Origin of the sequence: Micromonospora sp. NPDC000316 (assembly GCF_042898885.1) — a bacterium.
In the GTDB taxonomy this organism is placed as follows: domain Bacteria; phylum Actinomycetota; class Actinomycetes; order Mycobacteriales; family Micromonosporaceae; genus Micromonospora.
Genome location: NZ_JBIAZG010000005.1, coordinates 1 through 228975, shown reverse-complemented (window position 1 = coordinate 228975; position 228975 = coordinate 1). Strand labels below are relative to the sequence as shown.

General features: G+C 71.7%; 203 protein-coding genes, 3 tRNA genes and 1 pseudogene (1 of these 207 only partly in view). 75 read left to right on the top strand and 132 right to left on the bottom strand.

Translation table 11 applies throughout. From position 1 onward, the window contains the following. The 11 genes from ACFY2Q_RS13935 to pcaF form a co-directional block, all read right to left on the bottom strand. Positions 1-1384: the 5' portion of a SpoIIE family protein phosphatase gene (locus tag ACFY2Q_RS13935; protein WP_387130083.1), read on the bottom strand. The gene continues 2261 nt to the left of window position 1, outside the view; only the first 1384 of its 3645 coding nucleotides appear in the window; its start codon is at positions 1382-1384; the stop codon falls past the left edge of the window. A gap of 191 nt (positions 1385-1575) precedes the next feature. Continuing rightward, the gene (locus tag ACFY2Q_RS13930) at positions 1576-2127 is read right to left on the bottom strand and encodes a pyridoxamine 5'-phosphate oxidase family protein (protein ID WP_387130082.1); all 552 of its coding nucleotides are present in this window, start codon (positions 2125-2127) and stop codon (positions 1576-1578) included. Positions 2128-2174: 47 nt separating this feature from the next. Then, on the bottom strand, positions 2175-2945 hold the full coding sequence (locus tag ACFY2Q_RS13925; RefSeq protein ID WP_387130080.1) for a gamma-glutamyl-gamma-aminobutyrate hydrolase family protein: 771 nt from the start codon (positions 2943-2945) through the stop codon (positions 2175-2177). Between the two features lie 2 nt (positions 2946-2947). Further along, on the bottom strand, positions 2948-3715 hold the full coding sequence (locus ACFY2Q_RS13920; RefSeq protein ID WP_387130078.1) for a 3-oxoacyl-ACP reductase: 768 nt from the start codon (positions 3713-3715) through the stop codon (positions 2948-2950). A 5-nt stretch (positions 3716-3720) separates the two neighbouring features. Beyond that, the gene (locus ACFY2Q_RS13915; RefSeq protein ID WP_387130076.1) at positions 3721-5076 is read right to left on the bottom strand and encodes an aldehyde dehydrogenase family protein; all 1356 of its coding nucleotides are present in this window, start codon (positions 5074-5076) and stop codon (positions 3721-3723) included. A 116-nt stretch (positions 5077-5192) separates the two neighbouring features. Further along, on the bottom strand, positions 5193-6557 hold the full coding sequence (locus tag ACFY2Q_RS13910; RefSeq protein ID WP_387130074.1) for a glutamine synthetase family protein: 1365 nt from the start codon (positions 6555-6557) through the stop codon (positions 5193-5195). 144 nt (positions 6558-6701) lie between these two features. Further along, on the bottom strand, positions 6702-8288 hold the full coding sequence (locus ACFY2Q_RS13905) for an amino acid permease (RefSeq protein WP_387130072.1): 1587 nt from the start codon (positions 8286-8288) through the stop codon (positions 6702-6704). A gap of 338 nt (positions 8289-8626) precedes the next feature. Next, entirely contained in the window at positions 8627-9127 is a 501-nt protein-coding gene (locus tag ACFY2Q_RS13900) for a DUF456 domain-containing protein (protein ID WP_387130070.1), read from the bottom strand. After that, positions 9124-11289 (bottom strand): putative bifunctional diguanylate cyclase/phosphodiesterase, encoded by a 2166-nt coding sequence (locus ACFY2Q_RS13895; protein ID WP_387130068.1) that lies wholly within the window; start codon positions 11287-11289, stop codon positions 9124-9126. Before ACFY2Q_RS13895 ends, ACFY2Q_RS13900 begins: the two co-directional genes overlap by 4 nt. A 4-nt stretch (positions 11290-11293) precedes the next feature. Then, complete coding sequence (locus tag ACFY2Q_RS13890; RefSeq protein WP_387130066.1) at positions 11294-12106, bottom strand: SAM-dependent methyltransferase; 813 nt, start codon at positions 12104-12106, stop codon at positions 11294-11296. A gap of 154 nt (positions 12107-12260) precedes the next feature. Next, positions 12261-13466: a 3-oxoadipyl-CoA thiolase gene (gene pcaF, locus ACFY2Q_RS13885; RefSeq protein ID WP_387130065.1), complete on the bottom strand. Its 1206-nt coding sequence runs from the start codon at positions 13464-13466 to the stop codon at positions 12261-12263. Between the two features lie 107 nt (positions 13467-13573). Here pcaF and ACFY2Q_RS13880 point away from each other — a divergent pair, with 107 nt between their 5' ends. The 4 genes from ACFY2Q_RS13880 (at position 13574) to ACFY2Q_RS13865 (ending at position 17853) form a co-directional block, all read left to right on the top strand. Next, on the top strand, positions 13574-14539 hold the full coding sequence (locus tag ACFY2Q_RS13880; protein WP_387130064.1) for a glutathione S-transferase family protein: 966 nt from the start codon (positions 13574-13576) through the stop codon (positions 14537-14539). Next, complete coding sequence (locus ACFY2Q_RS13875) at positions 14532-15215, top strand: DUF998 domain-containing protein (RefSeq protein WP_387130063.1); 684 nt, start codon at positions 14532-14534, stop codon at positions 15213-15215. The genes ACFY2Q_RS13880 and ACFY2Q_RS13875 overlap by 8 nt, the downstream gene beginning before the upstream one ends. A gap of 200 nt (positions 15216-15415) precedes the next feature. Further along, positions 15416-16720 (top strand): dicarboxylate/amino acid:cation symporter, encoded by a 1305-nt coding sequence (locus tag ACFY2Q_RS13870; protein ID WP_387130358.1) that lies wholly within the window; start codon positions 15416-15418, stop codon positions 16718-16720. 68 nt (positions 16721-16788) lie between these two features. Beyond that, positions 16789-17853, top strand: a complete 1065-nt coding sequence (locus tag ACFY2Q_RS13865) for an NADH:flavin oxidoreductase/NADH oxidase (RefSeq protein ID WP_387130061.1) — start codon at positions 16789-16791, stop codon at positions 17851-17853. 83 nt (positions 17854-17936) lie between these two features. Here the strand turns inward: ACFY2Q_RS13865 and ACFY2Q_RS13860 are convergent, their stop codons facing one another. After that, positions 17937-21518 (bottom strand): ATP-binding cassette domain-containing protein, encoded by a 3582-nt coding sequence (locus tag ACFY2Q_RS13860; protein ID WP_387130060.1) that lies wholly within the window; start codon positions 21516-21518, stop codon positions 17937-17939. A gap of 621 nt (positions 21519-22139) precedes the next feature. Between ACFY2Q_RS13860 and ACFY2Q_RS13855 the strand changes: the two genes are divergently transcribed. After that, positions 22140-22691 (top strand): hypothetical protein, encoded by a 552-nt coding sequence (locus ACFY2Q_RS13855; RefSeq protein ID WP_387130057.1) that lies wholly within the window; start codon positions 22140-22142, stop codon positions 22689-22691. Between the two features lie 75 nt (positions 22692-22766). Here the strand turns inward: ACFY2Q_RS13855 and ACFY2Q_RS13850 are convergent, their stop codons facing one another. Continuing rightward, on the bottom strand, positions 22767-23606 hold the full coding sequence (locus tag ACFY2Q_RS13850) for a GNAT family N-acetyltransferase (RefSeq protein WP_387130056.1): 840 nt from the start codon (positions 23604-23606) through the stop codon (positions 22767-22769). Positions 23607-23748: 142 nt separating this feature from the next. On the opposite strand from ACFY2Q_RS13850, the gene ACFY2Q_RS13845 reads away from it, so the two are divergent. Further along, the gene (locus ACFY2Q_RS13845) at positions 23749-24336 is read left to right on the top strand and encodes a PadR family transcriptional regulator (protein WP_387130054.1); all 588 of its coding nucleotides are present in this window, start codon (positions 23749-23751) and stop codon (positions 24334-24336) included. Positions 24337-24442: 106 nt separating this feature from the next. On the opposite strand, the gene ispG is transcribed toward ACFY2Q_RS13845, so the two are convergent. Genes ispG through dxr form a run of 3 tightly spaced genes read right to left on the bottom strand, consistent with a single transcriptional unit; the run spans position 24443 to position 28086 of the window. Then, entirely contained in the window at positions 24443-25615 is a 1173-nt protein-coding gene (ispG, locus tag ACFY2Q_RS13840) for a flavodoxin-dependent (E)-4-hydroxy-3-methylbut-2-enyl-diphosphate synthase (RefSeq protein WP_387130053.1), read from the bottom strand. A gap of 9 nt (positions 25616-25624) precedes the next feature. Continuing rightward, a complete protein-coding gene (locus ACFY2Q_RS13835) occupies positions 25625-26875 on the bottom strand; it encodes a M50 family metallopeptidase (RefSeq protein WP_387130051.1) in 1251 nt (416 codons plus the stop codon). Then, positions 26875-28086, bottom strand: coding sequence for a 1-deoxy-D-xylulose-5-phosphate reductoisomerase (gene dxr, locus ACFY2Q_RS13830; protein WP_387130049.1), 1212 nt, complete (start codon positions 28084-28086; stop codon positions 26875-26877). Before dxr ends, ACFY2Q_RS13835 begins: the two co-directional genes overlap by 1 nt. A gap of 251 nt (positions 28087-28337) precedes the next feature. Between dxr and ACFY2Q_RS13825 the strand changes: the two genes are divergently transcribed. Continuing rightward, a complete protein-coding gene (locus tag ACFY2Q_RS13825; RefSeq protein ID WP_387130047.1) occupies positions 28338-29732 on the top strand; it encodes an FAD-binding oxidoreductase in 1395 nt (464 codons plus the stop codon). A gap of 152 nt (positions 29733-29884) precedes the next feature. Here the strand turns inward: ACFY2Q_RS13825 and ACFY2Q_RS13820 are convergent, their stop codons facing one another. Continuing rightward, a complete protein-coding gene (locus ACFY2Q_RS13820) occupies positions 29885-33571 on the bottom strand; it encodes a CARDB domain-containing protein (protein ID WP_387130046.1) in 3687 nt (1228 codons plus the stop codon). 285 nt (positions 33572-33856) lie between these two features. Continuing rightward, positions 33857-34408 (bottom strand): GNAT family N-acetyltransferase, encoded by a 552-nt coding sequence (locus tag ACFY2Q_RS13815; protein WP_387130045.1) that lies wholly within the window; start codon positions 34406-34408, stop codon positions 33857-33859. 51 nt (positions 34409-34459) lie between these two features. Here ACFY2Q_RS13815 and ACFY2Q_RS13810 point away from each other — a divergent pair, with 51 nt between their 5' ends. Together ACFY2Q_RS13810 and ACFY2Q_RS13805 are read left to right on the top strand one after the other, a co-directional pair. Then, the gene (locus tag ACFY2Q_RS13810) at positions 34460-35299 is read left to right on the top strand and encodes a YhjD/YihY/BrkB family envelope integrity protein (protein WP_387130043.1); all 840 of its coding nucleotides are present in this window, start codon (positions 34460-34462) and stop codon (positions 35297-35299) included. 94 nt (positions 35300-35393) lie between these two features. Next, positions 35394-36989, top strand: coding sequence for a phytoene desaturase family protein (locus tag ACFY2Q_RS13805; RefSeq protein ID WP_387130041.1), 1596 nt, complete (start codon positions 35394-35396; stop codon positions 36987-36989). Positions 36990-37117: 128 nt separating this feature from the next. On the opposite strand, the gene ACFY2Q_RS13800 is transcribed toward ACFY2Q_RS13805, so the two are convergent. Further along, a complete protein-coding gene (locus ACFY2Q_RS13800) occupies positions 37118-38698 on the bottom strand; it encodes a Rieske 2Fe-2S domain-containing protein (RefSeq protein WP_387130039.1) in 1581 nt (526 codons plus the stop codon). Between the two features lie 198 nt (positions 38699-38896). Between ACFY2Q_RS13800 and ACFY2Q_RS13795 the strand changes: the two genes are divergently transcribed. Continuing rightward, complete coding sequence (locus tag ACFY2Q_RS13795) at positions 38897-39118, top strand: DUF2631 domain-containing protein (RefSeq protein WP_082377176.1); 222 nt, start codon at positions 38897-38899, stop codon at positions 39116-39118. An 88-nt stretch (positions 39119-39206) separates the two neighbouring features. Here the strand turns inward: ACFY2Q_RS13795 and ACFY2Q_RS13790 are convergent, their stop codons facing one another. The 8 genes from ACFY2Q_RS13790 to ACFY2Q_RS13755 form a co-directional block, all read right to left on the bottom strand. Further along, positions 39207-40382: a DivIVA domain-containing protein gene (locus tag ACFY2Q_RS13790; RefSeq protein WP_387130036.1), complete on the bottom strand. Its 1176-nt coding sequence runs from the start codon at positions 40380-40382 to the stop codon at positions 39207-39209. A 31-nt stretch (positions 40383-40413) separates the two neighbouring features. Further along, on the bottom strand, positions 40414-41571 hold the full coding sequence (gene rlmN / locus ACFY2Q_RS13785; protein ID WP_387130034.1) for a 23S rRNA (adenine(2503)-C(2))-methyltransferase RlmN: 1158 nt from the start codon (positions 41569-41571) through the stop codon (positions 40414-40416). A gap of 104 nt (positions 41572-41675) precedes the next feature. Next, on the bottom strand, positions 41676-42995 hold the full coding sequence (locus ACFY2Q_RS13780) for a phosphatidate cytidylyltransferase (RefSeq protein WP_387130032.1): 1320 nt from the start codon (positions 42993-42995) through the stop codon (positions 41676-41678). A 401-nt stretch (positions 42996-43396) separates the two neighbouring features. Continuing rightward, positions 43397-43954, bottom strand: coding sequence for a ribosome recycling factor (gene frr / locus ACFY2Q_RS13775; protein ID WP_387130030.1), 558 nt, complete (start codon positions 43952-43954; stop codon positions 43397-43399). 85 nt (positions 43955-44039) lie between these two features. After that, on the bottom strand, positions 44040-44807 hold the full coding sequence (gene pyrH / locus ACFY2Q_RS13770) for a UMP kinase (protein WP_387130028.1): 768 nt from the start codon (positions 44805-44807) through the stop codon (positions 44040-44042). Between the two features lie 159 nt (positions 44808-44966). Beyond that, positions 44967-45794, bottom strand: a complete 828-nt coding sequence (gene tsf / locus ACFY2Q_RS13765; RefSeq protein ID WP_387130026.1) for a translation elongation factor Ts — start codon at positions 45792-45794, stop codon at positions 44967-44969. Between the two features lie 135 nt (positions 45795-45929). Continuing rightward, on the bottom strand, positions 45930-46859 hold the full coding sequence (gene rpsB, locus ACFY2Q_RS13760; protein WP_387130024.1) for a 30S ribosomal protein S2: 930 nt from the start codon (positions 46857-46859) through the stop codon (positions 45930-45932). Between the two features lie 356 nt (positions 46860-47215). Then, the gene (locus tag ACFY2Q_RS13755; protein WP_387130023.1) at positions 47216-48421 is read right to left on the bottom strand and encodes a hypothetical protein; all 1206 of its coding nucleotides are present in this window, start codon (positions 48419-48421) and stop codon (positions 47216-47218) included. 209 nt (positions 48422-48630) lie between these two features. Between ACFY2Q_RS13755 and ACFY2Q_RS13750 the strand changes: the two genes are divergently transcribed. The 5 genes from ACFY2Q_RS13750 (at position 48631) to ACFY2Q_RS13730 (ending at position 54335) form a co-directional block, all read left to right on the top strand. Beyond that, the gene (locus ACFY2Q_RS13750) at positions 48631-48990 is read left to right on the top strand and encodes a YraN family protein (RefSeq protein ID WP_387130021.1); all 360 of its coding nucleotides are present in this window, start codon (positions 48631-48633) and stop codon (positions 48988-48990) included. Between the two features lie 39 nt (positions 48991-49029). Beyond that, a complete protein-coding gene (locus ACFY2Q_RS13745; protein WP_387130019.1) occupies positions 49030-50550 on the top strand; it encodes a YifB family Mg chelatase-like AAA ATPase in 1521 nt (506 codons plus the stop codon). Further along, positions 50547-51752 (top strand): DNA-processing protein DprA, encoded by a 1206-nt coding sequence (gene dprA, locus ACFY2Q_RS13740; RefSeq protein ID WP_387130018.1) that lies wholly within the window; start codon positions 50547-50549, stop codon positions 51750-51752. The genes ACFY2Q_RS13745 and dprA overlap by 4 nt, the downstream gene beginning before the upstream one ends. Before the next feature lie 289 nt (positions 51753-52041). Next, entirely contained in the window at positions 52042-53109 is a 1068-nt protein-coding gene (locus ACFY2Q_RS13735; protein ID WP_387130015.1) for a tyrosine recombinase XerC, read from the top strand. A 44-nt stretch (positions 53110-53153) separates the two neighbouring features. Beyond that, entirely contained in the window at positions 53154-54335 is a 1182-nt protein-coding gene (locus tag ACFY2Q_RS13730) for an aminotransferase class V-fold PLP-dependent enzyme (RefSeq protein ID WP_387130013.1), read from the top strand. Here ACFY2Q_RS13730 and ACFY2Q_RS13725 read toward each other — a convergent pair. Continuing rightward, positions 54318-55019 (bottom strand): murein hydrolase activator EnvC family protein, encoded by a 702-nt coding sequence (locus ACFY2Q_RS13725; protein ID WP_387130011.1) that lies wholly within the window; start codon positions 55017-55019, stop codon positions 54318-54320. The two genes, ACFY2Q_RS13730 and ACFY2Q_RS13725, sit on opposite strands and share 18 nt — an antisense overlap. Before the next feature lie 144 nt (positions 55020-55163). Here ACFY2Q_RS13725 and ACFY2Q_RS13720 point away from each other — a divergent pair, with 144 nt between their 5' ends. Further along, entirely contained in the window at positions 55164-55796 is a 633-nt protein-coding gene (locus tag ACFY2Q_RS13720) for a class I SAM-dependent methyltransferase family protein (protein ID WP_387130009.1), read from the top strand. A gap of 99 nt (positions 55797-55895) precedes the next feature. Then, the gene (locus tag ACFY2Q_RS13715; RefSeq protein ID WP_387130007.1) at positions 55896-57023 is read left to right on the top strand and encodes a sulfite oxidase; all 1128 of its coding nucleotides are present in this window, start codon (positions 55896-55898) and stop codon (positions 57021-57023) included. 45 nt (positions 57024-57068) lie between these two features. Here the strand turns inward: ACFY2Q_RS13715 and ACFY2Q_RS13710 are convergent, their stop codons facing one another. The 12 genes from ACFY2Q_RS13710 to proS form a co-directional block, all read right to left on the bottom strand. After that, positions 57069-57392, bottom strand: coding sequence for a DUF2469 domain-containing protein (locus ACFY2Q_RS13710; RefSeq protein WP_007075222.1), 324 nt, complete (start codon positions 57390-57392; stop codon positions 57069-57071). Further along, on the bottom strand, positions 57389-58201 hold the full coding sequence (locus tag ACFY2Q_RS13705; RefSeq protein WP_387130005.1) for a ribonuclease HII: 813 nt from the start codon (positions 58199-58201) through the stop codon (positions 57389-57391). The genes ACFY2Q_RS13710 and ACFY2Q_RS13705 overlap by 4 nt, the downstream gene beginning before the upstream one ends. Beyond that, positions 58195-58674, bottom strand: a complete 480-nt coding sequence (locus ACFY2Q_RS13700; protein WP_387130003.1) for an NUDIX hydrolase — start codon at positions 58672-58674, stop codon at positions 58195-58197. Before ACFY2Q_RS13700 ends, ACFY2Q_RS13705 begins: the two co-directional genes overlap by 7 nt. A gap of 46 nt (positions 58675-58720) precedes the next feature. Next, positions 58721-59356: a signal peptidase I gene (gene lepB / locus ACFY2Q_RS13695; RefSeq protein ID WP_387130001.1), complete on the bottom strand. Its 636-nt coding sequence runs from the start codon at positions 59354-59356 to the stop codon at positions 58721-58723. A 10-nt stretch (positions 59357-59366) separates the two neighbouring features. Next, a complete protein-coding gene (gene lepB, locus ACFY2Q_RS13690; protein ID WP_387130000.1) occupies positions 59367-60236 on the bottom strand; it encodes a signal peptidase I in 870 nt (289 codons plus the stop codon). A 181-nt stretch (positions 60237-60417) separates the two neighbouring features. Further along, a complete protein-coding gene (rplS, locus tag ACFY2Q_RS13685) occupies positions 60418-60774 on the bottom strand; it encodes a 50S ribosomal protein L19 (RefSeq protein ID WP_053652452.1) in 357 nt (118 codons plus the stop codon). Between the two features lie 143 nt (positions 60775-60917). After that, the gene (gene trmD / locus ACFY2Q_RS13680) at positions 60918-61691 is read right to left on the bottom strand and encodes a tRNA (guanosine(37)-N1)-methyltransferase TrmD (RefSeq protein WP_387129999.1); all 774 of its coding nucleotides are present in this window, start codon (positions 61689-61691) and stop codon (positions 60918-60920) included. Between the two features lie 13 nt (positions 61692-61704). Further along, a complete protein-coding gene (gene rimM, locus ACFY2Q_RS13675; protein WP_387129997.1) occupies positions 61705-62355 on the bottom strand; it encodes a ribosome maturation factor RimM in 651 nt (216 codons plus the stop codon). Beyond that, positions 62355-62615 carry an RNA-binding protein gene (locus tag ACFY2Q_RS13670; RefSeq protein ID WP_200212006.1) on the bottom strand — a complete coding sequence of 87 codons (261 nt, stop codon included), beginning with the start codon at positions 62613-62615 and terminating at the stop codon, positions 62355-62357. The genes rimM and ACFY2Q_RS13670 overlap by 1 nt, the downstream gene beginning before the upstream one ends. Continuing rightward, positions 62590-63069: a 30S ribosomal protein S16 gene (gene rpsP, locus ACFY2Q_RS13665; RefSeq protein ID WP_387129996.1), complete on the bottom strand. Its 480-nt coding sequence runs from the start codon at positions 63067-63069 to the stop codon at positions 62590-62592. The genes ACFY2Q_RS13670 and rpsP overlap by 26 nt, the downstream gene beginning before the upstream one ends. A gap of 231 nt (positions 63070-63300) precedes the next feature. Continuing rightward, on the bottom strand, positions 63301-63948 hold the full coding sequence (locus tag ACFY2Q_RS13660) for a DUF402 domain-containing protein (protein ID WP_387129994.1): 648 nt from the start codon (positions 63946-63948) through the stop codon (positions 63301-63303). A gap of 74 nt (positions 63949-64022) precedes the next feature. Then, the gene (proS, locus tag ACFY2Q_RS13655; protein ID WP_387129992.1) at positions 64023-65429 is read right to left on the bottom strand and encodes a proline--tRNA ligase; all 1407 of its coding nucleotides are present in this window, start codon (positions 65427-65429) and stop codon (positions 64023-64025) included. A gap of 121 nt (positions 65430-65550) precedes the next feature. Between proS and ACFY2Q_RS13650 the strand changes: the two genes are divergently transcribed. Next, positions 65551-66153 (top strand): TetR family transcriptional regulator, encoded by a 603-nt coding sequence (locus tag ACFY2Q_RS13650; RefSeq protein WP_387129991.1) that lies wholly within the window; start codon positions 65551-65553, stop codon positions 66151-66153. A 153-nt stretch (positions 66154-66306) separates the two neighbouring features. Here the strand turns inward: ACFY2Q_RS13650 and ACFY2Q_RS13645 are convergent, their stop codons facing one another. The 8 genes from ACFY2Q_RS13645 to ftsY all read right to left on the bottom strand — a co-directional run bounded on the left by ACFY2Q_RS13645 (position 66307) and on the right by ftsY (position 76454). Beyond that, positions 66307-67386 (bottom strand): amidohydrolase family protein, encoded by a 1080-nt coding sequence (locus ACFY2Q_RS13645; protein WP_387129989.1) that lies wholly within the window; start codon positions 67384-67386, stop codon positions 66307-66309. Between the two features lie 18 nt (positions 67387-67404). Next, on the bottom strand, positions 67405-67983 hold the full coding sequence (locus tag ACFY2Q_RS13640) for a Uma2 family endonuclease (RefSeq protein WP_387129987.1): 579 nt from the start codon (positions 67981-67983) through the stop codon (positions 67405-67407). Positions 67984-68049: 66 nt separating this feature from the next. Next, positions 68050-69603: a signal recognition particle protein gene (gene ffh, locus ACFY2Q_RS13635; RefSeq protein ID WP_387129986.1), complete on the bottom strand. Its 1554-nt coding sequence runs from the start codon at positions 69601-69603 to the stop codon at positions 68050-68052. A 436-nt stretch (positions 69604-70039) separates the two neighbouring features. Then, positions 70040-72310, bottom strand: a complete 2271-nt coding sequence (locus ACFY2Q_RS13630; RefSeq protein WP_387129984.1) for a [protein-PII] uridylyltransferase — start codon at positions 72308-72310, stop codon at positions 70040-70042. Positions 72311-72326: 16 nt separating this feature from the next. Continuing rightward, entirely contained in the window at positions 72327-72665 is a 339-nt protein-coding gene (locus tag ACFY2Q_RS13625) for a P-II family nitrogen regulator (protein WP_007456507.1), read from the bottom strand. Positions 72666-72690: 25 nt separating this feature from the next. Further along, positions 72691-74103, bottom strand: a complete 1413-nt coding sequence (locus tag ACFY2Q_RS13620) for an ammonium transporter (protein ID WP_387129982.1) — start codon at positions 74101-74103, stop codon at positions 72691-72693. A gap of 290 nt (positions 74104-74393) precedes the next feature. Beyond that, entirely contained in the window at positions 74394-75257 is an 864-nt protein-coding gene (locus ACFY2Q_RS13615; RefSeq protein ID WP_387129981.1) for an aminoglycoside phosphotransferase family protein, read from the bottom strand. A gap of 6 nt (positions 75258-75263) precedes the next feature. Next, positions 75264-76454 carry a signal recognition particle-docking protein FtsY gene (ftsY, locus tag ACFY2Q_RS13610; protein ID WP_387129980.1) on the bottom strand — a complete coding sequence of 397 codons (1191 nt, stop codon included), beginning with the start codon at positions 76452-76454 and terminating at the stop codon, positions 75264-75266. Positions 76455-76537: 83 nt separating this feature from the next. On the opposite strand from ftsY, the gene ACFY2Q_RS13605 reads away from it, so the two are divergent. The 5 genes from ACFY2Q_RS13605 to ACFY2Q_RS13585 all read left to right on the top strand — a co-directional run bounded on the left by ACFY2Q_RS13605 (position 76538) and on the right by ACFY2Q_RS13585 (position 81520). Further along, entirely contained in the window at positions 76538-78250 is a 1713-nt protein-coding gene (locus ACFY2Q_RS13605) for an alkaline phosphatase D family protein (protein ID WP_387129978.1), read from the top strand. Between the two features lie 26 nt (positions 78251-78276). Next, a complete protein-coding gene (locus ACFY2Q_RS13600; RefSeq protein WP_387129976.1) occupies positions 78277-78717 on the top strand; it encodes a MarR family winged helix-turn-helix transcriptional regulator in 441 nt (146 codons plus the stop codon). A 135-nt stretch (positions 78718-78852) separates the two neighbouring features. Beyond that, a complete protein-coding gene (locus ACFY2Q_RS13595; protein WP_387129975.1) occupies positions 78853-80448 on the top strand; it encodes an MDR family MFS transporter in 1596 nt (531 codons plus the stop codon). A gap of 4 nt (positions 80449-80452) precedes the next feature. Beyond that, positions 80453-80947 (top strand): universal stress protein, encoded by a 495-nt coding sequence (locus ACFY2Q_RS13590; RefSeq protein ID WP_387129973.1) that lies wholly within the window; start codon positions 80453-80455, stop codon positions 80945-80947. Positions 80948-80989: 42 nt separating this feature from the next. Further along, positions 80990-81520, top strand: a complete 531-nt coding sequence (locus ACFY2Q_RS13585; protein WP_387129972.1) for a DinB family protein — start codon at positions 80990-80992, stop codon at positions 81518-81520. A 7-nt stretch (positions 81521-81527) separates the two neighbouring features. On the opposite strand, the gene ACFY2Q_RS13580 is transcribed toward ACFY2Q_RS13585, so the two are convergent. From ACFY2Q_RS13580 to ACFY2Q_RS13570, 3 genes are all read right to left on the bottom strand, one after another. Then, entirely contained in the window at positions 81528-82148 is a 621-nt protein-coding gene (locus ACFY2Q_RS13580) for an HAD family hydrolase (protein ID WP_387129971.1), read from the bottom strand. Further along, positions 82148-85762, bottom strand: a complete 3615-nt coding sequence (gene smc / locus ACFY2Q_RS13575) for a chromosome segregation protein SMC (RefSeq protein ID WP_387129969.1) — start codon at positions 85760-85762, stop codon at positions 82148-82150. The genes ACFY2Q_RS13580 and smc overlap by 1 nt, the downstream gene beginning before the upstream one ends. A gap of 358 nt (positions 85763-86120) precedes the next feature. Further along, the gene (locus tag ACFY2Q_RS13570; RefSeq protein ID WP_007456482.1) at positions 86121-86315 is read right to left on the bottom strand and encodes a hypothetical protein; all 195 of its coding nucleotides are present in this window, start codon (positions 86313-86315) and stop codon (positions 86121-86123) included. 370 nt (positions 86316-86685) lie between these two features. Between ACFY2Q_RS13570 and ACFY2Q_RS13565 the strand changes: the two genes are divergently transcribed. Together ACFY2Q_RS13565 and ACFY2Q_RS13560 are read left to right on the top strand one after the other, a co-directional pair. Then, complete coding sequence (locus ACFY2Q_RS13565) at positions 86686-87855, top strand: CAP domain-containing protein (RefSeq protein ID WP_387129967.1); 1170 nt, start codon at positions 86686-86688, stop codon at positions 87853-87855. 118 nt (positions 87856-87973) lie between these two features. Next, on the top strand, positions 87974-88816 hold the full coding sequence (locus ACFY2Q_RS13560; protein WP_387129966.1) for an endo alpha-1,4 polygalactosaminidase: 843 nt from the start codon (positions 87974-87976) through the stop codon (positions 88814-88816). Positions 88817-88875: 59 nt separating this feature from the next. On the opposite strand, the gene ACFY2Q_RS13555 is transcribed toward ACFY2Q_RS13560, so the two are convergent. From ACFY2Q_RS13555 to rsmD, 9 genes and pseudogenes are all read right to left on the bottom strand, one after another. Continuing rightward, positions 88876-91095 carry an MMPL family transporter gene (locus ACFY2Q_RS13555; protein WP_387129964.1) on the bottom strand — a complete coding sequence of 740 codons (2220 nt, stop codon included), beginning with the start codon at positions 91093-91095 and terminating at the stop codon, positions 88876-88878. Between the two features lie 221 nt (positions 91096-91316). Beyond that, on the bottom strand, positions 91317-92174 hold the full coding sequence (gene mutM / locus ACFY2Q_RS13550; protein WP_387129962.1) for a bifunctional DNA-formamidopyrimidine glycosylase/DNA-(apurinic or apyrimidinic site) lyase: 858 nt from the start codon (positions 92172-92174) through the stop codon (positions 91317-91319). A gap of 196 nt (positions 92175-92370) precedes the next feature. Continuing rightward, positions 92371-93117: pseudogene (gene rnc, locus ACFY2Q_RS13545) on the bottom strand (ribonuclease III); the annotation flags it as partial. Next, complete coding sequence (locus ACFY2Q_RS13540; protein ID WP_387130356.1) at positions 93114-94079, bottom strand: phosphate acyltransferase PlsX; 966 nt, start codon at positions 94077-94079, stop codon at positions 93114-93116. The gene ACFY2Q_RS13540 and the pseudogene rnc, both read right to left, overlap by 4 nt. Before the next feature lie 135 nt (positions 94080-94214). Then, the gene (rpmF, locus tag ACFY2Q_RS13535) at positions 94215-94388 is read right to left on the bottom strand and encodes a 50S ribosomal protein L32 (RefSeq protein WP_030335284.1); all 174 of its coding nucleotides are present in this window, start codon (positions 94386-94388) and stop codon (positions 94215-94217) included. 5 nt (positions 94389-94393) lie between these two features. Beyond that, on the bottom strand, positions 94394-94957 hold the full coding sequence (locus tag ACFY2Q_RS13530; RefSeq protein ID WP_387129960.1) for a YceD family protein: 564 nt from the start codon (positions 94955-94957) through the stop codon (positions 94394-94396). 110 nt (positions 94958-95067) lie between these two features. After that, the gene (locus tag ACFY2Q_RS13525; RefSeq protein ID WP_089017300.1) at positions 95068-95565 is read right to left on the bottom strand and encodes a hypothetical protein; all 498 of its coding nucleotides are present in this window, start codon (positions 95563-95565) and stop codon (positions 95068-95070) included. A gap of 280 nt (positions 95566-95845) precedes the next feature. Further along, positions 95846-96328, bottom strand: coding sequence for a pantetheine-phosphate adenylyltransferase (gene coaD / locus ACFY2Q_RS13520; protein ID WP_387129959.1), 483 nt, complete (start codon positions 96326-96328; stop codon positions 95846-95848). Next, positions 96325-96888 (bottom strand): 16S rRNA (guanine(966)-N(2))-methyltransferase RsmD, encoded by a 564-nt coding sequence (rsmD, locus tag ACFY2Q_RS13515; RefSeq protein WP_387129957.1) that lies wholly within the window; start codon positions 96886-96888, stop codon positions 96325-96327. Before rsmD ends, coaD begins: the two co-directional genes overlap by 4 nt. Positions 96889-97195: 307 nt before the next feature. On the opposite strand from rsmD, the gene ACFY2Q_RS13510 reads away from it, so the two are divergent. After that, the gene (locus ACFY2Q_RS13510) at positions 97196-98707 is read left to right on the top strand and encodes a cell wall anchor protein (RefSeq protein WP_387129955.1); all 1512 of its coding nucleotides are present in this window, start codon (positions 97196-97198) and stop codon (positions 98705-98707) included. A 321-nt stretch (positions 98708-99028) separates the two neighbouring features. Continuing rightward, a complete protein-coding gene (locus ACFY2Q_RS13505; RefSeq protein ID WP_387129954.1) occupies positions 99029-100042 on the top strand; it encodes an LPXTG cell wall anchor domain-containing protein in 1014 nt (337 codons plus the stop codon). Positions 100043-100179: 137 nt separating this feature from the next. On the opposite strand, the gene recG is transcribed toward ACFY2Q_RS13505, so the two are convergent. Together recG and ACFY2Q_RS13495 are read right to left on the bottom strand one after the other, a co-directional pair. Next, the gene (gene recG, locus ACFY2Q_RS13500) at positions 100180-102378 is read right to left on the bottom strand and encodes an ATP-dependent DNA helicase RecG (protein WP_387129952.1); all 2199 of its coding nucleotides are present in this window, start codon (positions 102376-102378) and stop codon (positions 100180-100182) included. Further along, complete coding sequence (locus ACFY2Q_RS13495) at positions 102375-103988, bottom strand: DAK2 domain-containing protein (RefSeq protein WP_387129951.1); 1614 nt, start codon at positions 103986-103988, stop codon at positions 102375-102377. Before ACFY2Q_RS13495 ends, recG begins: the two co-directional genes overlap by 4 nt. A gap of 296 nt (positions 103989-104284) precedes the next feature. Between ACFY2Q_RS13495 and rpmB the strand changes: the two genes are divergently transcribed. Further along, positions 104285-104476 carry a 50S ribosomal protein L28 gene (rpmB, locus tag ACFY2Q_RS13490; RefSeq protein ID WP_007456456.1) on the top strand — a complete coding sequence of 64 codons (192 nt, stop codon included), beginning with the start codon at positions 104285-104287 and terminating at the stop codon, positions 104474-104476. 121 nt (positions 104477-104597) lie between these two features. Here the strand turns inward: rpmB and ACFY2Q_RS13485 are convergent, their stop codons facing one another. Next, a complete protein-coding gene (locus tag ACFY2Q_RS13485) occupies positions 104598-105059 on the bottom strand; it encodes a GNAT family N-acetyltransferase (protein ID WP_387129949.1) in 462 nt (153 codons plus the stop codon). Positions 105060-105089: 30 nt separating this feature from the next. Further along, positions 105090-106022, bottom strand: coding sequence for a thiamine-phosphate kinase (locus tag ACFY2Q_RS13480; RefSeq protein ID WP_387130354.1), 933 nt, complete (start codon positions 106020-106022; stop codon positions 105090-105092). 153 nt (positions 106023-106175) lie between these two features. On the opposite strand from ACFY2Q_RS13480, the gene ACFY2Q_RS13475 reads away from it, so the two are divergent. After that, positions 106176-106409, top strand: a complete 234-nt coding sequence (locus ACFY2Q_RS13475; protein WP_007456453.1) for an Lrp/AsnC ligand binding domain-containing protein — start codon at positions 106176-106178, stop codon at positions 106407-106409. Next, on the top strand, positions 106410-107102 hold the full coding sequence (locus tag ACFY2Q_RS13470; protein WP_387129947.1) for a DUF3515 family protein: 693 nt from the start codon (positions 106410-106412) through the stop codon (positions 107100-107102). A gap of 60 nt (positions 107103-107162) precedes the next feature. Here the strand turns inward: ACFY2Q_RS13470 and ACFY2Q_RS13465 are convergent, their stop codons facing one another. Both ACFY2Q_RS13465 and ACFY2Q_RS13460 read right to left on the bottom strand, forming a co-directional pair. Continuing rightward, positions 107163-108263 carry a D-alanine--D-alanine ligase family protein gene (locus ACFY2Q_RS13465; RefSeq protein ID WP_387129946.1) on the bottom strand — a complete coding sequence of 367 codons (1101 nt, stop codon included), beginning with the start codon at positions 108261-108263 and terminating at the stop codon, positions 107163-107165. A gap of 162 nt (positions 108264-108425) precedes the next feature. After that, positions 108426-108644: a hypothetical protein gene (locus ACFY2Q_RS13460; RefSeq protein WP_328424461.1), complete on the bottom strand. Its 219-nt coding sequence runs from the start codon at positions 108642-108644 to the stop codon at positions 108426-108428. A gap of 278 nt (positions 108645-108922) precedes the next feature. On the opposite strand from ACFY2Q_RS13460, the gene ACFY2Q_RS13455 reads away from it, so the two are divergent. Next, a complete protein-coding gene (locus tag ACFY2Q_RS13455; RefSeq protein ID WP_387129944.1) occupies positions 108923-109768 on the top strand; it encodes a helix-turn-helix domain-containing protein in 846 nt (281 codons plus the stop codon). Between the two features lie 5 nt (positions 109769-109773). Continuing rightward, on the top strand, positions 109774-109974 hold the full coding sequence (locus ACFY2Q_RS13450) for a DUF397 domain-containing protein (protein ID WP_387129943.1): 201 nt from the start codon (positions 109774-109776) through the stop codon (positions 109972-109974). A 141-nt stretch (positions 109975-110115) separates the two neighbouring features. Here the strand turns inward: ACFY2Q_RS13450 and ACFY2Q_RS13445 are convergent, their stop codons facing one another. The 5 genes from ACFY2Q_RS13445 to ACFY2Q_RS13425 all read right to left on the bottom strand — a co-directional run bounded on the left by ACFY2Q_RS13445 (position 110116) and on the right by ACFY2Q_RS13425 (position 115199). Next, entirely contained in the window at positions 110116-111165 is a 1050-nt protein-coding gene (locus ACFY2Q_RS13445) for an ROK family protein (RefSeq protein ID WP_387129941.1), read from the bottom strand. 378 nt (positions 111166-111543) lie between these two features. Beyond that, positions 111544-112332, bottom strand: a complete 789-nt coding sequence (locus ACFY2Q_RS13440) for a putative protein N(5)-glutamine methyltransferase (protein ID WP_387129939.1) — start codon at positions 112330-112332, stop codon at positions 111544-111546. Positions 112333-112340: 8 nt separating this feature from the next. Continuing rightward, positions 112341-113447, bottom strand: coding sequence for a cystathionine gamma-lyase (locus tag ACFY2Q_RS13435; RefSeq protein WP_387129937.1), 1107 nt, complete (start codon positions 113445-113447; stop codon positions 112341-112343). Positions 113448-113454: 7 nt separating this feature from the next. Next, on the bottom strand, positions 113455-114462 hold the full coding sequence (locus ACFY2Q_RS13430; protein ID WP_387129936.1) for an NAD(P)H-dependent glycerol-3-phosphate dehydrogenase: 1008 nt from the start codon (positions 114460-114462) through the stop codon (positions 113455-113457). After that, positions 114459-115199, bottom strand: a complete 741-nt coding sequence (locus ACFY2Q_RS13425) for a lysophospholipid acyltransferase family protein (protein WP_387129934.1) — start codon at positions 115197-115199, stop codon at positions 114459-114461. Before ACFY2Q_RS13425 ends, ACFY2Q_RS13430 begins: the two co-directional genes overlap by 4 nt. A 125-nt stretch (positions 115200-115324) precedes the next feature. Here ACFY2Q_RS13425 and cofC point away from each other — a divergent pair, with 125 nt between their 5' ends. From cofC to ACFY2Q_RS13400, 5 genes are read left to right on the top strand one after another with little or no spacing between them, the layout of a single operon-like run. Next, entirely contained in the window at positions 115325-115969 is a 645-nt protein-coding gene (cofC, locus tag ACFY2Q_RS13420; RefSeq protein WP_387129933.1) for a 2-phospho-L-lactate guanylyltransferase, read from the top strand. Positions 115970-116022: 53 nt separating this feature from the next. Next, positions 116023-116220 carry a cold-shock protein gene (locus ACFY2Q_RS13415; protein ID WP_139585579.1) on the top strand — a complete coding sequence of 66 codons (198 nt, stop codon included), beginning with the start codon at positions 116023-116025 and terminating at the stop codon, positions 116218-116220. Positions 116221-116274: 54 nt separating this feature from the next. Beyond that, complete coding sequence (locus tag ACFY2Q_RS13410) at positions 116275-118623, top strand: RNA degradosome polyphosphate kinase (protein ID WP_387129932.1); 2349 nt, start codon at positions 116275-116277, stop codon at positions 118621-118623. A gap of 24 nt (positions 118624-118647) precedes the next feature. Then, a complete protein-coding gene (locus tag ACFY2Q_RS13405; protein ID WP_387129931.1) occupies positions 118648-120168 on the top strand; it encodes a CHAD domain-containing protein in 1521 nt (506 codons plus the stop codon). Beyond that, positions 120156-121034 carry an NUDIX domain-containing protein gene (locus ACFY2Q_RS13400; RefSeq protein WP_387129930.1) on the top strand — a complete coding sequence of 293 codons (879 nt, stop codon included), beginning with the start codon at positions 120156-120158 and terminating at the stop codon, positions 121032-121034. Before ACFY2Q_RS13405 ends, ACFY2Q_RS13400 begins: the two co-directional genes overlap by 13 nt. A 76-nt stretch (positions 121035-121110) precedes the next feature. On the opposite strand, the gene ACFY2Q_RS13395 is transcribed toward ACFY2Q_RS13400, so the two are convergent. The 4 genes from ACFY2Q_RS13395 to leuC form a co-directional block, all read right to left on the bottom strand. After that, a complete protein-coding gene (locus ACFY2Q_RS13395) occupies positions 121111-123075 on the bottom strand; it encodes an endonuclease/exonuclease/phosphatase family protein (protein ID WP_387129928.1) in 1965 nt (654 codons plus the stop codon). Between the two features lie 142 nt (positions 123076-123217). Further along, positions 123218-123907 (bottom strand): HU family DNA-binding protein, encoded by a 690-nt coding sequence (locus ACFY2Q_RS13390; RefSeq protein WP_387129926.1) that lies wholly within the window; start codon positions 123905-123907, stop codon positions 123218-123220. Positions 123908-124079: 172 nt separating this feature from the next. Continuing rightward, positions 124080-124667 (bottom strand): 3-isopropylmalate dehydratase small subunit, encoded by a 588-nt coding sequence (gene leuD, locus ACFY2Q_RS13385; RefSeq protein WP_357011437.1) that lies wholly within the window; start codon positions 124665-124667, stop codon positions 124080-124082. 14 nt (positions 124668-124681) lie between these two features. Further along, positions 124682-126127 carry a 3-isopropylmalate dehydratase large subunit gene (gene leuC, locus ACFY2Q_RS13380; protein ID WP_387129925.1) on the bottom strand — a complete coding sequence of 482 codons (1446 nt, stop codon included), beginning with the start codon at positions 126125-126127 and terminating at the stop codon, positions 124682-124684. A gap of 49 nt (positions 126128-126176) precedes the next feature. Here leuC and ACFY2Q_RS13375 point away from each other — a divergent pair, with 49 nt between their 5' ends. After that, the gene (locus ACFY2Q_RS13375) at positions 126177-126863 is read left to right on the top strand and encodes an IclR family transcriptional regulator (protein WP_091393133.1); all 687 of its coding nucleotides are present in this window, start codon (positions 126177-126179) and stop codon (positions 126861-126863) included. 177 nt (positions 126864-127040) lie between these two features. On the opposite strand, the gene ACFY2Q_RS13370 is transcribed toward ACFY2Q_RS13375, so the two are convergent. From ACFY2Q_RS13370 to ACFY2Q_RS13355, 4 genes are all read right to left on the bottom strand, one after another. Continuing rightward, a tRNA-Glu gene (locus ACFY2Q_RS13370) sits at positions 127041-127113 on the bottom strand. A 209-nt stretch (positions 127114-127322) separates the two neighbouring features. After that, positions 127323-127395 (bottom strand) — tRNA-Glu (locus ACFY2Q_RS13365). A 136-nt stretch (positions 127396-127531) separates the two neighbouring features. Beyond that, positions 127532-127603, bottom strand: a tRNA-Gln gene (locus ACFY2Q_RS13360). Between the two features lie 108 nt (positions 127604-127711). Next, complete coding sequence (locus ACFY2Q_RS13355) at positions 127712-128515, bottom strand: fumarylacetoacetate hydrolase family protein (RefSeq protein ID WP_387129924.1); 804 nt, start codon at positions 128513-128515, stop codon at positions 127712-127714. Between the two features lie 175 nt (positions 128516-128690). Between ACFY2Q_RS13355 and ACFY2Q_RS13350 the strand changes: the two genes are divergently transcribed. After that, positions 128691-130136 (top strand): hypothetical protein, encoded by a 1446-nt coding sequence (locus ACFY2Q_RS13350; RefSeq protein WP_387129922.1) that lies wholly within the window; start codon positions 128691-128693, stop codon positions 130134-130136. 34 nt (positions 130137-130170) lie between these two features. Continuing rightward, the gene (locus ACFY2Q_RS13345; protein ID WP_387129920.1) at positions 130171-131037 is read left to right on the top strand and encodes a 3-methyladenine DNA glycosylase; all 867 of its coding nucleotides are present in this window, start codon (positions 130171-130173) and stop codon (positions 131035-131037) included. Between the two features lie 37 nt (positions 131038-131074). On the opposite strand, the gene ACFY2Q_RS13340 is transcribed toward ACFY2Q_RS13345, so the two are convergent. From ACFY2Q_RS13340 to ACFY2Q_RS13300, 9 genes are all read right to left on the bottom strand, one after another. Continuing rightward, positions 131075-131671 (bottom strand): TetR family transcriptional regulator, encoded by a 597-nt coding sequence (locus ACFY2Q_RS13340; RefSeq protein WP_387129918.1) that lies wholly within the window; start codon positions 131669-131671, stop codon positions 131075-131077. A gap of 73 nt (positions 131672-131744) precedes the next feature. Then, positions 131745-132743 (bottom strand): aldo/keto reductase, encoded by a 999-nt coding sequence (locus ACFY2Q_RS13335; protein ID WP_387129916.1) that lies wholly within the window; start codon positions 132741-132743, stop codon positions 131745-131747. Between the two features lie 116 nt (positions 132744-132859). Then, the gene (gene arfB, locus ACFY2Q_RS13330) at positions 132860-133285 is read right to left on the bottom strand and encodes an alternative ribosome rescue aminoacyl-tRNA hydrolase ArfB (protein WP_387129914.1); all 426 of its coding nucleotides are present in this window, start codon (positions 133283-133285) and stop codon (positions 132860-132862) included. 34 nt (positions 133286-133319) lie between these two features. Continuing rightward, positions 133320-133616 carry a hypothetical protein gene (locus tag ACFY2Q_RS13325; protein ID WP_387129911.1) on the bottom strand — a complete coding sequence of 99 codons (297 nt, stop codon included), beginning with the start codon at positions 133614-133616 and terminating at the stop codon, positions 133320-133322. Between the two features lie 109 nt (positions 133617-133725). Then, entirely contained in the window at positions 133726-134586 is an 861-nt protein-coding gene (locus ACFY2Q_RS13320; protein ID WP_387129910.1) for a S1C family serine protease, read from the bottom strand. 34 nt (positions 134587-134620) lie between these two features. Further along, a complete protein-coding gene (locus ACFY2Q_RS13315) occupies positions 134621-135580 on the bottom strand; it encodes a VWA domain-containing protein (RefSeq protein WP_387129908.1) in 960 nt (319 codons plus the stop codon). After that, positions 135577-136590: a DUF58 domain-containing protein gene (locus ACFY2Q_RS13310; RefSeq protein WP_387129906.1), complete on the bottom strand. Its 1014-nt coding sequence runs from the start codon at positions 136588-136590 to the stop codon at positions 135577-135579. The genes ACFY2Q_RS13315 and ACFY2Q_RS13310 overlap by 4 nt, the downstream gene beginning before the upstream one ends. Continuing rightward, on the bottom strand, positions 136587-137636 hold the full coding sequence (locus tag ACFY2Q_RS13305; RefSeq protein ID WP_387129905.1) for an AAA family ATPase: 1050 nt from the start codon (positions 137634-137636) through the stop codon (positions 136587-136589). Before ACFY2Q_RS13305 ends, ACFY2Q_RS13310 begins: the two co-directional genes overlap by 4 nt. Before the next feature lie 230 nt (positions 137637-137866). After that, positions 137867-138373 (bottom strand): hypothetical protein, encoded by a 507-nt coding sequence (locus tag ACFY2Q_RS13300; RefSeq protein ID WP_387129903.1) that lies wholly within the window; start codon positions 138371-138373, stop codon positions 137867-137869. Between the two features lie 305 nt (positions 138374-138678). On the opposite strand from ACFY2Q_RS13300, the gene ACFY2Q_RS13295 reads away from it, so the two are divergent. Further along, positions 138679-139674, top strand: a complete 996-nt coding sequence (locus ACFY2Q_RS13295) for an endonuclease/exonuclease/phosphatase family protein (protein ID WP_387129901.1) — start codon at positions 138679-138681, stop codon at positions 139672-139674. Between the two features lie 268 nt (positions 139675-139942). Here the strand turns inward: ACFY2Q_RS13295 and cimA are convergent, their stop codons facing one another. Then, positions 139943-141526, bottom strand: a complete 1584-nt coding sequence (gene cimA / locus ACFY2Q_RS13290; protein ID WP_387129899.1) for a citramalate synthase — start codon at positions 141524-141526, stop codon at positions 139943-139945. Positions 141527-141814: 288 nt separating this feature from the next. Here cimA and ACFY2Q_RS13285 point away from each other — a divergent pair, with 288 nt between their 5' ends. Together ACFY2Q_RS13285 and ACFY2Q_RS13280 are read left to right on the top strand one after the other, a co-directional pair. Then, on the top strand, positions 141815-142273 hold the full coding sequence (locus ACFY2Q_RS13285; RefSeq protein ID WP_387129897.1) for a PRC-barrel domain containing protein: 459 nt from the start codon (positions 141815-141817) through the stop codon (positions 142271-142273). A gap of 20 nt (positions 142274-142293) precedes the next feature. Continuing rightward, positions 142294-143073 carry a tyrosine-protein phosphatase gene (locus ACFY2Q_RS13280; RefSeq protein ID WP_387129895.1) on the top strand — a complete coding sequence of 260 codons (780 nt, stop codon included), beginning with the start codon at positions 142294-142296 and terminating at the stop codon, positions 143071-143073. Between the two features lie 69 nt (positions 143074-143142). Here ACFY2Q_RS13280 and ACFY2Q_RS13275 read toward each other — a convergent pair whose 3' ends face one another. After that, the gene (locus ACFY2Q_RS13275) at positions 143143-144240 is read right to left on the bottom strand and encodes a branched-chain amino acid aminotransferase (RefSeq protein WP_387129894.1); all 1098 of its coding nucleotides are present in this window, start codon (positions 144238-144240) and stop codon (positions 143143-143145) included. Positions 144241-144402: 162 nt separating this feature from the next. Next, positions 144403-145437, bottom strand: a complete 1035-nt coding sequence (locus ACFY2Q_RS13270) for a 3-isopropylmalate dehydrogenase (protein ID WP_387129893.1) — start codon at positions 145435-145437, stop codon at positions 144403-144405. A gap of 212 nt (positions 145438-145649) precedes the next feature. On the opposite strand from ACFY2Q_RS13270, the gene ACFY2Q_RS13265 reads away from it, so the two are divergent. Then, positions 145650-146492: an FAD:protein FMN transferase gene (locus ACFY2Q_RS13265; RefSeq protein ID WP_387129891.1), complete on the top strand. Its 843-nt coding sequence runs from the start codon at positions 145650-145652 to the stop codon at positions 146490-146492. A 375-nt stretch (positions 146493-146867) separates the two neighbouring features. Further along, positions 146868-147224 (top strand): hypothetical protein, encoded by a 357-nt coding sequence (locus ACFY2Q_RS13260; protein WP_387129890.1) that lies wholly within the window; start codon positions 146868-146870, stop codon positions 147222-147224. An 88-nt stretch (positions 147225-147312) separates the two neighbouring features. On the opposite strand, the gene serA is transcribed toward ACFY2Q_RS13260, so the two are convergent. The 5 genes from serA to ACFY2Q_RS13235 form a co-directional block, all read right to left on the bottom strand. Then, a complete protein-coding gene (gene serA / locus ACFY2Q_RS13255; protein ID WP_387129888.1) occupies positions 147313-148911 on the bottom strand; it encodes a phosphoglycerate dehydrogenase in 1599 nt (532 codons plus the stop codon). A gap of 465 nt (positions 148912-149376) precedes the next feature. After that, positions 149377-150390, bottom strand: coding sequence for a ketol-acid reductoisomerase (gene ilvC, locus ACFY2Q_RS13250; RefSeq protein ID WP_387129887.1), 1014 nt, complete (start codon positions 150388-150390; stop codon positions 149377-149379). Positions 150391-150482: 92 nt separating this feature from the next. Then, positions 150483-150998 (bottom strand): acetolactate synthase small subunit, encoded by a 516-nt coding sequence (ilvN, locus tag ACFY2Q_RS13245; RefSeq protein ID WP_387129885.1) that lies wholly within the window; start codon positions 150996-150998, stop codon positions 150483-150485. 1 nt (position 150999) lies between these two features. After that, positions 151000-152883, bottom strand: coding sequence for an acetolactate synthase large subunit (locus tag ACFY2Q_RS13240; protein WP_387129883.1), 1884 nt, complete (start codon positions 152881-152883; stop codon positions 151000-151002). A 184-nt stretch (positions 152884-153067) separates the two neighbouring features. After that, complete coding sequence (locus ACFY2Q_RS13235) at positions 153068-155422, bottom strand: putative bifunctional diguanylate cyclase/phosphodiesterase (RefSeq protein ID WP_387130352.1); 2355 nt, start codon at positions 155420-155422, stop codon at positions 153068-153070. A gap of 127 nt (positions 155423-155549) precedes the next feature. Here ACFY2Q_RS13235 and ilvD point away from each other — a divergent pair, with 127 nt between their 5' ends. Next, the gene (gene ilvD / locus ACFY2Q_RS13230) at positions 155550-157397 is read left to right on the top strand and encodes a dihydroxy-acid dehydratase (RefSeq protein WP_387129881.1); all 1848 of its coding nucleotides are present in this window, start codon (positions 155550-155552) and stop codon (positions 157395-157397) included. 103 nt (positions 157398-157500) lie between these two features. On the opposite strand, the gene ACFY2Q_RS13225 is transcribed toward ilvD, so the two are convergent. Then, positions 157501-158682, bottom strand: coding sequence for an ROK family transcriptional regulator (locus ACFY2Q_RS13225; RefSeq protein WP_387129879.1), 1182 nt, complete (start codon positions 158680-158682; stop codon positions 157501-157503). Positions 158683-158845: 163 nt separating this feature from the next. Between ACFY2Q_RS13225 and ACFY2Q_RS13220 the strand changes: the two genes are divergently transcribed. The 6 genes from ACFY2Q_RS13220 to ACFY2Q_RS13195 are packed head-to-tail and all read left to right on the top strand — an operon-like array spanning position 158846 to position 163854. After that, positions 158846-159574, top strand: coding sequence for an amino acid ABC transporter ATP-binding protein (locus ACFY2Q_RS13220; RefSeq protein WP_387130350.1), 729 nt, complete (start codon positions 158846-158848; stop codon positions 159572-159574). Positions 159575-159593: 19 nt separating this feature from the next. Further along, positions 159594-160562 (top strand): glutamate ABC transporter substrate-binding protein, encoded by a 969-nt coding sequence (locus ACFY2Q_RS13215; RefSeq protein WP_387129878.1) that lies wholly within the window; start codon positions 159594-159596, stop codon positions 160560-160562. Positions 160563-160578: 16 nt separating this feature from the next. Further along, positions 160579-161223 carry an amino acid ABC transporter permease gene (locus tag ACFY2Q_RS13210; protein WP_387129876.1) on the top strand — a complete coding sequence of 215 codons (645 nt, stop codon included), beginning with the start codon at positions 160579-160581 and terminating at the stop codon, positions 161221-161223. Continuing rightward, a complete protein-coding gene (locus tag ACFY2Q_RS13205; protein WP_387129875.1) occupies positions 161220-162089 on the top strand; it encodes an amino acid ABC transporter permease in 870 nt (289 codons plus the stop codon). Before ACFY2Q_RS13210 ends, ACFY2Q_RS13205 begins: the two co-directional genes overlap by 4 nt. After that, positions 162086-163114 carry an asparaginase gene (locus ACFY2Q_RS13200; protein ID WP_387129873.1) on the top strand — a complete coding sequence of 343 codons (1029 nt, stop codon included), beginning with the start codon at positions 162086-162088 and terminating at the stop codon, positions 163112-163114. The genes ACFY2Q_RS13205 and ACFY2Q_RS13200 overlap by 4 nt, the downstream gene beginning before the upstream one ends. Next, a complete protein-coding gene (locus ACFY2Q_RS13195; protein ID WP_387129872.1) occupies positions 163111-163854 on the top strand; it encodes a copper homeostasis protein CutC in 744 nt (247 codons plus the stop codon). Before ACFY2Q_RS13200 ends, ACFY2Q_RS13195 begins: the two co-directional genes overlap by 4 nt. A 37-nt stretch (positions 163855-163891) precedes the next feature. Here the strand turns inward: ACFY2Q_RS13195 and ACFY2Q_RS13190 are convergent, their stop codons facing one another. From ACFY2Q_RS13190 to ACFY2Q_RS13180, 3 genes are all read right to left on the bottom strand, one after another. Then, positions 163892-165577, bottom strand: a complete 1686-nt coding sequence (locus ACFY2Q_RS13190; RefSeq protein ID WP_387129870.1) for a SulP family inorganic anion transporter — start codon at positions 165575-165577, stop codon at positions 163892-163894. Further along, positions 165574-165912, bottom strand: a complete 339-nt coding sequence (locus tag ACFY2Q_RS13185) for an ArsR/SmtB family transcription factor (protein WP_387129867.1) — start codon at positions 165910-165912, stop codon at positions 165574-165576. Before ACFY2Q_RS13185 ends, ACFY2Q_RS13190 begins: the two co-directional genes overlap by 4 nt. A gap of 108 nt (positions 165913-166020) precedes the next feature. Continuing rightward, positions 166021-168462, bottom strand: coding sequence for a glycoside hydrolase family 2 protein (locus tag ACFY2Q_RS13180; protein WP_387129865.1), 2442 nt, complete (start codon positions 168460-168462; stop codon positions 166021-166023). 161 nt (positions 168463-168623) lie between these two features. Between ACFY2Q_RS13180 and ACFY2Q_RS13175 the strand changes: the two genes are divergently transcribed. Further along, positions 168624-169697, top strand: a complete 1074-nt coding sequence (locus tag ACFY2Q_RS13175) for a LacI family DNA-binding transcriptional regulator (RefSeq protein ID WP_387129864.1) — start codon at positions 168624-168626, stop codon at positions 169695-169697. 19 nt (positions 169698-169716) lie between these two features. Here ACFY2Q_RS13175 and ACFY2Q_RS13170 read toward each other — a convergent pair whose 3' ends face one another. Beyond that, positions 169717-172161, bottom strand: coding sequence for an EAL domain-containing protein (locus tag ACFY2Q_RS13170; RefSeq protein ID WP_387129862.1), 2445 nt, complete (start codon positions 172159-172161; stop codon positions 169717-169719). 233 nt (positions 172162-172394) lie between these two features. Between ACFY2Q_RS13170 and ACFY2Q_RS13165 the strand changes: the two genes are divergently transcribed. After that, complete coding sequence (locus tag ACFY2Q_RS13165; RefSeq protein ID WP_387129861.1) at positions 172395-172805, top strand: PH domain-containing protein; 411 nt, start codon at positions 172395-172397, stop codon at positions 172803-172805. On the opposite strand, the gene ACFY2Q_RS13160 is transcribed toward ACFY2Q_RS13165, so the two are convergent. Beyond that, the gene (locus ACFY2Q_RS13160) at positions 172799-173725 is read right to left on the bottom strand and encodes a 2-hydroxyacid dehydrogenase (protein WP_387129859.1); all 927 of its coding nucleotides are present in this window, start codon (positions 173723-173725) and stop codon (positions 172799-172801) included. The genes ACFY2Q_RS13165 and ACFY2Q_RS13160 overlap by 7 nt on opposite strands. Positions 173726-173910: 185 nt before the next feature. On the opposite strand from ACFY2Q_RS13160, the gene ACFY2Q_RS13155 reads away from it, so the two are divergent. The 3 genes from ACFY2Q_RS13155 to ACFY2Q_RS13145 all read left to right on the top strand — a co-directional run bounded on the left by ACFY2Q_RS13155 (position 173911) and on the right by ACFY2Q_RS13145 (position 178614). After that, on the top strand, positions 173911-175728 hold the full coding sequence (locus ACFY2Q_RS13155) for a SpoIIE family protein phosphatase (protein WP_387129858.1): 1818 nt from the start codon (positions 173911-173913) through the stop codon (positions 175726-175728). A gap of 80 nt (positions 175729-175808) precedes the next feature. After that, positions 175809-176981, top strand: a complete 1173-nt coding sequence (locus ACFY2Q_RS13150; RefSeq protein WP_387129856.1) for a PQQ-dependent sugar dehydrogenase — start codon at positions 175809-175811, stop codon at positions 176979-176981. Between the two features lie 61 nt (positions 176982-177042). Continuing rightward, positions 177043-178614 (top strand): metallophosphoesterase, encoded by a 1572-nt coding sequence (locus ACFY2Q_RS13145; RefSeq protein WP_387129855.1) that lies wholly within the window; start codon positions 177043-177045, stop codon positions 178612-178614. Positions 178615-178922: 308 nt separating this feature from the next. On the opposite strand, the gene ACFY2Q_RS13140 is transcribed toward ACFY2Q_RS13145, so the two are convergent. The 6 genes from ACFY2Q_RS13140 to ligA form a co-directional block, all read right to left on the bottom strand. Next, positions 178923-181280: a pyruvate dehydrogenase gene (locus ACFY2Q_RS13140; protein ID WP_387129854.1), complete on the bottom strand. Its 2358-nt coding sequence runs from the start codon at positions 181278-181280 to the stop codon at positions 178923-178925. A 123-nt stretch (positions 181281-181403) separates the two neighbouring features. Beyond that, the gene (gene gatB / locus ACFY2Q_RS13135) at positions 181404-182903 is read right to left on the bottom strand and encodes an Asp-tRNA(Asn)/Glu-tRNA(Gln) amidotransferase subunit GatB (RefSeq protein ID WP_387129853.1); all 1500 of its coding nucleotides are present in this window, start codon (positions 182901-182903) and stop codon (positions 181404-181406) included. A 13-nt stretch (positions 182904-182916) separates the two neighbouring features. Further along, positions 182917-184392 (bottom strand): Asp-tRNA(Asn)/Glu-tRNA(Gln) amidotransferase subunit GatA, encoded by a 1476-nt coding sequence (gene gatA / locus ACFY2Q_RS13130; RefSeq protein WP_387129851.1) that lies wholly within the window; start codon positions 184390-184392, stop codon positions 182917-182919. A 67-nt stretch (positions 184393-184459) separates the two neighbouring features. Continuing rightward, positions 184460-184765, bottom strand: coding sequence for an Asp-tRNA(Asn)/Glu-tRNA(Gln) amidotransferase subunit GatC (gene gatC, locus ACFY2Q_RS13125; RefSeq protein WP_007456314.1), 306 nt, complete (start codon positions 184763-184765; stop codon positions 184460-184462). Positions 184766-184922: 157 nt separating this feature from the next. Next, on the bottom strand, positions 184923-187703 hold the full coding sequence (locus tag ACFY2Q_RS13120) for an EAL domain-containing protein (protein WP_387129850.1): 2781 nt from the start codon (positions 187701-187703) through the stop codon (positions 184923-184925). Positions 187704-187859: 156 nt separating this feature from the next. Beyond that, entirely contained in the window at positions 187860-189995 is a 2136-nt protein-coding gene (ligA, locus tag ACFY2Q_RS13115; protein ID WP_387129849.1) for an NAD-dependent DNA ligase LigA, read from the bottom strand. 193 nt (positions 189996-190188) lie between these two features. Between ligA and ACFY2Q_RS13110 the strand changes: the two genes are divergently transcribed. Next, positions 190189-190731 carry a type II toxin-antitoxin system PemK/MazF family toxin gene (locus ACFY2Q_RS13110; RefSeq protein ID WP_387129848.1) on the top strand — a complete coding sequence of 181 codons (543 nt, stop codon included), beginning with the start codon at positions 190189-190191 and terminating at the stop codon, positions 190729-190731. Positions 190732-190887: 156 nt separating this feature from the next. On the opposite strand, the gene ACFY2Q_RS13105 is transcribed toward ACFY2Q_RS13110, so the two are convergent. The 7 genes from ACFY2Q_RS13105 to ACFY2Q_RS13075 all read right to left on the bottom strand — a co-directional run bounded on the left by ACFY2Q_RS13105 (position 190888) and on the right by ACFY2Q_RS13075 (position 197977). Further along, positions 190888-191898: an ADP-ribosylglycohydrolase family protein gene (locus ACFY2Q_RS13105; RefSeq protein ID WP_387129847.1), complete on the bottom strand. Its 1011-nt coding sequence runs from the start codon at positions 191896-191898 to the stop codon at positions 190888-190890. A 29-nt stretch (positions 191899-191927) separates the two neighbouring features. Then, a complete protein-coding gene (locus ACFY2Q_RS13100; RefSeq protein ID WP_387129846.1) occupies positions 191928-192296 on the bottom strand; it encodes a VOC family protein in 369 nt (122 codons plus the stop codon). A gap of 36 nt (positions 192297-192332) precedes the next feature. Further along, a complete protein-coding gene (locus ACFY2Q_RS13095; RefSeq protein ID WP_387129845.1) occupies positions 192333-193337 on the bottom strand; it encodes a methionine synthase in 1005 nt (334 codons plus the stop codon). Between the two features lie 53 nt (positions 193338-193390). Further along, positions 193391-194464 carry a tRNA 2-thiouridine(34) synthase MnmA gene (gene mnmA / locus ACFY2Q_RS13090; protein ID WP_387129844.1) on the bottom strand — a complete coding sequence of 358 codons (1074 nt, stop codon included), beginning with the start codon at positions 194462-194464 and terminating at the stop codon, positions 193391-193393. 725 nt (positions 194465-195189) lie between these two features. After that, positions 195190-196365: a cysteine desulfurase family protein gene (locus ACFY2Q_RS13085; protein ID WP_387129842.1), complete on the bottom strand. Its 1176-nt coding sequence runs from the start codon at positions 196363-196365 to the stop codon at positions 195190-195192. A 113-nt stretch (positions 196366-196478) separates the two neighbouring features. Continuing rightward, positions 196479-197150 carry a class F sortase gene (locus ACFY2Q_RS13080; RefSeq protein WP_387129840.1) on the bottom strand — a complete coding sequence of 224 codons (672 nt, stop codon included), beginning with the start codon at positions 197148-197150 and terminating at the stop codon, positions 196479-196481. Continuing rightward, positions 197147-197977 carry a DUF4397 domain-containing protein gene (locus ACFY2Q_RS13075; protein WP_387129839.1) on the bottom strand — a complete coding sequence of 277 codons (831 nt, stop codon included), beginning with the start codon at positions 197975-197977 and terminating at the stop codon, positions 197147-197149. The genes ACFY2Q_RS13080 and ACFY2Q_RS13075 overlap by 4 nt, the downstream gene beginning before the upstream one ends. A gap of 232 nt (positions 197978-198209) precedes the next feature. Here ACFY2Q_RS13075 and ACFY2Q_RS13070 point away from each other — a divergent pair, with 232 nt between their 5' ends. Then, positions 198210-198812, top strand: coding sequence for an RNA polymerase sigma factor (locus ACFY2Q_RS13070; protein WP_387129838.1), 603 nt, complete (start codon positions 198210-198212; stop codon positions 198810-198812). Beyond that, positions 198766-199542 (top strand): anti-sigma factor, encoded by a 777-nt coding sequence (locus ACFY2Q_RS13065; protein ID WP_387129836.1) that lies wholly within the window; start codon positions 198766-198768, stop codon positions 199540-199542. The genes ACFY2Q_RS13070 and ACFY2Q_RS13065 overlap by 47 nt, the downstream gene beginning before the upstream one ends. A gap of 100 nt (positions 199543-199642) precedes the next feature. Here the strand turns inward: ACFY2Q_RS13065 and ACFY2Q_RS13060 are convergent, their stop codons facing one another. The 4 genes from ACFY2Q_RS13060 to ACFY2Q_RS13045 all read right to left on the bottom strand — a co-directional run bounded on the left by ACFY2Q_RS13060 (position 199643) and on the right by ACFY2Q_RS13045 (position 202790). Beyond that, positions 199643-200602, bottom strand: coding sequence for an electron transfer flavoprotein subunit alpha/FixB family protein (locus ACFY2Q_RS13060; RefSeq protein ID WP_355630226.1), 960 nt, complete (start codon positions 200600-200602; stop codon positions 199643-199645). 14 nt (positions 200603-200616) lie between these two features. Continuing rightward, on the bottom strand, positions 200617-201396 hold the full coding sequence (locus tag ACFY2Q_RS13055) for an electron transfer flavoprotein subunit beta/FixA family protein (protein WP_387129834.1): 780 nt from the start codon (positions 201394-201396) through the stop codon (positions 200617-200619). A gap of 192 nt (positions 201397-201588) precedes the next feature. Next, complete coding sequence (locus ACFY2Q_RS13050; RefSeq protein ID WP_387129833.1) at positions 201589-201990, bottom strand: hypothetical protein; 402 nt, start codon at positions 201988-201990, stop codon at positions 201589-201591. A gap of 2 nt (positions 201991-201992) precedes the next feature. Continuing rightward, entirely contained in the window at positions 201993-202790 is a 798-nt protein-coding gene (locus ACFY2Q_RS13045) for a GNAT family N-acetyltransferase (protein ID WP_387129830.1), read from the bottom strand. A 41-nt stretch (positions 202791-202831) separates the two neighbouring features. Here ACFY2Q_RS13045 and ACFY2Q_RS13040 point away from each other — a divergent pair, with 41 nt between their 5' ends. From ACFY2Q_RS13040 to ACFY2Q_RS13030, 3 genes are read left to right on the top strand one after another with little or no spacing between them, the layout of a single operon-like run. Next, positions 202832-203224 (top strand): YidH family protein, encoded by a 393-nt coding sequence (locus tag ACFY2Q_RS13040; protein ID WP_387129828.1) that lies wholly within the window; start codon positions 202832-202834, stop codon positions 203222-203224. Continuing rightward, positions 203221-203526 carry a DUF202 domain-containing protein gene (locus ACFY2Q_RS13035; protein ID WP_387129826.1) on the top strand — a complete coding sequence of 102 codons (306 nt, stop codon included), beginning with the start codon at positions 203221-203223 and terminating at the stop codon, positions 203524-203526. Before ACFY2Q_RS13040 ends, ACFY2Q_RS13035 begins: the two co-directional genes overlap by 4 nt. A gap of 27 nt (positions 203527-203553) precedes the next feature. Continuing rightward, positions 203554-203973 carry a PLD nuclease N-terminal domain-containing protein gene (locus ACFY2Q_RS13030; protein ID WP_387129825.1) on the top strand — a complete coding sequence of 140 codons (420 nt, stop codon included), beginning with the start codon at positions 203554-203556 and terminating at the stop codon, positions 203971-203973. A 48-nt stretch (positions 203974-204021) separates the two neighbouring features. Here the strand turns inward: ACFY2Q_RS13030 and ACFY2Q_RS13025 are convergent, their stop codons facing one another. Both ACFY2Q_RS13025 and ACFY2Q_RS13020 read right to left on the bottom strand, forming a co-directional pair. Continuing rightward, complete coding sequence (locus ACFY2Q_RS13025; RefSeq protein WP_387129823.1) at positions 204022-205644, bottom strand: acetolactate synthase; 1623 nt, start codon at positions 205642-205644, stop codon at positions 204022-204024. A gap of 89 nt (positions 205645-205733) precedes the next feature. Beyond that, positions 205734-206507: an enoyl-CoA hydratase/isomerase family protein gene (locus ACFY2Q_RS13020; protein ID WP_387129822.1), complete on the bottom strand. Its 774-nt coding sequence runs from the start codon at positions 206505-206507 to the stop codon at positions 205734-205736. 97 nt (positions 206508-206604) lie between these two features. On the opposite strand from ACFY2Q_RS13020, the gene ACFY2Q_RS13015 reads away from it, so the two are divergent. Continuing rightward, positions 206605-207084, top strand: coding sequence for a DUF6232 family protein (locus ACFY2Q_RS13015; protein ID WP_387129821.1), 480 nt, complete (start codon positions 206605-206607; stop codon positions 207082-207084). A 4-nt stretch (positions 207085-207088) separates the two neighbouring features. On the opposite strand, the gene ACFY2Q_RS13010 is transcribed toward ACFY2Q_RS13015, so the two are convergent. Further along, positions 207089-207490 (bottom strand): nuclear transport factor 2 family protein, encoded by a 402-nt coding sequence (locus ACFY2Q_RS13010; protein ID WP_387129820.1) that lies wholly within the window; start codon positions 207488-207490, stop codon positions 207089-207091. Positions 207491-207843: 353 nt separating this feature from the next. Between ACFY2Q_RS13010 and ACFY2Q_RS13005 the strand changes: the two genes are divergently transcribed. Further along, entirely contained in the window at positions 207844-208326 is a 483-nt protein-coding gene (locus ACFY2Q_RS13005; protein WP_387129819.1) for a DUF6232 family protein, read from the top strand. Between the two features lie 16 nt (positions 208327-208342). Here ACFY2Q_RS13005 and ACFY2Q_RS13000 read toward each other — a convergent pair whose 3' ends face one another. Then, positions 208343-209626 (bottom strand): alpha/beta hydrolase, encoded by a 1284-nt coding sequence (locus ACFY2Q_RS13000; RefSeq protein ID WP_387129818.1) that lies wholly within the window; start codon positions 209624-209626, stop codon positions 208343-208345. A gap of 81 nt (positions 209627-209707) precedes the next feature. On the opposite strand from ACFY2Q_RS13000, the gene ACFY2Q_RS12995 reads away from it, so the two are divergent. Further along, positions 209708-210478 (top strand): hypothetical protein, encoded by a 771-nt coding sequence (locus ACFY2Q_RS12995; protein ID WP_387129817.1) that lies wholly within the window; start codon positions 209708-209710, stop codon positions 210476-210478. Positions 210479-210486: 8 nt separating this feature from the next. On the opposite strand, the gene ACFY2Q_RS12990 is transcribed toward ACFY2Q_RS12995, so the two are convergent. Then, a complete protein-coding gene (locus tag ACFY2Q_RS12990; protein WP_387129816.1) occupies positions 210487-211383 on the bottom strand; it encodes a ribokinase in 897 nt (298 codons plus the stop codon). Positions 211384-211405: 22 nt separating this feature from the next. Next, positions 211406-212260 (bottom strand): ABC transporter ATP-binding protein, encoded by an 855-nt coding sequence (locus ACFY2Q_RS12985; protein WP_387129814.1) that lies wholly within the window; start codon positions 212258-212260, stop codon positions 211406-211408. 118 nt (positions 212261-212378) lie between these two features. Here ACFY2Q_RS12985 and ACFY2Q_RS12980 point away from each other — a divergent pair, with 118 nt between their 5' ends. Further along, entirely contained in the window at positions 212379-213386 is a 1008-nt protein-coding gene (locus tag ACFY2Q_RS12980; RefSeq protein WP_387129813.1) for an ABC transporter ATP-binding protein, read from the top strand. After that, complete coding sequence (locus ACFY2Q_RS12975; protein ID WP_387129811.1) at positions 213383-214393, top strand: ABC transporter permease subunit; 1011 nt, start codon at positions 213383-213385, stop codon at positions 214391-214393. Before ACFY2Q_RS12980 ends, ACFY2Q_RS12975 begins: the two co-directional genes overlap by 4 nt. A gap of 112 nt (positions 214394-214505) precedes the next feature. Here the strand turns inward: ACFY2Q_RS12975 and ACFY2Q_RS12970 are convergent, their stop codons facing one another. Next, positions 214506-215681, bottom strand: a complete 1176-nt coding sequence (locus ACFY2Q_RS12970; protein WP_387129810.1) for an ROK family protein — start codon at positions 215679-215681, stop codon at positions 214506-214508. Positions 215682-215849: 168 nt separating this feature from the next. On the opposite strand from ACFY2Q_RS12970, the gene ACFY2Q_RS12965 reads away from it, so the two are divergent. The 4 genes from ACFY2Q_RS12965 (at position 215850) to ACFY2Q_RS12950 (ending at position 219109) form a co-directional block, all read left to right on the top strand. Further along, positions 215850-217304: a glycoside hydrolase family 3 N-terminal domain-containing protein gene (locus tag ACFY2Q_RS12965; RefSeq protein WP_387129809.1), complete on the top strand. Its 1455-nt coding sequence runs from the start codon at positions 215850-215852 to the stop codon at positions 217302-217304. A 110-nt stretch (positions 217305-217414) separates the two neighbouring features. Continuing rightward, complete coding sequence (locus tag ACFY2Q_RS12960) at positions 217415-217957, top strand: hypothetical protein (RefSeq protein ID WP_387129807.1); 543 nt, start codon at positions 217415-217417, stop codon at positions 217955-217957. After that, positions 217954-218448 (top strand): thiol-disulfide oxidoreductase DCC family protein, encoded by a 495-nt coding sequence (locus ACFY2Q_RS12955; protein ID WP_387129805.1) that lies wholly within the window; start codon positions 217954-217956, stop codon positions 218446-218448. Before ACFY2Q_RS12960 ends, ACFY2Q_RS12955 begins: the two co-directional genes overlap by 4 nt. Next, on the top strand, positions 218411-219109 hold the full coding sequence (locus tag ACFY2Q_RS12950; protein ID WP_387129804.1) for a TetR family transcriptional regulator: 699 nt from the start codon (positions 218411-218413) through the stop codon (positions 219107-219109). Before ACFY2Q_RS12955 ends, ACFY2Q_RS12950 begins: the two co-directional genes overlap by 38 nt. 236 nt (positions 219110-219345) lie before the next feature. On the opposite strand, the gene ACFY2Q_RS12945 is transcribed toward ACFY2Q_RS12950, so the two are convergent. Then, the gene (locus tag ACFY2Q_RS12945) at positions 219346-220008 is read right to left on the bottom strand and encodes a GNAT family N-acetyltransferase (protein ID WP_387129802.1); all 663 of its coding nucleotides are present in this window, start codon (positions 220006-220008) and stop codon (positions 219346-219348) included. Between the two features lie 173 nt (positions 220009-220181). Between ACFY2Q_RS12945 and ACFY2Q_RS12940 the strand changes: the two genes are divergently transcribed. Together ACFY2Q_RS12940 and ACFY2Q_RS12935 are read left to right on the top strand one after the other, a co-directional pair. Then, entirely contained in the window at positions 220182-220370 is a 189-nt protein-coding gene (locus tag ACFY2Q_RS12940) for a DNA repair protein (protein WP_387129801.1), read from the top strand. 117 nt (positions 220371-220487) lie between these two features. Continuing rightward, on the top strand, positions 220488-221006 hold the full coding sequence (locus ACFY2Q_RS12935; RefSeq protein ID WP_053657601.1) for a hypothetical protein: 519 nt from the start codon (positions 220488-220490) through the stop codon (positions 221004-221006). A gap of 9 nt (positions 221007-221015) precedes the next feature. Here ACFY2Q_RS12935 and ACFY2Q_RS12930 read toward each other — a convergent pair whose 3' ends face one another. Both ACFY2Q_RS12930 and ACFY2Q_RS12925 read right to left on the bottom strand, forming a co-directional pair. Then, the gene (locus ACFY2Q_RS12930; RefSeq protein ID WP_387129800.1) at positions 221016-221756 is read right to left on the bottom strand and encodes a Clp protease N-terminal domain-containing protein; all 741 of its coding nucleotides are present in this window, start codon (positions 221754-221756) and stop codon (positions 221016-221018) included. Between the two features lie 60 nt (positions 221757-221816). Continuing rightward, positions 221817-221981 (bottom strand): hypothetical protein, encoded by a 165-nt coding sequence (locus ACFY2Q_RS12925; protein WP_387129799.1) that lies wholly within the window; start codon positions 221979-221981, stop codon positions 221817-221819. 234 nt (positions 221982-222215) lie between these two features. Here ACFY2Q_RS12925 and ACFY2Q_RS12920 point away from each other — a divergent pair, with 234 nt between their 5' ends. Then, on the top strand, positions 222216-223031 hold the full coding sequence (locus tag ACFY2Q_RS12920) for a DUF72 domain-containing protein (RefSeq protein WP_387130348.1): 816 nt from the start codon (positions 222216-222218) through the stop codon (positions 223029-223031). A gap of 10 nt (positions 223032-223041) precedes the next feature. On the opposite strand, the gene ACFY2Q_RS12915 is transcribed toward ACFY2Q_RS12920, so the two are convergent. The 3 genes from ACFY2Q_RS12915 to ACFY2Q_RS12905 form a co-directional block, all read right to left on the bottom strand. Further along, complete coding sequence (locus tag ACFY2Q_RS12915; RefSeq protein ID WP_387129797.1) at positions 223042-224874, bottom strand: glycoside hydrolase family 15 protein; 1833 nt, start codon at positions 224872-224874, stop codon at positions 223042-223044. A 165-nt stretch (positions 224875-225039) separates the two neighbouring features. Beyond that, on the bottom strand, positions 225040-226254 hold the full coding sequence (locus tag ACFY2Q_RS12910; RefSeq protein WP_387129796.1) for an aromatic acid exporter family protein: 1215 nt from the start codon (positions 226252-226254) through the stop codon (positions 225040-225042). Positions 226255-226372: 118 nt separating this feature from the next. Continuing rightward, complete coding sequence (locus tag ACFY2Q_RS12905; protein ID WP_387129793.1) at positions 226373-228595, bottom strand: peptidase M6 immune inhibitor A; 2223 nt, start codon at positions 228593-228595, stop codon at positions 226373-226375. Positions 228596-228975: the final 380 nt, after the last annotated feature.

Here is a 228975-nt window from a genome sequence, read left to right as displayed (position 1 = left end):
CGATCTTCTCCCACATGTCCCGGTCGACGAAGATCGGCGTCGGCAGCGGTGGGCAGTCCACCACCAGGCGCAACCCGCCACGGTCGGTGGCCGAGCGGAACGTGCTGGCGAGCCGGGCGGTGTAGCCGGCGAGGTCGGTGGGCTGGTAGCGGGCGGCGAGCCGACCGGATTCCAGCCGGGAGAAGTCCAGCACTGTGTTTACCAGCTTGAGCAGACGCAGCGCGTTGCGGTGCATCATGGTGAGCCGGTCGATGTAGGGGGCGGGCAGCGCCGGGTCGGCCAGCATGTCCTCCATCGGGCCGAGCACAAGGGTCAGCGGGGTGCGGAACTCGTGGCTGATGTTCGCGAAGAAGTTGGTCTTCGCCCGGTCCAGCGCGGCCAGCTCGGCGGCACGGGCCCGTTCCTGCCGGTAGGCCCGCTGGGTGCCCACGGCCCGGGAGATCTGCGCGGCCACCAGGTCGAGGAAGCCGCGGTACTCGTCGCCGAGCGGCAGCCGACGGTCCACGCCGACGACAAGCGCGCCCACCGTCTCGTTTGTCGCCATGAGCGGGAGTACGCGGGCGACGTCGGCCAGGTCGGCCGGCGGCTGGTCGAACAGGTCGGCGACCTCGACGGTGGCGGGTCCCTCGGCGACCAACTGGGCTAACGCGTCCGCGGTCATGCCGACCGCGGATGGATCGACGCCTGTCGCGCCGGTCAGGACGAACCGGCCGGCGGAATCGGCCTGGTAGATCATCGCGAACGGCACGTCGGCCCGGTGTCGACCGAGCACGCTTGCTGCGGTTGGGCCCAGCTCGGCCGCGCTGACCACGTCGGCCAACTCCGCGAGCGCCCGCAGTCGACGCTCGCCGAGCACCCGCCCGGTGGTCTCGTTGACGATGCAGTAGACGCCGCTGACCGCGCCGTCGGCACCCCGGATCGGGTCGTACGCGACGTCGAAGTAGGTCTGCTCGACGAAGCCGTGCCGGTCCAGTAGGAACGGGTGGTCCTCGGCCCGGAAGGAGCGCCCGGTGCGGCGTACTCCGTCCAGCAGCGGCCCGAGCACGTCCCAGGTCTCCACCCAGTGCTGCCGGGCCGGCTGCCCGAGCACGTGCGGGTGCTTGCCGCCGATCGTCGGCCGGTAGGCGTCGTTGTAGAAAGCAAGCTGGTCGTCACCCCAGAACATGACGATCTGCGCGCTGGAGGCGAGCATCATGCCTATCGCACTGGAGAGGGCCACCGGCCAGCGGGACGGCGCGCCCAGCGGCGCCGTCGACCAGTCGAAGGCACGCAGCCGCTCGCCCAGCTCACCGCCGTTCGCGAACGCGGCGACCAGCAGCGGGGGGAGCTCATCGCCGTCCGTGACGGAGTGCCCCGCGTCCGCGCCCCCCTGCGCCGAGCTCATGCAGCCTCCCGCTCCGGCCGTGCCCCCAGCCGTTGATCTTCCGCACCGTGCTTCGACTTGTACCCAGGCGGATCAGCAACGTAACGCACGGCGGACCGTAGACGCTGGTTACGTACGCCGCACCCGTCGGACACCCGACAGCGCAGGGCGGACGCGGGGCCTCACCGGCGGCGCGGAAGCGGCCCGACGGCTCAGAAAACGGGCAACCCGTCGATGCTCGCGGCGTTCTTGGTGGCCCGGTAGGTCACCAGGTCGTCGGCCGTACGCCGGGAGTGTGAGGTGAGCAACAGGTCGCGTTCGGCGCGGAAGTCCATAAGCGGCACGGCATAGCCGCAGGAGTCGCTGACCCGCTCCACCTCGACATCGATCACGGCCCGCACGGCGTGCACGTCCGGCGGCGCGGGGAACTCGGCGAGCCGGTCGGCGAAGGTGGCCTCGGTGACCGCGACGCTGCTGCCCCGGCCGTGCAGTCGGACGATCTTCGGCGGCCCCTCGAAGGCGCAGAACATCAGCGTGATGCGCCCGTTGTCCCGCAGGTGGGCGATGGTCTCCGCACCGCTGCCGTGGTAATCCAGGTAGGCCACCCGGTGCGGACCGAGGATCACGAAGGTGCCCGTCATGCCCTTCGGCGACACGTTGACGTGCCCCTCGGACCCGGACGGCGCGGTGGCCACGAAGAAGACCCGCTGGGCCGCGATGAAGTCACGCAGGCGACCGTCGATCTCCGGATACACCTTCCCCATCCGCTGATCCTCGCACCGGCCACGCCATCGGGCGGGGGCGACGTACGTCACACCGCCGTCGACCCGGCGGCATCCACGCCCACCTCCCGGGCGGCGACCGGAGAGCCCTCGGCCGCTCGGACCAGCGCGGTGACCGGGCGAGGGTCCGCCTCGTTCTCCGGATGCCACTGCACGCCGAGCACGAACGGCAGAGTCGGATCTTCGACCGCCTCGATCACGCCGTCGTCGGCCCAACCGGTCACCACGAGCCGGCCCGGGTCCGCGACCGCCTGATGGTGATACGAGTTCACCTGGTCCACCCCGGCCAACACCGTGGCGGCCAGGCTCCCCGGCGCGAACCGCACCGGATGCGCACCGTAGACCCCCGGCGCCGGCCGATGCGCCTCGTGACCCACCACGTCGGGCAGGTGCTGGTGCAGAGTGCCGCCGTAGGCCACGGCGAGCAACTGCATCCCCCGGCAGACGCCCAGCACCGGCAGCCCGGCGTCGAGCGCGGCGGCCAGCAGTGTCAACTCCCCGGCGTCCCGGTCCGGCCGATCCTCGGTACGCGGGTCGGGCGACTGGCCGTACCGCCCCGGGCCCACGTCCGCACCGCCGGCCAGCAGCAGCCCGTCGAGGATGGCCAGCACGTCACCGTCCTCGTCGTCAGGCGGCAGCACCACCGCCCGACCACCCGCGGCGGTCACCGCCCGCACGTACGCCTCGGGCACCAGCACCGCCCGCACGCCGCGCCAGACCGCCCAGTCCGCGGGCTCGACGTACGCGCTGATCCCGATCAGTGGCCGCCGCACCGTTCGCGGGCCCGGCTCACCCCGCACGCTCACAGCGGAGTGACGTACGCGCCGGTGATGCCCCCGTCCACCACGAACTGCGCGGCGGTCATGAACGAGGCGTCGTCGCTGGCCAGGAACGCCACTGCGGCGGCGATCTCCTCCGGCTGCCCGAACCGGCCCATCGGCACGTGCACCAGTCGGCGCGCGGCCCGCTCCGGGTCGGCGGCGAACAACTCCAGCAGCAGCGGGGTCGCCACCGGGCCGGGGCAGAGGGCGTTGACCCGGATGCCCTCCCTGGCGAACTGGACACCCAACTCCCGAGTCATCGCCAGCACGCCCCCCTTGCTCGCGGTGTACGCGATCTGCGACGTCGCCGCACCCATCAGCGCCACGAACGAGGCAGTGTTGATGATCGAGCCCTTGCCCTGACGACGCATGTGCGGGATCGCGTACTTGCAGCACAGGTAGACGCTCGTGGTGTTGACCCGCAGCACCCGCTCCCACGCCTCCAGCCCGGTGTCCAGGATGGAGTCGTCGTCCGGTGGGGAGATGCCTGCGTTGTTGAACGCGACGTCGACCCGCCCGTGCCGCTCGGCGACCCCGTCGAAGAGATCGCGTACCGCCGCCTCGTCGGCGACGTCGGCGGCCACGAACTCGCCGCCGCACTCCCGCGCGGCCCGCTCGCCGGCCGCCTCGTCGATGTCCACGCAGACCACCCGGGCACCCTCGGCGGCGAACCGCCGGACGGTTGCCAACCCGATCCCGCTACCCGCTCCGGTGACCACTGCCACCCGGTCCTGCAACCGACCCTGCACTGGCGTCACTCCTCTGTCGCGATGAACACGTTCTTGACGTCGGTGAAGGAGTGCAGCGCGTCCGGGCCCAACTCACGGCCGAGCCCGGAGCGCTTCATCCCGCCGAACGGGGTCCAGTAGCGCACCGAGGAGTGCGAGTTGACGCTGAGGTTGCCCGCGTCGACGGCGCGGGCCATGCGCAGCGCCCGACCGACGTCCCGGGTCCAGATCGAGCCGGAGAGGCCGTACTCGGTGTCGTTGGCGAGCCGGATCGCGTCTGCCTCGTCGTCGAACGGCAGCACCGACACCACCGGGCCGAATATCTCCTCCCGCCAGTGCCTGTCGGCTGGCGAGTCGGCGAGCAGCACTGTCGGCGCGTGCCAGAACCCCGGGCCGTCGGGGCAGGACCCGGTGAACGCGACGGTCGCGCCGGTCAGGTAGCCGGCCACCCGGTCCCGTTGGGCGGCGGAGATCAGCGGACCCATCTCGGCGGTCTCCCGAGCGGGATCCTCGACGCGTACCGCCCGTACCGCCGGTTCGAGCAGTTCCAGGAAGCGGTCGTACACCTGGCGTTGGACCAGGATTCGCGACCTGGCGCAGCAGTCCTGGCCGGCGTTGTCGAAGACCGCTCCCGGCGCGGTCGCGGCGGCGCGTTCCAGGTCGGCGTCGGCGAAGACGATGTTGGCGCTCTTGCCGCCCAACTCCAGGGTGAGTCGCTTCACCTGCGCGGCGCAGCCGGCCATGATCCGGGTGCCGACCTCGGTGGAGCCGGTGAAGCAGATCTTGCGGACGGCCGGGTGGCTGACGAACCGCTCCCCCACCACCGCTCCCTCGCCGGGGATGACTGTGAACACGTCCTCGGGGAGGCCGGCCTCCCTGGCCAACTCGGCCAGGCGCAGCGCGGTGAGCGGGGTCAACTCGGCGGGCTTGAGCACGACTGTGTTGCCGGCGGCGAGGGCCGGAACGAAGCCCCAGGCGGCGATCGGCATCGGGAAGTTCCACGGCACGATCACGCCGACCACACCGAGCGGCTCGTGGAAGGTGACGTCCAGCCCGCCGGGCACCGGGATCTGCCGCCCGGTCAGCCGCTCGGGTGCACCGGCGTAGTAGTCGAGCACATCCCGAACGTTGCCAGCCTCCCAGCGGGCGTTGCCGATCGTGTGCCCAGAGTTGCGGACCTCCAGGGCGGCCAACTCGTCGAGGTGCGCGTCGACAACAGCGGCGAACCGCCGCAGCAACCGCCCCCGATCCCCCGCCCCGAGCAAACGCCACGACTCAAAGGCAACAGCAGCCCGCGAAATAGCCGAGTCCACAACCTCGAGCGAAGCCCCAGGAACCTCCCGAAACCCCACCCCAGAACTCGGATCAACAACCCTAGTCACGCCCTAACCCCCCAACCCCTCCGCGCGATCTTGCACTTTCTGCCCCGACAAAAGCCACGACTCACCACAGACCGACGACACAAAGTGCAAGATCGCGGGGGAAAGGGGCGGGGGCCTTAGAGGCGTTCGAAGCCACGGGTTAGCTCCCAGTCTGTTACCGCTGCGTCGTACGCCGCGATCTCTACTTTTGCCTGGTTGGCGTAGTGGGCTACCACCTCGGTGCCGAACGCCTCCTGGGCCACCTCGGAGTTTTCCCAGAGGGTCAGGGCTTCGCGGAGGGTGCCGGGGACGCGCTCGGCCTCCGGGTCGTCGTAGGCGTTGCCTGTGCACTCGTCGCCCAACTCCAACTCCTGCTCGATGCCGTGCAGCGCGCCGGCGACCAGGCCGGCGATCGCCAGGTACGGGTTGACGTCGGCGCCGGGCACTCGGTTTTCCACACGCATGCCCTGCCCGTGCCCCACCACCCGCAGCGCGCAGGTGCGGTTGTCCACTCCCCAGCGCAGCGCGGTCGGGGCGAACGACCCCGGCTGGTACCGCTTGTAGGAGTTGATGTTCGGGGCGAAGAGCAGGCTGAACTCCCGCATGGTGGCGAGCAGCCCGGCGAGCACCCGCTGACCGGTCTGCGACAGGTGCGCCGGCCCGTCGCCGAGCATCGCCGACGAGCCGGACGAGTCCCGCAGGGAGAAGTGGATGTGGCAGGAGTTGCCCTCCCGCTCGTTCGGCTTGGCCATGAAGGTGATCGACATGCCCTCCTGGGCGGCGATCTCCTTGGCCCCGTTCTTGTAGATCACATGGTGGTCGGCGCACGCCACGGCTTCGTCGTAGCGGAAGGCGATCTCGTGCTGCCCGAGGTTGCACTCGCCCTTGGCGCTCTCCGGGGTGAGCCCGGCGCCTGCCATCTCGGTGCGGATGCGGCGCAGCAACGGCTCCACCCGGGCCGTGCCGAGCAGCGAGTAGTCCACGTTGTATTGGTTCGCCGGGGTGAGGTCGCGGTAGCCGCGCCGCCACGCGTCCTCGTACGAGTCGCGGAACAGCACGAACTCCAACTCGGTGCCGGCGTACGCGGTCAGCCCGTGCTCGGCCAGCCGGGCCAGTTGCCGGCGCAGGATCTGCCGGGGCGAGGCGATGACGTCACCGGAGCCGTCCAGCCAGGCCAGGTCGGCGATCAGCAGAGCGGACCCGGGCTGCCAGGGCGTCCGGCGCAGGGTGTCGAAGTCGGGAACCATCGCGAAGTCGCCGTAGCCGCGTTCCCAGCTCGACATCGCGTACCCGTCGACGGTGTTCATGTCGACGTCCACGGCGAGCAGGTAGTTGCAGCCCTCGCTGCCGCCCGTCACCACCTGGTCGAGGAAGAACGGCGCGTGGAACCGTTTGCCCTGCAACCGGCCCTGCATGTCGACGAGGGCCAGCACCACGGTGTCGATCTCGCCCTCGGCGACGGCGACCCGCAGTTGTTCCAGCGTGAGCGGAGCTTTCCTCATTCGCGGGCCTCCATCACCAAGGTCTACTGGCAAACCGGATCACCGTCAATGCCCGCTGTGGGCACCCCGGCAAACGGGCCGGGGTGCGCGGGCTGTGGCCGTACCGCGTCCCGGTCCGCCGGACGACGGACCGGGACGAACGGGTCAGCCCGGCCCGTCGACAGGCGCCGGGTCGGGCGACCGCGCGGGGTCCTCGACGGTACGCACGGGGCCGGTGAACCACTTGCGGGCCGAGGCGTACCACCAGACGGCGACCACGAGCAGCACCCCGCCCACGGCCAACGGCGCGTAGTTGACAGCCGACCAGGTGAACCCGTCGTTGCCGGGCACCCCGGCGGGCACGATCGGCAGCACGAAGTAGACGGCGATGACCGCGATCTCGATCACAGCGATCCAGCCGAGCACCTTGTATTTGCGCCCCAGCGTCCACGGCCCGGGGGCGAACCTGTCGCCCATCCGCAGCCGCAGCGCGATCGGGATGAGGAAGGACAGGTAGAGCCCGAGGACCGCGACGGAGACCACCGCGTAGAAGGCGATCGGGATGCCTGCCGAGCTCTCGTAGAGCGCCGGCAGGGTCAGCACCAGGCCGGCCAGTGTGGCGCCGATGATCGCGTTGACCGGGGTGCCGTTGCGGTCGACAGTGGACCACAGCCGCCATCCGGGTACGGCCCGGTCGCGGCTGAACGCGTACGTCATGCGGCTCATCGAGGTCACGCAGCTCATGCCGCAGAAGAACTGCCCGATCGTGGAGATGATGATGACGACCTTGAAGAAGACCGGGGTGAGCGCCGACTCGAAGATGGCGCCGGAGAAGCCGCCGGCGGCGTTCACCGCCTCGACGTCGGTGGCCGCGAAGAGGAACGCCAGCAGCAGGATCCAGCCACCGATCGCCGAATAGAAGATCGACTGCCAGAGCCCTCGCGCGGCGGCCTGCGAGGCGCCCCGGGTCTCCTCCGAGACGTGCGCGCAGGCGTCGAAGCCGGTGATCGTGTACTGGGTGAGCAGGAAACCCAGCGGCAGCACGTAGAACCAGAAGGTCAACCCGCCGATGTCGCCGTCACCGAAGCCTGAGTTGTTGAACCGCTCGGTGAACACGAACTGGAAGCTCTGGTGGTTGTCCGGGACGAAGACCAGGATGGCCACCACGGCTGCCGCGCCGGCCACGTGCCACCAGACCGAGACATTCTGGAGTACGTCGATGATCCGGTGCCCGAAGACGTTTATCAGCCCGTGCAGCGCCAGGATGATCACGAAGAGGATGAACGCCTGGCGCAGCGTGCCGGCCCAGCCGTCGAAGAGGGCCGACAGGGTGAGGTTGAGGAACGTCGCGCAGCCGTAGTCGACCGACGCGGTGACCGCGACCAGCCCGATCAGGTTCAGCCAGCCGGTGAACCAGCCGTGCACCGGACGACCCATCGTGGCCGCCCACCAGTAGATCCCACCGGCCGTCGGGTACGCCGACACCAACTCGGCCATGCAGAACCCGATGATCAGGATGAACAGCGAGATCAGCGGCCAGCCCCAGGAGATGGCGACCGGCCCGCCGTTGTTCCACGCCTGGCCGAACGTGGTGAAGCAGCCGGCCAGGATCGAGATGATGGAGAACGAGATGGCGAAGTTGGAGAAGCCACTCCACTTGCGGCGCAACTCCTGTTTGTAGCCGAGTTCGGCGAGCCGTCGGGCGTCCTCGTCCATCGGTTGCTCGGCGGTCGGCACGGGGGTCGTGGCCACTGCACACCTCCCTGAGGTGGTTCCACGTGCGAGTGGGCAAAGTGTGATCCTGGCCGCTCAAGGCGGTCAATACGTCGGCCGGTGGGAATCGCGCCGTCGCGGTAATTGTGTTGCCACTGCGGCCACCTCGGCCGCACTCTTGACCTCGTGACCAGGCCCGTTAGCGACGGGCCGACCCCCGGGCGCTCGGACCGCCCGGACCGCGGCGGCGCGGGGCACAACCTCTCTCTCACGTACGGCACCGCCGTACCCAAAAAGTGCCCCGCGCCCCCTTCTCCCTTGGGTGATCAAGAGGTTTTGATGAATTTCTTGATCACCCATGCACAAATGGAGAGGGCTCAGGTGAGGATCAGGCCGGCTGCCCAGAGGACTGCGATGGTCAGGCCGGCCAGGAACTCCACGAGCATCGACAGGCCGGCCGCCTTGAGCGCCTGCACCGTGGACGGCCAGGCGAGCTGGTGGCTGCCCAGCCGCAGCCGCTCCGCCGCCCACACCCCGCCGACGAAACCGATCACCAGCCCCACGATCGGCACCACGAAGAACCCGACGATGCCGAGCACCCCGCCGGCGAGCAGCGTGGACACCGGCACGCCTGTGCGTTTCAGGTTCCGCCCGGGCCACGCGTACTTGATCACGGCACCGGACACGGCTACCAACGTGGCGGCGGCGAACACCGCCCAGCCACCCATGCCGGCGCCGCCGAAGATCGCCCAGACCAGCACGCCGCCCCAGCACAGCGGCAGCGCCGGCAGACCGGGCACCACCACGCCTGCCAACCCGGCCAGGATGGCAAGCGCGGCCACCACGGTCACCAGCGTCTGTGAGTCCGTCAGGCTCACCCCGTCACCCCGCCGCGTAGTCGGGCCGTGATCACATCGGCCGGGGCCGGTGCACCGAAGTACCGCCCCTGACCGGTGTCGCAGCGCAGCGCCCGCAGCCGCTCCGCCTGCACAGCGGTCTCCACCGCCTCGGCGGTGACCCACAACTCCAGGGCGTGCGCGAGCCGGACCAACGCGTCCACGATCCGCTCGTCCCGGTGGTCGGCCACGACGTCCGTCCCGTCGGCGCGGATGCCCTCGACGAACGGGCCGGCCAGTTTCAGACAGTGGATCGGCAGCCGGCGCAGGTACGCCAGGTTGGAGTAGCCGGTGCCGAAGTCGTCAACGGCCAGCCGGACACCAAGCGCCGCGAGCCGGTGCAGGCTGCGCAGCGGCTCCCCGGCGCTGCCCATCACTGCGCTCTCGGTCAGCTCAAGCTGGAGAAGCTCCGCCGGCAGCCCGCTTGTGGCCAGCGCGTCCGCCACTGTCGCAACGATCGCCGGGTCGTCGGCCTGCCGGGCGGCCAGGTTCACGCTGACCACCAGCCGCGCCTCGGGGAACTCCCGCCACCACCGTTCGGCGTCCTGGCAGGCCTGCCGCAGCACCCACTCGCCGAGCCCGACGATGAGGCCGGTCTCCTCGGCCAGGCCGATGAACCGGTCCGGGCCGATGAGGCCCAGCTCCGGGTGCTCCCAGCGGACCAGCGCCTCCACCGCGAGCATGGTGCCCTCCAGCAGCGACACGATCGGCTGGTAGTGCACCACGAACTCGCCCCGGTCGAGTGCGGCGGGCAGCCCTGCGACAAGCGCCGACCGGGCGATGTCGCGGGCGCTGCGCTCGGGGTCGTACACCGCCCACCGGCCCCGGCCGGCGGCCTTGGCCCAGTAGAGCGTCGTGTCGGCGGCCTTCATCAGCTCCGAGGCGGTGGTCTCCGCGGCCGGGCAGTCCACGATGCCCACGCTTGCGGACACCGCCAACTGCTGGTCACCGACGTGCACAGGGGCGGCGACGGCGGCCAGCGCCGCCTCCGCCACGGCCACCGCGTCGGCGGTGCCGTCCCCGCCGTCGACAAGGATCACGAACTCGTCGCCGCCCATTCGGGCGACCAGGTGGCCGTGGTCGGCCACGCAATCGGCCAGCCGCCGGCCGATCACCACGAGCAGCCGGTCACCGAGGTCGTGGCCGAGGCTGTCGTTTATCGCCTTGAACCCGTCCAGGTCGAGGAAGCACACACCGACCCGCTGCCCGGCGCCGGCGGTGTCGAGAACCCGGCCCAGCGTCTCGAAGAACAACGTCCGGTTGGGCAGCCCGGTCAGCGGGTCGTGTGACGCCTGGAAGCGCAGCCGCTGCTGAAGTTCGTACCGCTCGGTGATGTCCTCGATCATGGCGACGGTGAAGCGGGGTCGGCCGTCGTCGTAGCGGATCAACGAGACGGCCAGGTCCGTCCAGACGACGCTGCCGTCCTTGCGGTAGTAGCGCTTCTCGACCCGCGCCGAGTCGCGCTTGCCCTCGATCAGCTCCTGGTAGATCTCCCACATGCCGGCAGCGTCGTCGGCGTAGGCCAGCGATGCCACGTTGGCCTGGCACAACTCCTCGATGGAGTAGCCGAGCATGTCGGCGAACGCCTGGTTGACGTCGAGGATCTGACCGTCGACCCCGGCGATGCCGATCCCGATGACCGCGCCGGTGAAGACCGCCCGGAACCGCGCCTCGCTGTCGCGCAACGCCTGCTCGACCTCGTCGCGTGCCTGCCACGCCGACCGGGCGATCCGCTCCTGCTGGGTGAACGTACGGTCGCGCAACGCGCGGGCGAACCCGGCGGCCAGACCGCCCTGCACCGCGGCGATCCGCCGGGTCAGGTCGGCCGGCCGGTCGTCGGCTGCCAATACCCGACGGGGAAAGTCGTCACCGAGTGCGGTGAGCGACCACTCCAGCGCCCGGGGCTCGGTCAGGTGCGCCTCCACCAACGCCCGCCCGACCTCCTCGGCGGGACGGACCGAGAACGGCTCGGCCCGCAGAGCCTGTGCCAGCCGGACAGTGTGTGCCAGCAGCAGCCGCTCGGTCTCGGCCGCGCTGAGCGGCACGAAACCGAGGCGGCGTACCGCGCGGGCCCAGTCGGCGGCGTAGCCCCGGGCGTCGGCACGGCCGACGTCGACTCCGGTGGGATCCGGGACGGCGGCCACGGGATCAGCCGACGGGCTGGTCGTACCGAGCGACCGCCCCGAAGGCGCCGAACCTCTCGGGGTGCTCGTCCACATCCGACGGGGAGTCGGGACGCCAGAGCGGCATGTGCACCACGCCCGGTTCGAGGACTGTCCAGTCGCCGAAGAACCCGGTGACCTGCGCGCGGGAGCGCAGGGTGATCTCGGTGTCGGTGCGGGAGGAGAGTCGCTGGGCGTCGAGCATCTCCTGCGGCTGGTCCTCGAATGTGGAGTGCGAGATGACCAGGAAGCTGCCAGGCGCGGCGGCGGCCCGCAGGGTGGCCAGGATGTCGTCGGGCCGGTCGCTGTCCGGGATGAAGTGCACCACCCCGGCCAGCAGGATGCCCATCGGCCGGCTGAAGTCGATGAGCCCGAGCCGCCGGGTCTCGTCGAGGATGAGCTCCGGCTCACGCAGGTCGGCGTGGATCACCCCGGTGAGGTCGTTGCCGGCGAGCAGTTCCCGGCTGTGCGCGACGGCCACCGGGTCGATGTCGACGTAGACCACCCGGGCCTTCGGGTTCGCCCCCTGAGCCACCTCGTGCACGTTGCCCACGGTGGGAATTCCAGAGCCGATGTCGAGGAACTGGTCGATGCCTGCGTCGAGCAGCACGCGTACGGCCCGGCGCAGGAACTCCCGGCCGGAGCGCATGGTGGCGGCGAGGTTCGGGGTCATGCTGGCGATCTGCTCGGCCAACTGCCTGTCGATCTCGAAGTTGTGTGCCCCACCCAGGAAATAGTCGTACACCCGGGCCGCGCTCGGCCTGGTCAGATCAATCTCGGTCGGCAGTCCGTCCGGCATCAGCGTGCTCCCCAGTTCATCGCCGCGGCGCGGGGCGGCTCCGGCAGTCGGCGGCCCCCCGGCGACCACCGGCCGACCCCGCGGATCGTGTGGTGTGGACCACTCTAGGCCGCCGACTCCCGCGTTCGGGAGGTCTCTTCACGCTCTTCCGCGGTTAGGCCGCCGATTCCAACAACAGCGATATACCTTGACCGACGCCAATGCACATGGTGGCCAGCGCTCGGCGGCCGCCGCGACGGCGCAACTCCAGAGCGGCGGTCAACGCCAGCCGGGCACCGCTGGCGCCCAGCGGGTGGCCGAGCGCGATGGCGCCGCCGTTCGGGTTGACGTGCTCGGCGTCCACGGGCAGGCCCAACTCCCGCAGCACCGCCACCGACTGCGCGGCGAACGCCTCGTTCAGCTCGATCACATCCACCGCGCCCACCTCAACGCCGACCCGGTCGAGCAGCTTGCGGGTGGCCGGAACCGGGCCGATCCCCATGATGCGCGGCGGCACGCCGGCCGCCGCCGCGCCGCCGATGCGGGCCAGCGGTGTCAGGCCGTACCGGGCGACCGCCGCCTCGCTGGCCACCAGCAGCGCTACCGCGCCGTCGTTGACGCCCGAGGAGTTGCCGGCGGTCACCGTGCCGCCGTCGCGGAACGGGGTGGGCAGCGCGGCGAGCTTCTCCAGCGTGGTCTCCCGGGGGTGCTCGTCGACCTCGACAAGGCGGGTTTCCCGGCGGCCGGCCGGCACGGAGACCGGCACGATCTCCTCGGCGAACCGGCCGTCGGCCTGCGCCCTGGCCGCGCGCTGCTGTGAGCGGTACGCGAAGGCGTCCTGCTCGGCCCGACTCACGCCGAACTCGGCGGCCACGTTCTCCGCCGTCTCCGGCATCGAGTCGACCCCCCAGCCGTCGCGCATCAGCGGGTTGACCAGCCGCCAGCCCAGGGTGGTGTCGTGCACCTCGGCCGAGCGGGAGTACGCCGACGTGGCCTTCGGCATGACGAACGGCGCGCGGCTCATGCTCTCCACCCCACCCGCGACCACCAGGTCCGCCTCGCCGGCCACGATGGACCGGGCGGCGGTGGCGAGGGCGTCCAGCCCGGAGCCGCAGAGCCTGTTGATCGTGCTGCCCGGCACCTCCTCGGGCAGGCCGGCAAGCAGCGCCGCCATCCGGGCCACGTTGCGGTTGTCCTCGCCGGCCTGGTTGGCGCAGCCCAGCACGACGTCGTCGACGCGCGCCCAGTCCACCGACGGGTGGCGGGCCACCAGCTCACGGATCACGTGCGCGGCCAGGTCGTCGGGGCGGACGCCGGCCAGCGCGCCGGCGTAACGACCGATCGGGGTACGGACACCGGCCACCAGGTATGCCACGGTCATCGCGAGTCCTTCAGGGGGTGCAGACGGCGGGGGTGGGGGCACGCCCATCGGGTCGCGAGGGCTGCCGGCGCCAGGATATCCGCGTTCGCAGCGGATAGGTTGACGGCATGGCCCCGGCCCAGTTCAGCGCAGAGACCAGCGGCGACGGCGCGTTCGTCCGCCAGCCCAACCGGTTCACCGGTCGGGTCACCCCGGACTCGACAGCCCCGCCCGGCGGCGGCCCCGACGAGCAGGACCGCTGGCCTCTGGAGGCCGGTCGTTACCGGCTGATCTGGTGCCGCGCGTGCCCGTGGGCGCACCGGGCGAAGATCGTGCGCGGCCTGCTCGGCCTGGACGACGCGATCTCGCTGGGCACCGTCGACCCGATCCGGGACGAGCGCGGTTGGGCGTTCGCCCTCGACCCGGACGGCTTCGACCCGGTCCTCGGCGTCGGGTTCCTCTCCGAGGCGTACCTGGCCACCGACCTGGACTACACCGGCCGGGTGACAGTCCCGGCGCTCGTCGACACGCTCACCGGCCGGGTGGTGACAAACGACTACCCGCAACTCACCCTCGACTTCTCCACGCAGTGGCGGCGGCTGCACGCCCCCGACGCACCGGATCTGTACCCGGTCGAGTTGCGCCCCGAGATGGACGCGCTGATGGCCGAGATCCACGCCGACGTCAACAACGGCGTCTACCGGTGCGGGTTCGCCACCTCGCAGACGGCCTACGACGAGGCGTTCCGTGCGCTGTTCGCCAGGCTGGACGTGCTCTCCGCACGGCTGGCCGGGCAGCGCTACCTGATGGGCGACGCGATCACCGAGGCCGACGTGCGGCTGTTCACCACGCTCGTCCGCTTCGACGCCGCGTATCACGGGCACTTCAAGTGCAACCGCGACAAGCTGACCGAGATGCCGGTGCTGTGGGCGTACGCCCGGGACCTGTTCCAGACCCCGGGCTTCGGCGAGACGGTGGACTTCGACCACATCAAGCGGCACTACTACGGCACCCATCGGGAGATCAACCCGACAGGCATCGTGCCGCTCGGGCCTGACGAGGCCGGCTGGACCACGCCGCACGGGCGTGGCTGAGCGGCGCCGGGCCGGCACCGGGTCCACAGCCGTCGCCCGCCGGGACATCGCCCGCCGGGCCGCCGCGTCGGCCGCTGCCGGGGGCGCGTTGGCCGGCGCGGTAGCGGTGACGGTCGCGGTGGTCTTCGGTCCGGGTCCGGGCCTCACCGGGTACGTGAGCGAGGCGGGCATTCCCGGCAGCGCGTACGCCTCGACGTACCGGCTCGGGGTCCTGGCGTTGGCCGGCGCGTTGCTGCTGCTCGCCGTGGCGCTGCCTCCGGTGATGCGTATCGCGCCGGCGCTGCTCGCCACAAGCGCCGTGTTCACCGCCGTGTCCGGGGCGGTGACCTGCTCGGCCGGCTGCCCGCTGCCGCCGTTCGAGCGGGCGACGGTGGCCGACCTGGTGCATGGCGGCGCGAGCATCGTGGCGACCGCGGCCGTGGTCCTCGCCATGGCCGTGCTTGCCGGGTCCGAGGAGTCGGGTCCGGCGGTGCGCCGGTTGGCCGTTCGCGCGGTGACGCTTGTCTTCCCGCTGTGCGCGGCGGTCGGGCTGGCCATGCTCATCGTCGGCCGGGGAGCCCTTGTGGGCGTGTTGGAACGGCTGGTCCTCGGGCTCGCGGTGCTGTGGGCGGTGGCCACCGCCACCACGCTGGCCCTGAGCAGGTTTATTCCGCATCCCGGCGCGGCGCGGCAGTAAGGAGCGTCACGGCCAGCGCTCCTTGCGGTGGCTCGTCATCGGCGTAGCCTCGCTCAACGATGACCAATGTCTGGGGCCTCACCGTTCGCCTGTACGTCGATCTTCGACTGCAGGCCAGCGGCATCTGTCCGGCGTAGCCGCCCTCCCCGCGCCTATCCCGACCAGCCCTGACAATTGGATACGTTCTCATGTCTTTCGGCCTGCGCAAGATCCCCTTCTCCGTGCAGATACTCCTCGGCCTCGTGCTCGGCGTCGTACTCGGTTTTGTTGCCCGCAGCAATGACCTGAGTTGGCTGACCACCACCCTGCACACAGTCGGCAGCCTCTTCATCCAGCTCCTCAAGCTGGCCGTGCCGCCGCTGGTTTTCACCGCCATCGTCGTCAGCGTGGTCAGCCTGCGCGGCGTGGCGAACGCCGCCCGGCTCGCGCTCAAGACCCTTATGTGGTTCGGCATCACCGCGCTGATCGCGGTGAGCATCGGCATCGGTCTCGGCCTGCTCACCAACCCGGGCAAGGGCGTGACCCTCGACCTGGGCGGCGCGGCACCGCCGAAGAACACCGGCTCGTGGACCGACTTCCTCACCGGCATCGTCCCCACCAACCCGGTCGGGGCGTTCGTCGAGGGCAACGTCCTCCAGATCGTCTTCCTCGCCATCGTCGTCGGTGCCGCGGCCCTGCTGGTCGGCGACGCCGCCGAGCCGTTCGTGGCGCTGAACCGCTCCCTGCTGGAGATCGTGCAGAAGGCGCTCTGGTGGGTGATCCGGCTCGCCCCGATCGGCACCATCGGCCTGCTCGGCAACGCCGTCGCCTCGTACGGCTGGGACCTGCTGGCACCCCTCGCGAAGTTCGCCACCTCCGTCTACGTCGGCTGCGCCCTCGTGCTGTTCGTGGTCTACCCGCTGGTGCTGATCCTCGCCGGCCGCCTCAACCCGCTGCGCTTCTTCGCCGGCGCCTGGCCGGCTATCCAGTTGGCGTTCGTGTCCCGCTCCTCGGTGGGCACCATGCCGGTGACCCAGCGCTCCGTCGAGCGGCTCGGCGTCCCCCGCGAGTACGCCTCGTTCGCCGTGCCGTTCGGTGCCACCACGAAGATGGACGGCTGCGCCGCCATCTACCCGGCGCTCGCCGCGATCTTCGTGGCCCAGGTGTTCGGCGTGCACCTCGGCGTCACCGACTACCTGCTCATCGCCTTCGTCTCGGTCGTCGGCTCGGCGGCCACCGCCGGCCTCACCGGTGCGATCGTGATGCTCACCCTCACCCTGAGCACGCTCGGTCTGCCGCTGGCCGGCGCCGGCCTGCTGCTGGCCATCGACCCCATCCTGGACATGATCCGGACCGCCACCAACGTGGCCGGGCAGGCACTCGTGCCGACAGTCGTCGCCGCCCGCGAGGGCACCCTCGACCGGACAGCGTACGACGCCGCCGGTCGGCGGGACCTGACCGACCCGGAGCCGGTCGCGTTGGCGCGCCCCGACCGGCGGGACGAACTGAGCCCCGTCCCCGCCTGACCTCGGTAGACCGACGTCGACGGACCCCTCCACGCGGGGTCCGTCGACGTCCCCGAAAGGATGACGAGATGAGTTCCCTGTTCACACCGCTGGCCCTGCGCGCGGTCACCCTGCCCAACCGGATCGCGCTGGCGCCGATGTGCCAATACTCCGCCGGCCCGGACGGCCTGCCCACCGACTGGCACCTCGTCCATCTCGGCAGCCGCGCGGTCGGTGGCGCCGGGCTGGTGCTGAGCGAGGCGACGGCAGTGCTGCCCGAGGGTCGGATCAGCCCGCAGGACACCGGGCTGTGGTCCGACGCGCACGTCGACGCGTGGCGCCCGGTGACCGCGTTCGTGTCCGCCCACGGTGCCGTGCCGGCCGTCCAGCTCGCGCACGCCGGGTTCAAGGCCTCCACGTACCGGCCGTGGGCACCCGAGCGCGGCGGCGTCCCGGACGCCGAGGGCGGCTGGACGCCTGTCGGCCCCGGGTCGGAGCCGTTCGCCGCCGACTACCGGACGCCGACAGCCCTCGACGCGGCAGGCATCACCGGGGTCGTCGAGGCGTTCGCCACCGCCGCCGAGCGAGCCCTCGCCGCCGGCTTCGCCGCCGTGGAGATCCACGCCGCGCACGGCTACCTGCTGCACGAGTTCCTGTCGCCGCTGAGCAACCACCGCACCGACGCCTACGGCGGTGACCGGGCCGCCCGGATGCGGCTCACCCTGGAGGTGGCCCGCGCGGTACGCGCCGCGGTCGGCGAGAGCGTGCCGGTGCTCACCCGGATCTCCGGCACCGACTGGGTCGAGGGCGGCTGGACGATCGAGGACAGCGTGGTGCTCGCCGGCGAACTGGCCGGTGCCGGCGTCGACCTCGTCGACACGTCCTCCGCCGGCGTGAGCGTGCACCAGCGCATCCCGCTCGGCCCCGGCTACCAGGTTCCGCTGGCCGCACAGATCCGCCGCGAGGCAGGCGTACCGACCGGCGCGGTCGGCCTCATCGTCGAGCCGGAGCACGCCGAGCAGATCATCGCCAGCGGCGAGGCCGATCTGGTGCTGCTCGGCCGGGAACTGCTGCGTGACCCGTACTGGCCCCGCCGGGCCGCCGCGAAGCTCGGCGTCGCGTACAACGGGCCGGCGCAGTACGCCCGCGCCTGAACCCTGCCGGCTCCTGAACCCTGCCGGCTCCTGAACCCTGCCGGGGGGGGGGGGGGCGCGGGCCCCCCCCCCCCCCCCGACCGTCAGCCGGCCAGGTGCGACCAGTCACCCTCCAGGTCCCGCCAGGTGCCCTGGGCCGCCACCGTGCCGCCAAGCAGCACCACCACGTGATCGGCGCGGACGAGCGCGGCCCGCTTCGCTGTCGACCCGACAACTGTCACCCCATGTGCACGCAACGCCTGCCACAGCGCCAGCTCGGTGGTGACGTCGAGCGCCGACGACACGTCGTCGGCCACCAGCAGTTCGGTACGCGGTGCCAGCGCCCGCGCCAACGCCAACCGCTGCAACTGCCCGCCGGAGAGCCGGGTGCCCTTGTGCCCGATGAGCAGCCCCAACCCGCCGCCGGCGGCAGCCAGGTCGTGGTCGAGCTGGGCGGTGGTGACCGCCCCTGCCGCGTCCACCTGGTGCCCGAGCGCGATGTTGTCGGCCACCGTGCCGGACAGCACCCGGGGCAACTGCGCGACGTAGCCGACCTGGTTGGGGCGCAGGAACAGCTCCGGCTCGGTGACCAGGTCGCCGTTCCAGGTCAGCTCACCTGTGTGGTGCACGATCCCGGCCAGCGCCCGCAGCAGCGACGACTTGCCCGAGCCGACCGGCCCGACGATCAGCACCAACTGACCGCGGCGCACCGTCAGGTCCACGTTGCGGACGGCGACCGTACCGTCGGAGTGCACCACACCGAAGTCGCGCAGCTCCAGGTGGCGCAGCGGATGCCGGGGCGGCATGCTCGGCGCGGGCGCCGTCCCGGCGGCCAGGTCGACCGCCGGCACCCCCGCTGAATACACGTTCGCCCCTGTCATCGCCACCGTGCGTCGGGTCCAGACCCGCGCCGACGGCAGCTGGGAGATCAACGACGCTGTCGTCCAGGCGAACCAGCGGGCCGCGCCCAGGGTGGAGACGGCCACAAGCACCGCCCCGGCGGAGAGCCCGCCGTTCAGATAGAGCGCCCACGCGCCGATCGGCAACAACCCACTGGCCACCGACGGCGTGGAGCGCGACCACACCTGCACCGAGATCTCCCGCCGCTGCCTGTCGCTGCGCAGCACGTCCAGGGCCGCCAGGTGGTGCAGCACCGCAGCGGTCGCACCGGCGAGCTTCACCGTCCGCGCCGCCGACAGCGCCGAGACCAGCGCGGTGGCGAAGGAGGCCCGCGCCGCCACCGTCGCCCGTGCCGCCCGCTCAAGCGTCGGCCCGAACAGCGTCGCGGCAAGCCCGGAGACCACCATCGTCCCGACGAAGAACAGCGCGGGTACGACGCTGCCGGTGACCGCGGTCATGGTGACCACAAGGACCACCGCGACGGACTGGTCCAGCACGTTGTCGGCAAGCTGGACCACCCGCTCGGTGTCGCCACCCTGCGCCACCACCTCGGCCGGGGTGTGCGAGCTGACCCGGCGCGGCCCGGTCTGGCCGTGCACCAGGCGCAGGCCGATCCGCAGCATCTGCCGCACCCACCAGCTGGGGAACCAGACGTGTGTGTAGAACGGCACCGGCAGGGTCACCAGCAGCCCCGCCGTGATCCCCAACGCCGGCAGGTACGGGCTGCCCGTCCCATCGACCACGTCGGCCCACAGCCAGGGCAGCACCGGGCCATCCAGCCCCAGCAGGGTGACCACGAGGAACAGTCCGACCGCGGCCAGCCCGTACCGGGGGTCGTTCGTGCAGAGCCGGGCGATCTCCCGCAGCGTCCGGGCTGGCGGCACGGGCGGCAGTGGCGGCGGATCGGCACGGACCGGCCCGTCCTGCGTTACCCGCGCGGTCGTCGGCTCGGTCGGCCAGACGTCGGCCAGGTCGGGACCGACCAACAGGTCGGCGCCGGCGCGGCCGGCGGGCAGGTCGGCGCCGCCGCGGCCGGCGGGCAGGTCGGTGCCGGCGCGGCCGGCGGGCAGGTCGGCGCCGCCGCGCCCGGCCGGTGCCACCGCCGCGTACGCGGCGGCATGACTGGTCGCCAGCAGTTCGGCGAAGCGCGTCGACGTCTCCAGCGGGCCGGCCTCGACCACGGCACCGTCGGCCAGCACCACCACCTCGTCGCAGCGGCGCACGGACGAGAGGCGGTGGGCGATGACGATCCCGATCCGGTCCCGCAGCAGTCGTTCGGTGGCCCGCTGCACCCGCGCCTCGGTGACCGGATCCAGCCGCGCGGTGGCCTCGTCGAGGATCACCACGTGCGGCTCCCGGACCAGGATCCGGGCGAAGGCCACCAGTTGCTCCTGACCGGCGGAGAGCACGTGCCCACCCTCCCCCAGCCGGGTCGCCAGCCCGTCCGGCAGCTCGGCGATCCAGCCGGCCAGGCCCAGCTCGTCAAGCGCCCGGGCGGCGGCTTCGAGCAGCTCCGGGTCGAAGAGCGCGACGTTCTCAGCGAGCGTGCCGGCCAGGATCTCGGTGCGCTGCGGCACGAGTGCCACCCAACGGCGCAACTGCTCGACGTCGAGGTCGCACAGGTCGGTGCCGCCGAGGAATACCGTTCCCGGCGGCACGTCGACGGCCCTGGTGAGCACCTTCGCAAGGGTCGACTTGCCCGAGCCGGTGCGCCCGATCAGCGCGTACGAACGGCCTCGCGCAAAGGTGAGGCTGAGCCCGCGCAGCGCAGCCCCCCGGCCGTTCCCCTCGCCGCTCACCTGGTATCCGAACGTCAGATCACGGATGCGCAGATCACCCTCGGTCGGGCTGGCTCCGCCGACGGGCTCCTGCCGGGCCTTCTGCAACAACTGCACCCGGGCCCACGCGCCGAGCGCCTCCTGGATCTCCGGCACCATCCTGCTGACGTGCTCCGCGGTGGCCCCGAAGGCCAGAGCGAGCAGCCAGATGGCGGTGAGGCGGGCGGCGTCGACCCGGCCGGTGGCCAGCGCCCACGCCCCGCCGAGCACCACCACGCCGATCCCAGCCCGGATCGTCGCGGTGGCGGCCGTGGCGACCCGCGCGGACAACACCCAGACCACGCGGCCCCGGGACAGCACGGCGGCCGCCCGCTGGGCGTAGAGCCGGAGCACGTACGGCCGGGCCAGACTGGTGCGTACGTCATCCTGGCCGTGCACCGCCTCCTCCATCACGGCGGCAAGGTCCGACCAGGCCTCCTCCTCGGCCATCCGGGCGGGGCCGATCCGCGCCGTGGGCCGGCGCAGCCCGACCGCGAGCACCACCGTGAGCAGCAGCATCGCGATCCCGGCTGGCCACCACACGGCAAGCGCGACGACCATCGACAGCAGACCGACGCAGAGGCCCTGCGCGAGCCGGGTGCCCTGGTTACGCACCGCCGACGCCACCTGGTAGACGTCCCCGTCGATGCGGTCGAGCATCTCGCCGACCGGGGTGGTCTCCAGGGTGGGCAGGTCCTGTCCGAGGGCGATCCGGCAGAGCCGGCGGCGCACGTCGGCGGACCAGTCGGCGGTCAGGCCGGCCATCAGCAGGCTCACCGCGAGGTCGCTGAGCACCACGGCGACGAGCGCCGCAGCTAGCACGGTGAAGAAGCCGGCCGAGCGATGCACAAGCACCGCACCCGCGAGCGCCGACGCACCGGCCTGCCCGGCCGCGCCGAGCACGATCAGGACCGCCACCACCGTCATACGGCGTGCAGAGGTGCCCCACAGATCACGGAGCAGACGCATCGGAGTTCCTCCGGCTGTGGGTGGCTGAGCACCCAGCCTGCCGGTCGCAACATCGTCGAATCAACCGATTTACCCACCTTGAGCACGGCGGCGGACCCCGCACAGCCTCGCCGGGATGATCGACTCGGGATCCTTGTAACCGGGGTGTCCCAATGCGCTGGATGCCCCGGTTTCAAGGAAGCCGAGTGGGTCACGCCCTGGACGGCCGATTGGCCTAGAGCCAGCGCAGCGTATGGGCGAAATATCCGGGCCTGGGAACTTTTTGGTGTGACCGGCGGCACTCACAGACCGGAATCGTGGCTGCCCCGGACGGGTTACATATCCCTGACGACCGCAGCGCCACCGGCCACTGGCCCGCCCCGCACGGGGCGCGGAATGACAGGTCCGGCGAGGTCGTTGCACCGTCTCGACCGACCGCACCAGCTCGACGTGCCAGCGGACGGGCCACCCCCGGAATGACCCCGGCCCCCCGGTCGTTACACATGGACCCGGCCGCCGGAGGCCCCGCGCCCCGCCGCCGTGAAGACTTTCCCAGTTGTTTTGTGCAGCGCCGGACGAGGTGCTCACACCCGTCACCGTCCCCCCGGTGGTGGGTGTCCTACCCCCGAAGGAGCTACCCCCATGAACACGATCATCCGTAAGAGCATGCTGTCTGTTGCTGGTCTCGCGTTCGCCGGTGGCGTCTTCGCCGGCCCGATCGCCGCCCACGCCGCCACCCCGGCGGCCGAGGCGAAGCCGGCCGCGGTTGCGGTGAAGCCGCAGGGCGCGCAGTCGCACATCGATCTCAACGATGAGCAGACCGCGAACGTGAAGGCGATCATCGCGGCGACGAAGAAGGCTGGCCTGCCCGAGCGCGCGGCGGTCATCTCCATCGCCACCAGCCTGCAGGAGTCGAAGTTGGAGAACCTGGGCCACCTGGGTGACCGCAACGACCATGACTCGCTGGGTCTGTTCCAGCAGCGCCCGTCCAGTGGTTGGGGTACGCCGGAGCAGATCACCGACCCCGCCTACTCGACCACCGCGTTCCTGAAGGGTTTGAAGCAGGTTGACGGTTGGCAGGACATGCCGCTGACCGACGCCGCGCAGACCGTGCAGGTCTCGGCGTACCCGGACGCCTACGCCCAGTGGGAGCAGCAGGCCGCCGACCTGGTCGGCCAGTACTGGAACAGCTGACCCACCGAACGCTCGACCGCTGGCCGGCACCCGAAACCCGGGGTGCCGGCCAGCGGCATGTCCAGGCGAGGGGGGTCAGAAGAGGACCGTCGCGAGGGTGCCGATCGGCTGGAAACCGCAGCGCTCGTAGACCCGGCGGGCCGGCAGGTTGAAGTCGTTGACGTACAGGCTGACGGTCGGGGCGACCCGCAGTAGCGCGTCGCGGACGACGGCGGCTATGGCGGCGGCGGCGATGCCGCGGCCCCGCCACTCCGGTGCCACCCAGACGCCCTGGACCTGGGCGGTCCGTTTGGTGACGACTGCCAGTTCGGCCTTGAACACGACAGTGCCGTCGACGAAGCGGGCGTACGCGCGGCCGGAGCGGACCAGGTCGTTGACCCTGCGGCGGTAGCTGCGCCCGCCGTCCTCGGCCAGCGGGGAGACGCCGACCTCCTCGGTGTACATGGCCACGGCCGCTGGGAATAGTTTGTCGACCTCGCCGGCGCGGACCTGGCGTACCTCCGGGTCGGCGGGGATGGCCGGCAGGGTCTCGGTGGCCAGCAGCGGCTGGTTGGGACGGACGTCTCGCGCTGGCCCCCACGTGCCGGATAGGCGGTCCCAGAGACCGAGGACGGCGTCAGCCCGGCCGACGATCGAGGAGCAGAGTCGGTCCTCCCCCGCGAGCAGGTCGGCGAAGGCCGCCACGGCGGCGTCGTTGGCGAGCACCGGGGTCAGGTTGCCGCCGAGCCAGCAGAGGGATTCGAGGTTGCGTCGCGCGCCGTACCCCAGGATTCTGCCCTCAGCCCGCCACCAGGCCAGCCCGCGCGCGGCGATCCGCTCCGCGACCTGCGCGCTCGCGAACGGGTCGCGGTCGAGCAGTCGTTCGACCGCGCGGCGTTCCGATTCTCCCAGTTGCCGTACCGGCACCGTCAGCACGACTACCAGCCTGCCAGATCGACCCCCCGCCTCGCCGGCCGAGTGGCGAGCCTGGCGTCTGCCCGTCACCGGAACTTGTCGGCGATGCATTGCCGATATATCGTTGATGCATCAGCGACAGTACGAGGACAGGGAGAACCCGATGAGGTTCCATCGAGACCACCACCCGATGCACGAGTCCCGGATGCGAGGCTTCGGCTTCCCACCGGTCCCGCCCGGCCCGCACGGGCACGGCCACGAGCACGGCGGCCCCTGGGGCGGACGCGGTCGCGGGCGAGGCAGGGGCCGACGCCCCAACGTCCGGGGCGCGGTGCTGGCACTGCTCACCGAGCGGCCGATGCACGGCTACGAGATGATCCAGGAGATCGACTCCCGCACCGGCGGTGCGTGGCGGCCGAGCCCCGGCTCGATCTACCCGACTCTCCAGCTCCTGGAGGACGAGGGTGTGATCGTCGCCAGCACCGAGGAGTCCGGCGGCGGACGGAAGCGGTTCACGGTCACCGAGGCCGGGCAGGCCGAGGCCACGACGGCCGCGCAGACCCCGCCGTGGGCGGACGTCGCCCAGGGCACGGTGAGCAGCTGGCACGACATCCGCGACTCGGGCGCGCAGGCGATGAACGCGCTGCGTCAGGTGATGATGAACGGCACCGACGACCAGCGTGAGCGGGCCGCCCAGGTGCTCGACGAGACGCGGCGCAAGCTGTACGCCATCCTCGCCGAATCCGAGTGACGCGCGAGCGCACCACGGCGCACCAACCGGCCCGCAGCGACTGGGCCGGAATGCGGAAAGAGCGGCCGCTCCCGTGGGGGAACGGCCGCTCTTTCCGAATGGAAAGTCAGTGCACGGTGACTGTCGGGCCGGTGACCAGCCCGCGCAGCTCCTCGGGAAGCTCGGCGCCCATCTCGTCGGCGATGCGCAGCGCCTCCTCGATAAGCGTCTCCACGATCTGCGCCTCGGGCACCGTCTTGACGACCTTGCCCTTGACGAAGATCTGGCCCTTGCCGTTGCCGGAGGCGACGCCGAGGTCGGCCTCGCGGGCCTCGCCGGGACCGTTGACGACGCAGCCCATGACGGCGACCCGCAGCGGCACCGGCAGCCCTTCCAGGCCTGCGGTGACCTCCTCGGCGAGCTTGTAGACGTCCACCTGGGCCCGCCCGCAGGACGGGCAGGAGACGATCTCCAGGCCGCGCTCGCGCAGACCCAGCGACTCAAGGATCTGGTTGCCGACCTTGATCTCCTCCACCGGCGGGGCGGAGAGCGAGACCCGGATGGTGTCGCCGATGCCCTCGGCCAACAGGGCGCCGAAGGCGACAGCCGACTTGATGGTGCCCTGGAACGCCGGGCCGGCCTCGGTGACACCCAGGTGCAGCGGGTAGTCGCACTGCTCGGCCAACTGCCGGTACGCGCGGATCATGACGACCGGGTCGTTGTGCTTGACCGAGATCTTGATGTCGCGGAAGCCGTGCTCCTCGAACAGCGAGCACTCCCACAGCGCCGACTCGACGAGCGCCTCGGCGGTGGCCTTGCCGTACTTGGTCAGCAGTCGCTTGTCGAGCGAGCCCGCGTTGACGCCGATGCGGATCGGCACCCCCGCCTCCCCGGCGGCACGAGCGATCTCCTTGACCTTGTCGTCGAACTGGCGGATGTTGCCCGGGTTGACCCGGACGGCCGCGCAGCCGGCGTCGATGGCCGCGAAGACGTACTTGGGCTGGAAGTGGATGTCGGCGATCACCGGGATCTGCGACTTCTTGGCGATCGCGGGCAGGGCCTCGACGTCGTCCTGGGACGGCACGGCCACCCGGACGATCTGGCAGCCGGACGCGGTCAGCTCGGCGATCTGCTGGAGGGTGGCGTTGACGTCGGAGGTGAGCGTGGTGGTCATCGACTGCACGGACACCGGCGCGCCGCCGCCTACGGGGACCGAACCGACCATGATCTGGCGGCTGGCCCGGCGGGGAGCGAGCGGCGGGGGTGGCGCGGCGGGCATACCGAGACTGATTGCGGTCACTTCAGGCACTCACCTTGAGAAGAGCGTGATGGGGTTGACGACGTCCGCGGCGATGGTCAGCAGCGTGAACGCGCCGCCGATCAGGATCACCGCGTACGTGAAGGGCATCAGTTTGAGGTAGTCGACCCGGCCCGGGTCGGCCCGGCCGATCCGAGCGTAGACCCAGGAGCGGGCCCGTTCGAACCAGGCGACGGCGATGTGGCCGCCGTCGACCGGAAGCAGCGGCAGCAGGTTGAACACGCCGATGAAGAAGTTCAGCGACACGAAGAGCATGAAGAAGACAAGCCAGGCGTTGTTCTCCACAGCCTCGCCGCCGAGCCGGCTGGCGCCGACCACGCTGATCGGGGTGTCGATGTCCCGCTCACCGCCGGTGAGGGCGGTCCACAGGGCGGGGACCTTCTGCGGGAGGCGTTGCAGTGCCTGGGCGGTGCCGACGGCCAACTGGCCGGTGAAGTCGGCGGTGGCTCCGAAGGCGCCGACCGGCCCGTACGTCACTCGGGTGGGGGTGCTGGGGACGAGGCCGACGCCGAGCGCGGCCACCGGCGCGGCGGCGCCGTCCGGGTTGTCCAGCGGCGGGCGCTGGGTCTGCGCGAGGACCGTGCTCGTGTTGCCCGGCTGCCCGTCGCGGACGTACTGGATCTGCGCGGTCTCCCCCGGCTTGAGGCTGCGCAGGGTGGTGAGCAGGTCGCCGTAGTTGTTGATCGGCGTGCCGTTGATCGAGGTGATCCGGTCGCCGTCGCGCAGTTGCGCCTGGGCTGCCGGGCTGGCCGCGTCGGCGGGGGTGCACGCCCGGACCGTGTTCTCCGGCACCACGCAGTCGCTGAGCTGGATGACCGCGGGCTCCTGGCGGGCCTGCGCGTCGGTGGTGGGGAAATCCGGGTTGGGCAGGCCTGCGGAGACGGCCAGGATCCAGATGGTGATCAGGGCGAGCGCGAAGTGCGTGATCGACCCGGCGGCCATGACGATCGTCCGCTTCCAGACCGGGTAGCGCCACATCACCCGCGACTCGTCGCCCGGCTCGACGTCGTCGTCCTGCGGGGTCATCCCGACGATCTTGCAGAAGCCGCCGAGTGGGATGCCCTTGAGGCCGTACTCGGTCTCACCTCGCTTGAACGACCAGATGGTGGGGCCGAAGCCGACGAAGTACTTGGTGACCTTCATCCCGAATGCCTTGGCGGTGAGCAGGTGCCCCGCCTCGTGCAGACTCACCGAGATGAGGATGGCCAGGGCGAAGAGAACCACCCCGAGCAGGTACGACATCAAGCTCCTTCCACCGAACCCGCGATGATCTCCTGCGCGTGCGCGCGTGCCCACGACTCGGCGGCGAGCACGTCCTCGACGGTACCTGGTTCGGCGAAGTCCGGAGCGTCCTCCAACACGCGGTCGAGGGTGTCGACGATGCCGAGGAACGGCAGCCGTCCTGCCACGAACGCCGCCACGCACTCCTCGTTCGCCGCGTTGTAGATCGCCGGCCGGCAGTGCCCGGCCTCCCCGGCGGCCTTCGCGAGGGCGACGGCCGGGAACGCCTCGTCGTCGAGCGGCGCGAACTCCCAGGTGTGCGCCTTCGTCCAGTCGACGGCGGAGGCTGCGTCGGGCACGCGGTCCGGCCAGCCGATGCCCAGCGCGATGGGCAGCCGCATGTCCGGTGGGCTGGCCTGGGCGATCGTCGACCCGTCAACGAACTCGACCATCGAGTGGATCACCGACTGCGGGTGCACCATCACTGCGATGTCGGCGTAGGCCACGTCGAACAGCTCGTGCGCCTCGATCACCTCAAGTGCCTTGTTGACCATGGTCGCCGAGTTGATCGTGACGACCGGACCCATGTTCCAGGTCGGGTGCGCGAGGGCCTGCTCCGGTGTGACCTGCGTCAACTCGTCGCGGCCCCGGCCCCGGAACGGGCCGCCGCTTGCCGTGACGATCAACCGGCGCACCTCACCGCGCGACCCGGACCGCAGGCACTGGGCCAGCGCCGAATGCTCCGAGTCGACAGGCACGATCTGCCCCGGCCGCGTCACCGCGGCCTTGACAAGCGGGCCGCCGGCCACAAGCGACTCCTTGTTTGCCAACGCGAGAGTACGGCCACAGTGCAGCGCGGCGAGCGTAGGAGCGAGGCCCAGCGAGCCGACCACACCGTTGAGCACGACGTCGCACGGCCACTGGGCCAACTCGGTCATCGCGTCCGGGCCGGCCACGATCTTGGGAAGCTTGAAGTCGCCGGTGGCCCAGCCGCGCCGACTCGCCTCGGCGTAGAACGCGAGCTGAAGGTCCTGCGCGGCGGACGCCTTCGCGACACCGACCGCCTCGACACCCAACTCCAGGGCCTGGGCGGCGAGCAGTTCGACGTTGCCGCCGCCCGCACCCACCGCCACCACCCGGAACCGGTCCGGGTTGCGCCGAACGATGTCGATGGCCTGCGTACCTATCGAACCTGTTGACCCGAGCAGGACGAGGTCGCGGGGGGAAGTCACGAGGCCATTCTTCCCCACCCCCGCTGCACACCCGCTGAGAGCCTCAACCCCTCCCCACCGCTTCATGATCGATGCCGCGGTCGCACCCGTTCCGCACGGACCCGCATTGGCACAAACCCCAGCTCAGCCCGGCGACCACCGCCAGTGTGAAGCACGACACGAGTGAGCCTGCAGGTCGAACTAACGCACATACGGTGACGTCTGCTCAGGCGTCTACTCATCCCGATTGCACGGAAGGCAAGGCTTCTTTGATGAACACCAGCCAGGATGCGACGGTCGCGACGGAAGCGGCAGCACGGCTCGCGGCCCAGACGGTCGGGCCGGTGCTGCTCCCCGGCGACGACGGGTACGACGCCGAGTGCGCGTCGTACAACCTCGCCGTCCCTCAGCGGCCGGCGCTCGTGGTGGGCGCCGCCGGCGTCGCCGACGTCCAGGCCGCCGTCCGGTTCGCGGCCGAGCAGGGCTTGCCGGTCGCGATGCTGGCGACCGGGCACTCAGCGCTCTCCTCGGCCGGCGCGCTCATGATCAACACCCGGCGGATGAACACGGTCACGATCAACCCCGAGGCCCTTACCGCTCGGGTCGATGCCGGCGTCAGCTGGCAGCAGGTCGTCGAGGCCGCGGGCAAGTACGGGCTGGCGCCGCTGAGCGGTGCGGCGCCCACCGTCGGGGTCGTCGGTTACACACTCGGCGGAGGGTTGGGCCCGATCGGCCGGACCTTCGGCTTCGCCGCCGACCACGTACGCCGGATCGAGCTGGTGACCGCGGACGGTCAACTGCGGGTGGCGACCGCCGCTGACGAGCCGGATCTGTTCTGGGCCGTGCGGGGCGGCAAGGGCAACTTCGGTGTGGTGACCGCCCTGGAGTTCAACCTCTTCCCGGTCAGCCACATCTACGGCGGCGGCCTCTTCTTCGCTGGCGACCGGGCGGCCGAGGTGCTCAACGCGTGGGGCCGGTGGACCGCCGGTGTGCCGGACGAGCTGACCTCGTCGATCGCGTTGCTGCAACTGCCGCCCGTTCCCGAGGTGCCGGAGCCGCTGCGCGGCCGGATGGTGGTCCACGTGCGGATCGCCTACGTCGGACCTGCCGAGGAGGGGGAGCGGCTGACCGCGCCGCTGCGGGCCATCGCCCCGGCCCTGATCGACTCGGTCACCGAGATGCCGTACACGGCGGTCGGCTCCATCCACGCCGACCCGCCGACCCCGATCCCGATCGTGGACGGTTCGGCGCTGCTGCGGGAGTTCACGCCGGAACTGGTCGACGCCATCGTCGCGCAGGCCGGACCCGAGGCGGGCAGCCCGCTTGCCATCTTCGAGCTCCGGCACCTCGGTGGAGCATTTGACCGCCGCCCTGAGCCCGGCAACGCCGTCGACCTGCAGGGCGCCGCCTTCACCTGCTACGCCGTCGGGATCGGCGGCCCCGACGAGGCCCCGGCGATCCAGGCCCACCTGACCCGCGTGTTCCAGGCAATCCGGCCGTGGAGCACGGGCCGCCGGTTCGTGAACTTCCTGACCGCCACCGACACCACCCCGGAAGCGGTCGCCGAGGCCTATCTGCCGGAGACGTACCGGCGGCTCACGGCGATCAAGGGCAGCTACGACCCGACGAACATGTTCCGGGCCACCCCCGCCATCCCGCCTGCCTGACCAGGCCGGCAACCAGGCCGTGGCCACCCGGCGAAACCGTGCGGCCGGCGGCGAGCAATGCCCACCGCCGGCCACGGATCGGCGCCGATCCTGACGCCGCGCCACCATGATCGGCGGCGATCGGGGGGCGCCGGAGCGGCCCCCGATCACGACTAGCCGCCGTTGATGACGAACTGCGAGCCCGGCTGGACGACGATGTTGCCGTCGGCCGAGTTGGTGATTGTCACGTTTGTGAGATTGGCGTTGCCACGCGCGCCGCTCATCGCGAGGATGCCGGCACCGTTGTTCGACTTGTCGATCCGCACGTTGGTGATGGCGACGTTCGCCATGTTGCCGCCGCCGTTCTTGAACTGGATGCCGTCGTAGGTCGAGTCGATGATGTCGGTGTCTCGGATCGTGACGCCGACGATGTCCCTGGTGGAGGGGAAGAGGGTGATGGCCCCGAACTCCTGGTCCTCGTTCCAGAAGGCGCCGCCGGTGCGGTAGAGCCCGTTGTTGGCGATCAACGTCGTGCCAGAGAACGGCAGCGGGTCGTGGTCGGTCGCCAGCATGATGCCCGGATAGTTGGCGGTGTCGTAGATCAGGTTGTTCTCGATCGAGTTGTCGTAGCCGCCGTAGATGGCGATGCCGTTGGCCCGCCAGGGCAACTGGACGGTGTTGTTGACGAAGTGGTTGTCGTGGGCGATGTCGACGCTGCGGTCCTTGACATACGGGTTGGCCCAGACGGCGAGGGCGTCGTCGCCGGTGGTGCGGAAGGACGAGTTGAACACCCGGGAGTTGCGGGTGCCGTTGCTGAAGTTGATGCCGTCGGCGTAGGTGTTGCGGATCCGCATGCCGCTGAACTGCAACCCGTCGGCCGGGCCCCACAGGTCGGGGATGTTGTCGTAGTCGCGGCCCACCCAGACGCCCACGTTGGCGTGCTCGATCCAGACGTTGCTGATCCGGGTGCCGGTGCCGAAGCGACCGTTGAGGCCGACGCCACCCTCGGCGTTGCCGTCACCGCCACGGATCCGGCCCGAGCCAAAGATGGCGATGTCGGAGATCTGGGTGTTCTTGTCGATGTCGAAGCCGAAGTTGCCCTCGTGCGGGTGGTTGATACCGCCCGCGTTCTGCGGCTCGGTGAGCGTGTAGAGCTGCGAGTGCCACATGCCGGCGCCCCGGATGGTGACGTTGCTGATGCCTACCTGGTTGTGCGTACCCCGGTTCAGCGGGTCGTCGGTGAGGATCTTCTGCTCCTGCCGCCACTGCCCGGCCGGGATCCAGACGCAGTTGATGACGCCGTTCTGGTCGTCGGTCACCGCCCGCTGGATGGCCGCGGTGTCGTCGAGCCCATCGTTGGGTACGGCGCCGTACGCGGTGATCGACGTGCACTCGGCCGGCTGGCTCGCCGCCGGTGCCACCTGCTCCAGGTCGATCATGTCGATGACGTAGAACGAGGCGGTGTCACCCGAGTCGCGCTGCAACTTGAACCGGGTGCCGGCCGGGTACGACTGCGCCAGCAGCGCGTTCGACTCGTCGAACAGCCGCCGGGCGTCGGCCTGCGGCGTGTTGGTAAGCGCCTCCGGCCCGTCGGTGTTGCCGTAGAGCCAACTGTGCCGCGACGACAGGGTCAGCTTGCGGGAGAAGACGTCGTTGACATAGAGGCTGATGGTCGCCTCGATGCCGCCGCCACCCGGCGCGTCCGGGATGGAGTTGCGCACCACTATGGAGTTGGCCTGGTTGGTGGACGTGAACTCGACAAACTGGCCGGTGCTGTTGAGGCGTACCGACTTGCGACCCGAGGACTCGGTGGCGAAGTTGGTGTGCCCGAAGGTGCGCAGCGGGTCGGTCTCCAACAGCGTGCCCTGGTAGCGGGCGGCCTCCGCCTCGTAGGAGACGTACGGGACGGCGGCCCCGCGCCCGACAACTATCGACTGGCTGAGGGCGTTGTTTGCCTCGTTGGTCTCGGTTACCACGTTCGTGGCGTCGGCGGTGGCGGTGATGGTGGCGCCGCCGCTTGTGGCGGTCCAGCTGCCGGTGACGGCCACGGTCACCGTCGCGCCGGCAGCGATCGAGGCGGTGGTGGTGTTGAGTGTGGTGCCGCCCACGACCAGCCGGGTGACAGTTGTCGCGCCGGTCGCTGTGGTGCCCCGGTTGCGGACCGACACGGTGAAGGTGACGGACGCCCCGACGGCCGGGTTCGGCGGGTTGGAGGCGATGCTCAGCACCTGTAGGTCCGGGCCGGGTGCCTGCGCGACCACAAGCGGCGACGGTGCCGTGAGGCTGTTGTTGCCGTTGTTCTGCTCGACGATCGTGTTCGCCGGGTCGACCACCGCCGCGACGGCGTAGCTGCCCATCGGCCGCGTACCGGCGTTCAACGACACGGTGGTCGAGGCGCCCGCGCCGAGCGCGCCGACGGTGGCGCTGCCAACGACCGTGCCGGCTAGGCTGAAGTTCACGGTGGTCGCTCCGGCAGCGGCGGAGCCGATGTTCTGCACGACTGCCGAGAGCGTGACCGGGCTGGCCTCGCTTGGTGACGTCGGTGACCAGGTCACCGAGCTGACGACCAGGTCCGGGTTGGGTGCCGGCGTGCCACACACCTCAAGCTCGGCCACCTGGCCGGACGGGGCGCCGGTGTTGCCGGTGAACCGCAACTGCACGTCCGCCGTGGTCGCGGTGACCGGGATGCTCACGCTGTTGGTTCCCTGGACGAACTGGTACGTCGCGGCCGACACCAGGCTGGTGTACGTGGACGACGCCTGGTCGCGGCCGAGGACCTGGATGGTCTGGGTGCGAGTGCCCCACGCCGGGTCCGGGTTGAGCTTGACGGTGACGCCGGAGATGGCGTGGTTGGCGCCAAGCGCCACAGTCAGGTTCTGCGGGTAGCTGGCCGCGCCCTCCCAGTACGTCCCGAGCTGCCCGTCGTTGGCCTTCTCGGGGGTGAAGGTGAATGTGGAGCCGCTGGCCGTCATGCTCTTGCCCTGCGCCACGTTTGTGCAGGCGGGCGGGTTGCTGCCGGTCCGGGTCACCGTGTTGCTGTTGCCGGACAGGTTGCCGGCGCCGTCGCGGGCGCGGACGTAGTACGACACGGTCGCGGTGGCCGGCTGGGTGTCCTGGTAGGTGAGGACGGTGCCGAGCGTCGCGATCAGGTTGCCGTTGCGGTAGACGTTGTAGCCGGCAAGCCCGCTGCCACCGGAGTCGGTCGAGGCGCCCCAGTTGAGGGTGATCGTGCTGCCCGACGTGCTCTGCGACAGCGTCCCCGGGACACTCGGCGCGGTGGTGTCCCCGCTGGTGCCGCTGCCGTACACCTCCAGCTCGGAGAGTTGCCCGGCCGGCCAGCCGCTGTTGGCGGTGACGGTGATCCGCACGAAGCGGGCAGCGGCCGGGCTGACGTTGATCGTGACCGTGCTGCCGGTGGCCGGGTTGAAGGTGTAGGTCTGCGACGCCACCAGGTCGGTGAACGACGACCCGTTGGCGCTGCCCCGCACGCTCAGGGTCTGCGTCCGGGTCGCCCAACCGGAGGTTGGCAGCTTCAGCACGACCTGGTTGACGGTCTGCGACGAGCCGAGATCGACCTGCACCCACTGGGGGAAGGAGTTGTTGACGCTCTCCCAGTAACTGCCCGCGTTGCCGTCGACGACCCTCGACGAGTCGTAGACGTCCGCGTGGCCGCTCTCCTGGGTGGGACGACCCAGGGCGAGGTTTGTGGCTGCCGGGGCGAAGCCTGTGCTCGAGGCCGCCGACACGTCGGCGGGGCGGGCGGCACTCGCGGGGTTCGCAAGGGCGGTGACCCCTGCGGTGGCGATCAGCGTGGCCGCGGCTGTCGCCGCCACCATCCGGAACAGATGCGTTCGTCTCATCACTGTCCTGTCGTTGGGGGGACGGTGGTGGTGGCCGGCAGGAGAGAGAAGAAACCCAGCAAAAGGACCGACCCGCCGGAACTTGCGACCCGATGCAAGAAATCAAACACGCCTTTGTCGAGATTTTGCATAAGGTTGAGCAGATGTTACTGACGTGCTACGGGAGCGTCAATGCTTCGACCGTCGTGACTATTGACAGCCGCCCATCGGTCGGTGGTCGGACGACAAGAAGGGCCCCCTGTCGACAGGCGTCGACAGGGGGCCCTTCGCCCAGCGGGTGGCTGATCAGCCGGTCGGGGCGCCCAGCTCGAACGTCTCCAACTCCTCGCCGCCGTACCAGTCGGTGCGCCGGCCCACGTGCGTCATGCCGAGTCGTCGGCACACCGCCATCGACGGCTCATTGCCCGGCGACACGACCGCGTAGACCCGCCTCGTGCCGGTGGCGAACTCCCGTGCCACGACCGCGCGTGCCGCCTCGGTGGCGTACCCGTGGCCCCACGAATCCGGGTGCAGGTGCCAGCCCACCTCGATGTCGTCGGTGCGCACCGCCTCGTCCCGCCCCGGCAGCGGCTTGAGCAGTATCGTGCCCACCACCAGGCCGGTGTCGCGCGCCTCGATCGCCCAGGTGCCGTACCGGCCGTGGTCGGCGGCGTGCCGGTCCTGCCAGATCTTCAGCCGGTCGGCGGCCTGCGCCGGGTCGGTCAGCGGCAGCCCGGGTACCGCGCCCATCCAGCGGGTGATCTCGGGACGGGAGTAGATGTCGTAGATGCGGGCCAGGTCGGCCGGGTCGGCGGTCCAGTCGCGCAGGATCAGGCGTTCGGTGGTGACAACGGTCATGGCGGGCGATCTTAATGAGTGACGTACGCCCCGGCAGGGAAAGAGATCGCGATGGGTAGCGGATGGCAGCGGGCGAAGCGGATCACCAGCGCCGCGTTCCGTCCCCTGCGCGGACGGGACCTGTCGCTGCACGCCGCCGCGATCACCTTCTACGGTGCGATCGCCGTGGTGCCCGTGGCGTTGCTCGCCATCTGGCTCACCTCGCTGATCGCCGGGGCCGACCGGGTACGCCGGCTCACCTCGTACGCCGTGGAGGCCCTGCCCACCGCGATCGGCGCGCCCCGGGCGGTGGAGGCGCTCGTCAACGCCGGGGTGGAATTGACCCCGCTGCTGGCGCTGGCCTCACTGCTGCCCGCATCGCTCTACGGCGAAGGGCTCCGCCGGGCGTTCGTCTCGGTGGCAGCGCCCCGCACCGACGAGAACCTCGTCGGCTGGCGGGGCCGGTTGCTGTTGCTGCCGCTGCTCGCGCCGGCCCCGGCGCTGCTGCTGTCGATCCTGCTGGCGCTGCCGCTCACCACACGCCTCGTCCAACAGGGCGGCTGGGCCGGCGCGCTGGGTGTGGTGCTGTCGTTCCTGGCGGTCTGGCTGGTGCTCACGCCGGTCGTGGTGTGGGTGTTCCGGGTGGTCGGGCCGGCCTCGCCGGACTGGCTCTCGACCCTCGGGGTCGGCTCGTTCACGGCGGCCAACCTCTCGGGCTTCATGCACGGCTTCGTCCTCTTCGCCTCACTCCCGCTGGACCTGGGCGTGCCGTTCGGCGGCTTCGACGAGATCGGCGCCGGCGTCGCCGTACTCCTCTGGCTCTACCTGTTCCACGTGATCGTCCTGGCCGGCTACTCCGCGACCCTTGCCCTCTCACACTGGCGCACCACCCCCAAGCCCCGTCGATCATGAAGTTATTGCCACCCGCCGCGGCGCGTCGGGGCAATAACGTCATGATCGCCGGAGTTGTCGCGGAACCCGGGGGCGCCGACTAGGCTGCCGCGGCATGAGCAGCGAACTTCCCGCACGCGCCGACGTCGTGATCGTCGGCGCCGGGCACAACGGCCTGGTCTCCGCCATCCTGTTGGCCCGCGCCGGGCTGGACGTGCTGGTGCTGGAGGCGTCCGACGTGATCGGCGGTGCGGCACGCACCGAGAACCCGTTCCCGAAGGTGCCGGGGCTGCGCCACTCCACCGGGTCGTACCTGCTGGGGCTGATGCCACCGGAGCTGCTCGCCACGCTCGACGTGCGGATCCCCGTGCTGCGCCGCGACCCGCACTACTTCCTGCCCACCCCGGGCGGCCTCGGCTCGCCGTACCTGCTGATCGGCAGTGACACCGCCGCCACCCGGGGGCAGCTCGCCGAGTTCTTCTCCCCCGCCGACGTGGCCGCCGACGACGCCATGCAGGCCGAGTTGGCCGCGCTGCGCGACGATCTCGCCCCGGCGTGGCTCGCCGAGCCGCTCACCGCCGAGGAGACTGCCGAGCGGCACATCCGCCCGGCGCTGCGGCAGGTCTTCGTCGACCTGGTCCGGGGCTCGGTCGCGGACTACCTGGCCCGGTTCGAGTTCCGCTCCGAACTGCTTGTCAGCATGTACGCCGTCACCGACGGGCTCTCCGGCCTCAACGCCGGCCCGGACGACCCCGGCACGGGCCACAACTTCCTCGCGCACAACATGTGCAGACTCCCCGGCTCCGGCGGCACCTGGATGATCGCCGAAGGTGGCATGGGCACCGTCTCCGCGACGTTCGCCGGGGCCGCACGCGCCGCCGGAGCGACAATCCTGACGGGTACGCCGGTGAGCGCCGTGACCCTGGACGGCGGTGCGGTGAGCGGTGTCGTGCTGGCCGACGGTCGGGAGGTGGCGGCCTCCGTGGTGCTCGGCGCGTGTGACCCGTACCGGCTGATGGACCTGGTGCCCGACGGCGCGCTGCCGGCGGCGCTCGGCGAACGGATGGCGGCGGTCCGCCGCCCCGGCACCACGTTGAAGGTCAACCTCGCGCTGACCGGGCTGCCCCGGTTCTCCTGCCTGCCGCCCGACGCGCCGAGCCCGTTCGGCTCGACAATCCACCTGCTGCCCGGCTCCGCGTCGCTCGTCGGCGGGGAGGCCGCCTCACCGATGACCGCGCTGCGGGCCATGTGGGCGGACGTGCAGGCCGGGCGGCTGCCGGCGGAGCCCACGATCGAGTGGTACCTGCACACCACAGTCGACCCGTCGCTCTCCGACGCCGCCGGGCACCACTCGTCGGCGCTCTTCGTGCAGTCGGTCCCCTACGAACTGGCCGGCACCACCTGGGACGCGGAACTGCCCGGTTACGTGGACCGGCTCATCGAGATCGTCGAGCGGTACGCCCCCGGCACCGGCGACCTGATCGCCGACGTGGTGCCACTGACCCCGCCCGGCATCGAGGCGCACTTCGGCATCACCGGCGGACACATCCACCACGTCGACAACACCGTCTCGTTCACCGACCGGATGCCCTACGCCACAGGCATCGACGGCCTGTACGCCGGCAGCGCCGGCTGCCACCCGGCGGGCAGCGTGATCGGAGCAGCAGGCCACAACGCAGCCCACCGAATCCTGACCGACCTCCCCCACTAGCCCGCACGCCCTCGTCACCCCCCTCACCCTCTCCCACCCCCGCGATCTTGCAGTTTCGGTCGCTGTTTTGGGGCATATGTTCTTTTCGCCCCGGCAGAAAGTGCAAGATCGCGGGGGTGGGAGAAGGGTTAGCTCAGTGCTTTGCCTGCGGGGGCTGGGGTTTCGTCGTCTACGCGGTGGGCGCGGACCTTGTGGCCGACACTTGTCAGGCAGCGGCCGGAGGACAGGTCGAAGCGCCAGCCGTGCAACTGGCAGGTGAGCTGGTCACCCTCGACGATGCCGAACCGGGTCAGGTCGGCCTTCAGGTGCGGGCAGCGGCGCTGCACCACCCAGTCGCCAAGCGTGATGTCCTCGGCGTCGGTGCTGCGCTCGTGCTCGTCGTACCAGCCCTCCGCGTACTGGAGCCGCTCCTCGGACAGGCACTTGAAGAACGCGTAGACGAACTCGTTGTACTGGCCGATCCGGGCCGCCGAGAACCGGCAGGACAGGAAGAGCGAGTTGACCCAGTCCACCTCGTCGATGAAGAGCAGGTGCTCGATAAGCGACCGTTCGGTGCGGAATCGGTAGCGGACCTTCTCGTCCGCGTACGGCCGGACCTCCTTGCCCGGGAAGTCCACCACGATCGACTCGACGCTCTCGCCGTCGTAGCCGACCAGGTCGAAGCGCACCGGGCCGCCGACCCCCTTGGCCAGGTAGATCGACTCGTCGAGCAGCGGCTCGATGCGGCTCTTCATCTGGCCGAGCACATCCACCTCGGGGTGCCGCCACGACGCCTTCTCCGCCTCGATGATCGGCCGCTTACGCTCCCGCATCTCCTCCAGGTGGGCGACCTTGTTCGCGAAGAACTCGTCGACCGGCACAGGGTGGGTCGTGGTCGCGCCGTCGGTGGTGACCTCGGCGACGCTGCCCGGCAGCAGCACGATCCCGTTGGTGCCGCCGACCTTCGCGTACTCGCTCAGGAAGACCGACTGGTCGGGGAAGATGTTGCCCTCGTCGCCGTGGATGTCGTTGAACTGCCACAGCGCGTCGTCGAGGAAGCACGGCGGGCCGGCGATCGGGAAGACGTGGTCGGCCTTCAGGTCGTCGATGTAGCGCCAGGTCCTGTCGAACTGCCTGTCGCGCTTCTGCTTGCCGAACGCGGTCTTCGCCGCCTGCGGCAGTTCGTAGACCATGGGATACCAGATCGCACCGGAGAACTGGAGCATGTGCGCGTGCACGTGACCCAGCTCGGCGAACACGCTCAGGTCGGTGGGGCGGGCGTCGTTCTGGTTGAGCAGCCGCACCCCGTCGTACTCGACCCAGAGCGACGAGTCGCCGATCGGGCCGTCGGTCGGGCTCGTCAACGCCTGAATCATGATCTTCAGGCCACCGTCCAGCTCGACGACCTGCTCGTTGGGCGCCTTCAGGAACTTGGTGAAGCCCAGCGCCCGGAACTCGTCCTCCATCTCGGAGGTGGGGAACTCCGGGAGCAGGACCGTGGCGTCCTTGGAGATGAAGTCCCGCAGGTGCTTCGCGTCGAAGTGGTCCCGGTGCAGGTGGGAGACGTAGAGGTAGTCGACCTGCCCCAGGGTCTCCCAGTCGAGCAGCGAATTGTCCGGGAAGGGAAACCAGGAGGCGAAGTACGCCGGGTTGACCCACGGGTCGCACAGGATGCTGCCCGCAGCCGTGTCGATCCGCATGCTGGCGTGCCCAGTTCCGGTCACTCGCACCGCACAGTCCCCCTCAAACAGACAATCAGGTGTACGCCAAACGCTACCGGAGCAAGCCTGACGCCCGCCCCGCGACGCCCGTAGTGCCATCGGGCCCTGATCGACCGGGCCGGGCGACCAGGAAACACCCACCGCGTCGTGCCGGGCAGGAGGCGTGCCAGACTAACCAAAGATCCGATCGCGAGGGAAGGACCGACAGTGGCAGGAAGCGAGCCGGTAACGTCGCCAGACCAGCACAAGCCCGGGCACCGGAAGTCCGGACGAATCGGCGCGGTGGTTACCGCGCTGGCGCTGCTGGCGATGATCTGCGGCAACCACGAGGGCAGGGTCGAGGACATCTGGCTGGTCGGCCTGGCCGCGCTGCTGCTGATCATCGTGATCGGCGACGCCGTTCTGCGGCGCAACGGCCTGCGCTCCTGACCCGAACGGCCGCCGGACGACCGGCTGACGACGCCGAGGGCCCGCCCCCACCCGGGGGACGGGCCCTCGTCCGTACGCGTCGTCGGCGTCAGCGCCCGAAGAGGATGTCCTGGACGTCCTTGAGCGCGGCGTCGACCTCGGCCTCGAAGTAGCCGCCGGGCACCAGGCCGAACCGGAGCGTGTCCAGGTCCTTCGGGTTGACGGGCATCGGGTTGCGGCCCTGCATCCCACCGAGCAGGGTCTCGAAGAACCGGTCCACCTGATCGGGGTCGTAGCCGCTGCCGAACCGGCGCACCTGGAAGCTGCGGCGGATCTGGTCGACCCGGTAGAGCTCGCTGCCGGGCGGACCGGCCATCGGCGGGCCACCCATCGGCGGGCCGGCCACAGCGGGCGGACCAGCCATCGGTGGGCCACCCATGCCCTGCTGCGGCATCGGGGGCGGGCCGGCCGGGCCTCGACGCATGTCGCGCAGGTCCCGCTCGGGCATCCGGATCTCGGCGGTCATGTCGGCGCGACCGTGCCGACCGGCCTCGAAGCCGTCGAAGCGCGGCTCCTCCGGAGGGTAGCCGCCGGGCGTGCGCTTGTCGTCCGGCGGGCCGTAGCCACCAGGCATCCGCTGCTCATCGGGGGGGCCGTAGCCACCGGGCATCCGCTGGTCGTCCGGCGGGCCGTAGCCACCAGGCATCCGCTGGTCATCGGGCGGGCCGTAGCCACCGGGGCCGGCGGGCAGGCCACGCGGCGGGACACCATGCCCACCCATCGGGCCAGGACCCATCTGGCCGGGGCCACCCGGGCCGCGCGGCGCGTCGTACCCGCCGCGGGGGTTGTCGTACCCGCCGGCGAAAGCACCTGTCGGCTCGTCGTAGCGGCCGTAGCGATCGGCGGGCGGCCCGGCCTGCGCCGGCATCGGCCGGGGAGGCAGCGGCTGCATGCCGCGGTCGTCGCGCATCGGCGGACCCATCCGGTCCGGCGGGCCCAACCGGTCAGCCATCCGGGGGTCGCCACCGCGCCCGGCGCTGGTGCGCTCCTCCAACTCGGCCAACTGCCGCTCGACCCGGTCCAGGTGCAGGTCGACCTGCCACTCGTCGTAGCCGTTGAACCGGACCCGGAAGACGACGTCGTGGACCTCCTGGGAGGCCACCGGCGCACCGACCTGACGGCCGTCGAGCGTCGCCTCGACCCGGTCGAGGAAGGCATCCACCTCGTCGACCTTGTATCCCCGGCGGAGCGCCTTGCGCCGGAAACGCTGACCCTGACTCGCCACTATGTCTCCTGGTCTCGTTCGCCACGCCCGGTCACGCCGGTGCCTCTCCGGCGCGGTCGATGAAGGTGTCGGTGTCCTCGGCGGCGGCGAGCTGGCCACACGCGCCGTCGATCTCACGACCTCGGGTGTCCCGCACGGTGGTGGACACCCCGGCGTCGCGCAACCGCCGGACGAACTCCCGCTCGACCGGCTTCGAGCTCGCGTCCCAGCGGCTGCCCGGCGTCGGATTGAGCGGAATGAGGTTCACGTGCGCCAACTTGCCGGCCAACAGCCGCCCGAGCAGGTCGGCTCGCCACGGCTGGTCGTTCACGTCCTTGATCATTGCGTACTCGATCGACACGCGGCGGCCCGTCCGGGCGGCGTAGTCCCACGCTGCGTCCAGCACCTCGGCTACCTTCCAGCGCTGGTTTACCGGCACGAGTTCGTCGCGCAGATCATCATCGGGCGCGTGCAACGACAACGCAAGGGTCACAGAGAGGTCTTCGCTGGCCAGTCGGCGGATGGCCGGCACCAGGCCGACGGTGGAAACGGTGATGTGCCGCTGGGACAGGCCCAGACCCTCCGGAGCGGGACTGACCAGCCGGCGGATCGCCGCGATCACCCGGTTGTAGTTGGCCAGTGGCTCGCCCATGCCCATGAAGACGACGTGCGAGAGCCGCGGCGGTGAGCCGGCGACCACGCCGGAGGCCGCCACGCCGGCCAGGTAGACCGCCTGGTCGACGATCTCAGCCGTGGACAGGTTGCGGGTGAGCCCCGCCTGGCCGGTGGCGCAGAACGGGCAGGCCATGCCGCAACCCGCCTGACTGGAGATACAGACCGTGACCCGGTCCGGGTAGCCCATCAGCACGCTCTCCACGAGCGCGCCGTCGTGCAGTCGCCAGAGCGCCTTGCGGGTCGCGCCGTCGTCACAGGCCAGCTCGCGCACCGGGTTGAGCAGCCTGGGGAGCAACTGACCGGCCAGCCGTTCACGGCTCGCCGCCGGCAGGTCGGTCATCTCCTGCGGGTCGCGGACCAGCCGCCCGAAGTAGTGGTTGGAGAGCTGCCGGGCGCGGAACGCGGGCTCACCCAGCTCGGTGACCAGCGCCTGGCGGCCGGCCAGGTCCAGGTCGGCGAGGTGCTGGGGCGGCATGGAGGCTCGGCGTGCGGCGGAGGCGTCCGAGAGGGCGGGGATCAACGGCAGGCTCGTCATGGCTGGTCCAGTGTGTCACGCCATCGGCCGCAGGCACCCGTCCGGAGGGCCCGAACCCGACCCGGCCGACGGATCGGGAAGGTCGGACCGCCGTGATCCATGCCTCACCCCACCACCGGCACGAAGATCACCAGCAGGAGGTACGCGGTGGGCAGCGCGAACAGGATCGAGTCCAGTCGGTCCATCAGGCCACCGTGCCCGGGCAGCAGGTTGCTCATGTCCTTGACGCCGAGGTCCCGCTTGATCATCGACTCGGCGAGGTCGCCGAGGACCGCCGCGACGGAGACGGCCACCCCGAACAGGGCACCCCACCAGGGCGCCACGTCGAGCAGCAGCCACAGCAGCAGGGCGCTGCCCAGCGCCGCCGCAGTCACCGAGCCGGCGAACCCCTCCCAGGACTTCTTCGGGCTGATCGACGGGGCCATCGGGTGGCGGCCGAAGGAGACGCCCGCCGCGTACCCACCGGTGTCGGACAGGACCACAGCGACCAACGTGACCAGGATGCGCACCGGCCCGTCGTCGGGGGCCGCCGCCAACAGCGCCGCGAAACCACCGAGGAACGGCACGTAGACCGCGATCAGGGTCGCCGCGGTCAGGTCCCGTTGGAAGCCGGCCGGGCCGTCACCCAACCGCCAGATCATCGTGCCCAACACGGTCACCAGCAGACCCAGGCTGAGCGCGTCCGGGCCGGCGAACCACGCCAGGCCGATGGTCAGCACGCCGCCGGCGACCAACGGCACCAGCGGCGGGTGCGCGCCACTGCGCCGGACCGCCCGGGTCATCTCCCAGATGCCGACGCCGACTGCGGCGGCGACCACCACGAGGAACGCCAGGGGGTAGAAGACAAGCGGCACCACGATCAGCGCGCCGAGGCTGAGCCCGACACCGATTGCCGCCGGCAGGTTCCGGCCGGCACGCCCGGTGCCCACCTGCTGGGTGGCCGGTCGGTCGGCGCTGGCCCGCCGTCGGCCCTTCGGCCGTCGACCGGCCGACGGCTCCGGATCGGTCACCGGGTCCAGGTCCAGGTCCGGCCCGAGTTCGGCCCCGATCGGCGCGAGCTGGGCGGTCGGATAGTCGGCGTCATCGTCGTAGCGCACGGGACCGTCGCGGTCGTCATAGCGGACCGGGTCGTCGGGGTCGTCGTAGCGAGCCGGACCGTCGGAGTCGTCGTAGCGCACCGGACCGTCGGCCGTTGGTGGGCGGTCGTCGTAGCTGCCGGAGGGGCTCCGGTCGTCGAACCGGTCGGCCTGGTGCGGCTCGACGTCTGGGCGGGTGCGTGGCTCGGCGTACAGCTCGGGGCCGGCGGCCGGACGGCGGCTCCACTGGCCCGCCTCAAGCTCGTGCTCGGGCCAGGGCAGGGAAACCCGGCGCTCCGGTCGGTCCCAGCCGCGGGGCTCGCCCGTGTAGGGGTCGGGGTGGGACATCACGCACCGCGACGCGGCACGAGAACCACCACATGACGCAAGACCACAAGCATCCCCTACAAGCGCGATGTTCCTCCGATTGACCGCCCCGACGGTCGGTCGATCCCCGGTGTTCACCGCCCGGTGGCCGGGAATCCTGACGAGCCTACTGCACACGCCGCCGGGGCGAGGCGGACGAGGGCCTCGGCTCGTTCCACAGCAGTCGCCGAGCGGTGCGACACCAGCCCCGGCACGGCTGCCCGGCCATCGGCGGTCGATCCACACCGGCCCGTCGATCCACCGGCGCCGGTCACACCGGGCGGTCGGGGCCAGGGCCTCTCCCCCGCGGGTCGTGGGACGGCACGAGGCCCGGCCCCGGATCGGGGTCGGGCCTCGCGTCGACTGTGCGGCGGTGGTGGTCCTCAGACCTCCAGCAGTTCGGTCTCCTTGTGCTTGACCAGATCGTCGATGCTGGCGACGTAGCGCTGGGTCAGGTCGTCGAGTTCCTTCTCGGCGCGGCGACCGTCGTCCTCGCCGGCCTCGCCGTCCTTGACGATGCGGTCCAGCTCTTCCTTGCCACGGCGGCGGACGTTACGGATCGCCACCTTGGCTTCCTCGCCCTTGTGCCGGGCCACCTTGATCATGTCGCGGCGGCGCTCCTCGGTCATCTGCGGGAGCAGGATGCGCAGTTGGGTGCCCTCGTTGTTCGGGTTGACCCCGAGGTCCGAGTCCCGGATCGCCTTCTCCATCGCGTGGATCTGCGAGTTGTCGTACGGCTTGATGATGGCCATCCGCGGCTCGGGGATCGCGATGGACGCCATCTGGGTCAGCGGCGTGGGCGTGCCGTAGTAGTCGATGATGACCTTGGAAAACATGGCGGGGTTGGCGCGGCCGGTACGGATGGCGCCGAACTCCTCCTTGGCGTGCTCGACCGCACGCTCCATCTTCTCCTCGGCCTCGAGGAGGGTGTCGTCGATCACCGGTCTCCTCGCCTCCTTCTGTGCTCGTCGTGGGCTGCTGAAAGTCGTCAGACCGCCGTTGCCGGCGCCCCGGGTGGGGCGAGGATCAGGCGGTGATCAGGGTGCCGATCTTGTCGCCACCCACCGCGCGGATGATGGTGTCGTCACCCTGCGCACCGAAGACCAGCATCGGCAGGCCGTTCTCCATGCAGAGGCTGAACGCCGCCGCGTCGGCCACCCGCAGGTTGCGTTGCAGCACCTCGGAGAAGGTGATCGAGTCGAGCTTGCTGGCGGTGGGGTCGATCCGCGGGTCGGCGGTGTAGACGCCGTCCACGCCGTTCTTGCTCATCAGCACCACGTCGGCCCGGATCTCCAGAGCCCGCTGGGCGGCCACGGTGTCGGTGGAGAAGTACGGCATGCCGGCGCCGGCGCCGAAGATGACCACACGGCCCTTCTCCAGGTGCCGGATCGCCCGCAGCGGGATGTACGGCTCGGCGACCTGGGCCATCGTGATGGCGCTCTGCACCCGGGTCTCGATGCCCTCCTTCTCCAGGAAGTCCTGGAGGGCCAGGCAGTTCATCACGGTGCCGAGCATGCCCATGTAGTCGGCGCGGGCCCGGTCCATCCCACGCTTCTGCAACTCCGCGCCGCGGAAGAAGTTGCCGCCACCGACCACCACGGAGACCTGCACACCACGGCGGACCACAGTGGCGATCTGCCGGGCGATCGCCTGGACGACGTCCGGGTCGACGCCGATCGCGCCGCCGCCGAACACCTCACCGGAGAGCTTCAGCACCACCCGGCGGGCACGACCGGGCGGCGGCGCCGTCGGATCGTCCACCGCCAGCGTCCGGTCACTCACAACCTGCGTCATCCGCCCCGCCTTCCCCACCGCACGCCCCGTGCGTGCGTTACCGCGAACCTGCCGCTGACGACCCTATGTGACGAGGAGGCCGCGGTGCCTGTCACGTACACCGGCGGCCTCCTCGTCGACGTCTCCTGCCCACGGGCGCCCACGGCGCCCGGTGGCGGCTCAGGCCTGGCCGACCTCGAACCGCACGAAGCGGGTGATCTCGATGCCGGCATCGGCCAGCAACTGCTTCACGGACTTCTTGTTGTCGGCCACCGACGCCTGCTCGACGAGGACGTAGTCCTTGAAGAAGGAGTTCACCCGGCCCTCGATGATCTTCGGCATGGCCGCCTCGGGCTTGTTCTCCTCGCGGGCGGTCTGCTCGGCGATGCGCCGCTCGGACTCGACGACCTCGGCCGGAACCTCGTCCCGGGTGAGGTACTTCGGCCGCATCGCGGCGATCTGCATGGCCACGCCACGGGCGTCAGCGTCGCCCGCCTCGTCGCTCTTGCCGGTGTACGACACCAGCACACCAACGGCCGGCGGCAGGTCCTGGGCCTTGCGGTGCAGGTAGACGGCGACGGTGCCCTCGACCCGGGCGAACCGGTTGAGCACCAGCTTCTCGCCGATCTTGGCGGACTGCTCCTGGATCAGGTCCGCGACGACCTTGCCGTCGAGCTCGGTGGCGAGCAGTTCCTCGACGGTGTTCACGCCGGCGCGCTCGCCGTGCTCGACCAGCTGCTGGGCCAGCGCGATGAACGACTCGGTCTTGGCGACGAAGTCGGTCTCGCAGTTGAGCTCGAGCAGCGCCTTGCCGGAGTGGGCGACCAGGCCGTTGGCGGCCGTACGGCCGGCCCGCTTGCCGACGTCCTTGGCGCCCTTGACGCGCAGGATCTCGATGGCCTTGTCGAAGTCGCCCTCGGCCTCGGTCAGCGCCTTCTTGCTGTCCATCATGCCGGCGCCGGTGAGGTCGCGGAGCTTCTTGACGTCCGCGGCGGTGATTTGGGACATGGCTCTCTCTTCGATATTGAGGCGGCGTGTGGATGGTCAGAGGTGCCGGTTACCCGGATCCGGACGGTTCGTGCCCGGCGTACCGTCGCTGCCCCGCCGTTTGGGAAAACGGACAGCGGGGCAGCGACGGCGCGGTCACTCCGCGGTCGCGGCCGCCGGCTGCTCGGTGGCGGCCTGCGCCGGCTGCTCGGCCGGGGCGGCGGGCTGCTCGGCGGCGGCAGCGGCGGGCTGCTCGGCGGCGGCAGCGGCGGGCTGCTCGGCCGGGGCGGCCGACTCGTCGGCCTTCTTCGGCTCGAGAAGCTCGCGCTCCCACTCGGTCAGCGGCTCGTCGCTCGCGACGCCCTCGGGCTTCTCGTCGGTGCCCCGGCGGCGGCCGGAACGCGCGATCAGACCGTCCGCGACGGCGGCGGCGACGACCTTGGTCAGCAGCTCGGCCGAGCGGATCGCGTCGTCGTTGCCCGGGATCGGGAAGTCGACCTCGTCCGGGTCACAGTTGGTGTCCAGCACCGCGATCACCGGGATGCCCAGCTTGCGGGCCTCGTCGACGGCGATGTGCTCCTTCTTGGTGTCGACGATCCAGACCGCGGCGGGCAGCTTCTGCATGTCGCGCAGACCACCGAGGGTGCGGGTCAGCTTGATCTTCTCGCGGGAGAGCTGCAGGGTCTCCTTCTTGGTGTAACCGGCGGCGGTGCCGCTGAGGTCACCCAGAGCCTCCAGCTCCTTCATCCGCTGGAGCCGCTTGTAGACCGTCTGGAAGTTGGTGAGCATGCCACCGAGCCAGCGGTGGTTGACGTACGGCTGACCGACCCGCGTCGCCTGCTCGGCGATGGCCTCCTGGGCCTGCTTCTTGGTGCCGACGAAGAGGATGCTGCCACCCTCGGCGACGGTCCCACGCACGAACTCGTACGCCTTCTCGATGTACTCGAGGGTCTGGCGCAGGTCGATGATGTAGATGCCGTTGCGCTCGGTCATGATGAAGCGCTTCATCTTCGGGTTCCAGCGCCGGGTCTGGTGCCCGAAGTGGACACCGCTCTCCAGCAGTTGGCGCATGGTCACGACGGCCATGGTTGGGGTACTCCTCAATGTCCCTGGTTGTCACGCCCGGCCGGTGGCCGGGCGTCCTGGTGCCTGGTCGCCGGCCCATGGTGGACCCGATCAAGATCGGGACCAGGGAGGCCGTCGCTCCACGACGATTCGTGGAGAGGGCACGCGAGGTCGACCGCCGAGGCGGTCGCCAGTTGGCCAGTGTACGCCCCTCACCCGCTCTGCGGCCCTCGGGTGCGGCACCGCCACTCCCCGCCCGATCACGCCCGGCACGGGAAGATCGGGCCCGTTCATGGAAATAGTGGCCTCCGGGTCGCCGGAGGCCACTATTTCCTGATTGCCGCGTGTGTCATCCGCCGCGACGGGAGCGCTCCGGGTCAGCCGGCGGCGAGCGCCGCGGCGAGGAAGAGCCCCAGGCCGACAGTCAGGTAGGCCGTCGGTGGGCGCAGCCAGCCCCGACCGCCGTCGGAAAGCGCCAACCCTCCGGTACGCAGCCCGTACAGCCCGGTCGCGAAGATCGGCAGCCCGGCGACAAGGGCGATGCCCACCACCACGTTCCCGGAGTCCACCGGATCACCTGTCACGCCCGCCAGCAGCACCCGCAGCGCGGGGATCTCGAAGATCAAGACCAGCAGGGCGAAGAGTACGGCCAACACCGGGCGGCGGGTCCGATAGACGCCGTCGGCCGCCGGCGGATACACCGACGGCTCACCCGCCGGCAGCCCACCACGAGGGCTGATCGGGGTCATCGGGCCGGTCGGCATGTCCAGCGGGTGCGGCGAGTTGCCGCCCCGGGTCGGCTCGACGATCGGGTACCCGCCCAGTGGGGCCGGACGAGCCTGGTCGGCGAGCACACCCACCGCCGGGTCACCCGCGGGCGTCACCTCGCGTGCGACCTCGTCGCGACCGCCGGACAGCGGCGAACCCGTCCCGGTCGACTCCCGGGCTGCCCGGCGTCCGGGCAACTCGCCGGAGACCTCCGAGGGGTCCCGGTCCGCCCGCCGCGATCGGGTGGCCCGGTAACCGTCCGCGTCCGGCAGGGCGTCGGCGAGCGGGTCGACCGCTGCGAAGCGCCCGGAATCACCCTCGGGCGTACCGAACCGGCCGGCCTGCGCCTCGACGGCCCCGAAACGTCCGGAGTCGGCCTCGGGCGTACCGAACCGCGCGGCCTGCGCGTCGAGAGTCCCGAAGCGACCCGAGTCAGCCTCCGCCGAGGCGAACCGAGTGGCATCCACCGCACCGAAGCGACCGGAGTCAGCCTCGGGCGTACCGAACCGCGCGGCCTGCGCATCCACAGCCCCGAAGCGACCGGAGTCGGCCTCCGCAGTGCCGAATCGGGTGCCGTCCACCGCGCCGAGGCGCCCGGAGTTCGGCTCGCCGAGCCGGTCGGGCACCGCCGCGAACCGGCCGGGCTCGCTCTCGCCGGAGCGATCCGTCTCGGCGCCCCGCTGCTCGGGAACCTCGTTGTCCCGGTATCGCGGTTCGCCCGCGCCACGCCACTCCGACTCGCCGTAGCCGCGCCCCCGCTCGTCGGAATACCAGCGCGACTCCTGGTCTTCGGGAAAACTCCGTCGTCCGTCCACGTCCGGCACCGTATGCGACCGCCTGCGCCGACGCCATCTCAGGCCCGCCCGCTGAGTGGTCGCCCACCAGCCCGGACACCTCCCCGACACCGAAGCTCCCGTAGCACGGGGTGGACATGATCGTCCGGTTGTCCACAGGACACCAGTTGTCCACAGGCGACGGCCATCGGGGTCGCGGCGTCCGTGTCTCGGCGGGCACCGTGCCGGCCATGACGAAGCGGAACCAGGCGGTCGGCGCGTACGGCGAGCGTTGCGCCGCGCGGCACCTGACCGAGACGGGGTTACGCCCCATCGTCCGGAACTGGCGTTGCCCCGAAGGGGAGATCGACATCATCGCCTGGGACGGGCCGGTGCTCGCCTTCTGCGAGGTGAAGACCCGCCGGGGCGACGCCTTCGGCACCCCGGCGGAGGCGGTCGTGCCGACCAAGGCCCGCAGGCTACGCGTGCTCGCCGCGCGGTGGCTGGCCGAGACCGGGACGACCGCCGACGAGGTGCGGTTCGACGTGCTCTCGGTGCGGCTGCCCGACGCCGGCCCGGCCCGGGTCGACCACCTCAAGGGTGCGTTCTGAGATGCGCGCCGCGTGGGGCCGGGCCGGCGGTGACATGTCGTGAGCTACGCGAAGGTGCTCTGCGTGGGGCTGGTCGGCGTCACCGGCCACCTCGTCGAGGTCGAGGCGGACCTGGCCGCCGGCCTGCCGGCGGTGGTGATCTCCGGACTGCCGGACACCGCCCTGCACGAAGCCCGGGACCGGGTCCGCGCCGCCGTGGTCAACTCCGGCCAGCGCTGGCCCAACCGGCGGATCACGCTGAACCTGCTGCCGGCCACGCTGCCGAAATTCGGCTCGGCGTTCGACCTGGCTATCGCCGCAGCGCTGCTGGGCGGTTCCGGCGAGCTGCCGCTGCTGCCCCTAGAGGGGGTGGTGGTCCTCGGGGAGTTGGGGCTGGACGGAACGGTCCGGCCGGTACGCGGGGTCCTGCCGATGGTCGCCGCCGCAGCCCAGGCCGGCATCGGGCGGGTGATCGTCCCGGCCGGCAACGCCGCCGAGGCCGCGGTCATCCCCGGAGTACGCGTGCGGGCCGTGGACACCCTGCACCGGCTGGTCGCCTTCGTTCGCGACGGCAGCCCGCTTATCGAACCACCGGCGGCCACCCCGGCACCTGTCACCGGCGGCCCGGATCTCGCCGACGTCGCCGGCCAGCAGATGGGCCGGCGGGCGCTCGAGGTCGCCGCCGCAGGTGGGCACCACGTGGCGCTGCTCGGCCCTCCCGGCGCCGGCAAGACGATGCTCGCCGAGCGGCTGCCGTCGATCCTGCCCGAGTTGGACGACGACGCGGCGCTGGAGGTGACGGCGCTGCACTCGGTCGCCGGGCTGCTGCCGCCGGGTGGCCGGCTGCTGCGCCGCCCACCGTTCCAGGCCCCGCACCACACCGCCACGGTCCCGTCGCTGGTCGGTGGCGGTTCGGGGTTGGCCCGCCCAGGGGCGGTGTCGCTCGCCCACCGAGGGGTGCTATTTCTGGACGAAGCTCCCGAATTTAGCAAGGGTGCCCTGGAAGCGCTGCGCCAGCCGTTGGAGAACGGCCACGTGCAGTTGATCCGCAGCGGAGGCGGCACCGTCTATCCGGCGCGGACCCAACTGGTGCTGGCCGCCAATCCGTGCCCGTGTGCGAAGCCGGCCGGCGACGCGTACTGCGAGTGCTCGCCGCTTGCCCGCCGCCGCTACCTGGGGCGGCTGTCCGGGCCACTGCTGGACCGCATCGACGTCCAGGTGCGGCTCATGCCGCTGCGGGCTGCGGAGTTGATGGCGTCCGAGGGCGACGCCGAATCCTCGGCCACGGTCGCCGCCCGGGTGGCGGCGGCCCGGCAGGCGGCGGCCAAACGCTGGGCTGGCCTCGGGTGGCGGCTCAACGCCGACGTCGACGGCCCGCACCTACGCCGGCCCCCGTGGCGACTACCGGCGCAGACCACCGCCGAGTTGCGCGGGCGGCTCGACTCCGGCTCGTTGTCGGCACGCGGCTTCGACCGGGTGATCCGCATGGCCTGGACCATCGCGGATCTGGACGGCAGGGACCGACCGGACCGCGATGACGTGCGGGAGGCCATCCAACTACGAACGGGGGAGGAAGCATGAGCGGCGCCGACGACGAGCGCAGGCTGGCCCGGGTCGCACTTACCTGGCTGGCCGAACCGGGCACCCGGGCTGTGTACCAGTTGGTCGAACGGCTCGGCCCGGTCGCGACCCTGGACCTGCTGCTCGACGGTGGCAGCCCGGACGGCTGGCTGCACAGCACGGTGGCGGCCCGGTCGGCGGCCGGCGACGCGCGGGCGGTGGCGGCCGAGGCACTGGAGCGGGCGAACCGGCTCGGCGCCCGGCTGGTCACGCCCGACGACGAGGAGTGGCCGGCCCAGGTGGCCGGCCTGGCCAAACTGCGCCTGCCGGACGCCAGCCGCCGGGTGGACGCCGAGACCGCCCCACCGCTCTGTTTCTGGGTACGCGGGAGCTGGCCGCTGGGCGAGGCCCTGGACCGTTCGGTGGCCGTGGTCGGAGCGCGGGCCGCCACCGGCTACGGCCAGCACGTCGCCACCGAGCTGGGGTACGGGCTGGCCGAGCGGGACTGGACTGTCGTCTCCGGCGGCGCGTTCGGCATCGACGCGGCCGCACACCGGGGTGCTCTCAACGCCGGCGGGCTGACCGTCGCGGTGCTGGCCTGCGGATTGGATCGGCCGTACCCGGTCGGCAACACCGCGCTCTTCGACCGGATCGCCGACACCGGGCTGCTGGTCAGTGAGTGGCCGCCCGGCGCCGAGCCGCTGCGGCCCCGGTTCCTGATCCGCAACCGGGTCATCGCCGGGGGCACCGTCGGCACAGTGGTGGTGGAGGCGTCGGCACGCAGCGGCGCGACACAGACCGCCCGGCGGGCCCTATACACCGGCCGGATCGCGATGGTGGTGCCCGGGCCGGTGACCTCGGCGATGTCCGTCGGCGCGCACGAGCTGCTCCGCGAGCAGCCGAAGGCACGACTGGTCACCGGTGTGGCACACGTGCTTGAGGAAGTGGGCCGGATCGGCGCGGACCTCGCCCCGCTGGCGCGTGGCCCGCAGCGACCCGCCGACACCCTCGACGACGACGCCCGAGCATTGGTGGAGGCGCTGCCCCGCCGCGGCGTGATGGGCGTGGACCGGCTCTCCGCCCGCGCCGGCGTCGACGTACGGACCGCGCTGCGCAAGCTGTCGCTGCTGGAGGAGCTGTCCATTGTGGTTCGCCGAGAGGGCGGCTACGCCCTCGCCCCACCCGTCAAGCCCGAGGCGGCGGGGACATCCGGGCCGCACTGAAGGCGCGTCCGCTCGGGGCAGCGGGCTGCCGCACCTACCGGTACGGTGCGTGGCCATGGGTGCGATCAAGCCGTGGCACATCGCCACGCTGTGCTGTCTCGTCACGTCCGCCGCGCTCATCGCCGGCCTGGTCGTCCTTCTGATGAAGAGGAACAACCGCCGCTAGCCGGCGGACACCGCGACCGTCGTGTCCGGTGGCGTACGCGGCCCGGCCGTAGGCTGGTGCCGTGCCAGCTGTCAGCGAGGGTGCCGGGGTCGCCGAACCGATAAGCACGTCGGCGCGGCCCCGATGAGTGGGCCCGACCGGGGCACCCGGGCCCTGCACCAGGCACTGCCGCCAGCACTGCGCGACGCGGTCGACGACTTCGCCGAGCACCTGTCCCGGGTACGTAATCGGTCGGCGCACACCGTCCGCGCGTACGTCACCGATCTGGTCTCGCTGCTCGACCACGCCGTCCGGATGGGCTGCGTCGACCTCGCCGAGCTGGACCTATCGGTGCTGCGCAGTTGGCTGGCGCGGCAGCGCACCACAGGTGCGGCCCGCACGTCGTTGGCCCGGCGGGCCGCGTCGGCGCGAGCGTTCAGCGCCTGGGCGCACCGGGCCGGGCTGCTCCCCTCCGACGTGGGCGCCGCACTGGCAAGTCCCCGCGCGCACCGGGAACTGCCAAGCGTGCTGCGCGCCGACCAGGCCGCCGCCCTGGTCGAGGCACCGTCCCGACAGTCGCCACCCACGAACCCAGCGCACGCCGACCCTGCGCACACCGGCCCAACACGCGCGGACGGGACCCGCACGGGCCCAGCCTCCACCGCCCCGGCGGCCGGGCCGACCTCGGGGGCGACGACAGAGAGCGAGGCGGTGTCGCTGCGTGACCGGGTGCTGCTGGAGCTGCTCTACGCCACAGGCGTGCGGATCAGCGAGGCCTGCGGCCTGGATGTCGCTGACGTCGACCACGAACGGCGGGTGATCCGGGTGTTGGGCAAGGGTGGGCGGGAGCGCTCGGTGCCGTACGGGGTGCCCGCGCAGCGAGCCCTGGACGACTGGTTGCGCCGGGGTCGCCCGGAGCTGGTCGGCGACCACTCGGGGAACGCGCTGCTGCTGGGTGCCCGGGGCGGGCGGCTCAACCCGACGACCGCGCGTCAGGTCGTCGGCGCGTACGCCGAGGCCGTCGGCCTTCCCCGGACCAGCCCGCACGGCCTGCGCCATTCCGCCGCCACCCACCTGCTGGAGGGCGGGGCTGACCTCCGCGCCGTGCAGGAGTTGCTCGGCCACTCGTCGCTGGCCAGCACCCAGATCTACACGCACGTCTCGGTGGAGCGGCTGCGGGCCGCGTACCGGCAGGCACACCCCCGCGCCTGATCAAGTGCCGGGAGCGGCACGAGCGCGCCGGTTACGATCATTGGGTGAGCGTCCCGCAGCCCCCCGAGCCGATCCCGGGCGCCCGCCTGCTGTTCTCCCTCGACCCGGCGGTCAGTCATCTCAACCACGGCTCGTTCGGCGCGGTGCCGATTGGCGTACAACGGGTCCAGCAGCGGCTGCGCGACGAGATGGAAGCCAACCCGCTGCGCTTCTTCACCCAGGGGCTGGTCGACCGGATCGCGCACACCCGCCGTCACCTCGCCGGGTTCCTCGGCGCCGACCCGGACGGCAGCGCCCTGGTCGGCAACACCACGACCGCCGTCGCCGTGGTGCTCCAGTCACTCGGCCTGCGCGCCGGCGACGAGGTGCTGAGCACCGATCATGGGTACGGCGCGGTGAGCCTGGCCATCCAGCGGGAGTGCCGCCGGACCGGAGCGGTCAGTCGGGTCCTGCCGATCCCGCTGGCCGCCACCGACGAGCAGATCGTGCAGACCATCCGCGCCGGTCTGCGGCCGGGGCGGACCCGTCTGCTCGTCGTCGACCAACTCACCTCGGCCACCGCCCGGCTCTTTCCGGCCGCTGCCATTGTCGGGGTGGCCCACGAACACGGCGTGCCGGTCCTGGTGGACGCCGCGCACGCGCCGGGCATGCTGTCGACCACTGTGGCGAGCGTCGGCGCCGACTTCTGGGCGGGCAACCTGCACAAGTGGGGGTACGCCCCGAGGGGTACCGCGGTGCTGACGGTGGCACCGCAGTGGCGGGACCGGATCGAGCCGCTTGTGGTCTCCTGGGAGCAGGAGGCAGGCTTCCCGGCGCGTGTGGAGTGGCAGGCCACCCTCGACTACACGGCCTGGCTGGCCGCCCCGGCGGGGTTGTTCACCCTGCGCAGCCTCGGCGTCGACCGGGTCCGTGCGCACAATGCCGCGCTCGCCGCGTACGGGCAGCGGGTGGTGGGGGACGCGCTCGGGGTGCCTCCCGCCCAACTGCCCGACCCGGGCGGGCCGGAGGTGGCCCTGCGCCTCATTCCTCTGCCGGCCGGCACGGCCACAGGCATCGACGCTGCGCGGGCGCTACAGACGCGGATCGGCGAGCGGCTCGCCACCGAGGTGGCGGTGATGAGCTGGAACGGCAGGGGTTGGCTGCGGCTCACCGGCCAGGTCTACAACAACGCCGACGAGTACGAGCGGCTGGCCGTGCGGCTGCCGGCCCTACTCGCCCAACGCTGACCCCGCCGACGCCGAACCCGTCGACGCCAGATCCGCCGGCACCGAACTGCCGGCACCGGATCCGCCGACGCCAGATCCGCCGGCACCGAACCCGTCGACCGGGAGCAGGCGCACCGGGCCCAGGCCGAGCAGTGCCAGGGGGTCGAGGTACTCCTCGCCGCGCCGCAGCCCCCAGTGCAGGCAGGCATCGGCCGGGCAGCCCGGGTGGCCGGGCAGCAACTCGCCAAGCGGCGTGCCGGCGGCGACCTGCTGGCCGGGGCGTACCGCCGGTTGGACCGGCTCGTGGGTGGTCCGCAACCCGCCGGCGTGGCCCACGGTGACCACCGGTCGGCCGGCCACCACGCCGGCGAAGAGCACGGTGCCCGGCCCGGCGCTGCGGACCACCGCGCCGGGCGGGGCCGCGAGGTCGACGCCCCGGTGCCCGGCCAGCCACGGCCGGGGTGGCGGGTCGAAGAGGCGGACCGGGCGGGGCGAACCGTCGACCGGCCACCGGAACCGCCCCGACCCGGGGTCGGCGGACGCCACCACCGCGACCGGGACTGTCGGTGTCGGCGGACTGCCGGGCACCGTCGCGAGGAGCAGCACCAGGCCGCCGATCTGCACGGCGAGTGCGAGCGGAAGCGCGGCGCAGAGCAGCACGGTGCGGCGGATCGAGCCGAGGCGCGCGGCGGATGGCTGTCGCATGACGGCAGCCTGCGGGCGGGGTCGTGTCGTCCGCCACCCCGCGAGACGAAGCTGTGGACAACCGGCCGCGCTGTGGACGACCACCCGAAACAACAGATGATCTGCTATGCCCCGGGGCGGACGGACCCTGCCTATGCTGGCCCGATGACTCGGGACTGGCTCTCCTGGCACGAGGACTACGACCAGCCGGGGTCGTCGTTGGCCGCCCGACTGGTCGAGGTGCAGGGGCAGGTCCGGGCGGCCCTGGATCGGGCACCGGCCGGGGCGGTGCGGGTGGTCAGCGCCTGCGCCGGCCAGGGTCGGGACCTGATCCCGGTGCTCGCCTCGCACCCCCGCCGGGCCGACGTGACCGCCCGACTTGTCGAGTTGGACCCGCGCAACGCCGCGATAGCCGAGGACACCGCACGGGCGGCCGGCCTGACCGGCGTTCAGGTAGTGGTGGGCGACGCGGCATCGACCGACGCCTACGCCGGCATGGTCCCGGCTGAGCTGGTGCTGCTCTGCGGGGTGTTCGGCAATGTGTCGGACGCCGACGTGAGGGCCACCGTCGGGCACTGCGCCGCACTCTGCGCGAGCGGTGGCACGGTGATCTGGACCCGGCACCGGCGCGAGCCTGATCTGGTGCCGGCCATCTGCGACTGGTTCGCAGCGGAGGGTTTCGCGCCGGTCGCGGTCAGCACGCCGGCCGAGAAGGTGGGTGTCGTCGTACACCGGCACGTCGGGCGTCCCCGACCACTGCCTCCCGGGGCCGTCATGTTCGAGTTCCTCCCCCGCTGACCCCGCTCGGCCGCGCTGCCCGGCCATGTTCGGGGCGTCGAGGAGGCCTAGGCTGGCCGGGTACGGCGGGGCGCCGTCGTCTGGAACGGGGAGGCACGCATGACCACTGTCGATGACCGGACGCCGGCGGTAGCCGACGTGAGCGGCCCCTCCCGGCTGGCCGAGCCGGGCGAGGCGATCAGCGCCGAGGAGTTGCAGCTCGCCGCCCGCAACCACGGCATCCCGCTGGAGGCGCTGCGCTACGACGTCACTCCGGCCGGCCTGCACTACCTGTTGATCCACTACGACATCCCCGACGTGGACCCGGTCGGTCACACGTTTACTGTCGGCGGCGCGGTGGAGCGACCGCTTACCGTCACCCTGGCGGAGTTGCGCGAGCGGCCCCGGGTCACGCACCAGGTCACCCTTGAGTGCGCCGGAAACGGTCGGGCGCTGCTGCATCCCCGGCCGGTGAGCCAGCCCTGGCTGGTCGAGGCGGTCGGCAACGCCGAGTGGACGGGGACTCCGCTGGCGCCGCTGCTGCGCGAGGCGGGCCTCGACCCGGACGCTGTCGACGTGGTCTTCACAGGCGCCGATCACGGGGTGGAACGCGGGGTGGAGCAGGACTTCCAGCGGGCGCTGCCGGTCGCCGACGCGCTGCGCGAGGAGGTGCTGCTGGCGTACGAGATGAACGGCTCTCCCCTGCTGCCGCAGCACGGCGCGCCGCTACGGCTCATCGTGCCGGGCTGGTACGGCATGGCCCACGTGAAGTGGCTCCGCTCGATCGAGGTCCGGACCGAGCCGTTCGAGGGCTACCAGAACGCGGTGGCCTACCGGGTGCGCCGCGACGCCGACGACCCGGGTGTGCCGGTCACCCGGATCGAGCCCCGCGCGCTCGTGCGTCCGCCCGGTTTCCCCGACTTCATGTCGCGGCGCCGGGTGGTGCGGCCGGGGCCGTGCACTCTGGACGGTCGGGCCTGGTCGGGGCACGCGCCTGTGGTGTCGGTGGAGGTGACAGTCGACGGCGGGGCGAGCTGGGTGCCGGCCGACCTGGACCCGGTAGCGGGCGGGGACTTCGCCTGGCGGCGGTGGCGGCACGAGTGGACGGCGACGCCCGGCCGGTATGTGCTCAGCGCGCGGGCGACCGACGCGTCGGGGCGTACCCAACCGGTGGAGCAGCCGTGGAACCGTGGCGGTTTCGCCAACAACGTGGTGCAGCGCGTCGAAGTCGTGGTGCCTGCCGAGTGACCGGCTGCGCTGCGGGTGGGGGCCCGTGGCGTGGCCGGGCGGGGGTCAGCCCCCGAAGCCGGAGTCGGCCGGCAGGGAGATGTCGGGCTTCTCCAGCTCTTCGACGTTGACGTCCTTGAAGGTCATCACTCGGACATTCTTCACGAAGCGGGCAGGACGGTACATGTCCCACACCCAGGCGTCGTGCATCTCGACCTCGAAGTAGACCTCGCCGTCGGAGTTGCGCACGTGCAGATCGACCTGGTTGGCCAGGTAGAACCGGCGCTCCGTCTCCACCACGTACGAGAATTGGCGGACAATGTCGCGGTACTCCCGGTAGAGCTGCAGCTCCATCTCGGTCTCGTACTTTTCGAGATCTTCCGCGCTCATCGCACTCCGCCTTCCATGGCCACATCTTCCCCCACCGGCGCGGGAGGCCGAAGCTGCTCGCCCAACGCCACGCCGACGGTACCCCCTGACGCCCGGGAGCGCCCCATCGGCTCGTCCGAGGCCGGGCCGACGGGCCGACGGGCGCGCGGCGGCCGGCCCTCACGGCCGGAGACGGTGGCGACATTGACGTACGAGAACCGGTGCTCACGGCATGGTCCGTGCTCCCGCAGCGCCGCGCTGTGCTCCGGGGTGATGTAGCCCTTGTGCTCGGCGAAGCCATACGCCGGGAACACCTCGTCCATCTCCACCATGATCCGGTCCCGGGTGACCTTGGCGAGCACGCTTGCCGCCGCCACACATGCCGCCACCCGGTCGCCCTTCCACACCGCAAGCCCCGGCACGCCCAGGCCGTCCACGCCGAAGCCGTCGGTAAGCACGTACTCGGGGCGGGTGGTGAGCGAGGCCAGCGCCCGGCGCATCGCCGCCAGGTTGCACACGTGCAGCCCTCGGGCGTCGACCTCCTCGGCGGGGATGATCACCACGGCGTACGCCAGCGCGCGGTCCACGACCTCGGCGTACACCCGCTCCCGGCTGGCCGGGGTGAGCAGCTTGGAATCGGCAAGCCCGTCGATCTCACCGCGTCGCCCCTCCGGCAGCACTGCCGCGGCGGCCACAAGTGGGCCGGCGCAGGCCCCCCGCCCGGCCTCGTCGGCGCCGGCCACCTGCCGGAAGCCGCGCCGTTGCAGCGCCCGTTCCAGGGCGTAGAGGCCTGCCTCGCGGCGCACGACGGTACGCGGCGGGGTCAGCACGGCGTCTCCACCTCGGGGGCCGGGGGCAGGACTCGGGTCAGCAACGCGGGCAGCTCGGAGGGGTAGAAGCGCTCGCCGCTGGCCGCCAGCTCAGCCGGCAGCCACCAGCGGTGACCGGTGATGCTGCGCTGCTCGATGTCGTCGAAGCCTGCGGTGTTCACCTGCCACGACGGCACACGGTGCAGGAAGAAGTCCTGCTGTTGGCGATACCAGGTGCCGTCGAACGGGAACTCGATCGTGTCGGACCAGACCGGCTCACCCAGGTCTGCCGGGGCGAGCCGCAACCCGGTCTCCTCGGCCAACTCCCGGGCCGCGCCGGCCGACGGGGACTCCTGCGGGGCCAACCCGCCGCCCGGGGTGAACCAGTAGCGGTGCCCGGGGCGGGCCGGGTCGAGGCCGTGGAAGAGCAGCACCCGGCCGGCCGCGTCGACGAGCAGCACGCGGGCCGCACGTCGAGGGGTGTAGGCGGTCACCGCCCCAGCCTGCCAGACGGGCGGCCGATCGCCCACGCCGGTGCGTCTACGGCTTGGGGATGCCGTCGTACTGGTCCGGCACCGTCAGCCAGGTGGCCCTGTTGACCGGCCAGAACACGGTGAACGCCCGCCCGACCACGTCGTCCTCGGGGATGGTGGCCTCGGTGATGTCCTGCCCGGACTGCTGCCAGTGCTCCAGCGAGTCGCCAGAGGCCGAGCGGTGGTCGCCCATCACCCACAGCCGCCCCTCCGGCACGGTGATGTCGAACTCCTGGTCGGCCGGCTTGTCGCGGACCCCGTCGATCGAGAAAATGTACGGCTCGTCGAGCGCCTTGCCGTTGATGATCAGCCGTTCCTGCGGGTCGCAGCAGACCACGTGGTCGCCGCCGACGCCGATCACCCGCTTGATGAAGTCCTCACCGTCGGGGTTGCCGCTCCACGAGGTGGGGGCCTTGAACACGACGACCTCGCCGCGGTGCGGTGACCGGAAGTCGTAGACCAACTTGTTGACCAACACCCGGTCGTCGATCTTGAGAGTGTTCTCCATGGACGGGGAGGGGATGAAGAAGGTCTGCAGCACGAAGGCGCGGACCAGCACCGCGACCAGGATCGCCACACCCAGCAGGATCGGCAGCTCCTTCCAGAAGGAGCTGCGGGGCTTGTCGGTCTGCTCGTCAATCACGCCAGGAAGCCTACGTTGCCCGACCGGACGTCACCGTCCGGAACGCGCGGGATCGCCCCAGCGCGGCCGCAAGCGGGAGAATCAGCAGCACACCACCCTGCGGCGTGGGCCGAACCGGGGGCGCCCCGGTGGACGCGGCGGAGGAATCCGACACGTCGTCGAACGTCGACGGCACCGACAGCGCACTCCACCGCGACGACGGCCAGACCACCATGAAGGCACGGCCGACGACGTTGTCGATCGGCACCGGGCCCTGGCAACGCGCGTCCTGCGAGACCAGCCGGTGGTCACCCATCACGAAGATCTGGCCGGGTGGCACGACAACCTCGTCGAAGCGCCGCGAGCGGCACTCCCCCGGGTTGGGCGGCAGATCCAGTGGGGAGTCCCGCAGCACGTACGGCTCGTTCAGCGGGATGCCGTTGACGGTGACCCGACCCTGGCTGTCGCAGCACTTGACCCGGTCGCCGGGCAGGCCGATGACGCGCTTGATGAAGTCCTTCTCGCCGGGGCGGCTCACCCCGACCAGATCGCCGACGGTCCGGCTGACCCTTCCGACGAAGCCCGGCGCCGGCTGCTCGTCGACCTGCGGCGCCCAGCGGTCGGTGCCCCGGAAGACGACCACCTCGCCGCGCACCGGGTCACGCGTGTCGTAGACGACCTTGTTGACAAGCACCCGGTCGCCGATCAGGAGGGTGTCCTCCATCGAGCCGGACGGGATGAAGAACGCCTGGAGCAGGAAGGTGCGGATCAGCACCGCGAGGCAGAACGCGACGACCAGCAGCAGCGGAAGCTCCTGCCAGAGGGGCATCTGGCGGCGGCTGCGGCGGGCCCGTCGGCGCCACGGATCGACGGCGCCGTCCTCGTCAAGCGTCTGCACCACGCCACTCCCCGGTCCGCAGAAACACAACCGCCCGGGAGCCTCGTCGAGGCTCCACGGGCGGTTGTGGACGTCTGCCCGCCACGTGGGCGGGGCCGCCGCCTGACTGCGCCCGTACGACCAGGGTAGTGCGGTCCGGTCGGTACGGCATACGCGCAGTTCAGGCGGCGTGGCGAGCGGGAAGTCAGCTGGGCTGCTTCTCGCGCTTCTCCTTGATCTTGGCCTTCTTGCCGCGCAGCTCGCGCAGGTAGTAGAGCTTGGCGCGACGCACGGCACCGCGGGTCACGACCTCGATCCGGTCGATGCCCGGGCCGTTGATCGGGTAGGTCCGCTCAACGCCGACACCAAAGCTGATCTTGCGGACCGAGAAGGTCTCGCGCAGACCGTCACCCTGGCGGCGGATCACGACGCCCTGGAAGATCTGGACACGGGACCGGTTGCCCTCGACGACGCGGGCGTGCACCTTGACGGTGTCACCGGCCCGGAAGTCGGGAAGGTCGGTCCGCTTCGACTGGGCGTCAAGGGCGTCCAGGATGTTCATCGCTGCGTCCTCGTAAGGCTCACGGCGCACCGTCACTCGGTGCGCGGATGGGTGATTCTGATCCTCGGGTGGTGGTCGGCGGACCGACCCCGGTCGGGGACCCTCGTATCCGTCTGCGGGCGCGGACGGATACGGCAACCTCCCTACTTTGCCACATCCCCTGGCGGCAGATGAAATCCGGCCTGCTCCAGGGCCGCGATGTCCCGTTTGTCGAGCCGGTCGGCGGGCAGAGCGGCGAGCAGGTCCGGGCGCCGGGCGGCGGTCCGCAGCAGACCCTCCTCGCGCCGCCATCGCGCGATCTTGCCGTGGTCACCGGAGCGGAGCACCTCGGGCACGTCGTGCCCCCGCCAGCTCGGTGGCTTGGTGTAGATCGGCGCCTCCAGCAGCCCGTGGGCGTGCGACTCCTCGTCCAACGAGCCGGCGTTGCCCAGCACCCCGGGCAGAAGCCGGGTGACCGCCTCCACCATCACCAGGACCGCGACCTCGCCACCGAAGAGCACGTAGTCGCCGAGCGAGACCTCGGTGACAGGCATCCGGGTCGCGGCGTGCGCCAACACCCGCTGGTCGATCCCCTCGTACCGGCCGCAGGCGAAGAGCAGGTGCGACTCGGCGGCCAGCTCGTACGCCATGGCCTGGGTGAACGGGACACCGGCCGGCGACGGCACCAGCAGCCGGGGCGGCGGGGCCTCGGCCGGCGCGAGGGCGTCCAGCGCCGCACCCCACGGCTCGGGACGCATCACCATTCCCGGCCCGCCGCCGTAGGGGGTGTCGTCCACCGTGCGGTGCACGTCGTGCGTCCAGGTCCGCAGGTCGTGCACGGCAAGCTGGAGTACGCCGTTGGCGCGGGCCCGCCCGATCAGGGACAGGTCCAGCGGGGCGAAGTACTCGGGAAAGATCGACACGACGTCGACGCGCATGCGGGGTGGCCCTCTAGAGGTCGAGCAGCCCGGCTGGCGGGTCGACGATGACGCGTCCACCGGCCAGGTCGACCTCCGGAACGATCGCCCGGACGAACGGAATCAACGCGGTACGCCCCTCGGGGCGCCGCAGCACCAGAAGGTCGGAGGACGGCGCGTGGTCGATCCGGGCAACCTCGCCCAGTCGTTCACCCGCCGGGGTCACCACGGCCAGCCCGACCAACTGGTGGTCGTGGAACTCCTCCGGATCATCCGGCGGGGCCACGTCGGCGCTGTCCACCACGAGCAGGGTGCCGCGCAGCGCCTCGGCACCGTTGCGGTCGAGGACCCCCTCGAACGCGACAAGCATCCGACCCTGGTGGAAGCGGGATTCCTCGATGGTCAGCTCCGCCGGAACCCGGAACAGCACCCCGGGCTCACCCGCAGGAGCGGGCACGGCCCCCGATCCAGCGCCGTCCGTCGCAGGTGCGGAGGGCGGAACCGCCCCCGGCTCAGTGCGCAGCACAGTGCTGCGCGGGGCTGGGGTCGGGGGCGTCGCCCCCGGCTCAGTGCGCAGCACTGTGCCGGGGGCGAACCGTGCTTCGGGCTCGTCGGTCCGCACTTCCACGGTGACCTCACCGCGGATGCCGTGCGGCTTGCCGATCCTTCCGATGACGAGTTGCATCAGTACGAGTCGACGATGTCGACGCGTACTCCGCGCCCGCCGATGGAGCCGATCACCTGGCGCAGCGCCTTGGCGGTCCGGCCGGACCGCCCGATCACCGTGCCAAGGTCCTCGGGGTGAACGCGGACTTCGAGCCGCTTGCCCCGACGGGAATCGACCATCCGCACCCGGACGTCGTCCGGGTGCTCGACGATGCCCTTGACCAGGTGCTCCAACGCCGGACGCAGAGGCATGTCAGGCCTGCTCACCGGCGTCGGCAGCGGCAGCCGGGGCCTCAGCCTTCGGGGCCTCGGTCGCCGGAGCCTCAGCCTTCGGGGCCTCGGCAGCCTTGGCGGCCTTCTTGGCCGGCTTGGCCGGAGCCTCCGGGGTCAGCCCGGCGGCGGCCTTCGCCTCAGCCTCGTACGCTGCCTTGCGGTCGGCCTTCTCGGGGGCGACAAGCAGCGGCGGCGGGGCCGGCAGGCCCTTGTACTTCTGCCAGTCACCGGTCAGCTCCAGCAGCCGCTGCACCGCCTCGCTCGGCTGGGCGCCGACGGACAGCCAGTACTGGACCCGCTCGGACTTGACCTCGATGATCGAGGGGTCTTCCTTGGGCTGGTAAACCCCGACGAACTCGATCGCCCGGCCGTCGCGCTTGGTGCGCGAGTCGGCGATGACGATGCGGTACTGCGGGTTGCGGATCTTGCCCATCCGCAGGAGCCGGATCTTTACGGCCACAGTTGTTTCGCTCCTGTTGCGATCTCACCGGCCCGGTGCGGGCGGTGTGCATGGGTGAGCGCCGACCGGACCCGTGGGGTTGGGCCGGAGACAACTCGGTGGACTGGCGACGCGCCCGGGTTAGAGGGCGCCGGACGCGCGCCGGATACCAGCGACCCATTCTGCCAGATCCGCCGCCGATCTCTCACACCGGACCCGGACAGCGCGTCGCCGGTGACCAGGAACACCATCTCAGCGCACCGGCGGGCGATCCCAGCCGGGCGGAAGTTCATCCGGTACGTCCCATTCCGGCGGGGGTTGGAAGTCGCACCACGTGCCGTCGAACGGGAACGCGCCGGCCTCGGCGAGCGCGATCACCCGCTCCCCCTCGGCGCGGACCGCCTTCTCGTCGGTCACCCAGTAGTCGTCGCCGAAGGCGAGCCGCTCGACGAACTCGTCCTCGTCCTTCCACTCCCAGCTCAGGTCCGGGCGCACCACCACGTCGAGGTCCTGGTCCACCACGTCGACGCCGGCCACCGAGCCGTCGTCCCAGCGCACGCCGGGCTCCTCCAGGTTGACGTACCAGTGTGCGAACTGTCCCCGCGCGTCCCGGAACCACCAGACCGAATGCGCCGCCCCGGTGGGCAGGAACTTCAACAGCGGCGGCCCGTTCCAGCTGCTGTGCGCCAACCGGTACGTCGACGAGATCCACTGGGTGAACGGCATCGCCCGCATCCCCAGCCCCTCCGCGGTGACCTCGTGGGCCACCGGGGAATCCCGGGCGATCCAGACCAGCAGGCCACGCTCGTCGTCGCTGACCACCCGGCCCGGCCGGACCCATCCGATCCGGCCGTGCCGCACGTTGCGGTGCATGATCAGCCGACCCGGCGCGAAGCGCACGGCAAAACCTCCGGGGCTGTTTGCAGGGGCCCTTCCTCTACCGCAGACGATGGGAAGGTGCCCTTCCTAACACCTCAGTAGGCGCGGGCGAGGATCGCGACCAGGTCGGGCTCGTCCTCCGAGTCGGGGACCGAGCCGTCGGCGCGCACCAGACAGCGCACCGTGACGCCCTGGCCGTTGGCCTCGGCCTCGCCGGCCACGCCGACCGCCGACCACGGCACCCGGGCCCAGCCGGTCGCGGCGGCCTCGATCGCCTCGGCCAGGGTGGCCACCTCCACCGTGCGAGAGTCGCGGTTGGCAAGCGCCTGGTCGTGCAGCACCTGCTGGTCGGCCTCCAACGCGGCAAGCACCGCGGCCACCACGTCGGCCACCGGCGTCGGCGACTTCGACCCGTCCGTGCGGCGCACCACAGTCGCGTTGCCGACGGCCAGGTCACGGGGGCCGACCTCGACGCGTACCGGATAGCCACGCAGCTCGGCGTCGACGGCCCGCCGGCCGAACGCGGTGTCGGTCCGGTCGTCGAGCGCGACCCGGACACCGGCGTCGCGCAGGCTGTCGCGCAGCTTGGCCGCCGCCTCGGCGACACCCTCGCCATCCTTGACGATCATGATGTACGCCTGGATCGGGGCCAGCCTCGGCGGCACCCGCAGGCCATTGTCGTCACCGTGGGCCATGATCAGGCCGCCAAGCATCCGGGTCGACGTGCCCCAGGAGGTCGTCCACGCGTGCTCCCGGCCGCCCTCCTTGGCCGAGTAGCTGATGTCGAACGCCTTGGCGAAGTTCTGGCCCAGCTCGTGGCTGGTGCCCAACTGCAGCGCCTTGCCGTCGCCCATCATGCCTTCGCAGGTGTACGTGGCAGTCGCCCCGGCGAACCGCTCACGAGTGGTCTTCAGACCTACCACGACCGGGATGGCGAGCACGTTGACCATCAGGTCCTCGTACGCCTCGTGCAGGATCCGCCGCGCGTACGCCCGGGCGTCCTCACGTGTGGCGTGCGCGGTGTGCCCCTCCTGCCACAGGAACTCGCTGGTACGCAGGAAGATCCGCGGGCGCAGCTCCCACCGGACGACGTTCGCCCACTGGTTGAGCAGCAGCGGCAGGTCCCGGTACGAGTCGATCCACTTGGCCATGAACTCGCCGATGACCGTCTCGCTCGTCGGGCGCACCACCACCGGCTCGGCGAGCTGCTTGCCGCCACCGTGGGTGACCACCGCAAGCTCCGGCGAGAAGCCCTCGACGTGCTGGGCCTCACGCTTGAGGTAGCTCTCGGGGATGAAGAGCGGGAAGTACGCGTTCTCCGCGCCGGCCGCCTTGATCCGGGCGTCCATCTCGGTCTGCATACGCTCCCAGATGGCGTAGCCGGCCGGTCGGATGACCATGGTGCCGCGGACCGGGCCGTTGTCGGCCAGCTTCGCCTTGGCGATCAGGTCCTGGTACCAGCGGGGGAAGTCCTCCGCGCGGGGAGTGAGCACGCGTGCCATGACCGCACATCCTATGCGCCGTGCGGGGCACCACCGCGCCCGGGAGGCACTACGCCGCCGCGCGCCCGCGACACGGTCGTCCTGGGCTGATCGGAGGGGGCGATCGTAGACTTCGACCACAATGACTGAATCGACGCACCCGCCGCGGCAGCGACTGCGGGACACGATCGTGGACGCGGCCCGCTCGCGGACCATTGCCTCCGGCTGGGATGCGGTACGGATGGGCGGGGTGGCCACCGCGGCCGGGGTGAGCCGGCAGACCGTCTACAACGAGTTCGGCAGCAAGGCCGGGCTGGCCGAGGCGCTCGCCCGGCGTGAGGTGGACCGGTTCGTCGGCGATGTCCGGGCCGCGCTCGTCGCGCACGGCTCCGACGTCCGGGCCGGCGCGTACGCGGCGATCTCGCACACCCTCGCCACGGCGGCGGACAACCCGCTGGTCAAGACGATCCTGACAAGCGCCCGGGGCGGCTCGGACGAGTTGCTGCCGTACCTGACCACCCGCGCCGAGGTGGTGCTCAGCGAGGCGTCCGGCGCGCTGATCGAGTGGGCCGACGGCCAGCTGCCCGGCGCGGACCGGGCGGCTCTGACCTTCGCCGCCGACACGATCGTCCGGCTCGTGGTGAGTCACATCGTGCTTCCCCGCTCCCCGATCGACCAGACCGCCTCGGCCCTGACCGACCTGGCCCTACGCCTCTTCGCCGCCGCCGCCCGCCCACCCCACTGACCCCGCCGCGCCCCGGCCCCGCGCCGCGCAACGCGTCCAAGATCGTCGCAACATCGGGGATATTGCTGCCTCCGGCGCCCGGGAGACAGCAACATCCCCGATGTTGTGTGGATCTTGGGGCATGGCGGGTGCCTGCGGGGTAGGCGGGTTGGGTCAGCGGACGACGCGTCCGCGCAGGATCGTGCGGGACGGTGCCCGCACCACGCGCAGGTCGCGGCGGGGGTCCTCCGGGTAGACGGTCAGGTCGGCGAGGCCGCCCTCGACCAGGCCGGGGAAGCCGAGCCACTCCCGGGCGCCCCAGGAGGCGGCGGCGAGGACGTCGATCGCCGACATTCCGGCCTGCTCGTGCAGCAGCAGCATCTCCTCGGCGGCGAGCCCGTGGTCGATGCCGCCGCCAGCGTCGGTGCCCACGTAGATCGGCACGCCCGCCTCGTGTGCCGCCCGCACCACCTCGGGAAAGCGGTCGCGCAACGAGAGCATGTGCTCGGCGTATCCGGGGAACTTGGCCTGCGCCTGTTCGGCGATGCCCCCGAAGGTGGCGATGTTGATCATCGTGGGGACCAGCGCGGTGCCCTGGCGGGCCATCTCGTCGATCAGGTCGAGGCTCAGCCCGGTGCCGTGCTCGACCGAGTCCACCCCGGCCCTCACCATGATCTCCACAGCGGACTCGGAGAAGGTGTGCACGGCGGCGCGTACCCCTGCGTCGTGTGCGGCCCGTACGGCGGCGGTGAGGGTGTCGGCGTCCCAGGCCGGCGCCAGGTCACCCACGCCCCTGTCGATCCAGTCGCCGACCAGCTTGACCCAGCCGTTGCCGGCCCGTGCCTGCGCGGCCACCGTCGCGGCCACCTCTGCCGCGCCGACCTCCACGCCGATGTCGCGCAGGTAGCGCTTGGGTGGCGCGACATGCTGGCCCGCGCGGGCCAGTCGCGGCAGGTCGGGCTCGTCGTCCAACTCGGCGTACGGGTACGGCGAACCCGCGTCGCGGATGGCCAGCACCCCGGCGTCCCGGTCGGTGCGGGCCAGCGTGCGGGCCTGGTCGAGGGAGGTGATCGGGGTGCCGCCACGGGCGATGCCGATGTGGCAGTGCGCGTCGACGAGCCCCGGCAGGACGAAGCCGCCGTCGACCACCGTCTCCGCCCCGGGCACCGGGGTGAAGGTCACCCGGTCGTCGACCAGCCAGAGATCGCGAACCTCGTCGTCGGGGAGCAGGACACCGCGCACGTGAAGAGCCATGTGCACAGTCCTACCTGATCACTCGCCGTCGGGGGAGAGCAGGTCGTTCTTCCGGGCGGTCAGGGCCGGCAGGTCCACCGAGACCTTCCACGGTCGCTCGGTGACGAACAGGTCCTCGGTGTGCGCGACCTGCTCGTACTCGCGGTTCGCCCCGAGGGCGTACTCGGTGAGCGTGAGACGCTCCTGGGTCGGGTCGAGCACCCAGTAGGACCGGATGCCGGCGTGCGCGTAGGCCTTGGCCTTGTCGTACATGTCGCGGAAGGTGGAGGTCGACGACACCACCTCCACGGCGAGTAGGGCGTCCTCGACCGGGACGGGTGACCGCCCGGCGTGCGTGCGGCGGATGACGACCACGTCGGGGTGCGGCTCGTTGCGTCTGTCGACCCGCATCGACAGGTCGATGCTGACCAGATATTCGGGCGGGCAGTTGACCCGAAGCGCGAGCAGCAGTTCGACACACAACTCTTGGTGCACGGCAGTTGGCGACGGCACGATCAACCTTCCGTTGATCAGTTCGTACGGAAGGTCCTTGGGCAGATCACCCAGGTCGTCGACCGTCCACTCGTGCCGCTCCGGCAGGATCGGGGCCGCGGTCATGACATCTCCTTCCAGGGGGCGACGTCACCCTATGAGCTGGAAACGTCGCCTCCCGTCACCGACACGCTAGCGGGGGCCCTTGTCGCCGCCCTTGCCGAGCTTGTTGAAGTCGATCTTCGGCAGCTTGAAGCCGGGCGGCAGGCCCTGGCCACCAGCGAGGTCGTTCGGGTCCATCCCCGGCGGGAGCTGCGGCATGCCACCCGGGAACCCGCCGGGCATTCCGGCCCCGGTGCGCGGACGACCGCCACCCTTCGTGCCCTTGCGCTTGTTCTTGGGGGACTTGGTCGCCTTGCGCCGGCCACCGCCGGGCAGGCCCATCATGCCGCCCATCTGCTTCATCATCTTCTGCGCGTCGGCGAAGCGGTTGAGCAGCTGGTTGACGTCCATCACCGTGACTCCGGAGCCGTTGGCGATGCGCGCCCGGCGGGAGCCGTTGATGATCTTCGGGTTGGTCCGCTCGCCCGGGGTCATCGACCTGATGATCGCGGTGACCCGGTCGAAGTGGCTGTCGTCCAGCTCGGAGAGCTGGTCCTTCATCTGCCCCATGCCCGGCATCATGGCCAGCACGTTGGCGATCGGCCCCATCCGCCGCACCGCGATGAGCTGGTCGAGGAAGTCGTCAAGGGTGAACTGCTCACCGCCCATCAGCTTGGCGGTCATCTTCTCCTTCTGATCGGAGTCGAAGGCCTGCTCGGCCTGCTCGATCAGAGTGAGGACGTCGCCCATGCCGAGGATCCGGCTGGCCATCCGGTCGGGGTGGAAGACGTCGAAGTCCTCCAGCTTCTCGCCTGTGGAGGCGAAGAGGATCGGCTGCCCGGTGACCTCGCGGACGGACAGCGCGGCACCACCACGGGCGTCACCGTCGAGCTTGGACAGCACCACGCCCGTGATGCCGACGCCGTCGCGGAAGGCCTCGGCGGTGCGGACGGCGTCCTGACCGACCATCGCGTCGATGACGAAGATGACCTCGTCCGGCTGGACCGCGTCACGGATGTCGGCGGCCTGCTGCATCATCTCGGCGTCGATGCCGAGTCGGCCGGCGGTGTCGACGATGACGATGTCGCGGGCTGCCCGCTTCGCGTGCTCGATCGAGGCGCGGGCCACCTGCACGGGGTCACCGGTGCCGTTGCCGGGCTCCGGGGCGTACACCTCGACGCCGGCCCGGCCACCGAGCACCTGGAGCTGCCCGACGGCGTTGGGGCGCTGGAGGTCGGCGGCGACCAGCAGCGGCTGGTGCCCCTGGCTCTTAAGCCAGCGGGCCAGCTTGCCGGCCAGGGTGGTCTTACCGGAACCCTGGAGACCGGCCAGCATGATCACCGTCGGCGGGTGCTTGGCGAACTGGAGCCGTCGCCCCTCGCCGCCGAGCACGTTGATCAGCTCTTCGTTGACGATCTTGATGATCTGCTGGGCCGGGTTGAGCGCCTGGGAGACCTCGGCGCTGCGCGCACGCTCCTTGACGGCCGCGATGAAGCCCTTGACCACCGGCAACGCGACGTCCGCCTCCAGCAGCGCGAGGCGGATCTCGCGCGCGGTGGCGTCGATGTCGGCGTCGGTGAGCCGCCCCTTGCCGCGGAGCTTGGTGAAGATCCCGGACAGGCGGTCACTCAAGGTGTCAAACACGCGAACATCCCGTTTGTCAGTGTTCCGGCGGGCACAACCCGGCCGGCACTGCGGAGTCCGGCCACCGCTAGGGTAACCGGCCCACCGCACGGCCGCTGTCGCCCGGCCCGGCCCGCGTCCCGGAGGGCTCTGGCCGGCCCGTGCTCGGCCGCCCGCGCTCTGGACGGTGGGTTGTGCGGCGGCTGCCGTCCGCCCCCTCGCGGCACCGGACGCTCCTGTGAGCGTGATGCCACAGCGGCATCTAGATGCCGCTGTGGCATCACGCTCACAGAGACATGACAGGGGTCAGGCGGTCCCACCGCGGCGTCGGCAGCTACGCTGCGCTGCTGCCCGAGCAGGACCGCCCAGATCAGCCTGCCGAGCCCGCATCCCTTGGACGCCCCGCACCTTTGCGGGTGCCGAATATCTGTCGCGGGTTGCAGTCGGGCCGGGAGAGTTACACGGCGGCCAGGACCGCGGCCTCCAGGCGGGCTCGGGTGGCGTCGTCCGGCCAGCCGCCGACCAGATAGAAGGCGTCCACCACGTCGGCGCCGAGGGTGGAGATGCGGGCGGCGCGGACCAGTGCGCCCGCCTCGTCGAGCGCGCAGGTGACCCGGTAGAGCAGCCCGGCAGCGTCGGCCGCGCGGAGTTCGAGCAGCACGGCGTCGGTGGCCGCCTCGCGGTGCCAGACGACCCGGGGTGCCGCGCCGCCGCCCCGGGCGGCGAGCGCACGGCCGCGCAGCCGCTGGGTGACCGACACGTCGCCGGCGACCGCCCTGCTCAGGTCGGCGCGGAGCGGAACCGGGTCCGGCGGCAGACCGTAGCGGGGTTGCACCCGGCACTCGACCAGGGCCCGGCCGTCGACCACCGAGGCGTCCGCGGAGATCACTTCCAGCCGGTGCAGGGCCAGGCAACCGGCCACCGTGGCGAGCAGGCCACGCCGGTCCGCCGCGGCCACCGCCACTCGGTCACCGGTCAGGTGTACGACAGGCAGCGGCCCGTCCAGCAGCGCCGGGTCCGGAGCGGGCGGTTCGGGGAGTACGCCGGTGTCCAGTGCGGTGCGGACCCGGGCGACCAACTCGGCGACGAGCCTGCCCTTCCAGTCCGACCAGGCTGCCGGGCCGGTGGCTGCCGCGTCCGCGCGGACCAGCGCGTGCAGCAGGTCGAGGGTGCCGGTGTCGCCCACCGCCTCGGCCACCGACGCGATGGTGACCGGGTCGGCGAGGTCCCGGCGGGTGGCCACGTCGGGCAGCAGCAGATGCAGCCGGACCAGCCTGCCGATCAGCGCGACCTCCGGGGCGGGCAGGCCGATCCTGGTCGCCACCGCCTCGGCGAGCGGCACACCGACGGTGCTGTGGTCGCCGGGAAGGCCCTTGCCGATGTCGTGCAGCAGCGCGCCGAGCAGCAGCAGGTCGGGGCGCTCCACCTCGCGGGTGTGCCGGCTGGCCTCGTTGGCGGCCTGCACGAGGTGCCGGTCGAGGGTGTAGCGGTGCACCGGGTTGTGCTGGGGCAGGCTGCGCAGCCGGGTCCACTCGGGCAGCCAGCCGTCGACAAGCCCGTACCTGTCGCAGGTCTCCCAGGCCGGCACGAGGCCGGGACCGGCGCCGAGCAGGGTGGTGAGCGCGGCCCGGGCCTCGGCCGGCCACGGCGCGGGCAGCGGCGGGCAGTACGCGGCCAGCCACTCGCAAGTGGCCCGGGCGATCGGCAGCCGGGTCGCGGCCGCCGCAGCGGCCACCCGCAGCGACAGGCTCGGGTCGGGGCGTGCGCCGATGGCCGTGCGGGCAAGCACCAGCTCGCCGTCGTGCTCGACCACGTCGCGGGCCACCGGGCGGCGGACGGGTCGACCGTTGCCGCCTCGGGACCGGCCGGAACGCAGCCGGTCGGCGGCCCGGAAGGCGTCGTCCAGGGCGTGACTAACCGTGCGGGCGTCCCCGGCGACGCGCCGCAGGAGTGCGTCGCCGTCGTCGAGTGCGAGGAGCGCGGCAACGCCGTCGCGTTCCTGGGCGACAAGCCGGTCGACCCGGCGGCCGACCTGCTGGTGCAGGGCGTCCCGGGTGTCCAGCAGGCGCAGGTGGGCGGCGCGGACAGCGGGTCGCAGCGCGTCGGTGATTCCGGCGGCGGAGATGGCGCGCAGCAGCCCCACGTCCCGCAGCCCGCCGGCGGCCTCCTTGAGGTCACCCTCGAGCAGGAAGGCGAGTTCGCCGTGCGCCTGCCAGCGGGCGGCGGTGACCTCCCGCAGGCCCACCAACTGACGGACGGCGGTGCGTCGCCAGTGGTCGGCGGCGGTGCTGACAAGCGCGTCCGCAAGCGCCGCGTCGCCGGCCACCAGCCGGGCGTCGAGCAGCCCGAGGGCGACCTTCACGTCGTCCTGGGCCACCGAGAGAGCTTCGGAGACGGTACGCACCGAGTGGTCCAGCCGCAGGCCGGCGTCCCAGATCGGGTACCAGACCGAGGCGGCCAACTCGTCGGTGCCGGGCACGCCGGCGTGCAGCAGCACCAGGTCGAGGTCGCCGTACGGGGCGCACTGCCGCCGGCCCAGCCCACCCACGGCGATCAGCGCGACCCCCTCACGCGCGGGCAGCAACCCGCGCAGGAAGTTGTCGTACGCCGCCGCTCGCGCCTGCCGGGCGGGCTCGCCGATGCCTCCCGGAACGCCGACGACCTCGTTGATCAAGAGGTTCGCGCCACCGTCGGCCGCTGACGCGCTCCCCTTGATCAACGAGGTCATGTCTGTCGTTTCCGGATCAGAGGGCGTCGAGGCCGCGCTCGCCGGTACGCACCCGGACGACCTCCTCGACACCTGTGACCCAGACCTTGCCATCGCCGATCTTGCCCGTGCGGGCCGCACCGACGATCGCGTCCACGATCTTTTCCACGTCGATCTCGTCGGTGAGCACCTCAACCCGGATCTTGGGCAGGAACTCGACCGTGTACTCGGCACCCCGGTAGACCTCGGTGTGCCCCTTCTGCCGTCCGTACCCCTGCACCTCGCTGACGGTCAACCCGGCCACCCCGAGGGCGTGCAGAGCTTCCTTCACCGCGTCCAGTTGGTACGGCTTGATGACCGCGGTCACCAGCTTCATGTCCAACCCCTCCATCCCAGGAACGTTAACCGGCGACCTTCTCGCTGACCGGCGCGGAGGAGTCCGCTTCCGGCGTGGCACCGCTCGTCGCGCCGCCACCAGGGGTGCCGATGCCGGCCATCGCGAACGCGCTGCCCGTGCCGCCACCTGACGGAGACAGGTCGTAGCCGCTCTCGGCGTGCTCGGCGATGTCGATGCCGTCGACCTCGGCCTCACCCTTGACGCGGAAGCCGATCGTCTTCTCGATGGCGAAGGCCAGCACCCAGGCGATGGCGAACGACCAGACGGTGACGATCAGACCGGCGAGGGCCTGCCGCCCGAGCTGGGTCACGCCGCCGCCGTAGAACAGGCCGTCGGAGGCACCCACCACGTCGCTGATCGCGGCGTTGACGGAGTTGGTGGCGAACAGGCCCAGCCAGAGCGAGCCGATCCAGCCGCCGACGAAGTGCACGCCGACCACGTCGAGGGAGTCGTCGTAGCCGAGCTTGTACTTGAGGCTGACCGCCACGGCGCACACCGCACCGGCGACGATGCCGAGCAGCACGGCCGCCCAGGGTGCGATGAAGCCACAGGCCGGGGTGATGGCGACCAGACCGGCCACAGCGCCGGAGGAGGCACCGACCATCGTCGGCTTCCGGTCCTTGATCCACTCGACAACGATCCAGCCGAGCACCGCCGCCGCCGTGGCGAGCTGGGTGTTGATGAAGGCGAGCGCGGCGACCGAGTCGACGGTCAGCTCCGAGCCGGCGTTGAACCCGAACCAGCCGAACCACAGCAGACCAGCGCCGAGCGCGACAAGCGGGATGTTGTGCGGCTTCATGCCCTCCCGCGGCCAGCCCAGCCGCTTGCCGAGCACCAGAGCCACGGCCAGGGCTGCCGCACCGGCGTTGATGTGCACCGCGGTGCCACCGGCGAAGTCCAGCGCGTGGATGTCACCGCCGATGATGCCGCCGCCCCACACCCAGTGGGCGACGGGGAAGTAGACAAGGGTGGCCCAGCCGAAGGCGAACAGCAGCCAGCCGGCGAACTTGGCCCGGTCGGCGATGGCACCGCTGATCAGCGCGACGGTGATCACCGCGAAGACCATCTGGAAGGCCATGAACACGTAGAGCGGAACCCCGATGCCGCTGGGGTTCTCGGCCGTGGCACCCCACAGGTCGGTCTCGGCGAGGAAGGTCTTGGTGCCGAGGTACGCGCCCGGGTCGCCCCAGAATCCGTTCACGTCGGTCCCGAAGGCGACGCTGAAACCGTAGAACCACCACAGAATAGAGATGAGCCCGATGGCGGAGAAGCTCATCATCATCATGTTGAGCACGCCCTTGGACCGGTTGAGGCCGCCGTAGAACAGCGCCAGTCCGGGGGTCATGAGCAGCACGAGCGCTGTCGAAACCAGCAGCCAAACGGTATTGGCGCCGTCGATCGTCGGTGCTTCAGGCACGCTGGCCTCCTAAAAGGTGAAGTCCTCCTTCGCGGCTTTCCGGGGCAGCGTCGCCCGTAGGCCGGTTGCGCGGAAGCTTCGCGGCCGGCTGTTTCACGCAGGGTCCCATGCGGGTTTCCGTTTGGTGACGGGTTGTTTCGTACGTGTCACGGAGTCTGCACAGTCGTCGGCATGGACGGTGGTGGATCGGCCGGACGGCGGATGTCGATAGCCGACCGGCGACACCCATCGACCGGCGCGACCGCCGAGACCGGCCGGGCATCGACGGGCCGGCACTCGACGGTTGACGCTCAGCGGAGCGCGTTCTCCAGGGCGTGCCGCTCGTAGTCGAGCAGCCGCAGGTCGCGCATCGGCCGGCGCAGGTGCCCCTTGTGCACGATCCGGACGAACGCTGGCTCACCGGCCGCGGCCATCCGGCGGATGCCCTCGACGTGGTCCACGATCCGCTTGCGGATGGTCCGGATCAGCCGGTGCCGGTCGCGGGGGATCAGCCCGTACGCGTCGGCGAAGAGCCGCAGCCGGCGCGGCCGGTCCGGACGCTTCCAGCCCAGCGTGATCGAGTCCCGGTCGGCGAAGATCGGAACCCAGGTCCACGCCGCGTACGCCACGTCGTAGATCCGGGCGCCGGGTGAGGCGAGGTCGAAGTCGATCAACCCGAGGGTGCCGTCCGGCCGCCAGATCACGTTGTGCGGCGCGGCGTCGTGGTGGCAGATCACCTCGGTGTCCGGCGGTGGGGGGCCGAACGAGCGCCAGACCGCCGTCGGTGGCGGGGTGAAGCCGTACTGCGCGTCGTGGAACATCCGCAGCATGGTGGCGACGGTGACCAGCGCCTCGTCGGTGACCCAGTGCGGGGCCAGCGGATATTCTCCGCACTCCCCCTCCAGGTACGACAGCACCTCACGGTTGCGTTCGTCCATGCCGAGCGCCCGGGGCGCGCCGGTGAACCCGACGTACTCCAGGTGGCGCAGCAGGGCGTGCACGGACGGGGTCCACGGCCCGGCGTTGCGGCGGACCGTGTCCCCGACGCGGACAACGGTGCTCACGTTGCCGCCGTGCAGCGGGATCTCCTGCGAAGTCACGTACGGTCTCCCGAGGCGCTGCGAAGGGTGGCCGGGGTCGCGCCAGCCCGCGTACGCGCGGTTGTCACTGGACACCCGAGACTACGCGTCCCGTCCGGCGGGTTCGGTCCCCAGCAACGCGTCGACGAACTGCGCCGGGTCGAACGGGGCGAGGTCGTCCTTGCCTTCGCCGAGCCCGACGAGCTTCACCGGGATGCCGAGTTTGCGCTGCACGGCGATCACGATGCCGCCCTTCGCGGTGCCGTCGAGCTTGGTGAGCACCACGCCTGTCACGTTGACGACCTCGGTGAAGACCCGGGCCTGTTCCAGGCCGTTCTGGCCGGTTGTGGCGTCGAGGATGAGCAGTGTCTCGTCGATCGGGCCCTGCTTCTCGACCACCCGCTTGACCTTGCCCAGCTCGTCCATGAGGCCGACCTTGTTCTGGAGGCGGCCGGCGGTGTCGATGAGCACGGTGTCCACGCCGGTGTCGATGCCGCGCTTGACCGCGTCGAAGGCGACGCTTGCCGGGTCGGCGGCCTCGGGCCCGCGGACCGTCTCGGCGCCGACGCGCGAGCCCCAGGTCTGCAACTGGTCGGCGGCGGCCGCCCGGAAGGTGTCCGCAGCGCCGAGCAGGACGGTGCGGCCGTCGGCGACAAGCACCCGGGCGATCTTGCCGCAGGTGGTGGTCTTGCCGGCACCGTTGACCCCGACGACAAGCACCACAGCCGGCACGCCGTCCTTCGGTGCGGTCCGCAACGACCGGTCCAGACTCGGGTCGAGCGCGTTGACCAGCTCGGCAGCGAGCAGCGCACGCAGTTCCGAGGCCGAGCGGGTGCCCAGCACACGAGTCTGCTCGCGCAGCCTGTCGACGATGTCCCGGGTCGCGTCGACGCCGACGTCGGCGGTGATCAGGCTGTCCTCGATCTCCTCCCACACGTCCTCGTCGAGGTGGTCGCGGGCGAGCAGGCCGAGCAGGCCCTTGCCGAACACGTTCTGCGATCGGGACAGCCGGGAGCGGAGTCGGACGAGCCGTCCGGCGGTCGGCTCGGGCACCTCGACGGTGGGCGCGGGAGCCTCGAGCACGGGCGGCGGCTCGACCAGGACGCCCGTGGACAGATCGGACTCCGGTGCCTCGACCGGCGGGCCGGCAAGATCCTCCTCGGCGCGGGTGTCGACCTCGGTGCGCGGCAACGGAGGCTCGGGCCGCCGCCGCAACCGGGGCACGACCAGCCCGACTGTGCCGGCGATCAACACACCGAGCAGGACCAGAGCGAGGACGAGATATTCGGCCATGCCGGAATCCTGTCAGATGCCGGCGGCGGCGTCCCAGCCACCGCACCCGGACGCTTTCACGAACCGGCGGTAGGCTCGGCCGCATGCCCGCCGCACACCTCCTGATCGGCCCTCTGCTGCGGCGCGTGGTGGACACCCGGGCGACGATCTGGGTGGAGACGGCGGCGCCCGCCGTGGTCACCGTCCGCACCGCCGACGGCGCCACCGGCACCGCACCCACCTTCTCGGCGTACGACCACCACTACGCGCTCGTCGTGGTGGAGGGGCTCACGCCGGACAGCACGACCACCTACGAGGTGCTTGTCGACGACGAGGTCGTCTGGCCGGTGCCGAGCACCGGCTTCCCGCCGAGCGTGATCCGCACCCGGGCGGCCGACGACCGGGACCAGCCGGTAAACCTGATCTTCGGCTCGTGCCGGGAGACGACCCAGCACGCCACCACCCGCAAGCTGCCGCCGGACGCGCTCGACGCGTACGCCCGGCGGTTGATGGCCGACCCGGAGTCGAACCCGCCGCCGGACCTGCTGGTGCTGCTCGGCGACCAGGTCTACGCCGATGTGACCTCGCCTACGGTGCGTCGGCTGCTGCGGCGACGCCGGCGGCGGCCGAAGGGCGCGCCTGCCGACCAGGTGGTGAGCTTCGACGAGTACACCAAGCTCTACCTGGAGTCCTGGCGCGATCCGGAGATCCGTTGGCTGCTCTCTACGGTGCCGAGCGTGATGATCTTCGACGACCACGAGATCATCGACGACTGGAACACCTCCGCGTCGTGGCGGGCCGAGGTGCGCGAGGAGCCGTGGTGGGCCGAGCGGATCGGCAGCGGGCTCGCCTCCTACTGGGTCTACCAGCACCTGGGCAACCTCTCCCCCGACGAGATCGCCGCCGACCCGGTCTTCGCGAAGGTCTCGGCCGCCGAGGACGCCACGGGTGTGCTCCGCGAGTTCGGGCACCGGGTCGACAAGGAGTCCGACCTGGCGCACGACACCGAGCGCTGGCGCACAGTGCAATACCAGTGGAGCTACGCGCTCGACCTGGGCCGGACCCGGCTGGTCATGCTCGACAACCGGTGCAGCCGCGTGCTCGAGCCGGGCAGCCGGGCGATGCTGCCGCCCGGTGAGTGGTCCTGGTTTCTCGACCAGGCGCACGGGATCTACGACCACCTGGTGGTCGGCAGTTCGCTGCCCTGGCTGCTGCCGCAGGGCATCCACCACATCGAGTCGTGGAACGAGAAGCTTGCCGACTCGCGCCGGCCGTGGGTGGCCCGCGGGGCGGAGAAGCTGCGCCGGGCACTGGATCTGGAGCACTGGGCGGCCTTCCGGCGTTCCTTCGAGGGGCTCGCGGAGACCTTCGCCCGGATCGGCACGGGCACGCCACAGCAGTCCGGCGCGCGGGTCGGCGCCGGTCCGGCGTACGCCCCACCGGCGTCGATAAGCGTGCTCTCCGGCGACGTGCACCACTCGTACGTGGCAAAGGCCCGGTTCGCCGATCCTTCGGTGGTCACTCCTGTGCACCAGCTCACCTGCTCGCCGATCCACAACCAGGTGCCGGCCGGGATGCGTCCGCTGATGCGTCTGGGCTGGTCGTCCGGTCCGGCGGGGGCCACTCGGGCGCTGGCCCGCTCGGCAGGCGTCCGGCGGCCCGGGGTGCGCTGGCGCAAGCTGGCCGGGCCGTACTTCGGCAACGCCGTCGGCACCCTTACCCATCAGGGCCGCCGGGCCGAGGTGACGATCGAGGGCACCACGGGCGAGGGTCAGCTACGCCGGGTGATGAACCGCCGCCTCTCCAGCGACGGCTGATGCGGCCCCACCGTAGTCTCTAGCGCGTGGACGAGCACCTTCCGGAGCCGATTCGGGCAGTCGAGCACGAGTTGACCGCACTGCTGCGTCGGGGGCGGGCAGTTTCCTGGGAAATCGCCCGGGAGGTACACCCGAATCTCGAGCCGAACACGTACGGGCTGCTGCTCTGGCTTCGGCGCAGCGGGTCGATCCGGTTGACCGAGTTGGCGGCGCGGCTCGGTGTGGGCAAGGGCACGTTGAGCCGGCAGATCAACGGGCTGGAGGCGCTGGGTCTGGTCCACCGCGACCCCGATCCGAGTGACCGGCGGGCCGCGCAGATCAGGTTCACCGAGGAGGGCCAGCGCCGGTTCGATGCCGCGCGGGCCGCCCGGGTGGGAGAGTTCCTGCGCACCCTTGACGACTGGCCGGCGCGGGACGTCGAGGAGTTCGCTCGGCTGCTCGGCCGGTTCAACGACTCCTGGAAGTAACTCCGGTGATTGGGGAATGTCGCCGACGTCCGGCCAGTTGTTGCTTGAGGCAACCAAGCCATGCGTCAGGCACCTCCGGCGAGGCCCCGACAGGCGAGCCCCGGAGACCCCCTACTCCGCACGGAGGCAGCAACGATGAGCCAGGCGACAGCGCCGACCCAGGCGCCCGCCGTCGACATGACCCACCGGCAGATCCTGGAAGCCCTCTCCGGCCTGCTGCTGGGCATGTTCGTCGCGATTCTCTCCTCCACGGTGGTCTCGAACGCGCTGCCGCGGATCATCACCGAGCTGCACGGCGGCCAGTCCGCGTACACCTGGGTGGTCACCTCCGCCCTGCTCGCGACCACCGCAACCACCCCAATCTGGGGCAAACTGGCCGATCTGACCAATAAGAAGACACTTGTCCAGTTGTCGCTGGTGATCTACGTGCTCGGCTCGGTGCTCGCCGGAGCGGCGCAGGGCACCGCTGAGCTGATCGCGTGCCGGGTGCTCCAGGGCGTCGGCGCCGGCGGCCTCACCGCGCTGGCCCAGGTGATCATGGCGACCATGATCGCGCCGCGTGAGCGGGGCCGCTACAGCGGCTACCTCGGCGCCGTGATGGCCGTCGGCACCATCGGCGGCCCGCTGATCGGTGGCGTGATCGTCGACACCTCGTGGCTCGGCTGGCGCTGGTGCTTCTACGTCGGTGTGCCGTTCGCCATCGCCGCGCTCGTCGTCCTCCAGAAGACCCTGCGCCTGCCGGTGGTCAAGCGGAAGGCCGAGATCGACTGGTGGGGCGCCACGCTGATCACGGCTGCCGTCTCGGTGCTGCTGATCTGGGTCTCGCTGGCCGGCGACACGTTCGCCTGGGCCTCCTGGCAGAGCACCGCGATGGTGGTCGGCGCCCTCGTGCTCGCCGCGCTGGCGATCCGGGCGGAGACCCGGGCCTCCGAGCCGATGATCCCGCCACGGCTGTTCCGCAACCGCACGATCGTGCTGGCCGTCGTCGCCAGCATCGCGGTCGGCGTCGGCATGTTCGGGGCCTCGGTCTTCCTGGGCCAGTACTTCCAGATCAGCCGCGGCCAGAGCCCGACCATGTCCGGCCTGATGACCCTGCCGATGATCCTCGGCCTGCTGGTCTCTTCGACGCTCAGCGGCCGGATCATCACCCGTACCGGCCGCTGGAAGCGGTTCCTGGTGGTCGGCACGGCGCTGCTCACCGCAGGCTTCGCGCTGATGGGCACCCTGCGGGCCGACACCAGCTTCACACTGCTCGCCGTCTACATGGCGCTCATCGGCATCGGCCTCGGCATGACAATGCAGAACCTGGTCCTCGCCGTGCAGAACACCGTCGACCCGCGTGAGCTCGGTGCGGCCAGCTCGGTGGTGGCGTTCTTCCGCAGCCTCGGCGGCGCGATAGGTGTCTCCGTGCTCGGCGCGGTGCTCGCCCACAAGGTCAAGGACTACACGGCCTCCGGCCTGTCCCAACTCGGCATCCCCGCGTCCAGCTCCGGCAGCGGCGGGAGCCTGCCCGACGTGCACACCCTGCCCGGCCCGATCCGGTTCGTGGTGGAGAGCGCGTACGGCCACGGTGCCGGCGACATCTTCCTGGCGGCCGCCCCCTTCGCGCTTGTCGCGCTGATCGCGGTGATCTTCATCAAGGAGGTGCCGCTGCGGCAGCACAACAGCTCCCCGACCACCGACAGGGTCCAGCCGGAGCCGAGCGTGGTCCCGACCAGCGAGCAGAGGTGACGGCATGAGCCTGGGAGCACCGGACCGTGAGGAATTCGGCCCCCGAACCCGTCCGCTTCCCTTCGAGCGGGGCACCGACGGGCCCCGGGTCGTCCTGGTCGGCATCGACGGCACCCGCACCTCCGAGCGGGCCGGCGCGTACGCCGCCGGGCTGGCCCGCCGGCAGGGCGCCGCCCTCGTGGTGGTCTTCGTCAGCTCGTCGAGCGGGCTGACCGCCCTGGTGCCCGGGATGGACGCCGCAGCAGTCCAGCGCACCCACGACGAGTTGGCCGACGAGCTGCGTCGCGAGTGCCGGCGCGGAGCCGAGGAGTGGAAGCTCCCGGTGACCTTCCTGTGCCGGCGCGGCGACGCGTACGCCGAGCTGTGCGCGGCTGCCGACGAGTGCCAGGCCGACATGGTCGTGGTGGGCGCCTCCGAGCAGGCCGGTCACCGGCTGGTCGGCTCGGTCGCCACCCGCCTCGTGCGCACCGGACGCTGGCCCGTCGTCGTGGTGCCCTGAAACTCGGTCGCGGCTGTCGTACCCGAGCCGCAGTATGGCCCGATGACGACATGGAAAGCACCGGAGATCGACCGCCGCCACGAGCCCCTGGTCGCTGACGAGCGCACCATGCTGGAGGGCTGGCTCGACTACCACCGCGACACCCTGCTGCACAAGTGCGCCGGCCTGACCGCCGAGCAGTTACGCACGGCGAGCGTCGAGCCGTCCGACCTGAGCCTTCTCGGGTTGGTCCTGCACATGACCGACGTCGAGCGGTCCTGGTTCCGCCAGCGCTTTGCCGGCCAGGACCTGCCCGACCTCTTCGACTACGACAACGACAACGACGCCGACTTCCACGCCGCGGCCGTCGCCGACGCGGAAGCCGCCCTCGCCGCCTTCCGCACCGAGGTCGACCTGGCCCGGAAGGCGACCGAGGGGCGCTCGCTCGACGACACGTTCACGCTCACCCGTAGCGACGGGCACCGCACCTTCAGCCTGCGCTGGGTCTACGTGCACATGATCGAGGAGTACGCCCGGCACAACGGGCACGCCGACCTGATCCGGGAACGCATCGACGGCGTCACAGGCGACTGAGCGGCGCTCAGTAGTCCAGGGCCGCCCGCAGGTAGCGCAGGTCGGCGTGGCCGCCCCAGCGGTGCGCCGACAGTCCGGCCGCGCGGGCGCCCCGGATCGCCCAGTCCTCGTCGTCGACGAAGAGCACCTTTGCCGGCAGGGTGCCCAGCGCCGCGCAGGCCGCCTGGAAGTACTCCGGTGCCGGCTTGTGCACGCCGAGCGTGGAGGAGTTGACCACCACGTCCAGCTCACCGGTCAGGCCGAGCGCGGCGAGGTCGGCGTCGAGCAGGTCGGTGGCGTTCGTGGCCAGGCCGACCCGGATCCCTGCGGCGCGCACCTCTCGGACGAAGTCGAGCACCGTGGTGTCTACCTCACCCCGGTAGCGCTGCCACTGCTGCACCGCGGCCAGGGCCTGGTCGGGGCCACCGGCCGGTTCGGTGAGCGCGTCGGCCACGCTGCTCATCCAGTCGGCGTGGCTGACCTGGCCGGTGAGCACCGGTTGGAGCCGCCCCCACTGCATCGCGATCTCGCTGAGCACGCCGTCGGCCAGGCCGTACTCCCGCTCCACCCCGGCGGCGACCGCCGGGTCGAACCGGCGCAGTACGCCGTCCAGATCCAGCAGGAGCGCCGTCGCGCGTTGCCGAGCCACTACCCGTTCTCCTCGCCGCGGCTGTGCCGCTTGTCGTCCTCGTCGGCCCGGTTGAGCCGTTGGCTGATCACCTGGGTGACCCCGCTGCGCATGGTCACGCCGTAGAGCGCGTCGGCGATCTCCATCGTCCGCTTCTGGTGCGTGATGACGATCAGCTGGCTCTTCTCCCGCAACTGTGCCAGCAACGTGATCAACCGGCCCAGGTTCACGTCGTCCAGGGCGGCCTCCACCTCGTCCATGATGTAGAACGGGCTGGGTCGGGCGCGGAAGATCGCCACAAGCATGGCCACCGCGGTCAGCGACCGCTCGCCGCCGGAGAGCAGGGACAGCCGCTTGATCTTCTTGCCCGGCGGACGGGCCTCCACCTCGACGCCTGTGGTGAGCAGGTCGTCGGGGTCGGTGAGGATCAGCCGGCCCTCGCCGCCGGGGAAGAGCACTGTGAACACCTGCTCGAACTCCCGCGCCGTGTCGGCGAACGCGCTGGCGAAGACCTCCAGGATCCGCTCGTCGACGTCCTTGACGACGGTGAGCAGGTCCCGCCGGGTGGCCTTGAGGTCCTCCAACTGCTCGGAGAGAAACTTGAAGCGCTCCTCAAGCGCGGCGAACTCCTCAAGGGCGAGCGGGTTGACCTTGCCGAGCAGGGCCAACTCCCGTTCCGCCTTGGCGGCCCGTTTCTCCTGCACCGGCCGCTCGTAGCGGACCGGCTCGGGCACCGGCAGACCGTCGCGTTCGGCGTTGGCGATGTCGACAGGTGTCGGCGGGACGGGCTGAGCCGGGCCGTACTCGGCGACCAGGGTCTCCACGTCCAGGCCGAAGTCCTCGGCCGCCTTCGCCTCCAACTGCTCGATGCGCAGTCGCTGCTCGGCGCGGGCCACCTCGTCGCGGTGCACCTGGCTGGTCAGCCGCTCCAGCTCCGCGCCGAGCCGCTTGGCCGCGCCGCGTACCTCCTGAAGTTCCGCCTCGCGGGCGGCCCGTTCCCTGGCGACCTCGTCGCGGTGCTCCTCGGCGGCGGCGATCGACGTGGTGAGCCGGGTGAGCGCCTCCCGGGCGCCACCGGCGACGGCCCGTGCGATGCCCGCGCCCCGGGTGCGCGCGGCCCGCCGGGCCGCGGCGCGCTCGCGGGCGGCCCGCTCCGCGGTGGCCTGCCGGGCCAGCGAGTCGGCGCGGCCGGCGATCGAGGAGACCCGCTCCTCGGCGGTACGCACGGCGAGCCGGACCTCCATCTCGTTCTGCCGGGCCTGCGGCACCATCGCGGCGAGCTGGTCGCGCTCCTCGGTGGACGGCTCGGCGTCGACAGGCGTCTCCTCGGCCAGCCGCAGCCGCTCCTCCAGCTCGTCCAGCGCGGCCAGGTCCCGCTGCCGAGCCGCCTCGGCGCGGGCCCGGGACTCACCGAGCCGGTCGGTCTCCGCCTTCGCCGACCGGGCCGCCGCACCCAACTCGGCAAGCCGGCGGGCGGCGGCGTTGCGGTGGCTCTCCGCCTCGCGCTTCTCGGCGGCGGCGTGCTGCACGGCCTCCTTCGCGGCGGCCACCTCGGCACGCGCCTCGACGAGCTGGTCGCGCAGCTCGGCGCCGGAGCGTTCGGCGGCGAGCCGGTTCGTCCGCGCCTCCTCGACGGCGGCCTGCACCTCGATGTAGCTGGGCGCCTTGGCCGACCCGCCGGCCGCCGCGTACGCCCCGACCACATCGCCCTCGGGGGTGACCGCGCGCAGTTCGGGGTTGCCGGCGACCAGCTCGGCCGCGGCGGCGAGGTCGTCGACGAGCGCCACGTCCCGCAGCGCCCGATGCACGGCGGGGCGCAGCTCGGCCGTGCACTCGACGAGGTCGGGGGCCCACCGGGCACCCTCGGGCAGCTTCGGGCGCAGCGCGTCGGCGGAGCCGGTCATGCCGGGCCCCGCCGGGCTGCCGATCAGCAGGCCGGCCCGGCCGGCGTCGGAGATCTTCAGCAGGCGCATCGCCTCGACTGCTTCGTCCACCCCGCTGACGGCTACCGCGTCGGCGAGCCCGTCGAGTGCGGCGGCCAGCGCGGCCTCGTGCCCCGGCGCGACGGTGAGCAGGCCGGCGAGGCTGCCGAGCAGGCCTGGTATGTCCCCGGCGCGGGCCAGCAGCGCACCGGCCCCGTCCTTGCGCCGCAGGCCCAGGGCGAGTGCCTCTTCCCGGGCCTTCCACGTGGCGGCGTCCTTCTCGGCGGCCCGCTCGGCGTCGGCAAGCGATCGCACGCCTGCCTGCGCCCGGTCCTGTACGGCGACCGCCTCGGCGTGCCGGGCGTCCAGGTCGGCGTTGTCCCGGTCCGCCTCGGTGGACTGCGCGGCAACCGCGTCCAGGTCCGCCTGTGCCTGCTCGGCGCGGCCCAACGCGTCGGCGTGCGCCACGGCGAGCCGTTCGATCTCCTCACCGGCGCTTGTGGTCCGGGCCCGCGCAGAGTTGACCTGGCCGGTGAGCCGGGCCATGCCCTCGCGCCGGTCGGCGATGGCCTTGGCAGCGGCGACCAGCTCCCGTTCGGCGGCGGCGAGCTGCCGTTCCAGCTCCTGACGGTGCTCGACCGCCTCGGCCAGCCGGATCTGGTCGTCGGTAAGCGCCGCGCGCAGCTCCTCCTCCTGCTCGCGGACCCGCTCCGACTCGGCCTCCAGCTGGTCCGGGTCGCGGCCGGGCCGCTCGTCGTCGCCGCTGGCGCTGAGGTGCCGCAGACGCTCCCGGGCCAACTGCTCGATCGAACGGAAGCGCTCCTGTAGGGCGGACAGCTTGTACCAGGTGTCCTGGGCTGCGGCGAGCAGCGGAGCGTCCTCGGCGAGGGCGGCCTCCAGCTCGCCGAGCCGGCCCTGCACCTCGGCGTGCTCCCCCTCGATCTCCTCGCGCCGCTCCCGCAGCGCTGTCTCGTCGGCGATCTCCCGATCGAGGGTGGTCCGCAGGGTGGCGAGGTCGTCGGCGAGCAGCCGCAGCCGGGCGTCGCGCAGGTTGGCCTGGATGGCGGCGGCGCGCCGGGCCACCTCCGCCTGGCGGCCGAGCGGCTTGAGCTGGCGGCGCAGCTCGGCGGTGAGGTCAGTCAGGCGGTTGAGGTTCACCTGCATGGCGTCGAGCTTGCGCAGCGCCTTTTCCTTGCGCTTGCGGTGCTTGAGGACGCCCGCCGCCTCCTCGATGAACGCGCGGCGGTCCTCCGGCTTGGCGTGCAGCATGCCGTCGAGCCGACCCTGGCCGACGATGATGTGCATCTCCCGGCCGATGCCGGAATCCGACAGCAGCTCCTGGATGTCGAGCAACCGGCAGGAGTTGCCGTTGATCTCGTACTCGCTCTCGCCGGAGCGGAACATCCGGCGGGTGATCGAGACCTCGGTGTACTCGATGGGCAGCGCGCCGTCGGTGTTGTCGATGGTGAGGGTGACCTCGGCGCGGCCCAGCGGTGCCCGGCCGGCGGTGCCGGCGAAGATCACATCCTCCATCTTGCCGCCGCGCAGCGCCTTGGCGCCCTGCTCGCCGAGCACCCAGGCGATGGCGTCGACGACGTTCGACTTGCCGGAGCCGTTCGGGCCCACCACGCAGGTGATCCCGGGCTCCAGCTTCAACGTCGTGGCGGAGGCGAAGGACTTGAAGCCCCGCACCGTCAGGCTCTTGAGATACACCTTCTCGATCCTCGTCCGGTGGCCGCCGTACCGTCGCCGGCTGCGCGGACCTGGGTGAACCCGCAGACTAACCCGGTGGCGGAAGCGGGCCGGCATGCGACCCGCCCCGGGTCACGCCGGCAGTCGGCGCGGGAGGCGCCCGCACTGTTGTTCGGAGTGTGGCCGAAAAGACAAACACGATTCATGATCAGCCAACGTGCGCACGTTTACGGAAACCGCCCGAACGGCTGACACGGCGCCCATAACAAGATCATGAATCGCTGACCGTGGAAAAGGACCCCGGACAGCGTTGCGCGCCGGCACAGAGGTGTCGGCGCGCATTTTTGCGGTGGTGCGATTCAGTTTTCCGACCCGGAGATCAGGTCAGCGCCGGCTCGGCGAGACGAAGCAGGTCGTCCGCTTCCGCCGCAGCCGCCGCGAGCCGATCATTGTCGGCACGCAGACGTGTGATCTCGAACTCCAGTGCCTGAACCCTGGCACGCAGTCGGGTGACCTCGTCGAGCAGACGCCGGTCGGGCGCTGCACCTACGTGGCCGTAGAGGGCCTTCGCCATGCTGACTCCTTGATATGCGCTGCCGGAAAGGCCGGCCAACGCGCGCCCATTTATACGCGGCTGTCATTCCAGGTGTATCTGGGCATGACCGGGCGCGACTGGCGACACCTATATATTGAGCCGCACACCCCTCCTTCGTCAAGTTCTCGCAGGCCGTAGATCATCTCTACGTCGACCTGTCCACTTGTCGGGGGGCTGCCGCTAGGCACGGACACGCTCTGTCCGGACTCCTTTACTGTACGCCCGGATTCTCGGAACTCCGCCCCTCGGCGTCCGACTTCCCCTTAACTCTTCCTTAGCCACGTTGCCGCAGCTCGTGGGCTGGTCGTAGCGTCACCCGGGCCCACAACCGACCCCGTGGAGGCATCGCGTGCACGGCTGGACCGACCCGATGGACCCGAACGGCGCCCCCCGGCGCGCCGAGCGGCCGACCGACGAGCCGGACTGGCTGAGAGATCGCCCCGAGCCCCGCTCGGCCTACCTGTTCGGCGACGACCCCGACCAGCCCGGCGACGAGTGGCACCGCGCGGAGCCCACCCCCCGGTGGCAGCCGGCGCCCTCAACCACCGCTGCCTGGCCGTCCGACCAACCGGCTGACCAGCCGACCGACCGGCACGACAGCACCCGACCGTCAACGGCGACCGGCGGCTGGCGCACCGGGGCCGACGCGGACGTCACCGCAGGCTCGGTCGCTCCGGGCCCCGACGCGGAGACCAGCGGCGGCTGGCGGACCGGCACTGGCACCGGCAGCCGGGAGGGTCGGCCCGGCGAGGGACGGCACCGCTCCCCGCGGCGCTGGCGTCGCCCGCTGTTGATCGGCGGCGCCGCCGCGGCAGCCACTCTCGTCGTGAGCGTCGGCGTCGGCGCGCTCGGCCTGCCCGGCACGGGCAACTCGGGCGGCTCGGCTGGCGAGCCGACAGCCGTCGACGACACCGTCGCCGCCGCACCCGCCGTACCGACCGAGCAGCTGGCCGGCGACACACTTGTCGCGCCCTCCCCCACCGACACGCCCAGCCCGGCAGCGCCGAGCCCGACGCCGAGCACCGTCGTCAAGCCCACCCCGGCACCGTCGCGGACCACCGCCGCGTCGCGGCGCACCGCTCCCCGCAGCACCGCACCGAGCACCACCAGCGGCTCCGGCGGCTCCAGTGGCACCGTCAGCGCCCAGGCGCGCGAGGTGGTGGACCTGGTCAACGCCGAGCGGGCCAAGGCCGGCTGCAAGGCGCTGAGCATCGACGACAAGCTGATGACCGCCGCACAGCGGCACAGCCAGGACCAGGCCGACCACCGGAAGATGTCGCACGACGGCAGCGACGGCAGCAACCCCGGCGTCCGGCTGGACCGGGTCGGCTACACCTGGCGCACCTACGGCGAGAACGTGGCCTGGAACCAGCAGACGCCCGCTGCGGTGATGAAGGCCTGGATGAACAGCTCCGGCCACAAGGCCAACATCCTGAACTGCGCTTTCACCGAGATCGGCGTCGGCATCGCCAGCAGCAACGGCCCGTACTGGACGCAGGTCTTCGCGGCGCCGCGCTGACCGCGCGTCGTCCGCGCCCCCGCGCTCGTTTGACCCGGTGAGGTACGTCGGGCCGGAGCATGGGGGCGGCGTACCGGCCGACGGCGGCGACGGGCCGCCCAGGACCCGGGAGCTGCCGATGCGATTCCGGCCACGGCGACGAGCCGCCGTACGCCCGCTGCGCCGGATCGTGTCGGCAGGCGTCGCGCTCGTCCTGGTGGTGCCGGCGTACGGCTGCCGGGCTGAGCTGACCCCACCCGGTGCGCCCACCCCGTGGCCGGCCGACAAGGCTCGCCACTGGCAGTGGCAATGGCAGCTCAACGGCCCGCTCGACCCGGCGGTGGACGCCGACGTGTTCCTGCTCGACCCGGTGGCCACCACCGCCGCGCAGACCGCCGAGCTGCGCTCGCGCGACCGTCGGCTGATCTGCCAGGTGTACGTCGGCTCGCTGCGCTCGACCGACCCGGACGCCAGCCGGATCCCCGCCGTCGTGCAGGGCTCGGCCGCACGCCGGCCCCACAGCCGGTGGCTGGACGTACGCGGATGGGACGCCCTGGAGCCGGTGCTTGCCGACCGGTTCCGGCTCTGCCGGGGCAAGGGCTTCGGTGCGGTGGCGTTCGCCGACGCCGACGGGTACGAGCACCGCACCGGGTTCCCCCTCGGCTTCGACGACCAACTGCTGTTCAACCGTCGGCTGGCGCAGCTGGCCCGGTCGCTGGACCTCTCCCCCGGGCTGGTCAACGACGTGCCGCAACTCGCCGCGCTGGCCCCCGACTTCGACTTCGCGGTAAACGAGGAGTGCGTCCGGCTGGACCAGTGCGCCAAGCTGCTTCCGTTCGTCGACGCGGGCAAGCCGGTCTTCCACGTCGAGTACACCGGCTCGACAGGCGACTTCTGCGTCACCACTGTCGGCTACGGCTTCGCGTCGATCCGCAAGGAACGGACGTTGGACGCCTGGCGGGAAGCCTGCGCGCTGCCCTGACCGGCTGAGGACACACCGCTGGGCCGGGCCGCGGTCACGGCCCGGCCCGGCGTCTTGGGTCAGGGCACCGGCACCAGTTCCGGCGTGGCGGCCGGCGGGTCGGCGGCAACGGGCGCTGGGCGCGGGCGCAGGAAGCGTGGCGCCCACCAGTTGGCGTCGCCGAGCATGGTCATCAGCGCCGGCAGGACCACGCCCCGGATGATCGTGGCGTCCAGCAGGATCGCCGCCGCCAGCCCGACGCCGAGCTGCTTCATGTCGATTGTGCTCAACGTGGCGAAGATCGAGAACACGCCGACCATCACGATCGCCGCGCTGGTCACCACCCCCGCCGACGAGGTGATGCCGTACGAGACGGCGTCCCGGGTGGCCATGCCGGCCTGGACCCCCTCGCGGATCCGGCTGACCACGAAGACGTGGTAGTCCATCGAGAGGCCGAAGAGCACCACGAAGAGGAACAGCGGCAGCCAGGACACGATCGCGCCCATCGACGTGAAGCCGAGCAGCCCTTCGGCCCACTCACCCTGGAACACGAGCACGACGAGCCCGTACGCGGCACCGACGGAGAGCAGGTTCAGCACGATCGAGCTGGCTGCCACCACCACCGACCGGAAGGTGAACACCATGACCAGGAAGGTGAGCACAAGCACGAAGCCCATCACCAGGGGCAGCTTGTCGCGGATGTGCTGCGCGTAGTCCTCGCTGTCGGCCACACTCCCGCCGACCGCGTACTCGATCCCGGGGATGCCCCGCAGCTCGGCCGGGACCAGGTCCTCGCGCAGCTTCTCCAGCGACCGCACCGACCGGTCGTCCCGGCTGGCGTACGGGGTGGCGACGTCCAGCACCGACACCCGCCGGTCGGCTGATACCTCGATCTTCGGGCCGTCCGCCTCGACGGGAGCGAACAGCGGGTCACCTGCGGCACGGCCGGCCAGGTCGGTGAGCGCGGCATGGACCCGGTCGGCCTGCTCGGCCGGCGCCCGGACCGCCACCACGTGGTTGGTGCCGGTGCTCGGGAAGGCGGCGGTCAGCCGGTCGTACGCCTGCATTGCCGGCGTGGTGCGCGGCAGGTCCTCCATGCCGGGGAACTTCAACGTCATGCCCAGCGCCGGGGCGGCAAGCGCGAGCAGCAGACCGACCGAGACGACGAGCGTGGCGACCGGGGCGCGCAGCGCCGGCCGGAGCACCGCCGGCCAGAGTCGGGGCGCGCGGGGCGCGCCGTCGCGGTCGGTACGCGGCGCGGTCAGCCGCCAGAGCAACGGCACCCGGGGCCTGTCGACCCAGCGACCGAGCCTGGCCAGCAGGGCCGGCAGAACGGTCAGCGAGCCGGTCACCGCGACGGCGACCACCAGGATCGAGCCGACGGCAAGTGAGGAGAAGACCACGTCACCGGCGAGCAGCAGCCCGGCCATCGAGATGATCACCGCGAAGCCGGAGACCACGACGGCGTGCCCGGAGGTCTCCGCGGCGATCTCCACCGCGTCCAGACCGGAGCGGCCCTTGGCCCGTTCCTCCCGTTCCCGGCGGATGTAGAACAGCGAGTAGTCGACGCCGACCGCCATGCCGATCAGCAGGATCACCGGCGCCGTGGTGTCGGTGGCCGGCACCAGGTGCGAGGCGAGTGTGGAGAGCCCCATCGCTGCGGCGACCGAGGAGAGCGCCAACAGCACGGGGACGCTCGCCGCGATCAACGCGCCGAACGCGATGATCAGGATGGCCAGGGTGACCGGCAGGCTGAGCAGCTCGGCGCGCTTGAAGTCCTTGCCCAGGGTGTCGTCGAGGGCCTGGTTGATCGACGGGCCGCCGACCTGCTCGACGCGGAGTCCCGGGTACGCGCCCTGCACTGTCGCGGTGGCGTCGCGCAGTGGCTGCACCCGGTCCGACGCGGTTCCCGGATCACCGGACATGGTGATCGGCAGCAACACCGCCGACGCGTCCCGCGCGGTGACCGGCTGGCCGACCTCGGCAACCCCGGGAACGGTACGCAGCCGTGCCGCCGCGTCGTCGGCTACCGACTTCGCCGCAACCAGGTCCAGGGCGCCGCCCCGGGAGGTGATCAGCACGTTCTCCACGGCCGGGTCGTCGAACGCGCCGGAGTCAATGATCAGGCCGGCCCGCCCCGCCTCACCGATCGCCTGGTCACCATTTGTCGCCTCGTTGAGGCCGGCGGCGCTGCCACCGACGAAGCACACGGCCACGAACACAGCCCACAGCGCGATCGCCCGCCACGGGTGCTCGGCGCTCCACCGCGCCATCCGCACCGTCACCGGTCTTGCGCCCATCTCGGGTCCCCCTGTCACGTCAATCCCCTGTCAACTGTGCTGACGCTAGGGATGTGACGAGACGACCACATCGGGGATCGGCCCGGGCCCGCCCCGGAACCCGTCCACGGTGGGCGGCGGGCCATCGGACCGGCATCGACCCACGATGCGGACGGTTATCCGGGGCCAACCCGGGGTGCCCGGCCACGACAGGCCGATACCGACCCGGAGCCCGCTCCGGGTCAACCCCGAAGGGAACCCCTGGGCCGGGGCTGACAGCGCGGGCAGCTGTACGAGGAGCGGTTCATGAACGCCTCGCGGCGGATCGGCGCACCGCACCGCCGACACGGCTCGCCCTCGCGGCCGTACACGTTCAGCTCCCGGTCGAAGTAGCCGCTCTCGCCGTTGACGTTGACGTAGAGGGCGTCGAAGCTGGTGCCGCCCTCCTTGATCGCCTCGCCGAGGACGTCGCGGACGTGGCCGAGCAGGCGCTGTGCGGCAGGGCCGGTAAGCGCGTCGGTGGGGCGGACGCCGTGCAGCCGGGCACGCCAGAGCGCCTCGTCGGCGTAGATGTTGCCCACCCCGGAGATCAGTGTCTGGTCGAGCAGTGCCCGCTTCACCTCGGTGCGGCGACGGCGCAGCGCGGCGACGAACGCCGTGTCGGAGAACTCCGGGTCCATCGGGTCGCGGGCGATGTGCGCGATCTCCGCGGGCAGCTCGGCGCCGCCCTCGCTCACCGAGAGCCCGCCGAACGTGCGCTGGTCGACGAAGCGCAGCTCCGGCCCGTCGTCGGCGAACCGGAACCGGACCCGCAGGTGGGTCTCGTCCGGGGTGCCGGAAGGTTGGAGCAGCAGTTGGCCGGACATGCCGAGGTGCCCGATCACCGCGTCGCCGCTGTCCAGCGGGAGCCACAGGTACTTGCCACGGCGGCGGACGTCCAGGACGGTCCGGCCGGCGAGCACGTCGGCGAAGTGCGCGCCACCCGGGACGTGCCGGCGGACGGCACGCGGGTGGCGGACCTCGACCGAGGCGATCCGCCGGCCGATGACCCACTGGGCCAGCCCCTGCCGGACGGTCTCCACCTCGGGCAACTCAGGCACGGCGTACGCCCGTCTCGTGGCCGTCGGCACCCTCAGCTGGTGTGGACTGCGCCAGGTGGTCGGCCTGCTCGGTCCGGGCCGCCTGGTCGGCCCGCTCCAGTGGGTCGAACGGCGCACCCGGGTCGGCCGCGTCCCGGCGGTCGGTCGGCTGGTCCTGGTGGTCGGCGCTCGCCCGCCCGTTCTGGCTGTCCTGGCTGGCCCGACCGTTCTGGCTGCTCTGATCGTCCTGGTCGTTCTGCTCGGCGAGAGTCCGCCAGGCCGCCTCGGCGGCCCGCTGCTCGGCCTCCTTCTTGCTGCGCCCCTCGGCACCGCCGTACCGGTTGCCGGCCACCACGACCCAGGCGGTGAACGTCTTGAGATGGTCCGGCCCGGTGCCCTCGATCCGATACTCCGGAACGCCGAGCCCCAACGCCGCGGTCAACTCCTGGAGGCTTGTCTTCCAGTCCAGACCGGCGCCCCGGCCTGCCGACTCGGCCATCAACGGGTCGAACAGTCGGTGGATCACGATCCCTGCGGTGTCCAGCCCGTACTGGAGGTAGATCGCGCCGAGCAGCGCCTCCAGGGTGTCGGCGAGGATGCTCGCCTTGTCCCGGCCACCGGTGGTCTCCTCGCCCTTGCCGAGCAGCAGGTACGCGCCGAGGCCGTCCGGGCCCAGGCCGCGGGCGACGTCGGCGAGCGCCCGCATGTTGACCACGCTGGCCCGCAGCTTCGCCAACTGCCCCTCGGGCAGGTCGGGGTGATTGTGGAACAGCGCTGTGGTGATCACGACGCCGAGCACCGAGTCGCCGAGGAACTCCAGCCGCTCGTTCGTGGGCAGGCCGCCGTTCTCATACGCGTACGAGCGGTGGGTAAGCGCGCGTTCCAGCAGGTCCGGTTCCAGGCTGACGCCGAACGCGGCTTCCAGGTGACCGACGGACGCCCGCCGCCGCTTGTCGTTGCTCATGATGTGCGTACCTCGGTGTCGGTGGAGCGGTCGGTGCGGTCTGTCTCGGCGTCGCCGTCGAGCAACGCCGAGACCAGGTCGATGGCGCGCCGCCGCCAGAGGTGGGCGGCGAGGGCGATGCCGGAGGCGACGTCGTCGGCGTGGGCGGAGCCGTGGCAGATGACCACCGTTCCGGCGACGCCGAGCAGGGCGGCGGCGCGGGGCGCACGGCCACCGACGGGCGGGCCGCCGGCCATCGCGTACGCGCCCTCGATCGCCTTGAGCAGCACGTTACCGGTGAAGCCGTCGGTGACCACCACATCGGCGCGTGCGCCGAGCGCCACGTCGTACCCCTCGACCAGGCCGACGTAGCGCGCCCCGGCGGGCAGCGGTTCGACGGCGAGCAGGGGGTCGGTGGCCCGGCGTACCCGGTCGCCCTTGCCGGCCTCGGTGCCGACCGAGAGCAGGCCGACCCGTGGCGCGGTGACCGAGTGGGCCACTGCGGCGTACGCGGCGCCGAGAACGGCGTGCCGCGCGAGGGTGGCCGGGCGGGGTTCCAGCGAGCCGCCGACGTCGAGCAGCACGACCGGCCCGGCGACCGCGGGCAGCGTGGCGATCAGGGCGGGTTGGCGGATCTCGGGCCAGCGGCCCAGGCCGAGCACGGCGGCGGTGACGGTGGCGCCGGTGGCGCCGGCCGAGACCAACGCGTCGGCGGTGCCGTCGCGGACGGCGGTGACGGCGGCCCGGACGGTGCTCTCCGCGCGGGCGGCGCTTGGGTGGTCGGTCATGCCGACCGCGTCGCGAACCGGCCGCACGGAGATCCGGGCACGTTGGGCCGGATCGAGGGCAGCAATCAGCTCGTCGGCCACCTCAGTCGGGCCGACGAGCAGCAGGTGCAGGTCCGGGTCAGCGCGTATGGCCCGCAGAGCGCCGTCAACCACGACGGCGGGAGCGTCGTCCCCGCCGAGGAGGTCAACGGCGATCCGCGCGGTGCCCGGCTCCCCCGGAACGTCGGCCGGGTTGGGCCGGCCGGTTTCGGCGGGAGCCGGGGCACCGGGCGAATGCCAGGGCGCACGCGCCGCCCGACCTGGGGTCGGGGGCGTCACTCGGCGTCCAGGTCAGACCTCGAGAACCTGGCGGCCGTTGTAGGTGCCGCAGACGGAGCAGGCGGCGTGCGGCAGCTTCGGAGACTTGCACTGCGGGCACGCGACGGTCGCGACCACTGTCGCCTTCCAGTTCGCCCGGCGGGACCGGGTGTTGCTGCGCGACATCTTGCGCTTCGGGACGGCCACGGTTCTTACTCCTCTGTACGGGTCAGTTGCGACAGGCCCGCCCAACGCGGGTCGATCTGCTGGTGACTGTGGTCGGCCGGCAGATCATCCCAGTGCGCCCCACATTCGGGGCACAGTCCTGGGCAGTCCTCCCGGCAGCGCGGGTTGGTCGGCAGCGTGAGCACCAACGCGTCCCGCAGCGCCGGCTCCAGGTCGATCAGATCGCCCTGCATCCGGCCCACCTCGTCCTCGTCGGTCGTGGCGTCCGTGGTGCTGTTCTCGTACGCGTACAGCTCCTGGATCGTCACGGCCATCGAGTTGTTGATTTCGCGCAGGCAACGCCCGCACTCGCCCCGGACGGGACCGGTGATGGCCCCCGAGACGAGCACACCCTCGGACACCGACTGCAACCTCAAATCGAGGGTGAGGTCCGCGCCCTCCGGCACGCCGATCAACTCCACGCCGAGGTCCGTCGGTGCCGGCACGACCCGCTTGACCTCACGCAACGCGCCAGGGCGGCGCGGCAGGTCCCTCGTGTCGAGGACCAGCGGCGACCTGGGGTCGAGTGTCGATGGCGAGCGCTTGGGCATAGTTAGACTCCGGCCGGTGAGAGGCCGACAAAAAAGGTTACCTGGGCGACCGCCGGACCGTCGAACCGGGGGCGACGCCCGCCCTTGAGTGTCGGCTGGTGAGGTGCCGCTCAGAAGGGTAGCGGGCGTTCCGCCTCATCCCCACCGAAGGTGCCGATCTCTCGTAGTGCGTGCATTTTGTCCCGGCCACGCTCTATCGAGGCGAGTGCCCGGGTGAGGAACTGCTCGAAGTTGGCGAGTGCCGTGTCGACGTAGTCGTCGACCTCCTCGCGCAGGCGCTGCGCCTCCGCCCGGGCCTCGGCGATGATCCGGGCACCCTCGTGCTCGGCCGACACGGTGATTTCGTTCACGGAGACCAGGCGGGCGTGTTCTGCCTCACCCTCGCTGATGATCCGGTCCGCCTCGCGCTTTCCCGCTTCCATGATCTTGTCGCGCTCGTCGAGGAGCGCGGCGGCGCGACGCAGGTCGGCGGGGAGTTCGGCGCGCATCTCGTCGAGGGCGGCGATCATCTCGCCCCGGTCGACCATGCAGTTGTTGCGCGACATCGGGACGGAGCGGGCCTGCTCCACCATGGCGATCAGTTCGTCGATGCGATCGAGCGGGTCCACCGGTACCTCACTCCTGTCGTTCGTCGGCCGACCTCCATGATGCGGGCTACGGCCGGTTCCCCGCTCCACCAATCATGTCCTGCCCGCCCCACCCACGCCCCATCCACCCCACCCCGGCGCGTCGCGACACGATCGCGTTCCGCGATCTCTCCACCGCCCAAACCCCGCCGATCTTGCACTTTCTGCCCCGACAATTGCCGCACACCACCACGAAACAGCGACCACAACTGCAAGATCGCGAGGGGGTGGTGGGGTGGGGGGTGCGGGGTGGGGTGTCGGGTTAGGGGCGGGGGCCTAGGCGGTCTTGTAGGGCTTCTCGGACCAGGTCGGGGACGTGGGCGGAGATGTCGCCGCCCCACTTGGCCACGTCCTTGACGAGGCTGGAGGAGAGGAAGGAGTAGAGCGGATTGGTGGGCATGAAGAGCGTCTCGACGCCGGCCAGCCCGATGTTCATCTGGGCCATCTGCAACTCGTAGTCGAAGTCGCTCACCGCCCGCAGGCCCTTGATCAACACACTCGCCTGCTGTGCCCGACAGAAGTCGACAAGCAACCCCCGGAACGACTCCACCCGCACGTTGCCGTACGAGGAGGTCACCTCGCGGAGCATGTCGATCCGCTCCTCGACGGTGAACAGGCCGCTCTTCGACTGGTTCACAAGCACGCCGACGATCACCTCGTCGAAGAGCCGACTGGCCCGCCCGACGATGTCGAGGTGACCGTTGGTCACCGGATCGAACGAGCCAGGACACACCGCGCGTCTCATGATCGGCGACCGTACCAAAGCGTGGTCTCGCCGTAACGACGACTACGCCCGGGGGTGATCCCGTCCACCCACTCGAACTGCCTGGTGCGACTGGACCGCTCCACCACCACGAGCGCGTCCGGCGCCAACCAGCCGCCGTCGACGAGCGCGGTCAGCAGTGCGGTGATCTCCGCGTCCGGCACGGCGTACGGCGGGTCGGCGAAGACCACGTCGTACGGCCCGTCGACCGGGCCGGCCGCCAGCACCGTGGCCACCTTGCCGGTGGCCAGCCGCACGGCCGGGCCGGCGCGCAGGGTCGCCACGTTCTCCCTGATCACCCGGGCCGCCCGCGCGTCGGACTCGACAAGCAGGACATGCCGGGCGCCCCGGGAGAGCGCCTCCAACCCGACCGCGCCGGAACCGGCGTACAGGTCGGCGAAGCGCGCCCCGTCGAGGTCGACCTCGGCCTGGACGGCGCTGAAGAGCGCCTCACGGACCCGGTCCGAAGTGGGTCGGGTGCCGGCACCGGGTGGCGCGGCGATCCGCCGGCCGCCGAGCGTCCCGGCCACGATCCGGGTCACCGCCTCCTCCTGCTCATGGCTCCGACGCTACGCGACCCACCGGGGCCGGCAACCGACGCGGTAGGTATCGACACGATGGTCACGTGATCACTTGTCGTATATCAATGATCTCAAGTTCATTTCATTAGCCTTAGTAAATCCTGAGGCCTGTATCACTCGCGGCGATCTCGCTAGGGTCTGCCGGGTGCCGGCGGCAACCCACCGGCCCACGGCATCGGGAGGGCGCCTCACCGTCCGGACGTGCAGTGACCGTCCACAGTCCCGCCCGTGCCACACCCCTGACGCTTCAGCACTCCAGGAGTTACCCGTGATCCGTCCCAAGCTGTCGCTACGGCGACCGCTGGCCGTCCTGGGAGCCGCCCTCATCGGCCTCACCGGGGTCGTCGCGGCAGCCACCCCTGCCAGCGCCCACCACACCACAATCGCCGCCACCGCGAGCTGTGACCAGCTCAGCGGCAAGCGCGTGATCACGTGGACGGTACAGAACAGCGAACGCGACCAGGCCGTGACGCTCAAGACGGTGACCGCGCAGCCGTCGACCGATGTCACCGTGCCGGTGAAGGGCGCCAAGGCGGTTCCGCTCCAGGGCTTCGTCATCCCCAAGGGCGGCAGCGTCGTGGCCGTCCAGCGAGTGCCGGGCGACACCGCCACCGCCAAGTTGACGGTGCTCGGCAAGTGGAAGAAGAACGGCAAGGAAGCCACGAACGAGGGCAGCATCAACCTCGCCGCCGACAAGTCCTGCGCTCCGACCCCGAAGTGCGTCGACGCCGGCAAGGCCAAGTACAGCCACCTCTTCGACGGCGCGAAGGGCACCGCCACCGTCAAGCTCGACGGTGACCTGCCGCTGTGCGGCGAGGGCAAGCAGTGGTTCACGCTTGTGTCGTACTTCGCGCCGCGGCCGCAGTTCGCCACCCCGCAGTACGTGTACGGCACACCGGACAGCGACTGGATCGGCGGCACCCAGACCGAGATCGAGCTGAACGTCGAGATCCCGGACTGCCACACCCAGGTGGACCTGATCTGGGGTGACGGCGAGCAGGTCATCGACCCGCTGGTCGAGGGCGGCAAGCGGTACGACAACAACAAGCTCGGCTCGCCGGGCGCGCCGGGCAACCGGTCCAAGGGCGTGCAGGGCTGGCACAACGGCGGCGACAAGAGCTGCACCACCCCCGCCTCGACCTTCGCGTCCAACTGCGACGGATCGGTGGCCGTCTCGCTGAGCAACAACGGCAAGATCAGCAAGTACGCCGTCGAGTTCGAGGTCAAGGGCGAGGACGGCTGGTCCAAGAAGGTCTCCGTCGAGGCCGGCAAGGCCGACAACAGCATCGTGGTGCCGGCCGCCAACGCCGGCAAGATCGAGGTGCTTGTCGACGGAAAGGTGGTCGAGAACGGCACCTACAAGTGGCAGCGCCCCGAGGACTGCCCCCTGCCGGCCGTCACCACCGAGGCCGACTGCGAGACCTTCGCGCTCACCGTGACCAACCCCGAGGGTGGTCTCCCGGTGGAGGCCACCTTCGCGTACGGCGACAAGAGCGAGACCCGTACGGTGGCCGCCGGCGGCTCGGAGACTGTGACCTTCAAGGCCGGTAAGGCCGAGTCGGCGCTCGTCACCCTGCCGGACCTGGGGCTGGAGCTGGAAGCCATCTACACGCCGGAGGAGGACTGCGCCGGCGGTGGCGGCGGTGGCGGCGACGAGCCGGGCCTCCCGGTCACCGGTGCGGCGGCGGGCGGCATCGCCGCCGGCGCGATCGCCCTGCTGATCGCGGGCGCCGCGCTCTTCGTCATCGCGCGGCGGCGTCGGGTGACCTTCACCGCCTGACCTGAGCAGCCCACGGGCGCGTCGGCCACCCGGCCGGCGTGTCCGTGGGGTCCGGGTCCACTTCGGATCGCCATCGCGGTGATCTTGCAGTGACCGGACGAACACCCGCTGTCCATCAATGATCACAGTTCAGCGAAGTTGTCTCATCGCAATGATCTGAACCCCCGTCATCTACGAGTCGTCAGTACAGTCACCCTCTGTTCCCGTCTCGCGCGGGAACACCCGCGTCGCGCGACACCCCCGGTGATCAGACGACCCCAGCCGGGTCGCCCAGCCTCCCGGCCTCCCGCACGTGATCCTCACCCCTCACCAGGAGCCTGCGTGAACTCTCCCAAGTCTCCGTTCCGGCGCGTCGCGGCCATCGTCGCGGGCGCGCTGATCGGCCTCACCGGTGCAGCGACCTTCGCCAGCCCGGCCCTCGCGCACCACACCACCGTCACCGGCACCGCCTGCAAGACGGACAACGGCGTGTACCGCGTTGAGTGGAAGGTGGTCAACAGCGAGCGCGACCTCGCCGGCACCATCACCAAGGTGTGGACCCCGTCCGGCACCGCCATCGAAGGCATCGCGACGGGCACCAAGCTGCCGAAGCCGTCCGACGGCAACGTGGTGGGCGTGCAGTACACCACCAAGGGCAAGGCGCTCGAGCTGAAGGTCACCGCCGAGTGGTGGCGCAACGGTCGGCTGCACACCAACACCGCCACCGGCAAGGCCAAGGAGAGCAAGAACTGCGCCAAGCCCACCCCGACGCCGAAGCCGACGAAGCCGCCGAAGCCGACCCCGACGCCGTCTGTGACGCCGTCCGTGACGCCGAGCGCCGAGCCGACGACCCCGGCGCCGACGACCCCCGCTCCGACCACGCCGGCCCCGACCGGCCCCGTGCCGACCCCGCAGCCGAGCGAGCCGACCGGCCCGCTGGTGCCGGAGGAGCCGAACGCCCCGGTGTTCGAGATCGTCTTCGACTGTGACGCGCTTGTCATCACGGCCGACAACCCGGCCGACGGTGTCACCGAGACGCTCGTGCTCACCACTGACAAGAACGTCGTCAAGAAGCTCGAGCTGATCCCGGGCAAGAAGACCGAGGTCTCCTTCGAGGCGTACGAGGGCCTGACCGTCACCCCGAGCGTCGAGGGTGAAGAGGGCGACCCGGCCGAGGCCGTGAAGTGGGTCAAGCCGGCCGAGTGCAACCCGGGCCAGGGTGGCGGCGACAGCCCGGCGCTGCCGCTGACCGGTGCCGCGACCGGTGGCATCATCGCCGGTGCTGCGGTCCTGCTGGCCGCCGGTGCGGCCCTGTTCGTGATGGCGCGTCGTCGTCGGATGCGCTTCACCGCCTGAGACAACCCGCTCTGACACCTGAGGGCGCGTCGACCATCCGGTCGGCGCGCCCTCAGCGCATTGCGCATGTGGTCGCCTGCCGCTGCGCAGCTCGACGCGCCACAGGTGGACTCCCCCGCATCACGTGACCGAGGGCCTCAGCCCTTCTCCAGGTATTCCGCGCGATCCTCGTCGACAAGAGCCGCGACCGACGCGGCCAGCGCCGGGTTGCGGGTCAGCTCCGGGTCGTCCTCGATCAGGACGATCGCCTCGGCGCGGGCGTCGCGGATCAGGTCGGCGTCGCGCCGCAGGGACAGCAGCCGCAGGTGCGAGCGGTGCCCCGACTGGGTGGCACCCAGCACGTCGCCCTCGCGGCGCTGCTCCAGATCAAGCTCGGCGAGCTTGAACCCGTCGCTTGTGGAGGCGACCGCGTCCAACCGTTCCCGCGCCGACGACCCCTCGGCCGCCTCGCTGACCAACAGACAGAGCCCAGCGGCCGAGCCCCGGCCGACCCGGCCCCGCAACTGGTGCAGTTGCGAAACACCGAACCGGTCGGCGTCCAACACGATCATCACTGTGGCGTTCGGCACGTCCACACCGACCTCGATCACTGTGGTCGCCACCAGCACGTCCAGGTCACCGGCGGCGAAGGATCGCATCACCGCGTCCTTCTCGTCGGCCGGCAGGCGGCCGTGCAGCACTCCGATCCGCAGCCCGTGCAGCGGCCCGTCGGCCAGCAGCGGGGCCACCTCGGTCACGGCGAGGGGCGGCCGCCGCCCGTTGTCGTCGACCGGCGGCGGCTCCTCGTCGCTTACCGGCCCCTCACCGATCCGCGGGCACACCACGTACGCCTGATGGCCGGCGGTGACCTCCTCGCGCAGCCGGCGCCACGCCCGGTCCAGGAAGGCCGGCTTCTCGGCGGCCGGCACCACGTGCGAGGCGATCGGCGACCGGCCCCGGGGCAGTTGCGAGAGGGTGGACACCTCCAGGTCGCCGTAGACGGTCATCGCCACCGTGCGCGGGATGGGGGTGGCCGTCATCACCAGCACGTGCGGCGGCTGGGCGGCCTTGGCACGCAACGCGTCGCGCTGCTCCACGCCGAAGCGGTGCTGCTCGTCGACCACCACCAGGCCCAGGTCGGCGAAGTCCACACCCTCGTAGAGCAGGGCGTGGGTGCCGAGCACGATGCCGGCGTTGCCGCTGGCCACCTCGCCGAGCGCCCGACGACGGGCGGCCGCGCCCAGCGAGCCGGTCACCAGCTCGACCCTTGTGGCGTGGTCGGCGGAATCCAACTCGCCGGCCCGCCCCAACGGCCCGAGCAGGTCGAGCATGCCGCGGTGGTGCTGCGCGGCAAGCACCTCGGTCGGCGCGAGCAGGGCGGCCTGCCCGCCCGCGTCGACGACCTGGAGCATCGCCCGCAACGCCACAACCGTCTTGCCCGAGCCCACCTCGCCCTGCAACAGGCGGTGCATCGGGTGCGGGGTCGCCAGATCCTCGGCGATCTCCACACCGACGTCACGCTGCCCCGCGGTCAGCTCGTACGGCAGTCGGGCGTCGAACGCGTCCAGCAGCCCGCCAGCCCGTGCCGGACGGGGACGGGCCGGCCAGTCGGCGGCCCGGTGCTTGCGCTGCACGAGCGTCAACTGGACGGCGAACGCCTCATCCCACTTGAGCCGCCGCCGCGCCCGGTAGAGCTCCTCCTTGCTGGACGGCCGGTGGATCTCCCGCAGGGCGGTGCCCAGGCCGACCAGGTTGCGGCTGGCCCGCACGGTTGCCGGCAGCGGGTCCTCCGGTGGGGTGAACGTGTCCAGCACGACACGTACGCAGCGGGCGATCACCCAGGTCGGGACGGCGGCGGCAGCCGGGTAGACGGGGATCAGCGCGCCGGCGAACTCCTCGATCTCGTCGCTGACCGCCGCCTCGCCCTCACCGCCCTCGCCGAGCAGGACGTACTCCGGGCCGTTGAGCTGCCGTTTGCCCCGGAACTCGGTGACCTTGCCGGCGAACAGACCCCACCGCCCCGGGCGCAGCTCCCGTTCGCGCCACGCCTGGTTGCCGAAGAAGGTGAGCGTCAGCAGACCGCCGGAGCCGTCGCCGACGGTCACCTCCAGCAGGTTGCCCCGGCGCTGGCGCATCGGGCGGACGGCTGTGCGCTGCACCTGGGCCAGCACCGTGACCTGCTCGCCGACGTCGAGCGAGCGGATGTCGGTGTGCTCGCCGCGCTCGTCGTAGCGACGCGGGAAGTGATAGATCAGGTCGCCCGCCGTGTGCAGATCGAGCTGGGCGGCCAGGGCCTTGGCCGTCTTGTCGCCGACGAGCTTCTTGAGCGGAGTGTCCACCGTGGCCGGCTCACTCATTCGACCCCCACCAGGAGCGGATAGAACGGCTGGCCGCCCGGGTAGGCGTGCACCTCGACGAACGGCCAGCGACGCGCGACGTGCGCGCGGACGGCATCGGTGAGCCCGGGAGGCGCGTCCACCCCGGTCAGCAGGGTGACCAGCTCACCGCCGCCGCCGAGCATCTGGTCGACAACCGCCGCGCAGGTGTCGGTGAGGTCGGTGCCGATCAGGTGCACCTCCCCCTCGACGAGCGCCAGCACGTCCCCGGGGCGGCACGGGCCGGCGACTGTCAACGCGTCGCGGCTGGCGTGGCAGACCTCGGCGTAGCGGCAGGCGCCGGCCGCCTCGGCCATCGCGATCACGTCGTCCTCGAAGCGGCGGGTGCCGTCGCGGACGGCGAGGGCCGCGAGGGCCTGCACCGGAGAACGGGTCGGCACCACGCTCACCTTGATGCCGTAGCGGTCTGCCTCGCGGGCCGCCGCGCTCGCCACCGCCCCGGTGCTCGGGTCGTTGGGCAGCACCACCACCTGGGCCGCGCCGGTGCTGCGCACCGCGTCCAGCAGTTCGCCGATGGACGGGTTGCCCGGCACCACAGTGGCACCCTCGGTGGCGAACAGGTCGGCGATCCCCACCCCGGTGGCGACCACCACGGCGGCCCGGCCGTCCTCGACCGGGCCGTGGGACGGCCCCGGCTGGTCGGCGAAGCGGGTCACCGAGATCCGGTACGGGCGGCCGGCGGCGACACCCGCCTCGACTGCCGCGCCCACGTCGTTGACGTGCACGTGCACGTTCCAGGTGGCTTCCGGCTCGCGCCCGTCGCCGACCACGACAAGCGAATCCCCAAGCGCGGCCAGCGCCCGGCGCAGCACTGCCACCGCGTCGGCCGGGGCGTCGAGCAGATACTGCACCTCGTAGGCGTACTCATCGGAGCCGGTCTCCCGTGCGACGACGGCCGCCGGGCGGGCGGTGCGCGGTGTCGGCGCGGGCCGGGCCGTGCTCTCCCCGGTGAGCACCTCGACGAGGGCGTCGAGCAGGACGCAGAGGCCCCGGCCACCCGCGTCGACCACGCCGGCGCGGGCCAGAGCCGGCAACTGCTCCGGGGTGCGTTCCAGCGCCTCGGCCGCCGACCGTGCCGCGACCCGAGCCACCGTCGGCAGGTCGTCGCTGTCGGCCCGCTCGGCTGCGGCCGCCGCCGCGGCGACCACTGTGAGCAGGGTGCCCTCGACGGGCTGGCCGACCGCCGCGTACGCGGCTGTGGTCGCGGACCGCAGCGCGACGGCCAGGTCCCGGCCGCGCACGGCCGGCACCGCGGCCACGGCGTCGGCGAAGCCGCGCAGGATCTGCGAGAGGATGACCCCGGAGTTGCCCCGCGCGCCGAGCAGTGCGCCCTGGGCCATCAGCCGCAACGCGTGCCCGTGCGCGGTCGGGCCGCTGTCGGGGAGGGTGTCCAGGTCCATCGAGAGGGCCTGCTGGGCGGAGGTGAGGGTGAGCACCAGGTTGGTGCCGGTGTCACCGTCGGGCACCGGGTAGACGTTGAGCTGGTCGATCTCGCCCTGGTGGCGCTTGAGCGCGGCCAGCCCGCTCGCGCACCAGCGGCGGACCGCGGCGGCGTCGAGGGTGTCCAGCACGGCCCGAAGCCTACTGGCGCGCACCGACACGCGTCGGACTCGCCGGGCGTGTCCGCTCGGCACCGGGCTGGTGGTGCTCCGGGCTGGTGGCGCTCCGGGCCGGCGTAGGGCTCTCCGGTACGGTTGCCGCCGGGCCGGTCCGCCACCAGGCGGACGGACCACCGCCAGGCCAGGCCGCGGACGACCGCCCGGCCGGGCCGGTTGGCCGGGCCGGCGGGTCATCGGGTAACCTGACCAGGTTGCCCGGGCAGCACCTGCCGGCGACCTCATGAACGTTTCAATCCCAGGAGTATCCCGTGGCTAGCGTGTGCGACGTCTGTGGCAAGGGACCGGGCTTCGGCCACAACGTGTCCCACTCGCACCGGCGGACCAACCGCCGCTGGAACCCGAACATCCAGTCGGTGCGTACCCCGGCCGGTGGTGGCAACACCAAGAAGTTGCAGGTCTGCACCTCGTGCATCAAGGCCGGCAAGGTCACCCGCGCCTGACGCGGCGGCACCAACTCTTCTCGTTCGGCGCAGCCGGCGGACCTCTGCGGTCCGCCGGCTCTGTCGTGTCCGCACGCTCTGTCGTGTCCGCACCCGGGCCGGCACGGGCCGGCTCGACCGCTCAGAGCACGCGACCGAAGGACACGCAGCCCTCCGCGTCCTTGTAGAAGCCGAAGTTCGGGATCCGGTCGTAGCCGGCTGACGTGTACATGGCGATCGCCTCGGGCTGCCGGTCCCCACACTCCAGGATCATCCGCTTGCGGCCCTGCTCACGGGCCGAGCGCTCGACGGCCGCGAGCACCGTCCGCGCGACGCCGCGTCCACGGGCCGCCGGGGCGGTGTACATCCGCTTCAGCTCCGCGGTGTCCGGGCCGTGTGCGCGCCAGCCGCCGCAGCCGACCGGCTCGCCGCCGAGGTAGGCGATGAGGAACGCGCCATCCGGCGGCTCGAACTCGGTGGCGGCCACCGGGGTGTCGTCGCCGGTGCCCCCGTAGCGGGCACCGAGGTCGGCCAGCGCGTCCCGGATCAACTGCTGCGCCACCGGCGCGTCGAACCGCGCCAGCCGGATCTCGATCTCACTCACGGTGTCCAGCGTACGGCGGGCGCGGGGACCTCACCGGAAGTGGTCCCAACCCCTCGGCCCGTCGTAGGAGGCACCGTCGACGGTCACCCCAGCACCGGCCGTGACCAGGCCGATCGGCCGCCATTCCGGCGGCAACGCCACCGCCGGGGGGAAGGTCGCGGCGAGCGCGTGATCCTCGCCACCGGCAAGAATCCAGGTGTACGGGTCGACGCCGAGCGCCCGCGCGGCATCGGCCATCTGCCGGGGCACCTCGAACGCGTCCCGGCGCACGTCGATCGCCACCCCGCTGGCCTTCGCCACGTGCCCGAGGTCGGCGAGCAACCCGTCCGACACGTCGATCATCGAGGTGGCGCCGAGCAGGGCACCCTGTGGTCCGGCCGCGTACGGCACCTGCGGTTGCCGGTACGCCTCGACAAGCAGTCGGGGTGTCCGGAAACCGCGGGTGAGCACGGTCAGCCCGGCCGCCGCGTACCCGATGCGCCCGGCCAGGGCCAGCACGTCCCCCGGGCGGGCCCCGGAGCGCACCACAGGCGCCCGGCCGCCGAGGTCACCGAGCGCGGTCACCGCGATGGTCAGGGTGGGGCTTGCCGACATGTCCCCGCCGACCACGCTCGCGCCGACCGTGGCCGCCTCGGCGGCCAACCCGTCGGCAAGGCCCTCCGCCCAGCTCGTCTCCAGATCCGCCGGCATGCAGAGGGCGACAAGCAGGGCGGTAGGTGTGGCGCCCATCGCCGCGATGTCGGCCAGGTTGGCCGCCGCCGCCCGATGGCCGACGTCGCGCGCCGAGCACCAGTCCCGCCGGAAGTGCCGGCCATCGACGAGCACGTCCGTCGAGGCGGCCACCCGGCCGTCCGGTGCCGCCACCACCGCCGCGTCGTCCCCGGGGCCGAGCAGGGTCGTGGGGCCCATCGCCAACCGGGCGGTGACCCGCCCGATCAGCCCGAACTCGCCGATCCCGGCCACACTGGCGCCGCCGCCGGTGTTCCGCCCGTTCTGCCCGGCACCGCCGCGCTCGCTCACCGCTGCTCCTTGACCACCGATAGGGATCAGACCTGGTCCGTAAGGTAGTTTCACCCTTCGGGCCGCCCCTGGGCGGCGACGGACGGAGGTCGAGTCGTGGTACAGGCGTACATCCTCATCCAGACCGAGGTCGGCCGCGCACGTGACGTGGCGGGTCTCATCGCGGACATCGCCGGCGTCGTACGCGTCGACGCCGTCACCGGGCCGTACGACGTGGTCGTCCTCACTGAGGCGAACACCGTCGACGAACTCGGCAAACTCATCGTCAGCAAGGTGCAGATGGTGCCCGGCATCACGCGCACCCTCACGTGTTCGGTGGTGCGGCTGTAAGTGGACGAGATGACGACCTCCTCGGCTGCTCTGGACGACGACGGGACGCGCGACGCGGCCGACGGGACGCCCGAGCGGGCTGACGGTAACCGCGGGACCGGCGACCCGGCTGCCGACGCGCCGGCCGGGCGGGACCGGACCATCCGGGGCGCCGCCCTGCTGGCCACGTTGATCGCGTTGCCGGTCACGTTGCTGGTGGCCGTGCTGGCCTTCACGAAGCTCACCCCGACCACGCCTGCCGCCGCACCGAGCCCGTCCCCGACCACCGCCCGGGTGCAGTCCACCACCCCTGTCGAGATGGCCGCCCCGGCGCTGGCCACCCGGCCGGCCACGGTCTGCCGTGCGCTGCTCTCCCAGCTGCCGCAGACCATCCGCGACCTTGCCCAGCGCCCGGTCACCGCCGGCCCGGAGCAGAACGCCGCGTACGGCGATCCGGCCCTCACCGTGGCCTGCGGGGGCGCCAGGCCGACGATCCCGGCCACCGACGAGGTCTGGACGGTAAACGGGGTCTGCTGGCATCCCGTCGAGCAGACCGACGCGACGGTGCTCACCACAGTCGACCGGGAGACGCCGGTGACGCTACGCGTCCCGCGCTCCTACGAGCAGCCGTTGCAGTGGGCGGCGCCGATCTCCAGCACCATCGTGGCCTCGGTGCCCTCCGGCGGGGCGATCCCAGCCGGCTGCGGGCGCTGACCCGATCCGCCCGCCCGGCCGCGGAGCCGATCGTGATGCCCGGCGGCCGGTGGGGTGGCTTCAGTGCAGGCCGACGCCCCGCCGCTGGGCGGTGCGGATCAGGCGGCTGACAAGCTTCGGGTACTCCAGGCCGGAGGCCGCCCACATCCGCGGGAACATCGACGTCGGCGTGAACCCGGGCATGGTGTTGATCTCGTTGAGGTAGACGTCCAACTCGGGGGTGACGAAGAAGTCGGCCCGGGCCAAGCCCGCGCAGTCCAGTGCGGTGAACGCGCGGACCGCGTACTCCTGCACCTGGCGGGTCACCTTCTCCGGCAGGCCGGCCGGGATGTCGTACTCGCAGGAGTCGTCGAGGTACTTCGCCTCGAAGTCGTAGAAGTCGTGGCCGGCGACGACGCGCACCTCGGCCAGCACGGACGCCTCGGGCGCACCGCCAGCCTCGCCCTCCAGCACACCGCACTCGATCTCGCGGCCGACGATCGCGGCCTCGATGATGACCTTCGGGTCGATCTGTCGGGCGGTGGCGACCGCCTCGTCCAGCCGCGCCCAGTCGGTGACCCGTGTGATGCCGAACGACGACCCGGCGCGGGACGGCTTGACGAAGACGGGCAGGCCGAGCCGCTCCTTGTCCTGCTCGCTGAGCGTCATTCCGTTGCGCAGCACCGCGTACGGGCCGACCGGGATGCCCTCGGCCGCGCAGAGCTTCTTGGTGAACTCCTTGTCCATCGCGGCGGCGGAGGCGAACACGTTCGCACCGACGTACGGGATGCCTGCCATCTCCAGCATTCCCTGGATGGTGCCGTCCTCGCCGTACGCGCCGTGCAGCACCGGGAAGACCACGTCCACGTCGGCCAACGCCCGGGGGCCCTCGGTCGGGTCGAGCACCATCAGCCCGTTGCCGGTCGGGTCGGCGCGCAGCACGATGTCCGCGCCGGAGTCGGCGGTGATCTCCGGCAACTGCCGGGCGTTTATCGCGAGTTGGGCGGGATCTCCGCTGGTCAGCACCCACTGGCCGGCGCGGGTGATGCCCACCGGCACCACCTCGTACTCGTCCGGGTCGAGGGCGGCGAACACGCTGCCGGCGCTGACGCAGGAGATGCCGTGCTCCGGGCTACGGCCGCCGAAGACGATCGCCACGCGGGTCTTGCCTGGGGTGGTCACTCCGGTCACCTCTTCGTACGCGACTGCGGCTGGCCGTGCTCGCCGATGGCGCTCACCCGGTTGACCTTACTGTGCGTGGCGGTAGGGCGAGGCGATACCCGGTGAGCCACGGCGCGACACGGCATTCGGTCAACAGAGGCTATACGGTGCGTGATGGGACGGTCAGTCCCGGGAGTGCCGACGGCCTACCGCGATCACCTTTACCCGCTGCCGGCCGGCCCGCACCATGCCCAGGGCCATGAATGCCCCGGCGATCCGGTCGGCGGCCTCGCGGTTACTGGCTCCGACCACCTGGCGGCGGCGCTCGGGGGCGGTGCGCTCGTTGCGGTCGATGCCCTCGACGGGACGCACGTCGGTGAGCACCACCAGGAATCGGGTCATCGTCGGCCGTCCGAGGGAACGGCGGGGCATTCCGGACCGGTACGCACGTCGTCTCCTTCCGGGCGGACCGAAATGGCGGCGGCACGCGGCGATCGGGTACGGGGGAGAAACCCGATCGCCGCGCGCCCTTATCCCCTCCGGTCGCTCACCACCACCGTCGCCACGACAACCGGCGGTGAGGACGTGATGACAGCCTGACACGTACACAGGCGTGAATGCAACTCTCATCGGCGATATCTCATGTACATGTTCCCGCAAATGTGTGCGACCATCGATGCATGGCTCCGAAGACCGCTCGCGCCCGCCGGCTCGGCATCGCCCTGCGCCACCACCGCGAAGCCGCCGGGCTGACCCTGGAGACAGCCGCGGATGAAATCAACAGCACCCGCAGCACCCTCTCCCGCTACGAGAACGCCCAGACACTGATCAGCCCGGCCACCGTGCGCGCCCTGCTCACCTCGTACGGGGTGGGTGCCGAGGAGGTGGCCGCGGCGGTGCAGCTCGCCAAGGACGCCCGCAAACCGGGCTGGTGGGTGTCGTACTCGTATGTGCTGGACCCGCGCACCATCGACTTCATCGCCCTGGAGGCGGAGGCCACCGCCATCGCCAACTTCGAGCCCTCGGTGGTGCCCGGCCTGCTGCAGACCGCCGACTACATCCGTGGGGTGATGCGCGGTGGTCCGCACACACTCGGCGACGACCTGGTGGAACAGCGGGTCAAGGCCCGGCTCGACCGCCAGCAGCGGATCACCGGCGACGAGCCGGCCATCTTCGACGGCATCATCGACGAAGGTGCGCTGCTGCGCCCGGTCGGTGACCAGTCGGTGATGGACGGGCAACTTCGGCACCTGGTCAAGATGGCCGAGCTGCCGAACATCACAGTCCAGGTGATCCCGCTCTCCGCCGGCTACCACCGGGGCACCCGGGGCTCGCTGCACATCCTGGAGTTCGCCGACCCGGAGGACCCGATCATCGCCTCGGTGGAGACCGTCGCCGGTCAGATGATCCTCGACCGGGCAGGCGAGACTCGTACCTGCACCAAGATCATGGAGCATCTGCGGAGCGTGGCGCTCAGCCCCGCCGACAGCCGCAAGCAGCTCCTGTCACTCCTGAAGGGACGGTAGGACCGATGACACCGACAATCACCGCGGCGCTGGCCGCGGCGACATGGCACAAGAGCAGCCGCAGCGGCGACCAGGGCGCCTGCGTGGAGGTCGCCTCGATCCCACGACTGGTGGCCGTTCGCGACTCCAAGGACCCGGCCGGCCCGGCTCTGCTGTTCCCGCCGGCAGCCTGGTCCGCCTTCGCCCAGGCGCCACCCCGCCGCTGACCACACCCTCGACCCCGGGCCCGGCGTGCCGCTTACCGCGCCGGGCCCGCGGCGTGTCCACGGCGGGCAGCAGCAGGCGGGCCGGGCAGCAGGGGCGGGCGAGCCGGCCGTGCGGGAGCAGGCCGGGCAGCGGCGGCACTGTCAGGCGACAAGCGGGCGGGGCTCCGGCGCGGCACGCAGCGCCTCCAGCGCGGCGATCGCCACACCACGGGCACCCGCCATGTCCCGGTCCGGCACCAGGGCGAATGTGGCAAGCGTCGCCTGCTCCTGGCGAAGCACTGTGTGCTCGCGGACCGTCGCCAGGAACCAGTCCCGGAATTCCGGCGCGGCCTCCACCACGCCGCCACCCACGAAGTAGGCGTGGGGGTCGGTGAAGTTGGCCGCCACTGTGAACAAGCGGCCCAGCGCCATCGCCTGCTGGGTGAACAGGTCCCGGGCCAGCGCGTCGCCCCGCTCGCCGTAGCCCCGGACCAGCTTCGCCGCCCGGGCCACCGGCTCGGCGGCGAGTGGGTGGTCGGGATAGCGGGTCAGCCAGTACGGCAGCAGGTTGCGCTCGATGCCGGTGAGTGACGCGACGCTCTCGACGTCGCCGGTGAAGCCGCAGGCGCAGGTCGGCTCCGGCTGCCCCGGGCCGAGCAGCCCGTTCAACGGGATGTGCACGTGGCCCAGCTCGCCGGCCATCCCGGCGGCGCCGGCGATCACCCGACCGGCCTCGACAACTCCACCGCCGAGTCCGGTGCCGACGATTGCGGCGACCGACGACCTGGTCATCGCCTCGTCGCCGAAGTACACGTGGTGGGCGTAGAGCGCGGCGGCGTTGCCGTCGTTGTGATAGATCACCGGCAGGCCGAGTCTCCGCTCCAGTGCGCCCCGCACGTCGAAGCCGCGCCACGCGGGCTGGGAGAAGTTGGTCGAGCCCCGCGACGAGATGACACCTGTGGCGCTCGCCGGGCCGGGGGTGTCCAGGCCGACGGCACGGACCAATTCGCGCGGCACGCCGGTCTGGGCCAGGGCGCCGTCCAACGCACGGGCCAGCGCCTCGATAGCCGCCTCCGGCCCGGCGCGCACCTCGCTGGGGATCTCCAGCAGCCCGTCCACCAGGAACCGGCCGTCCACCGTCAGCACGGTGGCGTTGTTGCTGGTGCCTCCGTTGTCCAGGCCGACGACCACCGGCATCCCTGCGCTGCCCACCGAAACCGCCTCCCGCTGTCCTGGATGTGAGCCGAGGCTAGTGCCAACCCCGCTCCCCCCGCCACGCCGGCCACCGCAGGTGACGTGCAAGCACCGACATTCCCGTGCAGCGGGCGTTATGTCACGGGTGCCCGGGTGCTGTCGCGCGTCCTTTGCTCTGCTTCACCCCACGCAACACAAACGGTCCCAAAGTGTTGCGTCGGGTGAAGCAGAGCAAAGGGGGCGAGGCAAGGGGGTGCGGGCGGCGTCGATCTCCGGCGAAGCCGTGCCGGGCGCGCCGGCGGCGGCGGTGGCGGTGGCGGTGGCGGTGGCGGCGGCGGTGGCGGTGGCGGTGGCGGTGGCGGTGGCGGTGGCGGTGGCGGTGGCGGTCGGGCTTGCTCAACCGGGACGGCGGGCGGTCACCGCTGTGGCGTCCAAGTCCTCGTCGTGCCGCACGCTCGGCTCCAGCCCCACCGCGTCCAGGGCCGCGCAGAGCGTGTCCGCCTGCACGATGCTGACCTCGACAACCAGGTGGCCGCCCGGTGTCAGCCATTCGGCGGCGCCAGCAGCCACCCGGCGCAGCACGGCGAGCCCGTCCGGTCCACCGTCGAGCGCCACCGGCGCCTCGTGCAGCCGCGCCTCGGCGGGCATCAGCGCCACCGCGTCGGTCGGCACGTACGGGGCGTTGGCGACCACCAGGTCCAGTTGGCCCCGCCAGCGCGGCGGCAGCGGCGCGAACAGGTCACCCTCGAACACCTCGGCGGCCAGCCCGGCGAGGTTGCGCCGGGCGCACGCCACGGCCGCCGGGTCGATGTCGGCGGCGGCCAGCCAGCGCGGCGCGAGTCGGTGCGCCAGCGCGACTGTGGTGGCCCCGGAGCCGCAGCACAGATCGACAACTGCCGGCGCCGCGCCGGTAACGGTTGCCGCCGCCTCGACAAGCAGGGCGGTCCGGCCACGCGGCACGAAGACTCCCGCGTCGACGGCGATCCGCAGGCCGCAGAACTCCGCCCAGCCGAGCAGGTGTTCCAGCGGTTCGCCGGCCACCCGGCGGTCGGTCAGTTCCGCCAACACGGCGGGGGACTCGGCGGCGGCGAGCAGCAGATCGGCTTCGTCCTCTGCGTAGACGCAGCCGGCGGCACGCAACCGGCCCACCAGGGTGGACCTGTCGCCGGGGGGCGCTGCTGCCATGGACAACCTCAGGCGTCCAGGGCGGCGGCGATGTCGGCCACCAGGTCGGCCGTGTCCTCCACGCCGCAGGAGAGCCGGACGAAGCCGGGCGAGGTGTCGTCGCCCCACTGCGCCCGCCGGTCGGCTGTCGTGTGCAGGCCACCGAAGGAGGTGGCAGCCGCCACCAGCCGGGCGGCGTCGATGAAGCGACCCACCCGGTCGGCGTCGCCCAGGTCGAACGAGACAATGCCGGGCATCCGGCGCATCTGCGCCGACGCCACAGCGTACGCCGGGTCCTCCGGCCGCCCCGGCCAGCGCAGGCCTGTCACGTCCGACCGGCCGGCCAGCAGTTCGGTGACCGCTGCGGCGTTCGCGCTCTGCCGGGCCAGCCGCAGGTCGAGAGTGCCAAGCGACCGGTGTGCCAGCCAGGCGTCGAACGCCCCCGGCACCGAGCCGGTGACCGTGCGCCAGGCCGTCACCGCCTCCATCAGGTCGGCGGACCGGCTGGCCAGGTAGCCCAGCAGCAGGTCGGAGTGGCCGGTGAGCGCCTTGGTGCCGGACGCGACAACCAGGTCGGCACCGAGGTCCAGCGGGCGCTGACCGAGCGGGGTGGCCGTGGTGTTGTCCACGGCGAGCAGCGCGCCGGCGGCGTGCGCACGCTCGGCCAGAGCCGCCACGTCGACCACGTCCAGGCCGGGGTTGGCCGGGGTCTCCACAAGCACCAGGCGTACGCCCTCAAGCGACGGGTACGGCCCGACGGTCGGCACGAAGAGCACCCGGACACCTATCGTCTCCAGGACGTCGGTGGCGAACGCCCGGACGGGGAAGTATCCGTCGGCGGGCAGCACGACCGTGTCCCCCGGGCGCAGCAGTGTCAGCAGCAGGCCGGTGATGGCGGCCTGACCGGTGGCGAAGACTCGACAGTCGCCGCCCTCCAACTCGCCCACTGCGGCTTCCAACAGCCGCCGGGTCGGGTTGTCGGGGCGGCCGTAGCCGTTCGGTGACGAACCCTGGCCCTGCCACGGGTCGAGGTGGTACGGCGCGGCGAAGACCGGCCCCGGCAGGAACGGGTCCCCCGGTGTCGGCTCGGGCAGCCCGGCGCGTACGCAGCGGGTGCCGTCTCCCAGGTCGGTCATCGGATCCTCACTCGTACGATTCGGGCTTGGCGGTCCGGCTCATCAGGGCCTCCACGGCGAGCCGCGGGTCCATCCCCTCGTGGCAGATCCGCTCGACGTGCTCGGTGATCGGCATCTCCACGCCGTGCGCGCGGGCCAGGTCGCGGATCGCCAGGCAGCTCTTCACGCCCTCGGCGGTCTGCCGGGTCGCGGTCTGCGCCTGCTCCAGCGTCTCACCCCGGCCCAGGTGCTCGCCGAAGGTGCGGTTGCGGGCCAGCGGGGACGAGCAGGAGGCGACCAGGTCACCCATGCCGGCCAGGCCGGCGAAGGTGATCGGGTCCGCGCCGAGGGCCACGCCCAGGCGGGCCGTCTCGGCCAACCCCCGGGTCATCAACATGGCCCGGGTGTTGTCGCCGAAGCCCATCGCGGTGGCGATGCCGTAGGACAAAGCGATGACGTTCTTGACCGCACCGCCCAGCTCGCAGCCGATCACGTCGTCGTTCGTGTAGGGGCGCAGGTAGGGCGTCCGGATCGACGACTGCACGAGGGCGGTGCGGTGGGCGTTCGTCCCGGCCACCACCGTGGCGGCCGGCTGCTCGGCGGCGATCTCCGGGGCCAGGTTCGGGCCGGAGACCACCACCACCCGGTCGGCGGCGACCCCGGCGGTCTCCACGATGACCTCGCTCATCCGCTTGGTGGTGCCGAGTTCGATGCCCTTCATCAGCGACACAAGTGTGGCGTCGGGGTGCAGGTGCCCGGCCCACTCGGCGAGGTTGCCCCGCAGGGTCTGCGACGGGACGGCAAGCACCACCAGTTCGGCGTCGGTGATCGCCTCGATGGCGTCGGCGGTGGCGGTGACCCGGTCCGGCAGCAGCAGACCCGGCAGGTACTCCGTGTTGCGGTGCTCGGTGCGGATGCTCTCGGCCACCGGCGCGCGTCGCGCCCATACCGTGACGTCCCGGCCGGCGTCGGCGAGGATCTTGGCGAACGCGGTGCCCCAGGAGCCGGCACCGAGGACCGCTACGTGGCCGCTCACGCGACACCCCCCTGCTGCTGGCGCTCGGCGGAGGGCCGGACGGGTCGTTCCCACAGCGGCGGCGGTGTTCCGCCCCGTATCTCGGCGAGCATGTCCCGCAGCCGCACCATGATGGCGTCCGTCATCTCCTCGAGGGTGGCCCGGTTCGGCTGGGCGCCCGCCCACCGGGTCAGGTCGACCGGTTCGCCGGCGACCACCGTAACCGGCATCCGCGGGCGTGGGTCCAGCCGGTTGGTTCGCGGGTCGAAGATCCGCTCCGGCCCCCACATGACAAGCGGCACCACTGGCGCGCCGGTGGCCAGCGCCAGCCGGGCCGCGCCGGTCTTGGCCTTCATGGGCCACAGGTCGGGCTGTTTGGTGATGGTGCCCTCCGGGTAGATCACGACCGCTCCGCCCTCGTCCAGGGCCGCGACGAGCGCGTCCAGCGAGCGGACCGCGTCCACGGTGCCCCGCTCCACAGGGATCTGCCGGCACTGGCGCAGGATCCAGCCGACGAGCGGCACCCGGAACACGCTGGCCTTGCCCAGGTACTGCGGCCACCGGCCCGAGTCGTAGATGAAGTGCGCGGAGACCAGCGGGTCGGCGTGCGAGATGTGGTTCGCCACGATGATCACACCGTCGCCCTCCCGGCCGAGGTGCTCGCCACCGTGCCACGTCCGCCGGGTCCACAGGAGCATCACCGGTTTCACAAGCACCACGGCGAACCGTCGCCAGAACCCCAGCCTCCGCCGCGCCACTGTGCCTCCTCGTCGCGCCCCGAACCGCCACGGGTCCGGCCCGCGACACCCGCAGCGAAATCATGCCTGCTCGCCCCCGGTACGGCCAGGGAGGGTCCCGCGGCCCTGCTGGCAGGATTGCGGGCGTGAGTCAGCCGAGGTGGGCAGTGGTGGTGCCGGTAAAGCGTCTGTCGGCGGCCAAGAGCCGGCTGCGCGGCGCGCTGTCCGGCGTACCCCATGAGGAGCTGGCGCTGGCGCTGGCGGCCGACACGCTCCGCGCGGTGCTGGCCTGCCCGGCGGTCGCCGAGGCCCTGGTGGTCACCGACGACGCCCGCGTGGCGGCGGTGGCCCGCGCCGCCGGGGCGCGGGTGCTTCCCGACCTGCCGGACGCCGGCCTGAACGCCGCCTTCCGGCACGGCGCGGCACACACAAGCGGCGGGTGGGTGGCCGGCCTCACCGCCGACCTTCCGGCGCTGCGCCCGGGCGAACTGGCCGGCGCGCTGCTCGCGGCCCACAACAGCGACGGGGTACGCCGGTTCGTGGCCGACGCGCCAGGCACCGGCACGGTGCTGCTCGCCGCGCCACCCGGAATCGCCCTTGATCCACGGTTCGGGGTGGGCTCGGCGGCGGCGCACGCGGCGAGCGGCGCCCTGCCGCTGAGCGGCGACTGGCCCAGCCTGCGCCGGGACGTGGACACCGCCGACGACCTGACCACCGCAGCCCGCCTCGGCCTGGGGCCGCGCACCGCCGCGCTGCTGGCCACCGGCCACCCGGCGCACTCCGCGAGCTGACCCCGCCACCCGGCGCGCTCCTAAGGCTGACCCCGCCGGTGTACGGTGCCAGCATGCAGGGCACGGTGGCCAGCTATGACGCGGCGACACGCAGTGGGGTTCTGCTGCTCGACGACGGCACCGAACTGCGGTTTCCCGCGCGGGCCTTCGACGCCTCCGGGCTGCGGCTGCTCCGGCTCGGTCAGCGGGTGCGCATCGACACCGATCCCGACGGCGAGGTCGTCCGGGTGACATTGCCGACGATGATCTGAGCCGGCGAAGCCAAGTTCATTTTGCGTTAACCGTAATCGGGTGATTATGAGCGGGTGAGCACCCCTCGCGAGCACCCGGCCAGCCCATCCACCACCGACCCCCGCAACGGCGTCCCCACCCGTGGCACCGACGGCCGCTTCCGCCCGTCCCGAGCCGAACGTGCCGGCGCCGCCCGGGCCGACACCCTCGCCGACGACCCGGGAGCGGCGTCCTCCGGGCTCGACGAGGTCCTCGAATCCGCCGCCCCGCCCACCGAGACGGACGGCCCGGCGGCCGGTGGCCTCCTGACCGCCACCGACCCCTCGATCGGCGAGGACGACGACCAGCCGAAGGCTCCCCCGCTGCCGGAGGACCGGTTCCTCAACCGGGAGCTCTCCTGGCTCGACTTCAACGCACGGGTGCTCACCCTCGCCGAGGACCAGCGCACCCCGCTGCTGGAGCGGGCCAAGTTCCTGGCCATCTTCGCCAGCAACCTCGACGAGTTCTACATGGTGCGGGTCGCCGGGTTGAAGCGGCGGCTCTCCGCCGGCCTGCCGGTCCGTGGTGGGGACCGGCTGCCCCTGCGTACGCAGCTGGACCTGATCGCGGAGCGGGCCGCCGAACTCGTCGCCCGGCACGCCGCCTGCTTCGGCGACGACGTGCTGCCCAAGCTGGCCGGCGAGGGCATCCGCATCCTGCGGTGGGGCGAGTTGGGCGACCCGGAGCGGGAGCGGCTGCGCACCTACTTCCGGGAGCACATCTTCCCGGTGTTGACCCCGCTCGCGGTCGATCCGGCGCACCCGTTCCCGTACATCTCCGGGCGGTCGCTCAACCTCGCCGTCGCGGTCCGCGATCCGGACGGCGGCTCGGAACTGTTCGCCCGGGTGAAGGTGCCCAACAACGTGCCCCGTTTCGTCCGGGTGGACCGGGACCAGCCGGGCGTCCGGATGCTGCCGGTCGAGGACCTGATCTCGGTGCACCTGGGTCAGCTGTTCAGCGGCATGCAGGTGGTCGAGTGCCACCTGTTCCGGGTCACCCGCAACGCCGAGGTGGAGGTCGACGAGGACCGCGACGAGGACCTGCTCCAGGCCCTCGAACGGGAGCTGGCCCGCCGCCGGTTCGGCCCGCCGGTGCGGTTGGAGGTCGCCGCGTCGATCTCCGACCACATGCTGGAGCTGCTCGTCCGTGAGCTGGACATGGACGACCAGGACGTGCTGCGGGTGCCCGGCCTGCTGGACCTCTCGGCGCTGTGGCAGGTGTACGGCGAGGCCGACCGCCCGGATCTGAAGGACCCGCCGTTCGTGCCGGCCACCCATCCCCGGCTCGCCGAGGGCGAGGTGCCGCGCAGTGTCTTCTCCACACTGCGCGACGGGGACATCCTGGTGCACCACCCGTACCACTCGTTCGCCACGAGCGTGCAGCGCTTCATCGAGCAGGCCGCCGCCGATCCGGACGTGCTGGCCATCAAGCAGACCCTCTACCGGACCAGCGGTGACTCGCCGATCGTGGACGCGCTCGTGGACGCGGCGGCCGCCGGCAAGCAGGTGGTGGTGCTCGTGGAGGTGAAGGCCCGCTTCGACGAGGTGGCGAACATCGGTTGGGCGCGCACCCTGGAACGCGCCGGCTGCCACGTGGTCTATGGGCTGGTCGGCCTGAAGACGCACTGCAAGACGGCGCTTGTGGTGCGGCAGGAGGGCAACCAGATCCGCAGGTACTGCCACATCGGCACCGGCAACTACCACCCGAAGACCGCCCGGCTGTACGAGGACTTCGGCATGCTCACCGCCGACCCGGAGATCGGCGCGGACCTCACCGACCTGTTCAACGTGCTCACCGGGTACAGCCGGCAGACCGCGTACCGGCGGCTGCTTGTCGCCCCGCAGGGCATCCGCAGCGGCCTCATCGAGCGGATCGACCGGGAGATCGCCCATGTCCGGCTCGGCATGCCCGGCCTGGTCCAATTCAAGGTCAACTCGCTTGTCGACGAGGGCGTGACCGACGCGCTGTACCGCGCCTCCCGGGCCGGCGTCCACGTCGACCTGCTCATCCGGGGCATGTGCACGCTGCGTCCGGGGGTGCCGGGGCTGTCGGAGAACATCCGGGTCCGCTCGATCCTCGGCCGGTTCCTGGAGCACTCCCGGGTCTTCCGGTTCGGCAACAACGGCGAGGCCGAGTTCTGGATGGGCTCGGCGGACCTGATGCACCGCAACCTGGACCGTCGGGTGGAGGCGCTGGTGCAGGTGAGCGACCCGGTCGCCCGCGCCGAACTCGACCATGTGCTGACCGCCGCCATGAGCCCCGACGTGGACGCGTTCGAGTTGGCAGGCGACGGCACCTGGACCCGACGCACAAGCGACGACGACAGGGCTCGCGTGCATCTGCAGGAGTTGTTGCTGCGCCGCGTCGGTGGCACCGCCGGCTGACCGATCGCGGCATAGGCTGAGCTGATGGTCGAGGAGGAGCTGAAGTACGAGGTGGACGACACCTACGTGCTGCCGGACCTGTCCGCCGTGGCCCCGGCCGGTGGGCGGGTCCGGGCGGTGCCACAGGTGACGCTCGTCGCCCGCTACCTCGACACTGTCGACCTGCGGCTGGCCCGCGCCGGTGCCTCGTTGCGGCACCGCGAGGGCGACGAGCTGCCGTGGACGGTGAAGCTGCCCACCGGCACTCCTGGCGTCCGGCACGAGATCTCCCGCCCGGGGCCCGTCGAGCAGCCGCCGCCGGAGCTGGTGGAGTTGGTCACCGCGCTGCACCGGGGCGCGGCGCTGGCGCCAGTGACCGTGGTGCGGACGATCCGGCACGCCCACGAGGTGTGCGACAGGGCCGGCGCGGTGCTCGCCGAGGTGGTGGACGACCGGGTGACAGTGCTCGACGACGCCGGTGCGACAACTGGTGCGTTCCGCGAGTTGGAGGTGGAGCTCAAGGCCGGCGACCGCGAGATCCTGGACCGGATCGGGGGCGTGCTTGCCGAAGCCGGCGCCCGGGGCGGCTCGTTCACCTCGAAACACGTACGGGCGCTGGGCTCGGCCGCCCAGGCCGAGCCCGACCTGGTCGCGCCGGGCGAGCTGACGACCCACCCGAGCGCCGGCGAGGTGGTCACCGAGGTGGTCCGCAAGGAGGTACGCCGGTTGCTGACGCACGATCCGCTTGTGCGGCTGCGCGCGGCGGCCGGTGGCGGCGACAGCGCCGTGCACCAGATGCGGGTGGCGACCCGACGACTCCGCAGCGACCTGCGTACGTTCACGCCGCTGGTCCGCAGATCGTGGTCGCGTCCGCTGCGCGTGGAGCTGCGTTGGCTGGCCGAGGTGCTCGGCGCGGCCCGCGACGCCGAGGTGCTGCGCGACCGCCTGCGCCACACCGCGAACGCCGACCCGCTCAGCACTCTCGACCAGGACGCGGTGGACCGGCTGGACAGGGCGCTTGCCAAGCGGCAGCGGCAGGCGCTCGTCGCCATCGACAGGGCGCTGCGCTCCCCGCGTTACCTCGCTCTGGTGGACGCCCTGGTCCTTGCCGCCCGCGCGCCCCGGCTCACCCGCCGGGCGTCCGAGCCGGCGGCGCGGACGCTGCCCGCGCTCGTGGCCCGCCCGTGGAAACAGCTCACCGGCCCGGACGGCGTCGACGGGCTCGACCCACTGGCACCCGACGACCGCTGGCACGCCGTCCGCAAGGACGCCAAGAAGGCCCGCTACGCGGTAAACGCGGTCCTTCCGGCGGTCAGTGGGGACGCGCGCCGGCTGTCCCGCGCGCTGGCCCGGGTGCAGGACGTGCTCGGCGAGCACCAGGACGCGGCGGTGGCCGCGGACACCTGGCTCGCCCTCGCCGCCGGCCGACCGGCGGACCACGCGTTGGCGGTCACCGCCGGGCGGCTCGCCGAGCGGGAACGCGAGACGGTACGCCAGATGCGAGCCCAGTTCCCCGCCGCGTGGCACCGGGCCACCCGGCGACGGCGCACCAGATGGCTCCCATGATCGGCATCCGCGCGGCCGGCGGGGTCTGCTGGCGTCCCAGCGCCGACGGCGTACAGGTGTGCGTCGTGCACCGGCCCCGCCACGGTGACTGGACACTGCCCAAGGGCAAGCTGGAGCCGGGCGAGCACCCGATGGTCGCCGCGGTCCGCGAGGTGGCCGAGGAGGCCGACGTACGCGGCGTACCGCAGGTGCGGCTGCCGTCGGTGCGCTACCGCAGCGAGGGGCAGGACAAGCTTGTCGACTACTGGTCGATGCGCACTGCCGCCAGCGGTGGTTTCCAGCCCGACACCGAGGTGGACGACATTCGGTGGCTCGCCGTGGACGACGCGATCCGACTGGTCAGCTATCCGCACGACGCCGAGGTGCTTGCCGCGTTCGCCGCGCTGCCACCGGTGACCGCCACCGTCGCGCTGGTCCGGCACGCGCACGCCGGCAAGCGGGCCACCTGGTCCGGCCCGGACACCGCCCGCCCGCTTGACGACGAGGGGCGGGCCCAGGCGTACGCCCTCGCCGCCCTTATCGCAGTGGTCCGGCCGGCCCGGCTGGTGTCGGCGTCGCCGCGTCGCTGCGTGCAGACCCTGGACCCGGCCGCCGCACTACTCGACCTGCCCATCGAGATCTGCGGCGATCTGGACGAGCCTCAGCCGGGCCAGCAGCACGACGAGCGGGTGCTCGCCACTGCCGCCCAGTTGCTGGAGCTCGCCTGCGCGGGCGGGCAGGTGGCGGTGTGCAGTCAGGGCAAGGTGCTGCCGGGCGCGTTGGAGCAGCTCACCGGCCGCGCCGACGACGACTTCACCACTCCGAAGGGCGGCGGCTGGCTGCTCGCCTTCAGCGGTGACCGGCTGCTCGCCACCGACCGCCTGTGACCGCACGTGGTTCCGGCGATGTGCCGGGGCAGCGGAGGTCGGCGATCCGGAGTGGATCAACGCCCGCCGACGTGCATCAGCGGGGTGGCAGGGTGAGGGTCACCGCGACCGGCAGGTGATCGCTTGCCGTGCCGGGCGGCGCGACCGGGTCGCTCGGTATCAGCCCGGGCGAGACGAAGACGTGGTCGATCTGCTGGCGCGGGTCGTCGGCCGGGCTGGTCGCCAGCGGTCGCCCGGCCGCCAACGCGTCGACGAGGCCGGCAGCGGTGAACTGGCCGAACGCCTCGTCGCCCGGCTCGGTGTTCAGGTCACCGCCCACCACAAGCGGCAGGCCGTCGGCGTACTCCGTGGCGAAGTCGACGACCGAGCGGGCCTGAACCACCGGGCCGCCGCCGGGCGGCGGTTGCAGATGGGTGCTGACCACCGCGCACCGGACGCCGTCGCTGAAGTTCACTGTGACGGCGAGTGCCTGCGCGCCGGTGGGCGCCCCGACGTCAGGCAGCCGCAGCGTCCGCGCGTCCTCGGTCGGCCAACGGCTGAGCACCGCATCACCCCAGACGGCGTCGGCGGCCGGCCCGAACACGTACGGCATATCGAGACGGTCGGCGAGCAGGTCAAGGGTGTCGTGGCCGCCGTTGAGCAGCCAGCCGCGGTCCACCTCGCTGAGCAGCACCACGTCGGGTTGCTGGCGGTCGATCGCGGCGGCCAGCGCGGGCAGATCGAACCGGCCGTCCAGCCCGAAGCCCATCCGGATGTTGTACGCCACCACCCTGATCTGCTCCGGCGGCCCGTTCCGGTTGGTCGACACACCCACCTCGTCGGCGAACACGGGCGCGAGCAGTGCCAGCGCGGTAACCGCCGCAGTGGTCGGCAGTGGCGATGGCGACCCGGCAGGCCGCCTGCCTGCTGACGGTCGCGTGGGCAGCCCCGCGACGGGACGGGCCGTGAGCGCCACGGCCGCGACCAGCCCGGCGACCACCACCGGAACCGCGCCGTTGGGATAGCCGAGGTCGTAGGCGCTGTAGTAAGCCACCGCCGCCAGGACGAAGACGAGCATGCCGCCTGCGGCCGCGTACCCCCGGCGGGCCGCCGCTCGCCTGGCATCCACCGTGTCCGCCTCGCCCACACCGACCCCGACGGCCGTCGCGGAACCACTCGCGGCGTCGGCACTGGCGGGCCTGTCGGTGAGGGCCAGGCAGGCACCGAGACCGACTGCGGTGAGCAGGATGGCGGCGACGAGCAGATCGCCGTGATCGAGGGCGAAGAGCACCGCGCCGGCCAGCAGGGCCACCGGCCCGAGTGCTCGGCCCCACCGCCGGTTGGGCGGGCCGGCCAGCGCGGCCAGCAGGAACACCGCGACGGCCACCGGTAACGGTGCCAGGCCGACGAACGGGCTGCCGGCGACGTCCCCGCCGGTCATCAGGTACGACATCCCTGCCTGGGCGAGCGCCGGCGCGAGGGCCACCATGCCGGCGAGCAGCAGCACCGGCCCGGCCAGCAGCCACGACCGGGCGCCGCCGGGGCCGGGTGGCGCGCTCCGCGCCGCAGTGGCGAGCAGGAACGCCCCCACCGCCACGGCACTGAGCAGCCAGGCCATCCAGTCGCTGCGCCAGGCCAAATCGTAGGTGTCCAGCAACCCGTGTAGCGCCGCGTTGACCGCCAACCCCAGGGCCAGCCCCGGCACGGGCCGGTCGATGCCACCGGCGGCACCCGCCAACCAGACCAGCCCGGCGAGCAGCCCTGCGGTGGCCAGCCAGAGCTGTACGCGTCCGCCGGGTGTCGCGGTGAGCGCGAGCCGCGCGGCTGCCAGCAGGACGGCCGCAGCGACTGTGACAGGACGGGCGCCCACCCGACGGACAAGCGCCGGGGCCGCCGCAGCGAGGACGAACCAGCCGAGGGCGAACGCCCCCATCAGCTCGGCCGGGGTGGACGCGGCCTGACCGAAGATGGTGATGATGCCGGGAAGCCAGACGCGCAGCACGTCGATGAGCAGAATGACGCCCAGCGCGAGCGATGCGGTGGTGAGCTGGCGGTAGCGCACCGGCACCCCATTCCGTCGGCGGGCCGGCAGAGGGGGGCCGGCACGGCGATTCTGCGCGTCCACGGCAGGCGGGTCAACGGCCCCGGTACGCGCACAGGGCGCCCACCGCGCGGGTGGACGCCCTGTGGGCTGTGCGGGTCGGTCAGCGCTTGCTGGCCGCCTTCTTGGCCGGAGCCTTCTTCGCGGGAGCCTTCTTGGCCGCCGTGCTCTTGCTCGCCGCCGCGGTGGTCTTCTTCGCCGTGGTGGACTTGGCCGCTGCGGCGCTCTTCTTCGTCGGCGCGGCCTTCTTGCTGGCGGCCGTCTTGGTCGCCGTGGTGCTCTTGCTCACCGTTGCCGGGGCGGTCTTCTTGCTGGCCGCCTTGGTGGCGGTGGCGGTCTTGCTCGCCTTGGCCGGGGCGGTCTTCTTGCTTGCCGCCGCCTTGGTGGCCGTGGCGGTCTTGCTCGCCTTGGCCGGGGCGGTCTTCTTGCTTGCCGCCTTGGCGGCGGTGGCCTTGGTGCCAGCGGCCTTCGCCGTCGTGGTGGCGGTCTTCTTCGCCGCCACCGTGGCCTTCGGCACCTTGCCGCTGGCCACCATCTCCTTGAACCCGGCCCCGGGGCGGAAGGTCGGAACGGACGTCTTCTTGACCTTCACCGCCTCGCCGGTGCGTGGGTTGCGCGCTGTTCGTGCGCCACGCACACGCTTTTCGAATGCTCCGAATCCGGTGATCGCCACCTTCTCGCCCTTGGTGACCGCCGCCTGGACCTCAGTGAGGACCGCGTCGAGCGCGGCCGTCGCCGTCTTCCGGTCCCCCAGGCGAACGGCGAGCGCCTCGATGAGCTCGGCTTTGTTCACGACTTCCTCCCGATTGTGCAACTGACTCGACGCGAGCCATTCTGCGCGCACCGTATGCCCTGTGCTGCCTGGACACAAACATTCGGTAGAAAAAAGCCCTTGTGTCGTAACGGATTCGCCCCCACCAGTTGGACCGGTGAGGGCGAATCCGATGTGCGGATGGGCGTACGGGCTATGCCACCGAGGGCAGGAACGGCAGTCGACCCGCCTCGTACGAGTCGATGTCGGCGGCGTGCCGGAGGGTGAGTCCAATGTCGTCCAGACCCTCCAGCAGGCGCCACCGGCTGAAATCGTCAAGCGGGAACGACCACGTGGCGTCCCCGGCCCGGAGCTGTCGGGCGGTCAGGTCGACAGTCACCGGAGTGGTCGGGTCGGCCTCGACCAGATCCCACAACTCCTCGACGGCTTTCAATTCCAACTCGACCGGCAGGAGGCCCTCCTTGAGGGCGTTGCCGCGGAAGATGTCGCCGAAACGCGGCGACACCACAGCGCGGAAGCCCCAGTCCCGCAGCGCCCAGACGGCATGCTCCCGGGAAGAGCCGGTGCCGAACTCCGGGCCGGCGATGAGGATCGACGCACCGGAATAGGATTCATCGTTGAGAACGAATGTCGGATCTTCCCGCCAGGCGTTGAACAGCCCGTCGGCGAAGCCGGTGCGGGTCACCCGCTTGAGGTACACGGCCGGGATGATCTGATCCGTGTCCACGTTGGACCGCCGCAGCGGCACAGCGGTGCCGGTGTGGGTGGTGAACTTGTCCATCTCCTCGGTCCCTTCTACAGATCGGCGGGGGCGGCCAGCCGGCCGACCACGGCGGTGGCGGCGGCGACCGGCGGGGAGACCAGGTGGGTACGCCCACCCCGGCCCTGCCGGCCCTCGAAGTTGCGGTTCGAGGTGGAGGCGGAGCGCTCGCCCGGCTTCAGCGTGTCGGGGTTCATCCCCAGACACATGGAGCAGCCGGCGAACCGCCACTCGGCACCGGCATCGGCGAAGACCTTGTCCAGCCCCTCGGCCTCGGCGGCCTCCCGCACAGCGGCGGAGCCGGGCACCACGAGCATCCGGACCCCGTCGGCGACCTTGTGGCCGCGCAGCACGTCGGCGGCGGCCCGCAGGTCCTCCAGGCGACCGTTGGTGCAGGAGCCCACGAAGACCACGTCGATGGAGAGGTCCCGCAGCGGGGTGCCGGGGCGCAGGTCCATGTACTCCAGCGCACGGCGGGCAGCGACCCGCTCCGAGTCGGTGACGAACTCCTCCGGGTCCGGCACTGGCGCGCTCAGCGGCGCACCCTGCCCGGGGTTGGTGCCCCAGGTGACGAACGGGGTGACCTGGCTGGCGTCCAGGGTCACCTCGGCGTCGAAGCGTGCGCCCTCGTCGGTGGGCAGCGTCCGCCACCAGGCCAGCGCCGCGTCCCAGTCCGCGCCCTGCGGCGCGTTCGGACGCCCCTTGAGGTACGCGAAGGTCGTCTCGTCCGGCGCGATCATGCCGGCCTTGGCGCCCCACTCGATGGACATGTTGGCGATGGTCATCCGCCCCTCCATGGAGAGGGACCGGATCGCTTCGCCGCGGTATTCGACGATGTGACCACGGCCACCGCCGGTGCCGACCTGGGTGATCAGAGCCAGCACCAGGTCCTTGGCGGTGACGCCGGGAGCGAGTTGGCCGGTGACGTTCACGGCCATGGTCTTCGGGCGGCTCTGCGGCAGCGTCTGGGTGGCGAGAACGTGCTCCACCTCGCTGGTGCCGATGCCGAAGGCGAGCGCGCCGAACGCGCCGTGGGTGGCGGTGTGTGAGTCGCCACAGACGATCGTCATGCCCGGCTGGGTCAGCCCGAGCTGCGGGCCGATGACGTGCACGATGCCCTGGTTGTCGTCACCGAGTGGGTGCAGGCGCACGCCGAACTCGGCGCAGTTGCGGCGCAGCGTCTCGATCTGCGTCCGGGACGTCGGGTCCGCGATGGTGAGCAGGTCACCACGGCGGAGCCGGAACGCCGGGTCGTCGTACCCGGTCGGGGTGTTGTGATCCTCGGTCGCGAGCGTCAGGTCGGTTCGGCGCACCCGGCGGCCGGCGAGCCGCAGCCCGTCGAACGCCTGCGGGCTGGTCACCTCGTGCAGCAAGTGCAGGTCGATGAAGAGCAGGTCCGGCTCACCAGCGGCGGACCGAACGACGTGCGCGTCCCAAACCTTTTCGGCCAGGGTCCTCGGCTCAGGAGTGACTCCCACCATCTGGACATCCTAAATTCTGGGAGGTATGTTTCGGCTTGTGGGACACAGTATGAGCGGTGTTGGCGTTCTCGACAAGGCGGTGGTCATCCTGGCCGCCTGTGTCGACGGCGCCAGCCTGGCCGAACTCGTCGAGCGAACGAAGCTGCCCCGGGCCACCGCGCACCGGCTGGCACAGGCACTGGAGATCCATCGGATGCTCGTCCGGGACACTCAGGGCCGCTGGCGGCCCGGCCCTCGATTGGGCGAGTTGGCCAACGCGGCACCGGACGTTCTGCTGACCGCCGCCGAGCCGCTGCTGGCCGCGCTGCGCGACGCCACAGGCGAGAGCGCACAGCTCTACCTGCGCCGTGCGGACGAGCGGATCTGCGTAGCGGCGGCAGAGCGCGCCAGCGGCCTGCGGGACACCGTTCCGGTCGGCTCGGTGCTGCCGATGACCGCCGGCTCGTCCGCCCAGATCCTGCTCGCCTGGGAGCCGCCGGAGGCGGTGATGCCGCTGCTGCCGCGCAGCAAGTTCACCGGCCGCACACTGGCCGAGGTACGCCGTCGTGGCTGGGCGCAGAGCGTCGCCGAGCGCGAGGCGGGTGTGGCGAGCGTCTCCGCCCCGATCCGTGACCGCACCGGCCGCGTGATCGCCTCGGTCAGCATCTCCGGCCCCATAGAGCGCCTCGGCCGCCGCCCCGGCGAACGCCACGCCATGGCAGTAGTCCGAGCCGGCCAACGCCTCTCCGGCCTCTGACCGACGGCTCAGCGGCCTCCGACCGGCGTCGGTCCGGCCTCCGACCGGCGCTGGCGATCATGGGGTTGGCGTGGACCGGCACCGGCGTGTCAGACCGCCAACCACATGATCGCCGCAAGGTGGGTGGGTAGAACGGAAAAGGGCTCGTCTCGCTTCGCGAGACGAGCCCTTTCGTTGTAGCCCCGACCGGATTCGAACCGGCGCTACCGCCTTGAGAGGGCGGCGTCCTGGGCCACTAGACGACGGGGCCAGAACTTTGCTGTTCACCACCCTCGCGGGCGGTGCGGCTTGTAGTCTAGCGGCACCATCGGCCGGGGCGAGCGCGGGGTGCGGGGCCGCCGACCGGCAGGTGGCGACCAGAAAACGACCCCCAGGTGACCCGGACCCGGCCCGGAACGACGGGCCCCTGGACGACGAAACAGCCCGCCTCACCAGGGTGAGACGGGCTGTGCACAGATGTAGCCCCGACCGGATTCGAACCGGCGCTACCGCCTTGAGAGGGCGGCGTCCTGGGCCACTAGACGACGGGGCCAGGACAAGCATTTCGCTCCCCCACCCTCGCGGGCGGAGGAGCTGCACTCTACCAGAGATCAACCTCCGCCCCCGCAGGGGCGGAGGAGAACTCCGTCAGAATCCAGCGTCCGGGATTCTCGCGAATCCCAGCTGCGCTGGGGTACCAGGACTCGAACCTAGACTAACTGAACCAGAATCAGTCGGGCTGCCAATTACCCCATACCCCATTGGCACCTTGCGGCGCCGGGAACGAACATTACCCTCCCGGTGCCGGCAGGCCAAATCCGATCCCCCCGAAACACCTGTGAGCTGCGGAAACGGGGGCATCGGACGGATCAGGCGACGGGGACCACCGGGTTGCTGAGCTCACCGATGCCCTCGATCCGCACGGTGACGGTATCCCCCTCCACGAGCGGGCTAACCCCCGCCGGCGTGCCTGTGAGAACCACGTCGCCGGGCAGCAGCGTCATCACGTGCGAGATGTACGACACCAGGCCGGCCACGTCGAAGACCATGTCCTTCGTACGGCCGAGCTGGCGTACCTCCATCTCGTCGGGGTTGCGACCGACCTCACACCGGATCTCCAGGTCGGAGACGTCCAGTCCGGTGGTGATCCACGGGCCGATGGGGCAGAACGAGTCGAAGCCCTTGGCCCGCGTCCACTGCCCGTCGGAGCGCTGGAGGTCCCGCGCGGTGACGTCGTTGGCGCAGGTGTAGCCGAAGATGGCGCGTTCGGCGGCCGCCCGGTCGGCGCGGCGGGCGCCGGGAGCGCCGATCACGACCGCCAACTCCGCCTCGTGCTCGACCTGCTTGGAGAAGATCGGCAGCCGGATGGCGTCCCGGGGGCCGATCACCGCTGTGGACGGCTTGAGAAAGAGCAACGGCTCCTTGGGTACGTCGTTGCCGAGTTCGGCGGCGTGGTCGGCGTAGTTGCGGCCCACGCAGACCACCTTGCTGGGCAGGATCGGCGAGAGCAGCCGGACGTCGGAGAGGGCCCAGCGGGCCCCACTGAAGGAGAGTTTGCCGAACGGGTGGCCTTCGATCTCGGCGATGGTCAGGCCCTGCGGCCCGGCCTCCGGTTCGCCCTCGACGGCACCGAACGACATTCCCTTGGCATGAGCGAAACGAGCGATACGCACCTGGCCAATCTAGCCCCGCCGACGGGTCGACCGGCCACGACCGGCGGGCGGGTGTGCGCAACCCGTCAACGCGGCGGCACCCTATCGGCCGTCGGGGTGACCGGGGCGGGATTCCTGACTTCGTACCCGCACGGAGGGAGCACGCCCTTAGCGTCGGCTCCGGAGGTTCGTTCGTATGCCTGCATCGACACGACACCACAGAGCCCTCGCAGTGTTCGTCCACTGCCTCGGCATCCTCGCCGCCGTGCCGGCCCTGCCCACGGTGGCCCCGGAGGCGGCGGCCGCGCCACGACCACCGGCCGTCACGCCACGACCAGCGACACCCACGCCAGAACCGACGGCGGTCACAGCGCCCGCGCCTGTCAGCCCGCCGCCAGCGGTGGCGGTGGTCGCCCGGCCACCCGCGGCGGCGAGTGCGGAGCCCACGCCGCCGTCGGCGCCACCGGCGATGGCACCGCCGTCGCGGACGCCGGCGTCGGTGCCCGCGCCTCCGGTGACGGTCGCGGTCGCGCCGGAGAGCAGTCCGGCGCCGCGATACCGGATCCACGTGCGCAACGTGGGCAGTTCGCCCGTCGACACGACTGTGCGCCAGGAGTTGCCCTCCGGGTCGTCGCCCACCTCGATAAGCGCCGGCGGCCGGTCCACCAACTCCGGGGGGTCCGCCACCGAGGTGACGTGGCGGCTGCGGCTGCCCGCGCACAGCACGACCACGCTTGGCACCGCGCTGACCGCGACCGCGCCGGGCCAGAAACTGACCGCGCCGGCCTGCGCCTTCACGAGCGACGGCAGCCGGCCGTTCGACTGCGCGTCGGCCACCTGGCAGGCGGCGGGGACACCGGCGGAGGAGGTCACCGCGGCGCAGCCAGTTTGGCGGCAGACCCCGGTGCTGCTGGCCGGCCTGGCGGTTCTGCTGGTGCTGCTCGGTGCCGCCCTGTTCTGGGTGTGGCGTCGTCGACGCGGCCGGCGGGTGACCGCGGCAGCCCTGTCCAGCGGCGGCGGATCCGACGAGGGGCGCGGAACGATCTATCCGCGTCCGTCCACGCCGAGCCCGATGCGGCGTCGGCGTACCCCGCCGGTCGCCCTGCTGGTCGGCGCGGCCGTGGTGGTGCTGGCCGCCGTGGTCGGGACCGCCGGCTGGACGGCGACCCGGCAGGTCTCCGAGATCGACACCCAGAAGCAGCCGACAAGCGGCGCGTGGATGGGCACCGGGGTGTCCGGGCCGGTGGGCGTACCGCTGCGCGATTCGGCGTTCGAGTTCACCGTCTACCGGATGTCCTGCGACGCGCACGGCAGCACCGGGGCGACTAACGAGGGCGGCGCGGCTCCGGCCTCCGGCCGTCGGTGCCAGGCCACTGTAGGAGTGCGCAACGTCACCGGCGACCAGCAGCCCTGGCACGGCCAGATGCAACGGGCCTACCTGCCCGGCGGCCGGTGGGTGAGCACCGACGAGCCGGCCACCCGGGCGGCCAACCTGGGTCGGGACGTCTTCGCCGACCCGGTGGCGGCCGGCAGTCGGGTGGTGCTGCCGCTCGTCTTCACCGTCGACGGGCGGGATCCGCCCCGACAGTTGGAGCTGCGCGGCGGCGTCTTCTCCGCAGGCGTGCGGGTGCAGATGCCCTGACCGGCCAACGGGCGGCGGTCGTACCCTGGGGTCCGTGACCGCCGCCCTCGCCCCCGCCGTGCTCGACGTGGCGACCTGGCAGGCCCGTCGTCGGGCCCACGAGCAGCGGGTGGACGTCTGGCTGACCCCGCACCTGGCCCGTCGGCGGCGCGGCGAGCGGCACCCGGTGGCCGACTTCCTGTTCACCTACTACTCGCATCGGCCGGCGCAGCTGCGCCGCTGGCATCCGGGCGCAGGGGTCGAGCTGCGCGACGCGGATCCGGCCGAGTTCGGCCGGGACTACCGCGCCACCGCCGCCGGGGTCACCCTCGACACCGATGGGGTACGCCAGCGACGCGGCGAGTCGATCGCGTGGATCCGCTCGCTGCTCACGGCCACTGCGGGGCGGGCGCCGCACTTTGGCTGCTTCGGGATGCACGAATGGGCGATGGTCTACCGGCAGACCCGCGAGGAGTTGCGGCACAACGCGTGGCCGTTGCGACTGGACGCGGAGCGGACGGCCGCGATCGTCGAGGAGCGCGGGGTGCGGTGCAGCCACTTCGACGCGTTCCGGTTCTTCACACCGCCGGCCCGCCCGTTGAACCTGCTCACACCGACCCGGGACACCCAGCACGAGCACGAGCAGCCGGGCTGCCTGCACGCCAACATGGACGTCTACAAATGGGCGTACAAGCTGTCGCCGCTGGTGCCCTCGGAGTTGGTGGCGGACTGTTTCGAGCTGGCCCGGGAGATCCGTACTCTCGACATGCGGGCCAGCCCGTACGACCTGGCGGCGCTCGGCTACCCGCCGGTGCGTGTGGAGACGCCGGAGGGCCGGGCGGAGTACGCCGCCGCCCAGCGCGGCTTCGCCGACCGGGCCGCGGTGCTGCGCGATCGGCTGCTAGCGGCCGTCCCGGCCTGACCGGCTGCTCGCGGCCCGGCCCTGGGATGGGTCGGGCTCAGCTCTCCGGACGGGTTCGCAGGCCGTCGAGGAGCAGCGAGACCACTGCCTCCATGTCCTCGTCCAGGCCGGGCTCGCTCCACTCGGCCCGGTGCGCCGGGTGGTGGAATCGGGCTGTGGCCTGCAACAGCGCCCGGCCGGCCACCGCCGGGTCCGGCACGCTGAACTCGCCGGCCGTCACCCCGTCGGCGACGATGAGGCTGAGCTGGCCGGCGAGGATCTCCAGGTGCGTGGCGACCGCACCCTCGGCGAGGGTGGCGAGCTGGTGGAAGTTGTCGAACAGCTCCGGGTCCTCCCGGGCCCTCCGGCGCTTGGTGCCACTCAGTTCGGCGAGCCACCGACGCAGCCGCTGCGGTGCGGGGTCGGCGCCGGTGGCCACCTCGATGAGCGGGGTGGAGATCCGGGCCAGCCAGCGTTCGGCGACCGCGTCGCGGAGCGCGGCCTTGCTGGCGAAATGCCGGTAGACGCTGCCGTGGCTGACGCCCAGCGCGCGGGCGACGTCAAGCACTGTGGCCTTGGCGGGCCCGTACCGGCGTAGCACCTCCTCGGCGGTGTCGAGGATGCGGTCGGCCGTCAGGGCGGTGGCGTCGCTCATCGCTCCAGCCTCCCTGACGGCCCCACCGGCCGTGGCGCGACCCCCGGGTGGCGGTCGCGCCACGGCCCGGTGGTCACGCCCGCTCGCTGTCCAGCAACGCCATCTGCGCCTCGTCGTAGCGGTTGCCGGCTGCCGCGTCGGCCGGGACGGCGGCCTCGATGGCGGCCAGGTCCTCCTGGGTGAGGGTGACAGCTGTCGCGCCCAGTGCTTCGGTGAGCCGGTCCCGGCGACGGGCACCGATCAGCGGCACGATGTTCTCACCTCGGGCGAGCACCCAGGCGATGGCGATCTGCGCCACTGTGACGCCACGGGCCTCGGCGATGACGCGCAGGGCGTCCACGAGGGCGAGGTTGCGGTCCAGGTTGGCGCCGGAGAACCGGGGCAAGTAGCTGCGGAAGTCCGTGGCGACGGTGTCCCTGCGAGCGGTCCAGTGGCCGCTGATGAGGCCGCGGGACAGCACCCCGTACGCGGTGATCCCCACACCCAGCTCGCGGGCCGTCGGCAGGATGTCGGCCTCCGGGTTGCGGGAGATCAGCGAGTATTCGATCTGGAGGTCGGCGATCGGGTGCACTGCCTGCGCCCGGCGTAGCGTGTCCGCGCTGACCTCGGACAGGCCGATGTGCCGGATGTGACCGGCCTTGACGAGCTCGGCGAGGGTGCCGACCACGTCCTCCACCGGCACGTCTCCCGGCAGCCGGGCCGGGCGGTAGATGTCGATGTGGTCGGTGCCGAGGCGGCGCAGCGAGTACGCCAGGAAGTTCTTGATCGCGACGGGTCGAACGTCGGCGCCGTTCCAGCCGCCGTCGACGTCGCGCAGGGCGCCGAACTTGACGCTGATCACCGCGTCGTCGCGGTTTCGGCCGCGCAACGCCTCGCGCAGCAGCATCTCGTTGTGGCCCATCCCGTAGAAGTCGCCGGTGTCCAGCAGGGTGACGCCGGCGTCCAGGGCGGCGTGGATGGTGGCGATGCTCTCGACCTCGTCGGCATCGCCGTAGAGGTCGGACATGCCCATCAGGCCGAGGCCGAGGGCGGAGACGGTCGGGCCTGTGGTGCCGAGCTTGCGGGTGTCCATGGGGATGTTCCTCTCCTGGGTGACCCGCTCAGCATACATACTTCGGGTGACAGATTCCAGATTCTGTCACCCGATAGTCGAAGGGGACCCGGAATGGCACGACTTGAAGGGGTCGACTACTCGCCGTCGACGCGGCGGTCACGCTTGCGCTGCGACTGGCGCTTCTTCTCGGCCAGCCGGCGCTCCTTGGCGCCCCGGGACGGCCGGGTCGCGCGGCGGGGTGGTGGCGGGGGCGCGGCGGCCTCACGCAGCAGCGCCACCATCCGCTCGCGGGCCGCCTCCCGATTGGCCAGCTGCGCCCTGTGCTCGCTGGCCGCGATCGTCAGGACCCCGTCCACCAGGCGGTTGGCCAGTCGCTCCAACGCCCGCGACCGCAGCCAGTCGGGCACCGACGGGGAGTTGGCCAGGTCATAGCTCAGCTCGACCCGGGAGTCGGCGGTGTTCACGCCCTGCCCACCCGGCCCGGACGAGCGGGAGAAGCGCTCCCGCAACTCCCCGGTGGGGACGACCCACCGGTCGGTCACCCGCAGTCCGTCGTCCACGCCCCGAGGCTAACCCGCACCGACCCAACGAGGATCACCGGTGCGGAGGCTTACTCGACGTCGAGGACGGGCTCGGCGTCGGGCCGGCGGTGTCGTCGTTCGAGCCGACCGCCGCGTACGCGACCGCGCCGAACAGCAGCAACCCGATCACCGCGGCTTTCACGGCGACCCCCCGGATCAGCAACCAGGCGCCACGACGTGCAGTCGGCACCGTTTTCTTGACCGTCTGGTAGTCGGTCCACCCGCGTCGTGCCCGCGCGTACGCCGACCCCACCGCACATCCGATGACCAGGCCCACCAGCAGGAGGACCGTGAGAAGAGGACGCTCCACCTCCGCCAGTATCCATACGGAGCGTCATATTTCCATGATTTGATGCTGTCCGGCCGGATATCCGACACTACCGGCGGCCGAACCGGCCGCCGGTAGCTGTCCGGGCAGCTCAGCCGCCCTTGCCGATGATCGTGTCGGCGCTCTGCTGCACCTGCTCGATCGGGATGGCGAAGCCGATGCCGATCGACCCGTTGCCGTCGATTGTGGCGATCGCGGTGTTCACCCCGACCACCTCGCCACGGGCGTTGACAAGCGGCCCGCCCGAGTTGCCGGGATTGATCGACGCGTCGGTCTGCACCGCGCTGTGCCTGTTGTTGCCCAGCCGCACCTGACGGTCCAACGCGCTCACGATGCCGGCGGTGACCGTCCCGGACAGGCCCAACGGTGAGCCCACCGCCAGCACCGGCTCACCGACCCGTGTGGCACCCGGCTTGGCAAGCGGCAACGGGGAGAGCCCGGCCGACGGCGGCACCTTCAGCACCGCCAGGTCACTGCGCGGCTCCCGCCCGACCACCTCGGCTTCGTAGCGGCGGCCGTCGGGCAACTCCACTGTCACCGGCCCACCGCCCCCCTTGGCCAGGATGTGGTCGTTTGTGACGAGGTGCTGCTGGTCGTCGATGGCGAACCCCGAGCCGGTCGCGGACGCGCCGTTCGCCCCGCCGGCGAGCACCGACACCACACCGGGCACGGTCCGCTCGGCGGCGGTGACCAGTTCCGCCGGCACCGGGGCGGCCGACGCCGCCGCCGGACCGCCGGCACCGTTCTGGCTGGCCACCACGCCGCCGGCCAGAGCGCCCGAGACGGCGGAGACGGCCACCACGGCCAGCACGGCGAACAGGCGTCCCGAGCGCCGCCCGCCGGGATCCCGCCCCGAGCCGGGCGCGTCCCACCACCCGTGCCCGTCCGGGTCGAGTTCGGGCGAGATGAACCAGGGACCGCGCGGTTCACCCAGTCCGGTCTGCACAGCCATGCGTACTCCTCACGGTCGACGTCGGCGCGGCTGATCAGGGCAGTCGGGAGAACCAGCGCATCGAGCCGGCTGCCGCACCCATCGCGAAGACGAGTCCGAGGCCGATGAACCGGGCCGAGACGTCCTGGCGTTCCTTGCGGTAGCCGACCGAGCTGCCAATGTCGTCGTATACGGCACGCAACTCGTCGGTGGTGCTGGCCTCGTGGAACATCCCGCCGGTCTCGTCGGCGACCGCTCGCAGGGTCTGCCCGTCGACCGGCACTTGGACGGGCCGCCCGCCCCGGTCCACGAACCCGGACGGGGTGCCGAAGGAGATCGCGTGCACCGGCACCTTCGCCGTCACCGCCTCCGCCGCCGCCTCCATCGGGTCCATCCCCGAGGTGTTCGCCCCGTCGGAGAGCAGGATGATCCGGGCCGGCGGTGGCTCCTTCGCGGCCTCGCTGTCCAAACCCTTGACCGCGCCCAACGAGGTGTTGATGGCCTCGCCGATCGCGGTGCCCTGCACCCCGGTCACCCCCTCGGCGAGCCGGCCGATGCCCTCGTCCAGGGCATCCCGGTCGGTCCCGGGCGGCACCAGGACGGCGGCGCTGCCGGCGAACGCGACAAGCCCCACGTTGAACTCGTCCGGCAGCCCTTCGACGAACCGCCGGGCCGCCTGCTTGGCCGCGGCCAGCCGGTCCGGTTCGACGTCGGTGGCGAGCATCGAGGTGGACACGTCCACCGCCACCATGACTGTGGCGCGTTCCCGGGGCACCCGAACCTCGGCGCTGGGTCGGGCGAACCCGACCACGAGCAGCGCCAGCATGGCCAGGAACAGCCCGGCCGGGACATGTCGGCGCCAGGCCGGCCGCTCGGGCGCCACCCGGTCGAGCAGCCGCAGGTTGGTGAAGCGGACCGCGTACCGGCTGCGTCCGCGCTGCATCACCAGGTACGCGACGACAAGGGCGAGCACGCCGAGCAGCAGCCAGAGCCGCAGCGGGGACTCCCAGTTCACGCGGCACCTCCCCGGGCGATCCTGGCCGGCGCGGCGGCCATCCGCCGCTGGGCGTGCACGTGCCGGACGATGTCCGCACCCCAGTCCCGGTCGGTACGCAGCGCCAGGTGGGTCGCCGCGCTGCGGCGCAGGGCCTGGCGGACCTGCTCACGCTGGGCGGCTGCCGCCTCGGCGTACCGTTCGCGCAGCCGACGGTCCGATGTCGACACCTCGCGGTGCCTGCCGGTCTCCGGGTCGACGAGCGTGATCAGGCCGACGTCGGGCAGCTCCAGCTCGCGCGGGTCGGTCACCTCGATCGCCAGCACCTGGTGACGGACCGACAACCGGCGCAGGGTCGCCTCCCAGGGTGGCGGGTGGTCCGGGTCGTCGGGCAGCCCGTCGAGGAAATCCGAGACCACGACGACCAGGCCGCGCTGATTGGCGACCCGGTGCAGTGCGTTGAGCCCGTCCGCCAACTCCGGCGATCCGCCCGGCGACCGGTCGCCGGGACCGGACGTGCGCGGGGCGGTCAGCAGCATGCGGAGCAGACCGAAGAGATGGGTACGCCCGCTGCGGGCGGGGAAACGACGTACCCCGTCGGCACGCAGCACCTGGGCACCCAGTCGGTTGCCGACGCCCGCGGTCAGGAAACCCACCGCCGCCACCGCGGCCACCGCCAGCTCCCGCTTGTCCAACTCGGCGGTGCCGAACTCCATGCTGGCACTGGCGTCGACAAGCAACCACGTGGTCAGTTCCCGGTCGGCGTCGACCTGCCGGACGTGCGGCACGGCGGTCCGGGCGGTCACCGCCCAGTCCATCCGGCGGACCTCGTCCTCCCCCGGCCGGTATTCGCGGCTGCCCGCGGGTTCGCTGCCCGGCCCGGGAAGCAGGCCACGGTACTGGCCGTGCAGCAGACCGTTGAGCCGCCGGGTGACAGTCAACTCCAGACGCCGCAGTCGCTGGTCCGGGCTCAGCTCGGCCAGGCCCGGATCCGGCGGGACGGCCACCGGCGCGAGGCTGGCGCGCCTCATGCCGCCGCCAGATCCGGCGTCTGCTGCGGATGCCCGTTCGCCACCCGGGGCGGCGGAACCGCCTCCACCAGCCGGCGCACAAGACTCTCGGCCGACACCCCGTCGGCCACCGCGTCGAAGGAGAGCACCAGCCGGTGGGCGAGGATGTCGACAGCCAACTCCCGGACGTCCTCGGGCAGCACGTACTCCCGTCCACGTAGGAGGGCCTGCGCCCGGGCGGCCGCGACCAAGCCGAGGGTGGCTCGAGGGCTGGCGCCGTACGCCAGCAGTGGCGCGATCTCCGGCAGCCCGAACCGGCCCGGGTCGCGGGTGGCGAGGATGAGCCGGACGACGTACTCGGCTAGCGCGTGGTGGACGAAGACCCGCTCGGCGCGGCTCTGCAGGTCCTGCAACCGTTGCGCGTCGAGCACCTGCCGTGGGCTGGGCCGGTCCGTGCTCATCCGGTAGAGGATTGCCAGCTCGTCGGCGTCGCTGGGGTAGTCGACCACCACCTTCATCAGGAACCTGTCGCGCTGCGCCTCGGGGAGCTGATAGACCCCCTCCGACTCGATCGGGTTCTGGGTGGCCAGCACCAGGAACGGCGACGGCACCGGCCAACTTCGGCCGCCGATGCTCACCTGCCGTTCCGCCATCGCCTCCAACAGCGCCGACTGGACCTTGGCCGGGGCACGGTTGATTTCGTCGGCCAACACCAGGTTGGCCATGATCGGGCCCAGCTCGATGTCGAAGGTCTCCTTGGAGGCCCGGTAGATCCGGGTGCCGACGATGTCGGAGGGGACCAGGTCCGGCGTGAACTGGATCCGGGAGAAGGTGCCGCCGACCACTGTGGCGAGGGTCTGCGCGGCAAGCGTCTTGGCCACGCCGGGAACCCCCTCCAGGAGGCAGTGCCCGTTGGCGATCAAAGCGGTGAGCAGGCGTTCGACGAGTCGATCCTGCCCGACGATCACGCGTTTGACCTCGAAGAGCGTCTGTTCCAGCTCGACGCCGGTCGGCTCGGGATCGACCGGGCTGGGCATGCTGGCCAGGGTGTCCGAGATGTCCGTCACGGTGCTTGCTTCCCGGGCGGAGGGGCCGGCAAACGTCGGATTGTGAGCACCGGACCGGCCCGTTGTGCCCCGGACGAGGACGAGCCGCCCGAACGAGGGACGACCGGGATGAGCCAGCCACAAGAGTACGTCGACCCCGAGCTGGCAGGAGTGGGTCGACGGTGACGAGGCGTACCGGGCGGGCACGGCACGGCCCCCGCACACAGGTGCGGGGGCCGGACGTCGGTCGGTCAGGACAGGTGGACAACCAGGTGGAAGCCCAGGTCGGTCGGGGTGCCAGCCGAGTTGCGGGTCTGCACGAAGACCGCGTTCGGCGTGCTGAGCCGGGGCGCGACCGAGACCTCGCCGGACGGCGGGATGCAGCAGGAGTCAGCCCGGCCGACGGACGCCACGAAGACGCCGGCTGTGACGACCTGGCCGAACTGCACCTCGTACTGCCCGGTGCCGTACTTGATGACGGTGCCGGTGCCGCGGGCCTTGGTGCCGTTGGAGTTGACGACGACGGTGGTGGTCGAGGCGACGAGTGTGCTCGCCTTTGCGCTCAGCGCGGCCTTGGCCTTGCGGGTGGACTCCGCCGTCACCGGCGGTTGGGAGTTCGTGCTGCGGGCAGCCGGCTGGACTGCTTCGACCGGGGCCTTCGCCGTCGGTTGGGCGACGGCGATCCCACCTCCGGCGAGGGTGAGCCCCAGGACGGCGAACGTGACCGCCGCCGCCTTACGTCGGAAGGATGTGCTCATGACAGGTCCCCCTTGTGTGACCGTGCGAATTCGGCCGACCCGCGGGGCGGGACGGATAACTGCCAGAAAATAGGGCCGAGGACGACGCACAACCGACCGAAGGTCTCACCTGCACCCGGCTTGAACTGGTATTACTACTCAGAGTTGCGTCGCTTTGACCAGGTGAAACGTAGCACCGTAAAAAGCTGAGCGTCAATAGTTGATCTCGCTTTATCGGGTTGACGACCGACCCTCACATAATTGCGAAATGTGAGCGCCCCACCATTCACGAATGGTGGGATCAGAAGACCATTAGGCTGTCCGCCATGATCGTCGACGCTCCGCCCACGCCTACCCACCGTCGCGCGGCACCTGTCGGCACGGTGCTCTGCTGGGTGGCGGTCGGGCCGACTGCCGCCTGGGCCGCCCTACGGCTGGGCGGGCTGGACCGAGGCCCACTTGTGCAGGCGCTCGCCTTCACCCCGTACGTCGCGGGATGGAGCGTGCTCGCCCTCGCACTCGCCATCGCCCTGCGGCGCTGGTGGCCAGCGGCGGTCGCGGCCCTGACGGCGGTGGCCCTGCTCGGCGCGGTCGCGCCCCGGGCGCTGGCCGCCGCACAGCCGTCGACGACCGGCCCCACCGTCCGGCTGCTCACGGCCAACCTGCTCGCGGGCGCCGCCGACGCGGCCACGCTTGTCGAACTGGTCCGGCAGCACCGGGTCGACGTGCTCACCGTGCAGGAGTTCACCCCCGACGCGCAGGTCGCCCTGGACCGGCTCGGCCTCGACCAACTGCTGCCCCACCGGCAGCTCAACCCGCACGTCGGCGCGCCCGGCTCCGGGCTCTACTCGCGGTGGCCGATAAGCAACGCCGGCATCCGTCACAACCGCGGCGGCTGGCGGTTCAGCCAGGCGTACGGCACGGTGGCGGTCCCCGGCGCTCCACCGGTCCGTGTCGAGTCGGCTCACCCGGCGGCGCCGTCCGCACTGGACCAGGTCGACGCGTGGCGTACCGACCTGCTCGCCCAACCGCCAGCCACCCCGGGCGGTGAGCTGCGGATCCTCGCCGGGGACTTCAACGCCACCCTCGACCACAGTCCGCTGCGGGCGCTGCTGCGCACCGGTTACGTCGACGCGGCCGACGCGGTCGGAAAGGGGTTGACCGGCACCTGGGGTCCCTACGACGGCGACCGGATCCCGCCGGTCACCATCGACCATGTGCTCGTCGACAAGCGCATAGCGGTCCGCTCGCTAAGAGTGCTGGCCCTACCCGGCAGCGACCACCGCCCAGTCCTAACAACCCTCCGCCTCCCCACCCCATAACCAACCCCGCCCCCCGCACCCCGCACCCGCACCCCGCACCCCGCGCCCCGCTCCCCGAGCCCCGCACCCCCGCTCCCCCGCTCCCCGCACCCGCGATCTTGCACTTGATGCCGCGACATATTGCCGTAAAAGCCGCATAAGGGCGACACAAAGTGCAAGATCGCGGGGGCAGGGGCGTGGCGAGGGCGGAAGTGCGGGCGAGGGGCCGGGGGGAGGGAGAGGACAGGCGGGGGGCGGGCGGGGCCGGGAGGACAGGGCGGGGCGGGGGTTAGACCGAGGCGGGGGCTAGGCCGTAGGTTAGGGCGTCTACCAGGGCGTGCCAGCTCGCCTCGACCACGTTGTGGTGCACGCCCACCGTGGTCCAGTCCCGGCCACCGCCGTCGGCGGTCTCCAGCAGCACCCGGGTGATCGCGCCGGTGCCGTGGCTGCCCTCCAGGATGCGCACCTTGTAGTCGGCCAGTTCGAAGTTCCGCAGCTGCGGATAGTGCCGGGTCAGCCCCACCCGCAACGCCTCGTCCAGCGCGTTGACCGGGCCGTTGCCCTCGGCTGTGGCGATCACCCGCTCACCGCGTACCCGGATCTTCACGGTCGCCTCGGACACGACGGCGCCGTCTTCCCGGTGCTCGACGAGCACCCGGTACGACTCCAGGGTGAACGGGCGGGCCGGGCCACCCTCCGGCAGTTCGGAGCGGACCAGCAACTCGAAGGAGGCGTCCGCGGCCTCGAAGGACCAGCCCTCGGCCTCCAACTCCTTGACCCGCTTGGTGACCCGGGTCAGCGCCTCCGGACGGCCGGCCAGGTCCAGGCCGAGTTCACGGCTCTTGAGCTCGACGCTGGCCCGGCCGGCCATCTCGGTTATCAGGATCCGCATGTCGTTGCCCACCACCGACGGGTCCACGTGGTTGTAGAGCAACGGGTCGACCTTGATCGCACTCGCGTGCAACCCTGCCTTGTGGGCGAAGGCGGCGGCCCCGGCGTACGCCTGGTGGGTGTCGGGGGCGATGTTGGCGATCTCGGCGATGGCGTGCGAGACCCGCACCATCTGCGCCAGGCAGCCCTCCGGTAGGACGGGCATGCCCAGCTTGAGTTGAAGGTTGGCGACGACGGCGAAGATGTCGGCGTTGCCGGGGCGCTCGCCGTACCCGTTGGCGGTGCCCTGGACGTGGCGGACGCCGGCTTCCACGGCGGCGATCGTGTTGGCGACGGCGCAGGAGGTGTCGTTCTGCGCGTGCATGCCGAACAGCCCGGCGTCGACCCCGAGCCGGCTGGTCAGGTCGACGATCGCGGCGGTCACCTGGGACGGCAGCATGCCGCCGTTGGTGTCGCAGAGCACCATGCGCTCGGCGCCGGCGGCGAGCGCGGTCTCCACCACTGCCGTGCCGTACGTCGGGTCGTGCCGGTAGCCGTCGAAGAAGTGCTCGCCGTCGACGAAGACCCGGCGGCCCTCGCGCACGAGGTGGGTGACGGTGTCGTGGATCATCGCCAGGTTCTCGGCGCCTGTGGTGCGCAGCGCACGCTCGACGTGGCGGATGTCGGCCTTGGCGACCAGGGCGATCGCCGGGGTCTGCGCGTCCAGCAGGCCGCGCACCTGGGGGTCGTCGGCGACCGCGACACCGGCCTTGCGGGTGGCGCCGAACGCGACGAGCACGGCGTGCCGCAGGTCGAGTTCGGTGCGTGCTCTGCGGAAGAACTCGGTGTCCTTGGGCACCGCGCCCGGCCAGCCGCCCTCGATGAAGCCGACGCCGAACTCGTCGAGCAGCCGCGCCACCGCCAGCTTGTCGACCACCGAGTAGGTGAGCCCTTCGCGCTGGGCACCATCACGCAACGTGGTGTCGTAGACCTGGAACGTCATCAGGGGTCCTTTCTCTGAGCAACAAAAAGACCTCCCGCGGATGCGGGAGGTCTGCGCGCTCGGCGGAGGGGGAGGCCGGCGCGCTAGGTCGCAATAATCAGGGCGGTGCTGGTCACGTCACCTACTGTGCCACCGCTTCCCCGGTTCTGGGAGCCGCAATCCACATCTCGGGACGTGAAGCGCGTCGCGTCGCCCGTGTCGTCGTTTCCGGCCCCCGGCCGCCGGGTAGCCCGTCGGGGGACACACCACCGACGCCGAGACGATCGGCGACAGTCAGGAGTGCAGGGCATGGACAGGATCAATCCGAACGCCACCCACGCCGGGCCGGACCCGCTACGCGGCGGCGACCAGGGCGCCATTCCCGGCGGCGCGCCGGCCGGCACCTTCGACCCCTGGCGCTATCGGGACCAGGCCGAGGTGGCCGACGCCGACCTCGTCGGATACAAGGTCGAGGCCACCGACGGTGGCATCGGCAAGATCGACAGTGCCAGTCACGAGGTGGACGGCAGCTACCTGGTGGTGGACACCGGCCCGTGGATCTTCGGCAAGAAGGTGATGCTGCCGGCCGGAACGGTCAACCAGGTCGACCACGACCAGCGCACCGTCTCGATCGACCGCACCCGCGACCAGATCAAGGCCGCTCCCGAGTACGACGAGACCAGCCACAGCGACCCGGCGTACCGGGACCAGTTGGGTGGCTACTACGACGAGACATACGGCGCGCTCCCGCCCGGCACCTCTCGGTAGCCGATCCGACGCGACGGCCGGTGGGGTTCGGGCCCACCGGCCGTTACCGTGTGAGCGTGGACGCCATCGACGACAACCGACGCATTCCGCTGCCCTCCACCTTCAACTTCCGCGACGTCGGCGGTTATCTCGGCCACGACGGCCGCGCCGTACGCCGGGGCCGGCTCTACCGCTCGGATTCCCTGCACCGCCTCGGGGAGCAGGAGCGGGACGCGTTCGCCGCGATCGGCATCCGCACGGTCATCGACCTGCGCCGACCGACCGAGGTGGAACGCGACGGCCGGGTGCCGGCCTACCCGGGGCTGACCTACCGGAACATCCACCCGGAGCACGAGGACTGGTCCGCCACGCCGCACGAGAAGGGCGCCGACCTCGCCCGCTACCTCGCCGACAGGTACGCCGATCTGGCTCAGACCGGCACCGCGGGTCTGGCCGAGGCGATCGGGCTCATCGCCGGCTCCTCGAACGCCCCGGCTGTGGTGCACTGCGTCGCCGGCAAGGACCGCACAGGCATCGTCTGCGCGCTGACCCTCGCCGTGCTGGGCGTCGACGACGCCGACATCGTCGCCGACTACGCGCTCAGCACGGAGGCGTCGGCCCGGTTCAGCGCCTGGCTCGCGACCACACTGCCGCACGTGGTGGACGTGCCGGAGCCGTTTCTGACCTCGCCCGCCGAGGCGATGCAGATCTTCCTGGACGAGCTGCGCGAAGGGTACGGCTCGGTCGAGGCGTACCTGCGTCATGCCGGGGTGACCGACGAGCAGCTCGCCGCGCTCCGCGACCACCTGCTCGACGCGTAGGCCGTCGAGGTCGGTGCGCGCCCGACCGCGCCGGCCCGCCCGTTGGGACGGGCCGGCGCACGACGGATGTCAGAGGACCCGCTGGACCCAGCCGTGCTCGTCGGCGGCCTTGCCCCGCTGGATGTCGACCAACTGCTGACGCAGCGCCATGGTGACCCGGCCGGGCTCGCCGCCGCCAATCAGGAACTCGCCGTCCGGGAAGCGGACGCCGCCGATCGGGGTGATGACCGCGGCGGTGCCGCAGGCGAACACCTCGCGCAGCCGGCCGCTCGCCGCGTCGGCCTGCCAGTCGGCGAACGTGACAGGCCGCTCCTCGACCCGGTGACCGGCAGCCCCGGCCAGCGTGAAGACCGCATCGCGGGTGATGCCGGGCAGGATCGTGCCGGTCAGCGGCGGGGTGACCACCGTGTCGTCGTCGTAGACGAAGAAGACGTTCATGCCGCCCAACTCGTCGACGAACCGTCGCTCCACCGCGTCCAGGAAGACGACCTGGTCGCAACCCGCCTCCATGGCCTCGGCCTGGGCCGCCAGCGACGCGGCGTAGTTGCCGCCGCACTTGGCAGCGCCGGTGCCGCCGGGCGCGGCCCGGGTGTAGTCGGGTGAGACCCAGACGGTGACGGGCTTGACCCCGCCGGTGAAGTACGCCCCGACCGGCGACGCGATCACCATGTAGAGGTATTCGTTGGCAGGGCGGACGCCGAGGAAGACCTCGCTGGCGATCATGAACGGCCGCAGGTAGAGGCTGCCGTCCTCGCCTGTCGGGATCCACTCCCGATCAATCTCGATGATCTTGTGCAGCGAGTCGACGAAGACCTCGGGCGGCAGCACCGGCATCGCCATCCGCTGCGCCGAGCTGGCGAAGCGGGCGGCGTTGGCGTCCGGCCGGAACATGGTCACGCCACCGTCGGCCGTCCGGTAGGCCTTGAGGCCCTCGAAGATCTCCTGCGCGTAGTGCAGCACGGCGCTTGCCGGGTCCATCGGGATCGGCGCGCGCGCCTCCACCCGGGCGTCGTACCAACCCTTGCCGTCGGCGTAGCGGACGGTGACCATGTGGTCGGTGAAGACCCGGCCGAACCCCGGGTTGGCCAGCAGGGCGGCCCGATCGGCGGCGGATACCGGCGCGGGATTCGGACGGATCTCGAAGTCGAGCATGTCACCACCGCTCATCGCGCTGACCTCCCTGCAGGACAACGGCGTGCGGGACCGCACGCCGACATGGCTGTGCCAGAAACTTACCCCGAACGGTCGTTCAGCGGGTAGCGCCGCTCGGAGCGCGGGCGGAGTGCCCGGACAGGCGGATACCGCCCCGGCGCTTGTGGGCCGGGGCGGTCAGGCTACGGCGTGGGCGGCGAGACGGTCGCCGACCTCAGCGGTACGCAGAGCGACGCCCGGGGTGCGACCGGCCAGCTCGGCGGCGACCGCCGCGTTGACCCGGGAGGCCGCCTCGGTGTGCCCGAGCTGCTCCAGCAGCAGCGCGGCGGAGAGCACCGCGGCGACCGGGTCGGCGACGCCCTGCCCGGCGATGTCCGGAGCGGAGCCGTGCACCGGCTCGAACATCGAGGGGTACGCCCCCTCGGGGTTGATGCAGCCGCTGGCGGCCAGGCCGATGCCACCGGTGACGGCGGCGGCGATGTCGGTGAGGATGTCGCCGAACAGGTTGTCGGTGACCACCACGTCGTAGCGCTGCGGCTGGGTGACCAGGAACATCGCGGCCGCGTCGACGTGCTGGTATTCGGTGGCGATGTCCGGGTGCTCGGCGGCGACCGCGTCGAAGGTGCGCGCCCACAGCGACCCGGCGTGGGTCAGCACGTTTGTCTTGTGCACCAGGGTGACCTTGCGCCGTTCCCGACGGCCGGCCCGCACGAACGCGTCACGGATGACCCGCTCCACGCCGTGCCGGGTGTTGAGGCTCTCCTCCGTGGCGACCTCGGCCGGGGTGTCGCGGTGCAGCGACCCGCCGGCACCGGCGTAGAGACCCTCGGTGCCCTCGCGCACCACCACCAGGTCGACCTCGCCGGGCTTCACGTTGCCCAGCGGGCCGGCGACACCGGGCCAGAGCCGGGAGGGGCGCAGGTTGACGTACTGGTCGAAGGCGAAGCGGAGCTTGAGCAGCAGCCCGCGCTCCAGGACCCCCGGCGGGACCGTCGGGTCGCCCACCGCGCCGAGCAGGATGGCGTCGTGCCCGGCCAGCTCGGTCAGCACCGAGTCGGGCAGCACCTCTCCGGTACGGTGCCAGCGGGCAGCACCGAGGTCGTACTCGGTGGCCTCGACACCTCCGGGCAGCACCGCGTCGAGGACCTTGCGGGCCTGGGTGACCACCTCGGGTCCAATGCCGTCCCCGGCCACCACCGCGATCCGCGCCACGACCGCACTCCCTACGTCGACTGCCCTTGTCCGGGCAACGGTACGTCGCCGTCCCGATTCCCGGTACGCACCTTCCACGATGTGGGAATTCCGATCCACAGCATCCTCTCAGCCAGGATCCATGTGGGAGTCATCTCCGCTGCCTACGGTCGACGTCAGCGGGTCAATGGGCTCGCGAACGGCGACTCGCCAACTGTGAGGGGGCAGATGCCATGCGGATCGACGAGCAGCCTCGGACGCGCTGGCCGGACCCGTCCACGTTCCGCAACCGCCGGCCCGACCTCCGGCTCGGCAGTCGCCGGCACCGGATCGACCCGGCCGGCGCCGCACAGGGCCGGATCGCCGTTCAGCACACCGTGCAGACCTCGACCGCCGAGTACACCCTGCTGCTCAACGCCCCCGAGTGGCTCGGCCGCCGGGGCGTCGGCGAGGCGCTGCGGGACAGCGTCGCGGAGCTGCGCGCCATCGACCTGGCCTATGGCCCGAACCGACCGGACAGCCTGGTCTCCAAACTGCGTCGGGGAGAGATCAGCCCCGACTCGTACTCCCCGCTCGCCGACCTGGTGGACCGCTGCACCGCGATGCGCGCCGCCACCGACGGTTGGTTCGACGCCTGGGCGGTGCCCGGCGGCTTCGACCCGGGCGGCCTGCTCGGCGGCTGGGCCGTGGAACGCGCCGCCGCCCGGCTGCGTGCTGCGGGCGTTCACGACTACGCGGTGCTTACCGGTGCCGACCTGGTGGTCCGGGGCCGGGCGCCGCACGGCGGGCCGTGGCGGGTGGCGGTGCACCACCCGACGGCACCCGACCGCGCGCCGCTGGTGCTGGAGATGACCGCCGGCGCCGTCGGCACCTCCGGGGTGACCGGTCGGCAGGGGCACGTGGTGGACCCGCACACCGGCGAGCCGGCCACGCAACTCGCCGCCGCCACCGTCGTCGGCCCGGACCTTGCGGTCGCCGACGCCTACGCCACAGCGCTCTACGCCGCCGGCCCCACCGGCCTCGCCTGGTTCCGTGGTGGCTCCGACTATCGCGCGCTCTTCGCCCACCGGCGCTGAACTCACCGCCCGAGCCCCGTCGCCGCACGGGTGCTCTGGCCCGATTCGCACCCCGGCCGCCCACGCGGCCGGCCGGGCTGCGATCGGCCCCCACCGCCTCGGCAACGGCTGTGGGGGCCGGTCAGCGACGAGTGCGCGTGGCTTGCGCAATCGAGGGGTGCGGACCGGTCGGGCCGGACGTCGGCCGCGCCACCCGAAGACGGGCCGGCGCCGCGACCTCGGCCAGTGACCGCAGCCGTACGCTAGCGAATCGACGCAACTCGACGCAAGAGTCTCCACAGCGGACCGTCACGAACAACACGTCACAGGATCGTCGATCCGCCCCGCGGCGAGGCAGTTTCGACATGGTGAACGACGGATGGCACGCTGTCCGCCGTGAGTTTCGATCTGAGTGTGTGGGCCCTGGAGGACGGGGCAACGCCCGAGGACGTGCGGGCAGCTGTCGACGGTTGCCGGCAGGGGCGGCACGTGGACCGTTACCCGGACCCGCGCGTTGTCGCCTTCTATCGGGCGATCACCGCCTCCTATCCGGACCGTCACCCCGGCCCGGACAGCCCCTGGGCCGTCGCGCCCCTGCACGCCGCCCACGACCATGTCGAGCTGAACCTGCACCCGACCTGCGCGGACCAGGTGCTGCTGGACATCGAACGGCTGGCGGGCGCGCACGGGCTGATGCTCTTCGACCCGCAGGACGGCTCGGTCTACCCGCCGCCGGCCCGGGTCACCACCTGACCGACCGGGGTAGGCCCGCAACCCTCCCCGGGGTACGACGAAGGGGCCCGGCGCATCGCCGAGCCCCCCGTGGTGGTGCCGTCGTCTACTACTCGTCGCGCAGATCCGCCGCGCTGGCGGACGTCGCGCCGATCGAGTCCGCAGCGGAGGTGAGCAGGTCGGCGCCGAGCGCCTGGTCGACGGTGAGCGTCATGAGCGTCTCGCCGCCCGCCTCGCGCCGGGCGACCTGCATCGCGGCGATGTTGATGCCCGACTCGCCGAGCAGGGTGCCGACGGTGCCGACGACGCCCGGCCGGTCGGCGTAGCGCAGGAAAAGCAGGATGCCCTCCGCGCCAATCTCCACGTCGAAGCCGTCCACCTCGGTGAGCTTGATGACGTCCCGGGCGCCCGAGTGGGTCACCGTCCCGGAGACGCTCACCGTCCGGCCGTCCGGCAGCGCGCCGCGCACCGTGACGAGGGTGGGCTGCTCGGCGGTCTCGGCCAGGCTGGCGAGGGTGACCTCGACGCCACGCTCGGCGGCCAGGTGCGGGGCGTTGACGTAGGTGACCTGCTCCTCGACAACGGAGCTGAACAGGCCCTTCGTCGCGGCAAGCTTGAGCACCGACACGTCGTGACCGACGATCTCGCCGCGGACCTCCACCGTGACGCTTGCGGCCACCCCACCGGCGACAGCGGTGAACGCCCGGCCCAGCTTCTCGGCCAGCGGCAGCAGCGGCCGGACGTCCTGGGCGACCACACCGCCGGCCTGCACGTTGACGGCGTCCGGCACGAACTCGCCCTGCAACGCCAGCTTCACGCTCTTGGCCACGGCCAGGCCGGCCTTGTCCTGCGCCTCGTGGGTGGAGGCGCCCAGGTGCGGGGTGGCCACCACGTTGTCGAAGGCGAACAGCGGCGACGAGGTGCACGGCTCCTTGGCGTACACGTCCACACCGGCGCCGGCGACCCGGCCCTCGGCGATGGCGTTCGCGAGCGCCTGCTCGTCGACAAGGCCACCACGGGCGGCGTTCACGATGCGGACGCCCGGCTTGACGATCGCCAGTTCCTTCTCACCGATCAGCCCCATCGTCTCCGGGGTCTTCGGCAGGTGGATGGAGATGAAGTCACTCTCGCGCAGCAGCTCGTCCAGGCCGACCAGGCGTACGCCGAGCTGCGCCGCGCGAGCCGGCTGGATGTACGGGTCGTACGCGATCAGCCGGGTGCCGAACGCGGCGATGCGCGACGCGAAGAGCACCCCGATGCGGCCGAGCCCGACCACGCCGACGGTCTTGCCCTGCACCTCGACACCCGTGTACTTCGACCGCTTCCACTCCCCCGCCTTGAGCGCCGCGCTGGCGCTCGCGGTGTTGCGGGCCACGGCCAGCAGCAGCGCGACGGCCTGCTCGGCGGCGGAGACGATATTCGAGGTGGGCGCGTTGACGACCATCACGCCGCGAGCGGTGGCCGCCGGCACCTCGACGTTGTCCAGGCCGATGCCCGCGCGGGCGACCACCTTGAGTCGCGGCGCGGCGGCGATCGCCTCGGCGTCGATCTGGGTCGCGCTGCGCACGATGACGGCGTCGGCCTCGGAGAGCGCCGAGAGCAGGGCCGGACGGTCGGTGCCGTCGACGTGACGGACGTCGAAGTCGTGGGCGAGCACCTCGATGGCGGCGGGGGCGAGTTCTTCGGCGATCAGTACGACAGGAGTCATCGGTCCTCGTAGAGGTCGTGTTTGCGATCGACCCGGGCGGCAGGGCGCAGCACTGCGCCCTGCGCTGATCCGGGCCGTGGCCGTCAGGTGCCGGCTACGAGCACCTACCCGCGATCGTAGGGCCCCGTTGGCCGGCATGTTCCGGTCTGTGAGGTGAGGGCCCTCACACGACCTGTCGGGCGATGGAAAGGACCTGTTAACGGGACCGACATCAAGTTGTCGCGCCGTCGGCAACCCCGGGGCCAGCACCTGTTCCGGAGGGAGCGGTGCTGGCCCGCGCCGATTGGGCGCGGAGCCCTCGCTGTCGCGGCAGAGGCGTTGATCACCCGTCTCAGCAGGTGAGCATCGCAGCGGTCCCGTGCACGGCCGACGGCCGGTGACCCGCGCTGGGGAGAGCGCACGGTCACCGGCCGTCGGTGGACTCGTCAGCCGTTCGCGACGGCTGGAGGAGGTGCTACGAAACCGTCAGGCGGTCTCGGTGATCGGGCGGTCGACCCAGCTCATCATGCCGCGCAGCTTCGCGCCGGTCTCCTCGATCGGGTGCGCCGCACCCTCGGCCTGCCACTTCTTGAAGTTGGGCCGGCCCGCCTCGTCCTCGGCGACCCACTCGCGGGCGAACTCGCCGGACTGGATCTCGCCGAGGATCTTGCGCATCTCGTCCTTGACGCGGGAGTCGATGATGCGCGGGCCGCGGGAGAGGTCGCCGTACTCGGCGGTGTCCGAGATGCTGTAGCGCATCTTCGCGATGCCGCCCTCGTACATGAGGTCGACGATCAGCTTCAGCTCGTGCAGGCACTCGAAGTAGGCCACCTCCGGCGCGTAGCCGGCCTCGGTGAGCACCTCGAAACCGGTCTGCACCAGCGCCGCCGCACCGCCGCAGAGCACCGCCTGCTCACCGAACAGGTCGGTCTCGGTCTCCTCGGTGAAGGTGGTCTTGATCGCGCCGGCGCGGGTACCGCCGATCCCCTTGGCGTACGCCAGGGCGAGCGCGAGCGCGTTGCCGCTGGCGTCCTGCTCGACGGCGACCAGGCAGGGCACGCCCTTGCCGTCGGCGTACTGGCGACGAACCAGGTGGCCCGGGCCCTTCGGCGCGACCATCGCCACGTCCACCTCAGCCGGGGGCTTGATCAGGCCGTACCGGATGTTGAAGCCGTGGCCGAAGAAGAGGGCCTTGCCCGGAGCGAGGTGCGGGGCGATCGACTCGGTGTAGAGAGAGCGCTGGGCGGTGTCCGGCGCGAGCACCATGATCACGTCAGCCTCGGCCGCGGCCTGCGCCGGCGTGAGCACCCGCAGGCCCTGCTCCTCGGCCTTGGGACGGCTCTTCGAGCCCTCCGGCAGACCGATCACCACGTCGACGCCGGAGTCGCGCAGCGACAGCGCGTGGGCGTGGCCCTGGCTGCCGTAGCCGATCACCGCGACCTTCTTGCCCTGGATCAGGCCGAGGTCGGCATCGTCGTCGTAGTAAACCTCAACGCTCATGAGACTTCCCTTTCGTACGACGGCCCAGGCGGCCCGTCGTGGTCTGTGCGGATGGGTTCGGAGGACGGCCCTCGCCAGGGCCGACCGGCGGGTCAGGCGGCCCGCAGGGCGGGACCGGCGGTGATCGAACGCGAGCCGCGCCCGATCGCCACCAGCCCGGACTGGACCATTTCCTTGATGCCGAAGGGCTCGAGGTCGCGCAGCAGCGCGTCGAGCTTGTCGGGGGTGCCGGTGGCCTCGATGGTGAGCGTGTCCGGTGCCACGTCGACCACCCGTGCGCGGAACAGGCTTACCGTCTCCAGCACCTGGGTCCGTGCGGACCGGTCGGCGCGGACCTTCACCAGCAGCAACTCCCGGGCAACCGAGACCTGTGGGTCCAGCTCGACGATCTTGAGCACGTTGACAAGCTTGTTGAGCTGCTTGGTGACCTGCTCCAGCGGGGACGAGTCGGCGTTGACCACGATCGTGATCCGGGAGACGTCCGGGTTCTCGGTCTCGCCGACGGCGAGGCTGTCGATGTTGAACCCGCGCCGGGAGAACAGACCGGACACGCGAGCGAGCACGCCTGGCTTGTTCTCCACCAGCACGGAGAGGGTGTGCATGGTCATGTCAGATGTCATCCTCGTCGAAGGCCGGGCGAACGCCGCGGGCGAACATGATCTCGTCGTTGCTGGTGCCGGCGGCGACCATCGGCCAGACCATCGCGTCCTTGCCGACCACGAAGTCGATCACCACAGGAGCGTCGTTGATCGCCATGGCGGCGGCGATGGTCTTGTCCACGTCGTCGGCGTTCTCGCAGCGCAGCCCGACGCAGCCCAGTGCCTCGGCGAGCTTGACGAAATCGGGAATGCGGTGCTTGTGGGTGCCGAGCTCGGTGTTGGAGTAGCGCTCGTTGTAGAACAGCGTCTGCCACTGCCGGACCATGCCGAGATTGCCGTTGTTGATCACGGCGATCTTGACCGGGATGCCCTCCAGCGCGCAGGTGGCCAGCTCCTGGTTGGTCATCTGGAAGCAGCCGTCGCCGTCGACCGCCCACACCACCGTGTCCGGCTTGCCGACCTTCGCGCCCATCGCGGCCGGCACCGCGTAGCCCATCGTGCCGAGCCCGCCGGAGTTCAACCAGGTGTACGGCTTCTCGTACGAGATGAACTGGGACGCCCACATCTGGTGCTGCCCCACCCCGGCCACGAAGATCGCGTCCGGGCCGACGATCTCACCCAGCCGCTTGATCACGTACTGCGGGGAGAGCGTGCCGTCGGCCGGCTCGTCGTAGCCCAGCGGGTAGCGGTTGCGCAGGTCGTCCAGCTGGGTCCACCAGTCGGCCAGGTCGGTGACGTGCCCCGCCGACCGCTCCACCGTCACCGCGGCGATCAGCTCGTCGATGACGTGCCGGGCGTCACCGACGATCGGGACGTCCGCGTGCCGGTTCTTGCCGATCTCGGCCGGGTCGATGTCGGCGTGCACCACTGTCGCGTCCGGCGCGAACGAGTCCAGCTGGCCTGTGACACGGTCGTCGAAGCGGGCGCCGAGCGCGACGATCAGATCGGCCTTCTGCAGCCCGTACACGGCGGAGACGGTGCCGTGCATGCCGGGCATCCCCAGGTGCTGCGGATGCGAGTCGGGGAACGCACCGAGCGCCATCAGGGTGGTGACCACCGGGACGCCTGTCAGCTCGGCGAGCCGGCGCAGCCCATCGGTGGCGCCGGCCTTGAGCACACCGCCACCGACGTAGAGCACCGGCCGGCGGGCGGCGGCGATCAGGCGGGCCGCCTCCCGGATCTGCTTGCCGTGCGGGTTCAGGGTGGGCCGGTAGCCGGGCAGGTCGAGCGTGGGCGGCCACGCGAATGTCGTCGGCGCCTGGAGCACGTCCTTGGGGATGTCGACGAGCACCGGGCCGGGCCGGCCGGTGCTGGCCAGGTGGAACGCCTCCGCCAGCACCTGCGGGATCTCGTCGGGGCTCTGCACGAGGAAGTTGTGCTTGGTGATCGGCAGGGTGATGCCCTGGATGTCCGCCTCCTGGAAGGCGTCGGTGCCGATCGACGGGCGGGCCACCTGGCCGGTGATCGCCACCATCGGCACCGAGTCCATGTACGCGTCGGCGATCGGGGTGACCAGGTTCGTCGCACCCGGGCCGGAGGTCGCCATGCAGACGCCGACCTTGCCGGTGGCCTGCGCGTACCCGGTCGCCGCGTGACCGGCGCCCTGCTCGTGGCGGACCAGGATGTGCCGGACGCTGGAGTCGTAGAGCGGGTCGTACGCCGGGAGGATCGCGCCGCCCGGGATGCCGAAGACGACGTCGACGCCGAGTGCTTCCAGGGACCGCACCAGCGAACCTGCGCCGGAGACCTCGGTCGGGGCGGGTGGCCGTACCGCCGGGGTGGCCGGGACGGCGGCGCGTGCGGCGGCGGCGGCGGGGTCGACGGTGCCGGCCGGCTCGGCCGCGCGGGCCCGCCGGGCGGTGTGGGCGAGTGTCTCGGGCGTGGGTCTCGTCATTGTGGTTCTGGCCTTCGGCTGGAATGGCTGGGGCTTGTTCAGCGATGCGAGGCGGGCGGGGCCCGTCGCGACAGGTTCCGACGGCAATAAAAACGGCCCTCGTGCAGATGCACGGGGCCAGCGCACTCTCGATGAGGGAGAGTGCGCTCAGGTAAGTACTCGCGACCGGTACGACGACATGCGGCTAAGCCTGACGCATCTCACGCGATGAGTCAACTGATCTCACATGTTGGTCAACGGACGACGGCGCGTCGGCCGGCGACGCGCCACCACCAGAGAGAGTGGCCTGCTCGGAGCCACCCGGAGCCCGGCGCGGAGCGGGCAGCGGGCCACGGCGCGCACCCGGCGAGGTGGCCGCCTCCAACATCGCCTCCAGGTGCTCGGCCGGCACTCCCCAGCCGAAGAGCGCGCCCTGACCGAACCGGCAGCCGGCGGCCACCACCGCAGCCAACTCGGTGGGCGTGGTCACACCCTCGGCGATGACCTCCAATCCCAACTGGTGGCCAAGCCGCATCACGATGTCGACCATGGGTGCGAACGCCGGGCCGTCCCTGCCCACCGGGCGGACCGGCTCGTGCTCGGCCACCAGACTGTGGTCGATCTTGAGAATGTCGATCGGCAGCCGGCGCAACTGCCCCAGCGAGGAGTAGCCGGCGCCGAAGTCGTCGAGGGCGATGCGCACACCCGTCAGCCGCAGCGCGGTCAGCCGCCGGATCAGCTCGTCCAGGTCGGTGGCGACCGCGTGTTCGGTGACCTCCAGCACAAGCCGCTGCGGCGGCACGTGGTGGGCGCGCAGCGCCTCGGCGACCTGGACCACGTACTCCGGGGCGTGCAGCTCACGCGGTGAGACGTTCACCGAGACCCAGACGTCGTGCCCGTCGGCGAGCCACCGTGAGAGCTGGTAGCAGGCCTGGTGCAGCACCCAGGCGCCGAGTGTGGCGATCATGCCGCACTCCTCGGCGAGGGGGATGAACTCGTCTGGGCGGACGTTGCCCAACTCGGGGTGGTGCCAGCGGAGCAGCGCCTCGGCGCCGACCGGCCGTACCGACGGCAGCGACGCCACCGGCTGGAAGGCCAGCCGCAGCTCGTCGCGCTCGATGGCACCACGCAGCTCGTGCTCCAACGTCGTGCGCCGGCGCAGCAACTTGTCGTACTCGGCGTCGTAGCGCTCGATCCGGTTCTTTCCGCGCTGCTTGGCGTAGCGCAGCGCCAGGTCGGCGTGGCGGAGCAGCAGGTCCACGTCCGGCTCGCTCGCCCACCCGGCCACCCCGATGCTCACCGACAGGAAGACCGGCCCCTCCTCCTGGTCGTACGGCCGGTTGAGCACTCCCAGCAGCCGCTCGGCGACCCGGTCCGCCTCGGCCGGCCGGGCCGGCATGAGCACTGCGAACTCGTCGCCGCCGAGCCGGGCCGCGACGTCGCCCGGGCGCAGGTTGCCGCGCAGTCGGCTGCCCACCTCGGCCAGGACGGCGTCACCCACGTCGTGGCCGCGCATGTCGTTGACGTGCTTGAAGCCGTCCAGGTCGAGGCTGAGCAGGACACACGGGGCGCCGGCCGCCGCGCTGTCGTGCAACGCGCGCAGCAGACCTCGCCGGTTGGCCAGCGACGTCAACGGGTCGGTGTGTGCCAACTCACGAAAGTGCGCCTCCCGCTCCGCCAGCCGGCCGGCGTAGTCCCGGACGTCCTTGAGGGTGAGGTACTGCCGGGCCACGAGCGCGAAGCCCTCCACGGTGCCGGCCACGATGCCCGGCGCGGTGAACCGGCCGTCCTGCAGGAGGTGGTACATCGCCGACGCCGCCATCGCCACCATCGGGGCCACCGCGTACTCGCCGTCGCGCCCGATCAGGTCCAGCTCGATCTGCCCGAGCCGGTCGTCCCGGTATACCGCGAACGCGACGGCCAGCAGACCGGCGGCCAGCACCGCCGCACCTGTCAGCGCCATTGTCGGCCCGGCCTGGCAGAGCCCCGCGCTGAGGCCCAGCCCACCGCAGCTCACCGCGCTGATCCCGGCGGCGAGCACGGCCAGTCGTTGGCGCGGCGCGGCGGCCCGGAAGACCACGATCACGGCGAGCCCGGCACCGAGTGCGGCGCTCACCGTGGCCACCAGGATCGCCGGGCAGGCCGTCGGGGTGGCGGCACCCAGCAGCCGGGTGGGCTCGGAGAAGAGCACCCAACCGACGAACCACAGCGCGGCCGCCATGGTCACACCGTCGAGGGCGAGCCGGGCGGTGCCCGCCGCGGTGGCGGCCACCCCGGGCAGCCTGAGCAGACCGGCCGCGAAGGCGAGCCCGCTCACCGCGGTGCCGATCGCCGCCACGGTGGCCCAGCCGGTGCGCAGACCCTGCTCGTGTGCCCAGTGGTCGCTCGCGGAGAGCACGGCCGCCACACCGGCCGCCATGCTGAGCAGGGACGTCCCGGCGGCCACCGCGAGCAGCACGTGCGCTGGCCGACGCGGCCCGGAGCGCCGCCGGGCGACCGCGGTCAGCAGCACGGTGGCGGTGACGGCGACCAGCCCGCACAGCGCCGCGACCGCGACCATGCCCGGGGGGAGATGCACGTCTCAAGAGTGCCGGATGGCCGCGCGTCGTGGGGACTGGATGTGCATCTGTTGGGACACGGCACATTCGCCGGACGGCCGGTGCGCCGGCAGTGTCATGCTGGTACGCATGCCTGAGCTGCGGTCGAGGACCTCCACACACGGTCGGACGATGGCCGGCGCCCGGGCCCTCTGGCGGGCCACCGGGATGACCGACGACGATTTCGGTAAGCCGATCGTCGCCATCGCCAACAGTTTCACCCAGTTCGTGCCGGGTCACGTACACCTGAAGGACATGGGTGGCCTGGTCGCCGACGCGGTCGCCGAGGCCGGCGGGGTGGGGCGTGAGTTCAACACCATCGCTGTCGACGACGGCATCGCGATGGGCCACGGCGGCATGCTCTACTCGCTGCCCAGCCGTGAGCTGATCGCCGACGCGGTCGAATACATGGTCAACGCGCACTGCGCCGACGCCCTTGTCTGCATCTCGAACTGCGACAAGATCACCCCGGGCATGCTGCTGGCCGCGTTGCGCCTCAACATCCCTACCGTCTTCGTCTCCGGCGGCCCGATGGAGGCCGGCAAGACGACGGCGATCGAAGGCGTCGTACACAGCAAGATCGACCTGATCGACGCGATGATCGCCTCCTCCAACGAGGCGGTCACCGATGAGCAGCTCGGCGAGATCGAGCGCTCCGCCTGCCCCACCTGCGGCTCCTGTTCCGGCATGTTCACCGCCAACTCGATGAACTGCCTCACCGAGGCGATCGGCCTGGCGCTGCCCGGCAACGGTTCGACGCTTGCCACCCACGCCGCGCGCCGGTCGCTATTCGTCGAGGCCGGCCGCACCATCGTGGAGATCTCCAAGCGGTGGTACGACAATGACGACGACTCGGTCCTGCCCCGCGTCGTCGCCTCCAAGGCCGCCTTCGAGAACGCAGTCGCCCTGGACGTGGCGATGGGCGGCTCCACAAACACGGTGCTGCACCTGCTCGCCGCCGCCCGCGAGGCGGAGATGGACTTCGACGTCGCCGACATCGACGCCATCTCCCGACGGGTGCCGTGCCTGGCCAAGGTCGCGCCGAACTCGCCGAAGTACCACATGGAGGACGTGCACCGGGCCGGCGGCATTCCGGCGATCCTCGGCGAACTGGACCGGGCCGGGCAGCTCAACCGGGACGTGCACGCCGTGCACTCCCCCTCGCTGGCGCAGTGGCTTACCGACTGGGACGTCCGCAGCGGCTCGCCCACGCCGACGGCCGTCGAGTTGTTCCACGCCGCGCCCGGCGGGGTGCGCACCACCCAACCGTTCTCCACCACCAACCGCTGGTCGTCGCTGGACACCGACGCGGCCGAGGGCTGCATCCGCGACCGCGAGCACGCCTACTCCGCCGACGGCGGCCTGGCCATCCTGCGCGGCAACCTGGCACCGGACGGCTGCGTGGTGAAGACCGCAGGCGTGCCGGACGACTGCCTGACCTTCCGCGGCCCGGCGAAGGTCTACGAGTCCCAGGACGACGCGGTGACCGCGATCCTCGCCAAGGAGATCGTCGCCGGGGACGTGGTGGTGATCCGGTACGAGGGCCCGAAGGGCGGCCCCGGCATGCAGGAGATGCTCTACCCCACCTCGTTCCTCAAGGGCCGAGGGCTGGGCCGCTCCTGCGCGCTGCTCACCGACGGCCGTTTCTCCGGCGGCACCTCCGGGCTCTCCATCGGGCACGCCTCCCCCGAGGCCGCCTCCGGTGGTCTGATCGCCCTGGTCCGCGAGGGCGACGAGATCGTCATCGACATTCCGGGTCGGTCCATCGAGCTGAACGTGCCGGCCGAGGAACTCGAGGCACGCCGGGTGGCCGAGGAGAAGCGCGACAAGCCGTACACCCCGATCAACAGGCAGCGCCCGGTGTCGGCGGCGCTGCGGGCGTACGCCTCGATGGCCACCTCAGCCAGCGACGGCGCGTACCGCCGCGTCCCGGAGTAACAAGCCCGACCTGCGCGCACCGCCTTGATCGACACGAGGTCGGCGATATTGGGGTGTCCCTCGACCGGGATACCCCGACATCGGCGATCTCGTGTCGATCAGGTCAGGCGGCTCCTACGACGCGGTCGATCACCAGGTGCGCGGCGCCGGTGATGCCGACGTCCTGGCCTGCGGCGACCCGCTCGATGAGCAGGGTCTGGGTGGCAAGCGGTAGGCACCGCTCGTAGAGGGTGGCCCGCACGCTTGCCATCAGCGGTTCGCAGTCGGCAAGTCGGCCGCCGATGGCCACCACCTGCGGGTTGAAGAAGTTGACCACCACGGCCAGGATCTCACCGATGGCCCGGCCGGCCTGCCGGGCGAGCCCGGTGGCGTGCGGGTCGCCGTCGTCGATAAGGCGGATCACGCCGGTCAGGTCGTCGACCGCCACGCCCTGGTCGCGTAGCGCGGTGACCAGGGCCGCGCCGCTGGCCACCGCCTCCAGGCAGCCGGAATTGCCGCAACTGCACGCGGGTGCCGGGTCGGCGACCACCCGGCAGTGGCTGATGTCCCCGGCCGAACCCTGTGCGCCCCGGTGCAGCTGTCCACTGGAGATCACTCCGGAGCCGATCCCGGTGCCCGCCTTGATATAGACGGCGTGGTCCAGTTCGGAATGTGCCGTGCGGTGCGCGCCCAGCGCCATCAGGTTGGCGTCGTTGTCCACAATGATCGGCGCCTCGATCCGGTCGGCGCAGAACGCGGCGACGTCGAAGCCGTTCCAGCCGGGCATCCGGGACGGGCTGACGATCCGCCCGGTTGCGTGCTGCACCGGGCCGGGGATGCCGACGCCGACGCCGCGCAGCGCGCCCGCCGAGGACGTGCCGCCGACGGCCGTCGACGTGCCACCGGCCACAAGCGCGGAGACCTCGGCCAACAGCGCGCCGAGCACCTCCTCCGGGCCGTCCTCGATGCGTACCGGCAGGGTGCGGGCACGCACCACACGCCCGGAGAGATCCAGTGTGCCGACGCGGGCGTGATGCGCGCCGAGGTCGATCGCGCCGACCACGGCGCCGCCGGTGGGTACGGCGAGTTGGCGGGGCCGTCGGCCGCCACGGGACCGCCCGGCGCCGGTCTCCTCCAGCAAGCCCTGACTGATCAACGCCTCGACCCGTTGGGAAACCGTCGAGGGGGACAGCCCGGAGAGCCGGGACAGGTCGGCACGACTGACGGCCGCCCCGGTGGCGACCCACCGCAGCAAGTCCCGAGGACTGCTGCGGAGGACTTCGCGTGGCGCCTCGTCAATCGTCACGTCAGCTTCTTAGCACCCCCAGTTAATTCAAGCAACCGGTTGACTTCGTTTGCGCGCTACCTTTAACTGTCGGCGTTGGTTCGATATAAAGCAGACTTGGTTCTGTGGTCGAAGAAAGTGGGTGCGGGTGGTGGCACCGGGGACGACGGGTGCGGACCGACCGATGGTGTCGGTACGCGGCCTGCACAAGTGGTTCGGTCCGCTGCACGTGCTCAAGGACATCGACCTCACGGTGGCGGCCGGCGAGGTGGTCGTCGTGGTGGGGCCGTCCGGCTCCGGCAAGTCGACGCTGTGCCGCTGCCTCAACCGGTTGGAGACGGCCGGGCAGGGCAGCATCGAGATCGACGGTGAGCCGCTGCCGTCCGAGGGTCGCGCGCTGGCCCGACTGCGCGCCGACGTCGGCATGGTCTTCCAGTCCTTCAACCTCTTTGGGCACAAGACGGTGCTCGACAACATCACCCTCGGCCCCACCCGTGTCCGCAGGATCGCCCGACCCGAGGCGCGTCAGCAGGCGATGACCCTGCTGGAGCGCGTCGGCATCGCCGACAAGGCGAACCACCACCCCGCCCAACTCTCCGGCGGGCAGCAGCAGCGGGCCGCGATCGCCCGGGCGCTGGCGATGCAACCGAAGGTGCTGCTCTTCGACGAGCCGACCTCGGCCCTCGACCCGGAGATGGTCAACGAGGTGCTCGACGTGATGGTCTCCCTCGCCGCCGAGGGGATGACCATGATCGTGGTCACCCACGAAATGGGCTTCGCCCGCCGCGCCGCCGACCGGGTCGTCTTCATGGACGACGGTCGCATCGTCGAATCCGGCGCCCCCGACGACTTCTTCGCAGCTCCGCGCACCGAGCGGGCTCGCGACTTCCTTTCCAAGATCCTCCAGCACTAGCCCCCAACGGGAGGGTGTCATGTCAATTTTCCAGAAGAGCCTCACGCGGCGGCGCTCGCTCGCCCTCACCGCCACCGCGGTGGCGGTGGCCCTCGTCGCCACCGGCTGCGGCGGTGACAGCGACAGCAGCGCGCCGAAGCTGCCCGGCGGCTCCGGCATCGGCGGCGACGGCGTCGTCGCCCAGTCCGTGTACGACGCCGCCCCGGTGGCCACCGACGCCGAGATCCCGGCCGGTTCCACCATGGACGCGATCCGCAAGCGCGGCTACCTGAACATCGGCGGCTCCCTCGACGCGCCGCTGCTGGCCCAGCAGAACCCGGTAAGCGGCACCATCGAGGGCTTCGACGCCGACATGGCGAAGCTGCTGGCGAAGTACATCATCGGCAAGCCCGAGGTGAAGACGACGACGATCGGCACCCAGACCCGGGAGGCCATGCTCCAGGCCAAGTCGGTCGACGCGGTCTTCCAGACGTACACCATCACCCCCCAGCGGGCCACCCAGGTCGCCTTCGCCGGGCCGTACCTCACCTCCGGTCTGGCGGTCGGGGTGCGCAAGGACGACACCTCGATCAAGAGCGTCAAGGACCTCGCCGGCAAGACCGTCATCGTCGGGGCGAACACCCCAGCGGTCACCGCGCTGCCGTCGGCCGCCCCCGGCTCGAAGCAGATCGCCTTCGGCACCGACCCGCAGGCGCTTCAGGCACTGCTCCAGAAGCGCGGCGACGCGTACGTGCAGGACTTCACGCTGCTCGCCTCGGGCGCCCAGGCGAACCCGGGGATGAAGGTGGTCGGCGAGCCGTTCACCACGGAGGCGTACGGCATCGGCCTCAACCGGGAGGACGCGCAGTTCAAGGAGTTCGTCAACAACTGGCTGAAGAAGATCCAGGCCGACGGCACGTGGGCGAAGGTCTGGGAGGCCACCCTCGGCTCGGTCGTCGAAGGTGGGGCGCCCACCCCGCCGGCCCTCGGTTCCGCCGACGGCTCCTGAGCATCCTCTCGTACCGATGGACGCCCTCACCGCCCACCTGAGCGAGCTCGGCCATGGCCTGGTCACGACTGTCGAACTGACAGTCGTGACCACCATCGGCGCGATGCTGCTGGGCATCGTCGTAGCGACCCTGCGGATCGCTCCCGTTCCCCTGCTGCGCGCCATCGGCACGGCGTACGTCGAGGTGTTCCAGAACCTGCCGCTGCTGGCTCTCCTGGTGCTCTTCGTCTTCGCGCTGCCGACCATCGGGATCACGTTCCCGCTGTTCACCTCGGCCGCGATCGTCATCGCCGTGTACGAGGGGGCGTATTTGGCGGAGGCGATCCGCGCCGGGATCAACACGGTAGGCGTCGGCCAGGCCGAGGCCGCCCGTGCCATCGGGCTCACGTTCGGCCAGTCCCTGCGGCACGTGATCCTGCCGCAGGGACTGCGGGCGGTGATCCAGCCGATCGGCAACATCTGCATCGCGCTGCTGATGAACACCTCGCTGGCCGCCGCCGTCGGGGTCGTCGAGCTGACCCAGGCGGCCAACACCGTGAACCTCATCGAGGCTCAGCCGATCGCCGTCTTCACCGGCGCGGGCCTCGCCTACATGCTGCTGGCGTTGATCATCGGTCAGGTCACCGGCTTGCTCGAACGAAGGCTGGCGATCGTCCGATGAACCAGGCCCAACAGATTCTCTTCGACGAGCCCGGCCCCCGTGCCCGGCGACGGATCCGGATCGCCACGGTGGTGGGCGCCGTCCTCCTGGCCGGCGCGCTCGCCGCGGCCGTCTACCAGTTCGCCAGCCACGGCGAGCTTGCCGCGGAACGGTGGGAGCCGTTCACCACCTGGCCGATCTGGCGGTACCTGCTCAACGGGCTGTGGGCCACGCTGCGCGCCGCCGCCGCGACCGCCGTGCTCAGCGCCGCACTCGGGCTGCTGCTGGCACTGGGCCGACTGTCGGCGTACCGGGCGCTGCGGTGGCTGGCCGGCGCGTACGTGGAGATCTTCCGGACCGTACCCACACTGCTGCTGATCTACGTGACGCTGTTCGCGCTGCCGCAGTACGGCATGAACTTCCCGCTGTTTTGGAAGCTCGTGGTGCCGCTTGTGGTCTCCAACTCGGCGGCGTTCGCCGAGATCTTCCGGGCCGGCATCCTGGCCCTGGACCGTGGGCAGACCGAGGCCGGTCTCGCCGTCGGGCTGCGTCGCGGGCAGGTGATGGCGCTCGTGGTGCTGCCGCAGGCGCTGCTCCAGCTCACCCCGTCCCTGGTCAGCCAGCTCGTCGGGCTGCTCAAGGACACCTCGCTCGGCTTCGTGGTCAGCTACACCGAGCTGCTCTACAGCGGTCAGGTGCTGTCCTCGTACACCCACCTGCTGATCCAGACGTTCATGGTGGTGGCGCTGATCTACCTGGTGGTCAACGCCTCGCTGTCGAAGTTCGCCCGCGTGCTCCAAGCCCGCAACGGCCGCTTCGGCGGCCGGCGTGGACGACGGACCGCTGACCTGCCCCCGCCGCTCATCGAAGGGAACAACCCCCGGTGACCACCTTCCGCTACGCCGAACTGGCCCGGGTCGTCCGTAACGGCTTCGTCGAGAGCCAGCACTACGGCAGCGCCGTGGTGCTGGCACCGGACGGGGAGATCGTCCTCGCCGCCGGCGTACCCGACGAGCCGGTGCTCCCCCGCTCCACACTGAAGCCGGTGCAGGCGTTGGCATGCCGGGTCGCGGCGACCGCGCTGGACGGCGTCGACCCGCTGGCCGGCCCGGCGCTGGCGCTGGCCGCCGGCAGCCACACCGGCGACGACAGGCACGTCGAGGTGGTCCGGGTGATGCTCGCCGGCGCCGGCCTGACCGAGGACGCGCTCGGCTGCCCGGCGGACTGGCCGGAGGACGAACAGACCCGGGACCGGCTGATCCGCGCTGGCGGGCAGCGCGACCGGATCCGGATGAACTGCTCCGGCAAGCACGCCGCGATGCTTGTCGCCTGCGTCGCCCGGTCGTGGAGCACGCACGACTATCTCGACCCGAACCACCCGTTGCAGCGGGAGACCGCCGCGACTGTCGCCCGGCTGGCCGGCACGCCGATCGCCCACCACGCGATCGACGGCTGCGGCGCGCCGCTGTTCGGCCTGCCGCTGACCGGCCTGGCCCGCACGTTCCAGGCGCTTGTCACCGCACCCGCCGGCAGCGACGAGGCGCTTGTCGCGCAGGCCATGCGCCACCACCCGGAGTACGTGGGTGGCTGGCACGGCCACCCGAACACCGACCTGATGCGGGCACTGCCCGGTGTGCTCGCCAAGGGCGGCGCCGAGGGCGTGCTCGCGGTGGCGGCCCCGGACGGTCACGCAGTGGCGGTGAAGGTCATCGACGGCTCACCCCGAGCCACCACCGCCATCGCGCTCGCCGCGCTCGACGCCGTGGGCGTACCTGTGGATGGTGCCGACGCGCTGCGCCGGGTGCCGGTGCTCGGCGGTGGCGAACCCGTCGGCGCCGTCACCGCCGCCATCGACTGGACCGTGTCTCGCACCGAAGCGGCACCGTCTCGCACCGAAAAGGAAGAGTCATGAGCACATTCGAGATCTGCATCGACAGCGTCGAGGGAGCGGTCGCCGCCGAAGAGGCCGGCGCCGACCGGGTGGAGCTGTGCTCCGCGCTCTTCGATGGCGGGCTGACCCCCAGCCTGGGCACCATCGAGACGACTCTGCGCGTCGTCACCCGGATCCGGGTGCACGTGATCGTCCGGCCGCGGGCCGGTGACTTCATCTACTCGCCGTTGGAGATCGAGGCAATGGAGCGGGACGTGCGGGCGGCTGTCGCAGCCGGCGCGCACGGCATCGTGATCGGTGCGTTGACCGCCGAGGGTGACATCGACGTGCCGACCACCCGTCGGTTGATCGCCGCTGCCGGCGACGCCAGCATCACCTTCCACCGCGCGTTCGACATGACCCGCGACCCGTACGCGGCGCTGGAGCAGCTGATCGAGCTGGGCGTGCACCGGGTGCTCACCTCGGGCCAGGAGGTGAGCGTGCTGGAGGGCGCTCCGCTCATCGCCGACCTGGTTCGGCGTGCCGCCGGACGGATCGTCATCATGCCGGGTGGCGGCATCACGCCGCGCAACATCGTCCGGATCGTCGAGGCGACAGGCGCAGACGAGTTCCACTTCGCCGCACTTGTCAGCTCGGACAGCCCGGCCGTGCACCGCAACCCCGCCCCGCTGATGGGTGGCTCCCTGCACCGGCCCGAGTACGAGCGGTCCGGCACGTCCGGGGCGCTTGTCGGCCAGGTGCTCGCCGCCGCCCGCGCCTGACCGGCAGCACGGTTCGAACGACCGGCGGGGATTCCCTTCAGACCCCGCCGGTCGGATCGACAGCCGCAGAGAGCGCGGCCCCCCGGGCGTGGCGGATCGCGGCCGGAGTATCGGGAAAGACAAGTCCCTCGCGACGGAGGTCGTCAGCCACTCCGAGTGTCGCGAGGACCTGATCGTGCGCGGGCGTGATGCCGGAGAGCAGGACGGTGATCCCGCGTCCGCGTAGCCGCCCGATGGCGTCGCCGAGGACGTGCGCACCTGTGGCGTCCATCGTTGTCACCCGGGACATCCGGAGGATGACCACACGGACGTCGGCGATCTCGGAGAGCTGGAGCAGGAACGTGTGCGCCCCGGCGAAGAAGAGCGGCCCGTCCAGCCGGTACGCGACGATGTGTTCGGTGAGCAGCGCGTACTCCTCGGCGCTGTGTTCACCGGGGTCGAGAGTCACCTGTTCCAGGCGGGCGCTGCGGGCCACCGCGCGCAGAGCGAGCACCACTGCGACACCGACACCGACCGCGACGGCTGTCACGAGGTCCCAGATCACGGTGACGGCGAAGGTGAGCACGAGCACGACGGCGTCGCCCCGGGTCGCCCGGGCCAACGCCCACAACGAGGCGGCCTCCACCATGCGAACCGTTGTGGCGAGCAGCACCCCCGCCAGGGCGGCGAGCGGGATCCGGCCGACCAACGGCGCGGCGGCCAGCACTATCGCACCGAGGGCTATCGCGTGGGTGAGGGCTGCCAGCTTCGAGGCCGCCCCGGCGCGGACGTTGACCGCCGTACGGGCGATGGCGGCGGTCGCCGGGATGCCGCCGAAGATCGGGGCGGCGATGTTGGCCAACCCCTGACCGAACAGTTCCCGGTCCGGGTCGTGCCGTTCACCGACGGTCATGCCGTCGGCGACGGTGGCGGAGAGCAGGCTCTCCAGGGCGGCGAGCGCGGCGACCGCTAGCGCGCTGGGCAGCAGCACGCCGAGAGCGCCGACGTCGAGGAAGCCGAGCGAGGGCGCGGGGAGGCCCTGCGGCAGCGCGCCGATCCGGATCAGGTCGACAGGCGCGACCTCGGCGAGGACTGTGGCAGCGCCCACGCCGAGCAGCGAGAACGGCAGGCCGGGGCGCCACCGGGCACCCAGCAGCATCAGCGCCGCGACGGCGAGAGCCACAGCGAGCGCCACCGGCTGCGGGTGTGCGGCGAAACGGGCGACAGCGCTCGCGGCGACGGCCCAGACCTTCTCCCCGTGCGCGTCTGTGACGCCGAGCGCGGCCGGCACCTGTTGCAGGGCGATGACCACAGCGATGCCGGCGGTGAAGCCCTCCAGCACCGGGGTGGGTAGGTAGCGGACGAACCGGCCCAGGCGGGCCACGGCGAGGGCTATCAGCACCAGGCCGGCCATCGCTCCGACCATGAGGACGCCGGTGGCTCCGAACTGCTGCACCACGGGCACCAGGACCACTGTCATCGCCCCGGTCGGCCCGGAGACCTGGAGGTTGGAGCCGCCGAATACGGCGGCCACCGCGCCGGCGACCACCGCGGTGATCAGCCCGGCCTCGGCTCCCAGCCCGGAGGTGACCCCGAACGCCAGGGCCAGCGGCAGTGCCACCACCGCCACGGTGAGCCCGGCCAGCAGGTCCCGACGCGGCGAGCGATGGACCGCCGCCCAGTCGGCCCGACCTGGCAGCAGGCCGAGGAACCGCTCGCGGACGGCAGGGATGGCGCCGCTCACAGGTCCCCGCTGTTGGCGCGCAACTCGTCGAGGAGGCCGTCCCGGTCGGTGAGGACCGCGCCGAGGATTCGCCGCCCGGCGGCCAGCAGGTCGGCCACGTCCGGTGTGCTGAGCGCGTACATGACGAGGGGACCGTCGCGGTACGAGGTGACCATCCCCGCCCGGCGCAGCACGGCGAGCTGCTGGGAGAGGTTGGAGGCCTCGACCTCGATCGCGGCGAGCAGATCGCGGACCGGTTTGGGGCCGTCCCGGAGCAGTTCGAGGACCCGGATGCGCACCGGGTGCCCGAGGGTGCGGAAGAGTTCCGCCTTTGCCTGGTACAGCGGGACGGACATGGGCCACCCTTCCTATCGATACGAAGAATTTAGCACTTGAAGAATTCTTCAACCAATGTTCGTGCGGACACGGTGGTCCACCGAGTTGTCCAGGAAGGGCTCGCCCGGTCAGATGTCGTTGACGCAGCGCAGCACCGGGCGAGCGGTGAGAGCCGCCGGGTCCAGCGCGGTGTCGGCGCTCACAGTGAAGACGACGGACTCGTCCGGCAACAGTGTGACAAGGGCCCTGTCCGCCTCGGCCGAGGCGTCCAGCCGGTCCGGAAAGAGCGTCAGGTCGCGCAGCACAGTGCGGGCGGTGACCCGGACCCGCTGACCTGCGTCGACCTCCTCGACCGTCGCGTCCCACGCCGCCACCGGCCAGTCGACGTCGGTGTCCTCGGCGAAGAACCACAGCGCCCGCTCGGCGCTGTCCCCCGCCTCGGCGACCAGCAGCTCACGCCGGGCGTCCTCCGGCCGCGCCAGGTCCGCCGGCAGCACAAGCGTCACCGCCGAGTACGCGGGCACGTCCACCTCGATAGTCGTCTTCGCCCGAGGCTCCCCGCCGAGGGTCAGCCGGGTCACCGAGGCCGACGTCCGCCAGACGGTGCCGCAGTCGTTGACCGCCACCAGGGCCAACCCGCCGTCGCGCGGCTGCACGGTCAGCAGCCGATCGGCGTACGCATGGCGCAGCGCGTACCACAGGGGTTTGCGTCGACCGTCGCCGTCGACTGCCGACCAGGAGGTGACCGGCCAGCAGTCGTTGAGCTGCCACACGATGGTGCCGGAGCAGATCGGCCGATGTGAGCGGAAGTGCTCCACGCCGAGCTGGATGGCACGGGCCTGGTTGAGCTGCGTGAGGTAGTGCCAGTCGTCGAAGTCCACCGGGACAGGCAGGTGCGCGTCCAGACCTCGTTGCAGCTTGGCGTCCCCGTCGGCGGCCTTCTGGTGGTGGGCCATGCCCGGCGAGTCCTGCGCGAGGGGTTCGTCGCTGAGCGCCCGACGCAGCGTCGCGTACGCCGGTGGGGCCTGGTAGCCGAACTCGGCGACGAAGCGCGGCACGTACTCCCGGTATTTTGTGTAGTCGTCGGTGTTCCACACGTCCCAGATGTGCGTGGTGCCGTGCGTCGGGTCGTTGGGGTGGATCTCCTCGCTGCCCGACCAGGGGCTGCCCGGCCAGTACGGGCGGGTCGGGTCGAGCGCGCCGACGATGCGGGGCAGCACGTCAAGGTAGTAGCCGCGCCCCCAGGTGCGCCCGGCGAGTTCCTGCTGCCAGCCCCAGTCGTGCCAGCCCCAGATGTTCTCGTTGTTGCCACACCAGAGCACGAGCGAGGGGTACGGCGCCAGCCGGGTCACCTGCTCGGCGGCCTCGGCGGCCACCTCGCTGCCGAACGGCTCCTCCTCCGGATACGCGGCGCAGGCGAACAGGAAGTCCTGCTGCACCAGCAGGCCGCGCTCGTCGGCGAGGTCGTAGAAGTCCGCCGACTCGTACCGGCCGCCGCCCCAGACGCGCAGCAGGTTGATGTTTGCCCCCGTGGCCTGGTCGAACCGCTGCGCCAGCCGGTCCCGGGTGACCCGGTCGGGAAACACGTCGTCGGGGATCCAGTTGACGCCGCGCACGAAGACGGGGACGTCGTTCACCGACAACGCGAACGGGGTGCCGTGCTCGTCTGGGGTGGCGTCCAGTCGCACCGAGCGGAAGCCGATCAGGTGGGACCAGGTGTCCAGGGTGTCGCCGTCCGGCGCATGCACTGTCACCTCCAGCGGGTAGCGAGTCTGCTCGCCGTACCCCCGAGGCCACCACAGTGCGGGCTCGCGGACGGTGAGGGTCAGCACTGCCGTGCGCTGCCCGGCCGGGACGACGACCTCGGCGTGGGCGTCGGCGACTGTGGCGTGGACGGTGAGCGGGACGTCGGCGGCCCGCTCGACCTCGACGTGCAGCTCCACCCGCCCGTCGCGGCCGTCGAGCGTGACAAGCGGGCGGACGGTGGCCAGGCGTGCGGTCGACCAGGCGTGCAGGCCGATGTCCTGCCAGATGCCTGCGGTGACGAGGGTCGGCCCCCAGTCCCAGCCGAAGTTGCAGGCCATCTTGCGGATGAAGTGGAAGGGCTCCGGATAGGCGTTGGGCCGGTCGCCGAGCCGCTCCCGCTGCGCCTCGGCGTAGCGGTACGCGGAGTCGAAGGCCACGACCAGGTCGTTCTCGCCGTCACGCAGCAGCGAGCGGACGTCGAAGCGGTAGCCGCGGTGCATGTTCTCGGTGCGGCCGACCTCGACGCCGTTGAGTGTGACTGTGGCGACGGTGTCCAGGCCGGCACAGACCAGGTCGACGCGCTCGTCGTCGCCGGGCTGGTGGACGAACGTGGTCTGGTAGACCCAGTCGGTGCGGCCGATCCAGGCCAGCGCCAGTTCGTTGTCGTCGAGGTACGGGTCGGGGATGAGGCCGGCGTCGAGCAGGTCGGTGTGGACGCAGCCCGGCATTGTCGCCGGCACGGCCCGCCCGGCGACAGCGTCGGGCACCTGCGCTCCGAGTGCCGCTCGCAGGGTCCAGCCGTCGTGGAGTGCCTGTCGGCTCAAGACTTCACCGCACCTTCCATGATCCGCTGGCGATCCGACGTCTGATGACGCGGCGACGTTACTGAACCGGGCAAGCGAAGCGCTACCTCGTCCGCGCACAGCCAGCCCAGCCTGCGCTACGTTGAGGCCGCCGACACGCCACCCACGGGCCGGCCCCGGTCATGGCAAGGTCAGGAGCCCCGAAAACCCCGGGGCGAGAGCGGAGGAGCACGCCGGTGAAGCGGCCGACAATCGCCGACGTCGCCCGACGAGCCGGGGTGTCCAAGGGCGCCGTGTCGTACGCGCTGAACGGGCAGCCCGGCGTCTCCGAGGCCACCCGGCAGCGCATCCTCGCCATCGCCACCGAGATCGGGTTCAGCCCCAGCAGCGCCGCCCGGGCGCTCTCCGCCGCCACCGCCGAGGCCGTCGGCCTGGCCCTCTGCCGTCCGGCCCGGATCCTTGGCGTCGAGCCCTTCTTCATGGAGCTGATCAGCGGCGTCGAGGCGGAACTGTCGGCCCGCTCGTACGCGCTGACCCTGCAGGTCGTGCCCGACCCCGACGCCGAGATCGCGGTCTACCGGCGGTGGTGGGCCGAGCGCCGGGTGGACGGGGTGCTCGTCTGCGACCTGCGCACCGACGACCGGCGCATCCCCGCATTGGAGCAGCTCCAACTGCCGGCGGTGGTGATCGGGGGGCCGGGCGGCACCGGCGAGCTGGCGAGCCTGTGGTCCGACGACGCGGCGGCGCTTACCGAGACGGTGGAGTACCTGGTCGCCCTCGGGCACCGGCGGATCGCCCGGGTCGGCGGCCTGCCCGACCTGCGCCACACCGAGATCCGCACCGACTCGTTCACCGCGGTCTGCCAGCGGCTCGGCCTGGTCGACGCGGTGACCGTCTGGTCCGACTACACAGGCGAGGAGGGTGGCCGGGCCACCCGCCGGCTGCTCAGCTCCGGGCAGCGACCCACAGCCGTCATCTACGACAACGATGTGATGGCGATCGCCGGGCTGTCCGTCGCCCAGGAGATGGGGCTCACCGTGCCGGCCGACCTGTCCATCGTGGCCTGGGACGACTCACCGCTCTGCCGGCTCGTGCACCCACCCCTGACGGCCCTCGGCCGCGACATCCCGGCGTACGGCGCGCACGCCGCCCGCCAACTGCTCGACGTCATCGCCGGGCAGCCCGCGACACGCGTTCAGGACGAGACGCCGCGCCTCACCCCGCGCGGCAGCACCGCGCCGCCCCGGGTGAGGTGAACCGGCTCAGCGCTCCGGCTCAGCGGGACGCCGAGGGGAACTCCTCGAAGTACGCCTCGACCCGCTCGGCGGTGGCCGGGCGGGCCAGCGCGAAACCCTGCCCGTAGTGGCAGCCGGCCCGATGTGCTCCCTCCACCTGGGTCGGTAACTCCAACTCCTCGGCGACGATCTCCACGCCCAGCCGCTCGCCCACGCTCACCACCACGTCGATAAGCGGCGGCTGCCCGGTCGGCCGGGAACCCACAAGCTCCGGGCCGATCTTCAGCAGGTCGATCGGCAGCCGGCGCAGGTGCGCCAGTGAGGCGTGCTCCGCCCGGAAGTCGTCAAGCGCGGTGCGGACGCCCAGAGACCGCAACCCGGCCAGCCGCGCCACCACTGTCGACAGGTCCCCGCCGATCCTCGGCTCCGCCACCTCCACCACCAGCCGCTCCGGCGACACCGCGTACGCGGCAAGCACCGCCGCGACCCGCTGCACGAAGTCGGGAGTGGTCAACTCCCGGATGGTGACGTTTACTGCCATCCACAGCTCCCGGGTGCCCGCCGACCAGTCGGCCAACTGCCGGCAGGCCCGGTCCAACACCCACCACTCCAGCTCCCCCACCAGGTCCAGATCCTCGGCGACCGGCAGCAGCTCGGCCGGAAGCACCGTGCCGAGCACCGGGCTTCGCCAGCGCAGCAGCGCCTCGGCGCCCACGGGCTGCCGGTCGGCCAGGTCGAGCACCGGCTGGTAGACGAGATCCAACTCGCCGCGCGCCACGGCACCGGGCAACTCGCGTTCCAGGTCGAGCCGGCGCACCAGCTGCTCCTCCAGGAACGCGTCGTACCACTCGACCCGGTCCCGGCCCAGCTGCACCGCGCGCCGCCGGGCCAGCTCGGCCTGCCGGAGCACGTCCGCCGGCCCGGCACCGGCCACCTCGGCCAGCCCGATGCTCGTCTGGACCCGCAGCACCGACCCGGCCAACCGGTAGGGCGGGGCGAGCGCGGTAAGCAGCCGGGTGCTGAGCGCGTACGCCAGCACCGGGCCGGCGGCGGTGACCACGGCGAAGCCGGTGCCCGTGCAGCCGGTGACCAGGTCGCCGGGCGCGACGACCGCGCGGGCGCGCAGGACCGCCTCGGCCAGGACGTCCTCCCGGGCCACCGGACCGAGCCCGTCGGCGCCGTGCAGGTCCACGAGCAGCAGCGCGCCGGCCGGCGCCGGCACGTCGGCGATCGCGACAAGCGCGTCCAGCAGAGCCGCCCGGTCTGCCGGGCCGCCGACGCCCGCGACGGACCCGGGGCCCAGCGTCGACCAGGCGACGCCGTCAGTGGGCCAGGCCGCGCCGCCGGTCGGGGTGCCGGTGTCGCCGGTCGACCAGGTCGCGTTGAGGCCGGTAGCGGTGGCCGGTGCGCGCTCGGGCGGCTGGCCCGGTGGTCCCGGCCAGGGGATCTGCGGCGCGCGGCGGTGCCGAACGGCGCGGCCGGCCCGGCGGCGGTGCGCGGCACGCCGTTCGCCAGCCGCCGCCTCGCCGCCCCGCATCAACTCGCGCAGCACTAGCGGTGGCACGGCCGCCAGGGCCAGCAGCACGCTCGTCCGATCCGGTGTCCGGTCGGCAGCCGCGTGCAGGCCCGCCGCCAGCAGCACCACCGCCGCCGGAAGCACCGCCCGGGGCCAGGTCGGCGCGGCGCGACCGGCTGTCGGCACCGCGCCGCCCGTCGCCACCGCGCCGCCCGTAGCCACCGCGGCGTCCGCGCCGAGCGCGGTAAGCAGCATCCCGAGCACCAGCGGCGGCACCGCCAGCAGTGCCGCCCGATCTGCGGGCGGCAGGATGGTCAGCAGCGCGAGCCCGAGCAGTGTGAGCAGGACGCCACCGCGACAGATGGCGGCACCCCAGCGCCGGCCCGGGCCGGTGAACACGCTGAGCGCGGCCATGCCCAGCCCACCGAGCGCCAGAGCAGCGACAAGCCGGGCCGGACCCGACAGGGTGTCGGCGGGAAGCAGCAGCCAAGCGGCGAGGGCCAACCCCACCGCCGGACCTGTCGCCGCCACCAGCGCACCCAGGCGGCCCGGCGCCCTGAGCGGTGGCCGGCCCGGCAACCGGTGCAGCCCGGCCACGGACAGGGCGGCCACGATCAGTGACCCGACAAGCGCGGCGACGCGGTGCCCGGTGTCGATCAGCGGCAGCGTGGCGGCGGTGAGGCCGGACACCACCACCGCCGCGTCGAGCAGCACACCCAACGCCAGCGGGGACGGCCCGGTGGGCGACTGGCTAACGCGGGACGTGTCTGCCGGGCGGCGGCTGGCCAGACGGGACAGGCGCACCCCGGCGAGCGTGGCACCCGCGCCGCCGGCCAGCGCGATCACCACCGAGGTCGGCGCCAGGTCGACGGTGCCGGCGAGAACGAGCAGCGCGACGGCCGCGAGAACGGCGGCCTCCGGGGCCGCCCGGCGGGCGACAAGGACACGGAACGGGTACGCGAGGGGCACGGCGGTCGCCTTCGTGAGGGGGCACGGGGCGGTGGGGCGGTGGGGCGGTGGGGCGGTGCGGGACGGCGGACGTTGCGGGTCCGCTGCCCAACAGTCAGAAACGATCGGCGACCGGATCGGTTACGCGTCGGCCACCGGCGCGACCCAGTGACCCGTGTCACTGTACGGGGTGTCGGGCCGGCACGGCACCGCCCGCCGCCAGCCGGATCGGCCCGGGGTGGGATCATCGCAGGGTGAGTACGCCCGACACCGTCCGCTTCCGGTACAACCAAGCCATCCTGGCCGCCGCGATCATCGCGTTCGTCGGTGCCCTGCCGCTTGCCAACGCCCAGGCGTACCTGCTTCCGGTGCTGCTCGTCCCGCTCGCCGTCGCGGTGTGGGCCTGGCGGGCCGGCACCGACGCCGACCCCCGGGAGCTGCGCCTACGTGCGCTGGCGGGGCAACGCCGGATCGACTGGGACCAGGTCGTCGAGCTGGCCACCGATCCGCGCGGCCGGGCGGTCGCCCGCCTCGACGACGGTCAGCAGGTCGTCCTGCCGGCGGTACGCGGCAGCGACCTGCCCCGGCTGGTCTCGGCCACCGGTCAGACGCTGCCGGGCGCGGAGGACGAGCCCCCGGCCGGCAGCGACGCCGACCGTCAGTAGCCGTCGACCACCGTGTTGATCAGCGGCTGACCGGCGGCGAACCGTCGCACCTGGTCGCCGACGAGTCGGTACGCCCGCGGCAGCAGCCCGCGCACCGACCCCGCGACGTGCGGCGTGAGCAGGACGTTCGGCATCGTCCACAGCGGGGAGTCGGCGGGTAGCGGCTCCGGGTCGGTGACGTCAAGCGCCGCCGAGATGCGGCCGGCGCCCAGCTCGGCGACGAGCGCCTCGGTGCGGGCCACCGGCCCCCGGGACGCGTTGACGAGCAGCGCCCCGTCCGGCATCGCGGCCAGGAACTCCTTGTCGATCAGACCACGGGTCTGGTCGGTGAGCGGCACCAACACGACCACCACGTCGGCCTCGGGCAGCAGCCGGGGCAGCTCCGCCACGGCGTGCACCCCCTGCTCGGGCCGGGCGGTCCGGGCGACGAGGGTGAAGCTCACCTCGAACGGGGCGAGCCGGTCCCGCACCGCCGTGCCAATCGATCCGGCGCCGACGATGAGCACCCGCTTGCCGGTCAGCTCATCTGTGGGGGTGTTCCCGGCGAACGCCCACCGCCGGTCGGCCTGCGCCCGGACGAAGGCGGGGAACCCCCGCAGCTGGGTGAGGATCGCCGTGACGACCCACTCGGCGGTGGACGGGTCGTGCACGCCACGGGCGTCGCAGAGGGTGACCCCCTCCGGCATCCGGCCGGCCCAGGCGTCCGCCCCCGCCGAGAGCAGCTGCACCACTGCCAGGTCGGGCAGCTCGCGCAGCAGCGCGGTCGCGTCCGACCCGCTCAGGAACGGGGGTACCCAGAAGCGGACGTCGGCCACGCCGGAGGGCAGCCGCTCGGGATGCTCGGCGACCTCCACAGTCACGGTCTCGGGCAGCTCGCCGAGGAGATTCAGGCCAGCCTGATGCGGGATCCATACCTTCACGTCCGCCGACGATAGCCCCCGGCGCTGCGGCCGGGGCGGGCACTGCCGCGAACCGGCGTCCCGGGGGATGGCGCGCGAAGGCGGGGCGGGCGAGACTCGGCACACCGATGTTCGCTCCGGGCCCGAACGAGGTATAACCGAGGCCGGAGGGCCGGTCCGCCTCCACCCCCGCAGACAGGTGTTCGATGACCGACGGCTCCCCCGCCAGCCCGCGACGCGAGATCCCCCCGCCCTCGGGGCTCACCGACGCGGCGCGGCTGCGCGCGCTCGCCGACACCGGTCTGGACGCCGCCCCGGACGAGGCGTTCGACAGGTTCGCCCGGCTGGTAAGTGACCTGCTGGACGTCCCGGTCGCGCTCGTCTCCCTGGTCTCCGCCGACAGGCAGTTCTTCCCGGGCGCGGCGGGGTTGCCCGAGCCCTGGTCCGAGCAGCGGCAGACCCCGTTGAGCTACTCGTTCTGCCAGCACGTGGTGGACATCGAGGTGCCGATGGTGCTGCCGGACGCCCGCCTCTACCCCCGCGTACGGGACAACCTGGCCGTGGAGGACCTCGGCGTAGTCGCGTACGCCGGGATGCCCCTGACCGATCTCTCCGGCCGGGTGCTCGGCGCGCTCTGCGCCATCGACAACAAGCCGCGGGCCTGGACCGCCGGGCAGTTGCGGACGCTTGCCGACCTGGCCGCCGCCTGCTCGTCGGAGCTGCGGCTGCGGATCGCACTGGACGAGGCCCAGGAGGCGCGTCGACGGGTCGTGCAGGCGCACGAGCGGCTGGAGCTGCTGGCCGGGGTGAGTGAGACGCTCGCCGGCACCCTTGACGTGGGCACGTCGCTGCGCCGGCTCGCCGCCACGATGGTGCCGCTGCTCGCCGACTGGTGCCTGCTCACGCTGGTCGGGCCGTCGGGTCTGCCCCGCGAGGTGGTCGCGGTGCACCGCGACCCGGAACGGACGGCGGACGTCGACGATTTCGCCGCGCTGCTGGGCACCGGGCTGAGCCAGGAGTCGGCCATCCGCGCGGTCCTGCGGACCGGTCAGCCCCGCCTCGGCGCCGCGGCGTCGCTGAGCGACGTCGCGCGGGGCACCACCGACCCGAGGATGCTGGTGATCGCCGAGCGTCTCGGCATCGCCTCCTACCTCAGCGTGCCGGTGCGCGCCGCCGGCGGCACCGTGCTGGGCGCGATCACACTTGTCAACGCCGCAGGGCGTCAGCAGTTCGACCACCGTGACCTGCTCACCGCCGTGGACATCGGCCGCCGGGCCGGGCAGGCCATCGGCAACAGCTCGATGTACGGCGAGCAACGGCACGTCGCCGAAGTCCTGCAACACAGCATGCTGCCGCGGCTGCCCGTCGTGCCGGAGCTGGAGCTGACGGCCCGCTACCAGCCGGCGGCCGACCGGGTGGAGGTCGGCGGCGACTGGTACGACGCCTTCGTCCAGCCCGACGGCGACCTGATCGCGGCGATCGGGGACGTGGCCGGGCACGACATCGAAGCGGCGGCGACCATGGGCCAGCTGCGCAACCTCGTGCGCGGCAACGCCTTCGGCCGGCCGGACGCGGTCGGGGCGCTGATGGCCCACCTGGACGGCGCGATCCGCGGCCTGCAGCTGCCGATCGCGGCCACCGCCACGCTGGTCCGGGTCTGCCGCCAGTGCGCCGGCGTCCGGGAGGTGACCTGGTGCAACGCCGGGCACCCACCGGCGCTTGTGGTCCGCGTCGGCGGCGCGGTCGAGGTCCTCGAAGCGACGCCGGAGCCGTTGCTCGGCCTGGCCCGGCCGTCGCCACGGACCAGCCATTCGACGAGCCTGGCAACCGGCGACACGCTGCTGCTCTACACCGACGGGCTGATCGAGCGGCGGGACCGGTCCATCGACGACGGGCTCGCCGAGCTGGTGGGCCGGTTGACCGGCACCGACACGATGCCCCTCGACGACCTGTGCGACCTGCTGCTCGCCTCGATCCAGCACCGTGAGGACGACACGGCGCTGCTTGCCGTACGTGCCCGTTGAGCAGCCCATCGGCTCGACCGCTCGGCGCCGTCCGTCCTGGCGCGCCCGGGTGGGGCGTCCGGCGGGATACCCTGGGCCGGGTGAGAGCCCGTCCCCCGTACCCTCGCGCGCGCCGCCTCCGGGCGGTCCTCGCGGCGTCCTGCGCGGCGCTGCTGTTCGTCACGGGTTGCAGCTTCGGCGAGCCGGAGCCCGACCCGGCTGGCGAGCCACCCAACCTGCCCACCCCGTCGTCCTCGGCGAGCCCCGGCGGCGCCGGCCAACAGGCGGTGGCGACAGTGCTCGCCAAGGGGCTGCGGGTGCCGTGGGCCATCGCCTTCCTGCCCGACGGTGGCGCGCTTGTCACCGAACGGGACAGCGGCCGGATCCTCCAGGTCGGCCCGGAGTCCGGGCCGAACGGGCTGCGGGTCCGTGTCGTGCAGACGATCACCGACGTGGCGGCGGCGGGCGAGGGCGGCCTGCTCGGCATCGCCATCTCCCCCGACTACGCCCGGGACCGGTCGGTCTTCGTCTACTACACCACCGAGCAGGACAACCGGGTCGCCAAGCTACAGGTCGGCGGCCAGCCCACCCCGATCCTCACCGGCATCCCCAAGGCCAACGTGCACAACGGCGGCGGCCTGGGCTTCGGCCCGGACGGCCAGCTCTACGTCAGCACGGGTGACGCCGGGGAGCGCCCCGCCGCGCAGGACGTGAAGAACCTCGGCGGCAAGATCCTGCGGGTCACCGCCGACGGCAAGCCCTCGGCGGGCAACCCGTACCCCGGCTCTCCGGTCTGGTCGCTCGGGCACCGCAACGTGCAGGGCTTCGCCTGGGACGACGCCAAGCGGATGTACGCCGTCGAGTTCGGCCAGAACACCTGGGACGAGATCAACCAGATCACCAAGGGCGGCAACTACGGCTGGCCGCAGGTCGAGGGGCGGGCCGGCGACAAGCGGTACACCGACCCGCTCACGCAGTGGGCGACCTCCGACGCGTCCTGCTCCGGCCTGGCCGCCACGGACCGGCTGCTGGTCACCGGCTGCCTGCGCGGCAAGCGCCTCTGGGTGATGGAGCTGACCGACACGGGCACGCTGCTCGGTCAGCCCAGCGAGCTGCTCACCAACCGGTACGGTCGACTGCGCGCGGTGGCCGCCGCGCCGGACGGGTCGCTCTGGGTGAGCACTTCCAACCACGACGGGCGGGGCAACCCGGCGGGCGACGACGACAGGCTGCTGCGTGTGGTCTTCGCCGGCGGAGACGGCGGGCGCAGCTGACCTGCGTCACCATCCCCGCAGGTTTGCCAAGATCCTCCGACGGGCAGGTCAGAATCTCAGCATGGACGGGCAGCGCGACGAGCAGCACGACGACGCCGAGGGCCGGGACGACCTGGCGACCGGCGGCGAGCCGGCACACCCGGCGGGCCGGGGGTTCGGTCGACCCGGTGGTCCCGTACGCCGCGTCGGCGTGATCCTCGCCGTGCTCGCCGTGGCCCTGGCCGGGGCGGTGCTCGGGGTGCTTGCCGGTGGCCGGGTGGACACCGACATCGGGCCGTTCCGGGCCAGCCTCACCCTCTCCCCGGCCAGCGAGGGCGGGACGACAATCGACGTGCCGCCGCTCGGCGCGCTGCTGCTGGACAGCCACGACGGGCCGACCCACCTCACGGTGCGGCTGGGCGCACTGGACCAGGGGCGCACCGAGGCGCTGCTCGACGACCCGGCGAGCATCAGCCGCGCCAGTCAGAGCGCGGTGGAGGACGTCCGCAGCGGGGTCATGCGGCTCGGCCTGCGTACCCTCGCCGCGTCGGTGCTTGTCACCCTGATCCTCGCCGGGCTTGTCTTCCGGGATGTGCGGCGTACCGCCTGGGCGGGCGGGCTGGCACTGCTTGTCACCGCCGGCAGCCTCGGAACGGCCGCGGCGACGCTGCGCCCGCAGGCGATCGAGGAGCCGCGCTACGAGGGCCTGCTGGTCAACGCGCCGGCAATCGTCGGCGACGCCCGCCGCATCGCCAACGACTACACGAAGTACGCCGAGCAGTTGCAGCGCATCGTCGGCAACGTCAGCCAGCTCTACACCACAGTGTCGGCGCTGCCGGTGTTCGAGCCGGCCCCCGGCACCACACGGGTCCTGCACGTCTCCGACATGCACCTCAACCCGACCGGCTGGCAGCTCATCCGGACGGTGGTGGAGCAGTTCGGCATCGACGTGGTCGTCGACACCGGAGACATCACCGACTGGGGCAGCGAACCCGAGGAGTCCTTCGTCGGCTCGATCGGCCTGCTCAAGAAGCCGTACGTGTTCATCCGGGGCAACCACGACTCGGGCCGCACCGGCGCCGCGGTGGCCCGCCAGCCGAACGCGATCGTGCTCAACAACTCGACAACCACCGTCGGCGGGCTGACCATCGCCGGCATCGGTGACCCGCGCTTCACACCCGACAAGAACACCTCCCCGGCGGGCAGCGGGCTTACCCAGCAGGTCGCCGACCAGGTGATCGGCGCCGGTGAGCAGCTCGCCGCCACGGTGCGCAGCTCGCCACGCCCGGTCAACATCGCGCTCGTGCACGATCCGGCGTCGGCAGGGCCGCTCGCCGGCACCTGCCCGCTGGTGCTGGCCGGGCACACCCACGCCCGGCAGGTCTCCAAGCTGCCCGAGACGCCCGGTCAGCAGCCCACCACGCTCATGGTGGAGGGCTCCACGGGCGGGGCCGGGCTGCGCGGCCTGGAGGGCGAGAAGCCGACCCCGCTGTCGATGAGCGTGCTCTACTTCGACCAGCAGAAGATGCTCCAGGCGTACGACGACATCACCGTCGGCGGCACCGGACAGGCCCAGGTCAACCTGGAACGCCACATCGTGGAGACACCGTCCGTCGGGCCGTCGGCAAGCCCGACGCCCACTCCGACCCGCTGACCCGCGAGGTCGGTCGGTCCTGCGGCCTGGTCGGTCCGATCCCGCGACCTGGTCGGTCCGATTCAGGGGCAGGGTCGGGGTGGGTTGGTGCAGCCTTTGCTCTGCTTCAACCGACGCAACAGTCACCTTGGGTTACCGAGGATTCCGGCCGGCATCGCCTTACCCGCTGTTCAGAGCGTGTTGCGTCCGTTGAAGCAGAGCAAAGGGCCAAACGAGGGGTCTGCCGGCGGAGACGTCTCCTGACCGTGAGCCCCCGGCTGCATGGCCGAGGGCAGGGCGGCTGACGTCGGTGGGAAGGCGGAGCAGGGTCAGCGCAGGGCGATGGCGGCCAGGGCGGCGTTGACGATGCTGCCGGGCAGCAGGTCGTGCAACTCGTACAGCTCGGCGACACTGCCGGACTGGCCGAACTCGTCCACGCCCAGCGGCACCGCCGGGGCACCGAGCGCCGACCCGAGCCAGGCCATCGCGTGCGACGCGGCGTCGTGCACGGTCACCACCGGCACCCGGTCGACGAACGCGGACCGCAGGGCACCAGGCACGCTGGGCACGGTGGCCGTGCGGACGCCCTGACGCAGGGTGCGCTGCCAGGCCCGGTAGAGCCTGTCGAGACTCGTCACGTCGACCACGTGCGCGGCGACGCCCTCCTCGGCCAACTCCGCCGCCGCGGCCAGCACCTCGGGCAGCACCGCGCCGGAGGCGGCCAGCTGCACCACCGGGGCATCGACCAGGTGCGGGTACGCCTGGTGCGCGTCGACGAGCCGGTACGCCCCGGCGACCACCTGCCGGCGCAGCACCGCGTCGCCGAGCCGGGCACGGGCCGCCTCGAACGGCGCCTGGTCCAGCGGTCGGGTGCTCAACCGGAAGTAGTACGCACCGTCCTCGGCCGGCGCGGCGGTCGCGGCCGGCGACGACCCGCTGGCGATCTGGCCGAGCGCGTCGCAGAGCAGCCAGTCGAGGCTTCCCGCGTACGCCGGTTCGAGGAACGTCACCCCGGGCAGCTCCAGACCGACCGAGGCGGTGATCGTGGACTGGTGTGCGCCGCCCTCCGGGGCCAGGGTGATGCCCGACGGGGTGCCGGCCACCACGAACCGGGAACCGGAGTACGTGCCGTACAGGAACGCGTCCAGGCCACGCAGCACGAACGGGTCGTAGACGGTGCCCACCGGCAGCAGCGGCTGCCCGGACAGGTCCCACGACAGGCCGAGCTGCCCGAGCAGCAGGAACAGGTTCATCTCCGAGATGCCCAGCTCGATGTGCTGCCCAGCCGGGCTCTCGGTCCAGCGCAGCATCCGGTCCTCGGTCCAGGAACGCTGCTCGGTGGGCGCGAACACACCCGTCTTGTTGATGAACCCGGCGAGGTTCGTGGAGGTGGCCACGTCCGGGGCGGTGGTCACCAGGTAGCGGCCCACCTCCCGGTCCCGCGCCAGGTCCACGAGCACCCGACCGAAGACCTCCTGCGTGGAGATCGGCTTGTTGGCGCGTACTCCCGTGCTCTCCGGAACGGTGACCCCCAGCGCACGCTCGCGCGGCGCGCGGGACAGCGCCTCCCGGCGGGCGCCGGCCCGGATGCCGGCCGGGGACGCCGGGTCGAGGCGGTCCCACTCGGTCTCCGGGGTCAAGCCCTGCGCGGCCCGCAGCGTGTCCACCTGCTCGGTGCTGAGCAGCGCCGAGTGATTGCGCGGATTGCCGGCGATGGGCAAACCCCAACCCTTGACGGTGTACGCGAAGACGACGCTGGGCCGGTCGGTGACCGCGTCGCACTGGGCGTAGGCGTCGAGCATCGCGGACAGGTCGTGCCCGCCCAGGTCGGTGACGAGCAGGCGCAACTCCTCGTCGTCGATGCCCTCCACGAAGGTGCCCACCTCGGCCGGCGCGCCGTCCAGGAACTGTTCGCGCAGCGCCGGGCCGGTCAGACCGAACAGCGACTGGTACTGCTCGTTGGGCATCGCGTCGATCCAGTCGCGCAGCACCTCGCCACCCGGCCGGGCGTACGCCTCGGCGAGCTTGCGGCCGTACTTGACCTCCACGACGTGCCAGCCGGCCGCCTCGAACTGACCCCGCCACTGGTTGATCCGGATGCCCGGTACCACGCGGTCCAGCGACTGCCTGTTGAAGTCGACGAGCCACATCACGTTGCCCAGACCTGTGGTGGCCGGGTCCGCGACAGCCTCCCAGATGTTGCCCTCGTCCAACTCGGCGTCACCGATGAGCGCCACGAACCGGGAGTGCGGGCGGGCACCGAAGTGCGCGTCGACGTAGCGCCGGGTGGCGGCGGCGAAGAGCGGTGCCGCCGCGCCGAGCCCGACCGAGCCTGTGGAGAAGTCCACAGCGTCCGGGTCCTTGGTGCGCGACGGGTACGACTGGAGGCCGCCACGGGCCCGCAACCGGGGCAGGTAGGAGCGGTCCAGGTAGCCCAGCAGGTACTGGATGGCGTGGAACACCGGAGAGGCGTGCGGCTTGACGGCGACCCGATCCTCGGCGTCCAGGTGCTGGAACCACAGCGCGGTCATCGCCGTGACGAGGGACGCGCTTGACGCCTGGTGCCCGCCGACCTTCACCCCGTCGCCGGTGGCCCGATCGTGGTTGGCGGCGTCCACGATCCGGGTGGCGAGCCAGAGCACCCGCCGCTGGATCTCGTCGAGGACATCGAGGTCGTGCTGGGTCACGGTGACTCCATCCGGGCGTCGCCGTTGACGCCCTAGCAACAGAGGGTGCAGGGGGTGCATGGGTGCAAGGAAGGGCCCCTTCTTGACGCCTGGTGCATAAGAAGGGGCCCTACCTAACCGATCTCAGCCCTGGACGCCGAGGCGCTCCAGGATCAGCTCACGCAGGGTCTTCGCGTCGGCCTGACCACGGGTGGTCTTCATGACCGCGCCGACAAGCGCGCCGACCGCCGCGACCTTGCCGCTGCGGATCTTGTCGGCGATGCCCGGGTTGGCGGCGATGGCCTCGTCCACGGCGGCGGTGAGCGCGCCGGTGTCCGACACGACCTCCAGGCCCCGGCTGGTCATGATCTCGGTGGGCGAGCCCTCACCGTCGACCACGCCCTCCAGCACCGTACGGGCCATCTTGTCGTTGAGCTTGCCGGCGTCGACAAGCCCTTGCAGCTCGGCGACCTGCGCCGGGGTGGCGCCGATGTCGGCCAGCTCCACGCCGCTCTCGTTGGCCCGGCGGGACAGCTCGCCCAGCCACCACTTGCGCGCTGCCGCCGGGGTGGTGCCGGCGGCGACGGTGGCCTCGATCAGCTCGACCGCACCGGCGTTCAGCACCGACTGCATGTCCAGGTCGGACAGGCCCCACTGCTCCTGGAGCCGACGCCGGTGCACCCGGGGCAGCTCCGGCAGGGCGGCCTTCAGCTCGGCGACCCAGGCCGGGTCCGGCGCGATCGGCACCAGGTCCGGCTCCGGGAAGTACCTGTAGTCGGTGGCCGTCTCCTTCGAGCGCCCCGAAGTGGTGTCACCGGTGTCCTCGTGGAAGTGCCGGGTCTCCTGGGTGATCCGGCCGCCCGCGTCCAGCACCGACGCCTGCCGCAGCATCTCCGAGCGGACCGCCCGCTCCACCGACCGCAGCGAGTTGACGTTCTTGGTCTCGGTACGGGTGCCCCACTCCTGCCCCGGCAGGTTGAGCGAGGTGTTCACGTCGCAGCGCAGCGAACCCTCCTCCATCCGCACGTCCGAGACACCGAGGGTGCGGATCACGTCGCGCAGCTCGGCGACGTACGCCTTTGCCACGTCGGGGGCGAGCGCACCGGTGCCCGTGATCGGCTTGGTGACGATCTCGACCAGCGGAATGCCGGCCCGGTTGTAGTCGACAAGCGATTCGGTCGCACCGTGGATGCGGCCGGTCGCCCCGCCGACGTGCAGCGTCTTGCCGGTGTCCTCCTCGAGGTGCACCCGCTCGATCTCGATCCGGACCGTCTCGCCGCCCACCTCGACGTCCAGGTAACCGTCGACGCAGATCGGCTCGTCGTACTGGCTGATCTGGAAGTTCTTCGGCATGTCCGGGTAGAAGTAGTTCTTCCGGGCGAACCGGCACCACTGCGCGATCGAGCAGTTCAACGCCAGGCCGATCCGGATGATCGCCTCGATGGCCGCCTTGTTCGCCACCGGCAGCGAGCCCGGCAGACCCAGGCACACCGGGCAGACCCGGGTGTTCGGCTCGCCGCCGAAGTCGGTTGGGCAGCCACAGAACATCTTGGTGTTCGTACCCAGCTCGACGTGGGTCTCCAGGCCGATCACCGGTTCGAAACGCGCGACGACCTCGTCGTACGCGGGCAGTGTCGTCGTCATCTGGGCTCCTGCCTCACAGTGCCGGTGGGGTGAACGTGCCGACTGCGGACTCCAGCGCGGCGGCGACCCGGTACATCCGATCGTCGGCCATCGTCGGGGCCATCACCTGCAGGCCGACGGGCAGCCCTTCGGACAGGCCGCAGGGCACCGAGATGCCGGGCCCGCCGTACAGGTTCGTCGGGATCGTGTACAGGTCGGCCAGGTACATCTGGTACGGGTCGGCGGTCCGCGCGCCGATCGGGAACGCCACCGACGGGGTGGTCGGCGAGATCAGCGCGTCGACCCGCTCGAACGCGGCGGTGAAGTCCCGGGTGATCAGCGTACGGACCTTCTGCGCCTGCCCGTAGTACGCGTCGTAGTAACCCGACGACAGCGCGTACGTGCCGATCATGATGCGGCGCTTGACCTCCGGGCCGAAGCCTGCCTCGCGGGTCAGCGACATGACCTCCTCCAGCGACCGGTTGCCGTCGTCGCCGACCCGCAGGCCGAACCGGACGCCGTCGAACCGGGCCAGGTTGGAGGAGCACTCGCTCGGGGCGATCAGGTAGTACGCCGGCAGCGCGTACGCGAACGTCGGGCAGGACACCTCGACGACCTCGGCACCCATCTTGGTAAGCGCGTCGACCGACTCGCGGAACGCGGCCATCACACCGGGCTCAGCGCCCTCGCCGACGAACTCGCTGACGATGCCGAGCCGTACGCCGGTCAGGTCGCCGGTCGCGCCGAGCTTCGCCGCCGCCACCACGTCCGGCATCGGCTGCGGGATAGACGTGGAGTCGCGCGGGTCGTGCCCGCCGATCACCTGGTGCAGCAGGGCCGCGTCGAGCACGTTACGGGCGCACGGGCCGGGGGTGTCGAGCGACGAGGAGAAGGCGACCAGGCCGTAGCGGGACGTGCCGCCGTAGGTGGGCTTCGCGCCGACGGTGCCGGTGACCGCGCCGGGCTGACGAATCGAACCGCCGGTGTCCGAGCCGATCGCCAGCGGCGCCTCGTACGCGGCGAGCGCTGCGGCGCTGCCACCACCCGAGCCGCCGGGGATCCGGCCCAGGTCCCACGGGTTGTGCGTCGGGCCGTACGCCGAGTATTCGGTGGAGGAGCCCATGGCGAACTCGTCCATATTGGTCTTGCCGAGCATCACCGTGCCGGCCTCGCGCAGCCGCTGCACGATCGTCGCGTCGTACGGCGGGCGCCAGCCTTCGAGGATCTTCGAGCCGACGGTGGTGGGTACACCCCGGGTGGCGAGCACGTCCTTCACCGCGACCGGCACACCCGCGAGCGGGCCCAACTCCTCGCCGGCCGCCCGGCGCTCGTCCACCGCGCGGGCCGCGGCGAGCGCGCCGTCGGTGTCCACGTGCAGGAAGGCGTGCACCCGGTCGTCGACGGCGGCGATCCGGTCCAGGTGCGCCTGGGTCACCTCGACGGCGGAGGTCTCACCACCGGCGACGAGGGTGGCGATCTCCGTCGCGGTCATCCTGGTCAGGTCGCTCATGCCGCCGCCTCGCTTCGCCTACCGGCGCTCTGCGCACCGAGGGCACCGAACTTGCCGATTCGCTCGCTCATGACGCCACGTCCTCGGTCAGGATCCGCGGTACGCGGAACCGCTGGTCCTCGGCGTCGGGCGCGCCCGACAGCGCCTCCTGCGGGGTCAGGCACGGCGTGACGACGTCCTCGCGGAAGATGTTGGTCAGCGGCACCGAGTGCGAGGTCGGCGGGATGTCCGCGGCGGCGACCTCGCCGACCTGGGCGACCGCCTGGAGGATCACGTCGAGCTGGCCGGCGAACGTGTCCAGCTCCTCCTCGGTGACGGCGAGCCGCGACAGGCGCGCCAGGTGCGCGACCTCCTCGCGGGAGATGGCGGCCATCCGTGCCCCCTTCTGATGTCCTGCTGGTCGGGCGGTGTGCCGGCCGCGCGGCGGGTGCAGCGTGACGCGCGGTGACCGGAGCGAGTCTATTGTTCCGCTCCGGCGGCGCGTCCCCCACTCCCCCTCCGTGAGCCGGCGTGCCGTGCCGGCGGGCGAGTCAGCGGGTCGGGCGGCGACCGGAGTCCGGTTCGGTGGGACCGCCGCTCGGGCGGACCGGCCGGTACCGGGCCAACCAGGTGACCAACTCCTCGGCGGGCATCGGGCGGGCGTAGAACCAGCCCTGCGCAGCGTCGCAGCCGGCGGCGTGCAGCATCCGCCAGGTCCGCTCGTCCTCCACGCCCTCGGCGACGACCCGCAGGCCCAGCGCGCCGGCCAGCTCGATCATCGACCGGACGATCGCCGCGTCGTCGGCGTCCTCGGCCATGCCGAGCACGAACGACCGGTCCACCTTCACCTCGGACAGCGGCAGCCGGCGCAGGTGTTGCAGTGACGAATATCCGGTGCCGAAGTCGTCCAGCGCGATGGCCACCCCGATCTTGTGCAGTCGGGAGATGGTTGCCAGCACCCGGCGCGGGTCGGCCATCAGGGCGCCCTCGGTGATCTCCACTTGCAGCCGCTCGGCCGGCACCCCGTAGCGGGTCAGCCGGTCGGCGATCTGGTCGGCGATCTCCCCGGTGTGCAGGTCCCGCACGCTCACGTTCAGGGCCGCGCGCAGCCCGATGCCGGCCGCCGACCACTTGGCGAGCTGCTCCACCACGTCGTCCACCACCCGCCGGGTGAGCAGCCGCATCACCGCGCTCTGCTCGGCGACACGGATCAGCTCCTCCGGGTCGACCATCCCCCGGCGCGGGTGCCGCCAGCGCAGCAGCGCCTCGACACCGACCACCTCGCCTGTCGCGATGGCGATCTGGGGCTGGTAGTACATCGTGATCTCACCGGCGTCGTCGGCCGGCTCGCCGTCGTGCGCCCACCCGGTCGACCCGAGTGGCTGTTCAGCGGGGCCGGGCCCGCTGTCGTGCTCCGCACGGCCGCCGCGCGGCACCGGCCCCGCGCCGCCGTTCGGTGACCGTCGCCCTTGCCCGCCGACACGTCGGTCCCGAGGCGGAGCGGGGCGCGTGCCGGGGACGGAGGCGCGGGTGTTCCGGCCGCGGATCGGATCGGCGCCGGTGGCGATCTGCTTGATCAGCTCGTCAGCGTGCGCCAGTTCGACCCCCGCGCGGCGGCGGCGACCCCACCAGCGCCCGCCGGTCGTCGGCGCCGGGGCAGTCGTCGGTGCCGGGTGCGGCGCGGCCTCCGCGCCGGTGGGCAGCGCCGCGCCGTCACCGCCGCGCACCTCTTCCGGGTCGACTGTGGGTACGTCGGTCGCCCGCTCGGAGCCGACCGACTCGGCCGCCCCGGCCCCCCGGTCGACCTGTCCCGCCAGCCCGGAGTGGTCCGTCGACGCGGCGTGGCCGCCCGTCGTCGTGGCGTGGCCCGTCGACGCGGCGTGCCCTGCCGGCCCGGCGTGCCCTGCCGGCCCGGCGTGCCCTGTCTGCCCGGCGTGGCCTGTCTGCCCGGCGTGGCCTGTCGTCGCGGCTTCGAGTGGGTCGCGTTGTTCCGGTGGTGCGGCGTCGAGCGGCTCGCCGGCCGACGGGCCGGATTCCAGCACCCGGCGCAGGTCGGCGAGGAGGCCGAGACGCTCGGCCGAGTTGTGGTCGGACTCCGGGGCGTAGACGGCCACCGTGTCGTTGCGGTGCTTCGCGTCGTACATGGCCACGTCGGCGTGCCGCATCAGCGTGGCGAAGTCCTCGCCGTGCTCGGGGAAGAGGGCGATCCCGATCGAGCCGCCCACGTCCAGCGGCAGGCCGTCCAGCGGCACCGGCTCGGCCAGGGCCCGGACCACCCGGTCCGCCAGGTCACGCGCCTGACTGACGTCGGTAAGGCCGGTCATCACGATGGCGAACTCGTCCCCACCCAATCGGGCGATCATCTGCGGGCGAGGGTCGACGTCGGTGAGCCGGGCGCTGACCTCGACCAGCAGCCGGTCACCCACCGCGTGCCCGAGTGCGTCGTTGACGTTCTTGAAACGGTCCAGGTCGATGAGCAGCAGCGCCAGATGCCCGCCGGGTTCGCCCCTGGCGGTCCGCTCGGCGTGCAGGTGCACCTGCTCGGCCACCTCGGCCAGCAGCGCCTTGCGGTTGGGCAGCCCGGTGAGCGGGTCGGAGGCGGCGAGGTGTTGCTGCTCGACTGTCAACCGGGCCATCCGGTACACGGCGAAGAGCGGCACCAGCACCAGCGGGATCAGCGCCGCGCTGAGGCGGGCCGCCGCGACCAACACCGGGGCGAGCAGCAGCAGCGAGCCGGTGGAGAGCAGTTCGAAACCGAGGCCCTGCCGGACGGTGGGCCACCACCGGTCGCCGAAGCGCAGCCGCACCGCGCAGCTGACCAGCCCGTAGTTGACCAGGAACCAGGCCACCGTGGCGCCGCCGACAGCTGCCACGTCGGGCCAGTGCAGGTGCCCGCCCGCGAAGATGGTGCCCGGACCGAGCTGGATGACCCCGTACGCGGCGGCGAGGGCGCAGACGTACTGGCCGACGTTGAACGCCGTCCGCCACGGTGCATGGCGCATCCGCCAACCCGAGACGACCACGCCAAGCGCCTGCACCGCCACCGCCGGGCCGAGCCCCCAGCCGAGCAGGATCGCGAAGGTGAAGCAGGTGGACGGGAAGACCGCGGAGGACTGCCGACGCCCCGGGGGGACGAACGGGCGCGCGTCGCACACCACGGCGAGCGCGGCCATCGTCCAGAACGCCACAGGCAGTCGCGACAGCTCGTCGGGGAGCCTCGTGAGTGGACCGGCGGCGGTCAGCGCCGCGACCGTCAGGATCCCCACGACGAAGGCGGCGAAAGGCGCCACCCGCCCAGGTGGGAGGGAGTTACGGGGGTCGGCGACCTCCATCACACCTCCCGACCGACTGTCGACGTGCCGGTGAGCACGCCGTGACCCAATGAAACGCCCTCAGCCCCAGGTTTCCCGGTATGACAGTCACGAATCGGTCGTAGTCGTAATTAAGTTGGTATACGCGGCCAGCGGTCGCGTCCGCTCGTGGCGAGGTCAGCCCTGGACCTGGGCGACCTCTCGCGCGGCATCCGGCCCCGCGTCCAGCAGCACCCGGAACCCGTCCTCGTCGAGCACCGGCACCTTGAGACTGGCCGCCTTGTCGGCCTTGGATCCCGGGTTGTCCCCCACGACGACGAAGCCCGTCTTCTTGGAGACCGACCCGCTGACCTTGCCGCCCCGGCTCTGCACCGCCTCGGCGGCCTGGTCGCGGGAGAAACCGGCGAGCGTGCCTGTCACCACTACAGTCAAGCCCTCAAGCGGGCGCGGCCCCTCGTCGACCGCTTCCTCGGCCATCCGTACGCCCGCGTCGGCCCACTTGCGGACCACCTCGCGGTGCCAGTCCACGGCGAACCATTCCCGGATGCTTGCCGCGATGGTCGGCCCGACCCCGTCGACCGAGGACAGCTCCTCCTCGGTGGCCGCGTCGATGGCGTCCATCGAGCGGAAGTGTCGGGCCAGCGCCTGCGCCGCGGTGGGGCCGACGTGTCGGATGGACAGCGCCACCAGCACCCGCCACAGGTCGCGTTCCCGGGCGACGGCCAGGTTGTCGAGCAGTTTGACCGCGTTGGACCCGAGGCTGCCGTCCTTGTTGACGAAGAACGGGGACCGGGACAGCTGGTCGGCGTCGAGCTGGAAGAGGTCGCCCTCGTCGGTGATGATCTCCGCGTCCAGTAGCGCCGCCGCGCCCTTGTAGCCGAGCACCTCGATGTCGAACCCGCCGCGCCCGGCGAGGTGGAACACGCGTTCCCGGAGCTGGGCCGGGCAGCTGCGGGTGTTGGGGCACCGGATGTCGATGTCGCCCTCCTTGGCCGGCGCCAGCGGGGTGCCGCAGGCCGGGCAGGTGGTCGGCATGACGAACGGCCGGGCGTCGGACGGGCGCAGGTCGACCACCGGGCCGAGCACCTCGGGAATCACGTCCCCGGCCTTGCGCAGCACCACCGTGTCGCCGATCAGCACACCCTTGCGCTCCACCTCGCGGGCGTTGTGCAGGGTGGCGAGCGCCACGGTGGAGCCGGCCACCCGCACCGGTTCGAGCACAGCGAACGGTGTGACCCGGCCGGTGCGCCCCACGTTGACGTCGATGTCGAGCAGCTTGGTGGTGACCTCCTCCGGCGGGTATTTGAAGGCGATCGCCCAGCGGGGGGCGCGACTGGTCGAGCCGAGACGCCCCTGGATGGAGACCGGGTCGACCTTGACCACCACGCCGTCGATCTCGTGCTCGACGTCGTGCCGGTGCGCGGCGTAGTAGGCGATGTATTCCGCCACGCCGGCCAGATCCGGCACGACCCGCCACCGGTCGCTGGTGGGCAGCCCCCAGGCCTTGAGCGCCGCGTACGACTCGGACTGGGCCGTGGGCTGGAAGCCCTTGCGGGCGCCGATGCCGTGCACCACAAGGCGCAGCGGTCGGGAGGCGGTGACCCGGGGGTCCTTCTGCCGCAGGCTGCCGGCGGCGGCGTTGCGCGGGTTGGCGAACGGGGCCCGGCCCTGGTCGACCAGGCCGGCGTTGAGGTCGGCGAACGCGGCGATCGGGAAGTAGATCTCGCCCCGGACCTCCAGCAGCTCGGGAATGGCCGGGAACTCGGCGGACGGCGTGAGCTGACCGGGCACGTCCCGGATGCTGCGCACGTTCGCGGTGACGTCCTCGCCGGTGCGGCCGTCACCCCTGGTGGCCGCTCGCACGAGCCGGCCGGCCTCGTAGGTCAGGTTGATCGCCAGCCCGTCGACCTTCAACTCGCAGAGGTAGGGCACCGGGCCGCCCGCGTCCCGCTCGACCCGCTCGGCCCAGGCCGCCAGCTCCTCGTCGGCGAAGGCGTTGTCCAGCGAGAGCATCCGCTCGGCGTGCGCGACAGGGGTGAAGTCGGTGGAGAACGTGCCGCCCACCCGCTGGGTCGGCGAGTCGGGCGTGCGCAGCGCCGGGAACTCCTCCTCCAACGCCTCAAGCTCGCGCAACTGCTTGTCGAACTCGGCGTCGGTGATTGTCGGCGAGTCCAGCACGTAGTAGCGGTATTGGTGCTCGGTCAGCTCGCGGCTGAGGGTGGCGTGCCGTTCCCGTGCCTGCGGCGTGGGCTCGGTGCCGGCCGCCGCCTCCTGCGCCGCGCTGACCTGCTGGCCGATCTGCTCCTCGGACACTGCACCACCGTCGGACACTCGACCACCTTCAGACACGCCGCCACCTCCCTGGTCACGCTACTAAGGCACGGTATCCGGCGGGTGGGACAACCCGGTCGTCCACTGGCCGGGTGGCTGGCGGGCGACGTGGTGGTCGGCGTGCGAGGATCGCCGGACGAAGCGGCCGGCGAGCGGCCCTGAGTCGGAGGTGGCGATGCCCGAGGCACTGCTCTGGGCGGCGGCGATCCTGCTGGCGGTGGCTGCCGGCTGGGCGTGGAACAGTTGGCGACACCGCGTCGCCAGTCGACGCCCGGGGACCCGGCCGGGCAAGGGCGCCGCATCGCGTACCGGTGGCCGTCGGCCCGCGCCGCCCCGGCCACGCGGCGACCGTCCGGCAACCAGGCCCCGGTCCCGCGACGCCGACCGCGCGGTGGACACGCCGGCGCCGGGTGAGATCTGGTGGGCCGATGTGCCGTACGCCGACGGCACCGGGTCGAAGGTCCGGCCGTGCCTGGTGCTGCGGGCCGACTCCCGGGGCGTCGACGTCCTGAAGATCACCAGCCAGGACAAGAGTGACCGCGACGACCATGTGCGGATCCCCACCCGGAACTGGGATCCCGGTGCCGAGCACGACAGCTACCTGAGCCTCACCGAGCCGACCCGGATAAGCGTTGCCGCCTTCGCCGACCGCGCCGGCACCTGTGACGCCGGCCTGTGGCGCAAGGTCCGCGGCCTTCACCACCTACCCACCGGCTGACCGCGGCCCGACGGCGCGTCACTTGATCAACTCGGATTCCTGGAAGTCGGGGGTGTTCCGAAAGCTCGGACACCGCGACTTCCTGGAACCCGAGTTGATCAAGCACCGGAGAGGTCTGCGCGGCGGGCCGGGGCAGCGGAATCCGCCGCAGCCGTGTCAGTCCCAGGCCGCGCCGAGCGTGGCGAGCTGGTCGGCGTACTCGATCCGGTCGACCCACCCCTGCGGCCAGGCGCTCATCCCCGCGGCCGCACCCACGAAGGCGCCGGCGAGTGCGGCGATCGAGTCGGAGTCACCGGCGGTGGTGGCACCCCGGGCCAGCGCCGCCACCGGGTCGTCGGCGTGGCGGACGGCGCAGAGCAGCGCGGTGGCCAGCGCCTCCTCGGCCACCCAGCCCTCCCCGGTGGCTCGGCACGGGTCACCGCCGTCGTCCGGCTCGCCCAGGGCGGTCGTGAGCCGGCCCAGCACCGCCAGGCACTCGTCCCAGCCCTGGGCGATGAAATCCTGCGGCGTGCCCACCCCCGCGCGCTGCCAGAGGTCACCCAGCCATTGCTCCCGGTATACCCGGCGCTGCGACCGCGCCCGCTCGGTGAGCAGCGCCGGAAGCTCGGCAAGCGCGGCGCCGTCGCGCAGCACGTAGACCGCGTACGCGGTCAGTTCGCTTGCCGCCAACCCGGTCGGGTGACCGTGGGTCAGCCCGGCCTGCAACTGGGCCAACCCGGCAAGCGTGTCCAGGTCGACGTCGAGCAGCCCGACCGGGGTGACCCGCATGTTGGCCCCGCACCCCTTCGACCCGGCCACTGTCGCGTCCTGCCAGCGCAGCCCTCGACTCAGCTCGGCGCACGCCCGCAGGCAGGTCATCCCCGGGGCACGGTTGTTGTCCGGGCTGACCGACCAGGCCAGGAAACGCGCCCGCAGCAGCGGCTCCACCGCCTCCGGGTGAAGCGACGGCGACTCGTGCAGCGCCCAGCCCACCGCCAGCGCCATCTGGGTGTCGTCGGTGACAAGCGCCGGCTCGCCGGTCAGCTCACGCGGGCCGGCCGGGCCGTAGCGGTGCTCGATCTCGGCGACGGTGAGGAACTCGGTGGGCTTGCCCAGCGCGTCACCGTAGGCGAGGCCGAAGAGCGAACCAGAGGCGCGCAGCGCTGGGGTGGGAGTCACGGCGGCCATGATGCCCGACCGCCGCAACCCCTCGCGGGTCAGTCCCAGCAGAGGCAGAACGGGTGGTCGGCCGGGTCGGCGTAGACCCGGAAGCCCTCACCCTCGCCCGGCAGCCGGCGGGCACCGAGCGCGAGCACCGCCTTCTCGGCGGCCTCGACGTCGTCCACCGTCACATCCACGTGGAACTGCTGCGGGCGCTCCGGATCCGGCCAGTCGGGAGCACGCAGGTTGAGCGCCCGCTGGAACGCCAGTCGTGGCTGGTGCCCGGGCGGGCCGCCGAGCACCACCCATTCGTCGTCGTCGGTGTCGCCCTCGACCAGGGGCAGGCCGAGCAGCTCCGCGTAGAACGCGGCAAGCGCCCGCGGATCGGGGCAGTCGATCACCACTGAACGTAGCTGTCCAATCATGGCCATCATTCTGCGCAGCGGGTACGACAGGAAACATCAGCTCTCGGCGAGTCGCCGGCCCGCGTCCCGGCAGGCGGCGAGCACCGTGCGGGCGTACCCGTCGCTGGCACCCGCGAGGCCGCACGACGGCGTGACGACCACCTGCTCGGCGAGCTGCCGACGGGGAAAACCGAGACGGTCCCAGAGATGACGTACCCGATCGGCAACCTGTGCGGAGGTCGGCGCCGGGCCGGCCGACGGCGGCAGCGTCGGCACGGCCCCGGCCAGCAGCCCGAGGCCGGCGTCGATCGCCTCGCCCAGCGGGTCCAGCTCGGTGATCAGGCCCAGGTCCAGGGCGACCGCGACGGCGCCGGTGGAACGGATCAGCTCCAGCGGCACCTCCGGGGCGCAGCAGTGCACCACTGCCGGCACACCGACCGTCTCGATGATCGTGCGCAGCATCGCGGCGGCGTCCACCGAATCCACAGCCCGGTACGCGCCCAGGCCACTCTCGGTCGGCACCCGCCCGGCCAGCACGGTCGGCAGCGACGGCTCGTCGAGTTGCAGGAGCACCGACGCCCGGGGCAACCGCCGGGCGACAGCCGCGACATGGGCGCGCAACCCCTCGGCGAGGGAGCCCGTGAGGTCACGAACAGCGCCGGGGTCACGCAGCAGCCGACCGCCGATGGGCAGTTCCAGCGCGGCGGCCATGGTGAGCGGGCCACCGGCCTGCACCTTGACCAGGCCGGCGTACTCCTCGGCCTGCTCGCCCAACTGGTCCAGGTCGCGTTCCATCAGATCCCTGGCCCGGCGCAGGTCGCGGCCCGTGCGCGGGGCGACGCGCCAACGCCCGGCGTACAGCTCGACGGGCACCTCCACAAGCAGCCCGGCAGTGCGGCCGATCAGGTCGGCGCCGGGCCCGCGCGCCGGCAGCTCCGGCAGGTGGGGCAGTGCGGGAAGCTCACCGAGGACCACCCGCTGGGCCTCGGCGATGTCGGTGCCGGGCAGCGAACCGATACCGGTCGCCGCGCCGGCCGGCCAGGGCCACGCCTGATCTGTCACGGCCGAAGGCTATCCCGGTGTACGCGCCGACCATGCGGCGACCATGCGACAGGTCAGCCGCTGATGGTGGCGGAGCCCAGGACCACGTCGCCAGCCGGATCCGGCCGGTACGCCACCACGGCCTGACCGGCGGCGACCCCGCGCACCGGCCGGCGCAGCTCGGCGTGGAACGTGTCACCGTCGAGGTCGACTGTCGCCGGCACCACATCCCCGTGCGCCCGCAGCTGCACCTCGCACTCGACAGGCGAGGTCGGACGGGGGCCGCCGGTCCAGACCGGACGGGTGGCCCGCACCCGGGACACCTCAAGCGCCTCGGCGGGGCCGACCGTCACCGTGTTGGTCTTCGGCGTGATCGAGAGCACATAGCGCGGCCGGCCGTCCGCCGCCGGCCGGTCCAGGTGCAACCCACGTCGCTGACCCACCGTGTACGCGTACGCGCCCGTGTGGCTGCCGACGACCGCGCCGGTGCTCGCGTCCACCACGTCGCCGGGCGCCTCGCCCAGCCGACCGGCCAGGAAGCCACGGGTGTCACCGTCGGCGATGAAGCAGATGTCGTGGGAGTCCGGCTTGTCGGCGACCGCCAGGCCACGCTCGGCGGCCTCCGCGCGGACCTGCGCCTTCGTCGAGTCACCGAGCGGGAACATCGACCGGTCCAGCTGCTCGCGGGTCAACACCGCCAGCACGTACGACTGATCCTTCGCCACGTCGACACTGCGCCGCAGCAGCCCGTCCGGGCCGAGCCGGGCGTGGTGGCCGGTCACGACGGCGTCGAAGCCCAGGGCCACCGCCCGGTCCAGCACCGCGGCAAACTTGATCTTCTCGTTGCAACGCAGGCACGGATTCGGCGTACGGCCGGCGGCGTACTCCGCCACGAAGTCGTCCACCACGTCCTCGTGGAAACGGTCGGCCATGTCCCAGACGTAGAACGGAATGCCGATCACGTCGGCGGCCCGCCGCGCGTCCCGGGAATCCTCCAGGGTGCAGCAACCGCGCGCCCCGGTCCGGTAGGTCTGTGGATTGCGGGCCAGCGCCAGGTGCACGCCTGTCACCTCGTGCCCGGCCGCCGCCGCCCGCGCCGCCGCCACGGCAGAGTCAACACCGCCCGACATAGCCGCTAATACCCTCACCAGCAACCCCCTCCCAAACCCCCACGCCAACCCTATCCACCAACCCAATCCAACCCCCACCCCCGCCCCGCCCCAACCCCAGGCCTCACGCACTCCGCCGGCACTCACGCTCGCACCACGCGCCCACGCAGGGCTCACGCCCCACCACTCCAGGGTTCACGCCCCGCCCATCCCAGGCTCACTTCCCCCACCCACCTTCACGGCTCGCACCCCGCCCCACGGGAAGCTCGCCCCCCGCTCGCCCCAGGCTCGCTCGCACCCCGCCCCACGGGAGGCTCGCCCCCCGCTCTTCCCAGGGCTCGCTCGCACCCCGCCCCACCCGACACTCGCGCCCCACCACACCCCAGGCTCGCCCCACACCCACCGCGAGCTCCGTCCACCCCAGGGCTTGCGGTCCGCACCACCCGCCGCTCGGGCACCGCGCCCCACCCAAGGTTCGCGTCGATCATGGAGTGGCGGTGCCCGACAAGAAGTGATAAGCACCTTCTGTCCCCCGCCACAACTCCATGATCGACCCAGTCCTGCCGCGCCCAACGCCCCCACCCCGGCGATCTTGCACTTCCTGCCCTGGCATAAGCCGCAAAGGCCCCGAACCGGCGACCGAAAGTGCGAGATCGCGCGGGAAGGGAGGGCGGCTCAAGGCGGCGCAGCGCGAACGGGCAGCGCAGCGCGCGGGGGCAGCGCAGCGCAGCAGCGCAGCGCGAGGCAGGGCGGCGGCGGCTGGGCTAGCGGGGGGTTCGGGGGGAGGCTGCTCGGCGGGCTCGGTCTACCGCTGCCGGGAGGGCTGCGATCAGGGCGTCCACGTCTGCCTGGGTGCTGGTGTGGCCGAGCGTGAAGCGCAACGAGGAGCGGGCGCGGTCGTCGTCGGCGCCCATCGCCAGCAGTACGTGCGAGGGCTGCGCCACCCCGGCCGAGCAGGCCGAACCCGTCGAGCAGGCGATGCCTTGGGCGTCGAGCAGGAGCAGCAGCGCGTCGCCCTCGCAGCCGGGGAAGGAGAAGTGCGCGTTGCCGGGCAGCCGGTCGGTCGGGTCGCCGTTGTAGATCACCTCGGGCACCGCTCGGCGGACCCGCTCAATCAGGTCGTCGCGGAGCGCGGCGACTCGGGCCGCGTACTCCTGCTGGCCCTTCACCGCCGTCTCGACGGCGACCGCGAAGGCGACGATGCCTGCGGTGTCCAGCGTGCCGGACCGGACGTCGCGTTCCTGCCCACCGCCGTGCAGCAGCGGGGTGGCCGCCACGTCCCGGCCGAGCAGCAGCGCGCCGACGCCGGTCGGCCCGCCCAGCTTGTGGCCGGTGACGGTGAGCGCGGCGGCACCGCTGGCGGCGAAGTCGACAGGCACCTGGCCGACCGCCTGGATGGCGTCGGTGTGGAACGGTACGCCGTGCTCGGCGGCGACGGCAGCCAGCTCGGCGACCGGTTGCACGGTGCCTACCTCGTTGTTGGCCCACATTGCGGTGACCACTGCCACCCGGTCGGCGTGGGCGGTCAGTTCGGCGCGCAGGTCCTCCGGGTTGAGCCGGCCTGCGGAGTCTGGTGGCAGCCATCCGACCTCGGCACCTTCGTGCCCGACCAGCCAGTCGACCGAGTCGAGGACCGCGTGGTGTTCGACGGCGCTGGAGACCACTCGTCGGCGGTCGGGGCCGGTGCCCCGGCGGGCCCAGAAGATGCCCTTGACGGCGAGGTTGTCGCTCTCCGTGCCGCCACCAGTGAAGATCACCTCGGACGGCCTGGCGCCCAGCACCGCGGCGATCCGCTCGCGCGACTCCTCGACCCGGCGACGGGCACGACGACCCGCCGCGTGCAGTGAGGACGCGTTGCCGACCTCGCGGGCGGTAGCGGCGTACGCCTCCAGTGCCTCGTCGAGCATCGGAGTGGTTGCCGCGTGATCCAGGTAAGCCATCACCGCTCAGCCTACGGCCGACACGGTGGGGACCGGATGCCGGTCGGGCGGCGAAACGGCGCGGCCGGGGCGGGAGGATGCTCCGGCCCCGGCGCGACGCAGGTCGGGCCAGGTCAGGCCGGTACCGCCGTGACGACGATGTTGTCGCGGTATTTACGGGCTTTGGCGTCGAACGGCCCGCCGCAGGTGATCAGGGTCAGTCGTGCTTCACCGTCGCGGGCGAAGTACCGGTCCAACGGGATCTTGGTCTTGGCGTACTCCTCCCGGGCGACGACCCGGTATCTCCGTGCCGTGCCGTCGCTGCCGGTCGCGGTGAGGGTGTCGCCCTGGTCCAGGTCGCGGAGCCGGAAGAACGCACCCTTGCCCTGCTGGGCGCTGTCCACGTGACCGGCGATGACCACCGAGCCAGCGTCCGCTTCCAGGCCGGGGCCGAAGCGGTACCAGCCGATCTGGTCGACGCTTGGCGGCACCTCGAACTCGTTTGTCCGCTCGTTGACGCCGACCGCGTTGACGGTGGCGGTGACGTTGATCTCCGGGATCACCAGCCGGACCGGCGGGACGACCTCCGCGCCGGCCGGCAGGTCACCGGCGGCTACCGGGACGCCACCGGTGGCCGGCGCGATCGCGGTGGCGGTGGCGGTGGCGGTGGCGGTTGCCAACGCGCTGGCCTCCTGCGCGCCGACGTTCTCGGCAGGCTGGGATTCGCAGGCCACAAGCGTGGCGACGGTGAGCGCGGCAACGCCGGCGGCCGTTGCCGCCAGCGCGCCGCGGTTGCGCACCGTCACTGGCGACCGGTCCGCGCGGTAGCCATCCGCACCCCGCCGCTGAGCAGCAGCAGGACTCCGGCGCCGGTGAGTACGTACCACCAGGTGTCCACGCCCGTGCCGGCCTGGCCACCGTCACCGCTCGGCACGCCGCCCGGGGCGGAGTGCAGGCCGGTGATGGTCTGGGCCACCACGTCGAGGGTTTTGCCCTCGGCGGAGCCGATCGCGTAGACGATCGTCGCGGTGCCCTCCTTGAGGTTGAGGTCCGCCGGGCCGATGGCCACGGTGTCGGTGCCGGCCAGCACCACGTCCGCCTTCACGCTGCCCGCGTCGACGTCGCCCTTGGCCTCGTTCGGGTTGGTCAGGTCCTCGAAGACCGGGGTCCCGCCGGCCCGGACGTCCACCGCCGGGGCGGCGGCGGTGTGCCGGACGATCAGGCGGGCCTTGCCGGCGTCGACCTTCGAGACGTCGTTCACGAAGGGGGTGATCTTCGGCTGGCCGGCGGCGTCGAGGTGCGCGGCGATGCTGATGTTCGCCCCGCCCGGCACCGCCGCGTTGTCGACCTTGAGGATCGCCTTGTCGATCGCCTCACCCGGCTTGGTGAGGGCGATGTCGTAGTCGCCCGCCTCCAGGTTCAGCGGGCCGGCAACGTCACCGGGCTTGAAGTTGTCGAGCGTCTTCTCGCCGTTGACGTAGACGTCGACGGGGGTGTCCGGAATGCCGTGCACGACGGAGACCTTCGACGTGGCGGCGTACGCGGGGGTGGCGGTGAACGCGCCGACACCGGCGAAGGCCAGCGCGGCGACCGCGCTGCCGGCCGCGACCCGACGGAAGTACGAGAGCTGCATCTGTCTGCCTCCTGGTGATTACTGCTGATTCGTCAGGCTTGGCTTGCAGAACGGGTTACGCCGGATACGCGACGGGCGGATGCGCACCGGACGCACTTTTTTTCGCGGCCCTCGCCCGCATCCGAATCGGGCCCGCGGAGCGAAGAGCTGGTGAGATGACATCGATCGGGAGAGTGGGGCGAGGGCTGTGGCAGCTACAGTCGGGCATGCCCCATCGAAGGCGAGCTGCCCGATGACGGCGCCACCTGAGAACCCAGATCCCCACGTGGACGACGTGGCGCTCCGGTTCCGGGCTGGCGACGAGGTGGCGCTCCGCGAGGCGTACGACAGCTATGGCCGTGCCGTTCTCCACCTGGCCACATCCATGTTGGCCAACCGTGCCGACGCCGAGGACGTGACCCAGGCGACGTTCGTCGCCGCCTGGCTGGGGAGAGACACGTTCGACCCGGCAAAGGGTTCGCTGATCGGCTGGCTGCTCGGCATCGGTCGGCGCAAGGTGATCGACCGGATGCGGGCGTCGGCCCGGGAGACCCGGGTGGTGGAGACGGTCCGGCAGCTGCCCGAGCCGACACCTACCGGCCCCGACCCGGATCGTGTGGTGGACCGGTTGGTGATCGCCGACGAGCTGTCCCGCCTCCCGGACGACCAGCGGCGCATGCTGGAGTTGGCCTTCTACGACGACCTGACACACCAGCAGATAGCGACGGTGACGGGGGTGCCGTTGGGCACCGTGAAGAGTCACATTCGACGCGGCATGGCGAGCTTGAAACGCAGATGGGAGGTGGACGGTGCAGCACCTGGACCACGACCGGCTGGTCTTTCTGGCGCTCGGTGAGATCGAGGCGGACGACGGGGACAGCACCCACCTCGACACCTGCGAGGCCTGCCGGGTGGAGATGGCCGCCCTTCAGGAGGTGGCCGGGCTCGGTGCGGAGACGCAGGGCCTGTCTGCTCTGCCCGACCCGCCGGAGCACATCTGGCAGGGCATCGCGGCCGAGATCAGCGCGGCGCAGGCCCTGCCGTCGCTGACGACTGCCCCCCGCCAGCAGAGCGTTGACCAGCCGATCAGCGCCCCGGCCCCGGAGCGGTCGAGCGGCAGGTCGCGGGCCGGTCGGCGGCGCGGCTGGTCGCGCATGGCGGCCACCGCGGTGACCGCGGCCGCCGCCGCGGCGGTCGCTGTGGTGGGAACGGTGTCCGTGCTGCGGCCGGACGATCCCGCGCCCGCTCCGCCACCGGCGGTGGTGGCAAGTGCGCCGCTGGCGGCGTACGGGTCGACGCCCCCGGCGGCCACCGGAGATGCCCGGGTTCTCGATGGCGGCCAACTACATCTGCATGTGGCGAATCTCCCGAGCGTGCCTGGGTACTACGAGGTCTGGCTCATCAACCCGACGACTATGCAGATGTTCTCGGTCGGCACCCTGGGTGGGAGTTCGGACGCGCTGCTCCCGCTGCCACCCAACGTCGACCTGAGTGCCTACTCGGTGGTGGACGTCTCCGCCGAGCAGTACGACAACAAGCCCGCCCACTCCGGCGACAGTCTGCTGAGGGGCACCTTGACGGGCTGATCGGCGGGCCGGCTCAGCTCCCCGGCCCGCCGATCAGCTCCCTGAGCGACGAGAAGTGGCCGCCCCCGCGAGGGGACGGCCACTTTCGTGTCGCCGGGTGTCACTTACGCTTGCGGATCTCCTCGGCAGCCTGCGGGACGATCTTGAACAGGTCGCCCACCACGCCGAAGTCGGCCAGCTCGAAGATCGGCGCCTCGCCGTCCTTGTTGACCGCGACGATGGTCTTGGAGGTCTGCATGCCGGCCCGGTGCTGGATGGCACCGGAGATGCCGAGCGCGACGTAGAGCTGCGGGGAGACCGTCTTGCCGGTCTGCCCCACCTGGAACTGGTGCGGGTAGAAGCCGGAGTCGACAGCCGCGCGGGACGCGCCGACGGCGCCACCCAGCAGGTCTGCCAACTCCTCGACCAGCTTGAAGTTGTCGGCGTTGCCGACACCGCGACCGCCGGAGACGACCACGCCGGCCTCGGTCAGCTCGGGGCGGGAGCCCTTCTGCTCGGCGACCCGCTCGACGACCTTTGCCAGCTTGTCGGTGTCGGTGACCGACACGGTGAGCTGCTCGATCGCCGGGGTGGCCGCGGCCGGGCTCGGGGTGACCGAGTTGGGCCGGACGGTGACCAGTGGCAGGCCCTTGGTGACCTTGGACTTGACGATTGCCGAGCCGGCGAAGGCGACCTGGGTGGCGGTGCCGTCGGCGGCCAGGCCGACCACGTCGGTCAGGATGCCGTTGTCCAGCTTGACGGCGAGGCGGGCGGCGATCTCCTTGCCCTCCTGCGCCGACGCCAGCAGCACGGCGGCCGGCTGCACGCGCTTGACCAGTTCGGCAAGCACCGTGGCCTTGGGGGCCACCAGGTAGCCGTCGATCTCGTCACCCTCGGCGGCGTAGATCTTTTCCGCGCCGTACTCGCCCAGCTTGGCGCTCAGCGCCTCGGCCGCGCCAGCGCCGCCGAGCACGACAGCGCTGGGCGTGCCCAGCTCACGGGCGATCGTGAGCATCTCCAGGGTGACCTTCTTGACGCCGAATTCCTTTGTGGCTTCGACGACGACGAGAACCTCAGACATGTCCAGACCCGCTCTCACACGAACTTTTCGGTGGCGAGGAACTCGACCAGCTTGACGCCGCCCTCGCCCTCATCGGTGATCTTGGCGCCGCCGGAGCGCGGCGGACGCTTGCTGTGCTCGACGACGGCGCTGGTCGCGCCGTCGAAGCCCACCTCGTTGGGCGCGACGCCGAGGTCGGCCAGCGAGAGCGTCTGCACCGGCTTCTTCTTGGCGGCCATGATGCCCTTGAACGACGGGTAGCGCGGCTCGTTGATGGTGTCCCAGACGGAGACCACGGCCGGGGTGGAGGCGGTGACCACCTCGTAGCCCTCCTCGGTCTGCCGCTCGACGGTGAGCGTGGAGCCGTCGACGGTGAGCTTGCGGGCGCCGGTGAGCGCCGCGACACCGAGTCGCTCGGCGATCATGTGCGGCATGACCTGGACCCGGCCGTCGGTGGACTCCGCGCCGCAGATCACCAGGTCGGCGTTGAGCTGACCCAGCGCGGTGGCGAGCACCTTCGAGGTGGCCACGGCGCAGGACCCGTGCAGGGCGTCGTCCACCACGTGCACGGCCTTGTCCGGGCCCATGGAGAGCGCCTTGCGGATCGACTCGGTCGCGCGGTCCGGACCCATGGTCAGGATCGTGACCTCGCCACCGTGCGCCTCCTTGATCTTCAGCGCCTCCTCGATGGCGTACTCGTCCATCTCGTTGATCACGTTGTTCGCCGAACCGCGGTCGACGGTGTTGTCGTCACTGCGCAGGTTGCGGTCCGCGCCCGAATCAGGCACCTGCTTGACGAGTACGACGATATTCATCGCGCTTCGACGACCCTCCTGTGTGGTGTTGCCTTGGCTCGCCCGGTCTGGGCCGCAGCCTCGCGCGTCTACTGACGCCCGGTCAACCGCGGACTGTTGTGCAGTTGCCCACGGCGCAATGTTACCTGCCAGTAGGTTGCGGCTCTCGGGCACTCAGAGTGACACAGCTCACCGACGGGCGCGCACTCAGGCCTACTCGGCCAGCGCACCCCGGATCTGGTCGATGACGGCGGCCTCCGCCGGTGCCACCCCGTCGTGCGCCCGGGCCACCCGGTCCGCCGCGGTCAACACCACCGTTCGGTACGCCCCGGCATCCGCCGGTGACTTCTCCCGCAGGATCCGCATCGCCCGGCCGAGCGCCGGCAGCACCACCGACTCGATCTCCAACTGGGACGTCCGGGGCAGCCGGGGCAGCGGACCGGTGGTCAGCGCCTCCTTGACCACCCCGCTGGCGCCGGCAAGCGCGCCGGACGCGGCGAAGCTCTCCCGGAACACCGCGAGCATCCCCGGGTCGGCGTTGGCGACCAGGGCGACGGCGCCGAAGGCACCTGTCTTCAGGGTCAGCCGCTCCTCGTCCGTCAACCGCTGCTCCATGATCACGGAGTGTAGACGTACGGAGTGGTGGTAGTGACCGGGACGAGGCCGAGCCACTGCAGAATCGGCCGGCTGTCCTCGGACGCGTCCACCTGCAGCAGGGTCCGGCCCCGCTGGTCGGCAAGCCGCGCCCGGTACGTGACAAGCGCCCGGTAGATGCCCTTGCGGCGCCACTGCGGCAGGGTGGAGCCGCCCCAGAGCGTGCCGAACCCGGTGTTCGGTGGAAACCGCACCCAGCCGGCGCTCACCACGGTCTCGCCCGCCTCGGCCACCACCACTGTGATCGAGTGCGGGTCGGCGTCGATCTCCTTGGCCAGGCCCGTCACCAGGTGCGAGCGGTCCTCCTGCCACACCTCCTCCTCCATGGCGGCGATCCGCTCCAGGTCCGCCCCGGACGTCACCTCACGCAGGCGTACCCCCTCGGGGGCGACCGGCAGCGCGGCGGCCAGCGGCGCGACCGGCCCGATCACGACGGTCTCCCGGTCCTGCGCGACGAACCCGGCGGCGCGCAGGCGGTCGGGCAGGTCGGCCGGCTCGTCGTGCCCGTTGAGCTTCCACTCCACCGACTGGCCGCGCTGCCCGAACAACTCCACCTGCCGGGCGATCAGCTCGTCAAGCGCGTCGCCGGCCAGGCCGCCGAGGTCGCGGTAGGTGAGGAACCCGCCGGCGTCGAGTCCGATAATCCGGACCAGCGGGCCGTCCCGCTCGACAGTCACGCCGGCCGGAACCGGGTCGGGGATCTCCGGGCGGAGTTGGTTGTCGTAGGCGGCACGCAGCGTCAACACGTCAATATCGGTCACCGGCTCAGGCTAAGCCGCAGGGGAAGCGGATAATTGGCGTCGTGTGGGAGGCGATCAGGCGTTGGTTCGACCCGGCCGAGTTGCGGGCAGTGGGCGAGACACCGGACTACCGGTTCTCGCTGGCCAACGAGCGGACGTTCCTAGCGTGGTTGCGCACCAGCCTGGCGCTTGTCGGCGGCGGGTTGGCCGCGGCGCAGTTCCTGCCACCGCTGGCGGTGAACCACCTGCGGGAGGCCATCGCTGTCACGTTGCTGCTGCTCGGCGCCGCCGTCGCGGTCCGCGCGGTCGACCACTGGGCGCGAACTGAGCGGGCCATCCGGCTCGGTGAGGAGTTGCCCGCCTCCCGATTCCCCGCCGTCCTCGCCCTCGCCGTCGGCGCCGGCGCGGTGTTGCTGGTGATCGCGGTGCTGCTCCGGGCGATCGGCGGGCGGTGAGCGCCGTACGCGACCCGGGGCTGCAACCGGAACGGACCCGCCTGTCGTGGCGGCGCACCCTGCTGACACTGACCGTGGTGACCGCGCTCGCCGTCCGGCTGGCGTCCGAGGACGGCCTGGTCGGCGCGCTGATCGCGGGTGTGGCCGTCCTGCTCTGGGGAGCAGTGCTCAAGCTCTGCTGGCCCCGAAGCATCGGCACCGGGGTGGCGCGCACCGGCGGCCGAACCCTGCCCCTTGTCGCTCTGGGCACGGTCGGGCTCGCGCTGCTCGGGGTGGTGCTGACGACTCACGGAGTGGGGTGATGCGACGCGGTGCGCCATGATAGGTGCATGGCCCGGCTGTACATACTCCTATTCCTGGTGCAGATTGTCCTCGCCGTCTGCGCACTGATCAGCTGCCTCTCCGCAGAGGAGGGTCAGATTCGCGTCCTTCCCCGGATCGTCTGGGCGCTGATCATCTTGTTCTTCCCGCTGGTCGGGTCGATCGCCTGGTTCCTCGCCGGACGGGAGCCCAAGCCCGGCGCAGCCGGTCTCGGCAAGATCTGGCCGGCCGGCAGCGCGGCCGAGCGGCAGCCCCGCCGGCCGCTGGCCCCCGACGACGACCCGGAGTTCCTGCGCTCCGTGCAGGACCGCGCCAAGCAGCAGGACGAGGAGCTCTTTCGCCGCTGGGAGGAGGACCTCCGGCGACGCGAGGACGACCTGCGGCGGCGCGACGATCCGCCTCGTGAGGGTGACCGGCCGGAGGTCTGACAACAGACCGCCGTCGCCCCACCTGGGGGCGACGGCGGCGGGTGCGACTCAGGCCAGGTTCGACGACCGGGGGTACGCGTCGGTCGGGTCGGTGAGCACGTTGACCAGGTACGGCACACCGGCATCGAACGCCCGTTGCAGGGCCGGCCCCAGGTCGGCGGCCTTGGCGACGGTCTCCCCCGCACCGCCGAGCGCGCTTACCACCGTGTCGTAGCGCAGCTCCGGCTGCAGGTCGGCGGCCACGTCGTAGCCGTACATGGCCTTCATCGGGTGCTTCTCCAGCCCCCAGATGCCGTTGTTGCCGACCACGATCACCACCGGCAGCTTCTGGCGGGCCAGCGACTCGACGTCCATCAGCGAGAAGCCGGCGGCGCCGTCGCCCATCAGCACGCAGATCTGCCGGTCCGGGTGGCTGACACGGGCACCCATCGCGTAGCCCATGCCAGTGCCCAGGCAGCCGTACGGGCCGGGGTCCAGCCAGGTGCCGGGCTGCGCCGGCTCCAGGTAGCGGCCGGCGTACGAGACGAAGTCGCCGCCGTCGCCGATGGTGATCGCGTCGCGGGCCAGCACCCGGCGCAGCTCGCCGTAGATCCGGGCGGGACGGATCGGGTCGGTCTCGGCGGCCATCTCGGCGGCGTCGCGTGCCTTCGCCGCGTCCTCGGCGACGCGCAGGTCGGCGATCCAGTCGGTGTGGTCGGCCCGGTCACCGGCGTGGTCGGCAAGCGCGGAGAGGATCAGGCGCAGGTCACCGGCGGGTGCCGCGGCCGGCTGCACGTGCGTCGCCCGCTGGGTGGGCGCGTCGACGATGTGCACCACCTTGGCGTCGCCGAAGTCACCGAAGCTGAGCCGGAAGTCGAGCGGGGTGCCGACCACCACGACGACGTCGGCGCCGGAGAGCGCGGCCCGGCGGGCCTTGGCGAAGGCGAGAGGGTGCTCCGGCGGCAGCGAGCCGCGGCCCATCCCGTTGGTGAAGACCGGCACCTGCAACGCCTCGGCGGCCTCCCGCAGCGCGGCCACCGCGTCGCCCGCGTAGACGTCGGAGCCGGCGATGATGACAGGTCGCTGCGCGCCGGCGATCAGCGTCGCGGCCCGCCCGACCTCGTCCGGGTCCGGCTCGACCGGGTCGACGCCTGTCGGCGCGGGCACGTCCGCCTCGGAGACCGAGAAGACCGTCTCCAGCGGGAAGTCCAGGAACGCCGGGCCGCGGTGCGGGGTGAGCGCGGCAGTGAGGGCCGTGTCGATCGCGCGCGGGATGTCGTCGGTGCTGAAGACCGTCTCGGCGTGCTTGGTGACCGGGGCGACAAGCGGGAGGTGGTCCATCTCCTGGAGGCTGCCCGAGCCCCAGCGGAACGCGGGTGCCCTGCCCCCGAGCACGAGCACCGGGGAGGCGTTGAAGAACGCGCTCGTCATGCCCGAGATGCCGTTTGTGACACCGGGGCCGGCGGTGAGCACGGCGAGGCCCGGTCGGCGCTGGAGCTTGGCCACCGCCTCGGCGGCGAAGACCGCGGACTGCTCGTGCCGGACGTCGTAGATCGGGAAGTCGCTCTTGTGTGCGGCGTCGTAGAGCGGGAAGACGTGCCCACCGGACAGCGTGAACATCTCCCGTACGCCATGCGCGCGTAGTGCCGCCAGCGCCAACTCCCCGCCGTGACCCTCGATCCGCTCCGTCATTCCCCGCTCCCCTTCGTGTCGCCTGACCGAGGGCCCACGCTACTGGCCGGTAGAAAGAATGTGAACCATTCTCGATTCACCGGCGCGGGTCAGCGGCCAGTGAAGCCCGGCTTGCGCTTCTCGACGAAGGCCGCCATGCCCTCACGCCTGTCGTCGGTCGCGAACAGCGCCGCGAAGAGCTGGCTCTCCCACGCCAGGCCCGAGTTCAGGTCCATGTCCAGGCCGCCGTCGACCGCCAGCTTCGCCGCGCGCAGCGCCTGAACCGGCCCATTGAGGTACGGCGTGACGAGCGTGACCGCCGCGTCGTACACCTCGGCGGCCGGCACGACCCGGTCGGCCAGGCCGATCCGCAGCGCCTCCTGCGCGTCCACCATCCGCCCGGACATGATCAGATCCTTGGCGCGGGCCGGGCCGACCAGGCGGGCCAGCCGCTGGGTGCCGCCCGCACCGGGGATGATGCCGAGCTTGATCTCCGGCTGGCCGAGCTTGGCGTCCTCGGCCACCACCCGCCAGTCACAGGCGAGCGCCAACTCGCAGCCGCCACCGAGGGCGTACCCGGTGATCGCCGCGACCACCGGCTTGGGGATGCGGGCGATCGCGCCGAGCGCGCTGGACAGGGCAGCCGCCCGGTCGGCCATGTCCACGTAGGACATGTCGGCCATCTGCTTGATGTCCGCGCCCGCGGCGAAGACCTTTTCCCCGCCGTACACGATGACGGCGCGGACCTCGGGGTCGGCGGTGGCGGCCGTCGCGGCGGCGCGCAACTCCTCCTGCACCTGGGTGTTGAGCGCGTTCATCGGCGGCCGCTCCAGCCGGATCGTGCCGATGCCGTCAGTGGTCTCCAGCCGAACGAACTCGCCCACGCTGCCCTCACTTCCTCGTCGAAGTCGCGTGCCAACCTTACGACCCGGCTCGTTTGGGCAAGTAGTGTGGTGTCAGCCCCGCAGGCGGGAGTCAGCCATGGTCACGTATTACGACGACAAGTCGGTGCAGGTAACTTCCACCGCCATCCAAGTGGACGGCCGCAGCTACCCCCTTGCCGAGATCACCATGGTCTGGCATCGCCGGGGCAGCCGTTCCTGGCGGGTGCTCGTCGGTCGGGGAGCGATCGGCGCGGCGCTGGCCGGCCCACTTGTCGCGGCAGTGCTCGGCATCGGCGTGGCCGTCTGGCTGCACCGCTCGCCCACCGTGACGATCGCGATCGTCGGCGCCTCGGTGCTCGTCGGCCTCGCCGTCGGCCCTGTCGCCGACTTCCTCTTCGAACACCTGGACCGCTCGTACGCCAGGGGCAGCCGACAACTGGAGATCTGGGCCCGCTGGCGGGGCCACCCGGTGCGGTTGCTGCGGACCGGCGACGCGCTGCGCTTCGGCCAGATCTACCGGGCGTTGCAGCGTGCCATCGAGCACAGCCAGCCCGTCCGCCCCGCCACCCGCCGCTAGCTGATCAGAACCTGATCGGCTCGTCCGGCAGCAGGCCGAGACCCCGCAGTAGGCCGTAGAGGTCCTGCTCCCCCCAGAACTCGACGATTCTGCCGTGCGTCAACCGGTACATCTTGCAGGCGCTCTGCACAGCGGTGGCACCACTGGCGTCGCGCCGATAGGTCTGCGCCATCGAGACGACGACCCTGTCCTCGGCCGCGAAGATCTCGACGATCTGCTGGTCGAGCACCGTCAGCCCGGGCGAAAGCACAGCCCGCTCCACGAACTGCCGGCCCACCGCGCTCGTACCCGAGCCGTAGATACGCACGTCCTCGGCCACGACCGCCCGCAACTCGACCAGGTCTCGGGTGACGAAGGTGCGGAGATAGCGGCGGACGACCCCGACGTTGCGCTCCTGCTCGCTCACCGGCCCGACATTACGTTCCCAGACGCGCGCCGTGGGGCCTCACGACGACCCGAGCCGAGGCGCGTCGGCGGGACGGGTGGAGGGTCCTTTGCTGCCTAATGGAGCTGATGTCGTAAACGAATCGGGGTACGGGCGTGCGACTTCGCGCAGCATGCGGGCGGGGCCGCGCCCTGGCAGCAGACGTACGGCGGCGGCCACGCGGCGGTCGGGTTCGGAGCGGGAGCCGGTGATGTCGTAGACGATTCAGCTCCAAAGGACGGACGGACCACCCTCGCTGGCCGCACCCCCTCGTCGCTGTCGGCGCGACGCACGACGGACGGTGCGGGCTTGACCACCGATGGTTAGGCTTAGTGATGACCCTCTATTACCGGGACGACGCTGTGCAGGTGACATCCGAGTCGATCCGGGCCGGTGGCCAGGTAATCGCCCTGGCTGACGTGACGTTCGTCTGGCACGCCCGGGGGGCCAAGACACTCGCGGTGCGCGGCCGGGTGCTGGGTCGCGGTGTGCTGGTCCTGCTGTTGTCGCTGCCGCCGTTGGTGGCTGTGGTGTGCGTCCTCTCGCTGGCGTGGTCCGCGCAGGATCGGGGCAACTGGCAGTTGGCGCTGATCATCCTCGCGGCCTGCGCCGTGGGGGCGTTGGCGCTGACCCCGTTCCTGGAGATCCCGCTCGGCTGGCTGGACCGCTCCTACGAGCGCGGCAGCCACGTGCACGAGCTGTGGGTGCAGCACCACGGTCGGGAGCAGTTGCTGCTGCGTACTCCGGACGCCCTACGGTTCGGGCAGATCTACCGGGCCGTGCAGCGCGCCGTCGAGCAGCAGGGCGACCACAGGTGACCACTCGCCGGGCCGGTCAGCTCAGCGGCAGGGTGGTGGCGATCGGCCAGCCCAGCAGGGCGGCTCCCACCGCGGCCGACAACCAGCGCGGGGCGCCGTAGCGGCGCAGCACTGCCGCCCAGATGGCATGCCAGCCGAGCAGCAGCACGAGCAGCGGCACCACGAGCAGCACGAACCCGGGTGCCAGACCGACCACCGCCGACGCGGTAAGCACGAGCACGGTGCCCGCGACGACGAGCAGGTGTCGCCACGTCCGACCGGCGGCGGCAAGCTCGACACCGAGCAGGAACAGCAGGCAGCCGGCGAGCACCAGCGGGAGCAGCCACCAGCGGGCACCCACCGGCAGCGCCGACGTCAGGCCCAGGTGGGTCGGCAGCGCGATGGCGGCGACCGCGTACGCCGTAAGCGTCAGCGCCGCGACGCCGGTCCGCGCCGGCCGACGGCCCGGCGGCGTTCGCGTCGTGAGAAGCAGCGCCGCCAACGGGACCACACCCACGCCGAACGCCAGCATCAGCAACGCCGCCCCGGCGAGCCGCGCGAGCGGCCGTGGCGCGGCGGTCCCGTCCGCGCTGGGCAGCCAGTTGGCGACTTCCCGGTGGGTACGCGGGGCGAACAGCACCGCGACGTGCTCCACCCCGGGCACCACCACCGCCGGCCGTCGCCCCATCGCCGCACCCCGCCCGACGGCGTCGTCGGCCGCACGCCGGAACGAGGGGAACTCCGCGCCGCCGACGATGAGCAGCAGCTCCGCCGGGCGGCCCGGGGGCAGCTCGCCGGCGCTGGGCAGCGAGATCGCCACGGTCCGGGCGATCTCGGGGTGGTCGACGGCGTACCGGGCGACCGCACCGGCACCCATCGAGTGCCCGACAAGCATGATCTGATGTTCATCCACATCGGACAACGAGCGCAGGTGACCGACCGCGGCGTCCACGTCGGCGGCGAGCCGCGCGGCGGACGTGTCCGCAGGGAGCGGGGCCGGGTTGGCGCCGTGACCGGCGAAGTCGAACAGCAGCGCGACCGCACCTCGACGGGCCACGGTGTCGGCGAACGGGCGCATCAACCGGGCCGAGCCGGCGAATCCGTGTGCGATCACCACGCCGGGCCGCCGCACGTCGGGTGTCGGCGCGCCCGCGCGTACCTCGGTCATCGGCACACCCCCGACGGTGACGTGGCGGACGGTGAGACCGTCGTCGGCGCGGACCAGCACCAGCGTGCCGAGCGCGGCGGCGACCGCCGCGAGCACGGCGAGCAGAACCGTGGTCCGGGTGCTCGGCGGGCGGTGCGGCGAGGGGGCCGACATGGCGGCACCCTACCGTCGAGCGGGCCACCGGCGACTCCGCCGGACGAGCGGTTGTGGCGCGACCGGCGCACACTTGACCACATGGCGATTCCCCTCCCCACACCGTCCGCGATGGTCGGCCTGACCCGTTCCGCCCTCGACCAGGCGATGGGCTCAGCCGCCTCGTTCGCCGCCGTGCCCGCCCGCGCGTTCGCGGTGCTGGACGGGGTGGAGGCGCTGCTGGCCCGGATCAACGGCGTGGTGGACCGGATCGAGACGACCCTGGACCGGACCGACCAGGTGCTCACCGACGCCGAGGGCGCGGTCCGCGAGGTGGCCGTCATCAGCGCCGCCGCGACCACCGCCATCGACACGGCCACCGAGGTGGCGGCGTCCGCCGCCGTGGTGATCGCCGAGGCCGAGCGGGTCTCCCGCGTCGCCGGCACGGTTGTCGCCGAGGCCGAGAGTGTCTCCCGGGCCGCCGGCACGGTCGTCGCCGAGGCCGGGACCGTCGCCGGCACCGCCGCGGTCACGGTGGGCAAGGCGTCCCAGGCCGCGACCACTGCTGCCGAACTGCTCGCGGCGTACGAGCCGGCGCTGCGCAGGGCCGCCCCGATGGCGGAGAGGTTCGTGGAGGAGTTGAGCCACGAGGAGATCACCGCGGCGATCCACCTGATCGACGAGCTGCCCAAGCTCAAGGAGCACCTGACCGCCGACATCCTGCCGATCCTTTCCACCCTGGATCGGGTCGGCCCCGACCTGCACGACCTGCTCGACGTCACCCGCGACCTCAAGCTCGCCGTGGCCGGCATCCCCGGCCTGGGCATGCTGCGTCGGCGCGGCGAGAAGCTCAGCGACGAAGCCGCCGGCTGAGCGCCCGGTCAGCCCGGGGCGTACAGCTCGTCGATCTCGGCGCGACGCGGCAGTGCCACCGAAGCGCCGAGCTTGCGGACGCAGGCCGCTCCGGCCGCCGACGCCCAGCGCACCGCGTCGACCACGTCCCGACCCTCGCCCCAGCCGACGGCGAGCGCGGCAGTGAACGCGTCGCCGGCCGCCGTGGAGTCGACCACGTCGACAGCGACCGCTGGCACGTGCACCTCGGTGCCGTCCCGGTCGACGTACCAGGCACCATCGCCGCCGAGGGTGAGCACGGCGCGGGGCACCAGGTCGAGCAGCGCCCGTGGGTCCTCCCGGCCTCGACCGGTGAACGCCTGCGCCTCGCCCTCGTTGACGACCAGCAGGTCCACCGCCGCGAGCAGTTCCGGCGGCAGGTCCCGGGCCGGTGCGGCGTTCAGGATGACCCGGGTGCCGGCCGCGCGAGCCACCAGGGCGGCGGTGGTCACCGTCTGCACCGGGATCTCCAGTTGGGTGACGAGGACGTCCGCCGCGCGTACGGTGGCCAGTTCCTCTTCGGTGAGGTCGACGAGCGCGTCGTTCGCGCCGGGGGTGACGACGATGGCGTTCTCCCCCTGCGCGTTGACCATCACCACCGCCACGCCGGAGGTGCCGTAGGCAACCCGCAGTTGGTCGGTGTCCACGCCGGCCGCGGTGATCCGGGCGCGGAGGGTGACGCCGAACGCGTCGGAGCCGATGGCGCCGAGGAAGACGCAGGAGGCACCGGCCCGGACGGCGGCGATGGCCTGGTTGGCGCCCTTGCCGCCGGGCACCATCACGAAGTCGGTGCCGAGCATGGTCTCACCCGGCCGGGGCAGCGAGGGCGCCATCGCGACCAGGTCCATGTTGGCGCTGCCCACCACGACCACGCGGGTCTGCGGCACGGTCACCTCCCCGGTCGGCTGCTCAGGCGGCGCGTGCGGTGTAGCGGTCGCCGGACCGCTCGACCACAAGCGGCAGACCGAAGGTCTTGGAGAGGTTGTCGCCGTTAAGCGTCTCGGTGAGCAGGCCCTGGGCGACGACTGCCCCCTCGCGCAGCAGCAGCGCGTGGGTGAACCCGGGCGGGATCTCCTCCACGTGGTGGGTGACGAGCACCAGGGCCGGGGCGTCCGGGTCGTACGCCAGCTCGGCCAGCCGGCCGACCAGGTCCTCACGGCCGCCCAGGTCGAGCCCGGCGGTGGGCTCGTCGAGCAGCAGCAACTCCGGGTCGGTCATCAGCGCCCGGGCGATCTGCACCCGCTTGCGTTCGCCCTCGGAGAGCGTGCCGTAGCGGCGCTCGGCGAGGCCGCCGACACCGAGCTGGCTGAGCAGCGCCCGAGCCCGCGCCTCGTCCCCGCGGTCGTAGCTCTCCCGCCAGCGGCCGACCACCGACCACGCGGCGGTCATCACCACGTCACTCACCTGCTCCTCGGCGGGCACCCGCTCGGCGAGCGCGGCGGTGGAGAGCCCGATCCGGGTACGCAGCTCGTTGACGTCGGTGCGGCCGATCCGCTCACCCAGGACGTGCGCGACGCCTGTGGTGGGGTGCAGTCGGCCGGCGGCGAGGTTGAGCAGGGTGGTCTTGCCCGCGCCGTTGGGGCCGAGCACGACCCAGCGTTCGTCCAGCTCGACCCGCCAGGTCAGGTCCTGCAGCAGTGCGGTGCCGGAGCGGCGTACGCCGACGCTGTCGAGGCTGACCACCAGATCCGGGTCCACGGGGGTGGCGGCGGGCGCAGCGCCCGCGGCGCCGGGGATCAGGTCACCAGTCACCCGCCCATCCAACCACGCAGCGTCGACGTACCCCCCATGGGCGGCGTACCGGCCATAGGGTGAACGCCGTGTCTTTGATCACCACCCCCGGAGGGCGGCTCATGCCAGGTCGAGGTTCGGAGCCACGCGGATGAGCGCGGTCATCGAGATCGAGGGTCTGCGCAAGACCTTCAACAGCGTGCGCAACGGCCGACGGGTGGCGGTGGACGGGTTCGATCTGCTGGTCGAGGCGGGTCAGGTCCATGGTTTCCTGGGCCCGAACGGCTCCGGCAAGACGACCACACTGCGTGCGCTGCTCGGCCTGATTCGCGCCGACGGCGGTCAGATGAGGGTGTTCGGCGAGCCGTCGCCGGAGCTGCTGCCCCGGGTGGCCGGCCGGGTCGGCGCCATCGTGGAGAGCCCGCAGTTCTTCGGCAACTTCACCGGATATCGCACGCTGCGGCTGCTGGCCCGCGCGGGTGGGGTGCCGGTCTCACGGGTGGACGAGGCCCTGGACCTGGTGGGCCTGCGCGACCGGGGTGACGAGCGGGTCAAGGGCTACTCGCTGGGCATGAAGCAGCGTCTCGCGGTGGCGTCGGCACTGCTGAAGGACCCGCAGTTGCTCATCCTGGACGAGCCGGCCAACGGGCTGGACCCGGCGGGCATCCGGGAGATGCGGGACCTCATGCGGTCGCTGGCGGCGGGCGGGGTGACAGTGCTGGTGTCCAGTCACATCCTTGGCGAGATCCAGCTGATCTGCGACCACGTCACGATCATCTCGCGAGGGCGGCAGGTGGCGACAGGTCGCGTTGACGAGGTGCTGGCGGGCTACGACCGGCAGGAGTTCCTGGTGCGGGTGGCCGAGCCGGAACGCGCCGTCGACCTGTTGCGGGCGGCGGAGCTGGCGGCGGTCGTGGACGGCGAGGCGCTCGTGGTGAGCGGGGTGACCGACCCGACGATTGTCAGCCGGGTGCTCGGCGAGCAGGGGCTGTGGGTGGGCGAGCTGACGCCGCTGCGGCCGGATCTGGAGAGCGTCTTCCTGGAACTGACCGGCGCCGGGCATCCGTGGTTGCCCCGGCAGGTCGACGGCTCGGAGCTGCCGGCCGGCGCCGAGGGCGACGCGGTGATGGATCTCGACATGCGGGGAGTGGACTCGTGAACCTGGTCCGGGCCGAATTGGAGCGGCTGGCCGCGCGTCGCTTCGTGCAACTCATGGTCGTGCTGCTGGCGGTGGCGTTCGCCGTCACCGCGGCGACCACCCTGGCCGGCTCACACAAGCCGACCGCGAGCGAACTCAGCGCGGCGCAGTCGCGGGCCACCGAGGCACGGCAGGCCATGGAGAACCAGTTCCAGGAGTGCCTGGCCCGTAAGGACGGCAGGCTCCCGCCGAGCGACAACGATGGGTACTACCCCAGCGACTGCTCGGAGATCGACCCGACCCGGCAGGACCGGTTCCCGATCGCCGCCGACTTCCTGCCCGGGGTGTTCAGCTTCGCCAACCAGGCACAGCCGCTGCTGTACTTCCTCATCGCGTTCCTCGTGTTGTTCGGGTTCCTGGTCGGCGCCTCGTACATCGGCGCGGACCTGAACTCCGGTGGCGTGGTGAACCTGCTGCTGTGGCGACCGCGTCGGCTGACGGTGCTCGGCGCGAAACTCGGCACCCTGCTCGGCATGGTGCTGGCGTTGTCGGTGGTGGCGTCACTGTTCTACCTCGCCACGTTCTGGGTGATCGGGCAGAACGCCGGGCTGGCTGGGCGGCTGGACGGGGAGTTCTGGCGTTCGCTGGGCGCCATCCACGGTCGCGGCCTGGTGCTGGTGTTGCTGGCAAGCGCCCTGGGCTTCGCCATCGCGACGCTGGGCCGGCACACGTCGGCGGCGCTCGGCGCGGTCGCCGCGTACGCGGTGGTGTGGGAGTTGGGCGCCCGGGTGGTGCTGGCGATCGTGGACGCCCGGCGGCCGGACCTTCTGATGCTGTCCAGCCACATCGGGGCGTGGCTCACCGGCGAGTCGGAGTACTGGGATCCGCAGCTCTGCGCCCCCGACTCCGGCACCTGCGACGGCTTCTACACCCTGACGTGGAGGCCGGCGCTTGCGGTGCTGCTCGTGATCACGGGCGCGTTGACCATGGGGGCGTTCGCCGTGTTCCGTCGCCGCGACCTGATCTGAGGGCCTGTCGGGCCGCTCGCGCTGGGCGCGGGCGGCCCGATGGGCAGCGACAAGACCTTGCAGTGCGACGGCCAGCGGTGAAATATTCCTTCACATGACCACCGCAGAGGCCTCAGCCGACGGTGGAGCCGAACACCTCGTCGCGGACGGCGTCCAGCGCGGTGCGCAACGCGCCGCGCAGGATCGGCTCCTCGGTGAGCCCGGTGGGCACCACTCGCGGTCGGACCAGTGTGATCGCCGCGACCTCACGCTGCACCCGGTCGGCGAGCGCCTCCCCGCCGGCCTGGCCCACCTCGCCGGCGAGCACCACGAGCGGCGGGTCGAGCACCACACAGGTGCTTGCCACACCGAGCGCGAGCCGCCGGGCCAACTCGTCGAGCATCGGACCGCCGGCTGCGCCATCGGCGACTGCCGCGCGCACCGCCTCGGCGGCGTCCGCGCTCGGGTAGCCGTGCTCGCGGGCCACCGCGCGCACCGAGTCCGCGCCGATCACCTGCTGGAAGGCCGGCTTGGCGCGGCGGGACACGTCGCGCGGGATCGGCGCTCCGGGCACCGGCAGGTAGCCGATCTCGCCGGCCGCGCCGCTGCTGCCGTGGTGCAGCCGGCCACCCAGCATGATCGCGAGGCCGACGCCGGCGCCCACCCAGACAAGCACGAAGTCGCTCATCCCCTGCGCGGCACCGGACTGCGCCTCGGCCACCGCTGCCAGGTTGACGTCGTTCTCGAAGACGACAGGGGTGTGCAGGTCGTCGCGCAGCGCGGCGAGCAGACCACTGTGCCAGCGCGGCAGGTTGAAGGCGAACGTGATGTCGCCGGTGTGCGGGTCGACGAGGCCCGGGGTGCCGAGCACGACCCGTCGGACGCTGCTGAGCTGCGCCTGCGCGCTGCTCGCGGCCTGCACGACGGCATTGTGCACGACGCCCACCGGGTCGTCGGTGTCCCGCGTCGACTGCTCGACCCGGCCGATGACCGCGCCGGTGATGTCGGCGCACGCGGCCACCACCCGGTCCGGCCCGACGTCCACCCCGACCACGTGCGCACTGCCCGGACGGACGGCGTAGAGCTGGGCATTCGGCCCCCGACCGCCGGCCTGCTCGCCGACCCGGGCGACCAGGCCGCGCTCCTCCAGCCGTTCGACCAACTGGGAGGCGGTCACCTTGGACAGCCCGGTCAGCTCGCCGAGCCGGGCGCGGGTGAGCGGCCCGCGTTCGAGGAGCAGTTCGAGCGCCGCGCGGTCGTTGAGCGCCCGCAACAGGCGGGGGGTGCCGGGCAGGCGGGTCGCACTCATGCCACGTCCTCTAGTTTTAGTAAACTTTGCTAACTGTAAACCGACCTACGAGCGGGTAGTCGTAGCGTATCGGCCACCCGCAGGTGGAGCGCTCGGCCGACTCGGCAGGGAGATGACCACCGCCGGTACGACTTTTCGTACCCGTGGGGACCGAAGGGGGAAGATCACGTGGGGCTGGATCCAGGACTGCGCAGGCTCGCGCTGGGCACCTTGCTCGCCGCGTACCCGGGGCCGGTCCCGCCGGACTGGGCCGTCGAGTTGCTGGCCGACGGGCTGGCCGGGCACACCCTGTTCGGCACCAACGTGCACGATCCGGCTCAGGTGGCGGCCAGCACCGCCGCACTGCGCACCGGCCGACCGGACGCGCTGATCGCCATCGACGAGGAGGGCGGCGACGTGACCCGGCTGGCGCACGCCACCGGCAGCCCGTACCCCGGCAACGCCGCCCTCGGCGCGATCGGCGACGTGGCGCTCACCCGGCGGGTCTACCAGGCGATCGGCGCCGAGCTTGCCGCGCTCGGCATCACCGTCAACCTCGCCCCGACCGTGGACGTCAACAGCGCCGACGACAACCCGGTCATCGGCACCAGGTCGTTCGGCGCGGACCCGGTGCGGGTGGCCGCGCACGCGGCCGCCGCCGTCTCCGGGCTCCAGTCCGCGGGTGTCGCCGCCTGCGCCAAGCACTTTCCCGGCCACGGCGCCACAGTCACCGACTCGCACCACGAGCTGCCCACCGTGGACGTTCCGGTGGAGTTGCTGCGCCAGCGGGACCTGCCGCCGTTCGCCGCGGTCGTCGCTGCCGGGGCGCACGCCGTGATGACCGCGCACATCCGGGTGCCGGCGCTGACCGGCGACGGCCCGGCCACCTTCAGCCGGGCCGTCCTTGTCGACCTGCTTCGCCGCGAATACGGCTTCACCGGCGCCGTGATCACCGACGCGCTGGAGATGAAGGGCGCGGCGGTGGCCGCCGGTGGCGTCGGTCCGGCCGCGGTCCGGGCCCTGGCGGCCGGCGCCGACCTGCTCTGCATCGGCGCGAAGGTCGACGCCGCACTTGTCGAGCGGGTGGCCGCCGAGATCGTCGAGGCACTCACCGACGGCACGCTGGCGACCCCACGGGTCGAGGAGGCGGCCGGCCGCGCCGCCGCGCTCGCCGCCTGGACCCGGGCCGCCGGCGGCGCACCTGCGACGATCGACCCCGATCTGGGGTACGCGGCGGCGCGCCGGGCGGTCCACGTGGACGGTGTGCTCACCGGGCTGGACCGGCCGCTTGTGGTGCAGTTGCACACCGAGTCCACGATCGCCGAGGGTCGGGTGCCGTGGGGCCTCGGCCCGCACCTGGCCGGCGTGCAGGAGATCAAGGTGGTCGCCGCCGACACCGAGCCGGCGACGTTGCGCGGGCTTGCCGATGGCCGGTCGATCGTGCTGGTCGGGCGGCATCTGCACCGGCTGCCCGGCGGCGCGGAGCTGATCGCCGCCCTGGCCGCCGAGCACCCGGTGACAGTTGTGGAGATGGGCTGGCCGGCGCAGTGGCGTCCCGCCGGCGTACGCGCCTTCGTCACCACGTACGGCGCGAGTCACGCCAACGGCCGGGCGGCCGCGGAGGTTCTCGGCCTGGCCGGCTGAACCTCGGCGTCCTCTGTGGCGGGTTGTTCGCCGCCTACTGTTGAACACGTTCAAATGTTGGCCTACGCTGATGCCGTCATCAGTTGAACGTGTTCAAGGAAGGCCTCCGCATGGATACCAAGGTCTGGATGTACCTGATCTACCTGGCAGTGAGCGTCGGCCTGACCGTCTGGGTGGCCCGTGCGCTGGCCCGCAACGGGCAGGTCTTCCTGGAGGAGGTGTTCGCCGACGAGCGGCTCGCCCGCGCCGTCAACAGTCTGCTCGTGGTCGGGTTCTACCTGCTCAACCTCGGCTACGTGACGGTGTCCATGAAGCACCCCGACCCGGTGGACTCGACGAGCCAGGCGATGGAGGAGCTGTCGATGAAGATCGGCTTGGTGCTGCTCGTGCTCGGCGCGCTGCACTTCTTCAACGTCTTCGCACTGGGCCGGTACCGCCGGAATCGGCTCCGCCAGATGGCACCGCACCCGCCGCTCGCGCCGATAGGCAGGCTCCCGATGCAATACGCGGCCGCACCGCACCAGCCCGTACCGCACCAGCCCGTACCTCAGCCCGTCGGAGCGCCGCCCGTCGGACCACAGCAGGGCGGACCACAGCAGGGCGGGCCACAGCAGGGCGGCACCGGCCCGGGAACCAACCCCCAGGCCCGATGACCGTCACACCGGCCGGCGGTCCCGACCGGCCTCCGGACCCCACCGCGCACGGGGGTGGTGGGGTCCAGAGGTTCACCGTCCTGTTCGACGCGACGTGCCCACTGTGCCGGGCCGCCCGCCGATGGCTCGCGTCGCGCCCTCAGCTCGTACCCCTGGAGTTCGTGCCGGCCGGCTCGGCTGACGCCCGGCGGCGCTTCCCTGGCCTTGATCACGACGCTACGCTGCGTGATCTGACAGTGGTGGCCGACACCGGCGAGGTGTACGCGGGCGACGGTGCCTGGTTCGCCTGCCTCTGGGCGCTTGCCGACTATCGGTCCACTGCCGATCGGCTGTCCCGGCCGCACCTGTTGCCGCTCGCCAGGCAGGTGGTGGCCACTGCCTCGGCGATCCGGGAGCGGATTCGCGATCCGTTGGCCGAGCCGATGGACGACCTGGCGGGATACGGTGGCCCCGATGACCGAGCAGCCTGCGCCGACGACCACTGCGGGTGACCCTGCGACCGTCCGGGGAGAGCAGACCCGGCAGCTGATCCGGGACACCGCGATGCGGCTGTTCCGGGAGCGGGGCTACGCCCAGACCACCATGCGGGCCATCGCGCAGGAGGCCGGGGTGGCGGTGGGCAACGCCTACTACTACTTCGGCTCGAAGGACCACCTGATCCAGGAGTTCTACGCCCAGTCCCAGATCGAGCACCGAGCTGCCGCCCAACCGGTGCTCGACCGGGAGAACGCGTTCGCCGCCCGGCTCGCGGGCGTGCTGCACGCCGCCATCGACGTGCTGACCCCGTCGCACGAGTTCGCGGCCAGCTTCTTCAAGATGGCGGCGGAGCCCACGTCGCCGCTGAGCCCCTTCTCCGCGGAGTCCTCGGCCCCCCGGGAGGCGGCCATCGGGCTCTTCGCCGAGGTACTCAACGGCTCGACCGCAAAGGTCGATCCCGAGCTGCGCCCCCAACTGCCCGAGTTGCTCTGGCTGGCGTACATGGGCGTGGTCCTCTACTGGGTGCACGACAGGTCTCCCGGGCAGGCCAAGACCCGACAGTTGATCGACGGCGCCGTGCCGTTGATCGACCAACTGGTGGGGCTGTCCCGGCTTCGGGTGCTCCGCCCGGCGACGCGACAGGTGCTCGCCCTCATCCGCACGCTACGTCACTGACCGGGCCGACCGCCTCTTCAGGCTCCGCCGCAGGTCAAGTCCACAATTCGACACTCCGAGGCGACCGCTTACGCCTTGCACGACGCCTTGCCTATACGTAGCGTGATCGACACGGACCGGCCCGCAACGGCCGGTCGCCCGATACGGGGACCTGGGGGGAGGTTGCGGACCGTGGATCCGGCCCGGGATCCACGGTCCGCGCCCGGCGCCGCCCACGATCCTGATCAGCGTCCCGCTCAGCGCGGATAGACCCCGTACGCCCGCCAGCCCCGGTCCGGAAAGCCCGCCGCCTCCGCGACCCGCGCCGAGGCGGGGTTGTCCTTTCCGTGCAGGTAGGTCGGCACCGCCCCCTCGTCGAGCACCCGCCGTGCCGCCTGCGCCACCAGTCGACGTGCGAGGCCACGACCTCTGGCGGCCGGCACGGTGCCGACGGCCAACTCCTGCCCGTACGCGTCGTGCCGTTTGATCCCGGCCCCGGCCAGGTACGCGCCGTCCGCGTCCCGAACCACGAGCACCGGCCTGTCGAACAGCCGCAACCAGGGCGGCAGCCCGGGGGCTGCGGACTCGGTCCACTCCCCCACGTCGGGCAGCGGCGCGGGGTTGAGACTCCAACGGAACGGGCCGTCGTGCAGGCACCAGCCGGGCAGACCGACGGCTTCCGGTAGGGCCGCGAGCAGTCGGTCCGGCGTGCGCCCGAGCAGCGCTCGGATCGTCGCCACCCGATCCGGCGCGACGGACAGCACCCCGCTGCGCCCGGTGTCCACCGCGAGTGCCGGACGCAGCCGACCGTCCCAGGCCGGTCGGGTCCGCCGGTGCGAGGCGACCACGTGCAGCCCCGGAGCGGCAGGCCACTGGCCGAGCCAGGACGCCAGGTGCAGGTGGAGTCGCCGGTCGAGCATGCGTACCTCCCCGTCACCCCGGCCGTCGTGATCACGGTACGCCGGGCGACGCGACCGGGCGGATGATCCGCGAAGCGGCTTGCGGCGTGGGAACGCGGCCCGGAACCGATCACATCAATCGAACGTCATAGGTATTTCCATATCTGGACACCTTTGTTTGGGACGGTAAGGGCATGCCGATTCAGCCGAACGACCGCCACCTCCAGCACCCCGAGCGACAGTGGCGGGCAGCGGAGGCCGCGGGACGCTTCCCGGCCCAACCACGGCACCGGGTGCTGCGCACGACGGGCGGCCTGCCCTGGGCGGAGTTGGACTCGCTGCCGGTCGGCAGTTCCAGTCGGCACCGCCTCAACACCCACTGACCAGGTTCCACGCCCGGGCGCACGACACACCCGGGCCGTCCAGCGGTGGCTTTCGCACACCTGTCGGGTAATTTCTTGTGGTCCGTCATCCCGGCCACGACAGGAGAAGCTCCGCGCATGGGCAAGAAGACGATCCACGTCTCCGACTTCACCGGCACCGTTCTGCAGCAGGATGACGAGGTGGTCCGCGTCGTCGTCCTGGAGCACCCGGACCTGGTCGCCGGGCCTGTGCAGCTGGACGCCACCCCGGGTGAGGTGGAGAACATCGACGACGCGGCCCTCGACGTGGCCGTTGTCGAGATCCACGACCGGCACGGTGGCGGCGAGCCTCGGCGGGTGGTGCTCACCGCAAGCGAGTTCGACGCGATGGCCACCGACGTGCCGATGGCGCAGTTGCTGAAGACCGCCGAGCGGGTCCGCCCGCCCAAGGCCCGCAAGAGCGCCGAAAAGATCGACTACGGCACGCTTGAGCACGCCGGCAAGCCGCACCGGGGCCGGGTCACCGAGGAGGAGGCCCGGCTGGTGCGCGAGCACCTCGACGAGGTCAACAAGCGGCTCGCCGACGCGGGCGTGCGCCAGATCGACCCCGCCGACCCGGAGCACGCCCTGCGGTACGGCTTCCCCGACGTCTCCTGACCAGCCTGGTCAGGTGGCGTCGCCGCCCGCCGCCTGGACCACCGCGGCGAGGGCGGCGGTCAGGTCGACCTCGACGGCCGCCTTCTCCAGACCGAGGTCGGTGAGGACGCCCGCGCCGTCCTCCTGCTCCAGCAGGGCGAGCAGGATGTGCTCGGTGCCGATGTAGTTGTGCCCGAGGCGCAGCGCCTCCCGGAAGGTCAGCTCCAGCGCCTTCTTGCCCCGCGCGTCGTACGGGATGAGGTCCGGGACCTGCTCGGCCCGCGGCGGGAGGGCGGCGCCGACAACCTCGCGCACCGCCTCGGGAGTGACCCCACGAGCGGCCATCACCCTGGCGGCCAACGCGTCCGGCTCGGCGAGCAGGCCCAGCACCAGGTGCGCGGGGCCGATCTCGGCGTTGCCGCTGGCGCGGGCCTCCTCCTGGGAGGCCATCACCACATTGCGGGCACGAGGGGTGAACCGACCGAAGCCGTCGTTCGGGTCGAGCGGCGCGTCGGTCGCCTTCGGCACGAACCGCTTCTGGGCGGCCTGCTTGGTGACTCCCATGCTGCGGCCGATGTCGGTCCAGGAGGCGCCGGAGCGCCGCGCCTGGTCGACGAAGTGCCCGATCAGGTGGTCGGCGACCTCGCCGAGGTGATCGGCGGCGATCACCGCATCGGTCAGTTGGTCGAGCGCGTCGGGGTGCGCTTTCTTGATCGCCTGGATCAGGTCATCGAGCTTGACTGGGTTGCTCATCTGGAAAGGTTCCGTCATGCGTCAACCATAAGTTGACGCATGCCCATCGTCAACCCTTAGTTGACGATGGCCGCCCGTTCACACTGCTGTCTCGGCGTACTCCGGTAGGCGGCGGGCGACCTCGGCCGGAGAGGGCATGCGGCAGATCTCCTCCGCGATCTCGCGGGCAGCGTCGCGGTACGCCGCGTTGCCGTACTGCGGCAGCAGCGCGTGAACCTGCTCGGCGATGGCGTCCGCGGTCACCTCCCCCGGGGAGCAGCCGCAGACCGGCACCGGCGGCGGTTACCGCATCCGCGTTGGAGAACTGGTCGGCACCTGCGGCACCATCAACTGGGGTACCCCGGCCGCGAGCGCGCCGAGTGTGGTGTTGCTGCCCCCATGGTGCATCACCACGTCGGACGGGTCCGTCGATGCGTATACGGTGGGCTCCGATCAGGCACGGGGAGGGCGGTCATGCGGCTGCACGTGGGATGCGCGATGTGGACCCACCGGGCGTGGCAGGGGCACGTGCTGGCGCCCGCGGAGCGCCTACGGCACTACGCGAGCTGGTGCGACGCCGTCGAGGGAAACACCACGTTCTACGCCGTCCCCGCCCGGGACACGGTGGCGTCCTGGGCGGCGCAGACCGGTCCGGACTTCCGGTTCGTCCTCAAACTTCCCAAGGTCATCACGCACGAACGGCGGCTGACCGACGCCGAGGGACCGCTGCGCGCCTTCCTGGACGCCATCGAGCCGCTCGGCCCGCGCGCCCACGCGCTCTGGATCCAACTGCCCGGCTCGTTCGCTCCCGCCGACGTGCCGACCCTGGGCCGTTTCCTTGGTCAACTCCCCCGGTCCCACAGGTACGCCGTCGAGGTCCGCCACCCCGCCTTCTTCACCGACGCCCGCGCGACCCGGCTGCTGGAGGAGACTCTCGCCGCCACGGCCTCGGAGTGGATCCCCTTCGACACCACCGCCTTCTTCACCGACCCACCGACAAGCGACGCGGAGCGGGACGCCTGGACCAAGAAACCCCGCCTGCCGTTGCGGTCACGCGCGCTGACGGGCCACCCGATCGTCCGCTACCTCGGCCGCGACGACCTCACCCGTACGACCGAGGGGTGGCAGCGCTGGGTCGGTGTCGTCACCGACTGGCTGCGCGAGGGCCGCTCCCCGACGGTGTTCATCCACACCCCGGACAACGTCGACGCGCCGGTGCTCGCCCGCCGCTTTCACGACGCGGTACGAGCACGCGTACCCGGACTCGACGCGCTGCCCGAGCCGATCCCGGTCGAACCCCTGACGCTGTTCTGACCCGCGACGCTCACCGCTGCTCGTCGAGCAGTTCGTCGAGGTGGGCCGCCGTGCTGATCAGCGAGAGGTGGCTGAACGCCTGCGGAAAGTTGCCGATCTGCTCACCGGTCGGGGCGATCTCCTCGGAGTAGAGGCCGAGCGGGCTGCTGTAGGTGAGCATCTTCTCGAACGTCAGCCGGGCGTCGTCGAGCCGGCCCGCCTGGGCGAGGGCCTGGACGTACCAGAAGGTGCACATGTTGAACGTGCCCTCGGTGCCGGCGAGGCCGTCCGGCGAGGCGTTCGGGTCGTAGCGGTAGACCAGGCTGTCGGAGACGAGTTCGGCGTCCATGGCGCGCAGCGTCGACTCCCACATCGGGTCGGTGGGTGAGATGAAGCCGAGCCCGGGCATCGCGAGGAGCGAGGCGTCCAGGATGTCGGTGCGGTAGTGCTGCACGAAAGCGCCACGACCAGGGTGGAACCCACGCGCCATGACCTGCTCGTAGATGGCGTCTCGTTCTGCCGTCCAGCGGGCCGTGTCGCCGGGGCGACCTCGACGCCGTGCGAGACGGATGGCACGGTCGAGCGCCACCCAGGACAGCACCCGCCCGTACGTGAAGTCCTGCCGACCGGAGCGGGTCTCCCAGATGCCGTCCTCGGGTTGGTCCCAGTGCTCGCAGAGCCAGTCCATCAACCCTGCCGTCTTCCGCCACCCCTCGTGCGGCGCGATCAGGCCGTGCCGGTCGGCGAGTTCGAGGGAGTTGAGCGCCTCGCCGTAGATGTCGAGTTGCAACTGGCCCGCCGCGCCGTTGCCGATGCGTACCGGCGCGGAGCCGCGATACCCCTCCAGGTGATCCAGCACCTCCTCGGGCAAGTCGGGTGAGCCGTCGATCCGGTACATGATCTGCAGCGGCAGGTCGCCGTCCCGGGCGTCGCGGATACGCGCGTCGAGCCAGTACAGGTATTTGCTGGCCTCGTCGGTGAAGCCCAGGCGCAGCAGCGCGTGCACCGAAAACGACGCGTCGCGGATCCAGGTGTAGCGGTAGTCCCAGTTGCGCTGCCCGCCGATCTGCTCCGGCAACCCCGTGGTCGGCGCGGCGACCAGGGCTCCGGTCGGCGCGTACGTCATCAGCTTGAGCGTCATGGCCGAGCGCTCGACCATCTCCCGCCAGCGGCCGGTGTAGTGCGACCGGCTCACCCACCGCCGCCAGTAGTCGCGGGTCTCGGCGAGCAGCTCGCAGGCCTCCTCGGTGCTGATCGCGCGGGGCGCGTGCGGGCAGGCCGTCTCCAGGACCACCCCGGCGACCTCGCCCGCGTGCAGCTCGTAGCTCACCGAGACGCCGTCCGGACCACGACGGATGTCGCGCGAGTCGACGAGCCGCTTCGCGTTCCTGAAGGGGGTGAGGGTGAGGCTCAGGGTCGCGCTACGGAAGACGTCACCCTCCGGGTGGACCTCCAGCTCGTAGTCGTCGCGCCCGTAGTTGAAGCGCGGCTGGCAGGCGAAGCGGAACCGCATGCTCCCGCGCACCATGCGGACCAACCGGATCAGCCGGTGCTGGTCAGTGGCCTGCTCACCGGTGACGGGCATGAAGTCGAGCACCTCCCCCACACCGTCGGCGCTGTGGAAGCGGGTGATCAGGATCGGCGTACCGGGCAGGTAGAGCTGTTTGCTCGCGTACTCGATCCCGTCGGGCGAGAGCTGGAACTGACCACCCTTGCGGCGGTCCAGCAGTGCCGCGAAGATGCTCGGCGAGTCGAAGCGGGGCGCGCAGAACCAGTCGATCGTGCCGTCCTTGCTGATCAGCGCCGCGGTCTGCAGGTCACCGATCAGGCCGTGCTCCTCCAACCCCGGGTAGGTCGTCTCCATACGGCTCCCGCCCACTCGTCGGCTGCTGGCCGCGACTACCCGGGAAACCGCCCACTTAACGGCGGACATCGGGCCTCGTGGTCGAGGCCCGGGACTACTCGCACGTCAAGGAGGGCCACCACCTCCCACCGGAGGGCCTGTTCGACTGACGTGGCCGAGCCCCGTTCACTTGTGCTGCTCCCAACCCACCGCGGCGCGCACCATGGCGGCGGCGCGTTCGGTTTCCACCCCGCTGGAGACGAGCAGGTCGTGCGCGGCCGTCCGGAACTCCCCCACCGCGATCAACCCCGAATAGCCCAACCGGTGCACGTGCGGGCCGCTCGTGGTCCGTGAGCTTGCGCCCTGCGCCCGCCCGACCAACTCGACGCCCTTCAGGATCTGCGCACGTACCTCACGCGGTTCGCAACCGGCACGGATCGACCAGCGCAGGGTCAGCAGAGCGGCGGCCAGCAGGTCGACGGCAGCGGGGAACTCCTCGGGTATCGGCTCGTCGTCCTTGAGGGCTGTGGCGAGTCGCCGCGCCAGGGACCGGGTGCTGTAGATGGAGCGTTCCAGATGCCTGATCGACTCCCCGTAGAAGGCCTGCGCGCGGCGCTCGCGCCGCCGCAGGGGCGCGAGCCGCACCACCTCGTCGGCAGCGGCGAGCCCTTCGTTGAGCGCGACGACCGGGGCCCCGAGTTTGCGTAACTCGCGCAGCCCGCGCTCGGCCTGGCCGAGATCGCGGGTGCGCATCGCTGCGGACACGATGTGCAGGGCAGAGGCCGCCGGGTAGATCACGGGCTCGGTCAGCCGCAGGAGCGTCCGCTGCGGGTGGATGGGCACCAGCAGCAGCCCCACCCCGAGCCCGACCAACCCGCCGACCGCGGCGTCGACGAAACGGGGAACTGACAGTTCCTGTACGGGAGGCTCCAGGGTGGCGATGAGCACCGCCGTGCCGCCGGCCTGGGTGATCAGGGAACCACCACCCTTGAGCAGGATGGCCACGATGATCGCCAGCACGACGACCACACCTGTCTGCCAGGGCCCGATGCCGAAGAACGGCATGAGCGTGTCGCCGACGGCGAGTCCCAGGGTCACCCCGGCCAGCAGCTCGACGGTGCGGCGCAGGCGTGACCCCATCGAGGCGGCCACGATGCCGACCGCGGTGGTCGGCGCGACGATCGGCGATGACTCGCCCAGGAAGTGGTACGCCACGAACCAGGCGATCGACGCCGCGAAGCCCGCCTGCAGGGCGAGCAGCCCGTACAGGCGCAGCCGATAGAGCCGGGCGTTCGCCGCACTCTTTCCCCACTTCCGCAGGTCGGCAAGCTTGCGGTGCACCCGGTCGTGCACGCGCGGTGCCGGGTCGCGTTCGGCTGCCGGCTCCTGGTTGGCGGGCACGCGCGGCGCTTACCCACCGCACGCGAAACTATCCGCACGTCCCGCAGCGGGTGGAAAAGGACGTGGGGGCACCCACCGCCGGAATCGACGGCAGGTGCCCCCACAACCGGGGCGGAGATCAGCTCACGGAGCTGTTCCCCCCGGGCTGCACCACGCCGTTCACGGTGAGCTGGTACGGCGCGTACTGCGTGACCTGCTCGGTCGGGTCGTCGTAGGCGATCACGGCGACGACCGTCGGGAACGCGTCCAGCACGGCCAACTCCAGCGGGCCGATCGTGACCTCGGACTTGCCGTTGCGCTCGAACTGCCAGGCGATCGAGTGCTTCTCGTCGATGCCGATGAGCCGCAGGTTCCAGTTCTTGACCTGGGTCGGCCGGATCTCGGTGGGCGAGTCGAACGGCGCCAGGCTGGAGCCGTCACTGATCGTCTTCCCGCCGAGGGTGATGTCGTCGAGCAGCAGACCGCCCTCGTTGACGCCGCCGTCACTGACGTAACGGAAGCCGAGCAGCACGGTCTTTCCGGCGTACGCCGACAGGTCGTACGAGCGCGACTCGAAGCCGGTCGTCGTGCCGTTGAGCGCCGGCCCGAGCGGACCCTCGACCGTGTGGTCACCGGGGATCGCCGTGTACGTGGCGCCGCCGTCGGTCGACACGGTCACGTAGCCGTAGTCGAAGCCGAACTCGGCGCCGTACTTGGCGAGGAACCGCAGCGTCGGGTCAGCGGTCGGCACCTCGACGGAGGTGACAGCCGCCGAGTCGAGGCTGTTGGCGTTGCCGGAGAACAGGACGGCGTTGCCCGGTCGGTCCGGGTCCTGGGTGGTGCTCGTCCACGCCAGCGGGAGCGCCGGGAGGGTCTTGGCGCCCTTGAACTTCACCGACCGCAGGTCACGGCCGCTGAACCACTTGCCCTTGGCCGCGCCGAGCTGCACGTAGTCGGCCCCGTTCGGGGCGACGCCCGGCGTGCCGTTGGCGGTCGTGCTGGCCAGGTTGACGGTGGAGCGCAGGCTCGGCGTGGTGACCCGGCTCTTGGCGACACCGAGGGTGATTCCGAGCCGGGAGTCCCCGACGATCTTGTCGAGCAGCGTCATCGACTGGAAGTCGTGGATGACCTGGTAGACGTCGTGGACCCCGACCGTCTCCAACTCGGCGTCGAGGCTCGCGATGCCCTGCCGCTCGCCGTCGCGGTGCAGCCGGGACATGAAGGCGGCGCCGTAGCGGTCGTACAGGAACATCATCATCGAGTACGCGTTGCCGTAGTCGGCGAGTACCGCGTTCGGGTTGGGGCTCTCGTCCCACAGGGTCAGGGAGTTCTCGGGCCCTCCGCAGTCGCGCGGGTTGGTGTTGTACGGCGTCTGCACGGAGCCGAAGCCCTGGTAGCAGTAGAGGTGGCTCTCCGCGCCCCGGTCGAAGACAGTCGCCTTCGAGTTGCTGTAACCGGTCAGCGACATGGCGAAGTCGGAGAGGCCCTCGTTGATCCAGTTACCCTCGAACGGGTCGGTGTAGTAGTGCGCGAGGTGCTGCCACTCGTGCGCGAAGGTGCCCTCGTAGCTGTTCGGCCGGGCGCCGCGACTGGTGCAGAGGTCGTTGGTCGGCTCGTCCGGCGGGTTCGCCGTCATCCGGTGCAGCCAGTCGAACGCGTCGACGGTCATCACGTTCCGGTCGAGCAGCTCGTTGAACTGCGCCGAGAAGAAGCCTGCGATGTAGGTCGGCGCCTCGGGGAACGTGTAGTAGTTGTCGTCCCGCACGTTGTCCACAAGGGTGACGGTCTTGTTGCCCGCACCCGTGTAGACCCCGCCCTTGCCGTCGGCGTCCGGCCCGATCTGGGCGTTCGTGCCGTCGCGGTCCGGTGGGGTGCTGAAGGCGTTGGTCTCCTTCGGGTACATGTTGTTGTCGAACTCGTCGACGAGGTGCTGCACCTGCGCGTCGGTGATCTGCGTCGAGGACGGCACCTGGGCGCGGCAGTCGCCGGCCGGGAACGCCAGGTCGTTGGCGACCCAGACCTCGATGTGCTCGCCGACGGCCCGCAGCGTGTAGTCCTTGCGGTAGACGGTGCCCTGGACGTCGTCGAGCCCGAGCCACTGGCGAACGGTGCCGACGGCCGGCGTCTCGGCGGCCTGCTGGGCCTGCCTGCGCGCGGCCGCGCGCGGCTGGTAGCGGGACGGCGTCTGGATCGGCTGTCCGTCGAGCGTGAAGTCCTTGCGGGTGAGTTCACGCATGTCGCTCGGCTGGCTGGCCTTCGCCGTGCTGGTTTCCGCCGCCGCCGGGGACATCGTGGCCACGACGGACAGGGCCGGTAGGACGAGGGTAGCGGCGACCACCCCAGCGATGCGGGTGCGTGCCATGGAGCCTCCTTCGGGTGTCTTACCCGGTTTCCGCGAGATCGGCCGGGGTGCCAGCCGCTCACGTTGATCGTTTGGGACCGACGACACGGTAGCCCCAGGCAACCAACTTACCGGCGGGTCCGAAAGTGATACATGCCACTACGCCGAGGCATTCCCCGATCGAGGTATGTATGCATACCGACCTCGTGTACCACTGTGGACGAATCAGCCCAACGGTGTCACGACAGGTCCTGGGCAGGGGCGCTGTCTCTGCGCCCCGGACAGCTGATCTCGGCTCTGCGTGCGGCGGGGGGGGGGGGGGGGGGGCCCCGCCCCCCCCCCCCCCCGCGCAAAAACCCCCCCCCCCCCCCGCCCCCCCCGGGGGGGGGGGCGGGGGGTGC

Excerpts from the sequence above, each read along its gene's own strand:
- ACFY2Q_RS13060 (WP_355630226.1), bottom strand. The coding sequence starts at position 200,602 with ATGTCTGAGGTTCTCGTCGTCGTCGAAGCCACAAAGGAATTCGGCGTC.
- ACFY2Q_RS12915 (WP_387129797.1), bottom strand. The coding sequence starts at position 224,874 with ATGGAGACGACCTACCCGGGGTTGGAGGAGCACGGCCTGATCGGTGAC.
- ACFY2Q_RS13455 (WP_387129944.1), top strand. The coding sequence starts at position 108,923 with ATGGCTCCGAAGACCGCTCGCGCCCGCCGGCTCGGCATCGCCCTGCGC.
- ACFY2Q_RS13175 (WP_387129864.1), top strand. The coding sequence starts at position 168,624 with ATGGCAAGGTCAGGAGCCCCGAAAACCCCGGGGCGAGAGCGGAGGAGC.
- ftsY (WP_387129980.1), bottom strand. The coding sequence starts at position 76,454 with ATGGCCGAATATCTCGTCCTCGCTCTGGTCCTGCTCGGTGTGTTGATC.
- ACFY2Q_RS13585 (WP_387129972.1), top strand. The coding sequence starts at position 80,990 with ATGACGACATGGAAAGCACCGGAGATCGACCGCCGCCACGAGCCCCTG.
- ACFY2Q_RS12940 (WP_387129801.1), top strand. The coding sequence starts at position 220,182 with ATGCCGATTCAGCCGAACGACCGCCACCTCCAGCACCCCGAGCGACAG.
- ACFY2Q_RS13275 (WP_387129894.1), bottom strand. The coding sequence starts at position 144,240 with ATGAGCGGTGGTGACATGCTCGACTTCGAGATCCGTCCGAATCCCGCG.
- ACFY2Q_RS13120 (WP_387129850.1), bottom strand. The coding sequence starts at position 187,703 with ATGGAGGTCGCCGACCCCCGTAACTCCCTCCCACCTGGGCGGGTGGCG.
- ACFY2Q_RS13070 (WP_387129838.1), top strand. The coding sequence starts at position 198,210 with ATGACGGCGCCACCTGAGAACCCAGATCCCCACGTGGACGACGTGGCG.
- ACFY2Q_RS13215 (WP_387129878.1), top strand. The coding sequence starts at position 159,594 with ATGTCAATTTTCCAGAAGAGCCTCACGCGGCGGCGCTCGCTCGCCCTC.
- ACFY2Q_RS13005 (WP_387129819.1), top strand. The coding sequence starts at position 207,844 with ATGACCCTCTATTACCGGGACGACGCTGTGCAGGTGACATCCGAGTCG.
- ACFY2Q_RS13220 (WP_387130350.1), top strand. The coding sequence starts at position 158,846 with ATGGTGTCGGTACGCGGCCTGCACAAGTGGTTCGGTCCGCTGCACGTG.
- ACFY2Q_RS13015 (WP_387129821.1), top strand. The coding sequence starts at position 206,605 with ATGGTCACGTATTACGACGACAAGTCGGTGCAGGTAACTTCCACCGCC.
- ACFY2Q_RS13595 (WP_387129975.1), top strand. The coding sequence starts at position 78,853 with ATGAGCCAGGCGACAGCGCCGACCCAGGCGCCCGCCGTCGACATGACC.
- ACFY2Q_RS12950 (WP_387129804.1), top strand. The coding sequence starts at position 218,411 with ATGACCGAGCAGCCTGCGCCGACGACCACTGCGGGTGACCCTGCGACC.
- ACFY2Q_RS12920 (WP_387130348.1), top strand. The coding sequence starts at position 222,216 with ATGTGGACCCACCGGGCGTGGCAGGGGCACGTGCTGGCGCCCGCGGAG.
- ACFY2Q_RS13265 (WP_387129891.1), top strand. The coding sequence starts at position 145,650 with ATGCGGATCGACGAGCAGCCTCGGACGCGCTGGCCGGACCCGTCCACG.
- ACFY2Q_RS13295 (WP_387129901.1), top strand. The coding sequence starts at position 138,679 with ATGATCGTCGACGCTCCGCCCACGCCTACCCACCGTCGCGCGGCACCT.
- ACFY2Q_RS12935 (WP_053657601.1), top strand. The coding sequence starts at position 220,488 with ATGGGCAAGAAGACGATCCACGTCTCCGACTTCACCGGCACCGTTCTG.
- ACFY2Q_RS13110 (WP_387129848.1), top strand. The coding sequence starts at position 190,189 with ATGCCCGAGGCACTGCTCTGGGCGGCGGCGATCCTGCTGGCGGTGGCT.
- ACFY2Q_RS13865 (WP_387130061.1), top strand. The coding sequence starts at position 16,789 with ATGAGTTCCCTGTTCACACCGCTGGCCCTGCGCGCGGTCACCCTGCCC.
- ACFY2Q_RS13320 (WP_387129910.1), bottom strand. The coding sequence starts at position 134,586 with ATGGCTGTGCAGACCGGACTGGGTGAACCGCGCGGTCCCTGGTTCATC.
- ACFY2Q_RS12930 (WP_387129800.1), bottom strand. The coding sequence starts at position 221,756 with ATGACGGAACCTTTCCAGATGAGCAACCCAGTCAAGCTCGATGACCTG.
- ACFY2Q_RS13310 (WP_387129906.1), bottom strand. The coding sequence starts at position 136,590 with ATGAGGCGCGCCAGCCTCGCGCCGGTGGCCGTCCCGCCGGATCCGGGC.
- ACFY2Q_RS13415 (WP_139585579.1), top strand. The coding sequence starts at position 116,023 with ATGCAGGGCACGGTGGCCAGCTATGACGCGGCGACACGCAGTGGGGTT.
- ACFY2Q_RS13195 (WP_387129872.1), top strand. The coding sequence starts at position 163,111 with ATGAGCACATTCGAGATCTGCATCGACAGCGTCGAGGGAGCGGTCGCC.
- ACFY2Q_RS13845 (WP_387130054.1), top strand. The coding sequence starts at position 23,749 with ATGAGGTTCCATCGAGACCACCACCCGATGCACGAGTCCCGGATGCGA.
- gatA (WP_387129851.1), bottom strand. The coding sequence starts at position 184,392 with ATGAGCGACCTGACCAGGATGACCGCGACGGAGATCGCCACCCTCGTC.
- pyrH (WP_387130028.1), bottom strand. The coding sequence starts at position 44,807 with ATGACGCAGGTTGTGAGTGACCGGACGCTGGCGGTGGACGATCCGACG.
- ACFY2Q_RS13735 (WP_387130015.1), top strand. The coding sequence starts at position 52,042 with ATGAGTGGGCCCGACCGGGGCACCCGGGCCCTGCACCAGGCACTGCCG.
- ACFY2Q_RS12945 (WP_387129802.1), bottom strand. The coding sequence starts at position 220,008 with ATGCTCGACCGGCGACTCCACCTGCACCTGGCGTCCTGGCTCGGCCAG.
- ACFY2Q_RS13725 (WP_387130011.1), bottom strand. The coding sequence starts at position 55,019 with ATGCGACAGCCATCCGCCGCGCGCCTCGGCTCGATCCGCCGCACCGTG.
- ACFY2Q_RS12955 (WP_387129805.1), top strand. The coding sequence starts at position 217,954 with ATGACCGTCACACCGGCCGGCGGTCCCGACCGGCCTCCGGACCCCACC.
- cimA (WP_387129899.1), bottom strand. The coding sequence starts at position 141,526 with ATGACGTTCCAGGTCTACGACACCACGTTGCGTGATGGTGCCCAGCGC.
- ACFY2Q_RS13335 (WP_387129916.1), bottom strand. The coding sequence starts at position 132,743 with ATGGACACCCGCAAGCTCGGCACCACAGGCCCGACCGTCTCCGCCCTC.
- rimM (WP_387129997.1), bottom strand. The coding sequence starts at position 62,355 with ATGCAACTCGTCATCGGAAGGATCGGCAAGCCGCACGGCATCCGCGGT.
- ACFY2Q_RS13185 (WP_387129867.1), bottom strand. The coding sequence starts at position 165,912 with ATGTCCGTCCCGCTGTACCAGGCAAAGGCGGAACTCTTCCGCACCCTC.
- ACFY2Q_RS13630 (WP_387129984.1), bottom strand. The coding sequence starts at position 72,310 with ATGACCTCGTTGATCAAGGGGAGCGCGTCAGCGGCCGACGGTGGCGCG.
- ACFY2Q_RS13570 (WP_007456482.1), bottom strand. The coding sequence starts at position 86,315 with ATGGCGAAGGCCCTCTACGGCCACGTAGGTGCAGCGCCCGACCGGCGT.
- ACFY2Q_RS12960 (WP_387129807.1), top strand. The coding sequence starts at position 217,415 with ATGGATACCAAGGTCTGGATGTACCTGATCTACCTGGCAGTGAGCGTC.
- ACFY2Q_RS13640 (WP_387129987.1), bottom strand. The coding sequence starts at position 67,983 with ATGACCGCGGCCCCGATCCTGCCGGAGCGGCACGAGTGGACGGTCGAC.
- ACFY2Q_RS13050 (WP_387129833.1), bottom strand. The coding sequence starts at position 201,990 with ATGGAGCAGCGGTTGACGGACGAGGAGCGGCTGACCCTGAAGACAGGT.
- ACFY2Q_RS13890 (WP_387130066.1), bottom strand. The coding sequence starts at position 12,106 with ATGCCGGACGGACTGCCGACCGAGATTGATCTGACCAGGCCGAGCGCG.
- ACFY2Q_RS13435 (WP_387129937.1), bottom strand. The coding sequence starts at position 113,447 with ATGACCGACCTGGGAGACGGCACCCGCTGCGTACGCGCCGGGCTGCCC.
- ACFY2Q_RS13155 (WP_387129858.1), top strand. The coding sequence starts at position 173,911 with ATGACCGACGGCTCCCCCGCCAGCCCGCGACGCGAGATCCCCCCGCCC.
- ACFY2Q_RS13055 (WP_387129834.1), bottom strand. The coding sequence starts at position 201,396 with ATGAATATCGTCGTACTCGTCAAGCAGGTGCCTGATTCGGGCGCGGAC.
- ACFY2Q_RS13605 (WP_387129978.1), top strand. The coding sequence starts at position 76,538 with ATGCCCGCCGCACACCTCCTGATCGGCCCTCTGCTGCGGCGCGTGGTG.
- ACFY2Q_RS13105 (WP_387129847.1), bottom strand. The coding sequence starts at position 191,898 with ATGGCCGCCGTGACTCCCACCCCAGCGCTGCGCGCCTCTGGTTCGCTC.
- ACFY2Q_RS13820 (WP_387130046.1), bottom strand. The coding sequence starts at position 33,571 with ATGAGACGAACGCATCTGTTCCGGATGGTGGCGGCGACAGCCGCGGCC.
- ACFY2Q_RS13235 (WP_387130352.1), bottom strand. The coding sequence starts at position 155,422 with ATGGTCGCGGTCGCGGCGCTGTGCGGGCTGGTCGCCGTCACCGCCACC.
- rplS (WP_053652452.1), bottom strand. The coding sequence starts at position 60,774 with ATGAACATCCTGGACGCCCTTGACGCCCAGTCGAAGCGGACCGACCTT.
- gatC (WP_007456314.1), bottom strand. The coding sequence starts at position 184,765 with ATGGCCGCCATCTCCCGCGAGGAGGTCGCGCACCTGGCGCGCCTGTCG.
- proS (WP_387129992.1), bottom strand. The coding sequence starts at position 65,429 with ATGGCACGCGTGCTCACTCCCCGCGCGGAGGACTTCCCCCGCTGGTAC.
- trmD (WP_387129999.1), bottom strand. The coding sequence starts at position 61,691 with ATGCGCGTCGACGTCGTGTCGATCTTTCCCGAGTACTTCGCCCCGCTG.
- leuC (WP_387129925.1), bottom strand. The coding sequence starts at position 126,127 with ATGGTGGGAGTCACTCCTGAGCCGAGGACCCTGGCCGAAAAGGTTTGG.
- ACFY2Q_RS13590 (WP_387129973.1), top strand. The coding sequence starts at position 80,453 with ATGAGCCTGGGAGCACCGGACCGTGAGGAATTCGGCCCCCGAACCCGT.
- tsf (WP_387130026.1), bottom strand. The coding sequence starts at position 45,794 with ATGTCCCAAATCACCGCCGCGGACGTCAAGAAGCTCCGCGACCTCACC.
- ACFY2Q_RS13835 (WP_387130051.1), bottom strand. The coding sequence starts at position 26,875 with ATGTCGTACCTGCTCGGGGTGGTTCTCTTCGCCCTGGCCATCCTCATC.
- ACFY2Q_RS13300 (WP_387129903.1), bottom strand. The coding sequence starts at position 138,373 with ATGAGCACATCCTTCCGACGTAAGGCGGCGGCGGTCACGTTCGCCGTC.
- ACFY2Q_RS12980 (WP_387129813.1), top strand. The coding sequence starts at position 212,379 with ATGAGCGCGGTCATCGAGATCGAGGGTCTGCGCAAGACCTTCAACAGC.
- ACFY2Q_RS13810 (WP_387130043.1), top strand. The coding sequence starts at position 34,460 with ATGGGTAGCGGATGGCAGCGGGCGAAGCGGATCACCAGCGCCGCGTTC.
- ACFY2Q_RS13210 (WP_387129876.1), top strand. The coding sequence starts at position 160,579 with ATGGACGCCCTCACCGCCCACCTGAGCGAGCTCGGCCATGGCCTGGTC.
- ACFY2Q_RS12905 (WP_387129793.1), bottom strand. The coding sequence starts at position 228,595 with ATGGCACGCACCCGCATCGCTGGGGTGGTCGCCGCTACCCTCGTCCTA.
- ilvN (WP_387129885.1), bottom strand. The coding sequence starts at position 150,998 with ATGACCATGCACACCCTCTCCGTGCTGGTGGAGAACAAGCCAGGCGTG.
- coaD (WP_387129959.1), bottom strand. The coding sequence starts at position 96,328 with ATGAGACGCGCGGTGTGTCCTGGCTCGTTCGATCCGGTGACCAACGGT.
- ACFY2Q_RS13910 (WP_387130074.1), bottom strand. The coding sequence starts at position 6,557 with ATGAGGAAAGCTCCGCTCACGCTGGAACAACTGCGGGTCGCCGTCGCC.
- ACFY2Q_RS13405 (WP_387129931.1), top strand. The coding sequence starts at position 118,648 with ATGGTCGAGGAGGAGCTGAAGTACGAGGTGGACGACACCTACGTGCTG.
- ACFY2Q_RS13645 (WP_387129989.1), bottom strand. The coding sequence starts at position 67,386 with ATGGCTCTTCACGTGCGCGGTGTCCTGCTCCCCGACGACGAGGTTCGC.
- ACFY2Q_RS13560 (WP_387129966.1), top strand. The coding sequence starts at position 87,974 with ATGCGATTCCGGCCACGGCGACGAGCCGCCGTACGCCCGCTGCGCCGG.
- ilvD (WP_387129881.1), top strand. The coding sequence starts at position 155,550 with ATGCCTGAGCTGCGGTCGAGGACCTCCACACACGGTCGGACGATGGCC.
- ACFY2Q_RS13450 (WP_387129943.1), top strand. The coding sequence starts at position 109,774 with ATGACACCGACAATCACCGCGGCGCTGGCCGCGGCGACATGGCACAAG.
- ACFY2Q_RS13085 (WP_387129842.1), bottom strand. The coding sequence starts at position 196,365 with ATGGCTTACCTGGATCACGCGGCAACCACTCCGATGCTCGACGAGGCA.
- dprA (WP_387130018.1), top strand. The coding sequence starts at position 50,547 with ATGAGCGGCGCCGACGACGAGCGCAGGCTGGCCCGGGTCGCACTTACC.
- leuD (WP_357011437.1), bottom strand. The coding sequence starts at position 124,667 with ATGGACAAGTTCACCACCCACACCGGCACCGCTGTGCCGCTGCGGCGG.
- ACFY2Q_RS13650 (WP_387129991.1), top strand. The coding sequence starts at position 65,551 with ATGACTGAATCGACGCACCCGCCGCGGCAGCGACTGCGGGACACGATC.
- ACFY2Q_RS13145 (WP_387129855.1), top strand. The coding sequence starts at position 177,043 with ATGGACGGGCAGCGCGACGAGCAGCACGACGACGCCGAGGGCCGGGAC.
- recG (WP_387129952.1), bottom strand. The coding sequence starts at position 102,378 with ATGAGTGAGCCGGCCACGGTGGACACTCCGCTCAAGAAGCTCGTCGGC.
- ACFY2Q_RS13350 (WP_387129922.1), top strand. The coding sequence starts at position 128,691 with ATGCCTGCATCGACACGACACCACAGAGCCCTCGCAGTGTTCGTCCAC.
- ACFY2Q_RS13720 (WP_387130009.1), top strand. The coding sequence starts at position 55,164 with ATGACTCGGGACTGGCTCTCCTGGCACGAGGACTACGACCAGCCGGGG.
- ACFY2Q_RS13100 (WP_387129846.1), bottom strand. The coding sequence starts at position 192,296 with ATGATTGGACAGCTACGTTCAGTGGTGATCGACTGCCCCGATCCGCGG.
- ACFY2Q_RS13340 (WP_387129918.1), bottom strand. The coding sequence starts at position 131,671 with ATGAGCGACGCCACCGCCCTGACGGCCGACCGCATCCTCGACACCGCC.
- ACFY2Q_RS13625 (WP_007456507.1), bottom strand. The coding sequence starts at position 72,665 with ATGAAGCTGGTGACCGCGGTCATCAAGCCGTACCAACTGGACGCGGTG.
- ACFY2Q_RS13000 (WP_387129818.1), bottom strand. The coding sequence starts at position 209,626 with ATGTCGGCCCCCTCGCCGCACCGCCCGCCGAGCACCCGGACCACGGTT.
- ACFY2Q_RS13825 (WP_387130047.1), top strand. The coding sequence starts at position 28,338 with ATGAACACCAGCCAGGATGCGACGGTCGCGACGGAAGCGGCAGCACGG.
- pcaF (WP_387130065.1), bottom strand. The coding sequence starts at position 13,466 with ATGACCGTGGCATACCTGGTGGCCGGTGTCCGTACCCCGATCGGTCGT.
- ACFY2Q_RS13400 (WP_387129930.1), top strand. The coding sequence starts at position 120,156 with ATGGCTCCCATGATCGGCATCCGCGCGGCCGGCGGGGTCTGCTGGCGT.
- ilvC (WP_387129887.1), bottom strand. The coding sequence starts at position 150,390 with ATGAGCGTTGAGGTTTACTACGACGACGATGCCGACCTCGGCCTGATC.
- ACFY2Q_RS13780 (WP_387130032.1), bottom strand. The coding sequence starts at position 42,995 with ATGTCCCACCCCGACCCCTACACGGGCGAGCCCCGCGGCTGGGACCGA.
- ACFY2Q_RS13025 (WP_387129823.1), bottom strand. The coding sequence starts at position 205,644 with ATGACGGAGCGGATCGAGGGTCACGGCGGGGAGTTGGCGCTGGCGGCA.
- ACFY2Q_RS13375 (WP_091393133.1), top strand. The coding sequence starts at position 126,177 with ATGAGCGGTGTTGGCGTTCTCGACAAGGCGGTGGTCATCCTGGCCGCC.
- ACFY2Q_RS13715 (WP_387130007.1), top strand. The coding sequence starts at position 55,896 with ATGACCACTGTCGATGACCGGACGCCGGCGGTAGCCGACGTGAGCGGC.
- ACFY2Q_RS13075 (WP_387129839.1), bottom strand. The coding sequence starts at position 197,977 with ATGCAGCTCTCGTACTTCCGTCGGGTCGCGGCCGGCAGCGCGGTCGCC.
- ACFY2Q_RS13710 (WP_007075222.1), bottom strand. The coding sequence starts at position 57,392 with ATGAGCGCGGAAGATCTCGAAAAGTACGAGACCGAGATGGAGCTGCAG.
- ACFY2Q_RS13530 (WP_387129960.1), bottom strand. The coding sequence starts at position 94,957 with ATGCCCAAGCGCTCGCCATCGACACTCGACCCCAGGTCGCCGCTGGTC.
- ACFY2Q_RS13205 (WP_387129875.1), top strand. The coding sequence starts at position 161,220 with ATGAACCAGGCCCAACAGATTCTCTTCGACGAGCCCGGCCCCCGTGCC.
- ACFY2Q_RS12995 (WP_387129817.1), top strand. The coding sequence starts at position 209,708 with ATGGCGATTCCCCTCCCCACACCGTCCGCGATGGTCGGCCTGACCCGT.
- rpsB (WP_387130024.1), bottom strand. The coding sequence starts at position 46,859 with ATGGCCGTCGTGACCATGCGCCAACTGCTGGAGAGCGGTGTCCACTTC.
- gatB (WP_387129853.1), bottom strand. The coding sequence starts at position 182,903 with ATGACGACGACACTGCCCGCGTACGACGAGGTCGTCGCGCGTTTCGAA.
- ACFY2Q_RS13440 (WP_387129939.1), bottom strand. The coding sequence starts at position 112,332 with ATGGCAGCAGCGCCCCCCGGCGACAGGTCCACCCTGGTGGGCCGGTTG.
- ACFY2Q_RS13030 (WP_387129825.1), top strand. The coding sequence starts at position 203,554 with ATGGCCCGGCTGTACATACTCCTATTCCTGGTGCAGATTGTCCTCGCC.
- serA (WP_387129888.1), bottom strand. The coding sequence starts at position 148,911 with ATGACTCCTGTCGTACTGATCGCCGAAGAACTCGCCCCCGCCGCCATC.
- ACFY2Q_RS13460 (WP_328424461.1), bottom strand. The coding sequence starts at position 108,644 with ATGACCCGATTCCTGGTGGTGCTCACCGACGTGCGTCCCGTCGAGGGC.
- ACFY2Q_RS13285 (WP_387129897.1), top strand. The coding sequence starts at position 141,815 with ATGGACAGGATCAATCCGAACGCCACCCACGCCGGGCCGGACCCGCTA.
- ACFY2Q_RS13930 (WP_387130082.1), bottom strand. The coding sequence starts at position 2,127 with ATGGGGAAGGTGTATCCGGAGATCGACGGTCGCCTGCGTGACTTCATC.
- ACFY2Q_RS13240 (WP_387129883.1), bottom strand. The coding sequence starts at position 152,883 with ATGACGAGACCCACGCCCGAGACACTCGCCCACACCGCCCGGCGGGCC.
- rlmN (WP_387130034.1), bottom strand. The coding sequence starts at position 41,571 with ATGACGAGCCTGCCGTTGATCCCCGCCCTCTCGGACGCCTCCGCCGCA.
- ACFY2Q_RS13815 (WP_387130045.1), bottom strand. The coding sequence starts at position 34,408 with ATGACCGTTGTCACCACCGAACGCCTGATCCTGCGCGACTGGACCGCC.
- ACFY2Q_RS13855 (WP_387130057.1), top strand. The coding sequence starts at position 22,140 with ATGAACACGATCATCCGTAAGAGCATGCTGTCTGTTGCTGGTCTCGCG.
- ACFY2Q_RS13555 (WP_387129964.1), bottom strand. The coding sequence starts at position 91,095 with ATGGGCGCAAGACCGGTGACGGTGCGGATGGCGCGGTGGAGCGCCGAG.
- ACFY2Q_RS13750 (WP_387130021.1), top strand. The coding sequence starts at position 48,631 with ATGACGAAGCGGAACCAGGCGGTCGGCGCGTACGGCGAGCGTTGCGCC.
- ACFY2Q_RS13880 (WP_387130064.1), top strand. The coding sequence starts at position 13,574 with ATGGCCCCGGCCCAGTTCAGCGCAGAGACCAGCGGCGACGGCGCGTTC.
- ACFY2Q_RS13860 (WP_387130060.1), bottom strand. The coding sequence starts at position 21,518 with ATGCGTCTGCTCCGTGATCTGTGGGGCACCTCTGCACGCCGTATGACG.
- ACFY2Q_RS13805 (WP_387130041.1), top strand. The coding sequence starts at position 35,394 with ATGAGCAGCGAACTTCCCGCACGCGCCGACGTCGTGATCGTCGGCGCC.
- ACFY2Q_RS12970 (WP_387129810.1), bottom strand. The coding sequence starts at position 215,681 with ATGAGTGCGACCCGCCTGCCCGGCACCCCCCGCCTGTTGCGGGCGCTC.